We start from the raw sequence: 162,675 nt of genomic DNA on the forward strand, positions 1-162,675 counted from the left end.
CGGAAGCCGAGCGCGATGCCGTCACGGCCTTGCTTGAGCTTGAATCGGAACCGGCCACCAAGCTGCTGGAAGAAAACAGCTATCAAGAAATCATCCTGCGCAACCGCGTCAACGATGCCGGCAAGGCCGTCATGCTGGCGTTCGCCGTCAAAGGCGACCTGGACCAATTGGGCGCCAACGTCAATGTAGCGCGCCTGACGATCACGCCAGCCCAGCCAGACGCCATGCCGCCCGTGGCCGCCGTCATGGAAGACGACGACGCCTATCGCCTGCGCATCCAGGAAGCGCCAGATGGCCTGTCCGTGGCCGGGCCGAAAGCCTCCTATGAATTCCACGCCCGCAGCGCAGATGGCCAGGTCAAGGATGCAAGTGCCATCAGCCCCGCGCCGGCGCACGTCACCGTGACGGTACTATCGAACGATGCCAGCGGTATCGCCAGCGCGGAACTGCTGGCGACCGTGGCGCGTGCGCTCAGCGCCGAAGAAGTGCGCCCCCTGGGCGACCGCCTGACGGTGCAAGCCGCCCAGGTGATCGATTACCAGATCGAAGCCACCCTGTTTATCGGCGTCGGCCCGGAAGTGCCAATCTTGCTCGATGCCGCGCGCGCCAATGCCGCACGCGTGTCGCAGCCGCGCCGGCCGCTGGGCCACAGCATCTACCGTTCCGCCTGCAGCGCCGCCGTGCACGTCGAAGGCGTGCGCAAGGTGGTGCTAACCAGCCCAGCGTTTGACATCGAGCTGGACGCCACCCAAGCGGCGCGCTGCACGGGCATCACCCTGCATATCGTGGTGCGCGATGAATAAAACCGTGCCTACCCTGCCGCCCAATTCCACGGCCCTGGAACGCGCCATCGCCTTGGCCTGCGCCGAACTGGTCAATGTGCCCGTGCCGCTGCGCGACCTGTGGAGCGCCGACCGCTGCCCGGTCAAGCTGCTGCCGTTTCTGGCCTGGGCCTGTTCCTTGGATCGCTGGGATGACAACTGGCCGGAATCGATCAAGCGCGGCGCCATCAAGGCGGCCTACTTCATCCACAAGCACAAGGGCACGATTGCCGCCGTGCGCCGTGTGGTGGAGTCCCTGGGCTACCTGATCCGTATCACCGAATGGTGGCAAGAAACGCCGCCAGGCATGCCGGGCACGTTCCACCTTGACGTGGGCGTGCTGGACTCTGGCATCACCGATGAAATGTTCCAGGAAATGGAACGGCTGATCGCCGATGCCAAGCCGGTCAGCCGACACCTGAAGGGGCTGGCCATTTATCTGGAAAGTCGCGGCACGGTCTACGCGGGCGCTTGCGCCTACCACGGCGACGCCATGACCGTCTATCCGTGGATCGCGGAAACCATCGAAGTGCGCGGCACGCTCTTGCAGGCCGGCGCATCCCATACCATCGACACACTGACCATCTATCCATGAGCACCTATTTCGCAATCCTGACCGAGGTGGGCGAGGCCAAGCTGGCCAATGCCATCGCCCTGGGCCAAACCCTGAAACTTAAAAACCTTGCCGTGGGCGACGGCAACGGCAATCTGCCCATGCCATCGCGCACGCAAAAGGCGCTGGTGCATGAAGTGCGCCGCGCGGGCCTGAACCAGTTGACGATCGATCCGGCCAACGCCAGCCAGATCATTGTCGAACAGGTTCTGCCCGAAGACGTGGGCGGCTGGTGGATACGCGAAATCGGCATCTACGATGAGGCGGGCGACCTGTGCGCCGTCGCCAACTGCCCGCCCAGCTACAAGCCATTGATGACCGAGGGCAGCGGCCGCACGCAAGTGGTGCGTATCGTCCTGATCGTTGCCAGCACGGCCGCCATCGAACTGAAAATCGATCCGTCCATCATCCTGGCCACACGCAAGTATGTTGATGATCAAGACATTACCGTGCGCGCTTACAGTGACGCGCAACTGGCCAAGCACCTGGCCGCCGTCGATCCGCACCCGCTGCTGGCCAAGATTGCTTATGTCGATCAGCAAGACACCAGCGCACGCGCCTATGCTGATCAGCAGCTGGCCGGTCACTTGAACGCTGCCGATCCACACCCATTGCTGGCCAAGACTGCTTATGTCGATCAGCAGGACACCAGCGCACGCGCCTATGGCGATCAGCAACTGGCCAAACACCTGGCCGCAGCTGATCCACATCCGCTGCTGGCCAAGATTGCTTATGTCGATCAGCAGGATGCCAGCGCCCGCGCCTATGGCGATCAGCAACTGGCCGGCCATTTAAACGCTGCCAATCCGCACCCGCAACTTGCCCAGCGCAGCTATGTGGACCAGCGAGACAATGATGTCATCGTGTATGGCGATCAACGACTCGCCGGACACCAGGCCAGCGCCGATCCCCATCCCCAATACAGCATGAAGACCGTGGCAACACCGCCGAAGTTCGACGAGTCGAACAGGCTGGTCAATGCCGAATTTGTGCAGCGCGCGCAAGGAAACATGGCGCAATATCGCGATGTATTGGAAAGCCGCACACTCACCGCACAAGACATGGGCTGTGCCCTGTACTTCCCGTATGCCGGCAAGATTCTCACCATTCCGGCACCGGCATCGCTAGGCATTCCGCCCAATACCGGCAAGTGCGTCAAATTTTTTGGGCTGTTCAATGCTGGCACACTGGTTGCTGCACCAGGTGTGAATATTGGATTTGATGTCGGCATGGTGGAAAGCATCACGATCAAGGTCGGCCAATACCTCACCCTGATGGAGACTGGGCCGAACGTTTGGCAAGTCATCGACTCCACCGCCGAAATGTGGCGCAACGCCGACTTTGCCTCTGCCCTTGCCATTAATGGATATCAAAAGATCGCCGGCGGCATGATCATCCAAAAAGGCCAGGTGCTGACCAATTCCCCCTCTGAGTTTGTGCGCTTCACCTTCCCGATCCAGTTCCCTGGATCGGGAACGCCAACCGTGGTTGTTTCGCCAATCAACGGCGGCACGCAGCTGTACTCGGCATGGCACGGCACGCCAACAGCGTCCCATGTGGACATCAAAGGCAGCGAGCCTGCCATGTACATCGACGTTCTTGCCATTGGTTACTAAAAAATGAACATTCGCTATTCCAAATCCACGGGCAACTTTTACCCGTACACAGAAGATTACGCCACCCTACCCGACGACATTATTGATGTCGATTACGCCGATTTTGAACGCGCGATGGCACGGCAACCGGGTCAAACCTTTTCCTTCAAGCGGGGCAAACTTGTCATCTCGGATGCGCAGCCTGCCGCCTTCGCCACCTTGGCGGAACACTATATGGACAAGGTACGCCTGGCCCGTGACGCCGTATTGAACCGCCTGGCGGGCATCGGCTTTGCAGCGCTGGCCAGCGCCGACATGCCGACCGTGCAAGCGATCAGCACGGCGCGTGCCGACTTGCTCGATATCACCACCTGCGCGGCGGTGCGCGCTGCCGATGACATGCCAGCCCTGCAAGCCGCCGTCGAACGCGAATACAGCCGCATCGCCGACACGCTGCCGGATGAGGCCCGCCGCGCCTTTGCCGAAGCCGGCACCGCCTTGCCAGCGGCCTTGTCTGCCAACGTCAGCCAGTAATCCCTACTTTTACCCCTCACCAGGAGAGCCAACCATGCCCACCGACTACCACCATGGCGTGCGCGTCATTGAAATTAACGAGGGTTCGCGCCCGATCCGTACCGTATCGACGGCCGTGCTGGGCCTGATCGCCACGGCCAACGACGCCGACCCGGAAACCTTTCCGCTCGACACGCCTGTGCTCGTCACCAACGTGCTGGCCGCCATGGGCAAGGCCGGCAAAAAGGGCACCTTGTACCGCGCGCTGGAAGCGATTGCTGCGCAAACCAAACCCCTGACGGTGGTGGTGCGCGTGGCCGAAGGCGAAACGGAAGCGGAAACCACCACCAATGCCGTGGGCGGCGTGTCGCCCGATGGCCAATACCTGGGCGCCAAGGCGCTGCTGGCCGCGCAAAGCAAGCTGGGCGTCAAGCCGCGCATCCTGGGCGCGCCGGGTCTGGACACCAAGGCCGTCACCAACGCCCTGGCAGGCGTGGCGCAGCAACTGCGCAGCTTTGTGTATGCATCGGCCTATGGCTGCAGCAACGTGGTGGCGGCTACCACCTATCGCGACCAGTTCGGCCAGCGCGAAGTGATGATCATCTGGCCCGACTTCGTGAACTGGGATACTGCCACCGATGCCGAAGCCAGTATGTCGGCCGTGGCCTATGCCATGGGCTTGCGCGCCAAGATCGACGAGGAGACGGGCTGGCACAAGACGCTGTCCAACGTGGTCGTCAACGGCCCGACCGGTCTGACCAAGGATGTGTTTTTTGACTTGCAAGACCCGAACACCGATGCAGGTGTGCTCAACGCCAAGGAAGTCACGACCCTGATCAATATGGGCGGCTACCGCTTCTGGGGTTCGCGCACCTGCGAGGCGCCGGGTGGCTTCTTTTATTACGAGAGCTACACGCGCACGGCCCAGGTGATTGCCGACACCATCGCCGAGGCGCATTTCGCCTTTGTCGATCTGCCCTTGCATCCGTCACTGGTGCGCGATCTGCTGGAAAGCATCAATGCCAAGTTCCGCGACCTCAAACGCCAGGGCTACATCATCGACGGCACCGCCTGGTATGACGAACAGTTCAATGGAAAAGAAACGCTCAAGGCCGGCCAGCTCGCCATTGACTACGACTATACGCCCGTGCCGCCCCTGGAAAACCTGCGCTTCCAGCAGCGTATCACTGACCGCTACCTGGCCGACTTCGCCTCGCGCATCGCCGCCTAAGCAGCAACACCCAGCCCGCACCAGCGCGGGCGCTTTGAATAACTGGAGAAAATAATGGGCCTGCCCCGCAAACTGAAAAACTTCAACCTGTTTCAAAACGGCGTGTCCTTCATGGGCATGGTGCCCGAAGTCACCTTACCCAAGCTGAGCCGCAAGATGGAAGAGTACCGCGCTGGCGGCATGAGCGGCCCCGTGTCGGTGGACTTCGGCAACGAGGCAATCTCGCTGGAATGGAGCGCGGGCGGCCTGATCGTGGAAGCCCTGAAACAGTACGGCGCGCATAGCCACGGCGCCGTGCAACTGCGCTTTGCCGGCGCCTACCAGGAAGACGATGACGGCACCGTTGCCGCCGTCGAAGTCGTCGCACGCGGCCGTTACAAGGAAATCGACATGGGCACGGCCAAGATGGGCGACGACACCACCCACAAATACACCATGGCTTGCAGCTATTACAAGCTGATGGTCGATGGCGCCACCGTGATCGAACTGGACTTCATGAGCGGTATCGAAAATTTCGGCGGCGGCGATACCAATGCAGCCATCCGCAAGGCCATCGGCCTGTAATCCCCCTTTTTAACCACCACCCCATACAAGGAACACAGCATGAACAACGATACCCAAAACCAAGCCGTCATCGAACTGGACGAACCGATCAAACGCGGCGACAGCTTTATTACCAGCCTGACCGTGCGCAAACCAAAAGCCGGCGCACTGCGCGGCGTTTCGCTGATCGACCTGGCCAACCTGAGCGTCACCGCCCTGCAAGTCGTGCTGCCGCGTATCACCGAACCCACCCTGACCGCGCACGACATTGCCAACATGGACCCGGCCGATTTGCTGGCAGTAGGCGCGGAGGTCGGCGCTTTTTTGGTGAGCAAAGCAGATCGCCTCTCGGTATCCCCGGCGAAGTAGAAGACGCCATGGCCGACATTGCCGGCGTCTTTCACTGGACGCCGGCAGCAATGGACGATTTTACGATTGATGAACTGATGGCCTGGCGCGAGCGCGCCAGGCTGCGTAGCGGAGCGGAATAGATGGCTGGCCGGGATTTGAAGTTACAGGTAGTGTTTGCAGCGCTGGACAAAATCACCGGCCCGCTCAAGAAAATCATCGGTGGCGCCAGCGATACAGGCAAAGCACTGAAAGCCACCAGCGACCGCTTGCGCGAGCTGAACGCCCAGCAAAAGAACATCGGCAAATTCCGTGAGCTGCATGGTGGCCTGGACGCCACCCGCACCAAGCTGGACGCAGCACAGCAGAAAGTCGCCAGCCTGGCCGCCAAGATGAAACAGGCCGAGACGCCCACGCGCGCCATGACGCGCGAATTTAACGCCGCTGTCAAAGCTGCCGGCGCATTGAAGGCGGCCGGCCAGGAACAGGCCCAGCAATTACAAGTCATGCGCGAACGCCTGGCGGGCGCCGGCATCGGCACCAAAGACCTCGCCAACCATGAGCGCACCTTGCGCCGCGAGATCGAAGCCACCAACAAAACCATGACGCTGCAGCAGCAAAGGCTGGCCAACTCGGCCGCCAAGCAACAGCGTGTGACCAATGCCACCCAGCATGCAGACAAACTGCGCAACAAGGCGGGCAGTCTGGCCATGGCTGGTGCAGGGGCAATGGCAACAGGTGCGGTGATGGGCGCGCCCGTGGTCAAAGGGCTAAATGAAGCCAAACACTATCAAACGGAAGTTGGCCGCGTTAACGCACTGGGCCTGGGCGATAAAGTCTCTGCCGAGGCCGTCGCCTTTGCGCGGAACATGAAAACCTACGGCACCAGCCAATTGGACAACCTGCAATTGATGCGTGATGGTATGAGCGCCTTTGCCGACGTGCATCACGCCGAAATGGTTGCCCCTACCCTGGCCAAGATGAAATTTGCCAACCATGCCTTCTTTGGCGAGGAAGAAGGCGCCGACAATGAACGTAAGTTCATGGACATGCTTAAAGTGATCGAGCTGCGCGGCGGCCTGGAAAGCAAGGAAAAGTTTGAAGCACAGGCCAACATCGTACAAAAAGTGATCGCTGCGACCGGCGGGCGCGTGGGACCGAACGAGTGGCTTAACATGATCAAGACCGGTGGCGTCGCAGCCAAGGGCTTGAAAGATGATGCCTTTTACTACCAGATGGAACCACTGGTACAAGAAATGAGCGGCAACCGCGTCGGCACATCGTTGATGAGTGCATATCAAAACTTATACCAGGGCCGCACTACCAAGCGTTCCGCTAACAAGCTGGATGAATTCGGCCTGATCGGGGACAAAAGCAAAGTCAGACCTGACAAAGTGGGGCAAATCGCGTACCTGGACCCTGGTGCTTTGCTTGGGTCTGATCTGTTTCGAGATAACCAGTTCGAATGGATGGAAAAGGTTTTGCTGCCCCAGTTGGCAAAAAAAGGCATTACCGAGAAAAATCAGGTTCTGGATGCTATCGGCAGCATCTTTTCCAACCGCACAGCATCGAGCCTGTATTCTCAGATGTATTTGCAACGGGCGCAGATCCACAAGAATGAAAAACTCAACCGTGGCGCCGCAAACATCGACCAGCTGGAAAAGCTGGGCCGCGAATCGGCCGGCGGCAAAGAGCTGGAGGCGCAATCCAAGCTGGCAGACCTCAAGTTGAGCATGGGTGAAAAAATCCTGCCCCTTTATGCGCAGGGGCTGGAACTGGCCATCAGCGCCATCACGCGCCTGAATGGCTTTATGGAACGCAACCCCGCCACGGCAAAAGTGATGATTGCCAGCTTTACCGTGCTGGCCGGGCTGCTGCTGGTACTCGGCCCCATCATGCTGGGCATTGCCTCGCTGATCGGCCCTTACGCCATGCTGCACGTCATGTTTGCCAAGATGGGCATTGCTGGCGGCGTGCTGACGCCGATCTTGCGCGGCGTGGGCGGCGCGTTCATGTTCGCCAGTCGTGGCGTGCTGGCACTGGGCACAGCTCTGCTGACAACGCCAGTCGGCTGGGCCATCGCAGCCATTGCCCTCATTGCCGGCGCCGCCTACTTGATCTACAAGTATTGGGACCCGATCAAGGCTTACTTTGTCGGCGTATGGGAATACGCGAAAACGGCATTTTCGGATGGTATCGGCGGCATTGCCAGTCTGCTGCTGAATTGGTCCCCGTTTGGACTGTTCTACCGGGCATTTGCTGGGGTCATGTCATGGTTCGGTGTTTCCCTGCCCTCCAGCTTAAGCGAGTTCGGCGCCGGATTGCTGCGCAGCCTGGCCAGCGGCATCACCAGCGCATTTAACGTGATCTATGAATGCTGGGAGCCGATCAAGGCCTTCTTTTCGGGTGTGTGGGCGCAGATCAAGGCGATCTTTGCCAGTGGAATCGGCAGCGTGGTCGGCCTGATCGCTGACTGGTCGCCTATCGGCCTGTTCTATCGCGCGTTTGCCGGTGTGCTGGGCTGGTTCGGCATCGAGCTGCCGGCCAAGTTCAGCGAGTTCGGCGGCAATATCCTGCGCGGCCTGGTCAATGGCATTACCGGATCGATGGGCGCCGTCAAGGATGCGATCAGCAACGCTGGCAGTAGCACCATTGCCTGGTTTAAGGAAAAGCTAGGCATCCATAGCCCCAGCCGCGTGTTTGCCCAGCTGGGCGACTACACCATGCAAGGCTTGGCCGTGGGCCTGGACCGCAGCGAGGATGCACCGATTGCCAAGGTATCGGGGCTGGCGCAGCGCCTGACGCGATTGGGCGCGGGCATCGCCATCGGCACGGCCGCCGCCCTGCCCGCCAGCGCCTTCGACACACGCGCGCCGCTGTCCCAGAGCGCGTTTGGCGCCGGCATGATCATCCAGGGCGACAAGATCGAAATCACGATCCAGGCGCAAGCCGGTTCCGATCCTCAAGCCATCGCGCGCGCCGTGTATGCAGCAATGGAACAGCGCGACCGCGAAAAGACAGCACGCATGCGCTCTGCCCTGTACGACAGAGAATAAAGGAAGCAGATCATGATGATGATTTTAGGAATGTTCGTTTTCAGCCTGCCCACGCTGGCCTATCACGAACTGCAGCGCCAAACCGAATGGAAGCACGCCAGCACGGCCCGCGTGGGCATGCGTGACGCGCATCAATACGTGGGCCCAGGCGATGACACCATTACCCTGTCGGGCTGGGTGGCGCCAGAACTGACCGGCTCCCTGTATTCACTCGATGCGCTGCGCATGATGGCCGACACAGGCAAGTCATGGATTTTGATCCAGGGCACGGGCCGCATTCTCGGCTCGTACCGCATCACCAGCATGACTGAAGGCCGCACCATCCTGGACGGCAGCGGCGGCGCACGCCGCGTCGAGTTCTCAATTGCGCTCAAGCGCGATGACGACGGCGTGCTGGCCATGGTCGGCCTGGGTGATATTGGCGACCTAAAAAACATGCTCAGCATCGACGGTATCACCAGCGGTATCGCGGGTGCAGCGAAAAACGCCATCGGCAGCGTAGTGGGCAATGCCATCGGTGGCATCACGGCCAAATATGGCGGCGTCGTCAGCGACATGAAAGACAAGATCGGCAGCAGCATCAGCGGCGCCATCGGCAGTGCAAAAGACCAGGCCAATGGCGCCATCACTAGCGCTATTGGCGCTGCCAAGGACAAACTTAAATGAGTGACCATATCCCCGCCTTTCGCGTCACCATCGAAGACAAGGACATCACTGCCATCGTTTCGCCGCGGCTGATCAATCTGACCCTGACGCTATGCCGTGGCGATGAAAGCGACCAGCTCGATATTGCGCTGGATGACAGCGACGGCAAGCTGGCCATGCCGCCCCGTGGCGCGCAGATCGCCGTGGCGCTGGGCTGGCAATCCACCGGCCTGGTGGAAATGGGCAAGTTCACGGTGGACGAGGTGGAACATAGCGGCGCGCCGGACACCATCACCCTGCGCGCCAGGTCGGCCAACCTGATCGACACTTTCAAGCAACCGCAGGAACGCAGCTTTCACAAAACCACCCTAGGCGCCATCATTGAAGCGATTGCCTTCAACAATGAGCTGGCGTCAGGCGTATCCGCACGCCTGCGCGATACGGCCATCGAGCACATCGACCAGACCCACGAAAGCGATGCGGGCTTCCTGCGCCGGCTGGGCAAGAAATACGATGCTGTGGCCACCGTCAAGAACGACACCTTGCTGTTCATTCCTATCAACCAGAGCCGCACCGCCAGCGGCAAGGCGCTGCCCGTGATCGATATCACGCGTGCCCTGGGCGACGGCCACCGCTACCACAGCGCCGAAAGCGACTCCTACACGGGCGTGCGCGCTTTCTGGCACGACGAACGCTATGCGCGGCGCCGCAGCGTGGTGGCCGGCGTGCCCGGCAACAGCAAGCGCCTACGCACCACCTTCGCCAACGAAGCCGACGCGCGCACGGCGGCCGTGGCCGAATGGCAGCGTATCTTGCGCGGCCTGGCCACCTTTGAAATGTCGCTCGCCCTGGGCAACCCGGCCGTGTTCCCGCAATCGCCTGTGACGGTGAGGGGATTCAAGCCCGAGATCGACGCCACGGAATGGCTATCGACCAAGGTCACGCACAGCCTGGGCGGCAGCGGCTTTACCACACGGGTGGAGTTTGAAACGAAGACAGAAGCGGTTGAAGCCGAACGGGAAGAAGAAAAAGACCCTGACGAAGGCATCACGGGCGTGGTGGCCAAGTGGAAGGACGTTGCGGCGAAGAAGAAAAAGACGGGCCAGGAAATGGCAGGCACCAAAACGAAACTCAAGACGCTTGAGCATCTTTACAAGACCAGGCAGGCCGCCAAGCGTGCAGTCAAGCATGCATGGCAGCGTATCAAGGAAATGAGGGAAATTATCCGCGAGAATAGCGAGGAACCGTGGAAGCCAGGTACAGCAGATTCAACGGATCAAGATTGATGGACTAGCGCCCCCGATTTGCCGGCAGCCACATCGCTGGCATATCCTCAGTACTGGCAACACACTCGACCGGAACGCTTCCCCTTACCCTTTCGATATATCCTATCGAGTAGGACTTTCCGGCGATGTAGCATTTTTCATCCTTAGGCGCAGTAGCTGCATATTCGATAGCATGGGCTTTTCCCCAATAAAACAGCCCACCGCAAGCAGTGAGGCATACAAGCATAGCCACCAATAAGAAGCGCACGTTGCGCTGCGACCGCGCAAGGCTCTTTTCCTTATCTGAACACGCCATGCACGGCAAGGTAACGTGGGGATGATGCGCTATAGGATGAGTGGGCTGTGTCGCAATGTGGGTATCAGCAACAGATACAGCAAGCTGTGGTGTTGCTTCTTCTATGCGCCTCTCCAGGATCGCTTTGACCTCCTGGTATTTACTGCGAGGCAATTCCTTGAACTTCTGCAAACCATAATCGGTGATGAGTCCAAGATAAATTTTAACGCCCTTGTCGCCAACTAGAGTAGCCAGCTTGTCTACAAGCAATTTGATATTCTTACGCTGAAAAGGAGTAATCAGCTCAACTTCTTTTTCCTTATCGCCAACATGCAGAGTGACGACGTTGCTAAGGCGTGGCGCTTCGTTGACATTCCCCATAACTACTTGCCCAACATCGCGCTTGAATTCAAATTTCTCAGACATCTGCAACTTTGCTTTCTACAACTAAAACTAGCTTAAATCTTAGAGCGAGGTTTACAAAACTTCGCTGATCTAGCCTTTGTAATCACACCGATTAGTCATCAACCAGTAAGCAGTACGTGTCTGAGGAATAATCTTTTTGCCACGGATAACATACGATGCACGACCACCAGAAATGGGGCAGATTGCCTTGACTACTTCGTTTGGTTCAGTTAAAAAAATATCAACCACCTCGTCGCCAGCCAGAAAGTACGGAGGTTCGTCCTCACCCTTTCCAATCTTGCCCAACTTGACATATCGCACAGACATGCCGAGGTTTGGTAAGCGCTGCCCCAAGTTCTTGTAGTTCAAACCCTTATCAGTAACCGGGATCTTCGCCAAGGCGGCGCTAATCTTTTGAGGGTCTTTTGTTGACTCGTCAGCGTGCGCAGCAGTAACAGAAAGCACTGCCAGTACCGCCGCCAATAACGTATTTTTCATTTTTTCTTGCTTCCCAGGTTAAAGGTCTGCTTCCCGGTTATATCACCGGTTACTTGCTGACCAACTTTGCCGTGGAAAACAATCGTGGGTGTAGCATTTTCAGGCTTGGTCACAGGCGAAGAACTCATACCGTCAATCATTCCAAGCACACCGGCCTTACCGCGAATATCTAAGCCGCGATAACCAGATAGCAACTCTTTTTCATCCTGGGTCAACGACGCAGTTGCTTGATCACCGGTAAGGATAAATTGGACATCAACACCGATGGAAGAAATGGCCTTTAGATAGACCGCATCCGGTGAACGTTCGTCTTGTTCATACGAAATTTGAGTACGTTTTTTTACGCCTCCTGCCGCTCCAAACTCTTCCTGATTCATGCCTAAACGCAGGCGCTCAGCTTTTATTGCTTCACCGATAGTGCTCATATTTTCACCAAACATCATTGACAGGTGCACATTCGTGCACTATAGTTACGCCATTCCGTAGCGATTACAGATCATAACATTATGAAAAACTTGCCAAAAGCCGGGCGTAACGCCAAAGGCATCACATCGCAGCCTTTGGGTGTTCGCCTGACCCCTGCCGAAGTGGCTGAAGTCGAAGCGTTCGCCGCCGAGCAGGAACGCTCCCGCGCCTGGTTTCTGCGCTTCCTGATCCTGCGTGGCCTTGCCGACTACAAACGCGAGATCGCCTCCAAATCCACCCACTAAGGACAACGTCATGTACCCCGATGCAAAACGTATCCGCAGCCACCGCGTCATGCTTCGCCTGGACGATTACGAACACCAGCTCGTTTCCTCACTCGCCGACTACCAGGGCGAAGCGCTGGCGGTGCTGGTGCGCCAGATCGTCATGCGTGAAGCCTTGGCCGTTATTGCCGCCGATGAAGCCAACACCGACAGCGTACAGCTTCGCACTGCTTAATCCGAGACACTGAATAGTAACTTTTGAGCAACTGCAAAGCTATCAACATGCCAGACCACCAAATTAACCTCAATGACGACGAGCGCGCGCTGTTGGAAATCGTGCGCCAGCGCCAAGGGCTGGCCAGTATTGATCAGGCGGCGGAATGGCTCGTCAAGTCGCGCTTGCGCAAGCAGGCAAAAAATATGACCGGTCGCGGTCGTGCCCTTTACCAAGTGGAAAGAAAGCTGAAATGAGAGTCATCGGCCTGCCCTGCCCGCATTGCGAAAACACCGTCCGCGCCGTCAAAAGCCGCATGATGTCCGCCATGTTCAAGGAAATCACCTACATGTGCCAGAACCCCGATTGTGGGCACTCCTTCGTGGCAGGCCTGGAAGTACTGCGCACCCTCTCACTGTCCGCCATGCCCAAGCCGGATATCCGCATCCCGATGTCCCAGCATGTGCGCACGGCGGCCACCAGCCAGCTGGCCTTTGACCTGACGGCAGGCTGCTGATGAACGCCATGCCTATCCTCGCGCCGCCGTAAGCCGGCCAATGTAGTTCCCCTCTTTTGCTGTGCCCTGCTGCGCTCCCTTTTGAGCGTGCGGGATTCGTTCAACCTGAAATAAGGAAAACCGATGGAAACCATGCTGCACGCCACCAGTCAATCCGCGCCATCAACTGCGCAGCAACCGGCCCGCCCAGCCTTGGAAAAATGCGTGGTGCCGGTGGCGCCTACCTGCTTTCTGCTGCACGCCAGCGCTGGCGTGGACATCGGCGCGCTGTCCGCCTACATCCGCGAAATTGCCAGGACTTATCACGCCTATGGCGCGGCAAGTCTGACCTTCATCATCAGCGACGCACAGCCCTTGCAGCGCGCCGGCTTTTTCTCAGCTGATAACCAGCGCGCCCTGGTTGATAGCTTGCCGATCGAATTGCGCTACCTGTTTGCCAGCGAAGCCGGGGCCACCTACGTGGGCGAAACTGGACGCACCTTGCCCTATTGGGGCGAGTATTTCTCCAAGGTAGGAGCACGCTAATGCTGCGCCTGGTGAAAGCCTGCGGCATCTGGCTGCTGTCGCTCTTGATCGTCATTACCCCTGCCGTGCTGCAGGCCGTGGGCGTCATCAAGGACTGAGCCATGCCAGCGTCCCTTATCGACAATCACCTGTCCTTCCAGCCTGCCGCCGAGATTCTGGCAGTGCGCGACAAGGACATGCCGACGCCACCAGGCGCCGAGCATGCGCGGGCCGCCATTGCCACGGCGAAGGCAACACTGCGCAGCATCAAGCCGCGCAACCTGGCGCCCTTTATGGCGCAGGCCTGGGGATTGTCGCCGCGCGGGGCGCGCCGCTCTGTATTGATCGCTGCCGGCCTGGACGCTGACCGCTGGGAATCGCCTATTCACTCATTTACCGAAGAAGAGCGCATCGAACTGCGCGCGGCCACGTCCGCCGCTATCCGTGTGTACGAAAGACTGTTGAATGCAATCTAAACAAATCCTGCTGCCCACCCCGCAACGTCACGAAGCCTTTTTGCGCTCCGCACAGTTTGCGCCCGAGCTGGCCCGTATTCCGTACAAATGGCGCAACCGTGTCATCACGGCCGCCATGGCCAAGATGGCCTGGTCGTCCTGGTACAAAGTCTATGAATCCATCGCCACCAGCTTTGTGCGCGAATTCGCCGAGCAGTACGTGCCGGCCGGCGTCGATCTGTCGCAGAGCGATGCTGACATCGTGGCCACCGCCGAACGCGCGGCGGCCGGTGTGACGAAAATGCTGTGGACGGCAATTTCCGACACGCACGCCCTGCAGATCATGGAAGACGAATGCGCCTCCTATGGCATCGAGCTACCCGAGTTTGACGAGCTGGCCGACACTATCGCCCGCCTGGTGGATGCACGCTGGTGGCGCCGTCAACTGCGCAAGCGGGTCAAGCGCGCCTTTGAGGCCGGCAATATCCGCTTGGGCTATGTGAACTATCGCGGCGAGCCTTACGCCAGCAACGATGCCGTGCTGTCACGCCTGGCGCAAAACCGCCGCAACGCGGCAGCGCTGGCCGCCACCCTGGTGCAAAACGAGAATGGCCAGCAATTCAGCATTGCCGAGCTGGCCGAGAAAACGACCGCCAACAAGGCCATCCGGCGCGGCGAGCTGATGCTGCGTATCAACGGCTTTGAACAAATCGCCCGCGAGTGCAACGACCAGGGCATTTTTGTCACCTGGACGTGCCCATCGCGCTTTCACGCCATGCAGTACAGCGGCAAGCCAAACGACAAGTTCGACGGCTCCACGCCGCGCGAGGCAAACGCTTACCTGGGCAAGATGACTTCGCTGTGCCGCTCCGCGCTGGCGCGCCGTGGCATCGGCCTATACGGCTTCCGCATCGCCGAGCCACACCATGACGGTTGCCCGCACTGGCATCTGCTGCTATTCGTACGTCCGACCGCGAAATACAAGACGGCCCACCTGCAAGACGTGGCCGGCCGCGCCATCCGCATCATGAAGCGCTACGCCTGGCGCGTAGACCGTGGCGAACCGGGCGCCTTCCAGCGCCGCCTGGACGTGAAGCGCATCGACTGGGCCAAGGGTAGCGCCGCCGGCTACATCGCCAAGTACGTGGCCAAGAACATCGACGGCGTGGCCGAGCACAAGACTAAAGAAGGCTATGTCGTCACGGCCGACACTGAAGGCGACGTCGAGCTGACGCCATCGGCGCGCGTCGAAGCGTGGGCAGCGGCCTGGGGCATCCGTCAATTCCAGCAATGGGGCGGCGCCCCCGTCACCGTATGGCGCGAACTGCGCCGGATCGAGGAAAGCATGGTCAACGAAGCACCGGCCACCATGCGCCGCGCCTGGGATGCCGTGCAAAAGATCGAAGGCGAAAAGCGCGCCTGCTGGGCCGAATACCTGCGCGCCCAAGGCGGCGCCCTGGTGCCGCGCAAGGAACTGGCCATCACCCTAGCCAAGGATGAAAAGACCGTTATCGGCCGCTACGGCGAAACCCTGCGCACCACGCCATACGGCGTGCGCTGCGCCGACCTGATCGGCGTGGTCTTCAAGTCCGTGCGCCATACCTGGACGCCCGTACAGGCCACAGGCGGGCGCGGGGTGGCTGTTGGGGTTGCCGTTCCTCGGACTCGTGTAAATAACTGTACGCACCCCGTTGGCCCTGCCCCAGCCACGCCGCCGGCGGCGCCCGCTCCCGATCTGCCTGACGAGGCAAAAGCGGCAGTGATTGCAGCCTGGGCGGCCGTCAACGCATGCCCGTATCCCCGGCTGATCGTACCCGACAACCCATCCCATGAAGGAAATGCCACATGAGCACCTTTGCCGTGATCGTTCGAACACAAACCGAACGCTTTGAATATGCCGCGATTGCCGCTTCCAGCGGTGACGTGATCCAGGCCGCCATCGACCGCTTCGGCGTGTGCGGCGTTACCGCCAAACTGAAAGGAACCCCGCAATGCTGACCACCCTGACCGATTCACCGCGGCAAGTCGCCCGTGGCGACCGTGTGACATTCGATACCGACGAAGGCTACCAGGCCGGCACCGTCAACGACCTGCGCCGCGACGTGGGCAATGGCGAGCTGCATGCGTGGGTGGAGCTGGATCACCAGTGGCCGGGTATGTTCCGGGCAGTGCCGCTGGGCGCCATCGAAAAGGTGCTGGCATGAAGTACCCAGGCGGAAAAGGCGGCGCAGGCGTCTACCAAACCATCATCAACCTGATTCCACCGCATCGGCTCTACATTGAGGCATTCGCAGGCGGCGCCAACATTTATGAGCGTAAGGCTCCTGCAGCAACGTCATATCTGATCGAGCGCTGCCCTAAGCAGGCCACCATTTTGCGGTCGACCATCGCCGAACTCGGCGGTATTCCGGCAGAGTCGGACGCCATAGTTATAAATGACGATGCGGTACGGGTGCTGCGCGCCTGGCCGTGGGTGGGTGATGAATTCGTGTACCTAGACCCGCCGTATGTGCTCGATACCCGCACCAAAAAATCTATCTACGCCCACGAAATGACCGATGACGAGCATCGGGAGCTACTGGCTGTACTGGCTCTGCTACCGCCAGGCGTGAAATTCATGCTGTCCGGGTACCACAACGCCATCTATGACGAGGTTGCCAGCAAACAGGGCTGGCGCCGCGTCGACTTCCAGGCCATGACACGGGGCGGCGTGCGCACCGAGTCGGTATGGATGAATTACGAGGCGCCGGCAGTCATCGCCGATTATGCCTATGTGGGCAAAGACTTCCGCGAGCGCGAGCGCATCAAGCGCAAGGTGCGTCGCTGGGTACGGCGATTGCAGCAACTGCCGGCTATCGAACGCGCCGCGCTGCTTTCGGCGATGCGAGATCCTGAAGTGGCGATGCTGGCCAGTCCCGCCACAAGTGGCGATGCGACCAGGTGCGCATCGAGCGTCGCCATAAATAGCGATGTGGTACCCGTATGAAAAATCCATTCCTATTCGACGGCCCGGGTGTTATTTCGTTCAGCGGCGGCCGCACCAGCGGCATGATGCTGTGGATGACGCTTCAAGCCTACGGCGGCGCGCTGCCGGCTGACGTAGTGGTGTGCTTCGCCAACACCGGCAAGGAAGAAGAAGCAACGCTTGAATTCGTGCGCGACTGTGGCGAGCGCTGGGGCGTTCCCATCGTCTGGATAGAAAACCGTCCTCGCAATGAGGCGCGCGGTAAGGAATTTGTCATCGTGGACTTTGCAACGGCCAGCCGTAACGGCGAACCATTCGCAAATCTGCACGACGAAAAAAAATTCCTCCCGAACCCTGTCGCGCGCTTTTGCACGGCGGAACTCAAGGTGCGCCCGATGCAGCGCTACTTGAAGTCGATAGGACTGGTCGAGTGGACCACGTTTATCGGCATGCGCGCCGACGAGCCCATGCGCGTGGCCCGGCTGGCCAATCAGGACTATGGCAAGCACGAAGTGAAGGAGGCGCCCCTGGCGGCAGCCGGGCTGACCGTGGCCGATGTCAGCGCGTTTTGGGCAGCTCAAGATTTTGACCTGGGCTTGCCGAATATGAGCGGCAAAACGATGCACGGGAACTGCGATCTGTGCTTCCTGAAAGGCGGCAACCAAGTGTTATCCCTGATCCGCGAAAAGCCAAGCCGTGCCCTGTGGTGGATACAGCAGGAAAAGAACGCCCAGGCGGCCGGATCTGGTGCTGGCGGCTGGTTCCGTAAAGATAGGCCCAGCTATCAGGCGATGTATGACATGGCGATGAATCACGGTGAATTGTTCCCCTTCGATGATGCATTGACCGATTGCGGTTGCACAGACTAGAGGGGGCATAAAAAATGGATCAGTACAAAGAATTCTGCCGACTACGTGACTACCGCAAGCCAGGTGCCGAAGTTCCCCAATACACCGAGGCCGAGGCGTTCGCCTTGGCCGCGACCAAATGCCAAGCATGCAGCCAAGCCATAAAGAAAGCGCCATCCAATGAATAACCTTTTCGATAACTCCATCCAGTCAGAAACCCTGACTGTGGAAGAGCTGGAAACCATTTCAGGCTGCTGCCGCAAAGTAGATCAAATCAAGTGGCTACAGCAAAACGGCTGGACCTTCATCAAGAACCGCGCCGGCGCGCCCGTCATCGGGCGTTTGTATGCCAGGTTGCGCTTGAGCGGCATCAATCCCGCCAGCCTGGTGAACACACCGGCTTGGGCACCGGACCTGTCCAAAGTACGTTAATAGATTAGAAAGAAAACAATGCGACCTAAAAGCACTGGCTACAAACTGCCGCCGCGCATGCTGCGGCGCGTGCGCAAGCTGAAATCCGGCGATACCTGGACCGGCTACTACTACAACGGCCGGGACGACGCCGGCAACCGAAAGGAATACCCGTTGGGCACCGATCTGGTCGAGGCCAAACGCCTGTGGGCAGAATACGAGTGCAAACCAGTCCCGACCGACGCCACGCTCATGGAATACGTGTTTGCGCAGTACATCCGCGACATCCTCCCTGGAAAGGGAATCGCTACACAAAAAGAGAACGCCAGTTCGCTAAGCCAGCTACGCCCGGTCTTTGACAGCGCACCCATCGACGCCATCACGCCGCAGGATATTGCCCGCTACCGCGACGCCCGCAGCGCCAAGGTGCGCGCCAACCGCGAAATTGCGCTACTGTCTCATGTGTTCAATATGGCAAGGGAATGGGGCTACACCAAACGCGAAAATCCGTGTCGGGGCGTGCGCAAAAACAAAGAGACGCCGCGCGACTTCTATGCCGACAAGGCAGTGTGGGATGCGGTGCGAAACGCCGGCTGTGAAGAACTGCAGGACGCCATGGACTTGAACTACCTGACCGGGCAGCGGCCTGCTGACGTGCTCAAGATGCGCGACGGCGATTTGAAGGATGGAGCGTTGCAGGTGCGCCAGGGCAAGAGCAACAAACTGCTGCGCATCGTCCTTGAACATGACGGCATCAAGTCCGAGCTGGCCAAGGTCATCGAACGCATCCACGCGCGCCCACACCGGCCGCACACCACATTCATCGTCGCGCTGCCAAATGGTTGCCAGGTCAAGAAGTGGCATTTACGCCTGCGCTTCGATAGCGCCCGGAAAACTGCAGCAGAACTGGCGCTAAAGGCTGGCGACGAAGAGCTGGCCAGCCGTGTCAAAGCATTCCAGTTCCGCGATATCCGAGCGCGCTCTGCCAGTGACATTGCCGATCTGGGCGCCGCCAGCTCGCTGCTGGGACATAGTGAAAAAGTCATCACGGAGAAGGTCTACAGGCGCATTGGCCAGGCTGTCCGCCCTACCCGCTAACAGCAAGTTGCGGAAACCATTTCCGCAAATTAGCGCTAAGTTCCAACTGAACTTTTACACGCGGGAATTTACGAGCGACTGCACAAAAAAAATAAGCCCTTGATAATCAAGGGCTTATTTTCATAGTTCTGGCGGAAGCGGTGAGATTCGAACTCACGAACAGTTTAACCCGTCGCTAGTTTTCAAGACTAGTGCCTTCAACCACTCGGCCACGCTTCCAGATGGCAGCATTATACATAAAGCGGGCGGGCTTACCAATGGGGGTGGGGGTGGGTTGAGGGAAAACAAACGTTATATGCCCCAGTTTTGCCGTAGCTCGCGCTCAAATTCCTTTGCTGGCAGGGGGCGGGAGAAGAGGTAGCCTTGGACTTCGTCGCAGCCGGAGCTTTTCAGGAAGGCCAGCTGCTCGGCTGTTTCCACGCCTTCGGCGATCACTTTGTGGTGCAGTTGCTGGGCGATGCTGATGATGGTGCTGGCGATGGCGCAGTCGCTGGTGTCGGTGGGGATGCCGGTGGTGAAGGACCGGTCGATCTTTAAGGTGTCGATCGGGAAGCGTTTCAGGTAGGACAGGCTGGAGTAGCCGGTGCCGAAGTCGTCCAGTGACAGGGCCACGCCCAATGCCGTGATGCGGTCCATGATGCCGATCACGCGCTCGATGTTGTGCATCAGGGTGCTTTCGGTGATTTCCAGTTCCAGCCAGGCTGCTTCCAGGCCGTAGCGGGCCAGCGTTGCCGCGACCCTGGCGGGCAGCGCCGAGGTGAATTCTCTCGCGGAAACGTTGACGGCCAGGCGGATCGGCGGCAGGCCCGCTTGCTTCCAGGCTTGCGCCTGGGCGCAGGCTGCTTCCAGCACCCATTCGCCTACTTGCACCACCAGGCCCGTCGATTCGGCCAGGGGGATGAAATCGGCGGGCGGGATCATGCCGTGTTCGGGGTGGCGCCAGCGCACCAGGGCTTCGGCGCCGATGATGCGTCCGCTTGCCAGCGCGTATTTCGGTTGGTAGTGCAGCAGCAATTGCTGCTCCGACAAGGCATGGCGTAATCCCGTTTCCAGGCGCATGCGCGCTTGCATGCCCTGGTTCATGTCCTGGCTGTAGAAGGCCACGCTTTCCGTTTCGCTGCTGCTGTCCTGCTTGGCCCGGTACATGGCGATGTCGGCCAGGCGCAGCAGGGTTTCGGCGTCGTGGCCGTCTTGCGGGTAGACGCTGATGCCGATGCTGGCGCCCACGCGCAAGTCGTGGCCTTCGATCAAAAATGGTTGCACCAGCGACGCCAGCAGCTTTTGCGCCACGGTGCTCGCTTCATAATGCTGGCCGATGTCGAACAGGCCGACGGCGAATTCGTCACCGCCCAGCCGGGCCACCAGGTCCTGGTCGCGCAAGACGCGGCGGAAGCGCTGGGCAACCTGGCGCAGCAATTCGTCGCCGATGCGCCGGCCCAGGGTGTCGTTGATCAGTTTAAAACGATTCAGGTCGATGAACAGCACGCAGCCGAGCATCTTGCTGCGCTGGGCCACGCTCAGGGCCTGGTCCACCAGCTTGGTCAGCAAGGTGCGGTTCGGCAGGCTGGTCAGCGGGTCGTAATAGGCCAGGTGGTGCAGGCGCTCTTCGGCCAGCTTGCGTTCCGTGATGTCGGTCAGGTAGGCGATCAGGCCAACCGGTTTTTCATCCATGTCGCGCAGCGGCGACAGCGACAGGCTGGCCCAGAAGACTTCGCCCGACTTCTTGCGGCGGCGCACTTCCATCAGGCGCCCGCCCTGCTCCAGGAAGGCGTCGTGGAAACCGGTTTCTTCCTCGTCATATAAAAACAGGATGTTGCGGCCCACCGCTTCCACCGAGGAATAGCCGAACAGCCGTTCCGCGCCCTTGTTCCAGCTGGTGATGTAGCCCGTCAAATCGGTCGTCAGTACCGATTCGTGCAACTGGTCGAGGATTTGCGTCTGCTGCGCCAGCAAGGCTTCGACTTGCGCGTAGGCATGCGTGGAGCGCTGCGCCAGCGAGTGGACTTGCAGCACGCCCGCCGTCAGCGAGGCCAGGCTGGCCAGCTGGCGGCGGTCATGGTCGCTATAGGGACCGCGGCCGGAGACGGCAAAGTGGCCGAAGCACTGGCCATCGAAGCTGATTTCCTGCAGCAATCCTGGCCGGCCGCCAGGCAAGACGGGCAGCGCCTGGATGGGCTCGCCGCTGGACGGCGGCGGCGCGGGCAGGAACTGGCCGTGCGGGCTGGCCATCACGGCGCCGGCGATACGGCCCAGTTCGGCCACCAGTGCCGCACCACGCAAACGCACGACCGCATCGCACAAGGCGGCGCTGTCACTGAGGTTGTCCGACACCGTAAGCAAGGTCATGCTAGACGTTCCGGCTGACCTGGATGGCCCACTGGTAGGCTTGCAGCAAGCTGCGCCAGTAGGTTTCGCCATCGATACCCGCGCTGGCCAGCAAGGCCGCCGGTGGCTGGGTACCGCTTTCAGCCAGGACCAGCAAGGCGCCCAGTTCACCGCCACGTGCCAGCAAGGCGTCATTCACGCTGCAGTCGAGATTCAGGGTGGCGACGATTTCTTGCATGCTCATGCCCAGCAGCACGTCCAGCAGGGAAAACACGCCCGCCATGAACGCCAGGTCTTGCTGGTCGCGGTCGCCGCCGCGCAAGGCGCACAGCGCTTCCATCTGCGCGGCGCGCACGGCCGCCAGCGGCAGCAGCGCATTGAGTTTGCCATCGTCTTGCTGGCGCGCATACAGCAGCAATTGCAGCCAGCGCTGCAACTGGCGCCGGCCCAGCAAGGTGATTGCCTGGTTAAAACTGCTGATCGGCGCCGTGTAGCCGAAGGCGGCCGAATTGACCAGTTTCAGCAAATGGTAGCTGAGCGCCGGGTCCTGCTTCAGCGGTACTTCCAGTTCATGCGCGTCGGCATCGCGGGCCAACAAGCCCAGCAGCGCTAGCAGGCGGCGGCGCGAGGTGCCTTCGTCGGCATCGTATTGCTGGCGGGCGCTGCTCAGCGCGTAATCGCCGGCAAACCAGCTCACGCCCAGTGCCGACACGGCCGCCAGTTGTGCTTCGTCATCGATGTTGTACGCCAGGTGCGGCCCCGGCAGCGGCAGCAGCTGGTGCAGGCCCGGCAATTCGCCGGCGGCGTCGACACTGAGCGCGCGCGCATCGACGTGGGTCGCCGTCACGGGGCCGGCGTCGGGGCCGTCGAGCAGGATGCGGTAGCCGGCGTCGCGCCATTGCCGGCATTTTTTCTGGATCGGCTTGTCGGTCGCCAGGGCGGCTGGCAGGCGGAAGATGGTGCGTTGCGGCGTCAGTTGCGCCAGCAGGGCTTCGTCCAGGCCATGCGGATCGGCCAGCGGAATGATGCAATCGAGGGGCGCCAGCAAGGCATACACGTCGGCAGCGGCAAAGGCGGCCGCCAGCGGGCTGGTCGCTTGCTGCGGCACATGCAGGGTGACAGCCACCCATTCATTATGCGCATTGGCAACTGCTTGTAATCCCACCAAAGGAAACAGGTTTGATTCAGACGCGGACATCGGTATCTCAGTGTGGGTAAGGCGCAATAGTCGATAAACGGGCCATCGCCTGCAAATTTGCGCCAGGCAAGCATGCAATTTCGACAGCAAGAATCATTCTATCCGAAACCCACCGGGAAAACGGTTTAATATTGGCAATAAATGTTCAAAAAAAACATTCTAAAATAAAACTTTGTCACTGAGCGACTTTTGCCGTACCGCCATCGAATTGCGCGTGCTCCACCGCATATTTGATCAGTTCCGCCTGCCCCTCGATGCCCAGCTTGCGCTTGATGTTGAGGCGATGCGTTTCCACCGTGCGCACGCTCAGGTCCAGTTCGCGGGCAATCTGCTTGTTCGACTGGCCCGCCGCGATATGCTGCAAGACTTGCTGCTCGCGCGTGGTGAGGAAGGAATCGTGTACTTGCGGCCGCGACAGTTGCCGTGCCAGCGCCGCACTGTAATAGATGCCGCCTGACATCACGGTCTCGATGGCGAACACGATATCTTTTCCTGGCGCATCCTTGAGCACATAACCGCGCGCGCCCGCCTGCAGTGCTTGCGAGACATATTCCAGCTTGTCGTGCATGGACAGGATCAGCACGGCGATCTGCGGAAACGCCTGCTTGAACAGCGCCGTCGCTTCGATGCCATTGATGCCGCGCATATTGATATCCATCAACACCAGGTCGATGGCATGGGCGCGCGCCTGGGCCAGCGCTTCGTCGGCGCCGCCCGCCTCGGCCACCACGTCGAAATGGGGCACCGCTTCGAGCCGCGCGCGCAAGCCGTCGCGCACCAGCGGATGATCGTCCACCAGCAGTATCCGTATTGTGTCAGTCATGATTTCTTCAGGTGAGTCATCTGTCAGGGTTGAAGGTCGAGCCGCGCCAGCACCACCGTGCCGGCCGGCGTGGACGCGATATGCAGGCTGCCGCCGATGGCTTCCATGCGTTCCGTCATATTGCGCAGGCCGATGCCGCGCTGCGGATGCAGGGCGATGCCGTCGAAGTCAAAGCCACCGCCATTATCGGCGATGCGCAGCCCCACTGCGCCCGAGGCGCCCTCGCTGCCATGCAGGCTGACTTCGATGCGGCTGGCGTTGGCGTGGCGCTCGCTATTGGTCAGCGCTTCCTGGGCGATACGGAACAGCACCGTGTTGACCATGTCGGGCAAGCCTTCGCCCGCATTGGCGGGGCTGGCTGCAAAGCTGGCTTGCGCGCTGCTGCTGTCATTGAATTCCTGCACCAGATGGTCGAGCGCGGCGGCCAGGCCCAGGTCGTCGAGGATGGCCGGGCGCAGATTGTGCGAAATGCGCCGCACTTCGCCCAGCACTTTATTTAATTGTTCGGCGGCCCGTTCGAAGGTGGCGGGCGCCTTGGCTTGCTGCTCGGCATTGCCGCACAGGCGCGCGATGCCCGCCTCGATCTGCAGCTTGATCGATACCAGCCACTGGCTGATGCCGTCGTGCAAGTCGCGCGACAGCCGCGCCCGCTCTTCTTCCTGCGACTCGACCACCCGCTGCGCCAATACTTTCAACTTGGCATCGGCCACCCGCAATTCGCTGATATTAAGCACCAGTCCCGACCCGGCCACCAGCAGCGAGCCGAGAATGGCGATGGCGGCGATCCACAGCATGGTCGAGCGGATATTGCCCGACTGCTGGGCGTCGACCTTGTCCAGCGCCTGGTCCACATCGTCCATATAAATACCGGTGCCCATCATCCAGCCCCATTCCGGCATCAGGATCACATACCCGAGCTTGGGCGCCGATTTATTCGTCGACGGCTTGATCCAGTTGTAGCGCTCGAAGCCGCCGCCGCTCTTGGCCCGCTGCATCAGCCGCTGGATGGTCAGGTTGCCATTGGCGTCGCGCAAGTCCCACAGGTTTTGCCCCACCAGTTCGGGCTGGCGCGGATGCATCAGGGAATTACCCTGCAAATCATAGATAAAGAAATACCCATCGTCGCCATAACTGAGGGCGCCCAGCACGCGCTTGGCTTCCTCTTGCGCGGCAGCATCCTTGCGGCCCGACTGGTACAGATAGGCAATCGAGTGGCTGGCCAGGGTCACGTAGTGTTTCAATTCCGCTTCCTTGCTGGCCAGATACGCTTGCTGGATGGTGGCGCGCTGCTGCTCGGCCAGGGTGATGGCCTGGTGCCGCACGGCATAGGCGATCGCGCACATGGCCAGGATCAGCGGCGTAATGGCCAGGAAGATGACTTTCTGTCGGAGTTTCATGGCGCTGCGCGGTAATCGCTCAAGGTGCAAGGGGTGATAGCTCTGGTGTAGCCGCCATTCTACGTGGCGGCGTAACAAATGATCTGCGTAGTAATACTTAGCGTTACTGCGTAGTGATGCGCTTGCGATCATTATACGGTTCGTGAATACTCACCATAAGCTGTGCGCACGCCATAGGCAACTCTTTGGAAACTCATTGGCAACATCCTGGGCAAGATCAATAACAGTATCCGGGATCGCAGCGCAGCACCCGTCAAATCTTTGGAGGAAGCATGAACCGCATATTCAAACAGCTCGGTTGGGCAGCGCTTGCGCTGGCCGGCGCCGGGGCCCTGGGCGTGATCGCCCTGCAACGCGGCGAACCGATCAGCGCTATCTGGATCGTCATCGCCGCCGTCTGCGTCTACCTGATCGCCTACCGCTTCTACAGCCTGTTCATCGCCGACAAGGTGCTGAGCCTCAACCCGAACCGCATGACGCCGGCCTACAAGCACAACGACGGCCTCGATCACGTGCCGACCAATAAATATGTGCTGTTCGGCCACCATTTCGCCGCGATTGCCGGCGCCGGCCCGCTGGTCGGCCCCGTGCTGGCAGCGCAGATGGGCTATTTGCCCGGCATGCTGTGGATCCTGGCGGGCGTGGTGTTTGCCGGCGCGGTGCAGGATTTTATCGTGCTGTTCATTTCCATGCGCCGCGACGGCCGCTCCTTGGGCGACCTGATCAAGGCTGAACTGGGAGAGATTCCCGGCATGATCGCCTTGCTCGGTTGCTTCATGATCATGGTCATCATCCTGGCCGTGCTGGCCCTGATCGTCGTCAAGGCGCTGACCGGCTCGCCATGGGGCAGCTTCACCGTGATGGCCACCATTCCCATCGCGCTGTTCATGGGCGTCTACTCGCGCTACATCCGCGTGGGCCGCATCGGTGAAATTTCCATCATCGGCTTCGTGCTGCTGATGCTGGCCATTATCGGCGGCCAATATGTGCAGGAATCCGCCGTGCTGGGCCCGATGTTCACCTTCACGGGCACCGAACTGACGTGGATGCTGATCGGCTACGGCTTCATCGCGTCCGTGCTGCCCGTGTGGCTGCTGCTGGCGCCGCGCGATTATTTATCTACTTTCCTGAAGATCGGCACCATTTTGGGCCTGGCGATCGGCATCATCGTGGTTGCGCCTTACCTGAAAATGCCAGCCATGACCAAGTTCATCGATGGCTCCGGCCCCGTCTGGTCAGGCAATCTGTTCCCCTTCCTGTTCATCACCATCGCTTGCGGCGCCGTTTCCGGCTTCCACGCGCTGATTTCCTCGGGCACCACGCCGAAGATGATCGAAAACGAAAGCCATGCCCGCTTCATCGGTTATGGCGCCATGCTGATGGAATCGTTTGTCGCCATCATGGCCCTAGTGGCCGCCTCGACCATCGAGCCTGGTATTTATTTCGCCATGAACAGCCCGGCCGCCCTGATCGGCACAACGGCGGACTCGGCCGCCCACGTGATTTCCCAATGGGGCTTTTATGTGACGCCAGAAATGCTGACGCAAACGGCCAAGGACGTGGGCGAGCACAGCATCATCTCGCGCGCCGGCGGTGCACCGACCCTGGCCGTGGGCATGGCCCACATCCTGTCGGGCGTGATGGGAGGCAAGGCCATGATGGCTTTCTGGTACCACTTCGCCATCCTGTTCGAAGCGCTGTTCATCCTGACGGCCGTCGATGCAGGCACGCGTGCCGGCCGCTTCATGCTGCAAGACTTGCTGGGCAGCTTCGTGCCGAAATTGAAACAGACAGAAAACGTGTACGCCAACCTGCTGGCGACAGGCTTGTGCGTGGCGGCCTGGGGTTACTTCCTGTATCAGGGCGTGGTCGATCCATTGGGCGGCATCAACACGCTGTGGCCGCTGTTCGGCATCGCCAACCAGATGCTGGCCGCCATCGCGCTGATCCTCGGCACCTGCGTGCTGTTCAAGATGAAGCGTGGCCAGTACGCCTGGGTCACCATCTTGCCGACCATCTGGCTGCTGCTGTGCACCCTGACGGCTGGCTGGCAAAAGATTTTTGACGCCAACCCGCGCGTGGGTTTCCTGGCGCATGCCCGGAAATATTCGGCGGCGCTCGATGAAGGCACCTTGCTGGCGCCAGCCAAGTCGGTGGCGCAGATGCAGCAAATCATCTTCAACGATTACCTGGACGCCGGCCTGGCTGCCTTCTTCGTGATCGTGGTGGTCAGCGTGTTCGTGTTCGGCCTGCGCACCATCGTCAGGGCGCGCGCCGACCACAAGCCGAGCACCCACGAAACGCCATTCCAGGCCATGCCAACGGTGCAATGATGTTCGACGAAATCGTCAAGGCAGGACGTTATCTGGGGCAAAGCATGCGGCTGATGTGCGGCTTGCCCGAGTACGACACCTACGTGGCCCACCGGGAACTGACGCACCCCGGCGAGCCGATGATGACGTACGAAGAGTTTTTCCGCGAACGCCAGGAAGCCCGCTACGGCGGCGCCGGCAAACGCGGCGGGTGTTGCTGACGTCGGCTGCTGACTGCGGCTGCTGACTGCGGGGTCCGACCCTTCGGGTCGTACCCCAGCCTTTCCCGGGTTAAAAGTAACGCCCACCCCAATGGCAACAGCCGCGGTCGGACCCGGCAGGGTCCGACCCTTCCATTTAGTTCCCCTCCCCTTTCCGCTTTTAGACCCACATCAACATCCAGGTCTTTCTTCACGCTTATATTTTTCCAACGGGAATTAATTAAAAAACAGCAATCCGCATAACCGGAGCACCGCCAGATCCATGTTCAATTTCCACCGCTCCAGCATCAGCCAGAAACTGACCATGATTTCGGTGCTGTCGTCGGGCTGCGCCTTGCTGCTGGTGTTCGTGGCCTTTGTCGCTACTTCGGTGCTGAGCCACAAGAATGATGAAAGCCGGCAATTGCTGGCGCTGGCTGGCGTGATTGCGGCGGCCAGCGTGGCGCCCATGCAGGCTGGCAAGCCTGCCCAGGCGGAACAGGTGCTCGCCGCCCTGCAAGTGCGCGAGGAAGTGGCCCAGGCGGCGCTGTTCGACCGTGGCGGACGCCTGTTCGCCCTGTACCGCTCCGCCACCCAGCCGGCGGAACGCCCGGCGCCGGAAGACATGGACCCAGCCTTGCTGGCCGACATGGCGCAAGAACCGGTGACGCAGGGGGCCGGCGGCACCCTGACGCCATCGATGCGCCTGTACCACCCCGTGTTCGATGGGCAAACCCTGATCGGCGCCGTGATGATCGAGGCGGACCTGAACCACATGTGGCGCGATATCGCGCGCCATCTGGGTTCCATCAGCGGCGCCACCCTGCTGTCTTTCCTGGTGGCCGTGTTCCTGGCCGGGCGTTTCAAGGGCGTGATTGCGGAACCGATTACCAAATTGATCAATACCGCCAAAAAAGTCTCCAGCAGCCAAACCTACAGCCACCGCATCACCCACCATCGCAGCGACGAGCTCGGCGTACTGATCGACAGCTTCAACGACATGCTGGCGCAGATCGACGGCCGCGACGCCACCCTGGCCAATTACCGCGACCAGCTGGAACGGCAGGTGAGCGTGCGCACGGAGCAGCTGGAAAAGGCCAAGGATGCGGCCGAGGCGGCCAGCCAGGCGAAAAGCGCCTTTCTCGCCACCATGAGCCATGAAATCCGCACGCCCATGAATGGCGTGCTGGGCATGACGGAATTGCTGCTGGCCAGCAACCTCACGCCGCAGCAGCGCCATTACACCAGCATGGTGCAGCGTTCGGGGCAAAACTTGCTGGTGATCATCAACGATATCCTCGATTTTTCCAAGATCGAGGCGGGCAAGCTCAGCGTCGAATACATCCGCTTCAATTTCCGCGAATTGCTCGACGATATAGAACACGTGTTCGCGCCGCAGGCCGAAGCGAAGAATATCTGCCTGGAATTCGAGATCGCCAACGATATTCCGATTGCCATCTGCGGCGACCCGAACCGCTTGCGCCAGATCATCGTCAACCTGCTGGGCAACGCCATCAAATTTACGGAAACGGGCAAGGTGACGGTGAAGGTGACCGTGTGCCGCGAAGACGGCCCCAGCGTGGGCTTGCGCTTCGAAGTGCAGGATACGGGCATCGGCGTGTCCAGCGAGGCGCAGACGCGCATCTTCGAATCGTTTTCGCAGGCAGACGGCTCGACCACGCGCAAGCATGGCGGCACGGGACTGGGCCTGACGATTTCCAAGCAGCTGGTCGAGCTGATGGGCGGGAAAATCGGCGTTGACAATGCTTTAACGCAAGGCTCCATCTTCTGGTTCACAGTAAATTTCGATAAGCGGCGCGTCGACAGCGACGACCCGTCTTTCAATCTGAAAACCACGCGAGGGCTACGCGCCTTGATTGTCGACCACACACCCGCCACCCGCGCCGAACTGGAACGGCAGCTGGCCAGCTGGCACATCGTCAGCGACAGCGCCATCTCGGCCAGCGATTGCCTGGGCAAGCTGCGCGCCGCCGCGCTGGCGGGCACGCCGTATTCGGTGGCCCTGCTCGACATGGACTTGCCGCGCACCAGCGGCCTGGCCTTGTCCGCCACCATCAAGAGCGATCCGCTGCTGGCCGACCTCAAGCTGCTGTTGCTGAGCACAGAACAGGCCGCGGCCGATCCGGTGCAGCGGCGTGAAGCGGGCGTGGCCTACCAGCTGATCAAGCCGGCCCGCGATTGCGACCTGTTCGACTGCCTCATCACACCGCAGCGCGCCAGCGAAACCTTGCGCACCCATCCATCGCACTTGCCGCATGCGCCGCGCCAGGCCGCCAGGCGCCAGCGCCGCCGCGTGCTGCTGGCCGAAGACAATCCCGTCAACGTGGAAGTGGCGCGCGCCATGCTCGACAGCCTGGGCCTGGACGTGGTCTGCGCCGGCAATGGCGAGGAAGCGCTGCGCGCGGCCCAGGCCGAGGATTTCGACCTGGTCCTGATGGATTGCCAGATGCCCGTGATGGATGGCTTTGCCGCCACCACGGAAATCCGCCGCCACGAACAGCAATGCGGCCACGCGCGCGTGCTGCCCATCGTCGCCATTACGGCCAACGCCTTGCAGGGCGACCGCGAATCGTGCCTGGCGGCCGGCATGGATGACTATCTGAGCAAACCGTTCACGCAGCAGGAACTGGGGCATACCATCGCCCGCTGGATCACCCTGCCGCGCGCGGCCACCGTGCATCACACGGAAACGGCCGAGAGCATGCCGGCAGTGGCGGCGGCGGTGGCAACAGCCCAGCTGAACCGGCTTGCGCTGGACAATATCCGCGCCCTGTCGAGCACGGACGGCGATGCCTTGCTCGAGCGCGTGATCCTGGCCTTCGAGGGCGACACGCCACGCCAGTTGCAGCTCATGCGCACCGCCATCGCCGTGCCGAACCCGGAAGCCATCCGCAAGGCCGCGCACAGCCTGAAGTCGAGCAGCGCCAACGTGGGCGCCGACGCGCTGGCGCAACTGTGCAAGGAGATGGAAAAACTGGGCCGCGCCGGCAGCACGCAAGGCGCAGCCGGCATGCTGCAGGAGATGGAACAGGAATTCCTCGCCGTGTGCGAATCGCTGAGCGCCATACTGGTAAAGGAACACTGACATGACAGCGCCCATCTCTTCCAAACGCGGCCTGGTGCTGGTGGCCGACGACGATCCCGTGATGCGGCTGCTGATGCGGCAAATGCTGACCCAGGTGGGGCTGGACGTGATCGAGGCGGAAGATGGCGTGCAGGCCCTGGCTTGCTACAAGCACAGCGGGCCGGACCTGGTCATGCTCGATGTCGACATGCCGGCCCTGGACGGCTTTGCCGTCTGCCGCGAAATCCGCCGCCAGGAATCGTATGCCAGCGGCAGCGTGCCCATCATCATGGTGACGGGCGGCGATGAACTGGCGTCCGTCACGCGCGCCTACGAAGTGGGCGCCACCGATTTCATTTCCAAGCCGATCAACTGGCCGATCCTTGGCCACCGCGTGCTGTACGTGCTGCGCGCCAGCGACGCCATCGCCCGCCTGCGCATTGCCGACGCGCATAACCGCGCCGTGCTGGCCGCCATCCCCGACACCTTCTTTCGCCTCAACCGCGACGGCTTTTATCTCGATTACGAACAGGGACCGGACGCCAGCGCCGGCTTTTCGATCGACGATTGCGTGGGCTCGCATATCAGCGAAGTATTGCCGCCCGAAATCGCCGCGCGCCTGCTCGAGCAGATGCGCGCCGTGCTGTCCACCCAGCATATCGCCTCGATCGACTACACGCTCACGCACGAAGGCACCACGCGCCATTTCGAGGCGCGCCTGGTCAGCACGGGCGCCGATGAAGTGCTGGGCCTGGTGCGCGACATCAGCGAACGCAAGCGCACCGAAGAACAGATACGCCGCCTGGCGTATTGCGACAGCCTGACGGGCATCCCGAACCGCCAGGCCTTCCTGGAAACGCTGGAGCGCGAGCTGGCCCACTCGCGCGAACACGGCAAGAAATTTGCCGTGCTGTTCATGGACCTGGACGCCTTCAAGCGCGTCAACGACACCCTGGGCCATGACGTGGGCGACCATCTGCTGAAAATGGTCTCGGAACGGCTGCGCGACACGGTGCGCCCCAGCGACGTGGTGCTGCGCGCCGAACAGGCGCTCGACACCACCCAGACGGCCAGCAACCTGGCCCGCCTGGGCGGCGATGAATTCACGATATTGATCCCCGACCTGGAACGGGTGGAAGACGCGCTCAACGTGGCGCACCGGGTCAAGGAAGCCATGCGCCGTTCGTTCATGATCGATGCGCACGAGATCTTCGTCACGGCCAGCATCGGCATTTCGCTGTATCCGGAAGATGGCGAGGATTGCAATTCGCTGCTGAAATACGCGGACACGGCCATGTACCACGCCAAGAACTGCGGCAAGAACAACGCCAAGCTCTATAGTTCATCGTTGACGATGGAAATCATGAGCCACGTCAAGATGGAGGTCGGTTTGCGCAAGGCCTTGCAAAACAATGAACTGTATTTGCTGTACCAGCCGCAGATCGACGTGCCCAGCACGCAGATCGTGGGCGTGGAAGCGCTGGTGCGCTGGCGCCATCCGGAACGGGGCATTATTTCCCCGACCGAATTCATTCCGCTGGCCGAGGAAACCGGGCTGATCGTACCCATCGGCGAATGGGTGCTGCGCACGGCCTGCAAGCAGGCCAAGGCCTGGCAAAACGAAGGCGGGCAAACCATCCGCATGGCCGTCAATCTGTCGGCCAAGCAATTCAAGGATGAAAACCTGACGCAGATCGTGCTATCGGTGCTGGCCGACACGGGCCTGGACGCGCGCCTGCTGGAACTGGAATTGACAGAAGGCACCTTGATGGACGACGCAGGCGCCACCATGGTGACGCTGGAGCAATTGCGCAGCATCGGCGTGTATCTGTCCATCGACGACTTCGGCACCGGATACTCATCGATGAATTACTTGAAACGCTTCGATGTGCGGGCCTTGAAAATCGACCGCAGCTTTATTGCCGGCTTGCCGCAGGATGCAGAAAACGCCGCCATCACGCGCGCCATCATCGCCATGGCGCATGGCTTGAAAATGGTGGTGGTGGCCGAAGGCGTGGAAACAGCAGAACAGTTGCAGATGCTGGAAGAATATGGCTGCGACATGGCGCAGGGTTACTTTTTGGGCCGTCCGTCATCGCAGGAGGCGATTACGGCCATGCTGGCGCAACAAGGGCAGGCAACTACAAGCCCCAGCCATTTTGGCGAGGCAGCGGAAAGCTGGGGTCAGTCCTTCAGGATCGGAATGCCCCCCATTGGGGAGCATTCCCCCGACGGTTCTGACTCTCAGACTACACCACGCCATCGGCCTTGAGCTGCGCAATCGCGGCCGCATCGAAACCCAGCGAGGCCAGTACTTCTTCGTTATGCTGGCCCAGCTCCGGTCCCAGCCACTGGGTCTTGCCCGGCGTGGCCGACAGTTTCGGGCTGATGGCCGGCAATTTCACGGGCGTGCCATCGGCAAACTGATGCTGTTCAAACATGTCACGCGCGAGAAATTGCGGGTCGCTCAGCATGTCGCGCACCGAGTAGATTTTACCGGCGGGCACATCGGCCGCCTTCAGCACGGCCAGCGCGCTATCGATCGTCTGCGTGGTGCACCAGGCGCCGATGGCGTCGTCGATTTCCTGCGTGCGGGCCACGCGGCCATCGTTGCGGGCCAGTTGCGGGTCGCCCGCCATGTCGATGCGGCCCATGGCCAGCATCAGGCGCTTGAAGATGGCGTCGCCATTGCCGGCAATCACGATATTTTCGCCATCGCCGGTGGTATAGGTATTCGACGGCACGATGCCGGGCAAGGAACCGCCCGTGCGCTCGCGCACCACGCCCGCCTGGTCGTACTCGGGCACCAGCGACTCCATCAAGTTAAACACGGATTCATACAGGGCCACGTCGACCATCTGTCCTTCGCCGTGCTCGCGCCCGCCCGTCACGTCGCGGTGGCGCAAGGCCATCATGGCGCCGATCACGCCATGCAGGGCTGCGACGGAGTCGCCGATCGAGACGCCCACCCGCACGGGCGGACGGTCGGCAAAGCCGGAGACATACCGCAAGCCGCCCATCGATTCGCCGATCGCGCCAAAGCCCGGCAAATCTTTCATCGGCCCCGTCTGGCCAAAGCCGGACAGGCGCACCATGATGATAGAGGGCTTGATCTGCTTCAATTGTTCGTAGCCAAGATCCCACTTTTCCAGCACGCCGGGGCGGTAATTCTCGACGATGATGTCCGCTTCCAGCGCCAGCTGGCGCGCAATCGCCCGGCCCTGTTCGGACTTCAGGTTCAGGGTGACACTTTTTTTGTTGCGCGCCTGCACCGACCACCACAACGAAGTGCCGTCTTTCAGCACGCGCCAGGTACGGATCGGGTCGCCGCCATCGGGCGACTCGATCTTGATCACGTCGGCGCCGAATTCGGCCAGCATGCGGGCGCAGAACGGCCCCGCGATCAGCGTGCCCAGTTCCAGCACTTTGATGCCCGCGAGCGGGCCAGCAGGGGTTTTTTCTGTCATATCATGTTGCCCTGCGGTCGAGCATGGCGCGGGCAATCGTGCCCGCATCCACGTATTCCAGTTCGCCGCCCACCGGCACGCCGCGCGCCAGCCGGCTGACGCGCAAGCCGCGCGCCTTGAGCATTTCGCTGATGTAATGGGCGGTCGCTTCGCCTTCATTGGTAAAGTTGGTCGCCAGCACCACTTCACCGACCACGCCATCGTTGGCGCGGTTCAATAATTTTTCGAGGTGGATATCTTTCGGGCCGATGCCGTCCAGCGGCGACAAGCGCCCCATCAGCACGAAATACAGGCCCTTGTAGGTCAGGGTCTGTTCGATCATCAGCTGGTCGGCCGGGGTTTCCACCACGCATAGCAAGCGCTTGTCGCGCTCTTCGTCGAGACAGGTCTCGCACACTTCGTGTTCGGTAAAGGTGTTGCACAGGCCGCAGTGATGCACGGCATCGACGGCCTGGAACAGGGCGCGCGACAGCATGGCCGCGCCTTCCCGGTCGTGCTGCAACAAATGAAAGGCCATGCGCTGCGCCGACTTGGGGCCGACGCCGGGCAGGCGCCGCAGCGCCTCGGTCAGGAATTCAAGCGACTTGGACATGGATCAAGCGGCTCCAGTCGCGCTGAACGGGCGCATGCGGTTCAACATCAGAATGGCATTTTGAAGCCGGCTGGCAAATTCATGCCACCGGTCAAGCCTGCCATTTTTTCGGCCGAGGTGGCTTCCGCCTTGCGCACGGCGTCGTTGAAGGCGGCGGCCACCAGGTCTTCCAGCATGTCCTTGTCATCGGCCAGCAAGGATGGATCGATGGAAACGCGTTTCACGTCGTTCTTGCAGGTCATGACGATTTTTACCAGGCCGGCGCCGGACTGGCCTTCCACTTCCACCAGCGCCAGTTGATCCTGGGCTTTTTTCATATTGTCTTGCATTGCTTGCGCCTGCTTCATCAGGCCAGCCAGTTGATTTTTCATCATAAGAATTACTCCATGTCAGTTCAAAAAAAATTTACTCATTAATGCAGCGTCGGTCCGGCAGCGCCCGCCGGCGCCGGCGTAATCGTGCCCGGCACCACGAAGGCATCAAAAGCCTGCTTCATATCGAGTACAAACGGGTCGCTTGCGATGGTTTCCTCGGCTTGCCGCTGGCACGCTTCGCGGTGGGCCTGCGCTTCGGCGCTGGCCGTGTACCAGACAGCGCCCAGTTCCGTGTCGACATTGACCTTGCGCCCGAAACGTTCGGACAGCGCCGCCGCCAGTTTTTCCACATTGGCCGGACTGCGCCAGGTGTCGATCGGCACGCGCAAACGGAAGGTAGTGCTATGACCATCGTGCAGGCATTCGATCAGCTCGGCCTGCACCGCCAGTTGCTGGGCCACGCCGCGCAGGGGCAGCACGGCAGCCACGGCGGGCCAGTTGCCATCCCAGTCCAGGCCAGGCACGGGCGTAATCACATACGGTGCGCTGGGCGCGGCCTGCTTGGCGGCGCGTTGCGGCATCACCACGGCAGGCTGTTCGGCCGGTGCGTGGTGTTGCGGCGCCTGGTTTTGCACGGCGCTTGATGCGCTATCGTCGGAAAATTCGGTGACCCAGGGCGGCAAGTCGTCATCCGGTTCGGTTTGCTTTGGCGGCGGCGCCTGGCGCTGCGGTGCAGGTGCAGGCGCAGCAACGACTGCCTGCGCTTCCATCGGCGCATCATCCCACGGCGCTGGCGCCTTGGCGGCAGCAGGCGGTGGCGCAACAGGAGGCGGTGCGACAGGTGCGACTGGCGTGGCAGCCACAGGCGCGGCTGGTGCGACCGGCTCGGGCGCGGCCGGCTTCGGCGCCGACGTGCTGGCGCCAGGACGGCCTTTCGAGGCGGCACGGGCCGCTTCCAGCGCCGCATTGATGGCGGCGCGGGCGGAACTGACGGGCGCGGCCGGGGCTGCTGGTGCCGCAGATGTTGCAGGTGCTGGCGCCGCCGCCGGCGGCGTCTCGGCGCGGGCCACGCTGGCAACGGCGGCCGCAACCACCGGCTGCGGAATCACGGCCGCATGGCTGGCCACCTGATTGGCGGCGGCGCGCGCTGGCGGCGGCGTACTGGCGGCGGCACGGGCAGCGGCTGCGGCGGCCGGACGGTTGCCCGGCGCAGCAGCAGGAGAAAAAGCAGGCGCAGCCGCCGGCACACCCTCGGCGCCGCCTATGCCGGGCCGAAAGGCCAGCATGCGCAGCAAGGTCATGCTGAAACCTGCATATTCATCGGGCGCCAGGCCCAGTTCATTGCGGCCATGCACGGCGATCTGGTAAAACAGCTGCACTTCTTCTGCATCGAAGGCTGCGGCCAGGCGCACGATGTCGGCGTATTCCGGTAAATCCTGCGGCACGGCGGCGGGCACGGTTTGCGCCAGCGCAATGCGGTGCAGCAAGGTACCCAGGTCTTGCAGCGCGCCGTTATACGACAGGCTGCGCGACGCCATTTCATCGGCCACGGCCAGCAAGTCGGCGCCGTCCTGTTTCGCCAGTGCATCGAGCAGACGCACCAGGTACGATTGATCGAGCGCGCCCAGCATGCCTTGCACGGCGTCGAGCGTCACTTCGCCAGCCGCATAGGCAATCGCCTGGTCCGTCAACGACAGCGCGTCGCGCATGGAACCGTGGGCGCCCTGGGCCAGCAGGCGCAAGGCCGGCTGTTCGAAGGCGATGCCCTCCTGCCCCAGGATATTGTCCAGGTGGCTGATGATGTGGCCGGGCGGCATCTGCTTGAGGTTGAACTGCAGGCAGCGCGACAGCACGGTGACGGGGATCTTTTGCGGGTCCGTCGTCGCCAAAATGAATTTCACGTGCTCGGGCGGCTCTTCCAGCGTCTTCAGCATGGAGTTGAAGGCGTGGTTGGTCAGCATGTGCACCTCGTCGATCATATAGACCTTGAAGCGCGCATTGCTCGGTGCATACACGGCTTGTTCCAGCAACTGCGCCATTTCATCGACGCCACGGTTCGAAGCCGCATCCATCTCGATATAGTCGACAAAACGCCCTGCATCGATGGCCGTGCACGCTTCGCACACGCCGCAAGGCTGGGCCGTGATGCCGCCCGTGCCATCGGGGCCGATGCAATTGAGCGACTTGGCCAGGATGCGCGACAAGGTCGTCTTGCCGACGCCGCGCGTCCCCGTGAACAGATAGGCGTGGTGCAGGCGGCCGCTATGCAGCGCATGCGTGAGCGCGCGCACGACGTGCTCCTGGCCGACGAGCGTCTCGAAGTTCTTGGGGCGGTATTTACGGGCGAGGACTTGATAGGACATGCTGAGATTTTACCGTAGATAACAGGTGCGAAGGGCCTCGGTTGCACCAGCCCGTGAGAACAAGGCTAGCCACAAAAAAAGAACAGGCAAGAGGCGACCAGGAGATTACAAAAGGAGAATTGTAACAAGCTGCGCAGGGATTAGCTAAAACCATAGCCATCACTTAGAATTTTGCTTTTCCTTTAATTGACAAAAATGAAAAAACTTGCCCGCCCTACCTTGCTGCTTCCCCTGTTATTCCTCTCCCTTTCCGCGCACGCCAGCGAGCGGGAATGGGTGCCCTATAAAAAACTGGTCGAACAGTTGCGACTCGACAAATTCTATGCGCTGCCAGCTGCCGAGCGCGACAGGCTGCAGCTCTATATCACCGTCAAACCGGAAAACAAGAGCTACAAACCGTCGGATGTGGTGCTGACAGCCGTGAAAGGCACGGAACGCCAGCCCTTGCCGGCGCTGTCGCCCGATTTCCGCATGGCGCTGCCCTTCAATCCGGCCTGGATGAGCGACGACACCAGGATCATGACCAGCTTGCCCAAGGGCGAGAAATCGGCCATCAACCTCGAAGCCACCACCACCGTCCCGGAAGGCACGCAGTGGACCTACGCGCCCGTGATGGGCAGCGTACAGCAGATGAACCAGGCAATCAAGAAGATGGCCGGCGCATTGAGCATGTTTGCGCCAACGATCAAGTCCGTGGTGTTCAAGTTTGCCAAGCCGGCGCAATTAACGGTGGGCAGCAAAGTATTCACCACGGATGCGAAAAACCAGATCAAGCTGAAACCGGATTCGGCATTACTGAAAGACAATCCGGCGATGGTGCTCAGCGAACGTCCGTTTGAAGCGGAGCTCAGCGATGAGTGAGGCAGAAAAAGGGACTAGAAAAACGATGTAGAAAAAACAAAAGCTGCCGATGGCAGCTTTTTTTTAGTTTCCCGAAGGAGGCGAGCCTGATCTGCGGCACTCATGGTTAATAGCCGTGGCTGCTTCGTTCCCGACCTGACCAGGTTAGCCATGCCACGATGCGCAGGGGCCCGCCGGGGGTAATTATAACCGATCCGGGCTAGCCTGTGGGGTTAAACTGGAACAAGATCCGGACCAGGCCCGCACAACAGCATGCCATGCTACTTCGCGCTGTCCAGAATTTGCAGTTTCCGCTCACCCAGCTGCATGACCTGATCAAACGTCACAGTAGTTGCACCATGACCTACTTGCATGTTCTCGCGCCACCACTGCAACCTTGTCTGCGACAACACATCACTGGAGAAACGCCGATGTCCGGCCACCAGTGCAAAGACATACGATGCATTCATATGCTGCAACCCAAGTACCAGAGAAATGCTTGCATCAGACTTTGCCTGGGCTTGTCCGAACGCACACCAGTCTACCAGCTGTCCGAAACCGCCCAAAAAGCGCGCTCCCAGAATGTATGGCATATGCCAGCAAAGCAATCCGCTCCACTGATGCGCCAAACCATTGTAGCAAGGCAGTTTCACCAACACCGTGGGGAGCGGCCGCAGCTGAGATTAGCAAGCTAAACGCTGCCAGGTCGGCCTTCCATTGCGGAAGTGTTGTGGCGTCAAAATTGAAGGAGTGGAACGTATTGGCCGCAATGGTTTTCAGCCGCCTCGTTTTGCCGACCACCAGGATCAACCTGCCAGCAGACCTGCTTCGCGAGGCGTCAGCACAGAAACGATGGTGTTACGGTCAAGACCTTGCTCGTAGAGCACCCTAAACCCCGATGTCATTTTCTTTACCATGAGCATCTGGTTACCCACTTTCACCGCCTTGACACTGGCATCACGCACAGACGAAGGCCGCTCTACAGCAGCAAGAATTTCCACCTTTGCACCGGACGGTATCCGGCTCCATGCCTGCAGCGCCTGAGGGGAAATTTCTGTACCTTTGACACTATTCATCTCTGGCGCACGAGATGCAGCATTTTGCCCAGTTAATTTGCTTCCCATGGCTCCCCCGGCATCTACCGCAATACGTCAATACGTCAATACCGACGATTATATGCCTGTTCGGGACAACAACGATGTCTATGCTCACACCGGCCTTGCTCACAATCATACTAGCTGTGCAATACCACCGTATTGTCCGGCAACCCGCACACCACCCAGCCTGAACACGCTGACCACCTGCGCCAGCTGTCCTGCCTGCGTTTGCATGGCCTCGGCGGCGGCCGACGCTTCTTCGACCAGCGCCGCATTTTGCTGGGTCACCTGATCCATCTCATGGATGGCTTGATTCACCTGTTCGATACCGGCGCTTTGCTCCTCGCTGGCGTCATTAATTTCCCCCATGATATCGGTCACAAAAGCAATGCTCTGCACGATGTCTTGCATGGTAGCACCCGCCTTGTTGACCAGGATGGAGCCGGCATCGACCCGCTGCACCGAATCATCGATCAAGCCCTTGATTTCCCTGGCCGCCGCCGACGAGCGCTGCGCCAGGCTGCGCACCTCAGTGGCCACCACGGCAAAACCGCGCCCCTGCTCACCCGCGCGGGCCGCTTCCACCGCGGCATTCAAGGCCAGGATATTGGTCTGGAACGCCAGGCCATCGATCACGCCGATGATATCGACGATCTTGCGCGATGAATCGTTGATCGCATTCATGGTAGCGATCACCTGCTCCGAGATCGCACCGCCCTGGCTGGCGATCTGGGCCGCATCGCCCGCCAGCTTCCTGGCCTTGCGCGCACTGTCGACGTTTTGCCGGACGGCCGAGGTCAGCTCTTCCATGGACGAAGCCGTCTCTTCCAGCGAACTGGCCTGCTGTTCCGTGCGTGCCGACAAGTCCTGGTTGCCGGCGGCAATTTCGCTGGAGGCATTGGCAATGCTGTCCGTACCCACCCGCACTTCGCCTACGATATTGGCCAGGCTATCGTTCATGACTTTCAGCGCATGCATCAATTGCCCGGTTTCATCGCGGCTGTCGACGGCGATCTGGCTGCTCAAGTCGCCCGACGACACCGTTTCCGCCACCTTGACGGCCTGCGCCAGCGGCCCGGTGATCGAGCGCGTGATCCAGATGGCAAACGCGATGCCCATGGCCAGGGCCAGCAAGCCCAGCGCCAGCAAGGTAAAACGCGTGTTCTGATAGGAGGCCAGCACGCCGTCGGCAACCAGGTCGCCCGCATGAATTTGCACTTCAGACAACTTTTTGATGGACTCCAGATATACAAGCGCGCTCGGCATGAAACTGCCATCGAAGATCTGCCGCCCCAGTTCACGGTCACCGGCATGCACGGTCCTGGTCAAGGCTTCGCGCGCGGCCGTAAAAGCGCTGCGGCGGCTGACCACGTCGGCGTAGGCGGCCCGCGCTTCGGGATTGACCAGGTCGGCGCCGATCTGCTCTTGCAACTGCGCCAGGCGCGGCAAGGCTTGCTCGATCTGTTGCGCAAACTTTTGCTGATCGGCAGGATCGGCGGCTTTCCACATGGCTTCCGTGCGCGTCACATTAACCTGGATCAGCTGCGCCCAGTCCGCCACCAGGCGCTGGTTCCTGACCGTGCCATGCACCATGCTTGAGGTCATATCGCTGGTCGCCTGCAAACGCATGAGGCCAATCACGACCAGCGCCGCCAGCAATAACAAGACCACAGCGTAGCCGACGGCAAGCCGGGTACCGATTTTCAAATTTTTCATGCGTTCAATTCCATTCAACGACAGATCATGAGGGCGTGCACATGCCTCAGGGCCGCTCCAGCGGCGCTGACATGCAAAGACCAGGCATGCCAGGTGGCATGCAGCAGTAGCCGGCTCAATAGGGAAAAGGCAGCGCCCGCAGACCCATATGGCATGGGCCGATCCTGGGCGGTCTGCTCGCTGGTGGAATGTTTTTATCCACCTGACGGCAAAAAATATTGCCGTCAGGCATGATTTTGGCAGGGATTTAGCTAAAAACCAATACGGGAAGTCCGCATATGCTCGGCACTGCCAGCCCGGCTACAAGCCCAGCTCTTGCCAGATGGTATCGACCCGCGCCTTCACCTCCGGCGTCATGGTGATCGTCGTGCCCCACTCGCGCGTGGTTTCGCCCGGCCACTTATTGGTGGCGTCGATGCCCATCTTGCTGCCCAAGCCGCTGATCGGCGAAGCGAAGTCCAGGTAATCGATCGGCGTATTGTCGACCAGCGTCGTGTCGCGGATCGGGTCCACGCGCGTGGTGATGGCCCAGATGACTTCCTTCCAGTCGCGGATATTGACGTCTTCGTCGACCACCACGATGAACTTGGTATACATGAACTGGCGCAAGAAGCTCCACACGCCGAACATCACGCGCTTGGCGTGGCCCGCGTACTGCTTCCTGATCTGCACCACGGCCATGCGATAGCTGCAGCCTTCGGGCGGCAAATAGAAATCCGTGATTTCGCTGAACTGCTTTTGCAGCAGCGGCACGAAGACCTCGTTCAGCGCCAGGCCCAGCACGGCCGGTTCATCGGGCGGTTTGCCTGTATACGTCGAGTGGTAAATCGGATCGCGGCGCATGGTGATGCGGTCGATGGTAAACACGGGGAAGCTGTCCTGCTCATTGTAATAGCCGGTATGGTCGCCGTACGGACCTTCCAGCGCATGTTCATAACCGCTAGGATGGTTTTCATCGGGATAGATATGGCCTTCGAGCACGATTTCAGCGGAGGCCGGCACGCGCAGCTCGCTGCCGATGGCTTTGACCAGCTCCGTGCGGCTGCCGCGCAGCAAGCCGGCGAACTGGTATTCGGACAGGCTGTCCGGCACCGGCGTGACGGCCCCTAATATAGTAGCGGGATCGGCGCCCAGCGCGACGGCGACCGGATACGGCTTGCCCTTGTTCTGGATCGCGTGTTCGCGGAAGTCCAGCGCCCCGCCCCGGTGCGCCAGCCAGCGCATGATGACCTTGTTGCGGCCGAGCACCTGCTGACGGTAGATGCCCAGGTTCTGGCGCTTCTTGTTCGGTCCCTTGGTAATCACCAGGCCCCAGGTAATCAGGGGCGCGATATCGCCCGGCCAGCAATGCTGGATCGGCAGGCGCGCCAGGTCGACGTCATTGCCTTCCCAGACGATTTCCTGGCATTTGGCGCCGCGCAGTTCCTTGGGCGACATATCCCACACGGCTTTGACCAGCGAGCCCAGGCCCAGCAGGTCCTTGAAATCCTTCGGCGGTTCCGGTTCTTTCAGGCGCGCCAGCACGTGGCCGATCTTGCGCAGCTCGCTGACATCTTCGGCGCCCATGCCCAGCGCGACCCGGCGCGGCGTGCCGAACAGATTGCCCAGCACGGGGATGCTGTGGCCGGTGGGATTTTGAAATAGCAAGGCCGGTCCGCCCGCACGCAACGTGCGGTCGCAGACCTCCGTCATCTCCAAATATGGTGAAATAGGGGTGGAAATGGTCTTAAGTTCACCCATTTCTTGCAGCTGAGAAATAAAATCTCGCAAATCTGAATATTTCATGTGTTTTTAATTTTTTTTGACGTCGGACGCCGTTGCTGAAGGATCTATGCCAAGTAATTGATTTTATTGGCTTTTGGCACAATGCAAGACAAATAGTAAGACATAAAAGTAATAAAGAATCGATTCGTTAGTATTGACTTGATATAAAACGGCTTCTACAATTCGCCCAACTTGAAGAGGACGTCGGCCCAAGGCTTGATTTTAGCGTCTCTCATTCATTCACGGAGTCGGGGCTCCACATGACATTTTAAGGAGTGTTTTCAAAAGGCGTCTGCCTTACCCCCGGTAAGAAGTTGTATTGCAACTGACCCAATACCACAGGGACCGGTCAGCTCAGGCAAACAATGATGGCGTCTCTCGCGCGCACCCTACACGCGGCGACAGACGGTGATATTTCTGATGCACGGCATTGGCAGTACCGTACCGCGAGACCGCGGAGGGACTGCCTGTTGACGCGACATTTCAGGGGAACTCTATGACTCATCGCAGCACCGAAGCATCGTCTGATGCTTCAACCGTGGCGGGCCAGCCAGCGTTAGCGCAATTACGTGCGCGCGCAAAGGCCATTTCAGCGCGTGGCGTATTGGCCACGGCACAACATACATTGACAGTTTTCGGTATTTCCGCACTTGCACTGATCGCCCTGCTGATGTTCCGCCCCGACCTGGGCAAGCAACTGACGCACAGCCTGTTCCCGCTGCCGATGGCAGAAGCCCAGGCCGTTGAAGCACCGCACTTGTCGGCCCTGATGGAAGCGCCTGCTTCCGTACAGACAGCCGCCAACGAAGCGCCGTTGAGCAAGGAAGAAAAAGCCTTGCTGGGCACGCAACGCCAACAGCAATGGGTCACCAACTGGCTGTCGAAACGTTACCGCGTTGCCAACGACGCCACCAATATGCTGGTCTCGACGGCATATCTGACGGCACGTGAAATCAAGCTCGATCCGCTGCTGATCCTGGCCGTGATGGCGATTGAATCGGGCCTGAACCCGTTCGCGGAAAGCCCGGTCGGCGCACAAGGCCTGATGCAGGTGATGTCGAAGATACACCATGAAAAATTCCAGGACATGGGCGGCGTGCAAGCTGCCTTGAATCCGGTGGCCAACATCCGTGTCGGCTCGCTGATCCTGAAAGACTATGTCACGCGTGGCGGTTCGGTGGAAGCCGGCCTGAAAACCTACGTGGGCGCGGCAGGCTTTGCCACCGATTCGGGCTACGGTTCGCGCGTACTGGCCGAATACCGCCGTCTGAAACAGGTCTCGGCCGGCCAGCGCGTGCCGACCAGCGGCCCGGTATTGGCCTCCAGCACCCCGGCACCAACCATCATGCCAGCCAAGGACACCGGCTCGCTGACCATCAAAGTTGTGCCTAGTAATAATATCGCCGGCCTGTGACCCTTTAAAAGCCCTCACAGGGGCGTTCAGTAAAAAAGCCACCGGCACTTGCGTGCGGTGGCTTTTTTATTAGCCTGTGGCATCGCCACAGGCTTTACAGCAATTACTTGCTTACTTACGTTTATTCGCGTTGACTTCTTCTTCGCGGAACGTCACGGCCAGCTTGTCCAGTACGCCGTTCACATATTTGTGACCGTCGATCCCGCCAAACGACTTGGCCAGTTCCACCGCTTCGTTGATGACGACGCGGTAAGGGATTTCCACGTTGTTTTTCAGCTCGTAGGCGCCGATCAGCAGGATGCCGTGTTCGATCGGCGACAGTTCAGCGATATCGCGGTCGATCAACGGCGCCACGCTGGCACGCAGCGCCAGCGAATCCTTGATGGCGCCGTACAGCAGCACCGTGAAATGATCGCCGTCCGCCTTGTCGAAACCGTGCGCGGCGCGGATATGATTGACGACCGTGGTCGCGTCTTCATTGTTCAGCAGCCACTGGTACAGTCCCTGCAGCGCAAACTCGCGCGCGCGGTGACGCGGCGTGCGGTTCTTGCTGGGATTGGCGAGCAAATTTTTCTCAGTCATGTTGTTACCTGTTCTTAATTACTTGTTCACTACATATGCCGACGATAAGCCACGGTGTATTGAAACCTGCCGTAGCCAACAGCTCAAGCGGGCGCGAGAAGCATGCCATGGCAAGGCGCAAGGTCGAAGACAGTACGATTGTACGGCGAGACCTTGCAACGCAGCCATGGCGTGCTTATCACACGCGCTTAATCTTCGTCGACGTCTTGCAACTCTTCCAGCGCTTGCGCCAGATTGGCCATTTCCACTGCCACGCGGGCTGCTTCCGCACCCTTGACCAGCATGCGCACTTCTGCCTGCTCGTCGTTTTCGGTCGTCAACACGGCGTTGGCGATCGGGATGCCGTAATCGAGGCCGACACGGGTGATGCCCGCGCCGGATTCATTCGATACCAGCTCAAAGTGATAGGTTTCACCGCGAATCACGGCGCCCAGTGCGATCAGGGCGTCGAATTGCTCGGTTTCTGCCATCTTTTGCAGAATCAGTGGGATTTCCAGGGCGCCCGGCACGGTCACGTGCAGGATATCTTCATCGGCCACGCCCAGCTTGCTCAACTCACCCAGGCATGCCGACAGCAAGCCACCACCGACGATTTCATTGAATCGTGCCTGGACGATACCGACGCGCAAACCTTCGCCGGCAAAATTGGTTTCGTATGTTCCTACGGTCATGATGATCCTCTTTATCTGGTTGATCAGCGCCGGCCTGGCCTGGACGCTGCTACGGTATCAAGTAATTTCTTTTAAATAACTTCTTTAGCACGCTTCTTTGCTGCCGGCCGGATGGCACTGAAAACCCGTCACTTCCAGGTCAAAACCCACCATCGACGGCATCTTGCGCGGGCTGGCCAGCAATTGCATCTTGCTCACGCCCAGGTCGCGCAGGATTTGCGCGCCGATACCGTAGCTGCGCAGGTCCATGCTGGCCGCGCGGCCTTTCGGCTTGGCTTGCGGCGTATCGAGCGCAGCGAACTGGGCAAACAGTTCGCCCGAGGTTTCGCCGCAGTTCAACAGCACCATCACGCCGCGCTCGGCCTTTTTAATGGCAGCCAGCGAGGCAGCCACCGTCCACGAGTGGGTGGTCGCTTCGCTTTCCAGCACGTCCAGCAGGGAAACCGGCTGATGCACGCGCACCAGCGCTTCCAGTCCCGGCGCCAGGTCGCCATGCACCAGCGCCAGGTGGGCCGACGCGCTGGGCTTGTCGCGGAAGGCGATCAGGCGGAAATCGCCATGGGCGGTGCGCAGGGTGCGTTCGGCCACGCGCTCGACCAGCGACTCGGTCTGGCTGCGGTAATGGATCAGGTCGGCAATCGTGCCGATCTTCAGGCCATGCTGCTCGGCAAACACCAGCAAGTCCGGCAGGCGCGCCATGGTGCCGTCGTCCTTCATGATTTCGCAAATCACGGAAGCGGGCGTCAGGCCGGCCATGGCCGTCAGGTCGCAACCGGCTTCGGTATGGCCTGCGCGCATCAGCACGCCGCCCTTTTGTGCTTTCAGCGGGAAAATATGGCCAGGCTGGACGATGTCGCTGGGCTGCGTGCTCTTGGCCACGGCCACTTCGATGGTCTTGGCGCGGTCGGCGGCGGAAATGCCGGTCGTCACGCCTTCGGCCGCCTCGATCGAGACCGTGAAGTTGGTGCCGTAGGCGGTGCCATTGCGCGAGGTCATCATCGACAGGTTCAGCTCGTCGCAACGCTCTTCCGTCAGGGTCAGGCAGACCAGGCCACGCGCGTGGGTGATCATGAAATTGATTGCTTCAGGTGTTACGAAATCGGCGGCAAGCACCAGATCGCCTTCATTTTCCCGGTCTTCTTCATCGACCAGTATCACCATGCGGCCGGCGCGCAACTCGGCGACGATCTCTTCGGTGCTGGAAATAGACATCTTTGATCCTCTTAGTGAAACGGACATTGAAACTGGAACAGCCTCTGCGAAACTTCCGCGACTTTCCGGGAATTTTCTTATAACCTGCTATTTTAAAGGATTTGGCGATTGCAAACCTGAAATAGACCGCACTTGCGCCAATATCGTGCCGACCCGGCAACATGCCATTGCTGCGATCCTGCGCAAGCCACGCGCGCGGCGCGGTCCGCTCAAATGGCCTAAGATGGGCCAGCCAGGCAGCATCGGCGCTTCCCGCACTCTCCCCCATTGATTTCTTTCACCCCACACACAGGAGCGGCAGCATGAAAACCAACGGTTCGGCCATCTGGTCAGGCGGCATCAAGGACGGCAAGGGCGCCATCAGCACCCGCAGCGGCGCATTGCAAGACTATCCCTACGGCTTTGCCAGCCGCTTCGAAGGCAAGCCCGGCACCAACCCCGAAGAACTGATCGGCGCGGCCCATGCAGGCTGCTTCACCATGGCGCTGTCGCTGATCCTGGGCGAAGCGGGCCTGACGGCGGAAAAACTGGAGACCACGGCCGAAGTCACGCTCGACAAGGTTGACGACGGCTTTGCCATCACGGCCGTCCACCTGGTGCTGACAGCGAAGATTCCAGGCGCCGACCAGGCAAAATTCACGGAATTGACGGGCAAGGCCAAGGCCGGCTGCCCCGTGTCGAAACTGCTGAAAGCCAATATCACCCTGGACGCCACCCTGCTGCCCTAGATTTTCGGCACCGGCTTGACGGGCTCTACCGGAGCAACGGGCGCCACCAGCGGCTTTTGCGACTCGCTGGCAGGCAGGGAGCGGTTCATCAAGCCGGGATTCAAGGCAATATTGTTCAAGTTATAGGCGGCAATCGCCGCCGCCACGGATGGATCCTGCGATGAGGGCAAAGGCACGGCCTGGCCCGCGTTCTGGGCGGCGAGCTGCTGGACTTGCGCATTTTGCTGCGCCTGCTGCGCCTGCGCCGTCGTCGCCAAGCCCTGATCGGCCTGCAACTGCAGCTGGCTGGCCAGCGCTTGTGCGCGCTCAGCGGCCGCCTGGGCCGCGATTTGCGCATCGCTGGCAGCCCGTTGCGCGCGCGCCGCCTCATCAGCCGCCACTTGCGCCTGCTCTTGCAGCTGCGACTGCTGCAACTGGGTTTGCCGCACATCGTCCAGCCGCGCCTGCTCCTGCCGCGCCGATATCTGCTGCTGGTCCTGGCGTTCGGTATCGATGCGCTGGCTGTCGGTCCGGTCGCTATCGACCCGCTGCACTTGCACCTGATTCTGCTGCTGATCTTGTAACTGGCTCTGCTGTTGCGCCTGCAGTGGCGCCTGGGATATACCCGCCTGCTGCAACTGCTGCCGCTGGGCTTCCTGCAAGCCCAGGGTCAGTTCTTCCGTTTCCAGCTGTTGCTGTACTTCCAGTTGCCGCTGTGCAATAGCATCGACCTGCTGCAGCTCTTGTTCGCCATTCAAAATCCGGGCATCGGTCTGCGCTTGCACTTGTGCCTGCAATTGGGCTGCCGACAAGGGTACGGCCGGCACGGCCCCGCCACTCAAATCCGCTTCGACGGCCGCCGTGGTGGCCGCCAGCGCACCCTGCTGCTGCGCCAGTACGGCGCCCACCTGGGCCAGCACATCCGTTCCCTGCTGCAAGGCGCCCAGCGTTCGCGCGCTATCGGCCGCATAGGCCGCCTGCAGGAGTTGGGCATCGACTTGCTCGTTACGCAAGTCGATGCCGATATTGGCCAGATCTGCCTGCGTCAGCAGGGAACTGTCCTGGGCCAGCGCGGCCGCCGTATCCGTGCTGCGATCGCCGGCCAGCAAATCGTAACGTTGGGCCAGGTTATCTTGCGGATCGCCGGTCGACAACTGGCTGGCGTCGATGCCGCTGGTTTGCAGCTGGGCAAACGATTGCGTCAGTTGCTGTGCCAGCGCCACCAGGTCGGCATCGCGGTTGACAGGTGTCGCGCCCTGGCTGGCCTCATCGGTCGCCCCCTGCAAGGCCAGCAACTGCCGGCGCGACAAGGCCACGCCAGACAAAAACTGTCCCAGCGGCGAAATATCGACCAGGGTGGAAGAAATGAGGGGAATGGCCAGATGGGCAGCCGCCGTGGAAGACAGCGGCGCTGATGCGCCCGCCGGCCCTACCTTGGGCGTGGCCGGGATAATATTAGGCAGAGTCGCGCGCGAAATCGGGTCCATGACAGCCCTCCACTGCGGAAAGCTTCATAGTATGCGTCTCTACAGAAAAAGCAAAGCCTGGAGAAAAAGCAAAATAGGCCTGACAGTGGCTTACCTCAAAGAATGGGGTAAGCCAGCCGTATTTAAGCCGCAGACTTATCGAGCGACAACATGCGTTCCACGTAACGGGCGATCAAATCGATTTCCAGGTTCACTTTGGCTTCAACCTTCAAATGTTTCAAGGTGGTCATGGCGATGGTGTGGGGAATCAAATTAATCGAGAAACGGCAGCCGTTCACGGCGCCCGGCCCCAGGTCTTCCACACGGTTGACGGTCAAGGACACGCCGTTGACGACCACGGAACCTTTCAAAGCCAGGTATTTCGCCAGTTCCTGCTGCGCTTCGATGACCAGTTCCCACGATTCGCCCACGGCTTCGAACTTGCGCACGATGCCCAGGCCATCGACGTGGCCAGAGACCAGATGGCCGCCCAGGCGTTCCGCCAGGGTCAGCGCTTTTTCCAGGTTCACTTCCGTGGTGGTATCGAGACCGACGGTGCAATTGAGGCTTTCGCGCGAAACGTCGACGGTAAAGTTGGTGTCCGTTTTTTCCACCACCGTCATGCACGCGCCATTGATGGCGATCGAATCGCCCAGCGCCACGTCGGCCAGCGGCAAGCCGCCCGCATGGATGGAGAGGCGCACGCCGGCCTCGAGGCCGCCTTCCAGCGGCAATACGGTTTCAATTTTGCCAATCGCGGCAACAATTCCTGTAAACATGGTCGACCTGTAAAAAGTAAAAAGTTATGAATTGCGTTCGGTGAATCTTGCAAGGATACGCACATCTGCGCCGACCTGCTGAACCTGGTGAAATTGCAAGGCGTATTTTTTGTTCAAATCCGTCAGCGCGGGCAAGCTGAACATGCCCTGTGCGTCGCCGAGCACGGTCGGCGCCAGGTAGACCAGCAGTTCGTCCACGCAGCCTTCGCGTATCAGCGAACCGTTCAGCTTGGCGCCCGCCTCGACATGCACTTCATTGATCTGGCGCCGGCCCAGTTCCAGCATCAGCTCGGGCAAATCCACCTTGCCGGCCGCATTCGGCAGCAGGATGATTTCCGCGCCCAGCGCGCGCAGCTGCGCTTCCTTTTCAGGGTTGGGCACAGCCGCCACGATCCAGGTGCCACCGCCCGCCAAGATACGCGCATCGGGGCTGATCTCAAGCCGGCTGTCGATCACGATACGGCGTGGCTGGCGCGGCGTTTCCACGGCGCGCACATTCAATTGCGGATCGTCGGCTTTCACCGTGCCGATGCCCGTCAGGATGGCGCAGGCGCGCGCGCGCCAGGCGTGGCCATCGGCGCGCGCTTCCGGTCCCGTGATCCATTGGCTCTGGCCATTGTGCAAGGCCGTCATGCCATCGAGGCTGGCGGCCGTTTTCAAACGCACCCAGGGCTTGCCGCGCTGCATGCGCGAAAAAAAGCCGATATTCATTTCGTACGCCTCATCGGCCAGCACCCCGGTGGTGACGGCGATACCGGCCGCTTCCAGCTTGGCCAGGCCCTGCCCTGCCACCAGCGGGTTCGGGTCCGTCATGGCGGCCACGACACGGCCCAAGCCGGCGCGCACCAGCGCATCCGAACACGGCGGCGTGCGGCCATGGTGGTTGCACGGCTCCAGGGTGACATAGGCGGTAGCGCCGCGCACGTCGTTGCCGCGCGCCCTGGCATCGGCCAGCGCTTGCACTTCGGCATGATCATGCCCTGCCGCCTGCGTCACGCCGGCGCCGATCACCAGGCCATGCTTGACGATCACGCAGCCGATACGGGGATTGGGCGAGGTCACATACAAACCGCGCGCCGCCCATGCCAACGCCAGGCGCATGCCATCTACATCATTGAGTATTTCCACAGGCTACTTTGCTTGAAGGTTGCTGAATAAGGTTGCTGAATAAGGTTACTGAATAAGGTTACCAAATAAGACGATTAAATAAGAACATGACTTGCCTGGCGTTGCCGCAGCGGCTAACTTTCCGCCACGCCACTGCAATTGGCCACCTGCTGCGGATCGCACGTGCGCACCCTGCCCAGCATATTGATTTTAATATGTCGTACCTGTTTTCCTGAAATCAAGGACATCGTGCCCCAGCGCGCCGCCAGGCTATTGCTGGCACTGCAACTGCGGCCCGCTCCATTATAGGCAATATAAAACGGCGCCGCGCCCGACGTAAAAGCAAACTGTGCGCTGATGCCCGCCGCCAGCGGGCCCTGGCGGAACAGCAGCTCATCGCCGTCATCGAACACCAGGTTGCCATTGCGGTCGATAAACACCAGCCAGCCCGTGCGCCAATCCATGCCGCCCGGCCCGGCCGGCATCAGCAGCACCCGCCGGCCACGCGCCATCGCCTGCGCCCGCGTCAATTCGATGGCAGAAAACAAATCCGTGGACGCCGCCCGCAAGCGTTGGCGCTCCAGCATCTGCTGCAGGCTGGGCAAGGCGGCCGCCGCCAGCACGCCGGCGATCGACAATACGGCCAGCAATTCCAGCATGGTGTGACCGGCAAGCCTGCTTGAAAGCATATTTCCTCCCTCCATAAGCAGCTTTCGACCACCATGGCTAAGGCCAGCAATGGGCAGCCGGCCCGCTGCTGGCGCGCACACCGGCGCTATTCAAACTCAGTACGCCGCAATCGGGATCGCGGAAGTGCTGGTCTACCCTGGGTGTGCCTGGCAAGGCCCGCAGCAGCACGCATGGATTGATCTGCACGCCAGGACAGGCGATGGCCTCGATTTCATACGCGCTGCGGCCAGCATTGCCCTCGGGACCCTCGCCAGACCACCACTGGAATTGTTTGGCTACCGGGTCGGTTGAGGCCGCCGAAAAAAGCAGATAGCTATTATTTTGCGAGTAATAACGTTCCTGCTGCTGCATCAACTGCAGCAAGGCCGCTTGCCCTTGTACCCGCTTGGCCCGCAGCACATGGCCGTAGTAGGCGGGCAAGGCCAGCGCCAGCAACAGCGACAGAATCACCAGCACGGCCATCATGTCGATCAGGCTGAAACCCTGCCTGATCGAAGAAAACTCCAGCGTGCGTGGCATGGTCCCTCCTTTCGATGGTGACAGCTATTTCTTGGCAGCCTCATGCAATTCGCGCCAGTTCGCCACTTCGCGCCAGCTCAGGCGTCTGGCCGGCAGCGGCGCACTGACGACCTTGACGGCGGCGCCCGGCAAGCCGGGTTGTAACACGGCAAATTGCTTGCGCCCCTCGGCCCGCCCGGTCGCCCCTGCCGCAGCGACGCTGCTCTTGATTTCCAGTACCAGCGGCGGCGCACGTGCCAGGCCGTCAAGCAAGCGGCCCGTGATCGCATCCGCCTGTATCAAGCCCAGACCATCGGCGGCAAAGCCACCGAGCGCATCAAGCACATACAGCCTTGTGGCCGGCCTGGCGCAGGCATCGTGCCCCGGCAAGACGGTATTGAAAAACACTTGGCCAGCAGCCAGCACGGGGCTATGGATGCTGCGTTCGCCCGTCTGCGCCGTATTATTGAAATCCAGATACCAGCCATGCCTGGCGCCCGCGTCGTCCGTTGCCGTACCGGCGTAGCGCAGCTCGGCGCCAGTGACGACATAGCCATCCGTCGCCACGCCCAGGCTGCGCTGCTCCAGGCTATTGCGGCTACGCGTGGGCGCCAGCTCGCTCAAGTCATCGTGCACGGCATAAAACGATTGCGACAGCAGGGCCGAGGGCCAGGTGTCGGCCGCCTCGGCCAACTTGCCGGTGCCGAACAGCAACAGATAACCGCCAGCCGCTGCATACGCCACTTTGACTTGCTGCGAGATCGGCTGGCGCACTCCTTTTGCATCGCGCGCGACAAAAACGAGTTTGCGCGCCCCGCCATCGCTCCATGGTGGCCCGCCGGTAAAATCGATGCGCCAGAGATTGCCCTGCAAATCACCCGCATAGGCAAGGCCAAGCGCGCCATCGTTGCCGGCTACCAGGGCGGGCGGCGCCAGGGCCTGCGCCGCCACGCCCGTATCACCATCAGCGCTATCGACCTGTACCAGCGGCACTTTCAGGCGATAGTAGTTGCTACCCAGCTGCCACGGCACGCCGGGCGCCTTGTCCAGCGCCAACAGGAAAATGGCGGCAGCTGGCTTGCCGACTGCATGCCCATCATCCACCGTATTGTTATAGCCGCTGGAGACGATCACAAAATCGCGGTAAACGGGCAAGCTATCCTTGCTGCTCATGTTCAGCCTGGCAAAGCCGGGCGGCGCGCGCAGATTGCCCATGCTGCTGTCATCGCGGTCGGTAAATTCCCACAACGCTCCTGCTTGCGCGAAACGTTCCGGGTCCGTCACGTCGAGCGCAAACAGGCCTTGCGCGCCACCGCCCATGCCGGACACCAGCACCGTTTTCCAGCGCCCCTGCACCAGCACTTCTGCGCTGGCGGCAGCGCCATCGAGCAGCGGGCCGCCTCCGTAGTGGGTGCTCGCACTGGCGGCAGCCCCATGCAGCAGGGCGTGCGGCAAATAAGCGAACAGCTCGCTGCCGGTGCGCGCATCGAAACCATGCAGCAAGCCATCATTGGCGCCCAGATACAGCATCTTGCGCCGCACCTGCAACGATTTACGGTGCAGCGCATAGTCCGCGCCCGCCAGCCCCAACGATGGCGTGCCCACATACACAAGGTTGCCGTAAGGCGCCGCGCCCAGGGTGCCGGTCCGGCGGCGCAAGACGCCGCCAGGCTGGCCCACCTCGCGCATCCGTTCCCCCAGCAGATAATGAACGCGCGCGTCGCCCAAACCATCCTGACTATCCTCGCCATCGAAGATGCTGCGCTGCCCTGCATCCAGGCGCGGCCATGACAATGGAATCAATGCGCCTGACGCAGCGGGTGTAAACACGGGCCGCGCGGCCTGGCCAGCCACCCACAGCGGTTTGCCGGCAATCACGGCACCATCGGCACCCACAGTAAAAGGCAGGCGCGACAGGGTCATGCTGCCATCAGACAACTGCATCTGCGACTGGAACAGATACGCTCCTTCTGCGCCGCTGGCCAAGGCCATCAACGAAGGGCCTGCTACCGCAGTAGACGGCACGCCATGGTCGGCCGCCAGGAAAGCGGCGCGCACGCCGGCGATCAGGGCCACAGGGTCGCTGCCCGACAAATAATGGCTGGGCAAACCGCTATCGACATCACTATCACGATCAGCGCCATGCCTGGCGGCCAATACCAGCGGTGTCGTGGCGGCAGCGACATGATTGGCGGGCAGCAACTCCCCCGCATAGTGCGTCAGCGAGCCAACACTTCCGCCCGGACGCAGCGCAGACACATGCGACCAGTATGCGAGGCCAGCCGCATGAAAACTGGCGCCGCCCATGCCGTCCCTCATCCATTCCAACCCCGCCAGATTGCTGCCGCGCTGCATCTCCAGCGCCCCGACCGCCCGCGTCCAGGCCATCACGTCCAGCGGCGGTGCAACAAAACCATCGACACCACGCGCGCGGTCACCGGGGTCGGCCCCGCTATTGGGCAGATTTCCCGGCACATAACGATCAGCCGTCATGCCGGCGTCGCCCAGGCTGATCACGATATGGCGCTGGCAACTGGCCACTTGCGGATCATTCCAGTTCGTAATAACAGGCCAGCCATCATCGGCCACTTGCGCCATGGCGGCGCTGGCTTGCCGCCCCTGCAGGTAGCGCAAGGATTCATACAGCAATTCCGCCAGCGGGGCCGCCCTGGCATAGGCGCCCGGGTGCGGTGTATCGCTGCGACCCAGCGTATTGATGTAAGTGGTCACCCCGCCGCCACGACCCGTGTAGACGCCGGTCGTCGCAAACCATTCGGCATCGGGAGAATCTTGCGGCAAGAAATCGGGCGACATCAAGCGCTGCGCTCCCAACTGCGCCAGCGGCGCGCGCAGCACGCCGCCGTACACGTGGGCATCCGTCGATGGCATCGCGTTCACGTGGCCGAAAACGCCGATGCGCAGCCTGCCGCCATGGCGTTGTATCGCGCCCACCGGCTTGTAATTCTTGCCGTAAGCCATACACAAATCGGGCCGCAGCGGACCTTCCAGCGCATCGCAGACGCGCACGCGGGCCAGGAATATGCCCAAACTGGCGGCCATGCCGGGCGATTCGCAACTGCCGCCCTGCGCCAGCGCGCCAGCGCCAAACAGCAGGCGGTTGCGGCAAGAAACAATGGACAGTTGCTCCACTGAAAATGGCGTGACCGTTTGCACACCCTGGCGCAACAGCTTGCGGGGAAAATACGCTGCATGGGCATAAAAGTCGATACCTGTGTTGCCATCGGGAAGATAAGCGCGTTGCACTACCGTCTTGCGCACTTCATCGATCACCCGGTCGCCGCCCGTAAAAGCATAGCGCACGATGTCGAGCATGCTGGTGCCGGCCCAGTTCAAAAAGTTGCCGCTGAAACTATCGCCGCCACAGCCATGTTGTCCATCCGCCGGTTTCAGCACGGAGAAGTAAGCGGTCGCTACGCGCAAGTCCGGTACGCTGGCGCCACCCTGGCTGCGATAGGGATAAACATAGCAAGAGCGCACGTCAAAATAACCGGCGTATTCGCGTGTGGGCGCATACTCATCGGCATAGGCAGCGGCGGCGGCCGCGTGCGTAAACGATAGATTGAGCAGCACATTGGGCAGCACCCGGGCGCCTTGCAAGCCGACATCGGAGCGGTCCAGGGCCACCGTGGGTGCAGCAGCATATACACTGAGACAACACAGGCAAGCTGCCAGCAGCAAGGTGTGCAGCACCGATTTCATGGCGCCACCCCGGCCGGCTGCTTGCGGTAATACGTTTGCAGCACGACCTGCGTATCTCCATTGGCGCCAAAACCGATGGCCGTCACGCGGTACAGATAACTGGCAGGTGCGGCGGCTCCCGCCTCCTCGCCCGGCGCATGAAACGGCAGCAATTCAATCAGGTAACGGGGACGCCGAAATGGCAAAAATCCCTGCCCCGTTTGCATGGCTGCGCCCGTAAAGCGGCCATACGCGACTGTGGTACCCACACCCTCATCATCTGCAGCGAGATCCTTGACTAGCCATACGGGTGGCGCCGATCCGGTCGCAGGCAAGCACAATCCCGGCTGTTCGCCACAATCCGCTGCAAAACCGGCTGCGCTGTCTGGTGCAAACATGGCGCTGCGGCCCGGTGCGGCCGGCTGGCCTTCGATGTCGCGTTCCGCATCCATCAGCGCCTCCTCTGCGGCGTGAAAAGCAGTATGCCGGTCGCGCTCGCCACGCGCAGCCTTCTCTCCCAACAAGGCCATTTGCGCCGCCGATACGCCCAGCAACAGGATGACCAGCAGCAAACACAAGGTAAACACCAGCGCCACGCCACGTTGCCCTGGCCTGCTTGCCAACGCGTTCTGGTGGACAGGCATCACGCTTCCCATATTCAACTACGTCGGCATATTGCGCAGCATGATCGTCAGCTGCACCAGGTGATAGTGACGGCCCTGCTGGAGCAGCGGCAAGCTGGCACGCACGATGCGCACGCCAGCATCGGTCGCGCCATACGCGTCGGCGTACGCCGCGCCGAACAGGTCGAATTGCGCCGGCCCCAGCTGCGCAGCAGATGCATTCCCCGTTTCACCATGCAGCAGCAAGGCCACGCGCACGCTGGCCACCCTTTTCCAGTGCGTGCGCTGATGCAAGTCGCGCTGCCGTGCCGCTGCGTCCGCGCCCACCAGCGTCAGAGCCGCATCGCGCGCAGCCAGTTCGCTGGCATTTACGTACTGGTTCGGTACGCCATCGGGCGGAGCATCCGTATCGAGGCCATACAAGACCTGGAAACTGTCGACGCCACGGATGATGGCGTCGGCGCCCCAGCCGCCGCTTGCCGACCGGTACTTGCAGCGTAATTCAGCGTCGCCCGCATCGTCGCGGGCCACATAAAATATGCTCCAGCCCCGTTGTGCCTGTGTATCTGCGGCACCCACGCCAAAGCCGGCGCAATTGAGCACGGAACCGTCGCCGCCCGCATCCTTGCCTGCGCCGTCATAGCGCAAGGCCAGCACATCGCTGCCATGCACGGCATTCGTCAAAGGCAGCGAAATGCCATCACTGTTCTTGCCCAGGCTGCGTGCATCGAGTCCGGCGATATTGGCGCTGCCATAGGGAGCGTGCATCAGGGGTGCGGCGCCGGCGTCCCAGTTCACGTACGCCGTCTGGCGTACGGCGCGGGCGATGGTGTCCAGCGCATAGCGGCCGTTGTCGCTCAAACGCGCGTTGGCCGCCTGGTCTGCATAACTGGCGCTGGCGGCCAGCAGCATGGCACTGGCCGCCAATATCAGCATGGCGCCCAGGCCCAGCGCCACCAGCAGTTCGACCAGGCTCATGCCTCTTTGAAGAAGCGTCCTCATGGGCTGCCTCCGCCCAGTTGCATGGCCAGCCTGGGCAAGGCCTCGGCAGTTTGCCCAGCGGTTTGCCGGTCAGTTGGCCGCCCGCGCCAGCCCAGCTTGATAACGATGGGCGCGCCGCTGCCGCCGCTGCAGGTCCAGTGCAAGCCGTGCGCTGCCGTATCCCAGGCTTGCAGGTCGCGGCAGATCAGCAGCCGCGCGCCGGGTAGCGCAGAGCGCAATTGCTGTTTCCATTCGGCGATATCGAATTGCGCCAGTTGCGCGCCGGTACACGCTGCGGCGCCGAAACACGCGGATTGGCCGCCATCGCCCGCACCGGCGTCAAGCGATGCATCGTAGTCCAGTCCAAGATAGGGATTGCCGGCATCGGGCAGCCCGCTGTTGCTCCGCATGCGCTCGGCCATGCCCGCCGCCAGTTGCGCCGCCGTCGACAGCAAGACCGATTCGTGACGCGCACGCAAGGACGCCAGGTGCAGCACACTGCCGCCCAGCACGCCGATTGCCAGCAGCAACAGCGCCACCAGCACTTCGACCAGGCTACTGCCATGACTGCCGCTATGCATGGCCAACTCCCCCTGACAAAGAAAGAAGAACCGCAAATACGCCCGGCCCAGCTAAACGATAGGTCGACAGCAGAATTCAAACATGAGCTAGCGCAAACAGCGCAGCGATAAGGGGGAAATGAGGGAGAAAAACGAGGCTAGAATTGAAGAGTCCGCTTGCCAGGCAGACTCAAAACATGCAGTAAATTAAGGCTTACGCGGATGGCCCACTTCGGCGATCGCATCCTGGAATTCCGCCAGGTCTTCAAAATTCTTGTACACGGAAGCGAAGCGGATATAGGCGATCTTGTCGAGCAATTTGAGTTCCTGCATGACCAATTCTCCGATGTAGCCGGAATCGACTTCGCGCAGTCCGCTGGTCAGCAGTTTTTCCTGGATGGAAACGATGGCCGTATCCACGGAGGCGGCCGCGACGGGGCGCTTGCGCAAGGCCAGCATCAGACTGCCGCGCAACTTATCCGCAGCGAACTCCGTCCGGCTGCCATTCTTTTTGACGACGGCCGGCATGATAAGTTCAATCCGTTCGTAGGTCGTAAAACGCTTGTCGCATTTGCCGCAGCGGCGGCGGCGCCGTATGGCATCGCCCTCCTCCGATACGCGCGTATCGAGGACCTGGGTGTCGCCGTGCTGGCAAAATGGACATTTCATGGGGCAGATACAACTTTATAGTGGTTTTATGTCAAGGCGTCTTAAAAACAAGGGCGCCAGGATACACTCCGGGCGCCCTGGGGCACGACTGGAATGTGTCATGCAGAATCTTACTCTGTATGACACATTCTGGACAAACAATTATGCAGCGTACACAGGGTGCGCATCAGCCAGTACTTTCACGGCCGCCTTGACGCGTTCGATGGTGGCGGCGTCATGCGGATTGTCCAGCACGTCGGCGATCAGGTTGCCCACTTGCTCGGCTTCCGCCTCCTTGAAACCGCGCGTGGTCATCGCCGGGCTGCCCAGGCGGATGCCCGAGGTGACGAATGGTTTTTGCGGGTCGTTCGGGATGCCGTTCTTGTTGCAGGTGATGTGCGCGGAACCGAGGATGGCTTCGGCTTCCTTGCCCGTCAGGTTCTTGGCGCGCAGGTCGACCAGCATGACGTGCGATTCGGTGCCGCCGGACACGATGCGCAGGCCGCGCTTGATCAGGGTTTTCGCCAGCACGTCGGCGTTCTTGACGACTTGCTTCTGGTATTCCACGAATTCCGGGCTCAGCGCTTCCTTGAAGGCAACGGCTTTGCCGGCGATCACGTGCATCAGCGGGCCGCCCTGGATACCAGGGAAGATGGCCGAATTGATGGCTTTTTCGTGCTCGGCCTTCATCAGGATGATGCCGCCGCGTGGGCCGCGCAGCGATTTGTGCGTGGTCGAGGTCACGAAGTCGGCGAATGGCACCGGATTCGGATACAGGCCAGCGGCGATCAGGCCGGCGTAGTGGGCCATGTCGACCATGAAGTAGGCGCCGACTTCCTTGGCGATTTTCGAGAAACGCTCGAAGTCGATCTTTTTCGAGAAGGCCGACGCGCCGGCGATGATCAGCTTGGGCTTGCGTTCACGCGCCAGGCGCTCCATGGCTTCGTAGTCGATGTCTTCTTCGGCCGTCAGACCGTAGGACACCACCTCGAACCATTTGCCCGACATGTTCAGCGGCATGCCGTGGGTCAGGTGACCGCCTTCGGCCAGCGACATACCCATGATCAGGTCGCCCGGTTTCAGCATGGCGAAGAACACGCCCTGGTTCGCCTGCGAACCGGAATTAGGCTGCACGTTGGCGGCTTCGGCGCCAAACAATTGTTTGACACGGTCGATCGCCAGTTGCTCGGCCACATCGACGTATTCGCAACCGCCGTAGTAGCGCTTGCCTGGGTAGCCTTCGGCATACTTGTTGGTCAGCTGCGAGCCTTGTGCTTCCATCACGGCTGGCGACGTATAGTTTTCCGACGCGATCAACTCGATGTGATCGTGCTGGCGCACGTTTTCTTTCTGGATAACGGCGAACAATTCAGGATCGACGTTGGCGAGGGTGTGATCTTTTGCAAACATGTAAAAACTCCAAGTATGAGGGTGCTTGTACTGGCAGGTTGGATCGAATGAGGGGAGCCGGAGTTGAGTGAAAAACAACATTGAGCAGGCAGCCTCTTCGTGCATTTCCATAGTGGCTGCCCAGGCGAACGGCTGATGAAATCTCACGTTTCCCGGTGGATGCCCACCTTTCGCCGGAAACCGACCGCCACCTATGGAGATCATCCCGACTTTTCGCCAGTCACGTGAGACGTAATGGAACACAAATTGTAAGTTAAGTGCTCAAATTGAGCAAGGAATGCAACTGTGCAGCTATAATCGCCGCGCGCCCGGAAAGGCGGGCAGAAATGCCGGGAATTTCCGGCGTCAAGGGGGCGCTTCTTAAGCTGGACTTAAACCTGAAAATGGCTTGTAAGCGTATGTTACGAGGCTTGTCATCACAGCCAGTGTTCTCACACAATGCTGCGGTGCAACTTGTGGCCCCTTTAAGCATGGCATTTCGGCAAGCGCCTTTCCTTGTGATAAGAAAAATCGCGTAAAATGTTGCTCAATCTCATTAATATGGCGCAATAAACATGCCTTCAGTCTTTACCTGGAATGTACGTGTCTACTACGAAGACACCGACGCCGGCGGCATTGTCTATCACGCCAACTACTTGAAATTCTTTGAGCGCGCGCGCACGGAATGGTTGCGCGCCACGGGGATTGACCATCAGGCATTGAAGCAGCAGCATGACGCAGCGCTGGTAGTCAAAAGCATCAGCACTGACTATCATGCGCCAGCGAAGCTCGATGACACGTTAAAATTAACATTAAGTATAGAAAAATTGGGGCGCGCTTCCATCGTTTTCCTGCAACAGGCCTGGTGCGGCGACACCTTGCTCAACACAGCCCGCGTCAAGATCGGCTGCGTCGATGCGGCACTGCGCCCGCGCGCCTTGCCCAATGACTTGAGCGCCCGCATGCGCGACGCCTGAAGCACTCCCACCTTCCGGATAATTCACCAACAGACTGACAGCCAATGAACGTTTCACAAGATCTTTCTTTCCTCGCGCTCATCACCAATGCCCACCTGATCGTGCAACTGATCATGGCCCTGCTGTTGCTGATCTCCCTGACCAGCTGGACCTATATTTTCCGCAAGGTGTTTGCGGTGCGCCAGGCGCGCCGCCAGACGATCGAATTTGAACGCAGCTTCTGGGCCGGCGGCAACCTGCATGCGCTGCACCAGAGCGCCAGCGGCAACCGCGACAAGAGCGGCGCGCTGGCCCGCATCTTCGACGCCGGCATGGGCGAATTCATCAAGGGCAAGGCTTCCTACAGCCCACGCGAAGCGCTGGACGTCGGCGCCGTGCTCGATGGCGCCCGCCGCGCCATGCGCGCTGCCTTCCAGCGCGAAATGGATGCACTGGAATCGCACCTGGCCTTCCTCGCTTCGGTCGGCTCCGTCTCGCCGTATATCGGCTTGCTCGGCACCGTATGGGGCATCATGAACGCCTTCCGCGGCCTGGCCAACGTACAACAAGCCACCCTGGCCGCCGTGGCGCCCGGCATTGCCGAAGCGCTGATCGCCACCGCCATCGGCCTGTTCGCCGCAATTCCAGCGGTGGTTGCCTACAACCGTTTTTCGCACGATATCGACCGCCTGGCGATCCGTTTCGAGAGCTTCGTCGAGGAATTCTCCAACATCTTGCAGCGCCAGTCGCGCTAAGAGGGAGCACTGCTGATGGGTTCCTTCAATAGTGGCGGCATGCGCGGTGGCCGTGGCCGCAAGTTCAAGTCGGAAATCAACGTCGTGCCGTATATCGACGTGATGCTGGTGCTGCTGATTATTTTCATGGTCATGCCGTCGTCCAATAATCCCAGCGTGGTCAATTTGCCCAACGCGGAAAAAACCGCGAAACCGCCCGACGACTACATCCAGATCGTGCTGAAGCCAAATGGCTCGCTGTCGATCGGCGTGATCGGCAAAGAACAGCTGGCGCCGGAAACGGAACCGAACCGCGACGCCCTGCTGCGCAATCTGCGCGGCCTGCATGCAGCCAACCCGGACTATCCGGTGCTGATCGCAGGCGACAAGGAAAGCAAGTATGACGACGTGATCCAGCTGATTTCGGAAGCCAAGAAGATCGGCATCAACCGGGTGGGCCTGGCGACCAAGTAAGTGAATCAGTAAGTGAATAAGTAAGCGCACGCGTGTACATAACCAGACTTCACCGTTTTTAGATAGACTTGACCTTGCAGAACAAACAAACCGACCATGTACACGGCGTGCCCTACAGCGTGCCGCGTGAACGCAGCCGCTGGCCCTCGCTTGGACTGGCGCTGGCGATGCATCTTGGCCTGCTGTTTTTCCTGTGGGTAGGCGTCAACTGGCAAAGTACGGAGCCGGTCGCCGTGGAAGCGGAAGTGTGGGACTTGAAGGTGCAGACGGCCGCGCCGCCGCCGGAGGTGGCGACCGAGCCTGATCCGCAGCCTGCGCCGCCGCCACAACCGGCGGTGGAAGAGCCTGCTCCGCCGCCACCACCACCGGTAGCGGCTCCTGAGCCGAAAGTCGACCTGCGCGAGGCAGAGATTGCGCTCGAGCGCAAAAAGGCCAAGCTGAAGGAAGAGAAAGAAAAAGCCGCGGAAGAAGCACGCAAGAAGCAGGAGCAGCAGGACCGCGAAGACGCCAAGCGCGAGCAGGACAAGCAGAAACAGAAAGAAAAAGAGAAGGCTGACAAGCTGGAGAAGGAAAAAGCCGACAAGCTGGAGAAAGCCAAGCAGGCCAAGGAAAAAGCACTGGCGGAAGAAAAAGCTGAGGCCCAGGCGCAGAAAGACAAGGAACAGAAAGAACAGGCCGAGAAAAAAGCGGCGGCTGAAAAAGCGGCCAAGGCGAAAAAAGCGGCAGAGCAAAAGGCGGCAGACAAGGCACGTGCCGACGAAATGAGCCGCATCACGGGCGCAGTCGGCTCAGGCACGACCGGCACCGCAGCGAAAGCGACGGCGCCACGCATGGATAGCGGCTATGTCGCCGCCATTACGACCAAGATCAAGAGCAATATCGCGTACAGCGGCAGCACCGACATTCCAGGCGCGCCGCGCGCCGTGTACAAGATCGATCAATTGCCAACTGGGGAAATTATTTCAGTCCGGAAAATTAAAAGTAGCGGCCTGCCCGCGTATGACAACGCGGTAGAAAACGCCATTAAGAAATCGTCGCCACTGCCGAAGAAAAAAGACGGCACCGTGGAACGCGAGATTGAAGCAGTATTCGATATGAAGGATTTGCCTAAATGATGATCATGAAAAAAATGAGCTACGTCGTGCTCTGCGCGGGCTTGATGCTGGGAGCCAGCGGCGCCCAGGCCCAGTTGCGCGTCGAGATTACCGGCGTCGGCAGCAACCAGATTCCGGTGGCAATTGCCAACTTCGACCAGGAATCGGTGGCGCCGCAACCGCTGTCGTCCATCATCAAGGCCGACCTGGCCCGCAGCGGTGCGTTCAAGCTGATCGATGCCGATACGGCCGTCGCGGAAACCGCCAACATCAATTTCGACCAGTGGAAAGGCCGTGGCGCCGATGCACTGGCCGCCGGCAGCGTGCAGCAACTGGCCGATGGCCGCCTGGACGTGCGCTATAAATTGTTCGACACCATCAAGGGCGTGCAACTGTCGAGCATGAACAATGCCGCCGCACCGCAATTCAACCGCCTGCTGGCGCACAAGATTGCCGATGACATCTATGAAAAGCTGACCGGCGTCAAAGGTGCGTTCTCCACCCGTATCGCCTACGTCACGCAAACGGGTCGCGAATACCGCCTGGAAGTGGCCGACGCCGATGGCGAAGGCATCCAGGTCGCACTGCGCTCGAATGAACCGATCATTTCGCCAGCCTGGTCGCCGGACGGCACCAAGGTGGCGTATGTCTCGTTTGAAAAGAAAAAGCCTATCGTCTACGTGCAAAACCTGGTAACCCGCCAGCGCACCATCGTATCGAATGAAAAAGGCAGCAATTCGGCGCCAAGCTGGAGCCCTGACGGCACCCGCCTGGCGGTCGCCCTGTCGCGCGACGGCCACACGCAAGTCTACGTCGTCAATGCCGACGGCAGCGGCCTGCGCCGCATCAGCAACAGCAGCGGCATCGACACCGAACCACAATTCTCGGCCGATGGCCAAAGTATTTACTTCACCAGCGACCGTAGCGGCGGACCACAAATCTACCGCATGCCGGCCAGCGGCGGCGAAGCCAAGCGCGTGACGTTTGGCGGCTCCTACAACATCAGCCCTCGGATCTCGTCCGATGGCAAGACACTCGCTTATATTTCCCGTCGCGACGGTAACTTCCAGCTCTACGTGCTCGACCTGGCCAGCGGCCAGGAACTGCGCCTGTCGGACACCGCCAACGACGAATCACCGAGCTTTTCGCCCAACGGGAAATATATCATGTACGCGACCGAATCCGGACGACGCAAGTCGCTGGCAGTGGTATCGGTGGATGGCCGCGTCAAACAGCGTTTGACTACGCAAGCTGGCAATATCAAGGAGCCCACCTGGGGTCCTTTTATGAAGTAAAGCAGTATAGTTTCACCCTTAACCATGACCCGGAGAATAAAAATGAGTAATATCAAAAGCTTGGCCTTCATCGCCGCTACCGCCGCCCTGTTGTCGGCTTGCAGCACCCCAGTGAAACTGGCAGAAACCCCAGTGGTTGAGCGCGCACCAGAAGTGGTTGCTCCTCCTCCAGTCGTTGACAACCGTCAAGTTCAGCCAGTGACCACCGCATCGGTCGACCCACTGGACGATCCAAAAGGCGTGCTGGCTAACCGCAGCGTCTACTTCGACTTCGACAAATACGTCGTGCGCGAAGCCGACACCCCAGTGGTGCAAAACCACGCTGCTTACCTGGTGAAAACCCCTAGCCGCAAGATCCTGATCCAAGGTAACACCGACGAACGCGGCGGCGCTGAGTACAACCTGGCCCTGGGCCAAAAACGTGCTGAAGCAGTGCGTAAATCCCTGTCGGCTCTGGGCGTACCAGAAGGCCAAATGGAAGCCGTGTCGCTGGGCAAAGAAAAGCCTAAAGCACAAGGCAGCAACGAAGAAGCATGGGCACAAAACCGCCGCGCTGACATCGTTTATTGATATCTTGCCGATATCGCGGTCCAGCGCGTTTTTCGCGCTGACTTAGAGGCATAATAATGGGGCGGTGCGCGGTAGATAACCGCCCACTGCCCCGTTTGCATGTTTGCGTAACTTTTGAAAGCCCGACCCATGATGACATTCTCGAAAGCCAGCCTCGCCGCCGCCCTGATGGCCGCATTCGCCTACCTGCCCCTGCACGCCAATGCAGCCCTGTTCGACGACGACGAAGCCCGCAAGGCCATCCTGGAGTTGCGCGCCAAGGTCGACGCACTGGCGCAGGACCTGAACAACCGCATCGACACCAAGGCAGACAAGACCAGCACCTTGAGCCTGATCAACCAGCACGACCAGACCATGCAAGAGATCGCCCGCCTGCGCGGCCAGATCGAAGTACTGGGCAATGACCTGGCCAACACGCAAAAACGCCAGAAAGATTTCTACACCGACCTCGACGCCCGCCTGCGCAAGCTCGAGCCGCGCCAGGTCACCATCGATGGCCAGGAAGCGGCCGTGGGCGTATCCGAACAAGGCGCGTATGACGCCGCCCTGGGCCTGTTCAAGTCGGGCGACTACAAGGGCGCGGCCACCTCGCTGGACGCCTTCGTGAAACGCTACCCGGAATCGGCCTACGCGGCCAACGCCCAATACTGGCTGGGCAACGCCTATTACGCCCAGCGCGACTGCAAGAGCGCCATCACGGCCCAGCAAGCCGTCGTGAAGAACTACCCGGACAGCCCGAAAGCAGCCGACGCCATGCTCAACATCGCCAGCTGCTACACGGAACTGAAAGACAAGCCGAACGCCACCAAGACGCTGAACGCCCTGATCTCGCGCTATCCTGACTCGAGCGCGGCGCAGACAGCGAAAGAGCGCGGCGGCAAAAAGTAAGCTTGCTGCGTGCCGGCTTTGTCAGACGTTCAAGACAGCCGGCCAGCGACAGGGGGAAAAAGTTGCCCGTCCCGTTTGACAGAATCACGGGCACCCCCTATAATCTTTCTTCTTCGGGTCGTTAGCTCAGCTGGTAGAGCAGCGGACTTTTAATCCGTTGGTCGCAGGTTCGAATCCCGCACGGCCTACCACGAATACGCAGTAATGATTTGCTTGCGAGTTGTTATAGCAAGCATTTTTTTAGTGCACAGTGTTACCGAAGTTGTTGTAAAGTTTTTGGGTCGTTAGCTCAGCTGGTAGAGCAGCGGACTTTTAATCCGTTGGTCGCAGGTTCGAATCCCGCACGGCCTACCAAATACGTCAGAGAAGCCAACCGTTCGCGGTTGGCTTTTTTGTTTTTGGGGCAGCTTTTATTCATGCTTAAAGCCCTTCACCACCTGCACTTACCAAAAGCATATATTGCCTCAACACACTGGCGTCATAAATACTGGAATACTGAACACACTCAAACAAGTATAAAATCGTGCTTCCAGTTTAGCCACGGAGGGATTCATGTCTCAGAATGAGGACGACACGCCAACAAGCCGGGTAACGGCAAAAGCCGCCCTTAACAACATTCGTCGCATGCTTAAAGGCGAAGTAGACTTCCCAGCTTCTCCAGACGCCACAGCAGAAATGATTAAATCTGCTGTACCGGTCTTGCCACCACAGCCCAGAGAGTTATCTGTTAGATTGCGCTTAATCTTGACCCACAATTTGCATCGAATTCTGACCCGCTCTTCGATATATCTTTATGTTTAAGCAGAGGTTAAATTATGCCTGATCTCCTTTCCTGTATGCTGAGTTGAACTGTTTGTTCGTTTGCTGGCCGGATTGACCCTCTCAGATTGACCCTCCCTCCATGTCCTCGCGAACGCCGCGACCCTGTCGTAAGACCCCTCGAACCCCAATTCTTTTAGGTCCTCATGGATCTGTTTCAGCGTGCGCCGCTGCTTGCGCGACTTGGCCGCCTCGGTCTTGAGGAGCGCTGAAAGCTGGAACGCGTATTTGTCGATGGCGCGGGTGGAGCGCCGCTCAGCGTAAGCTGGCTCTATGGTTTCCGAGCGCAGGTAGCGCCGGACGGTATTTCTGGAGATGCCCAACCGCCTGGATATCTCTCTCAATGGGATATGCTCGCGAATGTGCCAGCGTCGAATAATGCCTAGTAGTGCCACGTCGATCACTCCGATTCCCCGCTCAATGTCATGAGCAGGATTGTGTCTTAAACGTGGGTCAGATTCGTTTGCAAATTATGCTGCAAAGTGGGTCAGATTTCGCTGCAAATCAACACAGCTAGCTACAAACGGCAATTACCACTCAATAAAGTTCCATTCATCCTTACACCAAAAGTGCTGGGGTCGGACCCGGCGGGTCCGACCCCGGGATTGCTTTGGGGATAAAAACGGAGCCGTGGGGAGGTATGCCACTCTTGCACGCGCTCAACCTTGGCTTGCCCGAAGCAAGTTATCAAGCCTGCCGCGCCCGCAGCCACTCCTTCAACGCATCATTCATGCGCGTTTGCCAGCCTTCACCGGTCGCCTTGAAGGCGTCCAGGATTTCGGCGTCGAAGCGGATGGTCGTGCTGACCTTGCTACCACTGCCGGCAGGCCGGCCGCGGCGGCGGCGGGCCAATTCTTGTTGCGCTTCGGGATGGGAAACGGGTTTATCACCGACTTGCCAGGCGCCTTGTTCAAAAAAATCGTCCGTCAGTTCAGGCGCATCGTCCGGGTCAAGCCAGGCTTTGGCTGTATTTTGCGATTTCACGTTCATTTGCTTTCCTCATGCTGATGATTCTGCGTGCCAGTCCACGCTGCGTCCAGACCAGTACGACGAGACGTTCATCAAGCCAGCCCATCGTAATGAGCCGTGACTCGCCATAATCCTGCCTCTGGTCCGGTAGCGTAATCCTAAGCCCATCAAACACTTCTGTCGCACGCGCAAAGTCCAGCCCGCGCCCCATGAGCGTCTTTTCACGCTTGGCAGCATCAAAAGTGATCCCTTATTTATCGTAGTAACAAATAATGGGGGAAGCCAGTCTTATTTCAAGCAGGAATAAAGTTCAGCAATACTCCGCCAAGCCCGCCAAGCGCTTTGCCTCATCAATAAAGTGCGCCACCACCGGCATCATGTTGTCTTCACGCACCACCAAGGTCAACGGTGCGTGCAGGCCGGCGGCGCTGTCGGCGATGCGGCAATAGCGGACGGCGTGGGCATGGAAGCCCACCATGGAGGCGGGCGCCACGGAGATGCCGACACCGGCGGCGACCAGGCTGATGTTGGTCAGCATGTTGTCGACTTCGGCGGCGATGCGCGGCGTGTAGCCGGCTGCCAGGCAGGCGTCGATCAGGGCGGCATACATGCCGGGCGCGCCGGGTTTGCGCACCAGGATGAATTTTTCATCGCGCAAGGCTGACAGCCTGATCCCAGGCATCTGCTCCTGTCCGGCTGCCGGCGCCAGCAGCGTATGCCAGGCGGGCAGCACCAGCAGCATGGTCTCATCGAGCAGGCGGTGGAACAATAAGCCGGGCGGGCGTTCGACCGGCATGCGCAGGAACGCCAGGTCGATGCGGCCGTTGGCGACGGCGGTGGTGAGGGTCGCCGCATTGCCCTCGCTAAAGCGGATGTCCACCTGGGGACGCTGCTCGCGATGGGTATGCAGCAGTTGCGGTATCAGCGGGTGCGCCACGGCGGAACTGGTAAAACCGACCGACACCAGGCCTTCCATGCCCGAGGCCGTCAGCGCCGCGCGCAGCCCTGCCCGTTTCACCTTGTCGAGGATGGCGCGTGCTTCCTGCAGATAAATCTTGCCGGCCGGACTCAGGTCTACTCCTTTCGGATGGCGCAGGAACAGCGCGAATCCCAGCTCTTCTTCGAGCGTGCGGATTTGCTGGCTCAGCGGCGGCTGCTGCATGTGCAGGCGCAGTGCAGCGCGGGTGAAGTTCCCCTCCTCGGCCACCGTGACGAAATAACGCAAATGCCGAAGTTCCATGGGCGGGCTATATATAGGAAGTATGGTGAGGGCGACTTTATTGTATTTTACAGCCCGGCGAGACCGCCCTATGATCCGAGCATATGACCGTTTGTGACTATTTGTTGCGAAATCCGGTCACCATCTCATCATAGGCAGAGGCTTGTATGCGTAGAATCACTGTTTTATTGTCCCTGTTGGCGCTGACTATCGGTCAGCAAGCAAGCGCGCGGCCACATCACTCCACCGCCAGCGCGACGGCGGAAAATTGCTACGACAGCGCCGACGCCGGCGAAATCCGCCTGTGGGATGGCCCCGCGCCCGGCGCCGCCGGCGATGACGCCTGCCAGGACATTCCTTACATGCGGGTATTCCCGGCTGCCAATGGCGATCCGGCCGCACCGGCCATGCTGCTGCTGGCCGGCGGCGGATACGATCACCTGACGAACAAGAAAGAACAGACGCCGGTGGCCGAGTATTTTTCGCGGCGCCTGAACGTCACCACCTTCGTGCTGTATTACCGCCTGGTGCGCCCTGACGGCACGTATCGCTATCCGGTGCCGATGTGGGATGGCCAGCGCGCGCTCAAGCTGATCCGCCATCGCGCCCGCGAACTGCATGTCGATCCGAAGCGCATCGGCGTGTTCGGCTTTTCGGCCGGAGGCCATCTGGCCACCACCCTGGCCTTGCATCCGGACGATGATTTCGGCTTGCCGGTGCACGACGCGGTCGATAGCAGTTCCGGCAAGGTCGATACGCTCGGTCTCGGCTACCCCGTCATTTCCATGGACCCGGCCGTGTATGGCACGTCGAATACGCGCAAGAACTTGCTGAAAGACTATCGCGGTGCGCAATTGCATCAACTGGAACAGCGTCTGTCCGGCCAAAATAATGTCGGCCCGCATACGCCTCCGGTATTCCTCTTCGTCAGCATGGATGACCAGCGCATCGATCCGCACAACAGCGTGATCTTCGGCGATGCGCTGAAAGCGGCCGGCATCCGAGCCGATATCCATCTGTTCCCGCACGGCGCCCATGGCGTCGGCCTGGCGACGGACATGCCCGAAGAGCAAGCCTGGCCTGAACTGTTCCGGCTATGGCTGACCCGCCAGCACTTCATCAACTGATTTTAATCAGAAAGAAATATTCTCATGCACGGATTTTCCCGTTTGTTCGTGGCGTTCGCTTGCGCGGCCACCCTGAGCGCCTGCGGCGGCGGCAGCAGCAATCCAGCATTGCCGCAACAGTCCTCCCAGGCGCAGTCGTCCTCCGCCGTGGCTGGCATCAGCGGCACAGTCACCCTGGCAGGCGCCAATACGCCGCTGGCCGGCGTGACCTTGACCCTTGCAAACGGCGTTTCCACGGTGTCCGGCGCCGATGGCAGTTATGCCTTCAACGGCCTGGCCACCGGCAGCTACACCGTCACCCCCAGCATGCAAGGCATCAGCGCATTTTCGCCGGCCAGCCTGACCGTCAAACTGAGCAGCGCCACGGCAGCAGGGCAAAGTTTTGCCGCCACCTCGGCAACGCCGGTTACGCTGGGCGCCTACCGTGCCGACCCGGCCGGCGTGACGGTGGCCGGGATTTCTTCCGGCGGCGCGATGGCGGTGCAATTGCAGATCGCCAATTCCGCCAGCTTCCATGGCGCGGCCATCTTTGCCGGCGATCCGTATTATTGCAACCAGGATGCGCTGTCGAGCTGGAAAACCGCCTGCGCCAATGGCGGCATCCCGCTGGCAACACTGACGGCCTATACCGACAGCATGGCGAGCAGCGGCTTGATCGATCCGACCAGCAATATCGGTGGCAAACCGATCTACATGTTCAGCGGCACCAGGGATACGGTGGTGGCCCAGCAAGTGATGGACCAGCTGCAAACGTATTACCAAAACTACACCAGCGCCAGCAATATCGTCTACAACCAGACGACGCCGGCGCAGCACGCGTGGATTACGCCCGATGCCGCCAGCGACTGCGGCCACCTGGGGGCGCCATTCATGAATAATTGCAACGTGAATGCCGAGCAGACTTTCTTGACCATGTTCTATGGCAATCTGCATGCGCCGACAACGACGCCACAAGGCAGTTATGCCCAGATCAACCAGAACGCCTTTTGTTCAGGCAACAATTGCGCCGCCATCAGCATGGATAACACGGCATGGCTGTATGTCCCCGACAATTGCGCCACGCAAGCGTGCAAGGTGGTGGTCGCCTTGCATGGCTGCAAGCAAGGGCAATCGTATATCGGCAACACTTTTGTGCAACAGGCTGGCATCAACGAATGGGCCGACACCAATAATATCCTGGTGCTGTATCCACAAGCGATCGCCTCCCCCGCGCAGCCGCGCAATCCTGAGGGTTGCTGGGATTGGTGGGGTTATACGGGCGCGGACTACGCCTTGAAGTCAGCGCCGCAGATGACGGCCATCATGGCGATGGTGCATCGAATCACTGCCGCTCCCTAAGGCCGGCTCTACGCAAACACCGGCCGCATCATGAAATGTTCTATAGCCAGCTGAACGGCGCGGCCCAGCGGTACTTCCACCCAGCGGTGGAAGGCCGCGCCGCAAGCCAGGCTGGCGCCCCAGGCGGTCAGCATGCCCAGCGCCTGCCATTCCGGCTCCAGCGGCACAAGATGAATAAAGGCGGCGTTGACCAGCAGGCAGACGGGAAAGTGGATCAGGAACACGGCATACGATATCTGCCCCAGGCGATTGACCACCGACCAGGTTTGCCCCTGGGCTGGCGTGCGCGAACGGCCGAACAGGAACAGGGCGCAGGCAACGATCAAGGCCAGCGCGATGCGGCTGCGGAAGTTGATGGCCAGCGCCAGTACGGCCGGAACCGTGATCATGACGAGTAGCATGCTCATGGCGCCAGCCTTGCGGCGCACGTCGCTGGCCCACCAGGCCAGCATGCCCAGGCCATAGCTGCCAAAGAAATAAGGCGCCCAGTTGTCCCAGCTGGCGTCGAGGTTGAAGTGCAACAGGGAAACAGCAATCCCCAGGGTAACGGTCAAGGGCATCAGCCAGGGCGCGCTGCGCTGGCCGGCAATATGGCCGCCCAGCCATAACAGCAAGGCCGTCAGTGCATACAGCTGGAAATCGATGGCCACATACCAGGCGCCAGCCGACAGCGATTCATAGCCGAGCACGCTATGCAGCAACAGCGCGTGGGCGCCCAGCTGGTCCAGGGTGGCGGGAGCGGAAATCGAATCGTGGGTCATCCAGTTGGCCGCCAGGATGGACGCGGCGGCGGCCAGCAGAGTGGCCGCCATGAATGGCGGCGCCAGCTTGGCATAACGCCGGCCGATGGCGCGCAGCGGCGAGGCCAGGCCCGGCAGCCCGGCCGGCGAGAGCGATTTGGCGACCAGGAAACCGCTGATGACCAGGAAGACTTGCACGGCGATGCGGGCGCTGCCGCCCAGCCAGTCGAGCAAGGCAGGCAGCATGCGCCGTACGTGATCGGACATGGGGCCGTAAAACGCCAGATGATGCAGCACAATCAGTTGCGCCGCGCCGGCTTTCAAGACATTGATCCAGCCAAACTGCGCGCGAACGGCCTCGTCCGCTCTTGTTACTGCCACTACCTTCATGCCCAACCTTTGTTACACAGCGATATTTCAACAACACAATCCCTAGCAAGCGAATTGCTGATGATTTTGCCGACCGGCCGATATGATAGCCGAGCTTGAAGGATGGGGTCGCCGCGCAGCTTATTTGCTGGCCGCGGTGTCCGGAAATACCGATACGGGATGCTGCGCCAGGATGGCGTCCAGCAAGCCGGGAAAGCGCGCGTCGATATCGAGCCGGCGCAGCGAGTTCATGTGGATGGTGCCGCTATTTTCCGTGAAAACGAGGCCCGATTCGCGCAAGACCTTGAAGTGGTGCGAGACGGTGGACTTGGGCCGGCCGCCGTCGAGCTCGCCGCAAGTGGCCGCTTCCACGCCAGCCAGGCGCCGCACGATGTCGAGACGGATCGAATCGCTCAAGGCATACAGCACACGTTCAAGGACGAAATCGCTGGCGGGAGGGTGTTTATGGGGGCGCATGTGCAGAATCATACACCATCGGCTATACTCCATCCATTGTTCGAATACATTCGAACAATGGAACTTAACCCTATTCCTCACTTTCACGAACCAAGGCCACCATGTCCGCCCTCTTCCAGCCCTTTACCCTCAAAGATATTACCCTGCGTAACCGTATCGCCGTGCCACCGATGTGCCAGTACATGGCGGTCGATGGCCAGGCCAACGACTGGCATCTGTCGCACTATGCCGCCCTGGCGCGCGGCGGCGCAGGGTTGGTGATCGTCGAAGCGACGGCCGTGTCGCCAGAAGGCCGTATCACGCCGGGCTGCACCGGCATCTGGAATGATGACCTGGCGCAAGCGTTTGCTCCCGTGGTGAAAGCCATCAAGGCAGCCGGATCCGTGCCCGGCATCCAGATCGGCCATGCTGGCCGCAAAGCCAGCTCGAACCGGCCATGGGAAGGCGACGACCATATCGTGGAAAGCGATGCCCGCGCCTGGGACACCATCGCGCCATCGGCCCTCGCCTTTGGCCCCGGCCTGCCAAAAATGCCGCGCGCCATGAATCTCGACGATATCGCCCGCGTGCGCCAGGATTTCGTCGACGCCGCCCTGCGCGCCCGTGAAATCGGCTTCGAATGGCTGGAGCTGCATTTTGCCCACGGCTACCTGGGACAAAGCTTCTTTTCCGCCCACTCGAACCAGCGCGACGATATCTATGGCGGCAGCGTGGAAAACCGCGCCCGCTTCCTGCTGGAAACATTGAAAGCCGTGCGCGAGGTATGGCCGGAAAGCCTGCCGCTGACCGTGCGTTTTGGCGTGATCGAATACGATGGCCGCGATGAAGCAACCTTGCTGGAATCGATAGCCCTGGTGCGCGATTTCAAGGCCGCCGGCCTCGATATGCTCAGCGTCAGCGTGGGCTTTTCGATTCCTGGCGCGGCGATTCCCTGGGGCACGCCTTTCCTGGCGCCTATCGCTGAACGGGTGCGCCGCGAAGCAGGTTTGCCCGTGTCATCGGCCTGGGGTTTCGGCACGCCGGCCATCGCGGAACAGGCCGTCAAGGATGGCCAGCTCGACGTAGTGATGGTGGGCCGCTCGCATCTGGCCAACCCGCACTGGCCGTACGCTGCCGCCAAGGAACTGGGGGTGGAGCGCCCTTCGTGGACCTTGCCGGCGCAATACGCACACTGGCTCGAACGTTACTGATCAGGCGCGGGCATCGACACCGTTCTGCTGCCTCTGCTTCTGCAGCATGACATCGAGGGCGGCCTGCAATTTCCTGGCGGCCTGCGGGTCGTTGCGGAACAAGGCGCCCTCGATACCCAGGCGCGCCTTTTGCGTGAAATCAATACGCTCGCTATCGCTGGCGGCAGGCACTTCGGGGCTGCCGTCTACCGGTATCTTCATGGTCATCAGCATGAATGGCGTGCTTTCATCGAACGTCATTTGTCCGCTCCGGATTTGCCCATTTACCCAGTCGCGCATTTCCTGGCGGGTCATGTTGCTGAAATTGGGCTGCCTGGCGTCAGCCGAACCCGCTGCCGCGTTCGGCGCCGCCGATGTTTTTTCAGCCAGCATGGCGGCGAACGAGGCGGCACCATCGGTGCGGGCAGCGGGATAGCCGGCCTGGGCACGGCCGGCGAAAATAGTGTTGGCTCCACTATCAATTTTCATGTTATTTCCTCACATTAGAAGAAAAGACATTTTCCATGAAAATTGCCCAAAAGCATTAATTAAATAGCCAGGCAAATAGCACTCTATTCAAGTGTTATGGCAACTCTTCCCCGTTGCGGGCGGCTGGAAGACATCAGCCAGCCCCTGCTGCAGCAGGTTTTTTCGCATTCGCCGGATGCCCCTCCAACGGCAATTCCGGCAAGAACAGCAGCACCACCAGGCCCAGCAGCAGAAGGACTGCGCCGGCGCCAAACACGCTGGCAATCGCGTGGCGATACACTTCCACCGTTTGCGCCTGCGCCGCGTGCGCCCCCAGGGTCGATACGGCTTGCACGCCATGCGCATGCAGCTGGTGCGCAAGGATGGCGCCAGAGCCCGTCACGCCCAGCAAGCCTCCCAGCGAACGGAAGAAAGCCAGCATGGCCGTGCCCACGCCGCGCCGCGCCAGGGGCAAGGCATTCTGCACGGCAACCGTCATGTTCGGCATGACCAGCCCCAAGCCCATGCCCAGCAAAAAGATGGCGGGTTCGATCACCCAATAGCCCTGCGCCGTTTCCATGGCCCAGGCCAGCACGGCAAACGCCAGCACCGCCCCGCCCAGGCCCACCACCTGCACCATCTTGTATTTGCCCGAACGCGACAGCACCCGGCCATTGAACATCGACGACACCACCAGGCCCACCATCATCGCCACCGTCATCACGCCCGATTCGGCCGGGCTGGTGCCCATCACCAGCTGGAAGAACAGGGGGAAAAATACGCTGGCGCCCATCAGGCCCATGAAAGTCATCGCCATCACCAGGCTGGCGATATTGAAGGTGCGGTTCTCGAACAGGTCCGGCGGCAGCACGGGCTCATCGACTCTGCCCACATGCATGGCCAGCCAGCCGCCCATCACCACCGCAATGCCGATCGATACCTTGATCGCCAGCGCATCCCACGGCCACTCGGTGCCGCCCAGCGCCAGTACCAGCAGGGCCGCCGTGATTGTGCCCGTCAGCAAGAATGATCCCAGGTAATCGATCTTGTGCGCATGCATGCGCACCGGTTTGCGCATGGCGCGCGCGATGATGAAGAAGGCCACCACGCCGATCGGCAGGTTCACATAAAAGATCCAGTGCCACGACAGGGCGTCGGTGATGACCCCACCGAGCACGGGGCCCAGCACGCTGGTCACGGCAAACACGATGGGCACCATGCCCTGGCGCTTGCCGCGCTCGCCTGGCGGCACCAGGTCGCCGATGATGATTTGCGCCAGCGGCATGAAGCCGCCCGCCCCCAGGCCCTGGATGGCGCGGAAAATGATCAGTTCCGTCATGTTCTGCGCCAGCCCGCACAGGGCCGAACCCAGCAAGAAAGTCAGCAGGGCGGTAAAAATCATGGGGCGGCGGCCATATTGATCGGCCAGCTTGCCATACAGGGGCATGGTGGCGGTCGAGGCCAGCACATAGGCCGTGACCACCCACGACAAATGCGCCATGCCGCCCAGATCACTGACGATGCGCGGCAAGGCCGTGGCAACGATGCTCTGGTCCAGGGCGCCCAGGCCCATCACGACCATCAGGCCAAAAAAGACGGCGCGTACTTCGCGCGGCGTGACGGGCTCTTCCGAACCGGCGTGTAGTTGCTTGCTCATGACTGTCCAATCGTAAGGAGGGGTTGCATGGCGGCGGCCAGCGCATCCATCTGTTGCGGCGACAGGCGGGCAATCCGCCGCGCCAGCGCATCGCGGCGGCGTGCGCGCAAGGTCTCGACCACGTGCATGCCCTGCGGCGTTACTTGCAAACCAGAACGGCGGCGGTCTTGCGGATCAGGCGCGCTGCGCTCGACCAGCCCCGCCTCTTCCAGCGACTTGACCTGCGCACTGATGGTAGGCCCGCGCACATTCTGCACCCGCGCCAGGGCGGCCACGCCGATGCCCGGCTGTTCGTGGATCAGGCCCAGCAGCATGTATTGCATCAGCGACACGTTGGCGTCCATCTCGCCGCCTTCGCGCTGCATGGAACGCAGCAAGCCCTTGAAGGCCAGCCGTAGCTCGTCGGACAGCGCCAGCGCGCGCTCCGGAATCGGTGTATCAGGTAGGGAATGGTCGGACATGGGATCACCTAAATAGGTAGACTACCTACCCATATTAAACATAGTCTGGCAGACAGGCAAGGAAAATTTCCCCCATCTGCCCGCCCAGCCCTTCCCAAAACGCCCGCCAGCCTGCATAATGCGCCCCCTTGGGTCGTTAGCTCAGCTGGTAGAGCAGCGGACTTTTAATCCGTTGGTCGCAGGTTCGAATCCCGCACGGCCTACCAAGAATACGCAGCAAAGAAAAAGCCCACGAATTTCGGTTCGTGGGCTTTTTTCTTTCCGGTCGTTCGCTGGCCGCTTCGGAAAATGTCCGGTCAGGGCCGCTTCGCATCGATATCGAGAAACTTTCCAGGTCCGAAGATAGCAATATGAAAAAAGGCGGCATCAGGATAGCGATGCCGCCTTTGACTTTCCAGGCCTGAGCTTCAGTCCGTGCCTATCAGCAACTCAGATTAGGACCGGTGGGTACCCCCAGGTTCTGGGTGAAGGTCGTGTAGTAATTCACCCGGGTCTGCATCTGGGCCGGCCCCTGATACGCAGTGCCGCCTACGCATTCGCGATTGCCGTTAATGGCATTGATGGTCTGGCCGAAACCGTATCCGCCGACCATCGAATCATGCGCCGACCTCCCGGCGCGGCCAGGTTGGGTCATCCAGTACCAGATCGCACTTCTCCACGCGATGGTGGCGTTGGTGGCCAACAATTCCGGATTGTTCACCAGTTGCTCGCCCAGCCCCATGGCGTTGCCCAGACTGCGGTAATTTGAGGTCCAGCTGATCTGGATCGGGCCACGACCGAAATACTGGTCGCCCACATTATTGCTCTTGCAGGGGACTTGTACCCAGTTCACATCGCAGTACAAGGGCCAGTTGGCGGTGTTGTATTCCCTGACTGCCTTCAGGTTGTCCGACTCGTGCTGCAGGTTGGCGAAGAAGGCGGCCACTTCCTGCTTGTTCAGAGTCGCGTTGCCCGACTTGCCAAAGCTGGGATAGTAAGCTGCTGCAGCGACGAAGTCGGCGTATTGGTAGAACGAACTGCGGTTCGGGAACCATGATTCGAACTGAGCTTTTGACAGGCCGGCAAAACTGCCTCCCGGGTCGGGAGTAGGCGTCGGCGTCGGCGTAGTGTCGCCACCGCAAACAGAATCGACGATCCACGGCTGGCCACTGTTAACAGGACCATTATTTGTCGATGGATTGCTGCCTTGCGTCCAATACGCGGCCCTGTAATTAACGCCGTTGTAGCTCACCGTCGCGCCGCCACTGTAGGCAGTGGCAGGCGACCAGGCGGCATAACATACCGCTGTAGTAGCGAGCAATGCAGTTGTGCCCGCTGGCGAGGACGTATCGCCACCGCCGCAGGCGAGCAGCGAGCCCCCCACCAGTCCGGCGATAAGACTATTCATTAGCGTTCGGTTCAAAGCTGACTCCATATTCAAGGTGTTGATATATCAAAAACGAGCGGACGGCAGGTCAAGTACCGGCGCTCCAGGCGTGGCGTTCACTGCGATATCGCGCGGTTTCCAAAAAAACAAATCAGTGATGTTGCCAGAATGCAAGTCTAACAATGGCCAGTCAAGTGGTTTCATAAAGTCATTGATCTGAGCATACCAGTAGCCTCTTCAAGCACATTTCCTGGAGGAGCGGCCCCGTAGATATCCGCTTGGGCAGACCATACCAATTTAATGTCTTTGTATAGTGGTATGGCAGGGCAACTCAGGGCGGATAGCTGACCTGCGCCGGCAGGGTGCGTAATCAAGCCAACCTGGATACCTAAAACACGGCAAACTGGACATGCGGTCCAGCGGCAATGTGTCACTTTTCAAGAGTCGTGGTCGGGCGGGCAGTACAAATGTCGAAGAAGAAATCGGGGCACGAAAGCAGCAGCCACACCTTGCCAAACCGGCTTGCTTCCGTCATAATAGCCGCCCTTGGGTCGTTAGCTCAGCTGGTAGAGCAGCGGACTTTTAATCCGTTGGTCGCAGGTTCGAATCCCGCACGGCCTACCAAGAATTTGCAGTAAAGAAAAAGCCAACCGCCTGCGGTTGGCTTTTTTCGTTGTACCGCCCGTGCAAGCCGCCTACTCCCGCCCTTCCCCGTACTTTCCTGGCGTCACGCCCATCACGCGCTTGAACATGGCGATGAAGGCGCTCACATTGTCGTAGCCCAGGTCCAGCGCGATGCGGGTGACGGCTTGGCCGGCGGCCAGCAATTCCAGGGCGCGCAGGATGCGGGCGCGCTGGCGCCAGGCGGAAAAGTGGAAGCCTGTTTCGGCCGTGAAACGGCGCACCAGGGTGCGCGGCGACAGGCCGGCCCAGGCCGCCAGGGCAGCTACACTGTGTTCGCCCGCCAGGTCGTCCAGCACGGCACGCGCCACCCGCAGCAAGCGCGGGTCGGAAGGTAGCGGCAAGCCCAGCGCTTCTTGCGGCGCGGCCGCGATTTCATCGAGGATCACACCCGCCACCCTGGCCTGCCGCTCGTCCGGCGCCTGACCGTTCCAGCTGGCGGCGCGCGCCACGGCGGCACGCAACAGCTCGGACACGCGCAGCACGCAGGGTCCAGCGGGCAAGCCGTCGCAAACAGCCTCGTCGATATACACGCTCCAGCCCGCAAACGGGCCATGCGAGCGCAGGGAGTGGACGTGATAGGGCGGCATCCACACGCAGTGGCTGGCCGGCACCGCCCACTGTGCCGTCTCGGCGCCGATGGACAGCAAGCCCCGCACGGCGCCAAACAGCTGGCCGCTGGCATGGCGATGCGCTGGCGTCAGCCTTTCCTGCGGCTGGGAAATCAGCATGGCATACAGTGGCACAGGCAGCAGCGTTGGCTGATTTGGCGTATCGATAGACATAAACAAGGCAGACAAGACAATCACCACATCATACAGTGGAGTCTTTCAACCACCACAGGAGTCCATCATGCGTGCAACAGACCTTTTACCCGACGAACAGAACCAGGGGCAATTCAATGGCGTGAGCGTGCGCAAGGGCACGGTGGGTGCTTTCCTGTTTAACGCCCGCGCCTGGCTGGATCCGGCCAGCAATGCGGAACAACGCAAGGATGCGGAGCGCGACATCGTCGAGGCGCTGCCGGCCCTGCAGGCGCTGGGTCTGTTTGATCTATTGCAGGTGCGCGATGCGAAGCTGCGCGAACTGGTGTCAAGGCCGGCAGCGTAATCCGTCCAGCCTCGTCCGCCGCGTGCATTTCCTCTATCATGCTGCTTTGCCCTCCGCTCTGTCCCTTATGCCGTCCACCATTGCCACGCCTGTCCACAGCGAACTGATCATCAAGAAAAGCCGTTTTATCGGCTGCGTGCAGCCCATGACGGACCGGGCCAGCGCGCAACAGGTGGTCAATGGCCTGAAGGCGCAGCATCCGGGCGCCTGCCATGTGTGCTGGGCGCTGCTGGCCGGTGGACAATCGGCAGCCGTCGATGATGGCGAACCGAGCGGCACGGCCGGGCGGCCCATGCTCGATGTGCTGCGCCACCAGGACCTGGAAGGCGTGCTGGCGACCGTGGTGCGGTATTTCGGCGGCGTGAAGCTGGGGGCGGGCGGACTGGTGCGCGCTTATACCGACAGCGTGGCGCAGGCGCTGCTGCAGGCAGAAAAAACGGCCATCGTGCGCCAGCGCGCGCTACGCTGCGCGCTGCCGTACGCCATGGAAGGCATGCTGCGCCGCGAACTCGACGCGGCCGGCGCCACCTTGCTGGAAGTCCAGCATGGTCAGGCCGTGCTATTCGATTTCAGCCTGGCCGACAACGCCGCCGACGCCCTGCTGGCGCGCCTGGACGAAGCGGGCAATGGACGCATCGTCTGGCATGATGCAGCAGACCCAGACTAATTTATTGCACGCGGCGCACCTTCGGCGAATTATTCGTGCCTTCGATCTTCAGGAAGAAGGTGCCGACGAAGTTGCGCTCGACCGTCACTGCCGGATTGTTCATCGGCGATAACACGGCCGAACTGCCGTCGACGATGCGCCATACCTGGCCATTGCTCAGCTTAATCAGTGCATTGCCACTCCAGCCGTCAAACTTGCCGGCGATGGTGCTGCTGATCGAATTGTCTTCTGCCACGGCCGCTTTGGCAGGCTTGATCGTTTCCATGCCAAAACTCTGTTCGCGCTGCGCAGGCGTCGGCGCCACCACGGCTGCAGCGGCGGCAGGTGCAGCCGTGCCCAAAGGAATAGCGTCATAACATGCCACGCGGCCAGCAACATCAGCGATGGAACGGCATTGCAACATAGCGGCATCATCCGCCAGGGCCGCACCGGATACGAACAGCAACACAAACAAAGCTTTCATCGACACTCTTTCAAGATTTAAGTAAGTAGGCCAGTTTCGCCATGGAAATGTGAGTATATCGTCAAGCTGCCACTGCCTGTGGTTCACAGCAGCCTGGCTTGACTTACTTGCAATAATATCCGGCCCAGCGCTGGCAATCCGGCCACTTGCCGGATATCCGGCAGACGCCACAAGCTTCCCGCCTCTAAAAACAACACATCTGTTGGCAAGCGTCCACATGCCCCCTGCAACTATCTTCATCCACTTTGTAAAAAAGAGGCGGGCCAGATGCTTGCCAATTACACCAGGAAACGACGTTGGCGGGCCTGAAATACCGTGTTCATTTTCAAAAAAACAGCGCCCCGGCGCATATGCATATGTGTTTCAGGCGCCCTGGCAATACGGCCGTCACACCATGACAAAAACAGATATGCGGCGCCAAAAAGCTTCGTTCTCATCTGTTGTACCCCGCTTTAGGCTTGTGTGTTGAAAGCCTTGCGGCGCCGCCAGCATCACGGCAGGAGCGCATTGCGTGGCAAATTTTATAGAGGCAAGCCGTGCTTCCGACAGGGGCGCGATATGAGAACTTCGATGAATTTTCAACAATTACGGACCATCCTCGAACTGCCACGCCACAGTTTCAACCTGACCCAGATGGCCAGCGCCCTGGGCATGACCCAACCGGGCATCAGCCGCCATGTGCGCGATATGGAAGAAGAGATGGGATTCGCCATTTTCGAACGCAGCAACAAGCGCATCACGGGCCTGAGCGAATCGGGCCGGGCCATCTTGCCGATCGTGGAGCGCCTGCTGGTCGAAGCCGACAAGCTGCAGGGCGCCAGTGCCGACTATACGACGCTCGCCAGCGGCGTGCTGGCCATTTCCACCACCCATACCCAGGCCCGCTACGCGCTGCCGCAGGCGATGCTGGGGTTCCGCGGCGCCTTTCCGGAAGTACGCGTCGCGCTGCAGCAAAACACGCCGGAAGATATCGCGAAGTCGGTCATTGCGGGCAAGGCAGATATCGGCATCGCCACCGAAAGCCTGGCGGCCTATCCGGAACTGGCCGCCTTCCCCTGCTATCGCTGGAGCCACCTGGTGCTGGTGCCGGACGGCCACCCGCTGCTGGAACTGGGAGCGCTGACCCTGCGCGCCCTGGTGCAATTCCCGCTGCTGACCTACGACCATGGCTTTACCGGCCGGCGCCATATCGAACAGGCGTTTTCCGCCAGCGGTTTGATCCCCGATGTGGCGCTGACGGCGATGGATTCCGACGTCATCAAGGACTATGTGCGGCTCGGCCTGGGGGTCGGCGTGCTGGCATCGGTGGCGTTCGACGCCGAACACGACGCCGGCTTGCGGGCGCTCGACGCCGGCCATTTGTTCGCCGCCAGCACCACCTGGCTGGCCGTGCGGCGCGGCGCCTACCTGCGCAGCTACACCTATGAATTCATCCGCCATTTTGCGCCGCAGCTGACACGCCAGGCCATCGACCGGGAACTGCATCGCGATGCCGCGCTGGCCAGCGACGCCAGCGCCCCGGCAGCCATCCACCGCCCACCCCAATCACCGACCATCTACACAGGAGCACCTGCCATGTCCACCACCATCGATACGCTCTGGTACACCCGCTGCCCAGCCCCTACGCCACTCGGCATCGCCATCCAGCAAGGCTGGCTGGCGCAGGAATTCGCCGCCGACGGCCTGCATATCAAGGCCTTGCAAGATGCCGACGACCCACAGATACGGCGCTCGCACTTCACCCACTCGCAGCCGCATTCGTTCCGCCAGGGCGGCAATATCCCGGCGCTGTGGGCGCGCTCCTCGGGCGCGGCCACGCGCGTGATCGGCCTGACCTGGGTCGATGAATTCCAGGGCTTGCTGGCCTTGCGCGGCAGCGGCATCGCCAGCGTGGAGCAATTGCGCGGCAAACGTTTCGGCCTGCCGAAAAACCTCTCCTCCGGGGTGGTCGACTTCCACCGCGCCACCGCCCTGCGCGGCTTCGGCACCCTGCTCGACGTGGCCGGCCTGACGCTCGACGATGTGAAACTGGTCGACCTGCCTTATGCGCCACTGGGGCTGGCCGATGCCAAGCCGGTCGATGAACAGGGTTTTGCACGCCTGCTGCGCACGCATGGCCAGCAAGAATTCAGCCGCGAAGTGCATGCGCTGATCAGCGGCGAAGTCGATGTGGTGTTTGCCAAGGGCGCGACCGGCCTGGCCGCCGCCAACCTGGCGCAGGCGGACGTGATCGTCGACATCAGCCAGCAAACCAATCGCTTGCTGCATGCGAATAACGGCGCACCGCGCCCCCTGACCGTCGACCAGGCGCTGCTCGACGCACGCCCCGACCTGGTGGCCCGGGTGCTGGCGCGCACCATCGCCGCCGGCCGCTGGGCAGAGGCGCATCCCACCGAAACGACTGCCTATATCGCACGCGAAACCAAGAGCCCCGAACTGTGGGTGCGCCATGCGTATGGCCCCAGGCTGCACCACCACCTGCATATCGACCTGGCGCCGGAATCGGTGGCGGCGCTCGACAACTTCAAGCAATTTTTGCATGGCAGCGGCTACCTGCCGGCCGACTTCGACCTGCAGGCGTGGATAGACCCGCAACCGCTGCAGCAAGCGCTGCAACTGCTCGAAACCCGCCGTGACGGTGTCAAAACCGAACTGGCCGCCTGATTCATTCCTGCTACCGGAAAGAGCCCACCGCACATGCCCCGCTATTTACGCCGCTCCTGCGCCACCGCGCTATTCTGCATGGCCTTTGCCAGCAGCGCAGCACCAGCAACATCGGCCGCTCGCGTCGCCGGCGGCACGCTCAATTTCGTCGTCACGCCGGAACCGCCATCGCTGGTAAACCTGGCCACCAGCGCAGTGCCCGTGCTGAAAGTGAGCAGCAAGGTCACTGAAGGCTTGCTGGCCTACGATTTCAACTTCAACCCGACGCCGCAGCTGGCCACCGCCTGGAGCATCAGCCCCGATGGCAAACGCTATACCTTCACCTTGCGCCGCGGCGTCAAATGGCATGACGGCAAGCCGTTCACGTCGGCCGACGTGGCGTTTTCGCTGGAGCTGCTGAAAAAAATCCACCCGCGCGGCAAGAGCACCTTCGCCAATCTGACGGCGGTACGCACGCCGGACCCGTACACGGTGGTGCTGGAACTGTCGCAGCCGGCGCCCTACCTGATCAAGGCCTTTGCCGCATCCGAGTCGCCCATCATCCCCAGGCATATTTACGAGCATGGCGACGCGCTGTCGAATCCCAATAACATCGCGCCGATCGGCACCGGCCCGTTCAAATTCTCCAAATGGGTGCGCGGCAGTTATATCGAGTATGTGCGCAACCCCGACTACTGGGACAAGCCCCGTCCCTACCTGGACAAGATCATCGTCAAGTTCATTCCCGATGCGGCCGGGCGCGCGATCGCCTTCGAAAATGGCAGCGTCGACCTGGGCGGCGACACACCGGTGCCGCTGGGCGACCTGGCGCGCCTGAAAAACAACCCGACCCTGGGTGTGGAAACGTCGGGCTACCAGTTCGAGGCCGGTCCGCTGCGGCTGGAATTCAATCTCGACCAGCCAATACTGGCCAAGCTGGCGGTGCGCCAGGCGATCGCCCACGCGCTGCAACGCGAAATCATCAAGAGCGCCGTATTTTATGGCTACGCCACAGTGATCCACGGCCCCATCCTGCCCGGCAGTCCCTACTTCAGCGCTGCGCCGTCACCGTATCCCTTCGACCTGAAGCAAGCCAATGCCCTGCTCGACCAGGCAGGCTATCCGCGCCGGACCGATGGCAACCGTTTCACGCTGACCCTGGACCCGCTGCCGATCGGCGACACGCCAGCGCGCACGGCCAGCTATGTCAAGTCGGCACTGGCGCGCATCGGCATCGCCGTCACCATCCGCGCCCAGGATTTGCCAGCCTACCTGAAGCGCGTCTATACCGACCGCCAGTTCGATTTCGTCGTCAACGGCATGAGCAACCTGTTCGATCCGACCGTCGGCGTGCAGCGGCTGTACTGGTCGCAAGGCTACCGCCAGGGCGTGCCGTTCACCAATGCCTCGCACTTCAGCAATGCCGAGGTAGACCGTTTGTTCGCGCTGGCGGCGGTGGAAACGGACCAGGCCAAACGGCTGGCCCAGTTCACGCAAATCCAGCAGATCGTGGGCCAGCAACTGCCCGACATCAACCTGGTAGGGCCGCAGCAGGCGACGCTGTTTAACAAGCGGGTGCACGACCATACGCCGACGCCGAATGGCCTCGATGGCAATTTCGCCACGCTGTATTTATCGCCATGAATCTGACACCATGAATTGCACACCATGAACCGCCTGCCACGTCTGCTCAAGGCCCTGCGGCGCGCGCTGCTGTACGCGCTGCCGACCGCGCTCGGCATCCTCATCCTCAACTTCCTGCTGCTGCAACTGGTGCCGGGCGACGCAGCCGACGTGCTGGCCGGTGAATCGGGTTCGGCCACGGCGGAAACCATGGCGATGATGCGCAATCACTTCGGCCTGGACCTGCCGCTGTGGCAGCAGTTGCTGAACTACCTGAATCACCTGGCCCATTTCAGCCTCGGTTTTTCACCGCGCTTCAATATGCCGGTGATGGAGCTGATCTGGAGCCGCCTGCCCAACACCTTGCTGCTGATGGCCAGCGCGCTGGTGATTTCGGTCGTGCTGGGCATCCTGTGCGGCGTGGTGATGGCAACCTGGGCTGGCCGGTGGCCGGACCGCGTGCTGTCGCTCCTGTCGCTGCTGCTGTATTCGACGCCAGGCTTCTGGATCGGCCTGATGGCGGTAGTGCTGTTTTCAGTGCACCTGGGCTGGCTGCCCAGCGACGGCAGCGTCACCATCGGCGCCGCGCTGGGCGGATGGGACGCCCTGCGCGACCGCATCAGCCACGCGCTGCTGCCGGCGCTGGCCCTGTCCAGCGTCTTCATCGCCATCTATGCGCGCCTGACGCGGGCCGCGATGCTGGAAGTGCAAACGCAGGATTATGTACGCACGGCCGAGGCGAAGGGCCTGCATCCGCTGGTCATCCAGCTGCGCCACGTGCTGCGCAACGCGCTCATTCCCGTGACCACGGTGGCCGGCATCCACCTCGGCAATCTGCTGGGCGGCGCGGTGGTCATCGAAACCGTCTTCAGCTGGCCGGGACTGGGCCGGCTGGCGCTCGAAGCGGTGCAGGGTCGCGACTACGCCGTATCGCTGGGCGTACTGCTGCTGTCCTCGTTCATGGTGATCTTCGCCAACCTGCTGGTCGACGTGCTGCACGTCTGGCTGGACCCCCGCATCAAGGCTTGAAACGATGGAACCGACGACGATTATCAATCCCCCGCAGCCAATAGCATCGGCAAGCCCAATCAGACCGCCGAATCCGCATAATCTGCGCATCCGTATCGCCCCGCCAAGAACGGCGCCGCAAGCAGTGCCAGCGCCCGATACGCCAGCTGCGCCAGCCGTACAGCGCCGGTCGTACCCGGCCCTGCGCCGCTACCTGCGCAATCCGGCTGCGATGACGGGCACCGTTCTGCTGCTGCTGATCGTGCTGATGGCGCTGGCCGCGCCCTATCTGTATCCGGGCGATCCGCTCGACATGGTGGCGCAGCCACTGCTGTGGCCGGGACAGGATGCCCAGTACTGGCTGGGCACCGACTCGCTGGGGCGCGATATGCTGGCCGGCATCCTGCATGGCGCCCGCGCCTCGCTGCTGATCGGCGTTGCGGCCGCCGCCATCGGTCTGTCGATCGGCACCCTGATCGGCGCCTGCGCCGGCTATTTCGGCGGCCGCGTCGACAGTGTGCTGGTGCGGCTGATGGAGCTGTTCCAGGCCACGCCCTCCTTTTTGCTGATGATCGTGATCATTTCCATCGTGCCGCCCACCATCGCCGTGATCGCACTGACCATCGGCATCACGTCGTGGACCACGGTGGCGCGGCTGGTGCGGGCCGAATTCCGCTCGCTGAAACAGCGCGACTTCGTGCTGGCCGCGCGCAGCCTCGGCTACGGCGACAGCCGCATCATCTTTATCGAAATCCTGCCCAATGCCCTGCCGCCGGTGATCGTCGCCACCTCGGTGATGATCGCCACCGCCATCCTGATGGAGTCCGCGCTGTCCTTCCTCGGCCTGGGCGACCCGAACCGGGTCAGCTGGGGCAGCCTGATCGGCAGCGGCCGCGAGATGCTGCGCAGCGCCTGGTATTTGACGGCAATTCCCGGCAGCGCGATCATCGTCGCGGTGCTATCCCTGAACCTGGTGGGCGACGGCTTGAACGACGCGCTGAACCCACGCCTGCGGAGCCGGTCCGAATGAGCCTGCTGCTGGAAGTAAACAAGCTGGACGTCCATTTTGGCGCCCACCACGCCGTGCGCAGCCTCGATTTTTCCATCGCCGCCGGCGAGACCCTGGCGCTGGTGGGCGAATCGGGTTGCGGCAAGTCGAGCACCGCGCTGGCCTTGATGCGGCTGCTGCCGGCCAGCGCCCGCATCCAGGGCCAGGTGCTGTTCGAAGGGCAGGATTTGCTGGCCTTGTCGCCGCCAGCCCTGCGCGCGCTGCGCGGCAACGCGGTCTCGATGATATTCCAGGAGCCGATGACCTCGCTCAATCCGGTGCTGACCATCGGCCAGCAAATCACCGAAGTACTGCGGCTGCACCAGCGGCAATCGGCAGCGGCGGCACGCCAGCGCGCGATCGAATTGCTGGACCTGGTCAAGCTGCCCGAACCCCGGCGCCGCATCGACGATTATCCGCACCAGTTATCGGGCGGCCAGCGCCAGCGCGTGATGATCGCGATGGCGGTAGCCTGCCGCCCGCGCCTGCTGATCGCCGACGAACCGACCACCGCGCTGGACGTCACGATCCAGGCGCAGATACTCGAATTGCTCGATACCTTGCGGCGCGAATTCGACATGGCGCTGCTCTTGATCACGCACGACCTGGGCGTGGTCGGCCAATGGGCGGACCGGGTGGCCGTGATGTATGGCGGCGAAAAACTGGAACAGGGCACCACCGGACAACTCTTCACCCAACCGCAACACGCTTACACGCGCGGCTTGCTGGGCGCCTCGCTGACCCTGGAGCGCGAACTGCACTACCGCCAGCAGCGGCTGATGGAAGTCCATGCCGGCACCGACCCGCGCAGTGGCCAGCGCAGCTTTAGCCTCAGCCACGGCAAGCCTGCGCCGGCACAAGCGGCACAAGCGGAAACCCAGGGCCAGCCGCTGCTGCAACTGCTCAAACTGGAAACGCACTACCCATCGGAGCACGGCCTGGTACGGGCCGTCGATGGCGTGTCCTTCGATATCGCCGCCGGCGAAACGGTGGGCCTGGTGGGCGAATCGGGTTGCGGCAAATCGACCCTGGGCAAAACCATCTTGCGCCTGATCGATCCATCGGCCGGGCAGATCCTGTTCAAGGGCAGCGACATCAGCCGCCTGGGCCAGCGCCAGCTGCAACCATTCCGGCGCCAGGCGCAAATGATCTTCCAGGATCCGTATGCCTCGCTGAACCCGCGCCACAGCGTGGCCGATATCCTCGACAGCGCGCTGCGCGTGCATGGCGTGACCGACCGGGCCGAACGCGCACGGCGCGCCAGCAGCATCATCGACCGGGTCGGCTTGCCGGCCACGGCGCTGCGGCGCTTTGCGCATGAATTCTCGGGCGGCCAGCGCCAGCGCATCGGCATCGCCCGCGCGCTGGTGCTGCAACCGTCGCTGTTGATCTGCGATGAACCCGTGTCGGCGCTGGACGTGTCGGTGCAGGCGCAAATCCTGAACCTGCTGGTCGACCTGAAGCAGGAATTGGGCTTGTCCTACCTGTTCATTTCGCACGATTTATCGGTGGTGCGCTACATCGCCGACCGCGTGCTGGTGATGAATGGCGGGAAAATCGTCGAAAGCGGCGACCATCGCAGCATCTGGCGCAACCCCGTCAATCCCTACACGCGCAGCCTGATCGCCGCCGTCCCTACCTCGGCCTTTGCCGCCAGCATAGGCCAAGGCCAGCAACAGCAGTCACCGCCAGCGCGCGAAGCATCGCTGCCATTTTCGTTTTACCGCTTTGCACTGTGATCCACCCCCATCTTACGGAAAACCTCATGCCGCTTGCCACCGCCACCACTCCCTCCACTGCCAGCAGCTTTGCCGCGCCAGCCGACTTCCCCGACAGCCCGGTATCGCAAATCCTGCGCCAGCCGATGATGCTGGGCCTGTTTTTGCCGATCCAGGCCGGCGGCTGGAGCGCTTCGCACCTGGAGCGCAGCACCAGCTGGAGCTTCGATTACAACCTGGCGCTGGTGCAGCGGGCCGAGGAATTCGGTTTCGACCTGGCGTTCGCGCTGTCGCAATGGCTGCCCAAGGGCGGCTACGGCGGCGTTTTCAATGGCGAGGCAATCGACTCGTTTACCTCGCTGGCAGCGATGACGGCCGTCACCAAACGCATCATCCTGGTGGCCACCACGCACGTGCTGTACGGTCCATGGCACCCGCTGCACTTCGCCAAATACTGCGCCACGCTGGACCACGTCTCGAAAGGCCGCTGGGGCATCAACGTCGTCACCGGCCACCGCGCCGTCGAGCATGAGATGTTCGGCTGGCAGCGCATCGAACACGACCACCGCTATGCGATGGCGGCCGAATTCCTCGACGCCGCGCAACACCTGTGGGCAGCCGACGATAATTATTCGGTCACGCCGGCGCTGTCGTCGTGGAAGCTGGACAAGGCCTTCGTCACGCCGCGGCCGCAGTACGGCCGGCCGCTGCTGGTCAATGCCACCGGCTCGGACGCCGGCATCGATTTCGCCGCCCGCCATTCCGACCTGGTATTCATCACCAGCCCGGGCGGCGGCGCGATTGCCGAAGCGCTGGCTTCGCTGCCGGCCCATACGGCCAAGGTCAAGGCGGCCGGCGCCGCCGTCGGCCGCAAGCTGCGCACGCTGATCAACCCGATGATCGTCTGCCGCGAAACGGAACAGGAAGCATGGGCCTACCATGACGCGATCGTGGCCCATGTCGACCCGGTCGCCAGCATGCAGAATTTTAATAGCGATGCGCACGCCTGGCGTGGCCGCAAGGACAATGGCCAGGATGCGGCGCGCGCGGTGGGCGGCAATATCCGTCTGATCGGCAGCCCGGAACAGATCGTCGAACAGATCGTCGCCCTCAAGGAGGCCGGCATCGACGGCATCCAGTGCAGCTTCTTCGACTTCAAGCCGGACCTGGAATTTTTCGGCGAGCGGGTGCTGCCGCTGATGAAGCAGGCGGGCCTGCGTCTGTAGCAAACCGGCTGGCAGGCGCCGCGCGCCTGCCTTCTTTAATGCTTAGCTGCCAAAACGCGGCTTGCGGCCGACAATCACATGGCTGGGGTCATTGAAGCCCGGCGTCGATGGGTGGCCGGTCACCACCAGGCTGTCGACCAGCGCCTCGTCTTCAGCAGTAAATTGATACTGCAAAGCGGGCAGGTAGTCATCCCATTGTTCTTCCGTGCGCGGGCCGGTAATGGCCGATGTAACCAGCTGGTTGTTCAATACCCAGGCCAGCGCAAACTGCCCGGCGCTGATGCCGCGCGCCTCGGCGTGCTGCTTGATCTGCTGCGCCAGTTGCAGCGACTCGGGCCGCCACTCGGTCTGGTGGATGCGCTTGTCGTTACGGCCGGCGCGGCTGCCTTCGGGCGGCGGCAGGGACGGATCATATTTACCGGTCAGCACGCCACGCGCCAGCGGGCTGAATGACACCACGCCGACGCCATAGTATTCGGCCGCCGACAGATGCTCCGCTTCCGGCTGGCGGTTCGCCAGGTTGTAGCATGGCTGCGTGGCGGCAGGCCGGTCGACGCCCAGCAAATCGGCGGTGCGCACGAATTCAGCCAGTTTCCAGGCCCGGTGGTTCGACACGCCCCAGTAGCGTAGCTTGCCAGCCTGGACCAGGTCACTCAGGGCGCGCACGGTTTCTTCGGGACGCGTTTCATGGTCTTCGCGGTGCAGATAAAACAGGTCGATGTAATCGGTGCCCAGGCGCTTCAGGCTGGCGTCGACCGACTGGATCACATTCTTGCGCGACGCCCCCTTGTCATTCGGCCCGCTGGCGCCGGGATTCTGGTTGACGAATTTGGTCGCCAGCACCCACTGCTTGCGCCGTTCGGCGATCAAGCGCCCTACCACCTCTTCCGACTGGCCGCCGTTGTAGACGTTGGCCGTATCGATAAAATTGACGCCCTGCTCGAAGGCCTTGTCAGTAATACGGCGCGCGACCTGCTCATCGGTCTGGCCGCCAAACATCATCGTGCCGAGGCACAAGGACGACACCTTGATGCCGGTCTGTCCCAAATTTCTGTACGTCATGGACTACGCTCCTGTTGTATGAATGGGCGAAACGGCCAGCCGCCGCTTCAGCTGCGCTGACTATATCGGCAAAAAATTTCCACCCAAACGAATTTTTTCACGCTTGTTTATGACACTCCGGAGCCGGTATCAAATTGTCATTGCGCGGCGCCGAACAGTCATAAACATATGCCGAATGATTCGTTTCAAGCGTGCTGCGGCTTGACTATATTGAGTCTCGTCGCCGCAACATGAACGCTTTCCAAGGATCCCCATATGTCCCACATTGCTCCTGTCCCAGGCGCCGCACCGACCGAGTTATGGTACACCCGCTGCCCGGTGCCGACCACCTCCGGCATCGCCCAGCACTTCGGCTGGCTGCACCAGGCTTTTGCCCGGCAAGGCATCACGCTGGCATCGATACGCGCCTCGGACGATCCGGCGGTGCGCCAGTCGCACTTCGACCATACCCATCCAAACATGTTCCGCGAAGGCGGCAACGCGCCGCCGATCTGGGCCCGTGCCAACGGCCAGAACACCGCCGTCGTCGGCATTACCTGGGTCGATGAAGAGCAGGTGATCCTGGTACGCCCCGACAGCGCTGTGCATACCCTGGCCGACTTGAAGGGGCGCCGCCTGGGTCTGCCCAAACAGATCACCAGCGAGCATATCGACGTGGGCCGCGCACAAGACTTGCGCGGCTTGCTGACGGCCCTGTCGCTGGCTGGCCTGCGGCGCGACGAAGTGCAGTTCATCGATGTCGCCACCGATGACAGCGGCGGCTTGCGCGAACAGGTCGAGCACGCGTCCGTGCGGCGCCACGCCACCAGCGAAGCCTTGCTGGCTGGCCAGGTCGATGCGATCTATGCCAAGGGCGCCGTCAGCGCAAGCCTGATCGCCAGATACGGCTTGCGCGTCATCGTCGACTTCAACCAGTATGCCGACCCGCTGGTGCGCATCAATTCCGGCACGCCGCGCCCGATCACGGTCGACCGCACGCTGGCGCTGGAACACCCGCAACTGGTGGCGCGCTACCTGGCGGTATTGCTGCGCACCGCAGCATGGGCGCGTGAACATCCGGATGAAGTGGTCGGCGCGATTGCGGCCGAAACAGCGTCAGGCGAAGACGCCGTGCGGCGCGGCTACGGGCCTGCATTGCACCGCAGCTTCGAGCCCCGGCTCAGCGACGATTACGTCCATGCGCTGGAACTGCAAAAAAACTTCTTCCGCGATGAAGGTTTTCTCGCCGGCGATATCGACTTTGCGAGCTGGATCGTGCGCGAACCGCTGGAACTGGCGCACAAGCTGGCAAATGCACTGGCCGCCGCCTGAGTCCATACATGTCCCTTCTGCCTGGACCGACAATAGCCGCGCTATTCGGCGCCGATCACGCCGGCGATTTCCTCGCGCATTGGCCGGAGCGCCACTATGCGGTGCACCGGTCTGCTGGCGCGCTGCCGCCAGCCCTGCGCGTGCCGGAACTGGCCAGCCTGGAGGCGCTGGCCAGGATTTACAAGGGGCCGGTAACGTTCGGGCGCGGCACACGCGACGCACGCACCGTCAACGTCGACGCCCATGCGCCCCATTTGTTCCAGCTGGGACTGACGGTGTACCTGCCCGATATCGCCCGCTTCCTGCCTGTTTTGGCGCGCTGGCTGCAAACGCTGGAACAGGAACTGGGCTTGCCGGCTGCTTGCACCACCGTGGGCGCGTTTGCCTCGCCTCGAGGCGATGGCGTTTCCTGTCATTTCGACGCGGACGATGTCATCTCGATCCAGCTGCAAGGGCACAAGATATTTGATATCGCCAAGGTCGATGGCCTGCCCTACCCTAGCGGCCAGCAGTTCGGTCCCGGCATGCTGCCCGGCGACGAACTGTATCCGCAAGCGGGTGCCGGTTTTCCAACGCCGGACCATGCCAGTTTTGAGTCCATCGCCATGGCGCCCGGCTCGGTGCTGTTCCTGCCGCGCGGCACCTGGCACCGCAGCGTGGCCGAACAGGATTCCTTCTCGGTCAGCATCGGCATCCGTCCGCCGCCCGCGATGGATCGGCTATTAAAGCGCGTGCACGACTTGCTGCTGCAGCAAGCCGAGTGGCGCCGCCCCCTGTATGAAGCAAATCAGGCAACGGGGCGCGAAACACTGGCAACACGCCTCGACGGGCTGCTGGAACAACTACCCAAGCTGCTGCAGCAAATCCATGGCGCCGACCTGCTGCAGCCCGACCAGACGCCATTGCCGCTCAAGGCCGGCAGCCGCCTGCAGCAGGTCCCCCAGGCCAGCCTGGCGTACCAGCGCCTGCCGCCACGGCTCAAACTCAGCGTCAGCGCACTCGACCGGCACTGGGTGGCCCGCACCACCCTGGACACCGAAGTGCCCGGCCACCTGGCCGATGCACTCGACTGGCTGGCCGACACGCAGGCGGCCTTCAGCGCGGGCGACTTTTACCAGCGCTTCGCCAGCCTGGCCCAGGCCGACAAGCAGCAACTGCTGGAATTGCTGATACGGTCCGGCTTCCTGCGGCTGCTGTGGTATCCAGCGCTGGAGAATTAAGCGGCCTGGCGGGTTTTATGACTCTGCACCCATAGGGATTGGCCCGGCGCGCTGCGCACATCGGGCCAGTCGTGCCGGGACGTGGCGGCATGGCCCTGTTCAAAGGCGGCGATCGACTTGCGCACGGCGTCAAAACCCTGTTCCAGCATCTGCGCCTCATAGTCGTGCAAGGCTGCCAGCAAGTCCTTGCCGCCATCGCGGTGCTGCAGTATCTGCCGCACAAACAGCGCAGCATCGGCCAGCGCCGTGTTGGCGCCCAGCGCGCGGAAATACGTCATGCTGTGGATGGCGTCGCCCAGCAGGGTCACGGCCCGCGTCGGCCACGGATCGACCGGCAGCGAAGTGCGGATCGGCAGTACGCCCAGGGTCGCCGTCTCGCTCAGGTCAAACAACTGGCGGTAGGCCGGATGCCATGTTGCCACCACCTGGTTGATAAAGCTGCGCAGTTGCTCGCCGTCGTAACTGAACAGTTCATCATCGGGCGGCAATTGCTCGCGCAAGCCGCTGAGCGCCCACATGATGTAGCTCTTGGCATTGTCGAACAACAGGCCGCCATGCTCGCCGATGGCGGCTGCATCCTCGCCGCCGATCGCGCCGATGGCTTCGTGGCCGGGACGGAATTCATGGCTGGTAAAGAACAGGTTATAGCCGCTGTCCGATTTCACCGACACGGTTTTTTGATAAAACAGTGCCGGCACGCTGCGCTTGACGGCATCCGTCAGTTCGATCTTGCCGGCCAGCCGGCGCGCGCCCGTATCGACCCAGCGCGCGTGCGGCAGCAGCTGGCGCCGCACGCGCGAGTTGGCGCCGTCGGCCCCGACCAGCACATCGCCCACCACGCTGCTGCCATCGGTGAAATAGGCAACCACCTTGCCATCGTCGCGCTCTTCATACCGGTCATAGGTTTTCTGGTAGTGCGGCACATCGTCCAGGCCGGACAGCAGCACCTGGCGCAAGGTGATGCGGCTGACCGATTTTTCGCGTTCGCTATGCTCCACTTCAGGGTCGGGATCGCGGCGCGGCAGCTCCTGCAGCTGCTCCGACAGCAGCGCGTATTCGCCCGGCGCAGCGGCATAGGTCGAGGCAAACGACTGATACAGCGTTTCCGGCAAACAGGCTTGCAGCGCGTCGATGCCGCGGCTGCGGATTTGCAGCCGGAAGCCCTGCAAATAATCGGTACGCGCCACGTCGCGCTCATACACGGCCACGTTGACACCATGCTTCTTCAATCCCTGTGCCAGCAGCAGGCCGCCCGGGCCTGCGCCGATAACGATGACTTTGAATCCTTGATACTCGCTCATGTTTACCTTTCGCTGCTTCAAAAAATAATATGCCGATGTCAGACGTAGGTCGGATTAGTGCGCAGCACGTAATCCGACAAGCGTGCAGCGTTATTAAAGCCGCAGGCCCGCCTGCTTCAGCAACGGCAAAATCCGTGCGCCGAAGTGTTCCAGGTCAGGCTGGAAGTCGTTGAAACTCAGTTGCACCCCATCGATGCCGGTCTTTTTCAGCGCAATCAATTGATCGACCACCTGTTCCGGGCTGCCGATGATTTCAATATTGCCGCCCACGCCCAGGCCCTGCTTGTGGCTGGCGTCCTTGCGGCCGCGCCAGGCATGGGCGTCGCTGTCGTAATCGTGCTTGCCGGTGCGTACCGAGGTAGCGACGATCTGGCGCGCATGCTCATGCGCTTCGCGCTCCGTTTCGCGGCAGACGATGACGGGGTTGATCAGGGTGCGCACGCGCCGTCCACGTGCCTCGGCAGCGCGCTGCACCTTGGCGATATGCGCCGGCAAGGTATCCAGGGCGCTATCGATATGGGCGCCGCCCGGGCTGGTGATGAACACCAGGTCGGAATAGCGGGCAGCGAAGTCGATGCCCGCGTCGGAACCGGTGGCGTTCACCAGCAGCGGCCGGCCAAACTGCGGTTTCGGCGTCACGTAGGCATCTTTCAATCGCCACGGCGACTGCCCTTCAAACGAATAATTCCCGGTCTCTGCCCACAGCCGCTGCACCACGTCGAAGAATTCGCCCGCCAGTTCGTAGCGGCGGTCATGCTCGATGCGCCCGGCGCCAAACATTTCATGTTCGACGGCGCGGTGGCCGGTGACGATATTGACGCCCCAGCGGCCTTTCGAGATATGGTCCAGCGTGGCGCCGAACTTGGCGAAGTGCAGCGGGTGCCACGGGCCATACAGCACGTGCACGGTCGATATCAGCAAGATCTTGCGGGTGATGGCGGCCATCGCACCCAGGGCGATAAAGGCGTCGAGCGACGCTTCGCCGTCGTAGCCGCCCTTGGGCAGCCACTGGGTGCGGCTGAAGGCCAGCTCGAAGCCCAGCGCATCGGCGGTCTTGACCACTTCGGCGTTGTAGTCGAAGGTCCAGGTCGAGGTATTGGGCAGGGTCGAGCGGCGCATGTCCTGCAGGTTGAGGAACACGCCCAGCAGCAGCGGCTGGCGAAATGCCTCGGCGACGGGGCTGCCGGCGATGTCCCCCGGCGCGGTGAAGTCCAGATCCAGTTTAATATCCATGCGTCAGGCCGCCAGGCTGGTCAGCTGGGGCAAGTCCTGCTCCGGCGTCTCCAGCAAATGACTGAGCACGCGGCGCCGGTAGCCATCGTAAATGGCGGTCACGTTCCTCAAGTCCGATTGCCAGGCACGGCCCGCGTTGGCGATGCGGTGCCGCAGATAAGGGTTGAGGCGACGCTGCATGTCGTCATCGGCCGCGATCACCTTCGCTACCCATTCACGGCGTTCCTGCTCCGTCGGCAGCGCCGCCAGCTGCTGCTTGACCCAGTCGACGATATTGATGCGGTGTAGCAGTTCATCGTCCGCCTCGTTGCCGGCCGCGTAGTCGAGCACCTCGTCCTTCTTGCGCCCGTATTTGATCTTCGCAGTGCGGCCCTCGGCTTTCAGGCGGCCCTGGATGTGCAGCTCGTAATGCAGCTGGAACGCCAGGAAACCGTGCACGTCGCGGTAGGGAATGTCGCCCAGCGCCTGCCACAGTTCATCGATGTAGGTGTCAATGACGGGCAACTGGTCGCTGCCGGTCAGGGTGGTCAAGCGGTGCCGCGCCAGTTCCGCGTGATGGCCATCGTCGCCCACCTGGCGCGCCAGCTTCAATTGGAAATGGGTGTCGATCTCCAGGTGGGCGATGGCCTTCGACACGGCTTGCACGATGAAGGTGTCATGCGCGGCCAGCCGCGCCGTGAATTCCACCACCTCGGCGATTTCCTCGGTCGTCTGCGGTTCGCGGGTCTGGCCGGGGCCGGGCGGCGCTGGCGGCAAGTGTGGCGCCTGCACGGCGATCACCTCGTTAAACAAGCCGTTTTCAAACGTGGCGTCCCAGCCGTAGCGGGACTGTAGCTGACTCATGGTGGTTTCCTTGTGGTGAGGTGATACATCATTAACTCTTGCCCAGCCAGGCCGACGCAAAATTGCCGAGAGCGCCATCGGCCGTGACCATCACATTGCGCAGCCGCCGGCTGCGCAAGACCGGCATGCTCGACTCCACCAGCGGCAAGGTGACGGCGTCGCGCTGCACGATTTGCTGGAATTGCAGATACAGCGCGCGGCGGCGGGCAGGATCGAGTTCCACCTGGGCCGCCTCCAGCAGGCTGTCGACCTGGGGATTCTGGTAATGCGCGCCGTTGGAAAATGCGATCCCCGGCTGGAAGGTCTTCGAGGAATAAAAGCGCTGGCTGCCGATGGCGGGATCGGGTCCGGCCGCCGCGCCATACAGCACCGTGTCGAAGTCACGCCGGGTATAGATGCGGTTGACGAATTCGCCGGCGTCCTGCAGGCGTACGTTCAATTGCACGCCGATGCGGCGCAGGCTGCTGCGCAGGTATTGCGCCGACTGCACCAGTGGCGGACTCGGATACGGATCGCACGACAAGCTCAGGCGGATGCCGCGTGCATCGGGCTTCAGGCCCGCCTGGTCCAGCAGTTCGGCGGCCCGCTTCAAGTCATGGGGATAGGCAGGCAAGCCGCTGCCAAAGAAGGCCGGCAAGGTGGACGGCACTGGAGACGTAGCCGCCACGGCGTCGCCAAACCAGATATTCCTGACCAGGAAATCGCGGTCGATGCCATGCGCGATCGCCTGGCGCACGCGTGCATCGCGCAGCACCGGCCGGTCCAGGTTGAATTCAAAAGAATTGATCACCGATGAAAAGCCGGTGGCCCGCGTATCGACCACCAGCGCGCTGTTCTTGCGCAGGCGGACGATGTCGGCCGGCGCCATGATGGTCGCCAGCTGGATGGCGCCCGTTTCCAGCGCAGCGGCAGCAGCACCCGCATCAGGCAGGAAGCGGAATATCAGCTGGTCCAGGTAAGGCTGGCCTGGCTGCCAATAATGCGGATTGCGTTCCAGGACGATATCGCTGCCCCGGTTCCAGCGCACGAAGCGGAACGGCCCCGTGCCGACCGGCTTGTTGTTGGCCGGATTGCCCAGCACCGCGCCGTCCGGCCCACCCTGATACAAATGGGCGGGCAGCACTTGCGATTCAGCCGACGCCAGCGCACTGAGGATGTAGGGCGCCGGTTTCGACAGCCGCAGCACCACGCTCAAGGGTGTCGGCGTCTCGACCCGCTGCACGTTGGCGAACGTGCCACGGCCACGGCTGTGGTACACCTTCCATACTTTCATCAGGGTGTAGGCCACGTCGGCCGACGTGAAGGGCTGGCCATCATGCCACAGCACGCCGGCGCGCAGGGTGAACTGGATCGCCAGGCCATCGGGACTGACCTTCCAGGCGGTGGCCAGTTGCGGCTGCGGCTGCAGCGCCAGGTCATACGTCAGCAAGCCATCGAAAATCTTGGTCGACACCAGCTGCGTGGGACCGGCCGAGGTGATCGCACTGCTTAAAGTGGTCGGTTCCGGATTGGCGCCGACCACCAGCGTGCCGCCGCGCGCCGGCGTGGCATTTTCAGATGCGCCCCACACCGGCCGGGCCAGCGCGCCAGCCCCCAGTACGCCCATAAAACTGCGCCGCGATATCAGCATGCTTGCTCCACTCATCACCAGCTCACATCGAGGCGGGCGTAGTAATAGCCGCCGTCGATACCGTACGGCGAGTACCAGCTGTACGATGGACTGGTGACGGGAATCGCAAAGAATTTCTTCGCTTCCGCATTGAGCTCATTGGGCCGCTTGCCGAACAGGTTGTCGGCGCCGATGGACAGGCGCGCATGCTTGTTCAGGGCGTAGCCGAGGTTCAGGTTCGTGATGAAGGCGGCATCGACCACTTCGTCGCGCGCAGCCGACACCGAATTGGCATTGCTCACTTTGGAATAGCGGGTTTCCTTGATCGTCAGGTCGAATTTATCGACCTTCCACAAGGCGCTCAGCGAAGTGATGTTTTTCGGATTATTGTCCGTCAGCGCGCTGATGGTGGCCCGGTTATAGGCGATGCCGCTATTGGCCAGCACCGCCGGTATGCCGGCCAGGCTGTTGACCTTGGTCTGGTTCTGGTTGCTGGTGAAGATCCAGTCGATCTTGCCGTAACCGGCAGGCAGCTGCGTGCGATGGTCGATCACCAGATCCAGGCCACGGGTCACCGTGCTGGCCGCGTTGGTGAAATAGGTGACCGAAGTGATCGCCTGCGGTCCCAGGCCCGCGCTGTTCAAGATATTGTTGACGGTAGGCCCTTGCAGGGTCGGCGTCGAGATGATGCGGTTGCGGATCGCGATCTGGTAGGCATCGAGGCTGATATTGGTCGATGGCGACGGTTTGAGCACGATGCCGACACTCTGGTTGACCGAGCGTTGCGGCTGCAGATCCTGCGCGCCCAATGCCCTGGCAACGACGCTGCCGGCCGGCGCCGACAGCGCAAACGACTGTCGCAGCTGACCCGTTAGCGGATCGGTGGTATAGCCGCCGACCTTGGTGGTGTAATACTGCTGCTGCAAGGTTGGCGCCGAAAAGCCGTTGCTGAGCGTGGCGCGCAGCGCCACCGTATCGCTGACTTCATACCGGGTCGACAGCTTGCCGGTGCGGACATTGCCAAAGTCGTTGTAATGCTCGAAGCGGGCCGCCGCCGCGCCGCTCCACTTTTGCGTGAAGGCCTGGCTGAAATCGGCGTACAGGGCATCGTTGGTGCGCGCATGCGAACCTGCCACATCGGGCGAAAAACCGGCCATGCCGGACGCGCCCGAGTTGGGCCGCTGGCCTGCCAGCGGGCCGGACGGGAAGGCATAACCGCCATTCGCATACGAAGCCCACTCGCCAGCCTGCTGCTGGAACTGTTCGCGCCGGTGCTCAAAGCCGGTAGACACGGACAGCGGCTTGGCAAACCAGCTGGTCTGCACATTGCGCGTCAGGTCCAGGTTGGTGACCCATTCGCCGGACACCAGCGCGCCATCGTAAAAATCGTGCTGGTTCTGGTAGACCGGCCCCAGCGAACCGTTGAGGGAATCGCGCGTATAGATGTCGGCCTTGTCGTGGCCATAACTGGTGCTCAGGTCCCAGTTCCAGCCCAGCAGATCGGTGCCGCGCGCACCAAGCACCAGCTGGTAGTCGTTTTCGCGGGTTTCAAACTTCGGGATAAAACCATCGGGATACACGTCGACATAGTTTTGCGGCGAATTGGCGGGACGGTAGTATCCCCAGCCTTGCGAGCGCCGGTCGCCCGCCGTGGCATACGAATACAAGGTGACGTTCGGCCCCACCGGCAGTTCGGCGTTGTAGCCCACGTTATAGGTTTCGCCAGCCGGTTTACCGAGGATCATCTTGTAGCGCGACTGGCTCGTTTCGCGCGGGTCATTACCGAAATACAGCTTGGTGGTCAACGGGATCGGGCCCTGGTCGTTGGTGGCGCGGTGCGCGTCGGCGGTGGCGCTCAGGCTGATAAAGCCGCCATCCTGGCCCAGGTCAAATCCCTGGTTGAACAGCAGGTTATTGGTCTTGCCCTTGCCATCGAAATCGCCGACCGTGTCGCCATACTGGCCATACAGATAACTCAGGCTGCCGCCATTGCCATTGGTCTTCAGGATGATGTTGATCACGCCGCTGATGGCGTCCGAGCCATACTGCGCGGCGGCGCCGTCGCGCAGTATTTCGATATGGTCGACGGCGCTCATCGGTATCAAATCCAGGTCGGTCGGCGACTGGCCATTGATGATCAGCGGCGTCTTGTGGCGGCGCTTGCCATTGACCAGCACCAGCACGCTGTTGGCGTCGAGCCCGCGCAGGGTTGCCGTCGCCACGGCGATGCCGGTCTGGCCCTTGAAGCCGGGCGTATTGCTGTACGAGGGATACAAGGTAGCGAGCGCATCGCGCAGGTTTTGCTTGCCGGTTGCGCCCAGTTCCTTGGCGCCCACCACGTCGATCGGCGAGAGGCTCCGGGAAATGCTGCGCGCTTCGCCGCGGGCGCCCGTCACGACCACTACATCCTGCGCCTGCACCGCCGCGGCATCGCTGGCTGCGACCGCTTGCCCGAACGCCGGCGCTCCCGCACACAGGCCGCCGATCAGCATGGCTAACAAGGATAAACGCGGTGCACTGGTCTGCGATTTTTTTGTTGCGACTGACGTAAGCGGCATTGCAAAACTCCCGTGATAATGTGTGACAATTGGTAGGCCAATTGACTATATCAACAGCGTTTCTCGACGAAAACGAATCTTTTTGACGCGTCTTATTACTTTTCGTTAGCACGGTTTTTGACGAATGGACGCCTGCTGGAGGGCGCCGTGGCAGGCAGTCCGGGGGACGGCGGGTGTTATCGGAGGGAAGTCAAACGGGAGGCGGACACTGCTGCCAGCCATGGAAGGCTGCAGCAGCGTAGATAAGGCAGAGGTACTAGCGGCGCGCCCTGGCCTTGCCCAGGGCGATGCGCTGCAACACGATGAAATGGATCCAGGCCAATGCCGGCAGCACCATCAGCAGCAGCGCCATGCCGGCTGGCATATCGGGCAGGAAGCGCACGGCGCAAGCAAAAAAGCCGGCGAGGGCGAGCCAGAAGCGCCAGTTGAAGGCATACGATTTGCGCGCGACGGTAGCCAGGACGATGCGCCAGAATTCCAGCAAGGCCCACAGGCCGCCAATCAACAACAGCGCAGCCAGGCCATTGGCGCCGGGTGCGTCGGCATAGGTGCGCACCAGGTTGTAGAACAGCACCGGGTAAGCGGCTGTGATGGCCAGGGTGGCGGGACCGGCCGCGATGACGGCTTCGATAAGTTGCCCTTTAGAACGATGATCCATTTTCTCCTTCTGTTCAAATACAGCCGCCCACGGGATGCGGCCCAACATGCCATGCTGGCATGAAACAGGCGAATCGGCAATGCCATGGCAGTCTTTTATATCCAGGAGGAATATCCTTATAAGGTAATATTCTCAGCCATATTGCGCAGTCCGCCCCCATAGTACGGTAGAGTGCTTGCCCCTTCCGCCCAGGGCTGGCGTGATGTTACCAAAGGCAAAATTCTATAGAATGCCCGTTGCAGTCCCAATAAAACCAAGATAAGGCCCCTTATGGCAATCAACATTATCCTCAACCTGCTGGCCGCACTGGTCGTGATCGGCTTCATGTTCCGCCAGCAAAGCCGCCACGCGACATTTACCGTGCGCGTCTTCACGGGCCTGGGCCTGGGCGTGCTGCTGGGCGCGGCGGCGCAGGCCATCTACGGCATCGACTCGCTGGCCATCGCCGGCACCAATGAATACCTGGGCATCATCGGCAATGGCTATGTAAAACTGCTGCAGATGATCATCATGCCGCTGATCATGGTGTCCATCATTTCCGCCATCTTGAAACTCAAGGATGCGAGTTCGCTGGGCAAGATCAGTGCGCTGACCATCGGTACCCTGTTGATTACCACCACGGTGGCGGCTGCCATCGGCATCCTGATGGCCAAGCTGTTCGGCCTGACGGCCGTCGGCCTCACCTCGAGCGCTGCCGAAGTGGCGCGTGGCATACAGTTGCAAGGCTCGCTGGAAACGGCCAAGGCCCTGTCCCTGCCAAAACTGCTGGTCAGCTTCGTGCCGACCAATCCCTTCCTCGACATGACGGGCGCGCGCAAGACTTCCACCATCGCGGTGGTCGTGTTCTCGATCTTTATCGGCGTCTCGGCCACCGGCATCGCTGCGAAAAAACCGGAAATTTTTGCCTCGTTCGAACACTTCATGAAAGTGGCGCACGCCATCGTCATGCGCATGGTCACCCTGGTGCTGCGCTTGACGCCGTACGGCGTGTTTGCGCTGATGTTTGAGGTGGTGTCGAGCTCCAGCGCAGCCGACATCCTGAAACTGATCAATTTCGTGGTGGCGTCCTACAGCGCGCTGTTCCTGATGTTCCTGGTACACCTGGCCATCATTAGCGGCGTAGGCCTGAACCCGGTGCGCTTCGTGAAAAAAGTCTTCCCCGTGCTGGCGTTTGCCTTCACTTCGCGCACCAGCGCCGGTTCGATCCCGATGAGCGTGCAGACGCAAACCAAGCGCCTGGGCACGCCGGAAGGCATCGCCAACTTCGCCGCCTCGTTCGGTTCGACCATCGGCCAGAACGGCTGCGCAGGCATTTACCCCGCCATGCTGGCCGTCATGATCGCGCCCACCGTCGGCGTCGATCCGTTCACCATCAGCTTTTTGCTACCGCTGCTGGCCATCATCACCATCGGTTCCGTGGGCGTAGCCGGCGTGGGCGGCGGCGCCACCTTTGCCGCGCTGATCGTGCTGTCGGCGATGGACTTGCCGGTCGCCCTGGCCGGCTTGCTGATCTCGGTCGAACCGCTGATCGACATGGGCCGCACGGCGCTCAACGTCAGCGGCTCGATCACGGCCGGCACGGTCACCAGCCGCGTGATGGGGCAAACTGATCTCGATGTCTATAACAGCGATGACGCTCCAGACCTCGATGAGGCAGAGCATTCGGTCTAATCTGTACATAGGGCGCCCCAACCGGGCGCCCTTTTAATTTGGTGATGCAATCCGACAACACCATAAGCATATCCATAAAGAATCGTTAGCCCTGGCAATGGCCTGCCTTAAGCTCGTGTCAAAGTTTCTATAAACACCAGACCGAGATTGAGGACACCTTGCCATCCCCCTACGCCCGCCACCTCCCCGCCACGCCCCTGCGCACCATCGTCCTGGCCTGCGCCATGCTGGGCGCCGCCCCTGTCTGGGCCGATGACACTCCTGTTAGCGCTGCCGAAGCAGCATCGAATATCGACCAGGTCACCGTGGTCGGTTCGCGCGCCCGCAACCGCACGGTGTTCGACAGCAGCGTGCCGATCGACCGCTTCGGTGCGCGCGAGGTGGACAATGCGCTGGCCTCGGGCGACGTGGGCGCGGCCCTGCAGGCGCTGTCGCCATCGATCAACTTCCCGCGCATCGAATCGAGCGGCGCATCGGACTCCGTGCGCGGCATCCAGTTGCGCGGGCTGGCGCCCGACCAGGTGCTGGTATTGATCAACGGCAAGCGCCGCCATACCAGCGCCGTGCTCGATACGGAAAGCAGCTTTGCCGGCACGGTGCCGGTCGACATCAATGCAATACCACCCAACGCCATCGACCACATCGAAATCTTGCGCGATGGTGCGGGCGCCCAGTACGGCAGCGATGCGGTGGCTGGCGTGATCAATATCGTGCTCAAGAAAGCCCGCACGGGCGGTTCCGCTTCCGTCAGCTATGGCGCCAACCACACGCATTTTGATCCGACCAATCAAACCCTGACCGATGGCCAGACGGTGATCGTCAACGCCGACTACGGTGTGCCGCTGGGCGATACGGGCTTTTTCCGCTTCGGCGCGGAGTCGCGTCGCCGTTCGCCCACGGAGCGCGCCGGCCCCAGCGACGCGGGCTGGACCTCGTACAATGCCACGCCGGCCGACCTGGCGCTCGATGGCAAAGTCCTGTTCAAGTCCGGTGACTCGCGCCAGCACAACAACTATCTGTTCTACAACACGCAGTTCACCCTGGACAATGGCATCGACCTGTATTCGTTTGCCACCGCCAATGACCGCAAGTCCGATGGCAGCGCCTATTTCCGCTACCCGGGCGACCCGTCGAACGTGCTGGCCCTGTACCCGAACGGCTATCGCCCCGTGACCAATGGCAACAAGCGCGACATCAGCGTGGTGGCCGGCGCGCGCGGCACCGCTGGCGACTGGAACTGGGATGCCAGCGCCCGCCACGGTGGCGACCGTTTCGACTATGGCGTCAGCCATTCCGTCAACGCTTCGCTGGGTGCGGCCAGCCCCACCAGTTTCCACCTGGCCAGTTTTGACTTCCGCCAGAACGCCCTGAACCTGGACGCCACCCACAGTATCGAGATCGGCTTGCCAGCGCCCCTGAACCTGGCGGTAGGCGCCGAATGGATGCGCGAAACCTACACGAGTTCGGCCGGCGACCCGGCGTCGTATGCGGCCGGCAGCATCACCGACGCGCCACCGGGCGCGCAGGCCGGCCCCGGTTTGCGCCCATCGGACGCGTATGACGGCAGCCGCCAGATCCGCTCCATCTATGCGGACGTGGAAAGCGATATCACGCAGCGCCTGCTGCTGGGCGCGGCCGCCCGCTATTCGGACTACAGCGATTTCGGCAGTGCCAGCACGGGCAAGCTGTCGGCGCGCTACAAGGTGACGAACGACTTCCTGCTGCGCGGTTCGCTGTCGAACAGCTTCCGCGCGCCAGCCCTGGTGCAAACGGGTTTCCGTTTCGCTACCCTGAACTTCAATAGCGACGGTACGGCCCTGCAAACCTCGGCCCTGTTGCCAGCCAGCGACCCGCTGGCGCGCAACTTCGGCGCGCAAGCCTTGAAACCGGAAAAGTCGACCAATCTGTCGCTGGGACTGGCCTGGAAACCGGCAGCCGCCACCAGCCTGACGGTGGACGCTTACGTGATCCGCATCCGCGACCGCATCACGCGGTCGAGCGACTTGCAAAGCGATGCCGTCACGGCTTACCTGGCATCGGTGGGCCGCAGCGATATCCAGTCGGTGGCGTATCTGGCCAACCTGCTCGACACGCGTACCAAGGGGCTGGACGTGGTGCTGAACCATGACTTGCCATTTGCCAACGGCAAGCTGAACCTGAACGCGGCCCTGAACCTGAACAAGACCACCCTGGACAAGGTACGCCAGAGTTCCTCCGCCTTGTCGGCCATCGACCCGAGCCTGAGCTTGCTGACCGATACCAGTCTGTTCCGCATCAAGAATGCCTCGCCCACCAGCAAGCTGATCCTGGGCGCAGACTGGCAAACGGCGGGCTGGGGCTTGCAAGTGCGTGCCACGCGTTTCGGCGAATTGAAAGATTTCTCGTACGACAGCGATGCGCCGCTGATCGACGGCATCCCCGCCCAGCGTTTCGGCGCCGTCTGGTCGCTGGACCTGGAAGGACAAATCAAGCTGAGCAAGCAACTGACCTTGAGCCTGGGCGGCAACAATATCCTGGACCGTTATCCGCAAAGAGTGCGGGAAACCAATAACGCCACCTATGGCGGCGCCCTGCCCTACAACTTTATCAACCCGATCGGGGTCAACGGCGCTTATTTCTATGGCAAGCTCAGCTACACATTTTAAGCACCACCTATCATCGTAAAACAAGGAAAAACATGCTTCGCAAACATCTCTCCAAACTTGTCGCCGGCGTCTGCCTGAGCGCTGTCATGCTGTCAACCGCCCAGGCTGCTAATCCGCTGGTACTGATGACGGACTTCGGCACGGCCGATGGCGCCGTCTCGGCCATGCATGGCGTGGCTTATGGCGTCGATCCAAACCTGAATGTCTCGGACCTGACGCACCAGATTCCCGACTACGATATCTGGCTGGGCGCCTACCGTTTATACCAGACCGCCAATTACTGGCCGCAAGGCACGGTGTTCGTCTCCGTGATCGATCCGGGCGTGGGCACCAGCCGCAAGTCGGTGGTGCTGAAAACCAGGGGCGGCCGTTATTTCGTCGGCCCGGACAATGGCTTGTTCACCCTGATCGCCGAGCGCGATGGCGTGGCCGAACTGCGTGAAATCGATGAAAAGGTCAACCGCCTGGCCGGTTCCGGCGAGTCCTACACTTTCCACGGCCGCGACGTGTACGCCTACGTGGGCGCGCGCCTGGCCTCGGGCACCATCAGCTACGAGCAGGTCGGCCCCGTCTTGCCCAGCGAATCGGTGGTGAAGATTCCTTACCAGCACGCTGTGCGCGACGGCAATACCATCCGCGGCATCGTGCCCGTGCTGGACGTCAAGTATGGCAACGTCTGGACCAATATCCCGAAAGCCCTGCTCGATGAATTGCAGGTAAAACTGCACGACCCGCTGCAAGTACGCATCTTGCACAAAGGTAAGCAAGTGGCCAAGGTCACGGCGCCGTTCGAACACACGTTTGGCGGCGTGGCCAAGGGCAAGCCGCTGGTCTACCTGAACAGCCTGCTGGACGTGGCCGTCGCCATCAGCCAGGGCGACTTTGCCGCCAAGCACCATATCGAGTCGGGCGTGGATTGGGAAGTGGAAGTCAGCAAGGTCAATACCGCCAAGTAATCTTTGGCTTGCAATTCCTTCGGCCAGGGACGACCGTATCCTGGCCTTTCTCTTCTTTTTGCGCCAGCGCAAACCATAGCGCTGCCATCATCGATAAATCCGGTGAACCTGCGGCCGTCCCGCCACTCTAATTTCTGCAAGCGACGCCAGCATTGTTATAGCTGCCTGTGTTCCAGCACACGGCTTGGCAATCTACGAGTTCTCACGACAGCACTCCAACGAGAAAGGAACCATTATGACGGCCCCACTCTTTACCAGCAGCAAACTAGTCCTGGCCACCGCCATCGCGTGTGCGCTGCTGGCCGGCTGCAACAAGCACAACGACGCCAACACGCCCCCGGCCGCGACGCCCGCCACCACGCCAGGCTCGGGCAGCAACGGTACTTCCACGCCAGACAGTAGCCCGCCCGCCACGCCGTCAACAACGCCAGGCACCGTCAATCCCGATGGCACGACTACGCCGCCCGCCACGCCCAACAGTACGCCGGCAACAGGAACAACGACGCCGCCGCAGAGCGGCAGCTAAACGTCAAACGGTTATGATGAAAAATAAAAAGAGCCTTCCACGGAAGGCTCTTTTTTGAGCAAGACCATCGCTTGCCTGTCAATGCGCGGATGCTTCCTTCGCTTCTTTCGGATCATCCTTGTTCGGTGCCTGCGCCTTGATCGCCTGGTGATCGGCCGCCAGGAACAGATACATGGCCGGCACCACGAACAGGGTGAACAAAGTGCCGATGGACAAGCCCGTAAAGATCACCAGCCCCATCGCGTGGCGGCCCGCCGCGCCGGCGCCCGAGGCGATCACCAGCGGCAGCACGCCAAACACCATGGCGGCCGTCGTCATCAGGATGGGACGCAGGCGCACTGCAGCGGCTGCTTCTACCGCTTCACGCTTGCTCAAACCCGTTTTTTGCAGCTGGTTCGCCACTTCCACGATCAAAATACCGTGCTTGCTGATCAGGCCCATCAGGGTCACCAGCCCCACCTCCGTGTAAATGTTGATGGAGGCAAAGCCCAGGAAGATGAACATGGTGGCGCCAAACAGGGCCAGCGGCACCGAGACGAGAATCACGACAGGGTCGCGGAAACTCTCGAACTGCGCCGCCAGCGCCAGGAAGACGATCACCACGGCAAACAGCATGGTGACAACGAAGCCGCCCGATTCCTGCACGAACTGGCGCGACTGCCCCGAATAATCGACCGTGTAGCCGCTGGGCGCCACTTCAGCCAGGGTATCGCGCATGAAGCCCAGCACCTCGCCCTGGGAAGAACCGGACACACCGGACAAGGTGACGGAATTCAATTGCTGGAAGCGGTTGATCGATTCCGGCACCACGTCGTACTTGATGTGGGCCACGGTGCTGGCCGGTATCATGTTGCCGTCCGGCGTCTTGATGTAAAAGTTCAAGACCTCGGATGGATTCAGCCGGTCCGTCTGCAGCACTTGCGGGATCACCTTGTAGGAGCGGCCCGCGATGGAAAAGTAATTGACATAACCGCCGCCCAGCGCTGCTCCCAGGGCGGAACCGACGTCCTGCTGCGTCATGCCCAGCGCGGCCACATTGTCGCGGTCCACCACCACGGTCGCTTGCGGCTTGTCCACTTTCAAGTCGGTGTCGATGAAATAAAACTTGCCCGATGACCTGGCCTTGTCCAGCACCTGCTGCGCGATGGTATTGAGGTTTTCAAACGGCTCGGTGGTGGTGATGACGAATTGCACGGGCAAGCCCGACGAGCCGGGCAAGGCGGGAAACTGGAAGGCGGCGACACGGGCGCCAGCGATCTTGTTCCAGCCCGCCTGCAAGTCTTGCTGTATTTCCTTGGCGCTGCGCGTGCGCTCGTCCCAGGGCTTGGTCAGCATGCCGCCGATGCCGGCATTGACGGTGGGCACGCCCGTGATCTGGAACATCTGGCTGTATTCGGGCATGGCCTTGGCCACCTTGTACACCTGGTCGGCATACACCTGCATCTGATCGGACGTTGCCGTGGGGTCGCCCACCACTTGCGACAGCACCACGCCCTGGTCTTCCTCGGGGGCCAGTTCGGATTGCGACATCTTGAACATCAGCCCCAGGATCAGCATCAGGATGGCCGCCATCACGACCAGCACCGGCCAGGTATCGAGCAAGGAATGCAGGATGCGCTGGTAGCGATTGTGCACTTTCTCGAATACGCGGTCGATGGCCTGCACGAAGCGGCCGCTGTCCTGCTCGGGCTTGAAAAAGCGCGAACACATCATGGGCGACAGGGTCAGCGCCACGATGCCCGAGACGGCCACGGCGCCGGCCAGCGTAAACGCAAATTCCGTGAACAAGGCCCCCGTCAGGCCGCCCTGGAAGCCGATCGGCACGTAGACGGCGATCAGCACCACCGTCATCGCCAGGATGGGGCTGCCCAGTTCGCGCGCGGCCAGCAAGGAAGCCTCAAACGGCGACTTGCCCTCCTTCATGTGGCGGTCGACGTTTTCCACCACGATGATGGCGTCATCGACCACCAGGCCGATGGCCAGCACGATCGCCAGCAAGGTCAGCAGGTTAATGGAGTAGCCGAGCGCCAGCATGATGGAAAACGTGCCGATCAAGGATAGCGGCATGGCGATCACGGGCACGATCACGGCCCGCAAGCTGCCCAGGAACAGGTAAATCACGATGGTGACGATCAGCAGCGCCTCGACCAGGGTCTTGATGACTTCGGTGATCGAGGTATTGATGAACACCGTGGAGTCATACACGATTTCGCCCGTCAGGCCGGCCGGCAGCTGCGACTGGAGTTCGGGAAAACTGCTGCGCACGCGCTTGGCGACGTCGAGGATATTGGCTTCCGGCGCCACCTTGATGCCGATAAAGACGGAGCGCACGCCGCTGAAGGCGACGTTGAAATCATAGTTTTCCGAACCCAGCACGACGGTGGCCAGGTCTTCCAGGCGCACGATGGAGTCGCCGCTGCGCTTGACGACCAGCTTCTTGAATTCTTCCACCGAGTGCAGGTCGGTGCCCGCCGTCAGGGGGATGGTCACCATCTGGCCCTTGCTGGAACCCAATGCCGCCAGGTAGTTATTGTTGCCCAGCGCCGTGCTGACATCGGCCGCCGTCACGCCAAACGCCGCCATCTTCGATGAATCGAGCCAGGCGCGCAGGGCGAACAGGCGCGCGCCCAGCAGTTCGGCAGTCTGCACGCCGGTGATGGAATCGAGCTTGGGCTTGACCACGCGGCTGAGGAAATCGGTGACGTTATTGGTCGGCAAGCTCTTGCTGTAGAAACCCAGGTACATGGCGTCCGTAGTCTGGCCCGTCTGCACCGTCAGCACGGGCGCCTGCGCCTGCACCGGCAGCTGGTTTTTCACGGAACTGACCTGGGTATTGATTTCCGTCAAGGCCCGGTTGGCGTCGTAGTTCAGGCGCAAGGTAGCCGTGATGGTCGATACGCCGCTGCTGGACGAGGACGACAGGTAATCTATGCCCTGCGCCTGCGCGATGGCCGATTCCAGCGGCTGCGTGATAAAGCCCGCCACCGTCTGTGCATCGGCGCCGTAATAAGTAGTCGAAATCGTCACCACCGCGTTCTGCGTCTTGGGATACTGGTTGATGGGCAGGCTGAATAAAGAACGCAAGCCCAGCACCACCAGCAGCATGCTCACCACCATCGCCAGCACGGGCCGGCGGATAAAGATATCGGTGAAATTCATGGCGGCGCCTTATTGTTCCTGCGGCGTGGGCCGCGGATTATTGAGCGGCTGGACCACGTTGCTGATCACTACCGGGCTGCCGTTCTTGAGCTTGATTTGGCCGCTGGTGACGACTTGCTGGCCTTCGGTCAAGCCCGTCAGCACGGCCACCTGGTCGCCGCGTGTCTCGCCGGTGGTCACAAAGACTTGCTGCACCACCAGGTCGCCCGCCTTCGGTGGCGGCGCAGCCGGGGCGGAGGCGGACGCGGCAGGCGCAGAGGCCGTCGCGGGCTTGGGCGCCTGCGATGCCGGATACACGACGAACACGGTGGAACCGTAAGGGTTGTACGTGATCGCCGTCTGCGGCAGGGTCAGGTACAGTTTTTTATCGCCCACTTCCACATTCACATTGGCAAACATGCCCGGCAGCAACTGCCGCTTGGGATTGGCCACCGTGGCCTCCACCTGCACATTGCGGGTGGTAGGGTCAACCTTGGAACTGATGGCGCTGACCTTGCCGGCAAACGCCACGCCGGCATACGCATCGCTGGACAGGTTCAAGACCTGGCCCACTTGCAGGCCGCTCAGGTTCTTTTGCGGAATATAAAAATCGACGTAGATGGGATCGATGGTTTGCAGGGTCACGATCTTGTCGCCCGGATTGAGGTACTGGCCCGGATTGACGGTGGTGATGCCCAGCTTGCCCGCAAATGGGGCGCGGATGGTTTTCTTTTGCACCAGCGCAGCTTGCTGGGCGGCCAGCGCCTGCTTGCTTTTCAGGTCGGCCAGGTCGCTGTCGATCTGTGCCTGGCTGATGGCTTGCACGGCAAACTGCTGCCGGTCGCGCGCCAGCACCGAGGCGGCCAGTTCGGCTGCCGCTTCCAGTGCGCGCAACTGGGCGATATCGGCGTCGGCATTGAGCTGCACCAGCAATTTCCCGGCCGCCACGTCCTGGCCCGACTTGAAGTTAATCGTGCGCACCAGGCCCGCAATTTCCGTCGTCACATCGACGCCGCGCACGGCCACCATGGTGCCCACCGAGGACAAATGCGGTTGCCAGTCGACTTTGCGCACGATGGTCGACGATACGGTTTGCGGCCCCGGCTTGGGCGCGCTGGCCATCAGTTGGCGGATATGCAGGAAAAATCCCAGCGCCAGCAAGGCGACCAGCAACACTACCGCCCCCAGCATGATCAGCATGCGTTTCGTCATGGATACACTCCTTGTTATTCTTCGTCTTGTCGGGTTTTGCCGAACGGATAAGGATGATTAGTCTGCGCTGGCCGTCACCGGCAACTGCGTGCTGGTACTGGCCGCATCGAGCGCGGGCCGGTTCCACCAGCCGCCACCGAGCGCCTGGAACAGCGCGGCGCTATCGGCATAACGGGCCGCCTGCGCCTGCACCAGCCCTACCCTGGCCTGCTGATAAGTACGCTGGGCGTCGAGCAGGGTCAGGTAGCTGATGGCGCCCAGCTTGAATTGCTGGGTATTCAAGTCCAGCGATGCACGCGCCAGCGCCTCCACCTCGGCCTGCTCTTTCAGTGCAGAAGCATCGCTATCGAGCGCGCGCAGGCTGTCGGCCACATTCTGGAAGGCAAGCAGCACCGTGGCGCGGTAATCGGCGGCCGCCCCTTCATAGGCGGCGATGGCGGCGCGCCGCTTGGCGTTCAGGGCGCCGCCATTGAAAACCGGCTGGGCCAGCCCGGCGCCCAGGCCCCAGATGGCGGAACTGCTGCGTAACAGCGAAGGGAAAGTTGTGGCGGTCGAACCGTAGCTGCCCGACAAGGTCAGCTGGGGATACAGATTGGCCGTGGCCACGCCGATCTGCGCGCTGGCCTGGTGCAGCAAAGCTTCGCTGGCGCGCACGTCGGGGCGCTGGCGTACCAGATTTGATGGCAGCGACAGGGGCAAGTCTTGCGGCAACTGCAATGAAGCCAGTTCGAACTGGGGCAAGCCCGCCTCGCTGGGCAACTGCCCCGCATACACGGCAAGCTGGTGGCGGGTCTGGGCCAGGGCCTTTTCCAGTGGCGGCACGGTGGCGCGCGTTTGCGCGACCGTATTTTGTTGCAGCAGCACTGTGCCGCGGCCGATCGCGCCAAACTTGAATTGCTGTTCGATCACGTCCAGCTGTTTTTGCTGCGCATCGAGAATATCTTGCGTCGCCTGCAGCTGGGCGCGCAGCGACGCTTCGCGTATGGCCGTCGTCACCAGGTTCGACGTGAGGGTCAGGTAGGCTGCTTCCAGCTGGTATTGCTGATAGTCAACCTGGGCCGACAAGCCTTCCAGCTGCCGCTTGTTGGCGCCAAACACGTCCAGGGTGTAAGACACATTGACGGAGGCATTGTATAAATTGAAGACACCACCGGCACCCGTCAGGCGGCTGGTTTTTTCGCGGTTGAAGCCCAGCTGGGCATTCACGCTGGGATACAACAGTTCGCCGCTTTCGGCACGGTAATTTTCATTCGCCTGGCGCAAGGCCGCCTGGGCCGAGGCCAGGCTGGGGCTGCGCCTGAGGGCGTCGCGCACCAATTGATCGAGGGCCGGCGACTGGAACAGCGACCACCACTGGCCTGGAATGTCCTGGCCCGGCACGAAGCGCTGCGCCTGGCCAGCCGGGCCCGGTGCCGACGCGGTCTGTGCGGGCAGGGGCGACGGCGTATAGCTGTCGCCACCGCCAGGCGGCGCGGGCGGCTTGAAGTCGGGCCCCACGGCGCAGCCAGCCAGCAGGCTGGCCATCAACATGGGGAAGAGGAAACGCAAGGGACGTGGCGCAGCGCTACTCCTGACGCGCAAGCCGATACTGGACAGCCGGGTTCTTGTGACCATTATTCTTATCCGATACTTTGCATTGCAACATCATGACAACGTTGGGAAGCTGCTGGGATACTGGACGCGACTGAAACGGGACTGACTAAAACCGGACTGTATAGAACTGGCGCTGCGGGAGACTTGAAACCGTACTAGCCATGCAAGCATGCGCTGGCCGAGTTTATTCTAGCATCAAATATCGTCCGTGCTCACACCATGATTAAAAAGTTCCTGGCGAAAAAAAAGCCTTCCGAAGAAGGCTTTTCTTGCATAAAAAACATACCGACAGTAACTTGCAGTAACTTTTACTTTACTTGTTCAGGCCGACCGGCGTGCCCGGCGGGGTACGGCCTTTCGCCAGGAACAGGACGACTTTTTTCAGCATGCGGTAGGCGAAACGCAGCAGCAGCAAGGTCAGCACGCACTCGATGAAAGTCAGGATTAAGGCGAACGCGACATGCATGCGCTCGTGGCGCCGGTGGAACTTGGCGGCGGCGCCATCACGCGCAATCTCGATACTGTCGTAGAACGTCGGCACCACCAGCAAGGTCAGAATCGTCGACGTGATGGTGCCGCCGATGATGGCGATCGCCAGTGGACGGTAGAACTCGCCGCCCTCGCCCAGGCCCAGCGCGACCGGGAACATGCCGGCGATCAGCGCGAAAGTGGTCATCAGGATCGGACGCAGACGCATGCGGCCCGCATACATCAGCGCATCTTCGCGGCCATAGCCCTCTTCTTCACGCTTGCGCGCCGCGTCCAGCAACAGGATGGCGTTCTTGGCCACCAGCCCCATCAGCATGATGATGCCGATAAAACTCATCAGGTTGATGGTATTGCCCGTCAACACCAGCGCCAGCATCACGCCGATCAAGCTCAGCGGCAAGGACATCATCACGCCCAGCGGCGCCGTGAACGAATCGAACTGCATCACCAGGATCAGATACATCAGGCCGATACCCATCACCAGCGCGATCAGCATTTCCGTGAACAGCTCTTGCTGGTCCTGGCCGGCGCCGCCCAGCGACAGGCCGTAGCCTGGCGGGAAATCCATCGAGTTGGCCAGCTTCATCGCATCCGACGTCACTTCGCCGTTCGAGCGGCCCTGGGCGTTGGCCGACACGGTAATCGTGCGCTTGCCATTCTTGTGCTCGATGCCGGACGGACCCTTGCCCATGGTGATGGTGGCGATCTGGTCCAGCGGCACCATTTGCGAGGTGCCCGTCACGCTGATCGGCAGGCGTTCGATATTCTCGGACGCCACGCGGTCATCGGGATGCAAACGCACGGCCACGTCGCGCGTCTCGCCGGTCGGATCGACCCAGTCGCCCACTTCCACGCCGGCAAACGCCACGCGCAGGGATTGCGCCGCATCGTTGACGGAAATGCCCATCGAGTTGGCCAGGCCACGGTTCAGTTCAATCTTCAGCTCGTTCTTCGGATCCTGCTCGGACAGGCCCACGTCGACCGCGCCCGGCACCTGGCGCAGCTTGTCCATATAGGCGTTGGTGATTTCCATCAGCTTGCGCGAATCCGGGCCCGTGAATTCCACCTGGATCGGTTTTTGCGAACCGTTGCTCAAGTCATCCTGCACCACATATTCGGCGCCCACCAGGCGCGACATCTTCTCGCGCAGCTCGACCGCGATTTCCTTGGCCGAACGCTTGCGGGTATTGCGCTTGCCGATATCGACATACACGCGGCCACCGCTGACATTGATGGAGCTATTGGTTTCCTTGGTTTCAGGCAAGGTACGCGCCAGGGCTGCCGCCGCTTCCAGTTTCAGGCGCGAATACTCGATGCTGCTCGACGAAGGCGTACGCACATTGATCATCAGGTTGCCCGAATCGGACGCCGGCAAGAAGCTGGTGCCGCCGTGATTGATATGCACATACACGGCGCCCACCAGGCTGCCGACGGCGATCAGGGCCATCGAACGGCGGTGATGCAAGGCCCAGGCAATCACATTGCCATAGCGGTCGGCCTGATGGTCGAACCAGTTGTTGAAACGTTCCAGCACGGCGCTCAAGCCTTTTTTCGGCGCCGTATGGTGGTCGGCCGGGTCGCCCCAGTACGCCGACAGCAGCGGATCGAGCGTGAAGGAAATACCCAGGCTAACCAGCACCGAGCACGTCACCGTCAGGGCGAATGGGCGGAACCACTCACCGGAAATGCCGGGCATGAAGGCTACCGGAATAAACACGGCGATAATCGAGAACGTCGTTGCGGCCACGGCCAGGCCGATCTCGGCCGTGCCTTCCAGCGCCGCCGTGCGGCGGTCCTTGCCCATCTGCATGTGGCGCACGATATTTTCACGCACCACGATGGCGTCATCGATCAGCACGCCAATCGCCAGCGACAGGCCCAGCAGGGTCATGAAGTTGAGGGTAAAACCACACAGCCAGACGGCGATAAAGGCCGCGATCACGGACGTCGGCAAACTCAGCGCCGTGATCAGGGTCGAGCGCCAGGAGTTCAGGAAAGCATACACCACGAAAATGGTCAGCACGGCGCCCAGCACCAGCGATTCGATCACATTGTTCAGGCTATGCTGCGCGTTTTCGCCGCCATCGCGCGTCACTTCCAGGGAAGTGCCTTTGGGCAAGGTCTTGTTGATTTCCTTCACCATGTCGCGGATCTTGTTGGCCACGCTGACCGTACTGGCGTCACGCACGCGGGTAATCGAGATACCCACGTTCGGCTTGCCGCTGCGGATGCTCATGCTGTTGACCTCAGCAAAACCATCCTGGATAGTCGCCACCTGCGCCAGGCGCACGATTTCCTCGCCACGGCGCTTGACCACCACTTGTTCGAAGTCGGCTGGCGACTCGATGCGGCCCACCAGGCGGATGCTTTTCTCATCCATGGTGCCGCGCACCTTGCCGACCGGCGCGTTGGTATTCTGGTTGCGCAAGGCATTGACCACGTCGCTGACGGAGACATTGTATTCACGCAACTTTTCAGCGCGCAGCAAGACCGACAATTCACGTTTCAGCGAACCGCCCACATTCACCAGCGCCACGCCATCGACGGCACGGAAACGGTCCGACAAGACGTCTTCGGCCAGGCGCGAAATTTCCGCATGGCTTTGCGTATCCGAGGACAGCGCCAGTTGCATGATGGGGTCGGCGGCCGGATCGATACGCTGCAGGATAGGCTCGCGCATTTCCAGCGGCAGCTTGTAGCGCACGGCGGCAATCGAGTTGCGGATATCGTCCGACGCTTCGATCAAGTTGGTCTTGAACGAAAACTTCAGGAAGATGGTGGCCGCGCCTTCATCGGCGCTGCTATTGATTTCCGTGACGCCAGAAATGCTTTGCAGCGACTTTTCCAAGCGGTTGACCACTTCGCGCTCGACCGTGTCAGGCGAGGCGCCAGGATAGGGAATGCTGACCACGATGAACGGGACTTCCACATCGGGATTCTGGTTGACGCGCAATTTCTTGAGCGCCAGCAAGCCGACGCACATCATCGCCAGGATCAGGACGATGGTGGCGGTCGGCCGTTTGATACTGAAATCGGAAAGAAACATGGCTTAGTTTCCTTTAGCAGCAGCTGGCACGTCGGTGCTGGCCATGGCGGATGGCGGCGCCTTGGCCGGCACCAGGTCCACTTTCTGCCCATCCTTGAAGGTCGAGCCAGGCGTGCGCAGCACCTTGTCGCCACTGGCCAGGCCATTCGTGACTTCCCATTGGCCCGTGCGCACGTCGCGCGCGCCGATGCGCAAGGTGGTCTTGTGCAAGGCCTTGTCCTTGACGGTCCAGGTATAGGTCTGGTCGCCCGCCTTCACCATGGCCGACTCCGGTATCATCAGCGCGCTGACGCTTTCCGCTTCGATGCGGCCTTCCGCATACAGGCCGGCCACGCGCGGCTGTTCCTTGCCCGTGAAATCGACCAGCACGGCCACCTGGCGGGTCACGGCATTGGCGGCCGGATCGACACGGCGCACCTTGCCCGTGAAATCGAGGCCAGGATAACCATTGATGCGGAACAAGACGGTCTGCCCCACCTTGACGACGCCGATCTTGTCGGCCGACACCAGGCCTTCCAGGCGCATGCTGGTCGGATCGATGACCTTGATCAATTCCTTGCCGATTTGCGCCGTATCGCCATTCGATACCTTGCGCTCGCTCACGATGCCGTCAAACGGCGCGCGCACCAGGGTGCGCTGCAATTGCTGGCGCGCCTGGGCGGCGCGGCTCTTCGCGGCCGACAGGTCGCTCTGGGCATTGTTGCGGCGGATTTCTGCGTCTTCCTGAGCCTGCGTCGAGGTCATGCCCGAGGCGCGCAGGGTTTTCATACGCTCGAACATGCGCTGTGCCTGCTCTAATGTCTGGGTCGCGGCACGGGTCGCTTCATCGGCCGAATTGAGGCTGTCGCGGATGGCTGTCTCGTCCAGGCGCACCAGCACGTCGCCGCGCTTGACGGCTTCGCCATTTTCCTTCATGACCTGGACCACCACGGCCGACACTTCGGCGCGCAGGTCGGCATTGCGCTCGGGCTGCACGGAACCGGTGATCACGGGGCCGGACGACAGCGCGTTGCTTTGTATGGTCAGCACGTCTTCAGGAGAAATCAGCAAGTTGCTCGCAACAGTGGCCTCCTTGCCCTTGCCGGGGTCTTTGGACTCTTTGCCGCAAGCGGTCAAGGCAGCGGCGATCGCCACAACTAACAGGGTTTTGCGCAACATGGGTATTTCTCCGAATGATAGTACCGCCTGCCTGGCCGACAGCTTTTTGAGTGGCGGCTGGGTGTACGGGCGTTATTTTTATTAAAACCACAAGCCGCAGAGTATCCATGAGCGCCTCTGGCGATGTCAATCGGCGGCTTCCTGTAATGCGGGAATCCGGGGATGAAACGTAGTTTTTACGCCCTGAAACGCAAAACCCCGCCTTGCGGCGGGGTTTTGTGGAGACAGGCGGCGACGCTTAACGGCCGAACACCGCATTAATCAAAAAGCCGATCGCCACGCCGGTGCACAGGCCGCCGGCAATTTCCACCAGGGTATGGCCCATGCGTTCACGCAACCAGGTGTGCGCCGGGCTGGCCGTTTCCTTTGCCACGCGGTTGATGGCGGCGGCCTGCTTGCCCACGTGCTGGCGCAGGCTGTTGGCGTCGATGATGACGATGAAGGCCAGGGTGACGGCCACGCCGAATGCCGGATGGCCTATGCCTTCGCGCAGGGCAATCAGGGTCGCCATGCTCGACACCACGGCGCTGTGGTTGCTGGGAAAGCCGCCATTGCCGACCAGGCCGAACGCCCATTGGCGCGTGCGGGCGCTATTGATCAGGAATTTGATCGGTCCGACCAGGATCCAGGTGATCAGGGGAGTGACGAGGTAAGCGATATCCACGGGGTATTCCTTTGTTCTATATATAAGAGGGTAGCGGGAAGCAAAGGGGAATTATCGCAGATCGGCGGCGCAAGCAACACCGGCGGATTCCCCACGGATAAAAATGCCCCAGGCTGCCGCGATACTATAAAATCATGGCGAATAGAATAATTGACTGGCCTCAACACCGGTCATCCACACCTGGTCTCAACACTCGCAAACGGGGTCTCCATGCGGCATTTCAGAGTTTCTTTTTTAGTTACCATCCTCCTGATGGCCATTGCCGGCTGGTGGGGCTACAGCCATGGCGGCGTGTCCGGCTTGCTGCAAGCGCTGTGGATCACGGGCGTGCTGGGCGTGATGGAAGTCTCGCTATCGTTCGACAACGCCGTGGTGAATGCCTCGGTGTTGCGCCACTGGAATGAGTTCTGGCAAAAACTGTTTCTCACGGTAGGTATCCTGGTCGCCGTGTTCGGCATGCGCCTGCTGTTCCCGCTGGTGATCGTGTCCGTCGCCACTGGCCTGGGCCTGGTCGATGTGTGGACCATGGCCACCACCACGCCCGACATCTATGCCCAGCACCTGACGAACAACCACGCGCAAGTGGCAGCCTTCGGCGGCGCCTTTTTGCTGTTGGTATTTTTGAACTTCCTGTTCGACGATGAAAAAGAATTGCACTGGCTGGGCTGGGCCGAGGAAAAAGTCAACGCACTGGGCACCGAAAGCCTGGCTGTGCTGATCACCATGGGCGCCGTCGCCGCCTGCGTGGCGATGGGACCTGCCGAACAAAAATACAGCGTACTGGCCTCAGGCATCGTCGGCATCGCCGTGTATATCGGCGTGAACTGGATCAGCGGCTTGCTGGAAGAAAACGAACCGGACCTGCAAGACGAAGACGGCGAAGAGAATGCGGCGCCGGCCAGGAACGGCAATGGCGACTTGATCAAGACGGTGGCGCGCGGCAGCATCGGCGGCTTCCTCTACCTGGAAGTACTGGACGCCTCCTTCAGCTTCGACGGCGTGATCGGCGCCTTCGCCATCACCAACGATGTCGTCATCATCATGCTGGGCCTGGCCATCGGCGCCATGTTCGTGCGCTCGATGACGGTATTCCTGGTGCACAAGGGCACCCTGGACGAATTCGTCTACCTGGAGCATGGCGCGCATTACGCGATCGGCATACTCGCGTTGATCATGTTCGCCTCCGTCAAGTACCATATACCGGAGTGGTTCACGGGCCTGTCCGGCGTGACCTTCATCCTGGTGTCGCTGTGGTCTTCGCTGCGGTATCGAAAACAGCAGGCGGCACTGGCTTGAAATCGGGATAACTGTCCCTATATAGGAAAGTAATGGCCGGAGTGACAAACACACTCCGCCATGACGGCAAGAGCATCACCATTTTTACGCCTTCTATTGACTAAATACAAAGGAGCACGACATGGCAATCAGTTTGCAAAAAGGCGGCAACGTCAACCTGAGCAAGGAAGCACCGAACCTGCGCAAGATCATCATCGGCCTGGGCTGGGATCCACGCTCGACCGACGGCGCCACCTTCGACCTTGACGGCAGCGCCTTCCTCCTGAAAAGCGACGGCAAGGTCCGTGGCGACTCCGACTTCATCTTCTACAACAACCTGAAATCGACCGACGGCTCCATCGTCCACACGGGCGACAACCAGACCGGCGAAGGCGAAGGCGACGATGAACGCATCGAAATCGACCTGTCCCGCGTACCGGCAGACATCGACCGCATCAGCATCACCGTCACCATCCACGACGCCGACGCGCGCCGCCAGAACTTCGGCATGGTCTCGAAAGCCTACATCCGCTGCCTGAACGCCGAAGGCGAACGCGAAATCGCCCGCTACGACCTGTCCGAAGACAGCTCGACCGAAACGGCGATGATCTTTGGCGAGATCTACCGCTACAGCGGCGAATGGAAATTCAAGGCCATCGGCCAGGGTTTCAATGGCGGCCTGGGTCCTTTAGCTCGCTCGTTCGGCGTGAATGCTTAAACATTCCAGCATCTAGTCACAGCCGCCTGGAAGTCATCAGGCGGCTTTTTTTTGGAGATTACCATGCCAGTATTTAGTGTCACGGGTGACGTCGATCCCTTTTTGCATGTCAGCCTGAAGCAGGGCGAGACCATTTATTGCGAATCGGATGCGATGGTGATGATGGAAACGGCGCTCGACCTGAAGGGCAAGATGACCGGTGGCCTGGGCAGCGCCATCATGCGCCGCTTCGCCAATGGCGAATCGTTCTTCCAGCAGCATATCGAAGCGGTGCGCGGCAACGGCGATTGCCTGCTCTCGCCTACCCTGCCGGGCGCCATCGAAGTGGTCGACGTGGGCGCGCGCCAATACCTGCTCAATGACGGCGCGTTTGTCGCAGCCACTTCGGGCACGGAAATGAAAGTGCGCACGCAAAGCCTGGGCAATGCCCTCTTCGCCCAGTCGGGCGGTTTCTTCGTGATGGAAACCTCGGGCACCGGCCAGGTGGTGGTATCGGGCTTCGGCTCCATGTTCCAGCTCGACGTCGAGCCGGGCAAGGATGTCGTGATCGATAATTCCCACGTGGTGTGCTGGGACAGCACCCTGAAGTACGAAATCTCGGTGACCACCAGCGGCTCGGGCGGCATCGGCGGTTTCCTCGGCAATATCGTCAACAGCGTGACCAGCGGCGAAGGCATCGTGCTGCGCTTTTCCGGCTCGGGCAAGGTCTACGTCTGCTCGCGCAACCGCGACGCCTTTTTGAAATGGACGGCGTCGGGCGGCAAATCGAGCTAAACGCATCAACGCTGCCGGCCCCTCCCCCTTCCGCGCGCAGATAGCCTGCGCGCGGCTTTTCTCTTTTCACCCGGTTTCCCGTACATGCACAGAGTCTGGTTCAACAAAACATTTTCCTCGGTCGCCACGGCCATGCGGCTGATACGCGAAGCCGACCTGCTTGCCAATGGCGGCAAGCCGCGCTATCACCTCGTCTGCAGCAATACCAATGCGCATGCGGCAGCGTTCCTGGAAGCGCATGACTATGCCGTCGAACCGGCCGGCCTGACGGGCGAGGCCTATGTGGAATGGTGTCTGGACTTTTGCCGCACGCGCGAGATCACGATTTTCTGGCCAGGCAAGGAAGCGGGACGCATCGCCAGCGCCAGCGCGCGCTTCGCGGCCATCGGCGTGCGCCTGCTCAGCGTCGCCACCGAAGCAGTGCTGGCCCTGATGCATGACAAGGCGCGCTTTTGCGCCAGCCTCGATTTGCCGATGGCGCGCCCGGCCGACTACCGCGCCGTCAATACCATCGAAGAATACGACGCCGCCTACGCCGAGCTGCGCCCGCTGCACCGTACCCTGTGCATCAAGCCATCCGAATCCGTGTATGGCCTGGGTTTTGCCGTGCTCGATGAAGAGCGCTCCAGCGCCCAGCTGCTGCTGGCCGGCGCGGCGTACCAGATCAATGCGCAGGAGCTGCGCAGCGGCCTGGCGCAGATGGGGACCTTCAAGACCCTGCTGCTGATGGAATACCTGGACGGCCATGAATACAGCGCCGACTGCGTGGCCGACCAGGGCACCCTGGTGTGCGCCATACCGCGCAAGAAGCTGAAGGCAGCCGGCAGCGGCCAGCTGATCGAACTGCGCGCCGACCTGCTGGCCGCCTGCGAAAAACTCACGCGCAACTATCAGTTGAACGGCGTGTTCAATATCCAGTTCCGCGAGGGCGCGCACGGCCTGGCGCTGCTGGAAATCAATCCGCGCATGTCCGGCGGCATCGGCATGGCGTGCGCCGCCGGCCCCAACCTGCCCTACCTGGCGCTGGCCGGTTTCGACCAGGGCTACGACAAGCTTACCGTGCCACCGGTACGCGAAGGCCTGCGCGTGGCCGAGACGGCGCACGCCGTGGAGCTGCCATGAATATCGTCAAAAAACAGATGCCCACGGGCGAACTGACCTTGAAAGTGGACGATGCGCGCTTTCCGCTGGACTGGCTGGTCGGCTTTGCCGCGCGCGCCAACGCCAAGCGCGGCTTCCTGTTCCTGTCCAAGGTGCTCGGCAAGCACTGGCCCGTGACGCCGCGCGCCATGGAAGCGATCCACGACGACCTGGCGGCGCAGATTCCTCCCAGCCTGCCCGGCCCCGTGGTGTTTATCGCCATGGCCGAAACGGCCGTCGGCCTGGGCCAGGGCGTGTTCGAAGCCTGGCTGCGGGCGAACCCGAATGGCAAGGCGCTGTTCCTGCATAGCTCGCGCTACCGGGTCGGCAGCGTGCCCTTCTTCGAATTCGAGGAGTCGCACAGCCACGCGCCGCGCCAGTTCCTGCATTTGTCGGACGCCGCCAGCCTGCTGTTTTCCACCGCCCGCAGCCTGGTGCTGATCGACGACGAAGCGTCGACCGGCAACACCTTCGCCAACCTGGTGGCAGTGTGCCGCGCGCGCTATCCGCAACTGGAAAAACTGCACCTGGGCGTGATCACCAATTTCATGGGCAAGGATGCCAACGCGGGCCTGAGCGAACGCTTCGGCTTGCCCACCAGCATCGGCGCCGCCCTGTCCGGCCAGTACGCGTTCCAGGTGGGCGCCGTGCCAGCGCCATCGGCCGCACCGGCGCAGCGCTTCGAGGCCGAACAGGAACGGGGCGCCAGCCCTGCCTTCGGACGCATCGGCGTGGGCCGCGCCTTGACGCCACCGCAAGGCCTGGCCGTGCAACTGGCCCAGGAAATCGCCACCGGCGACACGGTGCTGGTGCTGGGCACGGGCGAATTCATGCACCCATCGTTCCTGCTGGCGCGCGAGCTTGAGGCGCTGGGCAAGAGCGTAGTGGTGCAATCGACCACGCGCTCACCGATACTATCCTGGGGTTCCGTCGGCCATATCGTATCGTGCGACGACAATTACGGCGAAGGCATCGCCAACTACCTGTACAACGTCGCGCCGGGCCAGTACCAGCACGTCTTGATCTGTCATGAAACGCCGGCCAGCCCGGCCCTCATGCAACTCGCCGGCCAATTGAACGGCCGCCTGTTCCACTTTCAGTCAGAGACCAAAATTGAAGAAATTCCTGTTTGTTGACCTGGACGATACCCTGTTCCAGACGCCAAAAAAATGCGTAGGCGAAGCCGACCTGCAGCCGGCCGCCTACCTGAAAAACGGCGATGCCTGCTCGTTTACCACGGCGCGCCAGCGCGCCTTTTTTGAATTCGCCCAAAGCGGCATGACCCTGATCCCTGCCACGGCCCGCAATGGCGACGCGTTTCGCCGGGTCGACCTGCCGTTCACCAGCTACAGCGTGCTCGATTACGGCGGCATCGTGCTGCAGCCGGGCGGCGCACTCGACGCGGGCTGGCTGGCCTTGATGCAGGAAGACATGCAGACAGCCCTGCCCGGCCTGCGGGACGCCATGCGCATCATCGACGATTTCCAGGCCAAGGCCGGTTTGCCGTCGCGCGCGCGCCTGATCGAAGACTATGGCACGCCGTTCTACATCGTCGTCAAGGACCATGAGGCGCGCGGCGAACGGCTGGCCGAGATCGAACAGCAGGTGCTGCTGGACTGGATCGCTTGCGAGGGCAAGGATTACTTCATCCACCGTAATGGCAACAACCTGGCCGTGCTGCCCAAGACCCTGAACAAGGCGCGCGCCGTGGCCTATTTGCGCGCAGAACTGGAAGCCGAACACGGCCCGATTTTGAGCTTCGGCATGGGCGACAGCCGCTCGGACGCCCGCTTCATGGCCGAATGCGATTACGCCATCGTGCCCAATGGCACGCAGCTGGCGGCACTCACGGTGGCGGCGCTATGACGGCCATGCATTTCAGCGGCAGCTACCGCCAGGAAGACGTGCATTTCCTGCTCACGCCGATGGCGCTCGAACCGATCCTGGACCTGGCCGAGAAAGAGCGGCTGATCCAGTCGGGCCAGCGCCATTACAGCGAAATGCTGTCGCCGGAATCCCTGCCCTCGCCCGCCTACCTGGCCCTGTTCCAGAGCGCGTTTGCGGCCAACCGATTGCAGATGGCGCGCGACTGCCTGCGCCTGGCGGCCCTGATTGCGGCGCGCCGCAGCGGCCCCGTCACGCTAGTGTCGCTGGCGCGCGCGGGCACGCCGGTGGGCGTCATTCTGGGCCACGTGCTGCGCCAGGTATTCCAGCGTGAATGTTGCCATTATTCGGTCTCCATCATCCGCGACCGCGGCATCGACGCCAACGCCCTGCAGCACATCCTGGCGCAGGGCCACGCGCCGGAAGCTATCGTGTTTGTCGATGGCTGGACTGGCAAGGGGGTGATCTCGCGCGAACTGCGCCAGGCCGTCAACGACTACAACGCACGGCACGGCACGGCAATCGACGGCGGCCTGTTCGTCTTGTCCGACCTGGCCGGCACGGCCGCCTGCGCCGCCTCGTCCAGCGACTACCTGATACCGTCGAGCATACTGAACGCCACCGTGTCAGGCCTGGTCAGCCGCTCGGTGCTCAATGCGCAGATCGGCGCGGATGACTTCCATGGCTGCGTCTATTATGAACAGTTCGAAGCGCACGACCAGTCGCGCGCCTTCGCCGATGGCTTGCTGGCCGACGCCCTGGCGCTGGCGGCAAACGAAGGCTTGCCCTTGGCCGAGGCCAGCGATGCTGCTGCCATGGCCGCCCGCTCGCAAGCCTATATGGCGCAGGCGCAGCACGACTACGGCGTCGAAGACATCAACCTGATCAAGCCCGGCATCGGCGAAGCGACGCGCGTGCTGCTGCGCCGCGTGCCCGAGCGCCTGATCGTGCGCGACACCACGGCGCCGGACGTGGCCCATTTGCTGCTGCTGGCACAGGAAAAAAATATCCCCGTTAGCGTGCAAGCGGCACTGCCTTACCAGGCTGTCGCCCTGATCAGGAGTGCCGTCGATGGATAAAAATCTCCACCCGCAAAGTGAACACAAGGCGGCGCTGGGCGCCTCCATGTATGTGCCGACCACGCACAAGGATTTGCTGGCGATCGCCAACGGCGATAAATTGGGCCATCTGCGTTCCGTGATCTTTTGCACGGAAGACGCCATCGCCGAACGCGACCTGAGCTACGCGCTGTTCAACCTGTCGCTGGCGCTGCAAACCATGCGCGAGGATTCCGACACGCTGCGCTTCGTGCGCGTACGTAATGTGGAAGTGCTGGCGCGCGTGCTGGGCATGCCAGGTTCGGACAAGCTGAGCGGCTTCGTGCTGCCCAAGTCCACGCGCCATAATTTCGCCAGCTATTTCGAGCTGGTGCGCCACACGCACCACCTGTTGATGCCGACCCTGGAAACGGTGGAAGTGTTCGACGACGAGGAAATGAAGCTGTTCCGTATCATGCTGTCAGCGCCCGAGGTGCGCCGCCGCATCCTGGCGCTGCGCATCGGCGGCAACGATCTGCTGGCCTTGCTGGGACTGCGCCGGCCCACCACCGGCACGATTTACCAGACGCCGCTGGGCCAGGTGATCGGCCGCCTGATAACGCTCTTCAAGCCGCACGGTTTTCAATTGACGGCGCCCGTCTTTGAACACCTGTCGCAAGGCCAGTGGCTGGACGCCGAGGTGGCGCAGGATATGGCGCACGGCATGATCGCCAAGACCGCCATTCACCCGGACCAGGTGCCGCAGATCGAGCGCCACTACCAGGTGGCGCAAGCGGATATTGAACTGGCGCTGCGCATCATCGACCCGGACAGCCCGGCCGTCTTCCGCATGCAGGATGCGATGTGCGAAGTGGCGACCCACGGCAGCTGGGCACAGCGCATCATCGAACAGGCGAGGCTGTTCGGCATCCGCCACGCCGCCGCCCCACCGAACCACTCAGCAACTCATTCAGCAACGCACTCATTGAGCAACCCCACCAGCGACGAAGGGACTACACGATCATGACTAATTTCACACGCGGACAAAAAGGCAAACTGGCTGACCTGGGCTTGAATGGTCCCTTCGCCGTCACGCTCGACATCGTTTCCGGTTCGATGGAAGTCGATGTCAGCTGCTTCGGCGTCGATGCCGGCGGCAAGCTGTCGGACGACCGCTACATGGTGTTCTACAACCAGAAAAGCTCGCCGGACAACGCCATCACGGTCGCACTGAACGGTCCCCGCTCCGTGTTCCAGATCGACCTGGCCCGCCTGCCTGCCTCCATCGACAAGCTGGTGTTTACCGCCGCCACCGAACAGGGCAGCATGCGCGCACTGGGCGCGTCCAGCCTGGCGCTGGGATCAAACGCCAGCTTCGCGTTTGCAGGGCAGGACTTCCAGGACGAAAAAGCCGTCATCATCGGTGAGCTGTACCGCCGCGACGGCAGCTGGCGTTTCGGCGCCGTGGGTCAGGGTTTCGCAGGCGGCCTGGCGGCGTTGCTGAAACACTTCGGCGGCAGCGAAGCGAGTCAATCCACGCCCGCCCCTGCGCCGATTCCAGTCCAAGTCCAAGTCCCAGTACCGGCACCGGCCGCGCCACCGGTCAATAAAATCTCGCTGTCGAAAATCCGCCTGGAAAAACGCGGCGACAAGATCTCGCTCGACAAGCGCGACAGCGGCGGCTATGGCCGCATCAGGGTCAACCTGAACTGGAACCAGAATGCGCCGCAGAACCCGGCCGCCACCGGCAGCCAGAATACGGGTTTCCTGGGCAAGCTGTTCGCCAAGCCGGCCGAAGCGGCCGGCGGCATCGACCTCGATATCGGCTGCCTGTTCGAAATGACGAATGGCGCCAGGAGCGCCGTGCAGGCGCTGGGCAATAGCTGGGGCGCCTTCGACCGTCCGCCGTATATCCACCTGGAAGGCGACGACCGCACGGGCAGCGCCAGCGACGGCGAAAACATCTTCATCAACGGCACCCATTTCGACCAGATCAAGCGCGTGCTGGTGTACGCCTTCATCTATGAGGGCGTGCCCAACTGGGCAGCCACCGATGGCGTGGTGACGATCGACATTCCCGGCCAGCCCACGGTAGAAGTGCGCCTGGATAGCCACAGCCCCTACGCCATGTGCGCCATCGCCATGCTGGAAAACCACGGCGGCAATCTGCAGGTGACGAAATTGGTGGAATACTTCGGCGGCCAAGGTAAAATCACTGCGCACCAGGCGATGGACGAGCGTTACGGGTTCGGCCTGAACTGGAAAGCCGGCCGCAAGGACTAACTCTTTAACCACACAGCCCAACCATGACCCCTACGAGCAAAAAAGTCACCTTCGCCTTCGCCATCTTCATCCTGGCCGGCATTCTGCTGCTGGCAGCCTACACCTGGCTGTCACTCAGTTTTTCGTATTCGGAAGGCGAACGGGCTGGCTACCTGCAAAAGTTTTCCAAGCGCGGCTGGATCTGCAAGACCTGGGAAGGCGAGCTGCTGCTGACGGCGCTGCCAGGCACGATCCCGGAAAAATTCCAGTTCAGCGTGCGCGATGAAGCGGTGGCCAAGCAGTTGTCGGCCGCCGCCGGCAAGCATATCCTGGTCAGCTACAGCCAGCACAAGGGCGTGCCGACCCAGTGCTTCGGCGAGACCGAATACTATGCGGACAAGGTGGTATTGAGTCCCTGATGCTGCTTCCTGCATAAAAAAAACGGGGCCAGACGATGAGTCTGGCCCCGTTTTTTATGCCTGCATCTTTCTAGCGCGCGCGCCACACGCCGGCCGCGCCATCGGGCAGCTGCGCCAGGCTGGCGGAGCTGGCTTGTTCCGCCTTGGCGCGGGCCGACGCCAGCGCGCTGGCAAACTCGCCATGCTGGTGCTGCTGTTGCAAGCTGACGCGCAAGCTCGCCAGTTCGCGTTCCTGCTGCTGCGCGCGCTGCATTTCCAGTTCCAGCAATTGCTGCTTCGCCTCGGCCATGGCGCGCGCGGTGTCGGCCGCCTTGCGCTGCAGGGCCGCGTGCGCCTGGGCACCGGCCAGCAAGGCGTGCTGCGCCTGCGCCTTGTCGCTGGCGGCCTGCTGCGCGTCCAGCTCCAGCTGCTCGCGCTGGCGCATGGCGTCCAGCGCCTGCTGCTCCAGCACGGCGCGCGCTTCGGCGGCGGCAGTCACCTGCTTTTCCGCTTCCAGGCGGCCGGCGATGGCTTTCGATGCCCGTTCTTCGGCAGCGCTGGTCTGGCGCTGCTGCACCAGTTTTTGCTCGATCAAGGCCAGCGATTCGCGCTCGGCGCTGACAAAGTCGCGCTCCGAGGCCAGCAGCGCTTCGGCCGCCTGCGCTTTTTCAGTTTCCACGCGGGCGCGCTCTGCATGTACCTGGCCCAGCTCCACGGCCAGGCGCGCCTGCGCCTGCACCGCTTGCGCTGCCGCCGCTTTTTGTTCGCCTTCCACCAGCGCCTGGTCCATCAGGATGCGGATGGCGTCCGCCTCCTTTTGGGCCGCCTGCGTCAATGCCTGTTCGGCCGCCTGCTGGCCACGCAGCAGTTCAGCTTGCACCGCTTCGGCGGCGCTGCGTTCCTGTGCCGCCTCCAAGGCCAGCGCTTCGGCATCGAGCCTGGCGTTCAGGGCGTCGATGGCGGCCTGCTCGGCTTCGGCGCGCTGCTGCTCCGCCATCTGCAGCAAGGCTGCCTGGGCGGCTTTTTCCTCGGCCAGGGCAGCTGTTTGCGCCTGCGTCACCAGTTGCGCATCGACGCTGGCGATGGCTTCCTGCTCGGCCGCATTCTGGCGCGCCGCCAATGCCTGCCTTGTTTCTGCCTGCTCGACGCGCTCTTGCGCCAGATGCACGGCGCGCTGTTCTTCTTCCGCCAGCAAGGCAGCGGCAGCAGCGGCGGCCTGCTCGGCCGCTTCACGCTCCCTGGTGCGCGCCAGGGCTGCCGCTTCCGCTTCCAGCTTGGCGTGGCCGGCGGCTTCTGCATCCTGTTCGGCTGCCACGCGGGCCAGCGCCACGTCGCGCAACTGGCGGTCCACTTCGATGCGCGCTTCGGTAGCGGCCAGGATGCGCAAGTCGGCGTCGCGGCGCGCCTGGGCGCTGGCAACGGCCACCATTTCCAGGCGCTCGCGGTGAACGGCGGCGTCACGCAATTCTTTTTCGGTCTGCAGGCGCAGGTGCAGCGACTGCGCCGCATGGCGTTCGGACTCCGCCTGCGCCAGGGCGATCGCTTCGCGTTCCTGTTCCAGGTGGGCCAGCGCGCGCGCTTCTTCCAGCGCCCGTACTTCGGCAGCGGCGCGGTTAAAGGCCGATTCCAGCGCGATCTGGTCGGCACGCTCGCGCTGCACCGTCAATTCCAGCGCTTCGCTTTCGGCCTGGGCCAGCATCTGCGCCGTCTGGCGCGCGCCATGCGCATGGCGCTCGCGCTCGCGGGCCAGCACGGCCATGCGCGCATCGGCCGAAGCGATGCCGATCATTTCATCCTTGGCGGCCTGCACGGCCGCCACGCGCTCCAGAGCCTGCAGGCGCGCCTGCTCGGTCTGTTCCAGCAATTCTTCGGAGGCGCGCGCGGCCTGCTCGGCCAGCTCCGACTGCACGGCGATCTGTTCGCTGGCGCGCTTGCGGTTTTCCTGTTCCGCGCGGGCGCGCTCTTCGGCAGCCAGGCGGATTTCATTGTCCGCTTCCACGCGGGCGCGCAATTCGGCCGTTTCCTGCTTCACCGCTTCCAGCCGGGCCACGCTCGCCTGCGCGGCGGCGCGCATGGTTTCCAGGCGCTCGCGGTTGGCGGCGATGGCGTCTTCGGCTGCCTGTGCATTTTGCTGCGCTGCTGCAGCGGCAGCGGCGTCAATCGCGGCGCGGTCTTCGGCCAGCGAACGTACGCGCGCTTCGGCCAGGGCCCGGCTCTCGGCGGCGCAAGTGGCTTTCGCTTCCGCTTCCACGCGGGCGATGGCTTCGTGGATGGCTTTGAGTTCCATTTGCTGGCGGTCGGGAACGAGCTTGGTTTCACTCACGGCCGCTACTTCAGCTTGGGGTTCAGCTTGCGGCGCCGATTCGGCAGAGGCTGAAGCGGCGGGAGCGGCGGGAGCGGCCAGTTCATGGAAATCATGCAGCGAGACGATGCTGTCCTGGTCAAACCCATCATCGGCGGCGTAGCCGCGGTCGAGGGAGGCGGCCTGGTTGTGCTGTGCTTGCATGATTTCTCACTTATTCGTGTCAATTCCATCGTTTTATGGAACTATTAGCGCCATTATCGAGCAGGCATGCGCCATTCAGCAGCCCAAGAAGAAGGCAATTTACGGCCTTGTTCCCAATTTAAGGATGGTTAAATTGGCCATAAGGGCGCCTCGTCCATCAATGAAACCTGTTCCCGAAGTTCAAGAATCCGGTCCTGCCAGTAACGCTGCGTATTAAACCAGGGGAAGGCGACGGGGAAGGCGGGGTCGGTCCAGCGGCGGGCCAGCCAGGCCGAGTAATGGATCAGGCGCAGGGTGCGCAGCGCTTCGACCAGGTACAACTGGCGCGGGTCGAAATCGCAGAAATCTTCATAACCGGCCAGGATGTCGCTCATCTGGCGCACCATGTCGCCCCGCTCGCCCGACAGCATCATCCACAAATCCTGGATGGCCGGCCCCATGCGGCTATCATCGAAATCGACGAAATGGGGGCCGGCGTCCGTCCACAGCACGTTGCCGCCATGGCAATCGCCATGCAGGCGCAGCACGGCGGTGCTACCGGCGCGGTCATAACAGCGCTGCACGCCATCGAGCGCCTGCGCCGCCACGCTGGTGTAGGCCGCCAGCAGTTCGGGCGGAATAAAATCGTTGGCCAGCAGGTAATCGCGCGGCTCGGTGCCAAAGGTAGCCGGGTCCAGCGCCGGGCGCTCCTTGTACACGGACAGCGCGCCCACGGCGTGGATGCGGCCGATGAAGCGCCCTATCCATTCCAGGGTGAGCGGATCGTCCAGCTCGGGCGCGCGGCCGCCATGGCGGGGAAACACGGCGAAGCGGAAGCCCTGGAACTGGTGCAAGCTCGTGCCATGGAGGGCCAGCGCCGGCACCACCGGGATCTCGCGTTCGACCAGTTCAGATACAAACGCATGTTCTTCCAGGATGGCCGTGTCGCTCCAGCGCTCGGGGCGGTAAAACTTGGCCACCAGCGGCGCGCTATCCTCGATACCGACCTGATAGACGCGGTTTTCATAGCTGTTCAGCGCCAGCAGACGGCCATCGCCGCGCAAACCGATGCTGTCCAGGGCGTCGAGCACGCAATCGGGGCTCAGTGCAGAAAAGGGATGGACGGGCCGGGCGTCCTCGTGCGGCTGGTTTTCGTTGTGCATAAGCGCCATTGTAAGGGGCCGGCAGGCGCAGGTGTGCAAACACTTCGGCGGCAGCGGTCAGCAAGGCGTATACTAGCGGCTTACATTCCACAAAGAGCAAGCCATGCAACTCGAACAGCCATTATCAGAAAAAGAATTCGACGAACTAGACCAATTCCTGTTGTCGGAGCGCTGCTCCGAAGACGCGATGACCATGGATATGCTGCACGGCTATCTGACGGCCGTCGCCATCGGCCCGGAACCGATCATGCCGGCCGAGTGGTTGCCGCGCGTCTGGGGCGAAGATATCAAGGATGCGCCGAAATTCAAGAACAGCAAGGAAGAAGAGCGTATCATCAACCTGATCATGCGCTTCATGAATGAAGTGCTGGTGACGTTTGAAGTGGCGCCGAAAGAATTCGAACCGCTGTTCGTCGAGCACGAGCACGCAGGCCAGACCCTGATCGACGCCGAAGCCTGGTGCTGGGGCTTCTGGGATGGCATGGAACTGCGTCCCGGCTCGTGGGATGAAATCTGGGATTCCGAAGTGGGCGACCTGATGCAGCCGGTGTACCTGCTGGGCGCCGACGAAATCGAGGAAGAAGAGCTGCAACTGGTGGAAGACCCGGTCAAGGCGCACAAGCTGGCCCAGGAACTGGAAGCCAACCTGCCCGCCATCCACCGTTTCTGGGTGCCACGCCGCAAACCGGCCGTGCAAACCATCAAGCGCGAAGAGCCGAAAGTGGGCCGCAACGACGACTGCCCTTGCGGCAGCGGCAAGAAGTTCAAGAAGTGCTGCGGCGCTGAAGGCGCTGCCGAGTAATTGCCGTACGGCCGCCCCTCAGGCGGCCGATGCCGAGGCGGCACACAGGCGCGGCTTGCACAAGCCGCTGCTGCCGTTGGCGCCACGCGCCGGAATCACGCACACGTCACCGTTGGCATTGGTGGCCGTCGTCAGCGCGATGCCGTACAGTTTTTCCAGCGCCGGCAAGGCCTGGGCATTGCTGGCGATATCGTCTGTCAGCTGGCCCGAACGCACCAGCAGCAAACGATCAAAACCCAACAAGGCATGGTTGATGTCGTGCAGGATGGCGACCACCGCGTGGCCACGCGCACGGGCAAAACTGTCCAGGCTTTCCAGCAGGTCGAATTGCAAGCCAGGGTCCAGCGCGGCCAGCGGTTCATCGACCAGTATCAAGCCGTTTTCGCTATCCCACATCTGCGCAAAGATGCGCGCCAGTTGCACCCGGGCCTGCTCGCCGCCGGACATGGTGTCCAGGGTGCGCCCCAGCAGATGCGTGGCGTGCGCCAGCGCGGCCGCTTCCCTGACGATATGATCCAGCTGCGGGTCGGCCAGGCGCGCCACGCGGCCCAGGCCGATCACCAGCTCCGACAGCAAGCCAAACGCCACGTTCGACGCTTGCGGCAGGACGGCGCGGCGCAGCGCCAGTTCGCCCAGCGACCACTGCGCCAACGGCCGGCCAGCCAATTGCAGCTGACCAGACTGGGGGCGCAGCTCGCGCGCCATCAGTTTCAGCAGGGTCGATTTGCCGGCCCCGCTGGGCCCCAGGATGGCGACCCGCTCGCCCGCCCCGATGGCGAGATTGAAAGGGCCGAAATACTGCGATCCCAATCGGGCGGTGGCAAATTGTAGTTCCAGTAACGACATAAACCCTTCCTAGGCGTTGCTGTGGCGGAAGCGCCGCAACAGCATCAGGAAAAATGGCCCGCCCAGCAAGGCCGTGAAAATACCGACGGGGACTTCTGCCGGAATGGCCGCCGTGCGCGCCAGGGTATCGGCCAGCAACAGCAGCAAGCCGCCCGCCAGCATCCCCAGCGGCAGCACTTTGCGCTGGTCGGCGCCCAGCCAGGTGCGTACCAGGTGCGGCGCGATCAGGCCGATAAAACCGATGCCGCCGCACCAGGCCACGGCAAAGCCGGTCAGCAGCGCCACCAGCACGATCACTTGCGTGCGCAGCTTGCCCACGTCGATGCCCACGTGCTGCGCCGACGATTCCCCCAAGGCCAGCGCATTGAGGGCGCGCATCAGATGGCGCGTGGCCCACAGCGCAACGAGCATCACCACCAGCAGCGCGGCCACCTGGCGCCAGCTGCCGGCCGACAAGGAACCCAGGGTCCAGAAGGTCAGGGTGCGCAATTGATCGTCGCTGGCCATGTAGATGCACAGGCCCATGACGGCCACCGTGATGGCGTTCAGGGCCACGCCCGTCAGCAGCAAGCCGACAATGGAACCGGGCGTGGCCCAGCGGGCGACCCTGTCGAGCAGCACGCAAATGAGCATGGCGCCGCCAAACGCGGCGGCCGGCAGCAGCCACAGGCGCAGCTCGGGCGCCACGTGCAGGCCAGCGGCAAACACGATGGTGATGGCGCCAAAGCAAGCCGCGCCACTGCTGATGCCCAACAGACCAGGGTCGGCCAGCGGATTGCGGAACAGGCCTTGCGTGAGGCCGCCGGCCAGCGCCAGGATGGCGCCCACCAGCACGGCAAACAGGGCGCGCGGCAAGCGGATATGCCATAGCACATAGGCCCCGCCCGACAGTCCATCGTCGCCCGAGCTGGAATATAGCGGCGCCAGCCAGTCATGCAGCGTCACCGGCACGGCGCCCGCCTGCACGGCGATGATCAAAGCGGCAGCCAGGGCCGCGAACAGCAGTCCGGTGGCGCCCCAACGCCAGCTTGTCAGCCTGGCTGGCGTCAAGGCTACAGCACTCATGCCGCCATGGCTTTCGCAAATGCGGCATCCAGGTCGGTCAGCGCCTGTGGCATGCGCGGGCCAAAACCCAAGAGCAGCATGGCTTCCAGCGAGACGATGCGGTGTTTGCGTCCGGCCGGCGTCTGCTCCAGTCCCGGCAATTTCAGGATACCGTCGACACCGCCCGAGGCTTTCAAGCCCTGGTCGGTGACCAGCACCACGTCGGGACGGGCGGCGATCACCGCTTCCGGCGTGAGCGGCTTGTAGCCGGCAAAACCTGCTTGACCACCCATCACATTGACGGCGCCCGCATAGGCCAGCATGGCGTCGGCGCCCGTCTCGCGGCCACCCACCATCACCTGGTTCGGCGCATGCGCGAGGATGAACAGCACCCGCACCGGCGCATGTGCTGACGACTGGCGGCGCTGCTGCACGCTGGCCAGCGCGCCATCCCATTGTTTTTGCAGGCTCTGCGCCAGACGCGCCGCCGGTTCCACCCGGCCCGTCAACTGGCCCACCTGTTTTACCCGCTCCAGCACGCCTTCAAACTTGTTATTGGCGTTCAGCACGGCGACCGATACGCCCGCGTCGCGCACCTGGCGCAGCACGGTCGGCGGCCCCGCTTCTTCGGTGGCGATCAGCTGGGTCGGCGCCAGCGACAGCAAGCCTTCGGATGACAGGGTGCGCGCATAACCGACCTGCGGCAGCTTTTGCGCCGTGGCGGGAAATAGCGAGGTGGTATCGACACCCACCAGGTCGGCCTGCGCATCGAGTGCGTAGACAATCTCGGTCAGTGCGCCGCCCACGCTGATGATGCGGCGCGCCTTGGTCACCGGCTTGCCCGCGTCGGCCACGGCGGCCAGCACCTGCATCGGTGCGGCCAGCGCCAATGCCCCAACGCCCATTTTTTTCAGCGCGATCCGGCGCGCGACACTGGCGGCGATCAAGCGGCGCATAATTCGTACTCCTGTTGTGCTTTCTCGACGATGTTGCGCCATTCGCACAGCTCATGCGCGCCCGGTTTGCGTTCACCAAAGAACATGACGATGGTGTCGCCGTTTTCATCGAACAGTTCGACCGACGTGACCAGGCCGTCGACGGTGGGTTTGCGCACCACCCAGGCGCTGGCGACATGGTCTTCGCGCAAATGCAGGTTGAAGCGCGCATCGAGGATATTGATCCACGGGCCCATCACGGCAATCTTTTGCACGGGGCCGGAATGGATCTGGATCATGCCGGCATTGCCGACAAAGGCCATGATGGAGACATTTTCGCGGGCCGCGTCATTGAGCAGGTCCAGCACGCAGGCTTTATCGAGCTGCTGCACGAAACGCGCTTCCGCCAGGCGCAAGCCTTGCAGGCGCGAGACCGAATATTTTTTCAGCAAGGTAAAAAATTCATGCGTGTCGCGCAGGTCGGCCCAGGCCGCGCGGAAACCCGCCACGTCGATCTGTGCATCGGGCAGTTCCGCCGGCTGCGGCGCCGGCGCCGTGACGGTGAGGCCGGGCTGCTGGTCGTCGCTGGCAAAACGCGTCACCAGCGCCTCGTAGGCGGCCAGCTCGCTTTGCGGCTTCAGAAAAATCTTGTGCACGGCATGTCCGGCCGCGTCAAAAAATTGCAGGCTGCGCTGCACTTCCTTGTCACCCATTTCACTGACGGCAAAGCCGTGGGCCCACTGGCGGTAAAACACGCGCAGGTCGATCTCGCCACCAAGCACCAGGCCCACATGGTTGTTGTGGCTGGCATTGCGGTAAACGCCGGTTTTTTCATGCACGCACGAGACATTGCGCGTCAGGGCCATGACTTCGCCCAGCGGCTCCAGGGCGGCGACGATGGCTGGCCAGTCGGCCTGCAGGCGCTCGGCGCCCAGCAAGGCGCCATCGGCCAGGGACAAGCCCGCGTGTGCGGCAATCAGCTCGCCTTCGGAGATATTGAGCTCGGCGGCGATATCGCGGTGGCGGGCTTTCTTTTCACGGCGCAGGCGGGCAAATTCACCTGCGATGCTGTCGGTGCTGCGTGGAGTGAGCTCGGATGGAGACGGCACGGTGTATTCCTTTCAAGGCAAACACTGGCTGGCTTCACGCTGGCTGGTCAGGATGGATCGTGCTTAGATTATAAATGAGAATCATTCGCAACTGAAATTTATTTGTGCGCACGCGTGCATCCTGCCCTGCCACGCAAAAAAAACGCCGCGATCAACGCGGCGTTTGTCTGGCAATCTCCAACAACTCAGGCGCTGGCCTGCGCGCCAGGCATGGACCCGGCTGCGGCATCGTCCTTGGTTTCGGCCTTGGGTGCAGAGCGCTGCGCCAGCAAGATCACGGCCGCCAGCACCATGGCGCCGCCCAGCAATTGCGTGCCGCTGACCTTTTCGCCCAGCAAGGTTACGCCAAAGGCCATGGTAATCACCGGCTCGAAGGTGGAAATAATCGACGCCTTGGCGGCGCCGATCTGCGCCACGCCGGCAAAGAAGGCGGCAATCGCGACAGCGGTCGAGAACAACGCGATCACGCCGACCGCCAGCCAGCCCGTGGCCGTGCCAGGCAAGGAGACTCCTTGATACACCGCAATCGCGCTATTGGCCAAACCGGCCGTACCCAGGATCACCACACAGGCGGCCAGCGGGTGGATGTTTTCCTTGCTCTTGGCCAAGCTATTGCCGAACAAGATGTAGACGGCGTAGACGCCGGCCGCCATCAGCGCCAGCGCGATGCCGATCGGCTGGCCCTGCAGCTTGCCACCGAGGGTGATGGCCATGCCGCCGATGGCCAGCGCCATCAGCAGCAGCATGCGGCGGTCCAGCTTTTCCCAGCCCAGCGCCAGCGCCAGGATGGTGACCAGCACGGGATACACATACAGCAGCATGCCGCACAGGCCGCTGCTGGCGTACAGCAGCGCATTGAAATAGCCTTGCGACTGGGCCGTGTACATCAAGCCCATCAACATATAACCGGCCAGCAGGCGGCCACGCGGCAAGCGCCAGCCACCGAGCCACACCAGCGGCAGCAGCAGTGCCGCCGCGATCACGAAACGCAGGGCCAGCATGGTCGACGGGTTGACCCCGGACGCATAGGCGGCCTTTGCAAACACTGCAGAGCTGCCGAAACCGGCAGCCGACAGCAACACCAACGCAACAGCGCGGCGATCAGACATGAAAACCTCTTCAATAATCGGGCAAATCGTGTGTAAGGCAGGAGAAGCAAGGCGGGATGTGCGGATCGCCTCTGCGGGCGGCCTGATTGCTGTCCTGAGTGTCATGCATTAGACATATTGCGGGTCTTGTAACGCATAGTCGGCATCATATTCGCTTGCGCAAGATGAAACAAACCAATATTCTTCACGGATAGACCCAATAATATTAAGGCTCCACTTTTCATGTCACGCCATCTGCCCCCGCTCGCCGCCCTGCACGCCTTCGAGGCCGCCGCCCGCCATGAAGGCTTCCAGCGGGCCGGTGAAGAATTGCATGTCTCGGCCGGCGCCATCGGCCACCACGTCAAGCAGCTTGAGGCTTGGCTGGGGGTGGTCTTGTTCCAGCGCATGCCACGCGGCGTGACCTTGACCAGCGCCGGACAGCGCTATGCGGCAGCGCTGGCCCCCATCCTGATCCAGCTGGCCGATGTCTCGGAACAGGCGCGCCGCCAGGGTGATGAAAAGGTGGTCACGGTCACGGCCACCAGCTCGCTGGTGTCGCGCTGGCTGATGCCGCGCCTGGGCCGGCTGCGCGACCGCCACCCGCAGATCGAATTGCGCGTGCTGGCCTCCATGCATCCGGTGGACCTGGTGCGCGATGGGGTGGATGTGGCGATACGCCTGGGGCCGGGGCGCTATCCGGGCCTGAAAGTGGATTTATTGATGGAGGAATGGTTTTCAGCCGTCTGCAGCCCCGGTTTCAAGGCCAGCGCCAGCAATCTGCGCACGCCGGAGGACTTGCTGCGCTACCCGCTGCTGCACGACGAGCCGGAAGTGCACCTGCCCGGCGAAATCGACTGGGCCCGCTGGCTGCACAGTTGCGGCGTGCATTACAGTGGCAATAGTGGCAATAGCGGCGCGCGCTTTTCGCATACGTATTTATGCCTGGATGCGGCCGCCAGCGGCCAGGGCGTGGCGATTGCGGCGAGCCCGCTAATCAGCGACGACTTGCGTTCGGGCCGCCTGGTGCGCCTGTTTGAACACAAGGTGCTGGGACCGCTCTGTTATTACCTGCTGCGTTCGCCCCAGGCGGAAATCCGTCCGCAGGTGCACGCATTTTGCGAATGGCTGATCGCCGAAGCGCGCGCCGACCAGGAAGCAGTCTGGCCGGCGGTGGGGTAATGATTACAGCTTGATGAAGTGCTCGCGGTAATACTTGAGCTCTTCGATCGATTCCAGGATATCGGCCAGCGCCGTGTGCTTCTGGTGCTTCTTGAAACCGGTGGCGATTTCAGGCTTCCAGCGCTTGCACAGCTCTTTCAGGGTCGAGACGTCCAGGTTGCGGTAGTGGAAGAACGCTTCCAGCTTCGGCATGCCGCGCACCATGAAGCGGCGGTCCTGGCCAATGGTGTTGCCACACATGGGCGACTTGCCTGCAGGCACGTATTTTTTCAGGAAGGCGATCAGTTCCGCTTCCGCCTGGGCTTCCGTCACGGTCGACGCCTTGACGCGCTCGATCAAGCCCGAACGGCCATGCGTGCCCTTGTTCCAGGCATCCATCTTGTTCAGGGTTTCGTCGGACTGGTGGATGGCAAACACCGGACCTTCGGCCAGCAGGTTCAGGTGCATGTCCGTCACCACCACCGCCACCTCGATGATGCGGTCGGTGTCTGGCTCCAGGCCCGTCATTTCCATGTCGACCCAGATCAGGTTCATTTCATTGGGACGCGCAGGAACGGCGGGTGCAGCAGCGGATGCAGTTAAGTCGGTCGCTTGTGACATAATTCTCTCTTGGCCTAATCAAACTAAATAATCAGCCATTTTCTCACAGGCACAGCATGTATTCACTCGCGTTTTCGATTTTGTTTGTTTCCATCCTTCTTTTGACCCTGGTGGTGCGCTTCTGGCTCGCTTCCCGGCAAATTCGCCACGTGCTGGCCCATCGCGCAGCCGTGCCCGCTGAATTTGCCGCAAAGATCCCGCTGGCCGCGCACCAGAAGGCGGCCGACTATACGGTGGCCAAGACCAAGTTCGGCTTGCTGACCCTGCTCGTCAATAGCGCCGTGCTGATCGCCTTTACCTTGCTGGGCGGCCTGCAATGGCTGGCCGAACACGTGCAGGCGCTGACAGGTCCTGGCATGTGGTCCCAGATCGCCCTGATCGTGGCCTTTGCCGTCATTTCCGGCCTGATCGACCTGCCCTTCGATTATTACCGCCAGTTCGTGCTGGAACAGCGCTTCGGCTTCAACACCATGCGCCGCGGCCTGTTTTTTGCCGACATGGCCAAGGGCGCGCTGCTGGGCGCCGCCATCGGCTTGCCGCTGCTGTGGGTAGTCTTGAGCCTGATGGCCAAGTCGGGCGACCTGTGGTGGCTGTACGCCTGGTTCGTGTGGAGCGGCTTCCAGCTGCTGATGATGGTGCTGTACCCTACCGTGATCGCCCCGCTGTTCAACAAATTCGTGCCGCTGGCCGACGAAACGCTGAAAAGCCGTATCGAAGGCTTGATGCAACGCGTGGGTTTCGCATCGAAAGGCTTGTTCGTGATGGACGGCTCCAAGCGCAGCGCCCATGGCAACGCGTATTTCTCGGGTTTTGGCGCCAACAAGCGCATCGTTTTCTTCGACACCCTGCTGTCGCGCCTGGCGCCGCAGGAAATCGAAGCCGTGCTGGCGCATGAGCTGGGCCACTTCAAGCTCAAGCATATCGTCAAGCGCATCAGCATGATGTTCTTGATCTCGCTGGGCTTTTTGGCGCTGCTGGGCTACCTGAAGACGCAGCCCTGGTTTTATGCAGGCCTGGGCGTCAATCCGGTGGCGCTGACCATCACCGGCCAGGGCACGGATGCACTGGCGCTGCTGCTGTTCATGCTGGTGTTGCCGGTCTTCACCTTCTTGCTGGGCCCCTTGAGCTCGCTCAGCTCGCGCAAGCACGAATTCGAAGCGGACGCCTTTGCCGCCACGCACACGCAGGCGGATGACCTGGTGTCGGCGCTGGTCAAAATGTATGAAGACAATGCCTCGACCCTGACACCCGACCCGCTGCACTCGGCTTTTTATGATTCGCACCCGCCGGCCAGCGTGCGCATCCGCCACCTGAAAGGAGCAGCAGCATGAACACCCATCACGCACCATTGGCACAACAGGATTGCTCGCCGCAGCAGCAGGCATTGAGCGACGTCGACGCGGCCGCGCTGCTGGCCCTGCTGCCCCGGTGGTCGCTGCAGGACGGCAAGCTGTGCCGCGACTTTGGCTTCAAGAATTATTACCAGACCCTGGCGTTCGTGAACGCCCTGGCCCATATGACACACAAGCAAGACCATCACCCGGAGCTCATCATTAATTACAAAACCTGCGCCGTGCGCTACGACACGCACTCGGTCAACCAGGGCGCCGGCGGCCTGTCGGCCAACGACTTCATCTGCGCCGCCAAGGCTGACCTCATCTACGACAGCGGCGTGACGGCACCATGAGCGACAGCAAACTAAGCGGCGTCATCATCGCCGCCCACGGCCGCCATTACCTGGCCGACGTGGAGGGCGCCAAGCTGCAATGCGTGACGCGCGGCAAGAAGACCAATGTGGCCGTGGGCGACATCGTGCACCTGACGCGCACTTCCAGCGACCAGGCCGTGATCGACCGCATCGAAGAACGCAAGACCCTGCTGTACCGCTCGGACCAGTATAAATCCAAGCTGCTGGCGGCCAACCTGACGCAATTGTTCATCGTGGTGGCGACCGAACCGGGCTTTGCCGACGACCTGATTTCGCGCTCGCTGGTGGCGGCCGACGCGGCCGGCATCGAGGCGCGCATCATCCTCAACAAAACCGATGTCACCGCTTCGCTGGAAAAAACCCGCGAACGCCTGCTGCCGTATTCCTCGCTCGGCTACCCGGTGCACGAAGTGTCGGCGCGCGCCCAGCCCGAACATGCGGTGGCCACCCTGGCGCCGCTGCTGGCGGGCCAGTCGTCGATCCTGATCGGCCAGTCGGGCATGGGCAAGTCGTCGCTGATCAACCTGCTGGTGCCGGACGCCGACATCGCCGTGCGCGAAATCTCGGCCGCGCTGGACACGGGCAAGCACACGACGACATTTACCCGTCTGTACAAGCTCGACGAACTGGGCGAACACAGTTCCATCATCGATTCGCCGGGCTTCCAGGAGTTCGGCCTGTATCACTTGAGCGAAGGCATGCTGGAGCGGGCCTTCCGCGAATTCCAGCCCTACCTGGGTGGTTGCAAATTTTATAACTGCCGCCACCTGATCGAACCGCAATGCGCGATCCTGCAAGCCTTGTCTGAAGGCAAGATCGCCAAGATGCGCCATACCCTGTATGGCCAGCTGCTGCACGAATCGGCGCAGACGCTGTATTGATCCCCGCCTCCCTGCCGCTGCCTGCGGCAGGGCCCCAAACCAAAGCAAGCTCAGAATTTTCCTGAAAAACGAAATTTAATTTCGCTACCGAAATCGTTCTCCGGCATTAATCCCAAAACCATTCATCCCCGTTTTTTGCGTTTCAGCGCCCGAAACCGGCCTTTCATCGCCTGCCGCTGGCTGCGGCACAGGGTGTTTGCTACCTTGCTATCTGTCCCTGCAGGAAACCTGGCAGCGACGACACGGTCTAACCCCTATCCTCAACCCTGATTGAAGGTGAATGTCATGCAAACCTCACGCCGCCTCCCTTTTACTGCCGCCGCCCTGGCCGCCGCAACCTTGCTTACGCTGGCGTGCGCCAGCTCCCTGGCGCACGCCGCCCCCGCCGGTAGCGTCAAGGTCAGCGTCGGCTCGCCCTACCGCGCCAGCGTGCAGGAAGCACGCGAAATTGAAAACAGCTACGCGCTGTCGAATAAACAGATACTGGTGGTGCGGGTGCAGGATGACCACTTCTTTGGCCGGCTGGTCAATAGCAAGAACCAGCTGCTGGGCGGACCAAGACAGGAAGTGGAAATCTACGCCCAGGCGCCCGGCAAGTTCGTCACCCAGCGTGGCGCCAGCTTTTCCTTCAGCGACGCTGGCGAGCACGTGGTGATTGACGATGCCCAGTTCCTGCCAGGACTGCGCATGCCGGCCGACAGCCGCAACGCCAGCACGCTCGATGGCAGCGCCAGCATCCGGCTGGTGTCGCGCTGAACTGGCATCCGCCCGCCACGCCTGCGTGTGGAATCGCTACCATAAATGGAACAACTCCCCCCGATGCAGCTTACAATGCGATCACTGAGCGCTGTGTGATCGCAGGCCTGGACCACTGTTTTGCGGGGAGATGGTTTGAATGGAAATGTTCGCACTCGAACATGAAGTAAGGCAGTGGGAAAGCAGCTTGCTGCCGTTGCGCGGGGCGGCACGCCTGCCGCTGCTGATATTGTTATCCTGGCATTTACGGCAACGCGATTGCACGCGTTGCCAGCAGCTATGCGAGGAAGCGGGCGCCCTGCTGCCGCTGGCTGGCCTGGCGCCGCAAGCGCAGGCACAGGCGGGTGCGCGGCTGCAACTGGTGCAGGCAGAATTGTCATGGCTGCGTGGCGAACTCGACGCAGCCGAAGCGCTGGCCATGACGGCCCACGCCACGCTCGATGCGCTGGACGACGGCGCTGGCTGTGCAGACGTCCACTGGCTGCTCTCTTCGATTGCCATCGACCGTGGCGACCATGCCGCTTGCGACGCGCATTTGCAGGCGGCGGGTATGGCGGCGCGCAGCGCCAGCGACGCCATGCGCGCCGACCTGGCCGATGCGGCAACCGCGCGCTGGGCCGTGCTGCGCGATGCACAGGCCGCCCAGGCGCGCTGGGGCGAGCGTTTTCCCGCCCGCGCGGCGCACGGCAGCGCACCGCTGGCTGCGCCGCTGGCGGCCTGGGTGCACGACTTCCATGGCTTGCAGGCGCGTAATTCGCGCGACCTGGGCCGGGCTGCCGGCCACTATATGCAAAGTCACGAGGCGGCGCTGGAAAGCGGACAACTGCGCGCGGCGATCACGGCCGCCGCGAATATCGGCGACTGCTTCGCCAATCTCAACGACCATCAATCGGCGCTGGAGTGGATGCAATGCGCGCTGGACCTGGCGCGTCCGACGGGCTGGCCACGCAGCATCGGCGGCTGCCAGACGCATACGGCGGAAACCATGCGCAAGCTGGGCCGCCTGGACGCCGCCGAAGAGCTGCTGCGCGAAGCGCTGCGCCTGCTGGCGCCCATGTCGGGCGCGCGCAGCTATGCCAACGCCCTCTTCTATCTGGGCGAGCTGAGCCTGGACAAGGGCGACTACGATACGGCGCTCGACGCCTTCAGCCAGCTGGCGCAACGCGCCGAAGCGCTGGGCCAGGCGGATTTCCGCTGCCTGGCCCAGCGCGGCAGCGCCCACGCACTGTCGTATCTGGACCGCCAGGACGAAGCGCACCTGGCGGCCCGGCGCGCGCTGCAGCTGGCCACGCAACAGGGCGACGCCATCAACCAGATTGCGGCCCTGCGCGTGCTGGCCATGCTGCATGCGCGCCACGATTTACCGCCGCCGCAAGACATGGCCGAGCGCAATCCGGCGCTGCATTATCTGCACCAGGCGCTGCAGGTGGCCGACGCCATCGCCGGCTATTCGCCGCCGGGCGAACTGTTCGACGCGCTGGCGCGCGAGTACGCGCATGCGGGCGACTATGCGCGCGCCTACGATATCGCCCTGGAAGCGGGTGCGGCGCGTGAAAAAAGCCATACCCAGCAAGCCACCAACCGCGCCATCGCGATGCAGGTGCACCACCAGGCGGAACATGCGCGCTCGGAAGGCTACCATCACCGCGAACTGGCCGCTTCCGAAGCGCGCCGCGCCGAAGTGCTGCAGCAAACCAGCGATACGCTCGAGCGCCTGTCGGCCATCGGCCAGGAAATCACCACCCACCTGGACGCGCACGCCGTGTTCCAGGTACTGGACCGCCACGTGCATGCGCTGCTGCCGGCCCATACTTTCGCCGTCTACATGCTGGACGCTGCCGGCACGGCGCTGCGGCGCGCGCATGGCATCGAAGCGGGACAGCGCCTGCCCGACAACATCATTCCGCTCAATAATCCGCGCGCCTATTCCGTGCGCTGCCTGCTGGGCCGCAGCGAAGTGTATATCCCAAAAGTGCCGGCCAGGCGCCACGCGTATACCGTGCCCGGCACGCGGCACAACCAGAGCGTGCTGTACGTGCCCCTGACAGTGGGCGAACGGGTGCTGGGCGTGATGACGGTGCAAAGCTGCGATGCCGATGCGTATGGCGAGCGCGAACGGCTGATCTTCCGCACCCTGTGCGCGTACGGCGCCATCGCGCTCGACAACGCCAACGCCTATCGCCAGCTGCAGGATGCGCAGGCGCAGCTGGTGTCGCAGGCAAAACTGGCCGCGCTGGGCTCGCTGGTGGCCGGCGTGGCGCATGAACTCAATACGCCGATCGGCAACAGCCTCTTGATCGCCAGCACCATGCAGCAAAAAACGGAAGATGTCGAACGGCGCATGAACGGTCCCGGCCTGCGCCGCTCGGAACTGGCCAGCTATATCGACGATGCGGCCCAGGCGGCGGCGCTGGTAATGCGCGGCCTGCACAGCGCGGCCGAACTGGTCAACAGCTTCAAGCAGGTGGCCGTCGACCGCACCACCGAGCAGCGGCGCCAGTTTGATTTGCAACAAGTCACCCAGGAAGTCATCGCCACCGTGATGAACCGCATCCGCAACTCGGGCCACCGCATCGAGACCGACATCGCGTTCGGCATCGCCCTCGACAGCTATCCGGGCCCGTTTGGGCAGGTCATCACCAACCTGATCAACAACGCGCTGCTGCACGCCTTCGGCCACCTGGGCAAAGATGGCAATGGCAACGAGGGATTGATGCGCCTGCAGGCCACCGCCGACGCCACGCACGTGCGTATCCGTTTCGACGACAACGGCGCCGGCATCGCCGAACGGCACCTGTCGCGCATCTTCGATCCCTTCTTCACCACCAAGCTGGGCCAGGGCGGCAGCGGACTGGGATTGTCGATCAGCTACAACATCGTCACGGCCCTGCTGGGCGGGCAGATCCAGGTGGCCAGCAGCAGCACCGGCACCTGCTTCACGCTGGACCTGCCGCTGGTGGCGCCCCGGCTGGACACGGAGGAGCCGGCCCGTATCTATTAGCCGCCGTCGGCGCCAGCAAATGGGGTCAATACTTGTCTACACAAGTACCCGCCCCGCCTATCTTTCCAATCTAAAAGCAAAACCCTTATAATTGAACGGCTGTAGTTCTTGCCATTGCAATATTTTTAACTTGGCAATATGCACCGCGTCGCGCCACCAGGGCGTGCACAACGGTCAACTCAGCAGCGCGCCGGGGCAAGGCTCATCAGCGAAGTTGTCAAGCTGAGACACCCGGCGGGAAAGGCACGCCGCCGGCGGCCTGCGCATCTTCACGTGGTCATTATGTCGACAAAAAAACCGATCAAGCATTACCTCCAGTTCTCCGATTTCACGTTGGAAGAGTACGAATACGTGATCGAGCGCGCCCACCTGATCAAGCGTAAGTTCAAGAACTACGAGATCTATCACCCCCTGATCGACCGAACACTGGTCATGGTCTTTGAAAAGAACTCGACCCGCACCCGCCTGTCGTTCGAGGCCGGCATGCACCAGCTGGGCGGCGCCGCGATCTACCTGAACACGCGCGATTCCCAGCTGGGCCGCGGCGAGCCGGTGGAAGACGCGGGCCAGGTCATGTCGCGCATGTGCGACATCATCATGGTGCGGACCTTCGGCCAGGACATCATCGAGCGTTTCGCCGCCAATTCGCGCGTGCCGGTGATCAATGGCCTGACCAATGAACACCATCCTTGCCAGGTGTTTGCCGATATCTTCACCTATATCGAACACCGCGGCTCGATCGCGGGCAAGATCGTTTCCTGGATCGGCGACGCCAACAATATGTTGTATTCGTGGCTGCAGGCGGCTGAAGTATTCGGTTTCCACGTGAATGTCTCGACGCCGAAAGGCTATGATATCGACCTGTCGCAAGTGAAAACGGAACGCTACACCTTCTTCGACAACCCGTCGGACGCCTGCGAAGGCGCGCACCTGGTCAACACCGACGTGTGGACCAGCATGGGCTACGAAGCGGAAAACGCGGCCCGTATCGCCGCTTTCGATGGCTGGATCGTCGATGGCGCCAAGATGGCCCGCGCCGCGCCCGACGCGCTGTTCATGCACTGCCTGCCTGCCCACCGTGGCGAGGAAGTGGCCGCCGAAGTGATCGACGGCCCGCAATCGGTGGTGTGGGACGAGGCGGAAAATCGCCTGCACGTGCAAAAAGCCCTGATTGAATACCTGTTACTCGGTAAAATTAACTGAAATTAGCAGCACCCGGCAGCAGTATTACATTGAATACAACGACAACTGGAAGCAATATGAGCGACATTAAAAAAGTAGTCCTGGCCTATTCCGGCGGACTCGACACCTCCGTCATCCTGAAATGGCTGCAAGATAACTACCAGTGCGAAATCGTCACCTTCACGGCCGACCTGGGCCAGGGCGAAGAACTGGAACCGGCACGCGCCAAGGCGATCAAGTTCGGCATCAAGCCGGAAAACATCCACATCGAAGACGTGCGCGAAGAATTCGTGCGCGACTTCGTCTTCCCGATGTTCCGCGCCAATACCGTGTACGAAGGCGAATACCTGCTGGGCACCTCGATCGCCCGCCCGCTGATCGCCAAGCGCCTGATCGAAATCGCCAACGCCACCGGCGCCGACGCGATTTCGCACGGCGCCACCGGCAAGGGCAATGACCAGGTGCGTTTCGAACTGGGTGCCTACGCCTTGAAGCCTGGCGTAAAAATCATCGCCCCATGGCGCGAGTGGGATTTGCTGTCGCGCGAAAAACTGCTGAAATACGCAGAAGACGCCGGCATCGAAATCGACATGAAACACAAGAACGGCGGCGCGCCGTACTCGATGGACGCCAACCTGCTGCACATCAGCTTTGAAGGCCGCCACCTGGAAAACCCGAGCGCCGAAGCCGAAGAAACCATGTGGCGCTGGACCGTCAGCCCTGAAAAGGCGCCGGACGAAGCCGAGTACCTGGACATCGAATACGAAAAAGGCGACATCGTCGCCATCAACGGCGTGCGCATGTCGCCAGCGACCGTGCTGGCTGAACTGAACCGCGTCGGCGGCAAGCATGGCGTGGGCCGCCTGGACCTGGTGGAAAACCGCTACGTCGGCATGAAATCGCGCGGCTGCTATGAAACCCCGGGCGGCACCATCATGTTGAAAGCGCACCGCGCCATCGAATCGATCACGCTGGACCGCGAAGTGGCCCACCTGAAAGACGACCTGATGCCACGCTACGCGTCGATGATCTACAACGGCTACTGGTGGGCGCCCGAGCGCGTCGCGCTGCAAACCCTGATCGATCATACGCAGCAAACCGTGAACGGCTGGGTGCGCATCAAGTTGTACAAAGGCAATGTGATCGTCGTCTCGCGCGATTCGAAAACCGATTCGCTGTTCGACATGAACATCGCCACCTTCGACGAAGACGGCGGCGCCTACAACCAGGCTGACGCTGGCGGCTTCATCAAGCTGAACGCCCTGCGCATGCGCATCGCCGCCATCGCGCGCGAAAAACGCGGCCAGAAGTAATCCCTATCCCGGCAGCTATCATTTTGATGCCTGCACCAGCCGCCTTCGGGCGGCTTTTTTGCATCTTGAGCGCACTCAGGCGCAAAATCCTGCCCTGATGCCGCCCGCCTAGACCATGAAATACCCCCATTTTGCTGTCTGCATGGCAAAATGCTACAGTGCAAATTAGTTGAACTTTCCCGATCCGGAGCCCCCATGTTCAAAGACCTGAGTATCAAGAATAAACTGTATATGGGCTTCGGCTCGATCGTGGCCATCATATTGATACTGCTGGGCGTCGCCTACAACAGCTTTACGCGGCTGTCCGAAGCCAATGGCTGGGACCGGCACACGATGGAAGTGCTGATCGAGATCGACAAGATTCACAATTCCATCCTGCAAATCCAGGTGGAAACCCGCGGATACCTGCTGAGCGGCAATGAAATCTCGCTGAACCCGGAAACCGATGAAATGGCGGTGCTGACCCAGCATACGCAAAAAGCCATCGCCATGACGATCGATAACAAGCCGCAATCGGAGCGTTTCCGCAAGATCGACCAGCTGGCCACCACCTGGGTCAAGGAATGGATCAATCCGCTGATCGACAAACGCCGCGCGCTGGGCAATGCGCCGGGCGCCACCGAGGCAGTGGCGCGCATGATACCGCCCGGTGGCTCGCCCGGCATCCTGCAGGCGAACAAGATGCTCGACGATGCAGCGGCCGAAGAAAACCGCTTGCTGGCCGAGCGTACCGCCCGCACCGCCAGCCTGCAGGAAACCATGCTGCTGACCCTGTCGCTGGGCGGCGTACTGTGCGTGGTGCTGGCGCTGGTCATTTCTTACATCCTGGCCAAGGCCATCCTCAGCCCGCTGAACAACCTGACCGACGCCGTGGGCCGCATCGCCGGCGGCGAGCAAGGGGCGCGCGCCGCCATCATCTCGGACGATGAACTGGGCAAGGTGACGCAGGAATTCAACCGCATGGCGCAAACCATCCAGGACAACCAGGCCAATGAACTGGCCGCCACCAACACCTTGCGCGCCAAGGTCGACTCCTTGCTGGAAGTGGTGTCGAAAGCCGCTTCGGGCGACCTGACGGGCAAGGTCAGCATCACGGGCAGCGACGCCATCGGCCAGCTGGGCAATGGCCTGGCAAAAATGTTTGAAAACCTGCGCAGCCTGCTCAACAACGTGCAAAAGGCCGGCATCCAGGTGACCACTTCGGCTACCGAAATCGCCGCCTCGGCGCGCCAGCAGGAAGCCACCGGCATTGAGCAGGCGCAAACCAGCGTGGAAATCCTCAGCACCACCAAGGAAATCTCGGCCAATACCAGCCAGCTGCTGAAAACCATGGAAGACGCCACGGCCGTCGCCGACTACACCACCAACGCCACGGCCGAAGCGCAAAACAATCTGAAACGCATGGATTCGACCATGCAGCACATGGTCTCGGCCACCGATTCCATCAACGCCAAGCTGGCGGCCCTGTCGGAAAAAGCCAGCAACATCAATAGCGTGCTCATTACCATTACCAAGGTGGCCGACCAGACCAACATCCTGTCGCTGAACGCCGCCATCGAGGCGGAAAAAGCCGGTGAAGCGGGCCGCGGCTTCTCCGTGGTGGCGACCGAGATCCGCCGCCTGGCCGACCAGACCTCGGTGTCCACCTGGGATATCGAACAGATGCTCAAGGAAATGCAGTCGGCCGTGTCGGCCAGCGTGATGGGCATGGATAAATTTTCGGAAGAGATACGCCGCAGCGTGGGTGAAGTGCGCCAGGTGGCCGAGCAGCTGTCGTCGGTGATGGACCAGGTGCAAAAACTCACGCCGCAGTTCGACGCCGTGTTGCAGGGCATGCAGTCGCAGGCGGTGGGCGCTTCGCAGATTTCCGACACCATGATGCAGCTCAACGACGCCACCCAGCAAACGGTGGAATCGCTGAAAGCCACCAGCGAAGCGGTGCACCAGCTGCAGTATGCGGCCGGCGACCTGCAATCGAGCGTGTCGAACTTCGCCGTCACCATCTGATCCCATGAAAGTACTGGTCTTTCACATCGGACGCGACCGCTACGGCTTGCCGCTGGCGGCCATCGTGCGCGTGCTGCCGCTGCTGGAACTGAAGCAGTTGCCGCTCACGCCAGACTACGTGGCCGGCCTGATGGATCTGCATGGCGCGCCGGTGCCCGTGGTTGACCTGTCCCGCCTGGCCGGTCTGGCGCCGGCAGCAGCCCAGTTCGACACCCGCATCATCATCGTCGACTACCGCGCGCCGGAAGGCGCCACGCATGCGCTGGGCCTGATGGCCTCGCGGGTGCGCGGCATCGCCGACATCGGGGAACAGCAGTGGGAAGACAGCGGCGTGGCAACGGCGCCCTTCCTGGGCCAGGTCGCCAGCGACGCGGACGGTATCGTGCAACTGGTGGAACTGGAGCAGCTGCTGCCGGCCGACGTGCGCGCGCTGCTGTTCCAGCCCCGGAGCACGCCATGACGGCACAGACGCTGCTGCGCCGCGCCACCGGCCTGTCGGTCTCGAAACCGGTAGCCGAACGGGCGGTCAGCCAACGCATGGAGCAAACCGGTCATACCGATAGCACCGCCTACCTGCAAGCGCTCACGCCGGCGGAAATGACGCAGCTGATCGAGCTGGTGGTGGTGCCCGAGTCGTGGCTGTTCCGCGACCCGCAAGCCTTTTATGCCACCGTCGACCTGGTGCGCGAGCGCTGGGCGCGCGGGCGCAGCACACGTATCTTGTCGATCCCGTGCGCGGGCGGCGAGGAACCGTATTCGATGGCGATGGCGCTGCGCGACGGCGGCGTGCCGAAACAGGCTTATACCATCGACGCCTATGACCTGAGCCCCGGCTGCATCGAACGGGCACAGGCCGGCGTGTATGGCCGCAATGCCTTCCGCGCACAGGACGTGGCGTTTCGCGAGCGCTATTTCACCCACGTGGCCGACGACGCCTACCGCATCATCGACGCCTTGCGCGAACAGATCACCTTCAAGCAAGGCAACCTGCTGCAGTTCGACACTGGCACGTATCACCATTATTACGACGTCATCTTTTGCCGCAACCTGCTGATCTACTTCGACAAGCCGACCACGCGCGCGGCCATCGCCAATCTGTCCGCCCTGCTGGCCGACGACGGCATGCTGCTGGCCGGCTATGCCGAAGTGCCGGCGTTTTGCCAGAACGGTTTTACGCCGCTGCAGCACCGACAGGCCTTCGCGCTGAAGAAGGACGGCGCTCCGGCGGCAGCGTCAACTCCGGCCGCCATGCCGCCTGCCCGGCCACCGCAACCGCCACGCACCCTGCGCAGCGTGCCGGCAGCACCACGCCCCACCTCCGTGGCCCCCACGGCCCCGCCACGCAGCCGTCCCGTCCCCGTGCCGGCTGCCAGCGCACCGGCCGATCTGCTGGCCGAGGCGCGCCTGCTGGCCGACCGCGGCCAGTTGCGCGAAGCGGGCGAGAAATGCCATGCCCACCTGGCCCGCACACCCGAGGCGGCGGAAGCCTATTTCATGCTCGGCATTATCAATGAACTGGCCGGCAAAATGGACCTGGCCGACGACTACTGGCGCCGCTGCATCTATTTACAACCCGACCACTACGATGCGCTATGCCATCTGGCCCTGCTGGCCGAGCGCAATGGCAACAGCACCGCAGCAGCCACCCTGAAGGCGCGCGCGGCCCGCGTCTACCAGCGCCGGCAAGCCACTTGATCAGCGGGGAAAGCGAACATGAATACAAACACCGGCACCGAAGTCCAGGACGTCATCGACGATTGCTGGAACCATATCGGCGTGGTCGGCGACCAGAGCTGCGCCAGGCTGCCGGCCAACGTCCATTGCCGTAACTGCGAAGTGTATGCGGACGCCGCCCAGCGCAACCTGCAGCGCCCCGTCGACGCGCACTATCAGCAGGAATGGGCCAGCCACTTCCGCGCCGTCGGCGCTGGCGGCGCCATCAAGGACAGTTCCGTGCTGGTGTTTCGCATCGGCCGCGAATGGCTGGCGCTGCCCACGCAGGTATTCGACGCGGTGGCGCCGCAAGCGCGGACCCACGTGCTGCCGCACCGCAGCGGCGCTGGCCTGTCGGGCATCGTCAATATCGGCGGCAAGCTGTATCCCTGCATGTCGCTGGCCACCCTGCTCGGCATCGATGAACAGGGCGCGCCGCCCGCCAAGGGACGCCACACGTTTGCGCGCCTGCTGCTGATGCGCTGGGAAGACCAGTCCTACGCACTGCCGGTGGCCGACCTGCATGGCATCGTGCGCTATGCGGCCAGCGCCGTGCAGGCGCCGGCGGCCACCATCAACAAGGGCCTGTCGCGCTATCTGTCGGGCGTCATCACCGAAGGCGAGCTGCGCATCGGCTGCCTCGATACGTCGCTGATCGGCTTTCAACTTGCGAGATTACTACGATGAGCCAGGACAAGCAGGGCGACCTGAGCGCCTTTTCCATGCTGGACCTGTTCCGCATGGAGGCCGACAGCCAGACGCAAATCCTCACCGACGGCTTGCTGGCAATGGAACGCCAGGGCGGCGACGCCGCCGCCGTGGAGCCGATGATGCGCGCCGCGCACTCGATCAAGGGCGCGGCCGCCATCGTCGGCCTGCAAGTGGTGGTGCAACTGGCGCACGGCATGGAAGACTGTTTTGTCGACGCCCAGCACGGCCGGCTGAAGCTGACGCCGGAGCGGGTCGATGTGCTGCTGTCCGGCGTGGACCTGATCGTGCAAGTATCGCGTCTGGACGACGCCGGCACCGAAACCTGGCTGGCCGCCAACGCGGCGCAGATCGATACGGTGCTCAATGCCATCGCCGGTATCGCCAACCTGCCCGAACTGCCAGCCTTGCCAGCCGTTCCCCCGGCGGCAGAACCAGCGCCGGCGTTGCCAGCCGACATACACGATGCGCTGCCTGGCGGCCCGGCGGTCGATGAAGCGCCTGGCGCCGCACCGCGCGCGGCCGCTGGAGCCGCAGCCAAGGCGCCCGCGCAAAACTTCGACCGGCTGCTGTCGCTGGCCAGCGAATCGCGCATCAATGCACACCAGATGCATCCGTTTATCGGCGCGCTGCAGCGCTTCAAGCGCAACCAGAGCAGCCTGTTTTCCGCCATCGAGCAGCTGCACGAAGCGATCTCGCGCTCGGGCGACGCGGGCCTGATGGAAAAATCGCTGCTGGCGCTGCAAAAGACGCAGCCGCTGAAACAGTTCATGCTCGAACATATCGCCGACATCGAAAGCTATGAACGGCGCCTGCTGGCCGTCTCGCAAGGCATGGTCGATGAAGTGCTGGCGCTGCGCATGCGCCCTTTCCGCGACGGCATCCACCCTTTTCCGCGCATGGTGCGCGACCTGGCGCGCAGCCTGGGCAAGGAGGTGCAGCTGGAAATCGATGGCGAAGACACGCTGGTCGACCGCGACATCCTGGCCAGGATCGAAAGCCCATTGAACCACATGCTGCGCAACGCCATCGACCATGGCATGGAAACGCCATATGAGCGCATCGAGGCAGGCAAGGCGCCGCTGGGCACCATCCGCATGGAAGCGCGCCACCGCGCCGGCATGCTCAGCATCGAAATCAGCGACGATGGACGTGGCGTCGACCTGGAAAAAATCCGCCAGTCCGTGATCGACCGCAAGATGGCCAGCCCCGTGATGGCGGCTGCCCTGTCGCCGGGCGAACTGCTGGAATTCCTGTTCCTGCCCGCCTTCAGCCTGAAGGCGACGGCCAATCAATTGTCCGGACGCGGCGTGGGCCTGGACATCGTGCACGAAACCATCCGCCAGCAAAACGGCACGGTGCGGCTGGAATCGGAAACGGGGCGGGGCTTCCGCGCCCTGATCACCCTGCCCCTGACGCAATCGATCGTGCGCGCGCTGGTGATCACGATCCAGGGCGAAGCCTACGCCATCCCCATCGTCAAGGTGGAAAGCGTGGTGCGCGTGCCGCAGGAAGCCGTCCACACGCTGGAAAACAAGCAGTTCTTCGAGCTCAAGGGCGAACACCTGGGCCTGGTGTCGGCCGCGCAGGTGCTGGAACTGGGCGAGGCGAACGCGGGCGGCACCGACCTGCCGGTGGTGGTGATCGGGCGCGGCAAGCAAAGCTACGCGCTGGTGGTCGACGCCATCCGCGGCGAGCAAAGCCTGGCCGTGCAGGCGATCGACCCGATCTTCGGCAAGATGCGCGATATTTCCGCCGCCGCCCTGTTAGATGATGGCGAGCCGGTGCTGATCCTCGACGTGCCCGATTTGCTGCTGTCGATCGAAAAACTGCTGCACGAAGGCGGCCTGCGCCAGCTGGCGCAAACAGGCCACGCCGAACAGCGGCGCGCCAAGCGCGTGCTGGTGGTCGACGATTCGCTGACGGTGCGCGAAATGGAGCGTAAACTGCTGCTGGCGCGCGGCTTCGAAGTCGATGTGGCCATCGATGGCATCGATGGCTGGAACGTGGTGCGCAGCGGCGAGTATGATCTGGTGATCACCGACGTGGACATGCCGCGCATGGACGGCATCGAACTGGTGTCGCTGATCAAGAAAGACTTGCACTTGCACAAACTGCCGGTGATGATCGTATCGTATAAGGACAGACCGGAAGACCGCGCGCGCGGCCTGTCTGCCGGCGCCGATTTTTATCTGACCAAGGGCAGCTTCCACGACGAGACACTGCTCGACGCGGTGGCCGACCTGATAGGAGATGCGCGTTTATGAGTTGGGTTTCATGAAAATTGCAATCGTTAATGATGTGGCCATGGCGGCCGAAGCGCTGCGCCGCGTGGTGGCCAGCACGCAGGAGCACCAGGTATTATGGATCGCCCGCACCGGGTTGGAGGCGGTACGCATGTGCCAGGACAATCGCCCGGACCTGATCCTGATGGACCTGAACATGCCCGAGATGGATGGCGTCGAAGCGACCCGATTGATCATGGAACAAAGCCCGTGCGCCATCCTGGTCGTCACGGGCCGTCCGCAAGACAACGTCAACCAGGTCTTTCGCGCGCTGGGCGCCGGCGCGCTCGACGTGACCGCCACGCCTGTGCTGCAAGGAAAAATGGGAGGCGATAGCGAATTGTTGACCAAGATCAAGACCATTGGCAAGCTGATACGGCATAGTGCCGAAGCGCCACCGCAGCGCCAGGTCAATGGCCATGGCGGCGAGCGCGGCGAGGGACAAGTGACCTCCCTGGTGGCGATCGGTGCATCGACCGGGGGACCATCGGCCGTGGCCAGGGTGTTGTCGGGCTGGACGGCGCCGCCCGGCTGCGCCATCGTGGTGGTACAGCATATCGATGAAACCTTTGCCTCGCACTTTGCCAAGTGGCTCGATGACCAGCTCAGCATGCCGGTGCGCGTGATCGTCGAAGGCGATGAACTGGTGTCCGGCACGGTGCTGATTGCAAAGACCAACGATCACCTGCTGCTGGATCAAAATTATCGCCTGGGGTACGATGCAGCACCGCGCGATTATGTGTATCGCCCATCGGTCGACGTCTTTTTCAATTGCGTCGCCCAGCATTGGCGCGGCGAGGCGATCGGTGTGTTGCTAACAGGCATGGGCCGCGATGGTGGGGATGGCTTGCTGGCCATGCGCCGTGCCGGCAAGGCAACCATCGCGCAAGACCAGGCCAGCAGCGCCGTGTATGGCATGCCGCGCGCGGCGGCTGAACTCGATGCCGCACAGCAAATCCTGCCCTTGGACAAGATCGGTGCCAGCCTGCGCAACCGCCTGGGCGTCAAACTCGACAATGGGTACGAGCCCGCCCCTAACATCTGAAAAGAATGCAATGCCAGAATTTTCCTCCAGTCTGCCCCAGCACGAGCCCGCCCTGACGGAATTCAAGGTCAGCGTTCTGCTGATTGACGACCAGTTGATCATCGCCGAAGCCATCCGCCGCATGCTGAGCGATCAGCAAGACATCGAATTTCACTATGTGACGGATGCCACGCAGGCGCTCGATACGGCGCTGCGGCTGCAGCCGACCGTGATCCTGCAAGACCTGGTCTTGCCTGGCACCGATGGTTTCGCTTTGATCAAGCAGTACCGCGAACAGGAAACGCTGGCGCACGTGCCCGTGATCGTGCTGTCAGCCAAGGATGACCCGAAATTGAAGGCCTACAGCTTTGCCGTCGGCGCCAATGATTACGTGGTCAAACTGCCGGACCGGCTGGAATTGCTGGCGCGCATACGCTACCACTCGAACGCCCATATCAGCCGCCTGCAGCGCGACCAGGCGTTTCGTTTCTTGCGCGAAAGTCAGAAAAACCTGGCCGACGCCAATATCGAATTGCAGAAACTGGCCGCCCTCGATGGTTTGACGGGCATCGCCAACCGCCGCCGCTTCGATGAAACCCTGCATTTCGAATGGCAGCGGGGCCAGCGCGACAAAGCGCCCTTGAGCCTGCTGTTTTGCGATATCGACCATTTCAAGAGCTATAACGACCAGTTCGGCCATCTGGCTGGCGACCTGTGCCTGAAAAAAGTCGCCGCCGTATTGACCGAACATTTAAAACGCCCGGCCGACCTGGCCGCCCGCTATGGCGGCGAGGAATTCGCGCTGATCCTGCCGGAAACCGAACTGGCCGGTGCGCTGCAAATCGCCGAAGCGTGCCGCCGCCAGCTCGAAGGCATGCAGATTGAAAACCCTGCAGCGGCGACGGGCATCGTCACCATGTCGATCGGCGTGGCCACCGTCGTGCCCTCGCCGAAATCGACGGTGGAAGCCCTGATCAACCGCGCCGACCAGGCGCTGTACACGGCCAAGCGCGGCGGACGCAACAGAGTACTGAGCGCAGAAGCAACGGGCGACTGATTTTCAACCGCAAGAAAGGCAAGCATGAGTACGCAACTGGAGCATGTCAGCGTCGTCAAGAAGTCGAATATCTATTTCGACGGCAAGTGCATTTCGCACAATGTCATCTTTCCCGATGGCACGAAAAAAAGCGTGGGCGTGATTTTTCCGTCATCGTTGCGCTTCAACACGGGCGCGCCGGAAACCATGGAAGTCGTCGCCGGCCTGTGCAAGGTACGCCTGGCCGACACCAGCGAATGGCACAGCTATGGTGCGGGCCAGGAATTCAAGGTGCCGGCAAACAGCTATTTCGATATCGAAACGCTAGAAACACTGGATTACGTCTGCCACTTCGGCTGATCAGACAAACACCGGCTCCGGCGACAGGCGCACGCCATATCTGGCTTCCACATCGTCCTGTATCGCCCCGGCCAGGCGGGTAATGTCCGCGCCACGAGCGCCGCCATTATTCACCAGGACCAGCGCCTGCTTGGGGTACACGCCCGCCGGGCCCAGGTTCCTGCCCTTCCAGCCGCACTGATCGATCAGCCAGCCAGCCGCCAGCTTTTCCGTGCCGTCGGGCTGCACATGGTGCACCAGCGCCGGGAAACGTTCCAGCAAGGCAATGCATTGCTCGTGCGACACGACCGGATTCTTGAAGAAACTACCCGCATTGCCAATCACGGCAGGATCAGGCAATTTGCGCCGGCGTATGGCCATCACGGTATCGGCCACCTGCTGCGGCATCGGGCTCTCCAGCTTCTGTTCGGCAACGGCTTGCGCCAGTTCGCCATAGCGCAGGTTCGGCTGCCACTCGGCCGGCAAGGCAAACGTCACTTCCAGCACGATCAGGTCACGCCCCTCGGCCTGCTTGAAAATACTGTCGCGATAAGCAAAGCGGCAAGCTTCGTTATCCATGTCATATACGATGCCGCTGGCCGCATGCATGACCGTCACCTTGTGCAGCACATCCTTGATTTCCACGCCATAGGCGCCGATATTCTGGATCGGCGCGGCGCCCACCGTGCCGGGAATCAAGGACAGGTTTTCCAGGCCGCCCACGCCTTGCGCCAGGGTCCATTGCACGAACTCGTGCCAGTTTTCACCGGCAGCGGCCGTCACCAGGATGGTATCGAGCGTGGCTTGCGCCAAACGCATGCCGCGCGTGGCCATATGCAATACGGCGCCGGGAAAGTCGCCGGTCAGCACGATGTTGCTGCCGCCGCCCAAAATCAGCTGCGGCAGGCCGGCTATCGCCGGATCGCGCAGGGCAGCCTGCAGTTGCGCCGTCGAAGTGATGCGCAGATAAGCTGCGGCGCTGGCCTCGATACCAAAGGTATTGAGGTGCTGGAGAGAGTAATTGTGTTCGATGGTGAGCTCTGAAGACATGGGATAAGGAATTTTTGCTCGATTATAGAGCTAAAGCGACAAAAAACCATCTCAGGACAAGGGCGGTTCGCCCGTTGTCCGTTAAAATGTCGCATCTTTAACAGGGCCGTTTGATCGCAGCAAATCAGGCGCAAAGGCCCGGCGCGCCGAGCGCGCGCTCGCTTTAACCAGAAAGGAATAGACCATGCCGTCATTTGACGTAGTCTCCGAAGCCGATATGATCGAAGTGAAAAATGCTGTCGAACAATCCAACAAGGAAATCTCGACCCGCTTCGATTTCAAGGGCAGCGATGCCCGCGTAGAACAAAAGGAAAACGAGCTGACCGCGTTTGCCGATTCCGAATTCCAGCTCAGCCAGGTACGCGACGTGCTGACGAATAAGTTGACCAAGCGCAAGGTCGATGTGCGTTTCCTCGAAGACGGCGACATCAAGAAGATCGGCGGCGACAAGGTCAAGCAAGCCATCAAGATCAAGAATGGCATCGAAACGGAAGATGCGAAAAAAATCGTGCGCGTCATCAAGGACAGCAAGATGAAAGTACAAGCCAGCATCCAGGGCGAATCCGTGCGCGTCACCGGCGCCAAGCGCGACGACCTGCAAGCGGCCATGGCCATGCTGCGCAAGGACGTGCCTGACATGCCGCTCGAGTTTAACAACTTCCGCGACTGATCAAACAAGGCTGCTGCGCCCGTATGGCGCAGCAAGAGAACCGCGCAATGCCTCGGGGTGCCTTCCCGCTTGGGGTAGAATTGGGGCTGCGCAAAGCTGCATGCCGCGCGCTGGCAAGGGACAACCTTGCTGGCGCGACAGTACATCTGGCTCAGTGATAACCACGGTAGTCTAAGGATAGCAATGAAACGTGTTGATGATTTCCGCCTGCGATTTGGCAAAAAAGAGTATGTGCCCATCATGATAGGCGGAATGGGTGTGGACATTTCCACCTCGGAGCTGGCGCTGGAAGCAGCCCGGCTGAACGGTATCGGCCATATTTCCGATGCCATGGTGGAAGATGTGTCGGACCGCCGTTTCGATACCACTTTCGTCAAAGACAAAACGAAACTGTACAAGTTCAACATCAATAATAGCGACAAGGCCGTGGTGCAGTTCGACCTGGGCCGCCTGGCAGAAGCGCAGCGCCTGCATATCGGCAAGACCATGGAAGCGAAAAAAGGCGATGGCCTGATCTTCGTCAACTGCATGGAAAAGCTGACCATGAATGGCCCGCGCGAAACCTTGCGCGTGCGCCTGAACGCCGCACTGGACGCCGGCATCGATGGCATCACCCTGTCGGCCGGCCTGCACTTCGGCTCGTTCGCCCTGATGGCCGACCATCCGCGTTTCCGCGACGCCAAGCTGGGCATCATTGTCTCGTCCGTGCGCGCCCTGCAAATTTTCCTGCGCAAGAACGCCAAGCTGGACCGCCTACCTGACTTCATCATCGTCGAAGGTCCACTGGCCGGCGGCCATCTGGGTTTCGGCATGGACTGGGCCAATTACGACCTGCACACGATTACTCTGGAAATCCTGGCGTACCTGAAGGCTGAACAACTCGATATTCCGCTGATCGCCGCCGGCGGCATTTTCACGGGCAGCGACGCCGTGTCCTTCCTGGAGGCAGGCGCAGCCGGCGTGCAAGTGGCCACCCGCTTCACCGTCACCCATGAGTGCGGCTTGCCAGCCAAGGTCAAGCAGGAATACTACAAGGCGTCGGAAGAAGACATCATCGTCAACGGCGTCTCGCCGACCGGCTATCCGATGCGCATGCTGAAAAACACGCCAGCGATCGGCGCCGGCATCCGTCCAGGCTGCGAATCGTACGGCTACCTGCTCGATGCAACCGGTAATTGCGCCTACATCAATTCGTATAACCGCGAAGTAGCCGCCCATCCGGAGCAAAAAACCGTGGTGGTGATGGACAAGACGTGCCTGTGCACCCATATGCGCAACTTCAACTGCTGGACCTGCGGCCATTACACCTACCGCCTGAAGGACACCACGCATAAGCTGGACAATGGTCAATACCAGCTCTTGTCGGCTGAACACGTGTTCAAGGACTACCAGTTCAGCGTCGACAACCAGATCGCTTTGCCTGAAAAAGAAATTATTCAAGGCTGAATGGCTTCAGCTTGAATGAAAAATGGCGCAGCCTGTGAAGGCTGCGCCATTTTTTATGCCCGTTGCATATGCAACAGCATGGTTTCGATCTGCTCGAAGCGGGGCCGTTGCAAGACGTCTTCTTGCAGACAGGCATCCCGTAAGGCTGGCAAAGCTGGTGGATAGTCATTGCCATGGTCGATCAACTCGCCAAGCAAGATACCGAAGGCCCGCGCTTCGATTCCCTGTAATCTTGCCGCCTGCAAGGAGTGTGGATCAAACAGGGAGGCAGCGCCAAAGTCGCCCAGCAAACAAGCGTCGCCATCGGCATGCAGGATATTATGGCCATACAAGTCGCCATGCAGTATGCCGTGCGCATGCAATTGCCGCACGGCTGAAGCAATGCCATGGGCCAGCGCCAGGAGTTGTTGCGAACTAAAGCGTAGTCCATCCACATACACGTCACGGGTACAGGAAGCCAGGCTCGGTGGGCCGGCCAGGTTGCGGAACATCGGATCGATCAGGGGCATGACCAGCCCCATCGCGCCTTGCGGATGGCCGTCGACCGTGCCAAGGATGGGAATCAGGCCCGCATGCGGCCCCGCACTGACGCAGGCCGCCATCTCGCTGCGCGGCAAGCCATCGCTGGTCATTGCCCCTTTGAACAGTTTGACGGCCACATCATTACCATCGAGTACGGCCTGGGAAATCACGCCCGAGGCGCCCTCGCCCAATACGGGGCCGATCTGCAAACGCGGCCAGGCGATACCAGCAATATCCGCTTGCGCCAGAGCCGCCACTTCGCGTGCTTCACTAACCGGATTACCCGCATACGCCAGCCAGGAGAGGCGCGGCAAGGACAATAGCCAGTCAGGCAAGGCCGTGAAACGATTGGCGGCGATACGCAGCAACTCCAGCCGCGTGCAAGCGGCCAGCGAGGCTGGCAAGGCAGTCAGTTGATTTCCCGCCAGCATTAATTTCTGCAATTGCGTACAGCGGCCGATTTCCTCGGGCAAGGCTGTGATGGCATTGTCAGTCAGCGTCAGCCAGCGCAGTTTGGGTGGCAAAGAGGCGGCCGGCACCGTATGAATCCGGTTCGCCTTGAAACCGATCATGCTCAGTTCAGGGCACGAACCCAATACAGGCGGCAAGACGGTAAACAAGTTATCCGAACAAAATACAATGCGCAGCTTGTGCAGGCGCGGCAAGTGGTCGGGCAGGCTGCTCAGCTGATTACCGGACAGGTCGAGAATTTCCAGGCTGTCTGCCAGGTCAAAGATTTCAGTTGGGAAAGCGGTCAAGCCGCAGGATAAGCTCAAGCGGCGTATGCCCGTCAATCGGCCAGCGCGCAGTTCTTCCAGGGTATGGGGAGCAGACATGGACAGCCTTTCAAAAGACGAAAAAAAACCCGACCATTACTGATCGGGTTTTTTTCTACTACGAATAACAAGCCTGACAATAACCTACTTTCACACTGGTTGCAGCACTATCATCGGCGCAAAGTTGTTTCACGGTCC

At 61.6% G+C, this 162,675-nt stretch carries 148 protein-coding genes, 5 tRNA genes, 1 other RNA gene, 1 pseudogene and 1 riboswitch (1 of these 156 only partly in view); of the genes and pseudogenes, 89 read left to right on the top strand and 66 right to left on the bottom strand.

Annotated features, from left to right (window positions below):
* The 11 genes in view from ACL9RI_RS17320 to ACL9RI_RS17370 are tightly spaced (at most 54 nt apart) and all read left to right on the top strand, a layout consistent with a single transcriptional unit that may run on beyond the window.
* Window positions 1–803 carry the 3' portion of a baseplate assembly protein gene (locus ACL9RI_RS17320; protein ID WP_422727750.1) on the top strand. 109 nt of this gene lie to the left of the window's left edge, so only the last 803 of its 912 coding nucleotides appear in the window; its start codon lies beyond the left edge, outside the window; it ends in the stop codon at window positions 801–803.
* The gene (locus ACL9RI_RS17325; protein WP_422727751.1) at window positions 796–1,416 is read left to right on the top strand and encodes a phage tail protein I; all 621 of its coding nucleotides are present in this window, start codon (window positions 796–798) and stop codon (window positions 1,414–1,416) included. Before ACL9RI_RS17320 ends, ACL9RI_RS17325 begins: the two co-directional genes overlap by 8 nt.
* Complete coding sequence (locus ACL9RI_RS17330) at window positions 1,413–3,050, top strand: phage tail protein (protein ID WP_422727752.1); 1,638 nt, start codon at window positions 1,413–1,415, stop codon at window positions 3,048–3,050. Before ACL9RI_RS17325 ends, ACL9RI_RS17330 begins: the two co-directional genes overlap by 4 nt.
* Before the next feature lie 3 nt (window positions 3,051–3,053).
* Window positions 3,054–3,563 (top strand): hypothetical protein, encoded by a 510-nt coding sequence (locus ACL9RI_RS17335; protein ID WP_422727753.1) that lies wholly within the window; start codon window positions 3,054–3,056, stop codon window positions 3,561–3,563.
* Window positions 3,564–3,597: 34 nt separating this feature from the next.
* The gene (locus ACL9RI_RS17340; RefSeq protein ID WP_422727754.1) at window positions 3,598–4,773 is read left to right on the top strand and encodes a phage tail sheath protein; all 1,176 of its coding nucleotides are present in this window, start codon (window positions 3,598–3,600) and stop codon (window positions 4,771–4,773) included.
* 54 nt (window positions 4,774–4,827) lie between these two features.
* Window positions 4,828–5,337 carry a phage major tail tube protein gene (locus ACL9RI_RS17345; RefSeq protein WP_422727755.1) on the top strand — a complete coding sequence of 170 codons (510 nt, stop codon included), beginning with the start codon at window positions 4,828–4,830 and terminating at the stop codon, window positions 5,335–5,337.
* Window positions 5,338–5,376: 39 nt separating this feature from the next.
* Window positions 5,377–5,685: a phage tail assembly protein gene (locus ACL9RI_RS17350; RefSeq protein WP_422727756.1), complete on the top strand. Its 309-nt coding sequence runs from the start codon at window positions 5,377–5,379 to the stop codon at window positions 5,683–5,685.
* An 8-nt stretch (window positions 5,686–5,693) separates the two neighbouring features.
* Window positions 5,694–5,807 carry a GpE family phage tail protein gene (locus tag ACL9RI_RS17355; RefSeq protein WP_422727757.1) on the top strand — a complete coding sequence of 38 codons (114 nt, stop codon included), beginning with the start codon at window positions 5,694–5,696 and terminating at the stop codon, window positions 5,805–5,807.
* Window positions 5,808–8,720 carry a phage tail tape measure protein gene (locus ACL9RI_RS17360; RefSeq protein ID WP_422727758.1) on the top strand — a complete coding sequence of 971 codons (2,913 nt, stop codon included), beginning with the start codon at window positions 5,808–5,810 and terminating at the stop codon, window positions 8,718–8,720.
* A 12-nt stretch (window positions 8,721–8,732) separates the two neighbouring features.
* Complete coding sequence (locus ACL9RI_RS17365; protein WP_422727759.1) at window positions 8,733–9,386, top strand: phage tail protein; 654 nt, start codon at window positions 8,733–8,735, stop codon at window positions 9,384–9,386.
* Entirely contained in the window at window positions 9,383–10,651 is a 1,269-nt protein-coding gene (locus ACL9RI_RS17370) for a phage late control D family protein (RefSeq protein ID WP_422727760.1), read from the top strand. The genes ACL9RI_RS17365 and ACL9RI_RS17370 overlap by 4 nt, the downstream gene beginning before the upstream one ends.
* Window positions 10,652–10,655: 4 nt before the next feature.
* Here the strand turns inward: ACL9RI_RS17370 and ACL9RI_RS17375 are convergent, their stop codons facing one another.
* The 3 genes from ACL9RI_RS17375 to ACL9RI_RS17385 form a co-directional block, all read right to left on the bottom strand.
* A complete protein-coding gene (locus ACL9RI_RS17375) occupies window positions 10,656–11,351 on the bottom strand; it encodes a hypothetical protein (RefSeq protein WP_422727761.1) in 696 nt (231 codons plus the stop codon).
* 69 nt (window positions 11,352–11,420) lie between these two features.
* On the bottom strand, window positions 11,421–11,828 hold the full coding sequence (locus tag ACL9RI_RS17380; RefSeq protein ID WP_422727762.1) for a hypothetical protein: 408 nt from the start codon (window positions 11,826–11,828) through the stop codon (window positions 11,421–11,423).
* Entirely contained in the window at window positions 11,825–12,253 is a 429-nt protein-coding gene (locus ACL9RI_RS17385; RefSeq protein ID WP_422727763.1) for a helix-turn-helix domain-containing protein, read from the bottom strand. Before ACL9RI_RS17385 ends, ACL9RI_RS17380 begins: the two co-directional genes overlap by 4 nt.
* A gap of 81 nt (window positions 12,254–12,334) precedes the next feature.
* Between ACL9RI_RS17385 and ACL9RI_RS17390 the strand changes: the two genes are divergently transcribed.
* From ACL9RI_RS17390 to ACL9RI_RS17450, 13 genes are all read left to right on the top strand, one after another.
* Complete coding sequence (locus ACL9RI_RS17390) at window positions 12,335–12,538, top strand: hypothetical protein (protein ID WP_422727764.1); 204 nt, start codon at window positions 12,335–12,337, stop codon at window positions 12,536–12,538.
* Between the two features lie 10 nt (window positions 12,539–12,548).
* A complete protein-coding gene (locus ACL9RI_RS17395) occupies window positions 12,549–12,752 on the top strand; it encodes a hypothetical protein (protein ID WP_422727765.1) in 204 nt (67 codons plus the stop codon).
* Window positions 12,753–12,799: 47 nt separating this feature from the next.
* The gene (locus ACL9RI_RS17400) at window positions 12,800–12,988 is read left to right on the top strand and encodes a hypothetical protein (protein ID WP_070292047.1); all 189 of its coding nucleotides are present in this window, start codon (window positions 12,800–12,802) and stop codon (window positions 12,986–12,988) included.
* Window positions 12,985–13,248: an ogr/Delta-like zinc finger family protein gene (locus ACL9RI_RS17405; protein WP_422727766.1), complete on the top strand. Its 264-nt coding sequence runs from the start codon at window positions 12,985–12,987 to the stop codon at window positions 13,246–13,248. The genes ACL9RI_RS17400 and ACL9RI_RS17405 overlap by 4 nt, the downstream gene beginning before the upstream one ends.
* 123 nt (window positions 13,249–13,371) lie before the next feature.
* Window positions 13,372–13,773, top strand: a complete 402-nt coding sequence (locus ACL9RI_RS17410; RefSeq protein WP_422727767.1) for a hypothetical protein — start codon at window positions 13,372–13,374, stop codon at window positions 13,771–13,773.
* A gap of 101 nt (window positions 13,774–13,874) precedes the next feature.
* The gene (locus ACL9RI_RS17415; RefSeq protein WP_422727768.1) at window positions 13,875–14,228 is read left to right on the top strand and encodes a hypothetical protein; all 354 of its coding nucleotides are present in this window, start codon (window positions 13,875–13,877) and stop codon (window positions 14,226–14,228) included.
* Window positions 14,218–16,056, top strand: coding sequence for a replication endonuclease (locus ACL9RI_RS17420; RefSeq protein ID WP_422727769.1), 1,839 nt, complete (start codon window positions 14,218–14,220; stop codon window positions 16,054–16,056). The genes ACL9RI_RS17415 and ACL9RI_RS17420 overlap by 11 nt, the downstream gene beginning before the upstream one ends.
* A complete protein-coding gene (locus ACL9RI_RS17425; RefSeq protein WP_170932991.1) occupies window positions 16,053–16,205 on the top strand; it encodes a hypothetical protein in 153 nt (50 codons plus the stop codon). The genes ACL9RI_RS17420 and ACL9RI_RS17425 overlap by 4 nt, the downstream gene beginning before the upstream one ends.
* Before the next feature lie 44 nt (window positions 16,206–16,249).
* Window positions 16,250–16,411 (top strand): hypothetical protein, encoded by a 162-nt coding sequence (locus ACL9RI_RS17430; protein WP_422727770.1) that lies wholly within the window; start codon window positions 16,250–16,252, stop codon window positions 16,409–16,411.
* Entirely contained in the window at window positions 16,408–17,193 is a 786-nt protein-coding gene (locus ACL9RI_RS17435) for a DNA adenine methylase (RefSeq protein WP_422727771.1), read from the top strand. The genes ACL9RI_RS17430 and ACL9RI_RS17435 overlap by 4 nt, the downstream gene beginning before the upstream one ends.
* On the top strand, window positions 17,190–18,041 hold the full coding sequence (locus ACL9RI_RS17440; RefSeq protein ID WP_422727772.1) for a phosphoadenosine phosphosulfate reductase family protein: 852 nt from the start codon (window positions 17,190–17,192) through the stop codon (window positions 18,039–18,041). The genes ACL9RI_RS17435 and ACL9RI_RS17440 overlap by 4 nt, the downstream gene beginning before the upstream one ends.
* 159 nt (window positions 18,042–18,200) lie before the next feature.
* Window positions 18,201–18,452: a DUF4224 domain-containing protein gene (locus ACL9RI_RS17445; RefSeq protein ID WP_422727773.1), complete on the top strand. Its 252-nt coding sequence runs from the start codon at window positions 18,201–18,203 to the stop codon at window positions 18,450–18,452.
* Between the two features lie 18 nt (window positions 18,453–18,470).
* Complete coding sequence (locus ACL9RI_RS17450; RefSeq protein WP_422727774.1) at window positions 18,471–19,529, top strand: phage integrase; 1,059 nt, start codon at window positions 18,471–18,473, stop codon at window positions 19,527–19,529.
* A 129-nt stretch (window positions 19,530–19,658) separates the two neighbouring features.
* Here ACL9RI_RS17450 and ACL9RI_RS17455 read toward each other — a convergent pair.
* From ACL9RI_RS17455 to ACL9RI_RS17475, 5 genes are all read right to left on the bottom strand, one after another.
* Window positions 19,659–19,748 (bottom strand) — tRNA-Ser (locus ACL9RI_RS17455).
* A gap of 72 nt (window positions 19,749–19,820) precedes the next feature.
* A complete protein-coding gene (locus ACL9RI_RS17460) occupies window positions 19,821–21,875 on the bottom strand; it encodes a putative bifunctional diguanylate cyclase/phosphodiesterase (RefSeq protein ID WP_422727775.1) in 2,055 nt (684 codons plus the stop codon).
* A gap of 1 nt (window position 21,876) precedes the next feature.
* Entirely contained in the window at window positions 21,877–23,052 is a 1,176-nt protein-coding gene (locus ACL9RI_RS17465) for an EAL and HDOD domain-containing protein (protein WP_422727776.1), read from the bottom strand.
* A 175-nt stretch (window positions 23,053–23,227) separates the two neighbouring features.
* The gene (locus ACL9RI_RS17470) at window positions 23,228–23,875 is read right to left on the bottom strand and encodes a response regulator transcription factor (protein ID WP_422727777.1); all 648 of its coding nucleotides are present in this window, start codon (window positions 23,873–23,875) and stop codon (window positions 23,228–23,230) included.
* 23 nt (window positions 23,876–23,898) lie between these two features.
* Window positions 23,899–25,272, bottom strand: a complete 1,374-nt coding sequence (locus tag ACL9RI_RS17475) for a cache domain-containing protein (RefSeq protein ID WP_422727778.1) — start codon at window positions 25,270–25,272, stop codon at window positions 23,899–23,901.
* Window positions 25,273–25,544: 272 nt separating this feature from the next.
* Here ACL9RI_RS17475 and ACL9RI_RS17480 point away from each other — a divergent pair, with 272 nt between their 5' ends.
* The 4 genes from ACL9RI_RS17480 (at window position 25,545) to ACL9RI_RS17495 (ending at window position 33,141) form a co-directional block, all read left to right on the top strand.
* Window positions 25,545–27,605 carry a carbon starvation CstA family protein gene (locus tag ACL9RI_RS17480; protein WP_422727779.1) on the top strand — a complete coding sequence of 687 codons (2,061 nt, stop codon included), beginning with the start codon at window positions 25,545–25,547 and terminating at the stop codon, window positions 27,603–27,605.
* Entirely contained in the window at window positions 27,605–27,805 is a 201-nt protein-coding gene (locus ACL9RI_RS17485) for a YbdD/YjiX family protein (RefSeq protein WP_300753526.1), read from the top strand. Before ACL9RI_RS17480 ends, ACL9RI_RS17485 begins: the two co-directional genes overlap by 1 nt.
* Before the next feature lie 262 nt (window positions 27,806–28,067).
* The gene (locus ACL9RI_RS17490) at window positions 28,068–30,890 is read left to right on the top strand and encodes a response regulator (RefSeq protein ID WP_422727780.1); all 2,823 of its coding nucleotides are present in this window, start codon (window positions 28,068–28,070) and stop codon (window positions 30,888–30,890) included.
* A gap of 1 nt (window position 30,891) precedes the next feature.
* Window positions 30,892–33,141 carry a putative bifunctional diguanylate cyclase/phosphodiesterase gene (locus ACL9RI_RS17495; protein WP_422727781.1) on the top strand — a complete coding sequence of 750 codons (2,250 nt, stop codon included), beginning with the start codon at window positions 30,892–30,894 and terminating at the stop codon, window positions 33,139–33,141.
* Here ACL9RI_RS17495 and ACL9RI_RS17500 read toward each other — a convergent pair.
* Genes ACL9RI_RS17500 through ACL9RI_RS17515 form a run of 4 tightly spaced genes read right to left on the bottom strand, consistent with a single transcriptional unit; the run spans window position 33,119 to window position 37,605 of the window.
* Window positions 33,119–34,336, bottom strand: a complete 1,218-nt coding sequence (locus ACL9RI_RS17500; RefSeq protein WP_422727782.1) for a CaiB/BaiF CoA transferase family protein — start codon at window positions 34,334–34,336, stop codon at window positions 33,119–33,121. The two genes, ACL9RI_RS17495 and ACL9RI_RS17500, sit on opposite strands and share 23 nt — an antisense overlap.
* A gap of 1 nt (window position 34,337) precedes the next feature.
* Window positions 34,338–34,928: a recombination mediator RecR gene (gene recR / locus ACL9RI_RS17505; RefSeq protein ID WP_034786598.1), complete on the bottom strand. Its 591-nt coding sequence runs from the start codon at window positions 34,926–34,928 to the stop codon at window positions 34,338–34,340.
* 47 nt (window positions 34,929–34,975) lie between these two features.
* Window positions 34,976–35,302, bottom strand: coding sequence for a YbaB/EbfC family nucleoid-associated protein (locus tag ACL9RI_RS17510; RefSeq protein ID WP_010396201.1), 327 nt, complete (start codon window positions 35,300–35,302; stop codon window positions 34,976–34,978).
* 38 nt (window positions 35,303–35,340) lie between these two features.
* Window positions 35,341–37,605, bottom strand: coding sequence for a DNA polymerase III subunit gamma/tau (locus ACL9RI_RS17515; RefSeq protein WP_422727783.1), 2,265 nt, complete (start codon window positions 37,603–37,605; stop codon window positions 35,341–35,343).
* A 195-nt stretch (window positions 37,606–37,800) separates the two neighbouring features.
* On the opposite strand from ACL9RI_RS17515, the gene ACL9RI_RS17520 reads away from it, so the two are divergent.
* Window positions 37,801–38,466, top strand: a complete 666-nt coding sequence (locus tag ACL9RI_RS17520; protein WP_422727784.1) for a DUF2987 domain-containing protein — start codon at window positions 37,801–37,803, stop codon at window positions 38,464–38,466.
* Between the two features lie 76 nt (window positions 38,467–38,542).
* Here the strand turns inward: ACL9RI_RS17520 and ffs are convergent.
* From ffs to ubiD, 5 genes are all read right to left on the bottom strand, one after another.
* Window positions 38,543–38,641: signal recognition particle sRNA small type (gene ffs / locus ACL9RI_RS17525), an RNA gene on the bottom strand.
* 85 nt (window positions 38,642–38,726) lie between these two features.
* Window positions 38,727–39,038: a hypothetical protein gene (locus ACL9RI_RS17530; protein WP_422727785.1), complete on the bottom strand. Its 312-nt coding sequence runs from the start codon at window positions 39,036–39,038 to the stop codon at window positions 38,727–38,729.
* Window positions 39,039–39,251: 213 nt separating this feature from the next.
* Window positions 39,252–39,569 carry a hypothetical protein gene (locus tag ACL9RI_RS17535; RefSeq protein ID WP_422727786.1) on the bottom strand — a complete coding sequence of 106 codons (318 nt, stop codon included), beginning with the start codon at window positions 39,567–39,569 and terminating at the stop codon, window positions 39,252–39,254.
* A 105-nt stretch (window positions 39,570–39,674) separates the two neighbouring features.
* The gene (locus ACL9RI_RS17540) at window positions 39,675–41,258 is read right to left on the bottom strand and encodes a methyl-accepting chemotaxis protein (protein WP_422727787.1); all 1,584 of its coding nucleotides are present in this window, start codon (window positions 41,256–41,258) and stop codon (window positions 39,675–39,677) included.
* 300 nt (window positions 41,259–41,558) lie between these two features.
* Complete coding sequence (gene ubiD, locus ACL9RI_RS17545; RefSeq protein WP_422727788.1) at window positions 41,559–43,043, bottom strand: 4-hydroxy-3-polyprenylbenzoate decarboxylase; 1,485 nt, start codon at window positions 43,041–43,043, stop codon at window positions 41,559–41,561.
* A gap of 475 nt (window positions 43,044–43,518) precedes the next feature.
* On the opposite strand from ubiD, the gene ACL9RI_RS17550 reads away from it, so the two are divergent.
* On the top strand, window positions 43,519–44,436 hold the full coding sequence (locus tag ACL9RI_RS17550; protein WP_422727789.1) for a transglycosylase SLT domain-containing protein: 918 nt from the start codon (window positions 43,519–43,521) through the stop codon (window positions 44,434–44,436).
* Window positions 44,437–44,547: 111 nt separating this feature from the next.
* Here the strand turns inward: ACL9RI_RS17550 and nusB are convergent, their stop codons facing one another.
* From nusB to ribBA, 3 genes are all read right to left on the bottom strand, one after another.
* Window positions 44,548–45,018 (bottom strand): transcription antitermination factor NusB, encoded by a 471-nt coding sequence (gene nusB, locus ACL9RI_RS17555; RefSeq protein WP_183676781.1) that lies wholly within the window; start codon window positions 45,016–45,018, stop codon window positions 44,548–44,550.
* A 188-nt stretch (window positions 45,019–45,206) separates the two neighbouring features.
* Window positions 45,207–45,689, bottom strand: a complete 483-nt coding sequence (gene ribH / locus ACL9RI_RS17560; protein ID WP_183743313.1) for a 6,7-dimethyl-8-ribityllumazine synthase — start codon at window positions 45,687–45,689, stop codon at window positions 45,207–45,209.
* Between the two features lie 84 nt (window positions 45,690–45,773).
* Window positions 45,774–46,901, bottom strand: a complete 1,128-nt coding sequence (ribBA, locus tag ACL9RI_RS17565; RefSeq protein ID WP_422727790.1) for a bifunctional 3,4-dihydroxy-2-butanone-4-phosphate synthase/GTP cyclohydrolase II — start codon at window positions 46,899–46,901, stop codon at window positions 45,774–45,776.
* A gap of 302 nt (window positions 46,902–47,203) precedes the next feature.
* Between ribBA and ACL9RI_RS17570 the strand changes: the two genes are divergently transcribed.
* Window positions 47,204–47,629, top strand: a complete 426-nt coding sequence (locus tag ACL9RI_RS17570) for an OsmC family protein (RefSeq protein ID WP_422727791.1) — start codon at window positions 47,204–47,206, stop codon at window positions 47,627–47,629.
* Here ACL9RI_RS17570 and ACL9RI_RS17575 read toward each other — a convergent pair.
* From ACL9RI_RS17575 to glyA, 11 genes are all read right to left on the bottom strand, one after another.
* On the bottom strand, window positions 47,626–49,095 hold the full coding sequence (locus tag ACL9RI_RS17575) for a hypothetical protein (RefSeq protein ID WP_422727792.1): 1,470 nt from the start codon (window positions 49,093–49,095) through the stop codon (window positions 47,626–47,628). The genes ACL9RI_RS17570 and ACL9RI_RS17575 overlap by 4 nt on opposite strands.
* Window positions 49,096–49,217: 122 nt before the next feature.
* On the bottom strand, window positions 49,218–49,853 hold the full coding sequence (locus ACL9RI_RS17580) for a riboflavin synthase (protein ID WP_422727793.1): 636 nt from the start codon (window positions 49,851–49,853) through the stop codon (window positions 49,218–49,220).
* Between the two features lie 24 nt (window positions 49,854–49,877).
* Window positions 49,878–50,981, bottom strand: a complete 1,104-nt coding sequence (ribD, locus tag ACL9RI_RS17585) for a bifunctional diaminohydroxyphosphoribosylaminopyrimidine deaminase/5-amino-6-(5-phosphoribosylamino)uracil reductase RibD (protein WP_422727794.1) — start codon at window positions 50,979–50,981, stop codon at window positions 49,878–49,880.
* A gap of 113 nt (window positions 50,982–51,094) precedes the next feature.
* Window positions 51,095–51,649, bottom strand: a complete 555-nt coding sequence (locus ACL9RI_RS17590; RefSeq protein WP_422727795.1) for a GspH/FimT family pseudopilin — start codon at window positions 51,647–51,649, stop codon at window positions 51,095–51,097.
* Window positions 51,650–51,686: 37 nt separating this feature from the next.
* Complete coding sequence (locus tag ACL9RI_RS17595; protein ID WP_422727796.1) at window positions 51,687–52,169, bottom strand: type IV pilin protein; 483 nt, start codon at window positions 52,167–52,169, stop codon at window positions 51,687–51,689.
* 24 nt (window positions 52,170–52,193) lie between these two features.
* Window positions 52,194–55,868 (bottom strand): pilus assembly protein, encoded by a 3,675-nt coding sequence (locus ACL9RI_RS17600; RefSeq protein WP_422727797.1) that lies wholly within the window; start codon window positions 55,866–55,868, stop codon window positions 52,194–52,196.
* A complete protein-coding gene (locus tag ACL9RI_RS17605; protein ID WP_422727798.1) occupies window positions 55,865–56,491 on the bottom strand; it encodes a pilus assembly PilX family protein in 627 nt (208 codons plus the stop codon). The genes ACL9RI_RS17600 and ACL9RI_RS17605 overlap by 4 nt, the downstream gene beginning before the upstream one ends.
* An 18-nt stretch (window positions 56,492–56,509) precedes the next feature.
* The gene (locus ACL9RI_RS17610; RefSeq protein WP_422727799.1) at window positions 56,510–57,472 is read right to left on the bottom strand and encodes a PilW family protein; all 963 of its coding nucleotides are present in this window, start codon (window positions 57,470–57,472) and stop codon (window positions 56,510–56,512) included.
* Entirely contained in the window at window positions 57,469–58,032 is a 564-nt protein-coding gene (gene pilV, locus ACL9RI_RS17615) for a type IV pilus modification protein PilV (protein WP_422727800.1), read from the bottom strand. The genes ACL9RI_RS17610 and pilV overlap by 4 nt, the downstream gene beginning before the upstream one ends.
* Window positions 58,033–58,218: 186 nt before the next feature.
* Window positions 58,219–58,680: a transcriptional regulator NrdR gene (nrdR, locus tag ACL9RI_RS17620; protein WP_422727801.1), complete on the bottom strand. Its 462-nt coding sequence runs from the start codon at window positions 58,678–58,680 to the stop codon at window positions 58,219–58,221.
* 141 nt (window positions 58,681–58,821) lie between these two features.
* Window positions 58,822–60,069 (bottom strand): serine hydroxymethyltransferase, encoded by a 1,248-nt coding sequence (gene glyA / locus ACL9RI_RS17625; RefSeq protein ID WP_422727802.1) that lies wholly within the window; start codon window positions 60,067–60,069, stop codon window positions 58,822–58,824.
* Between the two features lie 111 nt (window positions 60,070–60,180).
* A riboswitch (ZMP/ZTP riboswitch) is annotated at window positions 60,181–60,303 on the bottom strand.
* Between the two features lie 320 nt (window positions 60,304–60,623).
* On the opposite strand from glyA, the gene ybgC reads away from it, so the two are divergent.
* The 10 genes from ybgC (at window position 60,624) to ACL9RI_RS17675 (ending at window position 66,860) form a co-directional block, all read left to right on the top strand.
* Complete coding sequence (ybgC, locus tag ACL9RI_RS17630; protein ID WP_422727803.1) at window positions 60,624–61,025, top strand: tol-pal system-associated acyl-CoA thioesterase; 402 nt, start codon at window positions 60,624–60,626, stop codon at window positions 61,023–61,025.
* A gap of 44 nt (window positions 61,026–61,069) precedes the next feature.
* Window positions 61,070–61,759 (top strand): protein TolQ, encoded by a 690-nt coding sequence (tolQ, locus tag ACL9RI_RS17635; protein WP_183676767.1) that lies wholly within the window; start codon window positions 61,070–61,072, stop codon window positions 61,757–61,759.
* A 39-nt stretch (window positions 61,760–61,798) separates the two neighbouring features.
* Complete coding sequence (locus ACL9RI_RS17640; protein WP_422727896.1) at window positions 61,799–62,212, top strand: ExbD/TolR family protein; 414 nt, start codon at window positions 61,799–61,801, stop codon at window positions 62,210–62,212.
* Window positions 62,213–62,286: 74 nt separating this feature from the next.
* Window positions 62,287–63,327, top strand: a complete 1,041-nt coding sequence (tolA, locus tag ACL9RI_RS17645) for a cell envelope integrity protein TolA (protein WP_422727804.1) — start codon at window positions 62,287–62,289, stop codon at window positions 63,325–63,327.
* Window positions 63,324–64,601, top strand: coding sequence for a Tol-Pal system beta propeller repeat protein TolB (gene tolB, locus ACL9RI_RS17650; RefSeq protein WP_422727805.1), 1,278 nt, complete (start codon window positions 63,324–63,326; stop codon window positions 64,599–64,601). Before tolA ends, tolB begins: the two co-directional genes overlap by 4 nt.
* 42 nt (window positions 64,602–64,643) lie before the next feature.
* Window positions 64,644–65,171: a peptidoglycan-associated lipoprotein Pal gene (gene pal, locus ACL9RI_RS17655; RefSeq protein ID WP_422727806.1), complete on the top strand. Its 528-nt coding sequence runs from the start codon at window positions 64,644–64,646 to the stop codon at window positions 65,169–65,171.
* A 129-nt stretch (window positions 65,172–65,300) separates the two neighbouring features.
* The gene (ybgF, locus tag ACL9RI_RS17660) at window positions 65,301–66,059 is read left to right on the top strand and encodes a tol-pal system protein YbgF (protein ID WP_422727807.1); all 759 of its coding nucleotides are present in this window, start codon (window positions 65,301–65,303) and stop codon (window positions 66,057–66,059) included.
* Between the two features lie 115 nt (window positions 66,060–66,174).
* Window positions 66,175–66,250: transfer RNA gene (locus ACL9RI_RS17665), tRNA-Lys, on the top strand.
* Between the two features lie 87 nt (window positions 66,251–66,337).
* Window positions 66,338–66,413 (top strand) — tRNA-Lys (locus tag ACL9RI_RS17670).
* Between the two features lie 198 nt (window positions 66,414–66,611).
* On the top strand, window positions 66,612–66,860 hold the full coding sequence (locus tag ACL9RI_RS17675; RefSeq protein WP_422727808.1) for a hypothetical protein: 249 nt from the start codon (window positions 66,612–66,614) through the stop codon (window positions 66,858–66,860).
* Between the two features lie 77 nt (window positions 66,861–66,937).
* Here ACL9RI_RS17675 and ACL9RI_RS17680 read toward each other — a convergent pair.
* The 4 genes and pseudogenes from ACL9RI_RS17680 to ACL9RI_RS17695 form a co-directional block, all read right to left on the bottom strand.
* Window positions 66,938–67,273 (bottom strand): annotated as a pseudogene (locus ACL9RI_RS17680) (helix-turn-helix domain-containing protein); the annotation flags it as partial.
* Window positions 67,274–67,565: 292 nt separating this feature from the next.
* Window positions 67,566–67,868: a BrnA antitoxin family protein gene (locus ACL9RI_RS17685; protein ID WP_422727809.1), complete on the bottom strand. Its 303-nt coding sequence runs from the start codon at window positions 67,866–67,868 to the stop codon at window positions 67,566–67,568.
* Window positions 67,828–68,058: a BrnT family toxin gene (locus tag ACL9RI_RS17690; protein ID WP_422727810.1), complete on the bottom strand. Its 231-nt coding sequence runs from the start codon at window positions 68,056–68,058 to the stop codon at window positions 67,828–67,830. Before ACL9RI_RS17690 ends, ACL9RI_RS17685 begins: the two co-directional genes overlap by 41 nt.
* Before the next feature lie 99 nt (window positions 68,059–68,157).
* On the bottom strand, window positions 68,158–69,087 hold the full coding sequence (locus ACL9RI_RS17695; protein WP_422727811.1) for a LysR family transcriptional regulator: 930 nt from the start codon (window positions 69,085–69,087) through the stop codon (window positions 68,158–68,160).
* A 146-nt stretch (window positions 69,088–69,233) separates the two neighbouring features.
* On the opposite strand from ACL9RI_RS17695, the gene ACL9RI_RS17700 reads away from it, so the two are divergent.
* Both ACL9RI_RS17700 and ACL9RI_RS17705 read left to right on the top strand, forming a co-directional pair.
* Window positions 69,234–70,193 (top strand): alpha/beta hydrolase, encoded by a 960-nt coding sequence (locus tag ACL9RI_RS17700; protein ID WP_422727812.1) that lies wholly within the window; start codon window positions 69,234–69,236, stop codon window positions 70,191–70,193.
* Between the two features lie 24 nt (window positions 70,194–70,217).
* Window positions 70,218–71,531 (top strand): carboxypeptidase regulatory-like domain-containing protein, encoded by a 1,314-nt coding sequence (locus ACL9RI_RS17705; RefSeq protein WP_422727813.1) that lies wholly within the window; start codon window positions 70,218–70,220, stop codon window positions 71,529–71,531.
* 8 nt (window positions 71,532–71,539) lie between these two features.
* Here the strand turns inward: ACL9RI_RS17705 and ACL9RI_RS17710 are convergent, their stop codons facing one another.
* Both ACL9RI_RS17710 and ACL9RI_RS17715 read right to left on the bottom strand, forming a co-directional pair.
* Window positions 71,540–72,661: an acyltransferase family protein gene (locus ACL9RI_RS17710; RefSeq protein WP_422727814.1), complete on the bottom strand. Its 1,122-nt coding sequence runs from the start codon at window positions 72,659–72,661 to the stop codon at window positions 71,540–71,542.
* A 120-nt stretch (window positions 72,662–72,781) separates the two neighbouring features.
* Entirely contained in the window at window positions 72,782–73,117 is a 336-nt protein-coding gene (locus ACL9RI_RS17715; protein ID WP_422727815.1) for an ArsR/SmtB family transcription factor, read from the bottom strand.
* A gap of 101 nt (window positions 73,118–73,218) precedes the next feature.
* On the opposite strand from ACL9RI_RS17715, the gene ACL9RI_RS17720 reads away from it, so the two are divergent.
* Window positions 73,219–74,307, top strand: a complete 1,089-nt coding sequence (locus tag ACL9RI_RS17720) for an NADH:flavin oxidoreductase/NADH oxidase (protein ID WP_422727816.1) — start codon at window positions 73,219–73,221, stop codon at window positions 74,305–74,307.
* On the opposite strand, the gene ACL9RI_RS17725 is transcribed toward ACL9RI_RS17720, so the two are convergent.
* From ACL9RI_RS17725 to ACL9RI_RS17735, 3 genes are all read right to left on the bottom strand, one after another.
* Window positions 74,308–74,775 (bottom strand): hypothetical protein, encoded by a 468-nt coding sequence (locus tag ACL9RI_RS17725; protein ID WP_422727817.1) that lies wholly within the window; start codon window positions 74,773–74,775, stop codon window positions 74,308–74,310.
* Between the two features lie 133 nt (window positions 74,776–74,908).
* On the bottom strand, window positions 74,909–76,411 hold the full coding sequence (locus tag ACL9RI_RS17730) for an MDR family MFS transporter (protein ID WP_422727818.1): 1,503 nt from the start codon (window positions 76,409–76,411) through the stop codon (window positions 74,909–74,911).
* On the bottom strand, window positions 76,408–76,872 hold the full coding sequence (locus ACL9RI_RS17735; RefSeq protein WP_422727819.1) for a MarR family winged helix-turn-helix transcriptional regulator: 465 nt from the start codon (window positions 76,870–76,872) through the stop codon (window positions 76,408–76,410). The genes ACL9RI_RS17730 and ACL9RI_RS17735 overlap by 4 nt, the downstream gene beginning before the upstream one ends.
* Before the next feature lie 130 nt (window positions 76,873–77,002).
* On the opposite strand from ACL9RI_RS17735, the gene ACL9RI_RS17740 reads away from it, so the two are divergent.
* A tRNA-Lys gene (locus ACL9RI_RS17740) sits at window positions 77,003–77,078 on the top strand.
* Between the two features lie 215 nt (window positions 77,079–77,293).
* Here ACL9RI_RS17740 and ACL9RI_RS17745 read toward each other — a convergent pair.
* Window positions 77,294–78,259: a glycoside hydrolase family 19 protein gene (locus ACL9RI_RS17745; RefSeq protein WP_422727820.1), complete on the bottom strand. Its 966-nt coding sequence runs from the start codon at window positions 78,257–78,259 to the stop codon at window positions 77,294–77,296.
* Between the two features lie 527 nt (window positions 78,260–78,786).
* On the opposite strand from ACL9RI_RS17745, the gene ACL9RI_RS17750 reads away from it, so the two are divergent.
* Window positions 78,787–78,862, top strand: a tRNA-Lys gene (locus ACL9RI_RS17750).
* Window positions 78,863–78,933: 71 nt separating this feature from the next.
* On the opposite strand, the gene ACL9RI_RS17755 is transcribed toward ACL9RI_RS17750, so the two are convergent.
* Window positions 78,934–79,704 carry an AraC family transcriptional regulator gene (locus ACL9RI_RS17755; RefSeq protein ID WP_422727821.1) on the bottom strand — a complete coding sequence of 257 codons (771 nt, stop codon included), beginning with the start codon at window positions 79,702–79,704 and terminating at the stop codon, window positions 78,934–78,936.
* 67 nt (window positions 79,705–79,771) lie between these two features.
* Between ACL9RI_RS17755 and ACL9RI_RS17760 the strand changes: the two genes are divergently transcribed.
* Both ACL9RI_RS17760 and ACL9RI_RS17765 read left to right on the top strand, forming a co-directional pair.
* Window positions 79,772–80,029 (top strand): hypothetical protein, encoded by a 258-nt coding sequence (locus ACL9RI_RS17760; RefSeq protein WP_422727822.1) that lies wholly within the window; start codon window positions 79,772–79,774, stop codon window positions 80,027–80,029.
* Between the two features lie 67 nt (window positions 80,030–80,096).
* Window positions 80,097–80,696: an IMPACT family protein gene (locus tag ACL9RI_RS17765; protein ID WP_422727823.1), complete on the top strand. Its 600-nt coding sequence runs from the start codon at window positions 80,097–80,099 to the stop codon at window positions 80,694–80,696.
* Between the two features lies 1 nt (window position 80,697).
* Here the strand turns inward: ACL9RI_RS17765 and ACL9RI_RS17770 are convergent, their stop codons facing one another.
* Entirely contained in the window at window positions 80,698–81,159 is a 462-nt protein-coding gene (locus ACL9RI_RS17770) for a hypothetical protein (protein ID WP_422727824.1), read from the bottom strand.
* A gap of 570 nt (window positions 81,160–81,729) precedes the next feature.
* On the opposite strand from ACL9RI_RS17770, the gene ACL9RI_RS17775 reads away from it, so the two are divergent.
* The 6 genes from ACL9RI_RS17775 to ACL9RI_RS17800 all read left to right on the top strand — a co-directional run bounded on the left by ACL9RI_RS17775 (window position 81,730) and on the right by ACL9RI_RS17800 (window position 90,425).
* A complete protein-coding gene (locus tag ACL9RI_RS17775) occupies window positions 81,730–83,823 on the top strand; it encodes a LysR substrate-binding domain-containing protein (protein WP_422727825.1) in 2,094 nt (697 codons plus the stop codon).
* A gap of 33 nt (window positions 83,824–83,856) precedes the next feature.
* Complete coding sequence (locus ACL9RI_RS17780) at window positions 83,857–85,446, top strand: ABC transporter substrate-binding protein (RefSeq protein WP_422727826.1); 1,590 nt, start codon at window positions 83,857–83,859, stop codon at window positions 85,444–85,446.
* A 24-nt stretch (window positions 85,447–85,470) separates the two neighbouring features.
* Window positions 85,471–86,454: an ABC transporter permease gene (locus ACL9RI_RS17785; RefSeq protein WP_422727827.1), complete on the top strand. Its 984-nt coding sequence runs from the start codon at window positions 85,471–85,473 to the stop codon at window positions 86,452–86,454.
* A gap of 124 nt (window positions 86,455–86,578) precedes the next feature.
* Window positions 86,579–87,463, top strand: a complete 885-nt coding sequence (locus ACL9RI_RS17790) for an ABC transporter permease (protein ID WP_422727828.1) — start codon at window positions 86,579–86,581, stop codon at window positions 87,461–87,463.
* Complete coding sequence (locus ACL9RI_RS17795) at window positions 87,460–89,220, top strand: ABC transporter ATP-binding protein (protein WP_422727829.1); 1,761 nt, start codon at window positions 87,460–87,462, stop codon at window positions 89,218–89,220. Before ACL9RI_RS17790 ends, ACL9RI_RS17795 begins: the two co-directional genes overlap by 4 nt.
* A 26-nt stretch (window positions 89,221–89,246) precedes the next feature.
* Window positions 89,247–90,425 carry an LLM class flavin-dependent oxidoreductase gene (locus ACL9RI_RS17800; protein ID WP_422727830.1) on the top strand — a complete coding sequence of 393 codons (1,179 nt, stop codon included), beginning with the start codon at window positions 89,247–89,249 and terminating at the stop codon, window positions 90,423–90,425.
* Window positions 90,426–90,467: 42 nt separating this feature from the next.
* On the opposite strand, the gene ACL9RI_RS17805 is transcribed toward ACL9RI_RS17800, so the two are convergent.
* Complete coding sequence (locus tag ACL9RI_RS17805; RefSeq protein WP_422727831.1) at window positions 90,468–91,487, bottom strand: aldo/keto reductase; 1,020 nt, start codon at window positions 91,485–91,487, stop codon at window positions 90,468–90,470.
* A 255-nt stretch (window positions 91,488–91,742) separates the two neighbouring features.
* On the opposite strand from ACL9RI_RS17805, the gene ACL9RI_RS17810 reads away from it, so the two are divergent.
* Both ACL9RI_RS17810 and ACL9RI_RS17815 read left to right on the top strand, forming a co-directional pair.
* A complete protein-coding gene (locus ACL9RI_RS17810) occupies window positions 91,743–92,798 on the top strand; it encodes an ABC transporter substrate-binding protein (protein WP_422727832.1) in 1,056 nt (351 codons plus the stop codon).
* A gap of 8 nt (window positions 92,799–92,806) precedes the next feature.
* Window positions 92,807–94,018 carry a JmjC domain-containing protein gene (locus ACL9RI_RS17815; RefSeq protein WP_422727833.1) on the top strand — a complete coding sequence of 404 codons (1,212 nt, stop codon included), beginning with the start codon at window positions 92,807–92,809 and terminating at the stop codon, window positions 94,016–94,018.
* On the opposite strand, the gene ACL9RI_RS17820 is transcribed toward ACL9RI_RS17815, so the two are convergent.
* The 6 genes from ACL9RI_RS17820 to ACL9RI_RS17845 form a co-directional block, all read right to left on the bottom strand.
* Window positions 94,015–95,319 (bottom strand): FAD-dependent oxidoreductase, encoded by a 1,305-nt coding sequence (locus tag ACL9RI_RS17820; protein WP_422727834.1) that lies wholly within the window; start codon window positions 95,317–95,319, stop codon window positions 94,015–94,017. The genes ACL9RI_RS17815 and ACL9RI_RS17820 overlap by 4 nt on opposite strands.
* Before the next feature lie 93 nt (window positions 95,320–95,412).
* Window positions 95,413–96,552, bottom strand: coding sequence for an LLM class flavin-dependent oxidoreductase (locus tag ACL9RI_RS17825; RefSeq protein WP_422727835.1), 1,140 nt, complete (start codon window positions 96,550–96,552; stop codon window positions 95,413–95,415).
* Window positions 96,553–96,555: 3 nt separating this feature from the next.
* A complete protein-coding gene (locus ACL9RI_RS17830; protein ID WP_422727836.1) occupies window positions 96,556–97,395 on the bottom strand; it encodes a hypothetical protein in 840 nt (279 codons plus the stop codon).
* Window positions 97,396–97,426: 31 nt separating this feature from the next.
* Complete coding sequence (locus ACL9RI_RS17835) at window positions 97,427–99,025, bottom strand: ABC transporter substrate-binding protein (protein WP_422727837.1); 1,599 nt, start codon at window positions 99,023–99,025, stop codon at window positions 97,427–97,429.
* 14 nt (window positions 99,026–99,039) lie between these two features.
* Window positions 99,040–101,562 carry a TonB-dependent receptor plug domain-containing protein gene (locus tag ACL9RI_RS17840; protein ID WP_422727838.1) on the bottom strand — a complete coding sequence of 841 codons (2,523 nt, stop codon included), beginning with the start codon at window positions 101,560–101,562 and terminating at the stop codon, window positions 99,040–99,042.
* 256 nt (window positions 101,563–101,818) lie between these two features.
* Complete coding sequence (locus ACL9RI_RS17845) at window positions 101,819–102,220, bottom strand: hypothetical protein (protein WP_422727839.1); 402 nt, start codon at window positions 102,218–102,220, stop codon at window positions 101,819–101,821.
* 270 nt (window positions 102,221–102,490) lie between these two features.
* On the opposite strand from ACL9RI_RS17845, the gene ACL9RI_RS17850 reads away from it, so the two are divergent.
* The 4 genes from ACL9RI_RS17850 (at window position 102,491) to ACL9RI_RS17865 (ending at window position 108,018) form a co-directional block, all read left to right on the top strand.
* Complete coding sequence (locus tag ACL9RI_RS17850; RefSeq protein WP_422727840.1) at window positions 102,491–103,891, top strand: L-cystine transporter; 1,401 nt, start codon at window positions 102,491–102,493, stop codon at window positions 103,889–103,891.
* A gap of 158 nt (window positions 103,892–104,049) precedes the next feature.
* Complete coding sequence (locus ACL9RI_RS17855) at window positions 104,050–106,536, top strand: TonB-dependent receptor plug domain-containing protein (protein ID WP_422727841.1); 2,487 nt, start codon at window positions 104,050–104,052, stop codon at window positions 106,534–106,536.
* A gap of 86 nt (window positions 106,537–106,622) precedes the next feature.
* Complete coding sequence (locus ACL9RI_RS17860; RefSeq protein ID WP_422727842.1) at window positions 106,623–107,492, top strand: SAM hydrolase/SAM-dependent halogenase family protein; 870 nt, start codon at window positions 106,623–106,625, stop codon at window positions 107,490–107,492.
* Between the two features lie 235 nt (window positions 107,493–107,727).
* On the top strand, window positions 107,728–108,018 hold the full coding sequence (locus ACL9RI_RS17865) for a hypothetical protein (RefSeq protein ID WP_422727843.1): 291 nt from the start codon (window positions 107,728–107,730) through the stop codon (window positions 108,016–108,018).
* 78 nt (window positions 108,019–108,096) lie between these two features.
* Here ACL9RI_RS17865 and ACL9RI_RS17870 read toward each other — a convergent pair whose 3' ends face one another.
* From ACL9RI_RS17870 to ACL9RI_RS17895, 6 genes are all read right to left on the bottom strand, one after another.
* Window positions 108,097–111,177, bottom strand: a complete 3,081-nt coding sequence (locus ACL9RI_RS17870; RefSeq protein WP_422727844.1) for an efflux RND transporter permease subunit — start codon at window positions 111,175–111,177, stop codon at window positions 108,097–108,099.
* 9 nt (window positions 111,178–111,186) lie between these two features.
* A complete protein-coding gene (locus ACL9RI_RS17875) occupies window positions 111,187–112,368 on the bottom strand; it encodes an efflux RND transporter periplasmic adaptor subunit (protein ID WP_422727845.1) in 1,182 nt (393 codons plus the stop codon).
* A 57-nt stretch (window positions 112,369–112,425) separates the two neighbouring features.
* Entirely contained in the window at window positions 112,426–113,982 is a 1,557-nt protein-coding gene (locus ACL9RI_RS17880) for an efflux transporter outer membrane subunit (protein WP_422727846.1), read from the bottom strand.
* A gap of 292 nt (window positions 113,983–114,274) precedes the next feature.
* The gene (locus ACL9RI_RS17885) at window positions 114,275–117,496 is read right to left on the bottom strand and encodes an efflux RND transporter permease subunit (protein WP_422727847.1); all 3,222 of its coding nucleotides are present in this window, start codon (window positions 117,494–117,496) and stop codon (window positions 114,275–114,277) included.
* Between the two features lie 3 nt (window positions 117,497–117,499).
* Window positions 117,500–118,654, bottom strand: a complete 1,155-nt coding sequence (locus ACL9RI_RS17890; protein ID WP_422727848.1) for an efflux RND transporter periplasmic adaptor subunit — start codon at window positions 118,652–118,654, stop codon at window positions 117,500–117,502.
* Window positions 118,655–118,892: 238 nt separating this feature from the next.
* Entirely contained in the window at window positions 118,893–119,318 is a 426-nt protein-coding gene (locus ACL9RI_RS17895) for a divergent PAP2 family protein (RefSeq protein ID WP_422727849.1), read from the bottom strand.
* A 210-nt stretch (window positions 119,319–119,528) separates the two neighbouring features.
* On the opposite strand from ACL9RI_RS17895, the gene ACL9RI_RS17900 reads away from it, so the two are divergent.
* The 10 genes from ACL9RI_RS17900 to ACL9RI_RS17945 all read left to right on the top strand — a co-directional run bounded on the left by ACL9RI_RS17900 (window position 119,529) and on the right by ACL9RI_RS17945 (window position 128,827).
* Entirely contained in the window at window positions 119,529–120,614 is a 1,086-nt protein-coding gene (locus ACL9RI_RS17900) for a DUF475 domain-containing protein (protein WP_422727850.1), read from the top strand.
* Between the two features lie 121 nt (window positions 120,615–120,735).
* Complete coding sequence (locus ACL9RI_RS17905) at window positions 120,736–121,311, top strand: TerD family protein (protein ID WP_183676730.1); 576 nt, start codon at window positions 120,736–120,738, stop codon at window positions 121,309–121,311.
* A 63-nt stretch (window positions 121,312–121,374) separates the two neighbouring features.
* A complete protein-coding gene (locus ACL9RI_RS17910) occupies window positions 121,375–122,085 on the top strand; it encodes a TIGR00266 family protein (protein ID WP_422727851.1) in 711 nt (236 codons plus the stop codon).
* Between the two features lie 84 nt (window positions 122,086–122,169).
* Window positions 122,170–123,207: an ATP-grasp domain-containing protein gene (locus ACL9RI_RS17915; protein WP_422727852.1), complete on the top strand. Its 1,038-nt coding sequence runs from the start codon at window positions 122,170–122,172 to the stop codon at window positions 123,205–123,207.
* Entirely contained in the window at window positions 123,204–124,361 is a 1,158-nt protein-coding gene (locus ACL9RI_RS17920; protein WP_422727853.1) for a phosphoribosyltransferase domain-containing protein, read from the top strand. The genes ACL9RI_RS17915 and ACL9RI_RS17920 overlap by 4 nt, the downstream gene beginning before the upstream one ends.
* Window positions 124,339–125,091 carry an HAD family hydrolase gene (locus ACL9RI_RS17925; protein ID WP_422727854.1) on the top strand — a complete coding sequence of 251 codons (753 nt, stop codon included), beginning with the start codon at window positions 124,339–124,341 and terminating at the stop codon, window positions 125,089–125,091. The genes ACL9RI_RS17920 and ACL9RI_RS17925 overlap by 23 nt, the downstream gene beginning before the upstream one ends.
* Window positions 125,088–126,188, top strand: a complete 1,101-nt coding sequence (locus tag ACL9RI_RS17930) for a cysteine protease StiP family protein (RefSeq protein WP_422727855.1) — start codon at window positions 125,088–125,090, stop codon at window positions 126,186–126,188. The genes ACL9RI_RS17925 and ACL9RI_RS17930 overlap by 4 nt, the downstream gene beginning before the upstream one ends.
* The gene (locus ACL9RI_RS17935) at window positions 126,181–127,173 is read left to right on the top strand and encodes an HpcH/HpaI aldolase/citrate lyase family protein (protein ID WP_422727856.1); all 993 of its coding nucleotides are present in this window, start codon (window positions 126,181–126,183) and stop codon (window positions 127,171–127,173) included. Before ACL9RI_RS17930 ends, ACL9RI_RS17935 begins: the two co-directional genes overlap by 8 nt.
* Entirely contained in the window at window positions 127,170–128,429 is a 1,260-nt protein-coding gene (locus ACL9RI_RS17940) for a TerD family protein (protein WP_422727857.1), read from the top strand. Before ACL9RI_RS17935 ends, ACL9RI_RS17940 begins: the two co-directional genes overlap by 4 nt.
* 23 nt (window positions 128,430–128,452) lie before the next feature.
* Window positions 128,453–128,827 carry a hypothetical protein gene (locus tag ACL9RI_RS17945; protein WP_422727858.1) on the top strand — a complete coding sequence of 125 codons (375 nt, stop codon included), beginning with the start codon at window positions 128,453–128,455 and terminating at the stop codon, window positions 128,825–128,827.
* A 70-nt stretch (window positions 128,828–128,897) separates the two neighbouring features.
* On the opposite strand, the gene ACL9RI_RS17950 is transcribed toward ACL9RI_RS17945, so the two are convergent.
* The gene (locus ACL9RI_RS17950) at window positions 128,898–131,312 is read right to left on the bottom strand and encodes a hypothetical protein (protein ID WP_422727859.1); all 2,415 of its coding nucleotides are present in this window, start codon (window positions 131,310–131,312) and stop codon (window positions 128,898–128,900) included.
* A gap of 128 nt (window positions 131,313–131,440) precedes the next feature.
* Window positions 131,441–132,454: a serine/threonine protein kinase gene (locus tag ACL9RI_RS17955; protein WP_422727860.1), complete on the bottom strand. Its 1,014-nt coding sequence runs from the start codon at window positions 132,452–132,454 to the stop codon at window positions 131,441–131,443.
* A gap of 103 nt (window positions 132,455–132,557) precedes the next feature.
* On the opposite strand from ACL9RI_RS17955, the gene ACL9RI_RS17960 reads away from it, so the two are divergent.
* Window positions 132,558–133,256: a UPF0149 family protein gene (locus tag ACL9RI_RS17960; protein WP_422727861.1), complete on the top strand. Its 699-nt coding sequence runs from the start codon at window positions 132,558–132,560 to the stop codon at window positions 133,254–133,256.
* Between the two features lie 18 nt (window positions 133,257–133,274).
* Here ACL9RI_RS17960 and ACL9RI_RS17965 read toward each other — a convergent pair whose 3' ends face one another.
* The 5 genes from ACL9RI_RS17965 to ACL9RI_RS17985 all read right to left on the bottom strand — a co-directional run bounded on the left by ACL9RI_RS17965 (window position 133,275) and on the right by ACL9RI_RS17985 (window position 138,299).
* Window positions 133,275–134,102, bottom strand: coding sequence for an ATP-binding cassette domain-containing protein (locus ACL9RI_RS17965; RefSeq protein ID WP_422727862.1), 828 nt, complete (start codon window positions 134,100–134,102; stop codon window positions 133,275–133,277).
* A 9-nt stretch (window positions 134,103–134,111) separates the two neighbouring features.
* Complete coding sequence (locus ACL9RI_RS17970; protein WP_422727863.1) at window positions 134,112–135,167, bottom strand: FecCD family ABC transporter permease; 1,056 nt, start codon at window positions 135,165–135,167, stop codon at window positions 134,112–134,114.
* Window positions 135,164–136,102 carry a heme/hemin ABC transporter substrate-binding protein gene (locus ACL9RI_RS17975; protein ID WP_422727864.1) on the bottom strand — a complete coding sequence of 313 codons (939 nt, stop codon included), beginning with the start codon at window positions 136,100–136,102 and terminating at the stop codon, window positions 135,164–135,166. Before ACL9RI_RS17975 ends, ACL9RI_RS17970 begins: the two co-directional genes overlap by 4 nt.
* Window positions 136,090–137,190, bottom strand: a complete 1,101-nt coding sequence (locus ACL9RI_RS17980; RefSeq protein WP_422727865.1) for a hemin-degrading factor — start codon at window positions 137,188–137,190, stop codon at window positions 136,090–136,092. Before ACL9RI_RS17980 ends, ACL9RI_RS17975 begins: the two co-directional genes overlap by 13 nt.
* Before the next feature lie 185 nt (window positions 137,191–137,375).
* Window positions 137,376–138,299 (bottom strand): DMT family transporter, encoded by a 924-nt coding sequence (locus ACL9RI_RS17985; protein WP_422727866.1) that lies wholly within the window; start codon window positions 138,297–138,299, stop codon window positions 137,376–137,378.
* A gap of 222 nt (window positions 138,300–138,521) precedes the next feature.
* On the opposite strand from ACL9RI_RS17985, the gene gcvA reads away from it, so the two are divergent.
* On the top strand, window positions 138,522–139,460 hold the full coding sequence (gene gcvA, locus ACL9RI_RS17990; RefSeq protein WP_422727867.1) for a transcriptional regulator GcvA: 939 nt from the start codon (window positions 138,522–138,524) through the stop codon (window positions 139,458–139,460).
* A gap of 3 nt (window positions 139,461–139,463) precedes the next feature.
* On the opposite strand, the gene orn is transcribed toward gcvA, so the two are convergent.
* Window positions 139,464–140,060 carry an oligoribonuclease gene (gene orn, locus ACL9RI_RS17995; RefSeq protein WP_422727868.1) on the bottom strand — a complete coding sequence of 199 codons (597 nt, stop codon included), beginning with the start codon at window positions 140,058–140,060 and terminating at the stop codon, window positions 139,464–139,466.
* 56 nt (window positions 140,061–140,116) lie between these two features.
* On the opposite strand from orn, the gene ACL9RI_RS18000 reads away from it, so the two are divergent.
* The 15 genes from ACL9RI_RS18000 (at window position 140,117) to ACL9RI_RS18070 (ending at window position 158,034) form a co-directional block, all read left to right on the top strand.
* Window positions 140,117–141,391 (top strand): M48 family metallopeptidase, encoded by a 1,275-nt coding sequence (locus tag ACL9RI_RS18000; protein WP_422727869.1) that lies wholly within the window; start codon window positions 140,117–140,119, stop codon window positions 141,389–141,391.
* Window positions 141,388–141,747 (top strand): 4a-hydroxytetrahydrobiopterin dehydratase, encoded by a 360-nt coding sequence (locus tag ACL9RI_RS18005; RefSeq protein ID WP_422727870.1) that lies wholly within the window; start codon window positions 141,388–141,390, stop codon window positions 141,745–141,747. Before ACL9RI_RS18000 ends, ACL9RI_RS18005 begins: the two co-directional genes overlap by 4 nt.
* Window positions 141,744–142,649: a ribosome small subunit-dependent GTPase A gene (rsgA, locus tag ACL9RI_RS18010; RefSeq protein ID WP_422727871.1), complete on the top strand. Its 906-nt coding sequence runs from the start codon at window positions 141,744–141,746 to the stop codon at window positions 142,647–142,649. The genes ACL9RI_RS18005 and rsgA overlap by 4 nt, the downstream gene beginning before the upstream one ends.
* Before the next feature lie 285 nt (window positions 142,650–142,934).
* A complete protein-coding gene (locus ACL9RI_RS18015) occupies window positions 142,935–143,405 on the top strand; it encodes a hypothetical protein (RefSeq protein WP_422727872.1) in 471 nt (156 codons plus the stop codon).
* 145 nt (window positions 143,406–143,550) lie between these two features.
* Window positions 143,551–146,406: an ATP-binding protein gene (locus tag ACL9RI_RS18020; RefSeq protein ID WP_422727873.1), complete on the top strand. Its 2,856-nt coding sequence runs from the start codon at window positions 143,551–143,553 to the stop codon at window positions 146,404–146,406.
* Window positions 146,407–146,688: 282 nt separating this feature from the next.
* Entirely contained in the window at window positions 146,689–147,609 is a 921-nt protein-coding gene (gene argF / locus ACL9RI_RS18025) for an ornithine carbamoyltransferase (RefSeq protein ID WP_422727874.1), read from the top strand.
* 56 nt (window positions 147,610–147,665) lie between these two features.
* Complete coding sequence (locus tag ACL9RI_RS18030; RefSeq protein WP_422727875.1) at window positions 147,666–148,901, top strand: argininosuccinate synthase; 1,236 nt, start codon at window positions 147,666–147,668, stop codon at window positions 148,899–148,901.
* Between the two features lie 195 nt (window positions 148,902–149,096).
* Window positions 149,097–150,908 carry a methyl-accepting chemotaxis protein gene (locus ACL9RI_RS18035; protein WP_422727876.1) on the top strand — a complete coding sequence of 604 codons (1,812 nt, stop codon included), beginning with the start codon at window positions 149,097–149,099 and terminating at the stop codon, window positions 150,906–150,908.
* Window positions 150,909–150,912: 4 nt separating this feature from the next.
* Window positions 150,913–151,368: a chemotaxis protein CheW gene (locus ACL9RI_RS18040; RefSeq protein WP_422727877.1), complete on the top strand. Its 456-nt coding sequence runs from the start codon at window positions 150,913–150,915 to the stop codon at window positions 151,366–151,368.
* On the top strand, window positions 151,365–152,603 hold the full coding sequence (locus tag ACL9RI_RS18045; RefSeq protein ID WP_422727878.1) for a CheR family methyltransferase: 1,239 nt from the start codon (window positions 151,365–151,367) through the stop codon (window positions 152,601–152,603). Before ACL9RI_RS18040 ends, ACL9RI_RS18045 begins: the two co-directional genes overlap by 4 nt.
* A gap of 18 nt (window positions 152,604–152,621) precedes the next feature.
* Window positions 152,622–153,308, top strand: coding sequence for a chemotaxis protein CheW (locus tag ACL9RI_RS18050; RefSeq protein WP_422727879.1), 687 nt, complete (start codon window positions 152,622–152,624; stop codon window positions 153,306–153,308).
* On the top strand, window positions 153,305–155,596 hold the full coding sequence (locus ACL9RI_RS18055) for a hybrid sensor histidine kinase/response regulator (protein ID WP_422727880.1): 2,292 nt from the start codon (window positions 153,305–153,307) through the stop codon (window positions 155,594–155,596). The genes ACL9RI_RS18050 and ACL9RI_RS18055 overlap by 4 nt, the downstream gene beginning before the upstream one ends.
* 10 nt (window positions 155,597–155,606) lie before the next feature.
* Entirely contained in the window at window positions 155,607–156,659 is a 1,053-nt protein-coding gene (gene cheB, locus ACL9RI_RS18060) for a chemotaxis-specific protein-glutamate methyltransferase CheB (RefSeq protein ID WP_422727881.1), read from the top strand.
* Between the two features lie 10 nt (window positions 156,660–156,669).
* The gene (locus ACL9RI_RS18065; RefSeq protein WP_422727882.1) at window positions 156,670–157,695 is read left to right on the top strand and encodes a diguanylate cyclase; all 1,026 of its coding nucleotides are present in this window, start codon (window positions 156,670–156,672) and stop codon (window positions 157,693–157,695) included.
* A gap of 24 nt (window positions 157,696–157,719) precedes the next feature.
* Window positions 157,720–158,034, top strand: coding sequence for a pyrimidine/purine nucleoside phosphorylase (locus ACL9RI_RS18070; RefSeq protein WP_422727883.1), 315 nt, complete (start codon window positions 157,720–157,722; stop codon window positions 158,032–158,034).
* On the opposite strand, the gene murB is transcribed toward ACL9RI_RS18070, so the two are convergent.
* A complete protein-coding gene (gene murB / locus ACL9RI_RS18075; protein ID WP_422727884.1) occupies window positions 158,035–159,063 on the bottom strand; it encodes a UDP-N-acetylmuramate dehydrogenase in 1,029 nt (342 codons plus the stop codon).
* A gap of 184 nt (window positions 159,064–159,247) precedes the next feature.
* Between murB and ACL9RI_RS18080 the strand changes: the two genes are divergently transcribed.
* Complete coding sequence (locus ACL9RI_RS18080) at window positions 159,248–159,733, top strand: YajQ family cyclic di-GMP-binding protein (protein WP_422727885.1); 486 nt, start codon at window positions 159,248–159,250, stop codon at window positions 159,731–159,733.
* Between the two features lie 183 nt (window positions 159,734–159,916).
* Window positions 159,917–161,179, top strand: a complete 1,263-nt coding sequence (locus ACL9RI_RS18085) for a nitronate monooxygenase (RefSeq protein ID WP_422727886.1) — start codon at window positions 159,917–159,919, stop codon at window positions 161,177–161,179.
* 53 nt (window positions 161,180–161,232) lie between these two features.
* Here the strand turns inward: ACL9RI_RS18085 and ACL9RI_RS18090 are convergent, their stop codons facing one another.
* Entirely contained in the window at window positions 161,233–162,537 is a 1,305-nt protein-coding gene (locus ACL9RI_RS18090) for a leucine-rich repeat-containing protein kinase family protein (RefSeq protein ID WP_422727887.1), read from the bottom strand.
* Window positions 162,538–162,675: the final 138 nt, after the last annotated feature.

The organism is Janthinobacterium sp. Mn2066, assembly GCF_049319705.1.
GTDB lineage: Bacteria > Pseudomonadota > Gammaproteobacteria > Burkholderiales > Burkholderiaceae_D > Janthinobacterium.

Coding starts and splice junctions, on each gene's coding strand:
- ACL9RI_RS17325 (WP_422727751.1), top strand. CDS start 796: ATGAATAAAACCGTGCCTACCCTGCCGCCCAATTCCACGGCCCTGGAA.
- ACL9RI_RS17330 (WP_422727752.1), top strand. CDS start 1,413: ATGAGCACCTATTTCGCAATCCTGACCGAGGTGGGCGAGGCCAAGCTG.
- ACL9RI_RS17335 (WP_422727753.1), top strand. CDS start 3,054: ATGAACATTCGCTATTCCAAATCCACGGGCAACTTTTACCCGTACACA.
- ACL9RI_RS17340 (WP_422727754.1), top strand. CDS start 3,598: ATGCCCACCGACTACCACCATGGCGTGCGCGTCATTGAAATTAACGAG.
- ACL9RI_RS17345 (WP_422727755.1), top strand. CDS start 4,828: ATGGGCCTGCCCCGCAAACTGAAAAACTTCAACCTGTTTCAAAACGGC.
- ACL9RI_RS17350 (WP_422727756.1), top strand. CDS start 5,377: ATGAACAACGATACCCAAAACCAAGCCGTCATCGAACTGGACGAACCG.
- ACL9RI_RS17355 (WP_422727757.1), top strand. CDS start 5,694: ATGGCCGACATTGCCGGCGTCTTTCACTGGACGCCGGCAGCAATGGAC.
- ACL9RI_RS17360 (WP_422727758.1), top strand. CDS start 5,808: ATGGCTGGCCGGGATTTGAAGTTACAGGTAGTGTTTGCAGCGCTGGAC.
- ACL9RI_RS17365 (WP_422727759.1), top strand. CDS start 8,733: ATGATGATGATTTTAGGAATGTTCGTTTTCAGCCTGCCCACGCTGGCC.
- ACL9RI_RS17370 (WP_422727760.1), top strand. CDS start 9,383: ATGAGTGACCATATCCCCGCCTTTCGCGTCACCATCGAAGACAAGGAC.
- ACL9RI_RS17375 (WP_422727761.1), bottom strand. CDS start 11,351: ATGTCTGAGAAATTTGAATTCAAGCGCGATGTTGGGCAAGTAGTTATG.
- ACL9RI_RS17380 (WP_422727762.1), bottom strand. CDS start 11,828: ATGAAAAATACGTTATTGGCGGCGGTACTGGCAGTGCTTTCTGTTACT.
- ACL9RI_RS17385 (WP_422727763.1), bottom strand. CDS start 12,253: ATGAGCACTATCGGTGAAGCAATAAAAGCTGAGCGCCTGCGTTTAGGC.
- ACL9RI_RS17390 (WP_422727764.1), top strand. CDS start 12,335: ATGAAAAACTTGCCAAAAGCCGGGCGTAACGCCAAAGGCATCACATCG.
- ACL9RI_RS17395 (WP_422727765.1), top strand. CDS start 12,549: ATGTACCCCGATGCAAAACGTATCCGCAGCCACCGCGTCATGCTTCGC.
- ACL9RI_RS17400 (WP_070292047.1), top strand. CDS start 12,800: ATGCCAGACCACCAAATTAACCTCAATGACGACGAGCGCGCGCTGTTG.
- ACL9RI_RS17405 (WP_422727766.1), top strand. CDS start 12,985: ATGAGAGTCATCGGCCTGCCCTGCCCGCATTGCGAAAACACCGTCCGC.
- ACL9RI_RS17410 (WP_422727767.1), top strand. CDS start 13,372: ATGGAAACCATGCTGCACGCCACCAGTCAATCCGCGCCATCAACTGCG.
- ACL9RI_RS17415 (WP_422727768.1), top strand. CDS start 13,875: ATGCCAGCGTCCCTTATCGACAATCACCTGTCCTTCCAGCCTGCCGCC.
- ACL9RI_RS17420 (WP_422727769.1), top strand. CDS start 14,218: ATGCAATCTAAACAAATCCTGCTGCCCACCCCGCAACGTCACGAAGCC.
- ACL9RI_RS17425 (WP_170932991.1), top strand. CDS start 16,053: ATGAGCACCTTTGCCGTGATCGTTCGAACACAAACCGAACGCTTTGAA.
- ACL9RI_RS17435 (WP_422727771.1), top strand. CDS start 16,408: ATGAAGTACCCAGGCGGAAAAGGCGGCGCAGGCGTCTACCAAACCATC.
- ACL9RI_RS17440 (WP_422727772.1), top strand. CDS start 17,190: ATGAAAAATCCATTCCTATTCGACGGCCCGGGTGTTATTTCGTTCAGC.
- ACL9RI_RS17445 (WP_422727773.1), top strand. CDS start 18,201: ATGAATAACCTTTTCGATAACTCCATCCAGTCAGAAACCCTGACTGTG.
- ACL9RI_RS17450 (WP_422727774.1), top strand. CDS start 18,471: ATGCGACCTAAAAGCACTGGCTACAAACTGCCGCCGCGCATGCTGCGG.
- ACL9RI_RS17460 (WP_422727775.1), bottom strand. CDS start 21,875: ATGACCTTGCTTACGGTGTCGGACAACCTCAGTGACAGCGCCGCCTTG.
- ACL9RI_RS17465 (WP_422727776.1), bottom strand. CDS start 23,052: ATGTCCGCGTCTGAATCAAACCTGTTTCCTTTGGTGGGATTACAAGCA.
- ACL9RI_RS17470 (WP_422727777.1), bottom strand. CDS start 23,875: ATGACTGACACAATACGGATACTGCTGGTGGACGATCATCCGCTGGTG.
- ACL9RI_RS17475 (WP_422727778.1), bottom strand. CDS start 25,272: ATGAAACTCCGACAGAAAGTCATCTTCCTGGCCATTACGCCGCTGATC.
- ACL9RI_RS17480 (WP_422727779.1), top strand. CDS start 25,545: ATGAACCGCATATTCAAACAGCTCGGTTGGGCAGCGCTTGCGCTGGCC.
- ACL9RI_RS17485 (WP_300753526.1), top strand. CDS start 27,605: ATGTTCGACGAAATCGTCAAGGCAGGACGTTATCTGGGGCAAAGCATG.
- ACL9RI_RS17490 (WP_422727780.1), top strand. CDS start 28,068: ATGTTCAATTTCCACCGCTCCAGCATCAGCCAGAAACTGACCATGATT.
- ACL9RI_RS17495 (WP_422727781.1), top strand. CDS start 30,892: ATGACAGCGCCCATCTCTTCCAAACGCGGCCTGGTGCTGGTGGCCGAC.
- ACL9RI_RS17500 (WP_422727782.1), bottom strand. CDS start 34,336: ATGACAGAAAAAACCCCTGCTGGCCCGCTCGCGGGCATCAAAGTGCTG.
- recR (WP_034786598.1), bottom strand. CDS start 34,928: ATGTCCAAGTCGCTTGAATTCCTGACCGAGGCGCTGCGGCGCCTGCCC.
- ACL9RI_RS17510 (WP_010396201.1), bottom strand. CDS start 35,302: ATGATGAAAAATCAACTGGCTGGCCTGATGAAGCAGGCGCAAGCAATG.
- ACL9RI_RS17515 (WP_422727783.1), bottom strand. CDS start 37,605: ATGTCCTATCAAGTCCTCGCCCGTAAATACCGCCCCAAGAACTTCGAG.
- ACL9RI_RS17520 (WP_422727784.1), top strand. CDS start 37,801: ATGAAAAAACTTGCCCGCCCTACCTTGCTGCTTCCCCTGTTATTCCTC.
- ACL9RI_RS17530 (WP_422727785.1), bottom strand. CDS start 39,038: ATGCCATACATTCTGGGAGCGCGCTTTTTGGGCGGTTTCGGACAGCTG.
- ACL9RI_RS17535 (WP_422727786.1), bottom strand. CDS start 39,569: ATGGGAAGCAAATTAACTGGGCAAAATGCTGCATCTCGTGCGCCAGAG.
- ACL9RI_RS17540 (WP_422727787.1), bottom strand. CDS start 41,258: ATGAAAAATTTGAAAATCGGTACCCGGCTTGCCGTCGGCTACGCTGTG.
- ubiD (WP_422727788.1), bottom strand. CDS start 43,043: ATGAAATATTCAGATTTGCGAGATTTTATTTCTCAGCTGCAAGAAATG.
- ACL9RI_RS17550 (WP_422727789.1), top strand. CDS start 43,519: ATGACTCATCGCAGCACCGAAGCATCGTCTGATGCTTCAACCGTGGCG.
- nusB (WP_183676781.1), bottom strand. CDS start 45,018: ATGACTGAGAAAAATTTGCTCGCCAATCCCAGCAAGAACCGCACGCCG.
- ribH (WP_183743313.1), bottom strand. CDS start 45,689: ATGACCGTAGGAACATACGAAACCAATTTTGCCGGCGAAGGTTTGCGC.
- ribBA (WP_422727790.1), bottom strand. CDS start 46,901: ATGTCTATTTCCAGCACCGAAGAGATCGTCGCCGAGTTGCGCGCCGGC.
- ACL9RI_RS17570 (WP_422727791.1), top strand. CDS start 47,204: ATGAAAACCAACGGTTCGGCCATCTGGTCAGGCGGCATCAAGGACGGC.
- ACL9RI_RS17575 (WP_422727792.1), bottom strand. CDS start 49,095: ATGGACCCGATTTCGCGCGCGACTCTGCCTAATATTATCCCGGCCACG.
- ACL9RI_RS17580 (WP_422727793.1), bottom strand. CDS start 49,853: ATGTTTACAGGAATTGTTGCCGCGATTGGCAAAATTGAAACCGTATTG.
- ACL9RI_RS17590 (WP_422727795.1), bottom strand. CDS start 51,649: ATGCTTTCAAGCAGGCTTGCCGGTCACACCATGCTGGAATTGCTGGCC.
- ACL9RI_RS17595 (WP_422727796.1), bottom strand. CDS start 52,169: ATGCCACGCACGCTGGAGTTTTCTTCGATCAGGCAGGGTTTCAGCCTG.
- ACL9RI_RS17600 (WP_422727797.1), bottom strand. CDS start 55,868: ATGAAATCGGTGCTGCACACCTTGCTGCTGGCAGCTTGCCTGTGTTGT.
- ACL9RI_RS17605 (WP_422727798.1), bottom strand. CDS start 56,491: ATGCCTGTCCACCAGAACGCGTTGGCAAGCAGGCCAGGGCAACGTGGC.
- ACL9RI_RS17610 (WP_422727799.1), bottom strand. CDS start 57,472: ATGAGGACGCTTCTTCAAAGAGGCATGAGCCTGGTCGAACTGCTGGTG.
- pilV (WP_422727800.1), bottom strand. CDS start 58,032: ATGCATAGCGGCAGTCATGGCAGTAGCCTGGTCGAAGTGCTGGTGGCG.
- nrdR (WP_422727801.1), bottom strand. CDS start 58,680: ATGAAATGTCCATTTTGCCAGCACGGCGACACCCAGGTCCTCGATACG.
- glyA (WP_422727802.1), bottom strand. CDS start 60,069: ATGTTTGCAAAAGATCACACCCTCGCCAACGTCGATCCTGAATTGTTC.
- ybgC (WP_422727803.1), top strand. CDS start 60,624: ATGCCTTCAGTCTTTACCTGGAATGTACGTGTCTACTACGAAGACACC.
- tolQ (WP_183676767.1), top strand. CDS start 61,070: ATGAACGTTTCACAAGATCTTTCTTTCCTCGCGCTCATCACCAATGCC.
- ACL9RI_RS17640 (WP_422727896.1), top strand. CDS start 61,799: ATGCGCGGTGGCCGTGGCCGCAAGTTCAAGTCGGAAATCAACGTCGTG.
- tolB (WP_422727805.1), top strand. CDS start 63,324: ATGATGATCATGAAAAAAATGAGCTACGTCGTGCTCTGCGCGGGCTTG.
- pal (WP_422727806.1), top strand. CDS start 64,644: ATGAGTAATATCAAAAGCTTGGCCTTCATCGCCGCTACCGCCGCCCTG.
- ybgF (WP_422727807.1), top strand. CDS start 65,301: ATGATGACATTCTCGAAAGCCAGCCTCGCCGCCGCCCTGATGGCCGCA.
- ACL9RI_RS17675 (WP_422727808.1), top strand. CDS start 66,612: ATGTCTCAGAATGAGGACGACACGCCAACAAGCCGGGTAACGGCAAAA.
- ACL9RI_RS17685 (WP_422727809.1), bottom strand. CDS start 67,868: ATGAACGTGAAATCGCAAAATACAGCCAAAGCCTGGCTTGACCCGGAC.
- ACL9RI_RS17690 (WP_422727810.1), bottom strand. CDS start 68,058: ATGGGGCGCGGGCTGGACTTTGCGCGTGCGACAGAAGTGTTTGATGGG.
- ACL9RI_RS17695 (WP_422727811.1), bottom strand. CDS start 69,087: ATGGAACTTCGGCATTTGCGTTATTTCGTCACGGTGGCCGAGGAGGGG.
- ACL9RI_RS17700 (WP_422727812.1), top strand. CDS start 69,234: ATGCGTAGAATCACTGTTTTATTGTCCCTGTTGGCGCTGACTATCGGT.
- ACL9RI_RS17705 (WP_422727813.1), top strand. CDS start 70,218: ATGCACGGATTTTCCCGTTTGTTCGTGGCGTTCGCTTGCGCGGCCACC.
- ACL9RI_RS17710 (WP_422727814.1), bottom strand. CDS start 72,661: ATGAAGGTAGTGGCAGTAACAAGAGCGGACGAGGCCGTTCGCGCGCAG.
- ACL9RI_RS17715 (WP_422727815.1), bottom strand. CDS start 73,117: ATGCGCCCCCATAAACACCCTCCCGCCAGCGATTTCGTCCTTGAACGT.
- ACL9RI_RS17720 (WP_422727816.1), top strand. CDS start 73,219: ATGTCCGCCCTCTTCCAGCCCTTTACCCTCAAAGATATTACCCTGCGT.
- ACL9RI_RS17725 (WP_422727817.1), bottom strand. CDS start 74,775: ATGAAAATTGATAGTGGAGCCAACACTATTTTCGCCGGCCGTGCCCAG.
- ACL9RI_RS17730 (WP_422727818.1), bottom strand. CDS start 76,411: ATGAGCAAGCAACTACACGCCGGTTCGGAAGAGCCCGTCACGCCGCGC.
- ACL9RI_RS17735 (WP_422727819.1), bottom strand. CDS start 76,872: ATGTCCGACCATTCCCTACCTGATACACCGATTCCGGAGCGCGCGCTG.
- ACL9RI_RS17745 (WP_422727820.1), bottom strand. CDS start 78,259: ATGAATAGTCTTATCGCCGGACTGGTGGGGGGCTCGCTGCTCGCCTGC.
- ACL9RI_RS17755 (WP_422727821.1), bottom strand. CDS start 79,704: ATGTCTATCGATACGCCAAATCAGCCAACGCTGCTGCCTGTGCCACTG.
- ACL9RI_RS17760 (WP_422727822.1), top strand. CDS start 79,772: ATGCGTGCAACAGACCTTTTACCCGACGAACAGAACCAGGGGCAATTC.
- ACL9RI_RS17765 (WP_422727823.1), top strand. CDS start 80,097: ATGCCGTCCACCATTGCCACGCCTGTCCACAGCGAACTGATCATCAAG.
- ACL9RI_RS17770 (WP_422727824.1), bottom strand. CDS start 81,159: ATGAAAGCTTTGTTTGTGTTGCTGTTCGTATCCGGTGCGGCCCTGGCG.
- ACL9RI_RS17775 (WP_422727825.1), top strand. CDS start 81,730: ATGAATTTTCAACAATTACGGACCATCCTCGAACTGCCACGCCACAGT.
- ACL9RI_RS17780 (WP_422727826.1), top strand. CDS start 83,857: ATGCCCCGCTATTTACGCCGCTCCTGCGCCACCGCGCTATTCTGCATG.
- ACL9RI_RS17785 (WP_422727827.1), top strand. CDS start 85,471: ATGAACCGCCTGCCACGTCTGCTCAAGGCCCTGCGGCGCGCGCTGCTG.
- ACL9RI_RS17795 (WP_422727829.1), top strand. CDS start 87,460: ATGAGCCTGCTGCTGGAAGTAAACAAGCTGGACGTCCATTTTGGCGCC.
- ACL9RI_RS17800 (WP_422727830.1), top strand. CDS start 89,247: ATGCCGCTTGCCACCGCCACCACTCCCTCCACTGCCAGCAGCTTTGCC.
- ACL9RI_RS17805 (WP_422727831.1), bottom strand. CDS start 91,487: ATGACGTACAGAAATTTGGGACAGACCGGCATCAAGGTGTCGTCCTTG.
- ACL9RI_RS17810 (WP_422727832.1), top strand. CDS start 91,743: ATGTCCCACATTGCTCCTGTCCCAGGCGCCGCACCGACCGAGTTATGG.
- ACL9RI_RS17815 (WP_422727833.1), top strand. CDS start 92,807: ATGTCCCTTCTGCCTGGACCGACAATAGCCGCGCTATTCGGCGCCGAT.
- ACL9RI_RS17820 (WP_422727834.1), bottom strand. CDS start 95,319: ATGAGCGAGTATCAAGGATTCAAAGTCATCGTTATCGGCGCAGGCCCG.
- ACL9RI_RS17825 (WP_422727835.1), bottom strand. CDS start 96,552: ATGGATATTAAACTGGATCTGGACTTCACCGCGCCGGGGGACATCGCC.
- ACL9RI_RS17830 (WP_422727836.1), bottom strand. CDS start 97,395: ATGAGTCAGCTACAGTCCCGCTACGGCTGGGACGCCACGTTTGAAAAC.
- ACL9RI_RS17835 (WP_422727837.1), bottom strand. CDS start 99,025: ATGCTGATATCGCGGCGCAGTTTTATGGGCGTACTGGGGGCTGGCGCG.
- ACL9RI_RS17840 (WP_422727838.1), bottom strand. CDS start 101,562: ATGCCGCTTACGTCAGTCGCAACAAAAAAATCGCAGACCAGTGCACCG.
- ACL9RI_RS17845 (WP_422727839.1), bottom strand. CDS start 102,220: ATGGATCATCGTTCTAAAGGGCAACTTATCGAAGCCGTCATCGCGGCC.
- ACL9RI_RS17850 (WP_422727840.1), top strand. CDS start 102,491: ATGGCAATCAACATTATCCTCAACCTGCTGGCCGCACTGGTCGTGATC.
- ACL9RI_RS17860 (WP_422727842.1), top strand. CDS start 106,623: ATGCTGTCAACCGCCCAGGCTGCTAATCCGCTGGTACTGATGACGGAC.
- ACL9RI_RS17865 (WP_422727843.1), top strand. CDS start 107,728: ATGACGGCCCCACTCTTTACCAGCAGCAAACTAGTCCTGGCCACCGCC.
- ACL9RI_RS17870 (WP_422727844.1), bottom strand. CDS start 111,177: ATGAATTTCACCGATATCTTTATCCGCCGGCCCGTGCTGGCGATGGTG.
- ACL9RI_RS17875 (WP_422727845.1), bottom strand. CDS start 112,368: ATGACGAAACGCATGCTGATCATGCTGGGGGCGGTAGTGTTGCTGGTC.
- ACL9RI_RS17880 (WP_422727846.1), bottom strand. CDS start 113,982: ATGGTCACAAGAACCCGGCTGTCCAGTATCGGCTTGCGCGTCAGGAGT.
- ACL9RI_RS17885 (WP_422727847.1), bottom strand. CDS start 117,496: ATGTTTCTTTCCGATTTCAGTATCAAACGGCCGACCGCCACCATCGTC.
- ACL9RI_RS17890 (WP_422727848.1), bottom strand. CDS start 118,654: ATGTTGCGCAAAACCCTGTTAGTTGTGGCGATCGCCGCTGCCTTGACC.
- ACL9RI_RS17900 (WP_422727850.1), top strand. CDS start 119,529: ATGCGGCATTTCAGAGTTTCTTTTTTAGTTACCATCCTCCTGATGGCC.
- ACL9RI_RS17905 (WP_183676730.1), top strand. CDS start 120,736: ATGGCAATCAGTTTGCAAAAAGGCGGCAACGTCAACCTGAGCAAGGAA.
- ACL9RI_RS17910 (WP_422727851.1), top strand. CDS start 121,375: ATGCCAGTATTTAGTGTCACGGGTGACGTCGATCCCTTTTTGCATGTC.
- ACL9RI_RS17915 (WP_422727852.1), top strand. CDS start 122,170: ATGCACAGAGTCTGGTTCAACAAAACATTTTCCTCGGTCGCCACGGCC.
- ACL9RI_RS17920 (WP_422727853.1), top strand. CDS start 123,204: ATGAATATCGTCAAAAAACAGATGCCCACGGGCGAACTGACCTTGAAA.
- ACL9RI_RS17930 (WP_422727855.1), top strand. CDS start 125,088: ATGACGGCCATGCATTTCAGCGGCAGCTACCGCCAGGAAGACGTGCAT.
- ACL9RI_RS17935 (WP_422727856.1), top strand. CDS start 126,181: ATGGATAAAAATCTCCACCCGCAAAGTGAACACAAGGCGGCGCTGGGC.
- ACL9RI_RS17940 (WP_422727857.1), top strand. CDS start 127,170: ATGACTAATTTCACACGCGGACAAAAAGGCAAACTGGCTGACCTGGGC.
- ACL9RI_RS17945 (WP_422727858.1), top strand. CDS start 128,453: ATGACCCCTACGAGCAAAAAAGTCACCTTCGCCTTCGCCATCTTCATC.
- ACL9RI_RS17950 (WP_422727859.1), bottom strand. CDS start 131,312: ATGCAAGCACAGCACAACCAGGCCGCCTCCCTCGACCGCGGCTACGCC.
- ACL9RI_RS17955 (WP_422727860.1), bottom strand. CDS start 132,454: ATGCACAACGAAAACCAGCCGCACGAGGACGCCCGGCCCGTCCATCCC.
- ACL9RI_RS17960 (WP_422727861.1), top strand. CDS start 132,558: ATGCAACTCGAACAGCCATTATCAGAAAAAGAATTCGACGAACTAGAC.
- ACL9RI_RS17965 (WP_422727862.1), bottom strand. CDS start 134,102: ATGTCGTTACTGGAACTACAATTTGCCACCGCCCGATTGGGATCGCAG.
- ACL9RI_RS17970 (WP_422727863.1), bottom strand. CDS start 135,167: ATGAGTGCTGTAGCCTTGACGCCAGCCAGGCTGACAAGCTGGCGTTGG.
- ACL9RI_RS17975 (WP_422727864.1), bottom strand. CDS start 136,102: ATGCGCCGCTTGATCGCCGCCAGTGTCGCGCGCCGGATCGCGCTGAAA.
- ACL9RI_RS17985 (WP_422727866.1), bottom strand. CDS start 138,299: ATGTCTGATCGCCGCGCTGTTGCGTTGGTGTTGCTGTCGGCTGCCGGT.
- gcvA (WP_422727867.1), top strand. CDS start 138,522: ATGTCACGCCATCTGCCCCCGCTCGCCGCCCTGCACGCCTTCGAGGCC.
- orn (WP_422727868.1), bottom strand. CDS start 140,060: ATGTCACAAGCGACCGACTTAACTGCATCCGCTGCTGCACCCGCCGTT.
- ACL9RI_RS18000 (WP_422727869.1), top strand. CDS start 140,117: ATGTATTCACTCGCGTTTTCGATTTTGTTTGTTTCCATCCTTCTTTTG.
- ACL9RI_RS18005 (WP_422727870.1), top strand. CDS start 141,388: ATGAACACCCATCACGCACCATTGGCACAACAGGATTGCTCGCCGCAG.
- rsgA (WP_422727871.1), top strand. CDS start 141,744: ATGAGCGACAGCAAACTAAGCGGCGTCATCATCGCCGCCCACGGCCGC.
- ACL9RI_RS18015 (WP_422727872.1), top strand. CDS start 142,935: ATGCAAACCTCACGCCGCCTCCCTTTTACTGCCGCCGCCCTGGCCGCC.
- ACL9RI_RS18020 (WP_422727873.1), top strand. CDS start 143,551: ATGTTCGCACTCGAACATGAAGTAAGGCAGTGGGAAAGCAGCTTGCTG.
- argF (WP_422727874.1), top strand. CDS start 146,689: ATGTCGACAAAAAAACCGATCAAGCATTACCTCCAGTTCTCCGATTTC.
- ACL9RI_RS18030 (WP_422727875.1), top strand. CDS start 147,666: ATGAGCGACATTAAAAAAGTAGTCCTGGCCTATTCCGGCGGACTCGAC.
- ACL9RI_RS18035 (WP_422727876.1), top strand. CDS start 149,097: ATGTTCAAAGACCTGAGTATCAAGAATAAACTGTATATGGGCTTCGGC.
- ACL9RI_RS18040 (WP_422727877.1), top strand. CDS start 150,913: ATGAAAGTACTGGTCTTTCACATCGGACGCGACCGCTACGGCTTGCCG.
- ACL9RI_RS18045 (WP_422727878.1), top strand. CDS start 151,365: ATGACGGCACAGACGCTGCTGCGCCGCGCCACCGGCCTGTCGGTCTCG.
- ACL9RI_RS18050 (WP_422727879.1), top strand. CDS start 152,622: ATGAATACAAACACCGGCACCGAAGTCCAGGACGTCATCGACGATTGC.
- ACL9RI_RS18055 (WP_422727880.1), top strand. CDS start 153,305: ATGAGCCAGGACAAGCAGGGCGACCTGAGCGCCTTTTCCATGCTGGAC.
- cheB (WP_422727881.1), top strand. CDS start 155,607: ATGAAAATTGCAATCGTTAATGATGTGGCCATGGCGGCCGAAGCGCTG.
- ACL9RI_RS18065 (WP_422727882.1), top strand. CDS start 156,670: ATGCCAGAATTTTCCTCCAGTCTGCCCCAGCACGAGCCCGCCCTGACG.
- ACL9RI_RS18070 (WP_422727883.1), top strand. CDS start 157,720: ATGAGTACGCAACTGGAGCATGTCAGCGTCGTCAAGAAGTCGAATATC.
- murB (WP_422727884.1), bottom strand. CDS start 159,063: ATGTCTTCAGAGCTCACCATCGAACACAATTACTCTCTCCAGCACCTC.
- ACL9RI_RS18080 (WP_422727885.1), top strand. CDS start 159,248: ATGCCGTCATTTGACGTAGTCTCCGAAGCCGATATGATCGAAGTGAAA.
- ACL9RI_RS18085 (WP_422727886.1), top strand. CDS start 159,917: ATGAAACGTGTTGATGATTTCCGCCTGCGATTTGGCAAAAAAGAGTAT.
- ACL9RI_RS18090 (WP_422727887.1), bottom strand. CDS start 162,537: ATGTCTGCTCCCCATACCCTGGAAGAACTGCGCGCTGGCCGATTGACG.